Origin of the sequence: Pseudomonas sp. MWU318 (assembly GCF_016756945.1) — a bacterium.
In the GTDB taxonomy this organism is placed as follows: Bacteria; Pseudomonadota; Gammaproteobacteria; order Pseudomonadales; family Pseudomonadaceae; genus Aquipseudomonas; species Aquipseudomonas putida_A.
On record NZ_JAESJL010000010.1, the window covers coordinates 56,640 to 261,885 of the forward strand.

The window sequence follows — 205,246 nt, forward strand, 5'->3', positions numbered from 1 at the left end:
GCTCGGCGAGTGTCAGCTCGACGCCCAACTGCTGGCGCACCTGCGACAGCATGCGCATCGCCAGCAACGAGTGCCCGCCCAGTTCGAAGAAGTTGTCGTGACGACCGACCTGTTCGAGCTGCAGCAAGCCAGCCCAGATCCGTGCCAAATGTTGTTCCAGCGCCGAGATCGGCGCGACATACACCCGGCTGAGCAGCGCTGCCTGCGTCGGCGCCGGCAGCGCCTTGCGGTCGACCTTGCCGTTGTTGTTCAACGGCAGCACATCCAGTTGCACCCACGCGCTCGGCACCATGTATTCCGGCAGTCGCGCCAGCAACTGCGCGTGCAGATCCGCGCTGTCCAGACGGCCGGCGTGCGCGGTGTAGTAGGCCACCAGACGCGTGATGTCCTGACCATCGCGGCGCGCCAGCACCACGGCCTCCTTGATCCCCTGGCAGTTGAGCAAACGGTTTTCGATTTCGCCCAGTTCGATACGGAAACCGCGAATCTTCACCTGATCGTCATTGCGCCCGATGCAATCGAGCTGCCCCGGTGCCAGCCAGCGGGCGAGGTCGCCGGTGCGATACAGCAGCGCGCCCGGCTGATCGCTGAACGGATCGCGCAGGAACTTCTCGGCGGTCAGATCGGCGCGGTTCAGGTAACCCAGCGCCACGCCCTGCCCGCCGATGTACAACTCGCCGGTCACGCCCATCGGCACCGGTTGCTGATGCGCGTCGAGCACGTACACCTGAGTGTTGGAGATCGGCGCGCCAATCGGCACGCTCTCGGCGTTTTCCGCCACTTCACGCACTTCAAATGTCGTGGCGTAAGTGGTGGTTTCGGTCGGGCCGTAGCAATGCACGATGCGCAATGCCGGCGCCTCGGCCAGCAGTCGACGGAACGCCGCCGGATCGCCACGCTCACCACCACACAACAGAATGCGCAAGCCTTTCAGCGCCTGCGGAATCAGCTGCACATACTGGTTGAACAGCGCCGTGGTGACGAACAGCACGGTCGCCCCGGAGGCGCTCAATTCATGGCCGAACGCGTTCGGATCAAGCAGGCTCTGGTGATCGACCACCACCACACGCCCGCCGTTGAGCAGCGGCCCCCAGATGTCCATGGTGCTGGCGTCGAACGCCGGGTTGGAGGCGAATACCACGCGGTCCTGCGGGTTGAAATCGGCGTAACCGTTATTCAGCACCAGGCGGCCGATGGCGCGGTGCGGCACCATCACGCCTTTCGGCGTGCCGGTGGAGCCGGAGGTGTACATGATGTACGCCAGCGACTCCGAGGACTGCGCCAGATTCGGGTTGTGCGTGGGTTGGCCGCTGAGGGTCAAGCGGTCGAGGTCGATGCGTGGCACAGCGTAGTCGATGACTTCACGGCTGAGGGTCAGCAACGCCGCCGCGTGACAGTCCTCGACCATGAACGCCTGCCGCTCGCTCGGAGCATTGATATCCAGCGGCACATAGGCCGCCGCGCACTTGGCAATCGCCAGTTGCGCCACCAACAGTTCCAGCGAACGCGGCAGCAGGATCGCCACGTGATCGCCCGGCTGTACGCCGTGGCTGAGCAAATGATGCGCCAGACGGTTGGCCTGGGCGTTCAGCTCAAAGTAGCTCAACGAATGCTCGCCATGCACCGCCGCCACCGCCTTGGGATGCGCCGCTGCCTGCTGCTGGAAAATCCCGTGCACGGTCAGCGTTTGCGGGTATTCGCGCGCCGTGGCGTTGAAGTCGTAGAGCAAGCGCTGACGCTCAGACTCGGCGAGCAATTGCACCCGCTCCAGGACTGTCTGCTCATCGTTGACCATCGCCGCCAGCAGGCGCTGCAAGTAGCCGACGTAACGCTCGACGGTCGCTTGATCGAACAACGCCGTGGCGTATTCCAGCGATCCGCGAATCACCCCGTTGACCTCACCCAGGGTCAGGGTCAGGTCGAACTTGGCCACCCGGCCCGGCGCGGCCACACCTTCGAGGCGCAGATCCCCCAGCACCAGGTTCGGCCCCACGTTGCTGTCCCAGCTCAGCGTGCTCTGGAACAGCGGGCTGTGCGCCAGACTGCGCGCTGGCCGGGTGATTTCCACCACTTGCTCAAACGGCAGATCCTGATGTGCCTGCGCCTCCAGCGTGCGCGCCTTGACCCGTGCCAGCAGCGTGGCCACGTTCGGTTCGCCCGAGGTGTCGATGCGCAGGGCCAGGGTGTTGACGAACATGCCGATCAGGCCTTCGATCTCGGCCCGGGTGCGGTTGGCCACTGGCGAGCCGATCACCACGTCGAACTGCCCGGACAAACGACTCAGCAACAGCGACCAGGCACTCATCAGGGTCATGAACAGGGTCACGCCGTGACGCTGACTCAAGGCTTTGAGGCCGGCACTCAGACGCTCATCCAGGCGTACTTCGACGCTGCTGCCGGCAAAGTCCTGCTGCGCCGGACGCGGACGATCGGTGGGCAAAGTCAGCAACGCCGGCGCGCCGTCGAGGGTCTGCTGCCAGTAATCGCTCTGGCGCTGCAGCACTTCACCGCTGAGCCAGCGCCGCTGCCACACGGCGTAGTCGCCGTATTGCAGCGCCAGTGGTGGCAACGGATTCGGTTGTCCGTGACTGAAGGCTTGGTACAGCGCCATCAGCTCACGGGTCAGCACGCCCATCGACCAGCCATCGGCGACGATGTGATGCACGGTCAGCAACAGCACATGGTGCTCGTCAGCCAGACGCAGCAGGCGTCCGCGAATCAGTGGATCGTGCTGCAGATCGAAGGCCGTCGCGGCTTCCTGCGCGAGCAGTGCCTGCACCGTGGCTTCGGCCTGCGGATCCTGGCGCAGGTCCTCCACCTGCAACAGCAGGCCGCTATCGACTGGTGCAATCGTCACCTGCGCCTGATCGTCGATGCTGACGAAACGGCTGCGCAGGGTTTCGTGCCGCGCAACGATCTGCGTCAGCGCGCGCTGCAAAGCTTCGACATCGAGCCGCCCGCGCAGGCGCAGGCCAAGTGGAATGTTGTACGCCGAGTTGCCGCCGTCCATCTGCGCGAGGAACCACAGGCGTTGCTGGGCGAAGGACAGCGTGCCGTCACGCGGCACCGCTACGATCTGCGGTTGGCTACTGACCTGCGCTACGCACAGGCACTCGGCGACCACCGCCAGTTCAGGGTTGGCGAACAGATCGGCCAGCACCAGCTCCAGCCCCAGTTGCTGACGCACCTGCGCGACCATGCGCATGGCCAGCAGTGAATGCCCGCCGAGTTCGAAGAAGTGATCATGGCGGCCAACCCGCTCGACCTGCAGCACCTCGGCCCAGATCTGCGCCAGCGCGATTTCCAGCTCACCTTGCGGCGCCACGTATTCGCGGGTGAACAGCGCGGTCAGCTGCGGCTTCGGCAGCGCCTTGCGGTCGACCTTGCCGTTGGCGGTCAGCGGCAATCCGTCGAGCCTGACGAATGCCGCCGGCACCATGTACTCCGGCAGTTGCGCCAACAGCCGGGCGCGCAGATCGCCAACGCTCAGTGCTGCGCCCTGCTCGGTGTAATACGCCACCAACCGTGGCTGACCGGGTTCGTCCTCACGGGCCAGCAGAACCGCGTCCTGAATGCCGTCGAGCTGATTGAGCCGGGTTTCGATCTCGCCCAACTCGATACGCACGCCGCGGATTTTCACCTGATCGTCGTTGCGCCCGAGGTATTCGAGGGTGCCGTCCTCGCGCCATCGCGCAAGGTCGCCGGTGCGGTACAGGCGCGCATCCGGCACGCGGCTGAACGGATCGCGCAGGAAGCGCTCGGCAGTCATGTCCGGGCGATTCAAGTAACCCCGAGCCACGCCGGCACCACCGACATACAACTCACCCATCACCCCCAGCGGCACCGGACGCTTGTGCTCGTCGAGCAAGTACACCGTGGCATTGCTCACCGGTTTACCAATATGCAGCACCTCGCCCGCCTCGATCAGGCCGGAGGTCACCACCACCGTGGCTTCGGTCGGGCCATAATTGTTGACGACCCGGAACGGCTGGTTGCGGTTGAACTGACGCAGTCGATCGCCGCCGATCAACAGGGTTTTCAGGGTTGGATGCGCCGGCTCCTGACTGAAGGCGTATTCGGCCACCGGGGTCGGCAGGAAGCTCACGTCCAGCGGCTGCGCACGCCACCAGGCAAGCAGTGCGTCGATGTCTTCGTTGCCTTCGTGACTCGGCGCCAGATGCAGCGTCGCGCCGCAGCACAATGCCGGCCAGACTTCCCAGGCCATGGCATCGAAACCGAACCCGGCCAGGCTCGAGGTATGGCTGCCGGCGTGCAGATCGAAGGCCGCGCAGTGCCAGTCCACCAGATTGCTCAAGGTGTGATGCTCGACCATCACGCCTTTCGGCAGACCGGTGGACCCGGAGGTATAGATCACGTAAGCCAGATGCTGCGGGGTCAGGGCCGGCAGCGACGGGTTGTCGATTGGCTCGTTTGGCCATTGGTGCAGATCAAGGTCGATCAGCGGCACCGACAATGCCGGCAGGCGTTCACGCGGATCGCTTTGGCTCAGCACCGCGACGGGCGCACTGTCTTGCAGCAGATAGCTCAGGCGCTCCGCCGGGTGGGCCGGATCCACCGGCACATAACCGGCGCCGGCCTTGAGAATCGCCACCAGCCCGACCAGCGTATCGAGACCGCGCCGGGCGACGATGGCCACGCGGTCGTCAGGCTGTACACCCGACGCAATCAGGTGATGCGCCAGCATGTTGGCCTGGCGGTTCAACTCGGCATAGCTCAGCGAAGCATCGGCAAACACCGCCGCCAGCGCCTGCGGTCGTTCAAGCGCTTGCTGCTCGAAACGCTGGGCAATCGTCAACCCCTGCGGGTAATCGGCGCGGGTCGTGTTGAAGCTGTGCAACAACTGCTCGCGCTCCGCGTCCGGCAGGATCGACAGCCGCTCGAAACCTTGATGCGGCGCGTGTTCCAGCGCATCCGCCAAGCTGTGCAAGGCGCATTGCAGATAGTTGCAGATGCGCTGTGCATCGATACCGGCACCGGCCAGTGCGGTCAGGCTGAAGTCTTCGCCGAGATCGTCGACGCTGAGGGTCAGGCGATAGTTGCTGTGTTCCTCGGCCTCAAGCAATTGCATGCCTTGCCAAGCCGTTTGGGCCTCGGCAGAACCGCCCTGCGCCGAGGCACCATGACGATAATTGAACAACGAACTGAACAGCGGCGTGCTTGGCGCCATGGCGCTGCAATGCTGGATGCGCGCCAGTTGCGCGTGTTCGTGCTGCAGTAACTGACTGAGCCGTTGATGCGTCACCAGTGCCGCCCCCTTGACGCTGTGCGCGCGCAGATCGACGCGCAGCGGCAAGGTGTTGATGAACACCCCGAGCGCGCGTTCGGCGCCCTCGCCGCCCTGCAAGCGACCGAGCAATACCGTACCGAAAACCACGTCATCTCGACCGGACAACTGCCCCAGCACCTGCGCCCACGCCAGGTGCATCAGGCTCGCCGCGCTGACACCCAGACGCCGCGCCTGACTGCGCAATTTGCGGCTCAAGGTCACGTCGAGGGTCAACCGTGCCTGCTCGGTCCCCCCTTCCTGGGCCGGGTTCTGCCCGTAAGGCAGAGTAGGCTCATTGACGTCACCCAGCATGTCGCGGAAGAAATCTTCGTGCTGCTGGTCACTCAACCCGGACAGGGTGTGCGCCACGTAATTGCGATACGGCACCGGCTCGGCCAGGCGTTGCGGCTGGCCGATCAGGAACGCCTGCATTTCGTGTTGCAGCACCTCCAGCGCCACGTGGTCCATCACCAGGTGATGGAACAGCAACAACGCCACCACACGTTGATTGGCTGCATCCCGCGCGTGCACCACGCGCATCAGCGGCGCCTGATTGACGGCCATGCGGTACTGCGCAGCGTCGAAACGCCGGCGCAATTGCTCCAGTACATCGCCGTCCGCGTCATGCAGTTCCAGGCATTCGCACGCCAGCGGCGCCTCACGCCAGACCACTTGCACCGGGTCTTGCAGTCCGTCCCAGAACAGCGAAGTGCGCAGGATGTCGTGGCGCTGGATTACGTTCTGCAAGGCTTGGGTGAAGCTGTTCAGGCGTTGCTCATCGGCAAACGCGAACTGCGCCTGCAACACATACGGATCGCCCTGGGCGGCGGACAGGTGATGAAAGAGGATGCCGGTCTGCAACGGCGCCAACGGGTAAATATCCTGCACGTTGGCCACGCCGCCGGGGATGCTGGCGACGATGCGGTCAATGCTCGGCTGGTCGAGCGCCACCAGTGGCAGCAGCTCGGGAGTGATGCGCATGCAGTCCGCCGGGATGAGGTTGGCCGGGACTTCGGCTTCCGGTTCACCGCCCACGGCAGCGGCCAGCGCGGCGAGGGTCGGCTGGTTGAACAGCACGCGAATGTCGGCGTTCAGGCCGGCACGGCGCATCCGCGCCACCAGATTCACCGCCAGCAGCGAGTGACCACCGAGTTCGAAGAAATGATCGTGGCGCCCTACCCGCTCAACCTTGAGCAGTTCAGCCCAAAGCTGCGCGAGCGCGATTTCCACTTCGCCGACCGGGGCTTCGTATTCACGGGCGGTCTGCGCCGCCAGATCGGGAGCCGGCAGCGCCTTGCGGTCGAGTTTGCCGTTGGGGCTGAGCGGCAATGCATTGAGATGCACGAACAGTGCGGGCACCATGTAGTCCGGCAAGTTTTCCAGCAGATGGCTGCGCAGCGTTTCGACTTCCAGCGGTGCGCCGGTGTAGTACGCGACCAGACGCTTGTCGCCCGGCACGTCTTCGCGGGCCAGTACGGCGGCTTCCTGCACGCCATCGATCTGGGTCAGGCGTGCCTGGATTTCACCGAGTTCGATGCGCAAACCACGGATCTTCACCTGATCGTCGTTACGGCCCAGGTATTCGATATTGCCGTCCGGCAGATAGCGGGCGACGTCGCCGGTGCGGTACATCCGCCCATTGGACTGGAACGGATCGGTGAGGAAGCGTTCGGCGTTCAGTTCCGGGCGATTCAGATAACCGCGCGCCACCTGCACGCCACCGATGTACAACTCGCCAACCACGCCATGCGGCACCGGTTGCTGCTGAGCATCGAGGATGTACATGCGGGTGTTGGCAATCGGTTTGCCGATCGGCGTGTTGTCCGGCGTTTGCTCCAGCGGCCCGGCGCAATTCCACGCCGTTACGTCCACTGCGGCTTCGGTCGGGCCATAGAGGTTGTGCAATTGGCTGGCCGGCAGTTGCTGCTTGAAGCGTCGCACCACGCTGCCCGGCAGCGCTTCGCCGCTGCACATGACTTGCCGCAGACTGCTGCAACGTGCGGTGTCGGCGTGAGCAAGGAAAACATCGAGCATCGACGGGACAAAGTGCAGCGTGGTGATGTGTTCGCGTTCGATGATGTCGCTGAGATACAGCGGATCCTTGTGTCCCTCGGGCCGGGCCATGACCAGACGTGCGCCAGTCATCAACGGCCAGAAGAACTCCCAGACCGAGACGTCGAAGCTGAACGGGGTTTTCTGCAACACCGTGTCGCTGGCGGTCAGTTGATAGGCGTCCTGCATCCACAGCAGGCGGTTGACCACCCCGCTGTGTTCGTTGATCACGCCTTTCGGCTGGCCGGTGGATCCGGAGGTGTAGATCACATAGGCGCCGTGCTGCGGGGTCAGTTCGGTTACCAAAAGATTGTCAGTCGGCAGCGCTTGCCAATGCGGCAGATCCAGATCGATCACCGGCACGCCAACGTCACCGAGCAACAAACGCGTCGAACCCTGCACCAGCACCGCCAGCGGCGCGCTGTCCTCCAGCATGTAAGCCAGACGCTCCAGCGGATACGCCGGGTCCAGCGGCACATAACCGCCGCCGGCCTTGAGGATCGCCAGCAGCCCGACCACCATGTCCAGACCGCGCTCGACGCAGATCGCCACCCGCGCATCCGGCCCTACGCCCAATTCGCGCAGGTGCCGCGCCAGTTGATTGGCTCGGGCGTTGAGTTCGGTATAAGTCAGTTGCTGTTCGTCAGCGACCACCGCTGGCGCCTGCGACGAGCGCACCACTTGCGCTTCGAACAGACCATGAATGGTCTGCTCAAGGTTGTAATCGACCTGCGTGGCATTGAACTCGACCAGCAAGCGCTGCTGTTCTTCCGGCGCCAGCAGCGGCGCCTGTTCCAGCAACGCCTGATCGTTGGCGACCATCGCCTGCAACAGGCGCAGGAAGTAACCGGTGAAGCGCTCGACCGTGCTCTGGTCGAACAACGCTGTGGCGTATTCCAGCGATCCGCGAATGATGCCGTTGGACTCACTGAGGCTCAGCGACAGGTCGAACTTGGCGAAGTGGCTCGGCTCGGCCACGCCCTCCAGCGTCAGTTCGCCGAGGGCCAGCGCCGGGCTTTCGAGGCCATCCCAACTGAGCAAGGTCTGGAACAACGGGCTGTGGGCCAGGCTGCGCACGGGCCGGGTGATTTCCACCACTTGCTCGAACGGCAGATCCTGATGCGCCTGCGCTTGCAGGGTTTGCGCCTTGACCCGCGCCAGCAACGCTTCGACGCTCAGCTCGCCCGAGGTGTCGATGCGCAGCGCCAGGGTGTTGACGAACATGCCGATCAGGCCTTCGATCTCGGCGCGGGTGCGGTTGGCCACTGGCGAACCGATCACCACTTCCGCCTGCCCGGACAAGCGACTGAGCAGCATCGCCCAGGCACTCATCAGCGTCATGTACAGGGTCACGCCGTGGCGCTGGCCCAAGGCTTTGAGCCCGGCGCTCAAGCGTTCGTCGAGCACTACGGCAACGCTGCTGCCGGCATAGTCCTGCTGCGCCGGGCGCGGCCGATCGGTCGGCAGCATCAACAGCGCCGGGGCGCCAGCGAGGGTCCGTTGCCAGTATTCGCTCTGGCGTTGCAGCACCTCGCCGCTGAGCCAGCGCCGCTGCCACACCGCATAGTCGGTGTATTGCAGCGCCAGCGGCGGCAGTGGATCCGGCTGACCGTGACTGAACGCCTGATACAGCGCCATCAGTTCACGGGTCAAAACACCCATCGACCAACCGTCAGAGATGATGTGGTGCAGGGTCAGCAACAGCACATGGTGATCATCGGCCAGGCGTACCAGTCGCCCACGAATCAACGGATCGTCCTGCAAGTCGAACGGCCCGGAGGCTTCGCCCTGAATCAGCGCTTGCAAGGTTTCCTCGGGTTGCGGGTGCTGGCGCAGGTCCTCGACACGCAGCAGCAGACCGGTGTCCACCGGGGCAATCAGCACTTGCGCTTCGTCGTTGAATTGCGCAAAGCGACTGCGCAGGGTTTCGTGCCGGGCGACGATCCGTGCCAGTGCGCGTTGCAGCGCCGCGTCGTCGAGACGGCCACGCAGCCGCAGGGCCACGGGAATGTTGTAGGCGGTGTTGGCGCCTTCCATTTGCGCGAGGAACCACAGGCGTTGTTGGGCGAACGACAGCGGCAACGCGCCGTCACGCGGGACCGGCACGATCTGCGGTTGCGCACAGCGTCCGGCCTCGTTCAGCACTGCCGCGACAGCCGCCAGTTCGGCGTTGGCAAACAGATCGCTCAGCGCCAGCTCGACACCCAGGCGCTGGCGCACTTGCGAGACCATGCGCATCGCCAGCAACGAATGCCCGCCGAGTTCAAAAAAGTGATCCTGCCGCCCGACCCGCTCGACCTGCAGCACGTCGGCCCAAATCTGCGCCAGCGCGGTTTCCACCTCGCCTTCGGGCGCTGCGTACTCGCGGGTGAACAGCGCCGCCAGATCCGGCGCCGGCAAGGCCTTGCGGTCGACCTTGCCATTGGCGGTCAGCGGCAGCGCGGCGAGTTTGACGAACGCGGTCGGCACCATGTACTCCGGCAACCGGCTGAGCAGTTGCGCGCGCAACTCGCCCACCGGCAGCGCTTCGACCTGCGCCTGCTCGGTGAAGTAGGCCACCAGTCGCGGCTGGCCGGGTTGATCTTCGCGGGCCAGCAGCACCGCTTCCTGAATCCCCGGCAACTGGTTGAGGCAGGTTTCGATCTCGCCCAGCTCGATGCGCACGCCACGGATCTTCACCTGATCGTCGTTGCGCCCCAGATACTCGATGTTGCCGTCTTCACGCCAGCGTGCAAGGTCGCCGGTGCGGTACATCCGCGCATTCGGCAAGGGGCTGAAGGGGTCACGCAGAAAGCGCTCGGCGGTCATGTCCGGGCGATTCAGGTAGCCACGGGCAACCCCGGCACCGCCGACGTACAGCTCACCGGCAACGCCAAGCGGCACCGGGCGCTGTTGTTCGTCGAGCAGGTACACCGTGGCGTTGCTCAGCGGTTTGCCGATGTGCAGCGCGTCGCCGCTTTGCACCAGACCTGAGGTCGCGACCACTGTGGCCTCGGTCGGGCCGTAGTTGTTGATCACGTCGAAATGCTGGTTGCGATTGAACTGACGCAAGCGGTCGCCGCCGATCAGCAACGTGCGCAGGGTCGGGTGTTCGAGGTTCTGGCTGAAGGCGTATTCGGCCACCGGGGTCGGCAGGAAGCTCACGTCCAGCGGCTGCGCGCACCACCACGCGAGCAAGGCATCGATGTCTTCGCCGCCCTCGTGAGTCGGCGCCAGATGCAGGGTCGCGCCCGCGCAGAGCGCCGGCCAGACTTCCCAAGCCATCGCATCGAAGCCGAAACCGGCGAGGCTTGAGGTGTGACGTCCGGCGCAGAGGTCGAACGCGGTGCAGTGCCAGTCGACCAGATTGCTCAAGGTGTGATGCTCGACCATCACACCCTTGGGCAGGCCGGTGGAGCCGGAGGTGTAGATCACGTAGGCCAGGTTTTCGGTACTCAGGCCGGGAACGCGCGGATTATGGGTCACGCCCTGCGGCCAGTTGCAGTGATCGAGGTCGAGCACCGGCACGTTTAGCGCCGGCAGTCGCTCGCGCAGATGACTTTGGGTCAGTACGGCGACTGGCGCGCTGTCGTCGAGCAGGTAGTTCAAGCGCTCCGCCGGGTGCGCCGGGTCAATCGGCACGTAACCGGCGCCCGCCTTGAGGATCGCCACCAGTCCGACCAGGGCGTCCAGCCCACGGCGGGCGACGATCGCCACGCGATCATCCGGTTTCACGCCCAGGCCGATCAGGTGATGCGCCAAGGCGTTGGCCTGGCGATTGAGTTCGGCGTAGGTCAGTTGCACGTCGGCAAACACTGCCGCCAGCGCGTCCGGCCGTTCGGCTACCTGCGCCTCGAAACGCTGCTGGATGGTCTGTGCAGCCGGGAAATCCACTTGAGTGGCATTGAACTCGAGCAGTACCTGCGCAAGCTCCGCCGCCGGCAGGATCGGCAGTTGATTGACCGGTGTCTGCGGCGCCTGCTCCAGCGCGAGCACGAGGTTTTCCAGCGCGCAGTGCAGGTAATCGCAGATGCGCTGCGGATCGGTCTGGGTGCTGGCCAGCAGGGTCAGGCTGAAGGCGTCACCGAGGTCATCGACACTCAGGGTCAGCGGATAGTTGCTGCGCTCTTCGGAGTGCAACGTAGAGATACCGTCCCACGCCGCGAGGGTTTCGGCACTGGCGGTGGCGACGTTGTGGCTGTGGCGATAGTTGAGCAGCGTGCTGAACAGCGGCGTCGGCGCCACCACGTGACTGCAGCGCTGAGCCAAGGCCAGCGGTGCATGTTCGTGACGCATCAGCGTGGTCAACCGGGCGTGGGTGGCGTTGACCGCCGCGCGCACGTCCTGCCCGTCGATGTTCACCCGCAACGGCAAGGTGTTGATGAAAATCCCCAGCGCCCGATCAATCGCTTCGGCGCCTTGCATGCGGCCCATCAGCACCGTACCGAATACCACTTGCTGCTTGCCGGTCAGCGCGGCCAGCACTTGCGCCCAGCCGAGGTGGAACAGGCTGGCGACACTGACGCCGAGCGTCCGCGCCTGCGCCCGCAGACGCTGGCCCAATAGCGCCGCGACCGGCACGCTGAGTTCGACGATTTCGCTGCCGTCACCCTGCACATCCTGCAAGCCGTAGGGCAGTGTCGGTTCGTCGATGTCGCTGAGCATGTCGCGGAAAAACGCCTCGTGCTCGGCCTCGCTGACGCCCAGCCGCGCCTGCGCCACGTAGTTGCGAAACGGCACCGGGCGCCCGAGCCGTTCACGCTGCCCGGTGAGGCAGGCGCGCATTTCGTGGCGCACCACGTCGAGGGCCGAGTGGTCGAGCGCCATGTGATGGAACAACAGCGTGGCGATCACCCGTTGCCCGGCCTCATCCCAGGCGTGGGCCAGACGCATCAGCGGCGCCTGGGTAACGTCGAGGCGGAAATGCCGGGCGTCGAAGCGCTCGTGCAGATACGCCAGCACGTCGCCATTTGCATCAGGCAACGTCACCTCTTCCACCGGCAGTTCGGCGCGGCGCCAGACCACCTGCACCGGTGCATCCAGCCCTGCCCAATGCACAGCGGTGCGCAGAATGTCATGGCGATCGATCACCGCTTGCAGCGCATGAGCGAACGCTTGAAAACGCTCGCGGCTGGCAAAGGCGAAATGCGATTGCATGACATACGGATCGCCGTCACCGCCACTCACGTGGTGATACAGGATGCCTTCCTGCAGCGGCGCCAGCGGGTAGATGTCCTGCACGTTGGCCGCGCCGCCGGGGACTTGTGCGACGAGGTGGTCGATGGTCGCCTGGTCGAGTTCGACCAGCATCAGCATCGCCGGGGTGATGCGCGTGGTGCCCGAGACGATGCCATTGGCCGGCACTTCGACCTGGCCATGCTTGCTGGCCGAGTACTGCCCGGCCTTGATCAGTTCGATCAGGGCCGGTTTGTGCTCGCGCAACAGCGCCAGCAACGCCGGGTCGTTCAACGCCTGTTTGTTGCCGTTGACCCGCAATTGGTCGTCCGCGACCGCCAGCTGAATATCTTTAGCCTTCAATGTGGCCAACAGTTCGATCACGTTCACAGGACGATCTCCATTCGTTCGGTAATTGCGGCGTAGCCGGCCAGGGTCGGATGTTCGAACAGCGACCTGACATCGGCTTCCATGCCTTCCTGACGCAGCCGGCCGATCAGACTGACCGCCAGCAGCGAGTGACCACCCAGTTCAAAGAAATGATCGTGGCGCCCTACCCGCTCGACGTTGAGCAACTCGGCCCAGAGCCGTGCGAGGGTGATTTCGACGTCGCCCACCGGGGCTTCGTATTCGCGCACCGGCAATGCCGCCTGATCCGGCGCCGGCAGCTCCTTGCGGTCGAGTTTGCCGTTGGGGCTGAGCGGCAATGCATCGAGATGCACGAACAGCGCGGGCACCATGTAGTCCGGCAGGTTTTCCAGCAGATGGCTGCGCAGCACGTCGATTTCCAGGCGTGCCCCGGTGTAGTACGCCACCAGACGCTTGTCGCCGGATGCATCTTCGCGGGCCAGCACGGCGGCTTCCTGCACGCCATCGATCTGGGTCAGGCGTGCCTGGATTTCACCGAGTTCGATGCGCAGACCACGGATCTTCACCTGATCATCGTTACGGCCCAGGTATTCGATATTGCCGTCCGGCAGATAGCGGGCGACGTCGCCGGTGCGGTACATCCGCCCATTGGACTGGAACGGATCGGTGAGGAAGCGTTCGGCGTTCAGTTCCGGGCGATTCAGATAACCGCGCGCCACCTGCACGCCACCGATGTACAACTCGCCAACCACGCCATGCGGCACCGGTTGCTGCTGAGCATCGAGGATGTACATGCGGGTGTTGGCAATCGGTTTGCCGATCGGCGTGTTGTCCGGCGTTTGCTCCAGCGGCCCGGCGCAATTCCACGCCGTTACGTCCACTGCGGCTTCGGTCGGGCCATAGAGGTTGTGCAATTGGCTGGCCGGCAGTTGCTGCTTGAAGCGTCGCACCACGCTGCCCGGCAGCGCTTCGCCGCTGCACATGACTTGCCGCAGACTGCTGCAACGTGCGGTGTCGGCGTGAGCAAGGAAAACATCGAGCATCGACGGGACAAAGTGCAGCGTGGTGATGTGTTCGCGTTCGATGATGTCGCTGAGATACAGCGGATCCTTGTGCCCCTCGGGCCGGGCCATGACCAATCGGGCGCCGGTCATCAACGGCCAGAAGAACTCCCATACCGAGACGTCGAAGCTGAACGGGGTTTTCTGCAACACCGTGTCGCTGGCGGTGAGTTGATAAGCGTCCTGCATCCACAGCAAGCGGTTGACCACCCCGCGATGTTCGTTGATCACGCCTTTCGGTTGGCCAGTGGAGCCGGAGGTGTAGATCACGTACGCAGTGTGCTGCGGGGTTAGTTCGGCTATCGCAAGATTTTCCGTCGGCAGCGCTTGCCAGTGCGGCTGATCCAGATTGATCACCGGCACGGCGATTTCGCCGAGCAACGAACGCGTCGAACCCTGCACCAGCACCGCCAGCGGCGCGCTGTCCTCGAGCATGTAAGCCAGACGCTCCAGCGGATACGCCGGATCCAGCGGCACATAACCGCCGCCGGCCTTGAGGATCGCCAGCAGCCCGACCACCATGTGCAGACCACGCTCGACGCAGATCGCCACCCGTGAGTCCGGCCCTACGCCCAATTCGCGCAGGTGCCGCGCCAGTTGATTGGCTCGGGCGTTGAGTTCGGCGTAGCTCAGTTGCTGCTCACCCGCGACCACGGCGGGCGCCTGCGGCGAGCGCGTCACTTGCGCCTCGAACAAGTCGTGAATGGTCTGCTCAAGGTTGTAGTCGATCTCCGTGGCGTTCAGGCCGAACAGCAACTGCTGGCGCTCGGCATCCGCCAGCACCGGCAGGCGATTCAACGCCTGCTGCGGTGCCTGCTCCAGCGCCTCGACCAGTCCCGCCAACGCCTGCTGCATGTAGCCACACACCCGCGCCGCGCCGATCTGTGAAGGGGTCATGGCCGTGAGGTCAAAGCCCTGACCCAGGTCGTCGACGTTGAAGCTCAGCGGATAGTTGGTGCGCTCCTCGCTGGACAGGTTTTCGATGCCTTGCCAGGCCAGGCGATTGGCTTGCAACTGTTCCTCGCTGACGCTGTGCCGGTAGTTGAGCATGGCGCTGAACAGCGGCGACGGCGCGGCCACCCCGCTGCAACGCTGGGCCAGTGCCAGTGACGCATGCTCATGGCCGAGCAATGCGGTCAGTTGCGCATGGGTGGCGCGCACCCCGGCACGCACCGAAACATCACCCAAATCTACCCGCAGCGGCAGCGTGTTGATGAACATTCCCAGACCGCGATCAGCGCCGGTACCGCCCTGCATCCGCCCCAGCAGCACGGTGCCGAACACCACGCGCTCATGTCCGGAAGTCGCCGCCAATACCTGAGCAAACGCCAGATGGAACAGGCTCGCGACGCTCACGCCCAGCTGCCGCGCCTGATTGCGCAAGCGCCGCGCCAAGGCTTCGGGCAGGCGCTGACGGACTTCTTCGATGTCATGGCCGTCACCGTGCACGTCCAGCAGACCGAACGGCAGCGTTGGCTCGTCGATCTCGCCGAGCATCGCGCGGAAGAATGCTTCATGCTCCTGCTCGCTGACACCCAGCCGGGTCTGCGCCACGTAATTGCGATACGGCACGGCGGGTATCAGCGCTTCGCCGTGACCGAAGAGCAGCGCCTGCAGTTCCTGCTGCACCACTTCCAGCGCCGTGTGATCCATGGCGATGTGATGGAACAGCAGCATGGCGACCACCCGGTCGTTGGCCGGATCTTGCGCATACACCAGACGAATCAACGGCGCCTGACTGAGGTCGATGCGGTAATGCCGCGCGTCGAAACGCTCAAACAATTGCGCGAGTACGTCGCCGCCCGCCGGATCGAATGCAACCTCCTGCAGCGGCAGCTCGGCTTCACGCCAGACCACTTGCACCGGCGTCGCCAGCCCTTCCCAGACCACACCGCTGCGCAGAATGTCGTGCCGGGTCATGACCTGACGCAGCGCGGCGGCAAAGGCCTGCAAGCGTTCAAGGCTGTCGAATGCCAGGCGTGATTGCAGCAGGTATGGATCGCCCTGCGCGGCGCTCAAGTGGTGGTAAAGAATGCCTTCCTGCAACGGCGCCAGCGGATAAATATCCTGCACATTGGCGGCACCGCCAGGCACCGTGGCAACGATACGCTCGATGCTCTGCTGATCCAGTTTCAGCAGGGTCAGCATGTCTGGAGTGATATGCGTGCAACCAAACGGAATCAGGTTGTCCGGCACCGCGACTTCGCGACCGCTGCCGACGGCGGCCGCCAGCGCGGCAAGGGTCGGCTGGCTGAACAGCACGCGCACGTCGGTGCTCAGGCCGAGCTGACGCATGCGCTCGATCAGAGTCACCGCCAGCAGCGAGTGCCCGCCCAGTTCAAAGAAGTTGTCGTGCCGCCCGACCTGTTCGACTTGCAGCACCTCGGCCCAGACCTGCGCCAGCGCGGTTTCCACCGGCCCTTGCGGCGCTGCGTATTCGCGACTGAGCCAGGCGTCCTGATCCGGTTCGGGCAAGCCCTTGCGGTCGAGTTTGCCGTTGGCAGTCAGTGGCAGCGCCTCAAGCCGCACGTAAGCTGCCGGCACCAGTGCCTGTGGCAGACGCGCCTGCAGATGTGCGCGCAGATCCTCGATATCGACCGTTGTGCGAGCAGTGAACCAGGCGATCAACCGCGCCTCGCGCACCAGCACCACCGCGTCCTGCACCGCCGGATGGCTGGACAGCGCGGCTTCGATTTCACCCAGTTCCACCCGCACGCCGCGCAGTTTGACCTGATCGTCGTTACGCCCCAGGTACTCGATATTGCCGTCGGCCAGCCAGCGCGCGAGATCGCCAGTGCGGTACATGCGCGCCTGCGGTTCGTCACTGAACGGGTCTTCGAGGAAGCGTTCGGCGGTCAGTTCGGGACGGTTCAGATAACCACGGGCCACGCCCGCGCCACCGACGTACAGCTCGCCCGCCACGCCAACCGGCACCGGACGTTGCTGTTCATCGAGCAGGTAGATTCTGGCGTTGCTCATCGGCCGGCCGATGTGCAGCAACTGCCCGGTATTGATTTGCCCGGAGGTCGCGACCACCGTGGCCTCGGTCGGGCCGTAGTTGTTGATCACGGCAAAGGTCTGCTCACGCGAGAACTGGCGCAACTTGTCGCCACCGATCAACAGCGTGCGCAAGGTCGGATGCCCCAACTCACGACTGAAGGCGTATTCGGCAATCGGCGTCGGCAGGAAACTTACCTGCAACGGTTGCGCGCGCCACCAGTCGAGCAGTTCATCGAGGTGTTCGTTGCTGATCGACGGCGGCGGCAGGTGCAGGGTCGCGCCGACACACAGCGCCGGCCAGACCTCCCAGGCCATCGCGTCGAAACCGCAACCGGCGACGCTGGCGGTGTGGCTGCCGGCGCGCAGGTCGAACGCCTCGCAGTGCCAGTGCACAAGGTTTTCCAGGGTTGCGTGTTCGACCATCACGCCTTTCGGCTGACCGGTCGAACCCGAGGTGTAGATCACGTAGGCCAGATGCGCCGGGGTCAGTGCTGGCAGTTGCGGATTGCTGTCCGGCGGATGCTGCCAGGTGTCATTGTCCAGATCGATCACCGGCACCAGGCCCAGCAGCTCGCGGGTCGATCCCTGCGCCAGCACCGCCACCGGATCGCTGTCCTGCAACAAATACGCGATGCGTTCGGCCGGGTACGCCGGGTCGATTGGCACGTAACCGGCGCCGGCCTTGAGAATTGCCACCAGCGCCACCAGCATCTGCGGGCTGCGTTGCAGGCACACGGCAATCCGGTCGTCCGGTTGCACGCCGAGGCCGAGCAAGTGCTGGGCCAGGCGATTGGCCTGCTGATTGAGCTGCGCGTAGGTCAGTTGCTGCGTGCCCTGCACCACCGCCAGTGCCTGTGGCTGCTGCTCGGCCTGCACTTGTACCAGCTTCTGAATCGTCGCCCCACGCGGGTATGCCGCCGCCGTCGGGTTGAAACCGATCAGCAAGCGTTCGTATTCCTCGACCGAAAGAATCGGCAAGCGGTTGAGCGGACGTTGCGGCGCCTGTTCCAGCGCGTGCACCAGATGCTCCAGCGCGGTGTGCATGTAGCCGCAGATCCGTTGCGCGCCGATCTGCGCCAACGCCAGCACGGACAGGGAAAAGTCTTCGCCGAGATCGTCGACGCTGAGGGTCAGCGGATAGTTGCTGCGCTCCTCGCCACCGAGCAATTGCACGCCTTCCCAGATGCCCTGACCGTCACGCGGCTGCGCTTCGGCAACGGTATGCCGGTAGTTGAGCAAGGCGCTGAACAGCGGCGCGCCGGACACCGCGCTGCAACGCTGGGCCAGCGCCAGTGGCGCATGTTCATGGGCCAGCAGCGCGGTCAGCCGGGCGTGGGTGGTCTTGACCGCAGAGCGCACGCCTTCGCTGACATCCACCCGCAGCGGCAAGGTGTTGATGAACACGCCGAGGGTGCGATCCGCGCCTTCACCGCCCTGCAAACGACCCAATAGCACTGTGCCGAAGACCACGTCGCGGCGATTGGCAAGCACGCCCAGCACCTGCGCCCAGGCCAGGTGCATCAGGCTCGCCGGGCTGACACCCAACTGCCGTGCCTGTTCACGCAGACGCAGGGTCAACCCGGCATCGACGGCCTGCTGCGCCTCCTCGATGTCGCCGCCATCGCCTTGCACGTCGTGCAGACCGAACGGCAGGGTCGGTTCATCGATATCGCCGAGCATGTCGCGGAAGAACGTTTCGTGCTCCTGCTCGCTGGCGCCCAGACGCGCCTGCGCCACGTAGTTGCGGTACGGCATCGGCGTGCCGAGGCTGTCGGCCTGATCGAACATGAAAGCACGCATTTCCTGGCCGACCACCTCCATGGCGGTGTGGTCGAGAATCAAGTGCTGGAACAGGATGATCGCCACCACCCGTTGCTGCGCCGGGTCTTCGGCGTAGACGATGCGCATCAGCGGCGCCTGGCTCAGGTCGAGGCGGTTGTGCCGGGCATCGAACCGCGCGTGCAACTGTTCGAGGACGTCGCCCTGCGCCGGATCCAGCGGCACCGCTTGCACCACCAGCGGCGCCTGACGCCAGACCACTTGCTGCGGACTCGCCAGCCCTTCCCAGACCACACTGGTGCGCAGAATGTCGTGGCGCGCGATGACCTGCCGCAAGGCTTGGCTGAAGGTGCGCAAGCGCTCGACGCTGTCGAAGATCAGCCGCGATTGCAGCAGGTACGGATCGCCCTGTTCGGCGCTCAGGTGGTGGTAAAGAATGCCTTCCTGCAACGGTGCCAGCGGATAGATATCCTGCACGTTGGCGGCCCCACCCGGCACCGTGGCGACGATGCGCTCGATGCTCGCTTGATCGAGTTCGGTCAGGCTGAGCAGGTCCGGGGTGATGTGCGTGCAACCCGGCGGAATGCGGTTGGCTGGCACCTCGATTTCGCGACCGCTGCCCACAGCGGCGGCCAGTGCGGCCAGAGTCGGCTGATTGAACAGCACGCGCACGTCGGCCGCGAGGTCAATCTGGCGCATGCGTTCGATCAGGCTCACCGCCAACAGCGAATGCCCGCCCAATTCGAAGAAGTTGTCGTGACGCCCGACCCGCTCGACTTTCAGCACGTCGATCCAGATCTGCGCCAGCGCGGTTTCCACCGCACCTTGTGGCGCTTCATATTCGCGGCTGAGCCACGCGCCCTGCTCCGGTTCCGGCAAGGCCTTGCGGTCGATCTTGCCGTTGGCGGTCAACGGCAACGCGTCCAGCCGTACGTACGCCGACGGCAACAGCGCATCCGGCAAGCGTGCTTGTAAATGCGTATGCAACTGTTGAATATCGACCGCCGTGCGCTCGGTGAACCACGCAATCAGCCGCCCATCGCGAACCAGCACCACCACTTCCTGCAGTGCAACGTGACTGCCGAGCGCGGCTTCGATTTCACCGAGTTCGACACGCACGCCACGCAGTTTGACCTGATCATCGTTGCGCCCCAGGTACTCGATGTTGCCGTCGGCCAGCCAACGCGCCTGATCGCCGGTGCGGTACATGCGCGCCTGCGGCTCATCGCTGAATGGGTCGAAGAGGAACTGCGCAGCGCTCAGCTCGGGGCGATTCAGATAACCGCGCGCCACGCCGGCCCCGCCAACATACAACTCGCCCGCCACACCCACCGGCACCGGGCGCTGCTCGGCGTCCAGCACATAGATTTTGGCGTTGGCGATCGGACGGCCGATGTGCAGCGGCTGATTCAGCGAGACCGGCCCCGAGGTGGCGACCACCGTGGCTTCGGTCGGGCCATAGTTGTTGATCACGTCGAAGGTTTGCGCACGACTGAACTGACGCAGTCGGTCGCCGCCGATCAGCAGCGTGCGCAAGGTCGGGTGCTGCAATTGCCGGCTGAACGCGTATTCGGCCACGGGCGTCGGCAAGAAGCTGACCTGCAACGGCTGCGCGCACCACCAGTCGAGCAACTCGTCGAGGTGCTCGTTGCGGATCGACGGCGGCGGCAGATGCAACGTCGCGCCGACACACAGTGCCGGCCAGACTTCCCAGGCCATGGCATCGAACCCGAAGCCGGCGACGCTCGCGGTCTGGCTGCCGGCCTGCAAGTCGAAAGCTTCGGCGTGCCAGTACACAAGGTTTTCCAGGGTCGCATGCTCGACCATCACCCCTTTCGGTTGGCCGGTGGAGCCGGAGGTGTAGATCACGTAAGCCAGATGGTTCGGGGTTAATGCCGGCACCTGCGGATTGGCATCCGACAGGTGCTGCCAGAGGTCGTTGTCCAGATCGATGACCGGCACGCCACCGAGCAGATCGCGAGTCGATGCCTGCGCCACCACCGCCACCGGGGCGCAGTCCTGCAACAGATAGGCGATGCGTTCCGGCGGATACGCCGGATCGACCGGCACATAACCGGCGCCGGCCTTGAGGATCGCCAGCAGCGCGACCAGCATGTCCGGGCTGCGCCGGGCGCACAGGGCGACCCGGTCATCGGGCTGCACGCCTAGGCCAATCAGGTGATGCGCCAGTCGATTGGCCCGCTGATTGAGTTCGCCATAGCTCAACTGCCGTGTACCTTGCACCGCCGCCAATGCCTCGGGGTGCGCGGCCGCCTGGGCCTCGAACAAACGCTGCACGGTTTGCGCCGGCGGGTAATCGCGACCGGTGATATTAAAGCCGACCAGGACCCGCTGCCGTTCACTCGGCGACAGCACCGATATCTGCCGCAGCGACGTTGCTGGCGAGTGCTCCAGAGCGGTCAGCAAGTTGTGCAGCGCGGTTTGCAGGTAATCGCAGACCCGCGCACCATCCACCTGCGGCACCGCCTGCACGCTCAGGCGGAAACCGGTGCCGAGGTCATCGACGCTGACCACCAGCGGATAGTTGCTGCGCTCGCGCGAGCTGAGAATCTCGATCCCGTCCCAAGTCACGCCTGCCGGTTCGGCCGCGCTGTGGCGATAGTTGAGCAAGCTGCTGAACAGCGGCAGCGACGCGGCCACACCGCTGCAACGCTGGGCCAGCGACAGCGAGGCCTGCTCATGCGCGAGCAGTTGCGCCAGACGTTCATGGGTAGCGCGCACGCCTTGCTGCACGTCGGTCGCGCCAACACTGACCCGCAACGGCAAGGTGTTGATGAACATGCCGAGTGCGCGATCGGCGCCCTCGCCACCCTGCATGCGCCCGAGCAGCACGGTGCCGAACACCACCTCTTCGCGCCCCGAAACCTGCGCCAGCACCTGGCCCCAGGCCTGGTGCACCAGGCTGGCCGCGCTGATGCCGAGGCGGCGCGCCTGCTCGCGCAAGCGCTCGGCCACGCCGGCGTCCAGCGCCTGCTCGCTGTCGACGATGCTGCTGCCATCGCCATGCACATCCTGCACACCGAAGGCCACGGTCGGCTCGTCGATATCGCCGAGCATGTCGCGGAAGAACGCTTCATGCGCCTCGGCATTGGCCTGCTGTTGCGACTGCGCCACGTAGTTGCGGTACTGCGCCGGCGGCGGCAGATCGACGCCGCTCGGGTACAGGCTGTCGTTCATTTCCGCGAGCAACACTTCCAGTGCGGTGTGGTCGAGCACGATGTGGTGCAGCAACAGGATGCCGACCCAGCGTTGCTGTTCACGATCTTCGGTGTAGGCCAGACGCATCAGCGGTGCGCGGCGCAGGTCGAGGCGATAGTGCCGCGGATCGAACCGTGCTTGCATCTGCTCCAGCACATCGCCGACCAGCAGGTCGGCATCGACCCGTTCCAGCGCCAGCGGCGCCTCGCGCCAGACCACTTGCACCGGTTCTTCAAGCCCTTCCCAGACCACACTGGTGCGCAGAATGTCGTGGCGTTCGATCACTGCGTTCAACGCACGGACGAAGGCCTTGATCTGCGCCAGTCCGGCGAAGGCAAATTGCGCCTGCAACACGTACGGGTCACCGGCGCTGGTCGCCAGATGGTGGTAGAGAATCCCCGCCTGCAACGGTGCCAGGCCGTAAATGTCCTGCACATTGCCGACGCCGCCGGGCACACTGGCGACCACGCGGTCGATGGCGGCCTGATCCAGCGTGGCCAGCGGCAGCATGTCCGGGGTGATCCGCGTGCAATCGGCAGTAATCAGATTGTCCGGCACCCGCAGGGCGTGACTGTGGCTCAGGGTCGCCGCCAGTGCCGCGACGCTCGGCTGGCCGAACAGCACGCGCACGTCGCACTGCAAGTCGTGCTGGCGCATGCGTTCGATCAGTTTCACCGCCAACAGCGAATGGCCGCCGAGTTCGAAGAAATTGTCATGCCGCCCGACTTGCTCGACACCGAGCAGGCTCTGCCAGATTCCGGCGATCAGGGTTTCCACCGGCCCCAGCGGAGCTTCGAAGCCGCGCCGGGCAAACGCATCGCTGTCCGGTTGCGGCAAGGCTTTGCGATCAAGCTTGCCGTTGGTGGTCAGCGGTATGGCGTCGAGGCGCACAAAGGCGCTCGGCACCATGTAGTCGGCCAGCGATTGCAGCAACGCGTCGCGCAATTGCGCGGCGCTCGGTTCAGTGCCTGCGGCGGCTAGCCAGTAGGCCACCAGACGCTTGTCACCGGGGCTGTCTTCGCGGGCGATCACCAGCGCTTCGCGCACCCCGGGGCAGGCGGCGAGGCGAGCTTCGATTTCACCGAGTTCGATGCGGAAACCACGGATCTTCACTTGATCGTCGTTGCGCCCGAGGTATTCGAGGCTGCCATCCGCTGACCAGCGCGCCAGGTCACCGGTCTTGTACAGTCGCGCCTCGGCACGGCCGCTGAACGGGTCGGCGATAAAGCGTTCAGCAGTCAGCGCGTCACGATTGAGATAACCCCGGGCAACCCCGGCGCCGCCGACGTACAACTCGCCGATCACGCCGGCCGGCACCGGCTCGCGCTGCGCGTCGAGCACGTACAGTTGCAGGTCGGGAATGCCCACACCGATCGGGCTGCGCCCGACCAGTAGCGAGTCCGCTGCCTGCAGTGGCCGATAGGTCACGTGCACCGTGGTTTCGGTGATGCCGTACATGTTCACCAACCGTGTACCGGCATTGCCGACCCGCGCGTACCACGGTTTGAGCAGGCCCGGTTCCAGTGCTTCGCCGCCGAAGATCACTTCGCGCAACGAGTGCTGCAACGGACTGCGGCCCTGCGCGGCGATCAACTGGCGGAAGGCGCTCGGGGTCTGATTGAGCACGGTGACGCCAGTGCGGCACAGCAGCGCGTAGCAGTCGTCCGGCGAGCGGCTCACGGCCTGCGGCACCAGCAACAACTGGCCGCCAAACGCCAGCGCGCCCCAGATTTCCCACACCGAGAAGTCGAAAGCGAAGGAATGGAACAGCGCCCACACGTCCTGCGGGTTGAAGTTGAACCAGTCGTGGGTCGCCGAAAACAGGCGCACCACGTTGCGGTGTTCGACCATCACGCCCTTGGGCAGCCCGGTGGAACCGGAGGTGTAGATCACGTAGGCGAGGTGATTTGGGGTCAGCTCGGGAATCTGCGGATTGCTGCTGAGTTCAGCCTGCAACTGCAGGCTGTCCAGATCGATGATCGGCACATTGAGCGCGCCAACCCGATCCAGCGTATCGGCCTGGGTCAGCAGCGCCACCGGGGCGCTGTCCTGCAAGGTGTAGGCGATGCGCTCCAGTGGATAGGCCGGGTCGATCGGCACGTAACCGGTGCCCGCCTTGAGGATACCGAGCAGGCCGATGAGCATTTGCGGGCCGCGCTCAACGCAGATCGCCACGCGCTGATCCGGACGAATCCCCCGCGCCAGCAGGTGGTGGGCAAGCTGGTTGGCGCGGCGGTTGAGCTCGCCGTAGCTCAGCGTCTGCTCCTCGAACAGCAGCGCTGTGGCCTCTGGACGCGCCGCCGCGTGGGCTTCGAACTGCTGGTGAATCAGCGGGGTTTCCGGGAACTGCGGCAACGGCGAGTTGACCCCGTGCAGCAGGTATTCGCGCTCGGCCGCCGGCAGGATATTCAGGCGTTGCAGCGGTGCATCCGGGGTCGATTGCAAGGCCTGCAGCAGGCTGTGCAACGCGGTGTGCAGGTAAGCGGCGATGCGTTCGGCACCCAGCGCCGCATCCGCCAGCGCGGTGATGCGCAAGTCTTCGCCGAGGTCGTCGATGTTGATCGTCAGCGGGTAGTTCGTGCGCTCGCGGGCGCCCAGCACTTGCACGCCGGGGGCCAGTTCGCTGACCTCGGCGATCTCTTCACTGCTGCTGTGGCGATAGTTGAGGATCGCGCTGAACAACGGCGTCGGCACCGCCACCGCGCTGCAACGCTGGGCCAGTGCCAGCGAGGTCTGCTCATGGCCGAGCAACGCGGTCAGGCGTCGATGGGTGGCCAGCACCCCGGCACGCACGCCGTCCTGCCCGACATCCACGCGCAGCGGCAATGTGTTGATGAACATCCCCAGCGCCTGTTCGCCGCCCTCGCCCGCCTCCATCCGCCCCAGCAACACGGTGCCGAACACCACGGCGGTGCGGCCCGACAACTGGCCGAGCACCCGCGCCAGCGCCAGGTGCATCAGGCTCGCCACACTGACGCCGAGCTGACGTGCCTGGCCGCGCAGTTGCCGGCTGAAATCGGTGTCGAGCATCAGCACGGCTTCTTCGATGTCCTGGCCGTCGCCCTGCACATCCTGCAGACCACACGGCAAGGTCGGCTCGTCGATGTCGGCGAGCATCTCGCGGAAAAACGCTTCGTGAACCTGCTCGTCCAGGCCCATGCGCGCCTTGGCCAGGTGATCACGGTACGGCACCGGCGGCCCGACCTGCGCGGTCTGGCCGAGCAGGTGCGCACGGGTTTCGCGGCGCACCACGTCGAGGGCGACGTGGTCCATGATCAGGTGGTGGAACAGCAACAGCGCAACCACGCGCCCGTTGGCCGGATCCATGGCGTACACCAGGCGCAGCAGCGGCGCCTGCTGGATGTCGAGGCGGAAGAACCGTGGGTCGTGGCGCTCCAGCAGTTGCGTCAGGACATCCGAGCCCGGGTCGAGGGCGATTTCTTCGCAGTACAGACGAGCCTGCCGCTGCACCACTTGCAGCGGTTCGTCCAGGCGTTCCCAGACGAACGAGGTGCGCAGAATGTCGTGGCGTTCGATCATCCATTGCAGCGCCTCGGCGAAAGCCTCCAGACGTTCGCGGCTGTCGAAGGCGAATCGCGCTTGCGACACGTAGGGGTCACCGGCGGGCGCTGACAGGTGCAGATAAAGCATGCCTTCCTGCAGCGGCGCCAGCGGGTAAATGTCCTGCAGGTTGGCGGCGCCGCCGGGTACTTTGGCGACCAGGCGATCGATGGTCGGCTGATCCAGAATCACCAGCGGCAGCATGTCCGGGGTGATGCGAAACGCCGGACTCAGCCAGTCGCCACCGTTTTGCGCGACCAGTTCCAGCAGCTGCGTCTTGTGTTGGCTGAGGCTGTCCCACAACGCATCGTCCAGCGCGTCGTCGCTGCCCAGAATGACCAGGTCTTCATCTTCCTGTTGAAGGCGGATCGCATGGGTGGAAAGAACAGCCATCAGTTCGCTGAAATGCATGGGATAACCTGCTGTAAATACGAGAAAAAGGAGCGCGCAGCCGCGAGTCCATGCCTGCTGTGCGCAGCCTGGAAAAACTAAAACATCGGGGCCTGGGGGGCTGACATGGGAAGCGGGGACAAGCTGCCGGCTACTGCACCGCAACCCCCCTGTAGGAGCTGCCGCAGGCTGCGATCTTTTGATTTGGTTTTAACAGCAAGATCAAAAGATCGCAGCCTGCGGCAGCTCCTACAGGGGCGGCGTCAGAGCCGGCGTTTGCGGTTGAGGCTCGGGATGGTGGTTTGCGGGATGAACACGTGCTGCGCCTCAGGTGTGGTGCTGAGCGCCAGCGCCGCCAGCGTCGGCTGGCTGAACAGCGCTCGGGCGTCGGTGTGCAAACCGCTCTGACGCATGCGCGCCACCAGACTCACCGCCAGCAACGAATGCCCGCCGAGTTCGAAGAAGTTGTCGTGCCGACCGACCTGTTCGACGCCAAGCACCTCGCTCCAGATCCGCGCCAGCGTGGTTTCGACTTCACCCTCGGGCGCCACGTATGGGCGGTTGATCACCGCATCTGCCCCCGGTTCCGGCAGGGCCTTGCGGTCGATCTTGTCGTTCGGTGTCAGCGGCAAAGCATCGAGCAATACGAACGCGCCCGGCACCATGTACTCCGGCAAACGCTCCAGCACATGCGCGCGCAAGGCCTCCAGACTGGGTGCTTCTACACCCGAGCGAACGGTGTACCAGGCCACCAGACGCTCATCACGCACCATCACCACCGCTTGGCGAATCGCCGGATGTTCGATCAACCGTGCCTCGATTTCTCCCGGCTCCAGACGCAAGCCCCGCAGCTTGATCTGGAAGTCATTGCGGCCGAGGAATTCCAGTTCCCCATGATTGTTGTAGCGCGCCAGATCCCCCGTACGGTACAGGCGATCCCCCGGCACAAACGGGCTGTCGATGAAACGCTCGGCCTGCATTTCCGGCAAACCGTGATAACCACGCGCCACGCCGAGGCCGCCAATGTGCAACTCACCGCTGACACCTTGTGGCACCGGTTGACCGTACGCATCAAGCACGTACAACCGAGTGTTGCTCAGTGCTGTGCCGATCGGCACCACGTTGTCCGGCACCGGCATGTCCGGTTCCAGCGTCCAGCCCGTGCTGTCCACCGTGGTTTCAGTCGGGCCGTAAACGTTGTGCAAGCGCACCCACGGCAGGCGATCGCGCACTTGGCGAGCCAGCGCCGCGCTGAGTTCGCCGCCACCGTTGAGCACATCGGTCAGGCTGGTGCATTGCTCGACACCGTCCTGCTCAATGAACTGCTGCAACAGCGCCGGAACGAATTTGACTACGGTGACCTGCTGCTCGCGGATGGTCTGCACCACATAGGCCGAATCGCGGTTGCCGTCCGGCCGCGCCAATACCAATCGCATCCCGGAGCACAGCGGCCAGAAGATCTCCCACACCGAACTGTCGAAGCTGAACGGTGCCTTTTGCAGCAACGCACCGTGTTCGGTCGGCGGACTGAGCTGCGAACCCCAGTGCACCATGTTGCAGGCACTGCGATGCTCGATCATCACGCCTTTCGGCAACCCCGTAGAACCCGAGGTGTAGATCATGTAAGCGAGGTTCGAAGCATTCAGGCCCGGTACCTGCGGATTGCCTGACGTCTGCTGCTCCCAACTGCCGTGATCCAGATTGATCAGCGGCACACCCGGCTCGCCGAGCAATTGCCGCGTGGCGCCATGCACCAACAGTGCGACCGGCGCGCTGTCCTGCAACATGTAGTTCAGGCGCTCCAGCGGATAGTCCGGGTCCAGCGGCACATAAGCACCACCGGCCTTGAGTATGCCGAGCAAACCAACGATCAGATCCAGCCCGCGTTCGACGCAGATCGCTACGCGCGAGTCCGGTTGCACGCCGAGTTCACGCAGGTGATGGGCCAGACGGTTGGCGCGCTGATTGAGCTCAAGGTAAGTCAGGGTTCCCTGCGCGGATTGCAGCGCGATGGCCTCCGGTTTACGCCGCACCTGTGCTTCGAACAACGCGTGCAGTGGCTGGTCCAGCGGACAATCGACCTCGGTGGCGTTGAACGTGATCAGCAAACGTTGCAACTCCTCGGGCTGCAGGATCGGCAAGCGGTTCAACGGCTGTTGCGGGGTCTGCTCCAACGCCTGCAGCAAACCGTGCAACGCGGCTTGCATGTAGCCGCAAATCCGCTGCGCGCCGATCTGCGCCACGGCCCTGCCGGTGAGGCGCAAGCCGTTGCCGAAATCGTCCACGCTCATGGTCAGCGGGTAATTGGTGCGCTCCTCGTTGGCCAGGGTTTCGATGCCTTGCCAAGCCTGACTGGATGGCTCCAGCAGTTCGGACTCGTCACTGTGCCGATAATTGAGCAGCGCGCTGAACAACGGTGACGGCGAGGCGACGCCGCTGCAGCGCTGAGCCAGTGCCAGCGACGCGTGCTCATGCCCGAGCAGCGCGGTCAGCCGCGCATGGGTGGCGCGCACCGCGTCGAGCACCCCGGCATCGACGTCGATGCGCAGCGGCAAGCTGTTGATGAACACGCCCAAGGCCCGGTCGGCGCCCTCGCCGCCTTGCATGCGCCCCATCAGCACGGTGCCGAACACCACACGTTGCTGGCCGGACGTCGCTGCCAGCACCCGCGCCCACGCCAGATGAATCAGGCTCGCCACACTGACCCCGGCCTGTCGCGCCTGGGTGCGCAAGCGCTGATAAACGTCAGTCGGCAGCGCCTGCTGCGCTTCGTCGATGCCGCGCCCGTCGCCCTGCACTTCCTGCAAGCCGAATGGCAGGGTCGGCTCGTCGATGTCCGCCAGTTGCGCGCGGAAAAACGCCTCGTGTTCCTGCTCGCTGACACCCAGCCGCGTCTGCGCCACGTAATTGCGATACGGCACCGGCGGCGCCAGCGCCACGACCTGCCCCGACAGGCTGGCCTGCATCTCGCCGCGCATCACTTCGAGGGCGATGTGATCCATCGCCAAGTGATGGAACAGCAGAATCCCCACCACCCGATCCAGCGCCGGATCACGGGCATACACCAGGCGCATCAGCGGCGCCTGGCTGACGTCGAGGCGATAACGCCGGGCGTTGAAGCGCGCGTGCAACTGCTCGATGATCGGGCCGTTGGCCGGATCCAGTTCGATCTCCTGTACCGGCAGAATCGCCTCGCGCCACACCACCTGCACCGGGGTGGTCAGGCCTTCCCAGAGCACCGCGGTGCGCAAAATGTCGTGGCGCGCCATGACCTCGCGCAGTGCCGCAGCGAAAGCCTCGACGCGTTCAAGACTGTCGAACGCCAGTTGCGATTGCAGCAGGTACGGATCGCCCTGCTCAGCAGTAATGTGGTGATAAAGAATGCCCTCCTGCAGCGGTGCCAACGGATAGATGTCCTGCACGTTGGCCGCGCCGCCCGGCACGGTGGCGACGATTCGCTCGATGTCCGCCTGCTGCAGTTGCACCAGCGGCAGCATTGCCGGAGTGATGTGGGTGCAATCGGCGGCGATGCGGTTGGCCGGCACTTCGATCTCTCGACCGCTGCCGACCGAAGCCGCCAGCGCCGCCAGGGTCGGTTGACTGAAAAGCACGCGCACGTCGCTGCTCAGATCGAGCTGACGCATGCGCTCGATCAGAATCACTGCCAGCAACGAATGCCCGCCGAGTTCGAAGAAGTGATCGTGACGCCCGACCCGCTCGACTTGCAGGACTTCGGCCCAGATCTGCGCCAGAGCGATTTCGACCTCACCCTGCGGCGCCTCGTATTCGCGGCGAATCAGATCGTCCGGCCCGGGCGCCGGCAGTGCCTTGCGATCGACCTTGCCGTTGGCGGTCAGCGGCAGCGCCGTAAGACGCACGTAGGCGCTCGGCAGCATGGCGCTGCTCAGGCGACTTTTCAGCTGCGCGTGCAGCTCATTAATGTCCAGCGGCGCCTGCTCGGTGAACCACGCCAGCAATTGTCCGTCGCGCACCAGCACCACCGCTTCGCGCACCGCCGAATGGCTGACGAGTGCGCTCTCGATCTCGCCCGGTTCGATCCGGATGCCACGGATTTTCACCTGATCATCGTTGCGCCCCAGGTACTCGAGATTGCCGTCGGCGCGCCAGCGTGCAAGGTCGCCGGTGCGGTACAGGCGCGCGCCCGGTTGAGCACTGAACGGATCGCGCAGGAAACGCTCCGCGCTCAGCTCTGCGCGGTTCAGGTAACCGCGCGCCACCCCGGCCCCGCCGACGTACAACTCGCCCGTCACGCCCAGCGGCACCGGTTGCTGCTGCTCGTCGAGCAGATACACCGTGGCGTTGCTCACCGGTTTGCCGATGTGCAGCGCCTGCCCGGCGTCGATGCGCCCCGAGGTCGCCACCACGGTGGCTTCGGTCGGGCCGTAGTTGTTGATCACTTCGAACGATGGCTGACGCGGGAACTGGCGCAGGCGGTCGCCACCGATCAGCAGCGTGCGCAACGTCGGGTGATCGAGCTGGCGGCTGAACGCGTATTCGGCGATCGGCGTCGGTAAGAAGCTCACGTCCAGCGGCTGCGCACGCCACCAGTCGAGCAGCGCATCGATGTCTTCGCTGTCCTCGCTGACCGGCGCCAGGTGCAGGGTCGCGCCCACGCACAGCGCCGGCCAGACTTCCCAGGCCATCGCATCGAAACCGAAACCGGCCAGGCTTGAGGTATGGCTGCCGGCGCGCAGGTCGAAAACGTCAGTGTGCCAATCGACCAGATTGCACAAGGTGCGGTGCTCGACCATCACCCCCTTGGGCAGGCCGGTCGAACCGGAGGTGTAAATCACATAAGCGAGGTTGGCCGGAGTCAGCCCCGGCACCTTCGGCGCGTCGACCCGGCCAGCCGACCAACTCGGCTGATCCAGCTCGATCAGCGGCACCGACAACGCCGGCAAATGCCCGCGCAGCGCGCGCTGGGTCAGCACCGCGATGGGCGCGCTGTCCTCCAGCAGGTAGCTCAGGCGCTCGGCTGGATGCGCCGGATCCAGCGGTACATACGCGGCGCCAGCCTTGAGGATCGCCAACAGTCCGACCAGCGTGTCGAGCCCGCGCCGGGCAACGATCGCCACCCGGTCATCCGGGCGCACCCCGAGATCGAGCAGATGATGAGCCAGCGCGTTGGCGCGTTGATTGAGTTCGGCATAGGTCAGGCTTTGCCCCTGATCAACCGCCGCCAGCGCGTGCGGCCGTAGCGTCGCCTGCGCTTCGATACGCTGCTGAATGGTCGTCGGCGCCGGGTAGTCCACCCGCGTGGCATTCCACTGTTGCAGCCGCGCGGTTTCTTCGGGTGTGCTCAGGTCGAAATCCGCCACCGCCAGATTCACCGCTTCCAGCCCCTGCTCCAGAATCAGCAACCAGCGCTCGGTCAATGCCTTGACTTCGTCGGCGCTGAAATACGCCTCGCTGTAGATCAGGTACAGCCGCGCGTCATCATTGGCCAGATTGCTCAGCAAGTGCACCGCCAGCGGTGTGGCCTCTTCGACGTTCGAGGCCTTGATGATCCGTCCCGACGCCTCGCCGTAGCGATAATCGTGAGTGCCCTGCTCGTAGGACACCGTGACCTCGAACAGCTGCGAGCGCTCCTCCCGCAGCAGGCCGAGGGCGCGGTTCATCTCACTCACGGGGAAACGCTGATGGCGGAAATCCTTGCGCAGTTCCTCACGGATCGTACTCACCAGTTCAGCGAACGTGCAGTGGCGACCGAAGCTCATGCGCACCGCACTGACCTGGGCGAACAGCCCAAGCGTGGATTTGAAGCGCGCGCCGGAGCGGTTGAGAATCGGCAATCCAACCACCCATTCGTCACGTTGTGCGGTGCGGCTGAAGTAGACATGCAGCGCCGCCAGCAACACATGGAACGCCGAGGCGCCGAACGCTCGGGCCACCTGCTGCATGCGCTCGTGCAGCAGCGCCGGCAACGGCTGCGCGTAGACCTGCGTCTGCGCGGTTTGGCCGCCCAGGCTCTGCTGATGCCGTGGCTGCAACAGCGGCTCGGGCAATTGTCGGTACTTGTCCAGCCAGTAGGCGCGATCCTGCGCATAACGCGGCGACGCGTGATAGCGCGCATTGTCCTCGATGAAGTCGATGTACGAAGGCGCCGCGACCGGTGCCGGTTGACCGTGCGCCAGCGCGTTGTAGATCTCGTCCAGCGACTTGAACATTTCGCCGAAGCCCCAGCCATCGACGATCAAGTGGTGAGCCTGCACGGACAGCCAGTGTCGCTGGTCATTCAGACGGATCAACAGAAAGCGCAACAGGCAGCCGCCGTCCAGCACAAAGGGTTGATCGATGCGTGCTTGCACCAATGCCCGCGCCGCCGATTCCGGGTCGCTGTGCGCCGACACATCGCTGATCGGCATCGGCACCGCTACTGACCGGGCGAACTGCTGCAAAGGCAGGCCATCGGCGCCAGCGCCCGGCAGCAGAATCGTGCGCAGCGCGTCATGCCGGGCTACCAGTGCTTCCAGCGCAGCCTGCATCCGCGCCGGATCCAGCGGGCCATTGAGATCCAGGTAGCCGCCGATGTTGTACAGCGGCGAATCCCCGCGACTCAGCTGATCCAGCCAGATATCCAGCTGCGCAGCGGTCAGCGGATACGTCTGGAGCGATGCGGACGGCGTGGCCACCGCAGAGGCAGAAATAGGCGGCATAAGATCCTTCTCATGTGATTTTGCGCCTATTCAAGCATCGGCCCCGATGCCGACATGACACGTAAAACCCGGACAACCCCGCCCCGGGCGCTGGCCTGTGAGCGCTTGTAGCCCCTGATTGGGTGGGAACCCACTAAAAGTTCGGAGAGGAAACACTGAAAATCCTGTAGGAAAAATGCCACACACCAGCGCTGCCATCGACCTGCGTTGTGATCTCACAAAAACGCAAAAGCCCCGATTTTCAAGGTCTTGCCGTGACCAAACAGTCACGCGATGCGCAACACCTGTAGCAAATGGCGTCAGAAGCCCGGCGCCAACTTTCAGAAATGATGGCACTTTGTGTCCCTGTTTTCCCCTACAGACGCAGAACAAATCCATAGGCTTAAATCCCGCCCCAGATCAGTTTCAAGGAGAGACGATTGCGTGGGCGGCTTTTGCATAGACAGCGGACGACTCGGTGATGACTCGGAACCAGGGATGACAAGGATATGAATCTGACCGGCAGCATTCGCAACATGGAAAACCCGCACTTCTACTGGCAACTGGGGGAACTGATTGCCAGCACCGGCGACGATCATTTCGCCAGCAATATGTTCCAGTTGGTCGACACTCTGGTGCCGGTCAATCGCGTCGATCTCAGTGAGTGGACGCTGGACGAACGTCAGGCCAGCGTGGTCGAGATCAAGGCGCTGGGCAGCGCCGGACTGCCGCAGACCTTCCCGCCACCGGACCCGTTGAAAAGTCCGGACGATCATCCGTTGTTGCAGAAGATGATCGAGATGAATGATTCCCTGCTGATTCAACTCAAAGCGTCGCTCCAGCCGCAACATCCGCAGCACAGCGTGCACCAGTGCAATCTGGTGTCCCGCACCTCTAATCGCCGCTGTGTCATCTCGTTCTACCGACCGCATACGCAACGAGTGTTTTCCTTGCCGGAGCTGTCGTTTCTGAAAAGCCTGTCCGACACCCTGCTGCCGCTGATCGAGCGGCACGCGCAGCTCAGTCGGCAGATCGTCGCCAAACAGCCACGCCAGCCCTTGGCCGATCTGGAGCAGGCGCCGTTGCAGCAGGTGTTTGACGAACGTCTGGCGCTGGGCGGCATCGTGCTGTCGGCGCGGGAGAAAGAAGTCTGCCTGGGTCTGTTGACCGGCGGTACCGTGCCGCAACTGGCCGAGATACTGCGGGTCAAGAGCAGTTCGGTCGAGACCTACCTCAAACGGGCGACCGCCAAACTGGGGGTTAGCGGACGGCATGGTCTGGCGCGCTGGATGGCCGGGGCGTAGCGGCGGAGTCAGAGTTAAACGGTGTTCGAGGTAGTTCGGGGAGTCAGTCCCCGGCACGTGTTTTTTCTGCATGAGAGCGTTCGATGCTGCGCATTTCCCTGCTGTCCCTCGCCGTCCTGCTGGCCGGTTGTTCGTTGATTCCCGAGTACCAGCGCCCTGCTTCACCGAGTGCTGCGCAGTATCCGCAAGACGCGGTTTACCCGGCACCGACACCCGCCGCAGCGCGCACTGAAGACTGGCGCACGCTGTTCAACGACCCGGCGCTGCAACAGTTGATCGAAAGCGCGCTGGTGAACAATCGCGATCTGCGGGTGGCGGCGCTGAACGTCGAGGCGTTCCAGGCGCAGTACCGGATCCAGCGCGCCGATCTGCTGCCGGCGGTGTCGGCCAATGCCAGCGAGTCACGCCAGCGCATGCCGCCCAGCGTGACCCGCAGCAAAGCCATGATCAATTCGACCTATGCGGTGAATCTGGGTGTCAGTGCCTATGAGCTGGATTTTTTCGGCCGAGTGCGCAGCCTCAGCGAGCAGGCGCTGCAAACCTGGCTGGCGACCGAACAGGCGCGGCGCAGTGCCGAGCTGAGTCTGGTGGCCAACGTCGCCAATGCCTACCTGACCTGGCGCGCCGATCAGGAGTTGCTCGAACTGACGCGCCAGACCCTGGCCGCGGATGAGCAAAGCCTGCGCCTGACCACGCGCAACCGTGAGGCCGGCAAGTCTTCGGCGCTGGAACAGGCGCAGGCGCAAACCAGCGTCGACAGTTCGCGGGCCAATCTGGCGCGATACAAACGCCAGGTGGCGCAGGATCTCAACAGCCTGACACTGCTGGTTGGCGCGCCAGTCCCCGAGCAACTGCCGGCGCAACCACTGGCCAGCGATCTGGTTCAGCAATTGCCGGCCGGGTTGCCGTCGGATCTGCTGCAACGGCGCCCGGACATTCTCCAGGCCGAGTACAAGCTGAAAGCGGCCAACGCCAATATCGGTGCAGCGCGCGCGGCGTTTTTCCCCAGTGTCAGCCTGACCGCCAGCGCCGGTACCTCCAGCCGCGATCTGTCCGGGCTGTTCAGCGCCGGCTCCGGGGAGTGGACGTTCCAGCCGCAAATCAACCTGCCGATTTTCAACGCCGGCAGCTTGCGCGCGAGTCTGGATTATTCGAAATTGCAGAAAGACGTCGCGGTCGCCGAATACGAGAAATCGATTCAAACCGCGTTTCAGGAAGTCGCCGACGGCCTGGCGGCGCGCAGCACTTATCAGCAGCAATTGCAGGCGCAACGCGATCTGGTGCAGGCCACTCAGGATTATTACAACCTGGCGCAACACCGTTATCAGAATGGCGTCGACAGCAGCCTGACGTTTCTCGATGCACAGCGTTCGCTGTTCAGTTCACAGCAGGGGCTGATCACTGATCGGCTGGCGCAGCTGGTTGCCGAGGTCAACCTGTACACCGCGCTGGGCGGCGGCTGGCAGGCCGATGAGACCCGGGTTCAGTAGCCACTCGTCACTTTTTCTTACACCTTTTGTCGCCCGATCCGACGCCGCGCGGCGATCCGTGGCCGGCGTCTGCCGTCAGTTTGGTATCATGCGCCGCTTTTACGGTTAACCCCCCGCCAGTCCTGCCGACTGACGGGCTGCAAAAGGCGGTATTAGATGACGGCTTTGTTGACTCGCCGCAAGGTGCTTGCGGGAATGGGCGTGCTGGGCCTGGGCCTGCTCGCCGGCTGCGACACCCGTGGCCAACTGTCGTACAAGTACGGCAAGGACCTGAGTGACAAGATCCTCGGACGCACCTTCAAGCTGAAGAACACCGACGGCGAAACCATGACGCTGTCGAGCTTTCGCGGGATGATGCCGATGATCTTCTTCGGCTTCACCCAATGCCCGGCGGTGTGCCCGACCACCCTCGCCCGCGCCGCGCAAATCAAGAAGCTGATGGGCAAGGACGGCGACCGTCTGCAGGTGATCTTCATCACCCTCGACCCGGAACGCGACACGCCGCAGATCCTCGACGCCTACGTCAAAGCCTTCGACCCGAGCTTCGTCGCGCTGTACGGCACGCTGGAAGAAACCAAGGCCACGGCCAAGGAATTCGACGTGTTCTTCGAGAAGGTGCCGGCCGGCGATACCTATACGATCTCCCACACGTCCACCAGTTACGTCTACGACTCGCGCGGCCAGTTGCGCCTGGGTCTGTCTGTATCGCTTTCGGCACAAGAGTGCACGGAAGATTTGCTCACCGTTATGGAGGTCTGCTGATGCACCCCGTTTTGAACAACATCAAACGCGCCGTTTTCGCCCTGTCCCTGCTGGGCCTGGCGTTTCAAGCCTCGGCTCAGACCAGGGTCGATGATGCCTGGGTGCGTGCGACCGTGCCGACCCAATCGGCCAGCGGCGCGTTCATGACCGTCACCGCGGACAGCGACAGCAAACTGCTGAGCGTGGCCTCGCCAGTGGCCAAGGATGTGCAGATCCACGAAATGTCGATGAAGAACGACGTGATGAGCATGGGCCCGGTCAAATCGGTCGACCTGCCAGCCGGCAAAGCCGTCACCTTCGACCCGAACGGCTACCACGTGATGCTGATGGGCCTGACCGGCCAGCTCAAGGAAGGCGAAAGCGTACCGCTGACCCTGACCGTGGAAAACGCCAAGGGCGAGAAACAGACCGTCGAAGTCAAAGCCGAAGTCCGTGCGCTGACGCACATGGAAGGCCACGATCACAGCAAGATGCATTGATCTGACTTGGCGGCAATAAAAAGGGGCGGCCTGATCGATGATCAGGTCGCCCCTTTTTTTGCGCGCATGTCAGCCACGCTTACGGGCCAGTGCGTTGCGCACGCTTTCCCTCGACATCCCCGAGCGCGAAGCCTCGGCAGCTTTCTCTACGGGCGCCGCCGCCAACTGCTGCTTGCGCTTCAACACCTGACTCCAGCGATAACCGAGATAAACGGCCGCCGCAAAGAATCCCAGCCAACCAGTGATCAGGTTGACCACTGTCCACAGCCCAAGGGTGATCAGTACGGTTTTCCAGGTGAACAGCTTCAGGTTGTTGTCGACGGGCACCGTTTCAACCGGTGCCCGCTGCGCCACTGGAATCTGCTGCACTCCATCCAGATCAAAGCGCAATGAGAAGTCCGCCCCCGGTACCTGGACATTTATCTGATTGCCTTCAGCGGTATGCACCCGCACTTCGCCATTGACGACCGACACCGAACTGAAACTGATCTGGGTTTCGTGATGAATCTCGCCGTTGACCAGGGTCACGACCGTTCGTTGTTCGCCATTGGGGGTGTCGCGCATGTCGATTCCTTGAGAACTCCACGTCGGACGACGTGCAAAGGGAAAGTCCGTTGGGCTCGAATGCTACTGAGTGGCCATCAGGCTGTCCAGAAACAACCACAGGCTTCAACTCTTTGGCGAGCGTTATCAGCTCCCAGCGCCGCCATGCGCCTCTTCAAAAAAGTAATCCTTCCAGCTGCCGGCCTTGTTCTTCAGCACGCCCAGTTCCTGCAATTTTTCGGCATAGATGAACGTGCGCTGCGGCACCACCGTGAAGTCGATTTCCGGATCGGTGACGATCTGCTCGACCAGCGCCAGCGGCAGCTTAGACTGTTCGACGCGAATGTACGCCTGAGCGGCGGCGGGCTTGTCGGCCTTGATGATTTTTTCCGCTTCGGCCAACGCGTCGTAGAACGCCTTGTAGGTCCTGGGATTTTCGTCGTGGAATTTTTCCGTGGTGTAGAGCACGTTGAACGTGGCCTGACCGCCAAGCACGTCGTAAGAACTGAGCACCTTGTGCACGTTGGGGTTTTGCAGGGCCTGATACTGAAACGGCGGGCTGGAGAAGTGCGAGTTGATTTCCGAACCGCCGGCAATCAGCGCCGCCGTGGCATCCGGGTGCGGCAGGCTGACAGAGATGTCGTCAAATTTCTTGTACTGATCATTGCCGAATTCCCTGGCCGTTTCGATCTGCAAGGTACGCGACTGGAAACCCACGCCCGCTGCGGGTACGGCGATGCGATCCTTGTCGCTGAAATCCTTCAGGGTCTTGATGTTCGGATTGTTGGTCAGCAGGTAATTGGGCATCGAGCCGAGCGAGGCAATCGCCTTGACGTTCTGTTTGCCACGGGTGCGATCCCACACGGTGAGCATCGGCGGCACCCCGGCGGACACCACGTCCAGCGCGCCGGTCAGCAGCGCTTCGTTCATCGCAGTGGCGCCGGAGATGCTGTTCCAGTCGACCTTGATCTCCAGCCCCTGTGCCTTGCCGTGTTTTTCGATCAACTGCTGATCACGGACCACGTCGAGAATCAGATAACCGATGCCGAATTGCTGGGCGATGCTGATCTTGCCTTCGGCCTGAGCGCCGGCGCTGAACAGCAGACTGCCTGCCAGGGATGCGGCCAACAGAGTCAGCGCAGAACGTTTGAACGGTACGGCCATGACAACCTCGCAGCTGGGGTGGATTTACTCAAAGACCGGACTCTATCGCTATAAAAAACAGAAATTAAATACCGTTATCGAATATCAATAGCACGCTCGGGTTTGGCGTCGCGCGCTGATTTAAACAGCCTGAAACAATAAATCTGCCATCGGTTACACGCTGTGCGTCAGCCGCCATTGGGCTGACACCGACGCCGGTCAAGGCCTCAAGCCCTGCGCAGCGCCTGCGAGAGCGGATCAGCCACGCGTTTAAAAGGGCGATCAGACAGCCCACCCTTGGTATCATCGCGCACACTTTTGTGACGGTTTGATGGCTGGAAGGTCTTTGTTTGTGAGCGTTCTTTTGCGTTGGTTGCGGCAGCCGCATGCCCGCCTGTTTTCCCTGATTCTGCTGGTGCTGATCGTACCGGTGTGCCTGCGCGCGGCGTTGGGCTGGTCGTCGTCGCTGGGCTATTTGTCCGACCTGGCGAGTGGCAGTTTGCTGGTGCTGTTGCTGCATCGCCGTGCGTGGTGGCTGGCGTTGCCGTTGCTGCTGTTCTGGGGATTGCTCGCGGTGGCGACGGCGGAGCTGGTCAGCGCTGTCGGCCGGTTGCCGAACCCATCCGACCTGCATTACCTGATTGACCCGCAGTTCGTAGAGAACTCCACCGGTGGCGGCTTTGCCCATCCGGCGCTGGGCGTTGCGCTGTTGGTGGCGCTGCTGCTCTGGTTGCTGACGCGTTTCGCCAATCGCGCGCAGCCCGCTGCTGCTCTGCCCCGCGCCGTGTGGGCGGCACCGGCGCTGCTGTTCGCCGCGCATTGGGGCGTGCAAAACCTGTGGCCAAGCGAGGAGGATCCGTGGCACCTGTACAACCTGCCGCATCAGTTGCTCGCCTCGCAAGTCGCCGAGCTGCAGTTGCAGGCCGAGGAATGGCTGGACGGTGACGTCGAAGAACCCGCGCCACAGATGGCCGGCCTGACCGATCTGGATCTCAATGGCCACAAGCTGCTGGCCGCACCGGGGCAGGCGCGCAATGTGCTGATCATCGCCCTGGAAGGCATTCCCGGCGCTTACATCCGTGCCAATCGCGAAGCCATTGGCAGCCATTATCAGGAAGACCTGATGCCCAACCTCAGCCGCTGGGCCGAGCGCGGCATGAACACCCCGGATTACGTGCTGCATACGCACCAGACCATTCGCGGCCTGTACGCCATGCTCTGTGGCGATTACGACAAGCTCAACAACGGCACGCCCAAAGGCGTGGAGATGCTCACCCAACAGGAGCGCAATCAGGCCTGCCTGCCGGCACAACTGCGGCAGCACGGCTTCAGCACCCACTATCTGCAAGGCGCCGGTCTGCGCTTCATGGCCAAAGACAAGATCATGCCGCACATCGGTTTCGATGCGACCCATGGTCTGGAATGGTTCACCAACGCCAACTATCTGGAGTTCCCGTGGGGCAAGGATGACAAGGCGTTCTTCGAAGGTGCGCTGGATTACGTCGGCCAACTGAAGAAGCAGAGGCAACCGTGGATGCTCACCCTGTTGACCGTCGGCACCCACCAGCCCTACTCCGCGCCGGAAGACTACCTGGCGCGTTACGAGACGCCGAAACAGGCGGCTGTCGGTTATCTCGACGATGCGCTGGAGCAGTTTCTCAGCGGTCTCGAACGTCAGGGTGTGCTCAAGGACACGCTGGTGGTGATCACCTCGGACGAATCCCACGGCATCGACGGCGTGCGTCTGGCGTCGTCCTGGGGTTTCAACCTGACCCTGGCCCCGGAACATGAGCAACTGCCGCGACTGAATGCCGGGGTCTACGGGCATGTCGATCTGAGCGCGTCGATCCTCGATTATTTCGACCTGCCGGTGCCGTCAGCGCTGAGCGGCCGTTCGCTGTTTCGCGACTACGACAGCGGGCGCGAGATCATGTCCTACACCAACGGCAAACTGCGCTACCACAACGGCCAGGGGATTTTCTCCGAGTGCGACATGCCGCGCCGTTGCCGCTACTACGAAAGCCCCGGCTTCATTGCCGAGCGCGCCACCTTCAAGGGCAATGAAAGCAGCCAGCAGGCCCGACAGATTGCCGCGCGGGCCATGGCGCTGGACCTGTCGCTGCTGCGCACCCCGCTCAATCAGCGTTACCAGTTCGGCAGCAACAACGTCATCCCGCTGCAAGCGCAGATCAAGGATGACTGGGCCGATAACCTGATCGGCGCGCAATACCTGGAAATGCCCAAGGGCTCGCACACCCGCGTGCGCCTGACCGTGCGCTCGGTGGATCCGCAGCAGGCGGCGTACATCCAGCTCAAGGCCAAGGAGTTCGAACAGGACGTGCAGCTGGGCTTGCCGACCGAGATGGTCGCCACAGCCGATCAGCCGCTGGAGATGGATTTCAGTTTCGACAACCCGCAACCGCGCAAAGCCTTTTCGTTTCACTTGCTGGGTTATGGATTGGGTGCGGTCGAGGTCACGGATTTCAGTGTGATTACTGAATTGCCGGGGCAGGAAGATCCGCTGGATGCGTTGCCGGACGACGACACCGCGCAATCGAGCTGATGCCCCCCGTGTAGGAGCTGCCGCAGGCTGCGATCTTTTGATTTTGTTTTTTCAAGATCAAGATCAAAAGATCGCAGCCTGCGGCAGCTCCTACACGGGGGAAGTGTTAACAGGTCAACTAATCAGAACGTCGTGCGTAAACCCACCTGAATGCTGCGCCCTTGCGCCGGTGCAATATCGCGCAGGATCGAACTGGCGTAACGCACGGTCTGGTTGGTCAGGTTCTCGGCGTTGACGAAGGCCAGCCATTTGCTCTGGCCGACATCGAAGTGGTACCCGACATTCGCCCCCAGCGTGGTGTAGCCATCGGTGCTGCTTTCGTTGGTCGGCACACGATGTTGCGAGCTGGCGTGTTCGATATCGATCCGTGCCTGCCAGCGATCCAGTTCCCACAGCAAACCGCTGTTCAAGCGCAGCGGCGCGATGCGCGGCAGATCCTGACCGTTATCGAGGTTCTTGGCGCGGGTGTAATCGCCCGACAGCTCCAGCGCGAACTTGCCGTAGGCATTTTCGCCAAGCGTCCAGCGATCCTGCGCTTCGATGCCACTGAAGCGCGCGCGAACGCCCGAGTAGGTGTATTCGGGAATCCCGCCGGCATCCTCTTCGCCTTCGTCATTCAGTGTTCGGCCGGTACCGAGCAAGCCGATGTAATTGGAGAAGTGGCTGTAGAAAACGCCGACGCTACCCTTGTGCGTGCCATTGTCGAAACGCAATGCGAGGTCGCTGGACACGGCTTTTTCTTTCGACAGCCCGCCATCGCCGACTTCATAGGTGCCGGTCGCGACGTGGGCGCCGTTGGCGTACAACTCATAGAACGTCGGCGCGCGCTCGGTGTAGCCGAGTGTCGCGGCGACCGACCAGATCGGCGTCAGCGTGTACACCGCGCCGGACGACAGGCTGCCGGCGGTGAAACTGCTGGAGCGGTCGGCATTGGCGAAGCGCTCGTTGCCTTTGGCATCCGGGTCGACTGTGGTGTGTTCCAGTCGGCCACCAAGGGTGAACAGCAGACGATCGGTGGCTTGCAACTCTTCCAGAATGAACAGGGCACCGGCGTCGGTATCGGTGTGTGGCACGAACGCTTCTTCGCCCAGCGCCGAGAATTCGTTGCGGCTGACCTGAGCGCCGATCACCCCGTTGAACGGCCCCAGTGGCTGATGCCGGGCCTCAACCCGCGCTTCGTAGCCCTTGTTCTTGAAGGTGGTGCCGACTTCACCGCCCTCGATTTCCCGGTGCTGGTAATCGGTGTAGCCGGCGTCGAGTTTGACCGAGCTGAACGGCCCGTCGAGGTTGCGGATTTCCGAGGCGAACGCGTAGTGCTCCTGCTGCATGCGGATGCGCACGTCGTCTTCGGCGGGCGAGCCGTAGTTTGAATCGTAATTGCTGTAGGACAGACCGGCGTAACCGTCATCCCAGGTGTAGGAACCGCCGACGGCGCCGCCATCCTGACGGCCGTCGCTGTTGGCTAGCCGATGCTTGCGCGAGTCGCCGTCGTCGTTGGCGCGTGCCGCGCCGGTCTTGGCGTAACCGGGAATCTTCAGATCATTGAACTCGCGGGCGCTGGCGTCCAGGTGCAAGGCGAACTGCCCGTTGCCGGCCTCCAGCTTCCCCGCGCTGCTGCGGGTGGTGTCGGCGCCGCCGTAACGCAACTCGCCCGCACCGTGAATGCCTTCGATGGCCTCGGTGGGGATGCGGTTATCGAAGGTGTTGACCACCCCGCCAATCGCACTGCCGCCATACAGCAACGCTGCCGGGCCACGGACGATTTCAATGCGCTCGACGTTGACCGGGTCCAGCGGCACCGCGTGGTCGTAGGACAGCGACGAGGCATCCAGCGCGCCGACGCCGTTGCGCAGGATGCGAATGCGGTCACCGTCCTGACCGCGAATGATCGGCCGACTCGCACCCGGGCCGAAGTATGACGAGGACACGCCGGGCTGTTTGTTCAGCGTCTCGCCGAGGCTGCCCTTCTGCTGCAACGTGAGGTCGTCGCCGCTGAGCACGGTCGAGGGCGATGCGAGGGTCTGGCTGCCCAAAGGATTGCCGGTGATGACTTGTGGTTGCAGTTCGAGCGGGTCGGCGGCGAACACGGGTGAGGCAATCAGCAGCGCTGCGGCCAGCGGAGTCAAGCGTCGTTGAAGGGGGTGGGAACGGGCAGGCATTTCAGAACTTCCGTGAGCAGAAAAATGAGGATCGCTGCCGGCGTTTGGCAAATAATGCTGGCAGAAACAGAATGAAATCTTTTTTATGTTATACAATAACATTTCTTTCTGTCATCACGATTTTTCGCAGCAAGCGCTCAAGAACAAGGATCTACAGATTTGCCATGATGGTTTGGCCGCCTGCGCAATAGCAAAAAACCGCTGAAAGACTGCGCCTATCAGCCTCCAATAGTCGGCCTATTAGCTGGTTGCCCAAGTCGGGTCTAGCCTTACTAGTCCGAAGTCGGCACGAGCCGGCCGCACATGACCTGATAAGGACCCGAACATGGCAAACGAATCGAAATGCCCGTTCAACCACGCCGCCGGTGGTGGTACGACGAACCGTGACTGGTGGCCGAATCAACTGAACCTGAAGATCCTCAGCCAGCACTCGTCCAAGTCCGATCCGCTGGGCAAGGACTTCGACTACGCCAAAGCATTCCAGAGACTGGACTTCCAGGCCCTGAAACAAGACCTGCGTGCGCTGATGACCGACTCCCAGGACTGGTGGCCAGCCGACTTCGGCCACTACGGCCCGCTGTTCATCCGCATGGCCTGGCACAGCGCCGGCACCTATCGCACCGCCGATGGCCGTGGTGGCGCCGGTTCCGGGCAACAGCGTTTCGCTCCGCTCAACAGCTGGCCGGACAACGTCAGCCTCGACAAAGCGCGGCGCCTGCTGTGGCCGATCAAACAGAAATACGGCCGCAATATTTCCTGGGCCGACCTGATCGTGCTCACCGGCAACGTTGCACTGGAATCCATGGGCTTCAAGACCTTCGGCTTCTCCGGTGGACGTCCCGATGTGTGGGAACCGGACGAAGACGTGTATTGGGGTTCGGAGCGCGAATGGCTCGGCGGCGACAGTCGCTACGGCAAAGACAAATCGGCCATGCAGGAGCCGGGTGACGGTACGCTGGTGGCCGAACCGGACCTGCACGGCAAAGAGCAAAGCCGCACCGATCAGGGCGAACGCAATCTGGAAAATCCGCTCGCAGCGGTGCAGATGGGCCTGATTTACGTGAACCCGGAAGGCCCTGAAGGCAATCCCGACCCGGTTGCCTCCGGTCGCGATATCCGCGAAACCTTCGGCCGCATGGCCATGAACGACGAAGAAACCGTCGCGCTGATCGCTGGCGGTCACGCCTTCGGCAAGACCCACGGCGCCGGCCCGGCCGATAATGTCGGGCCTGAGCCGGAAGCGGCCGGGCTGGAAGAACAAGGCCTCGGCTGGCGCAACGCATTCGGCACCGGCAAAGGCGCCGACACCATCACCAGCGGCCTCGAAGTCACCTGGACCACGACCCCGACTCAGTGGAGCAACAACTACCTGGAAAACCTGTTCGGTTTCGAGTGGGAACTGTTCAAAAGCCCGGCCGGTGCGCATCAGTGGAAACCGAAAAACGGCGGCGGCGCAGGTACTGTTCCGCATGCGCATGATCCAAGCAAAAAGCTCTCGCCGACCATGCTCACCTCCGACCTGGCGCTGCGTTTCGACCCGATCTACGAGCCGATCGCCCGTCGCTTCCTGGCCAACCCGGATCAACTGGCCGACGCCTTCGCCCGCGCCTGGTACAAGCTGATCCACCGCGACATGGGCCCGCTGTCGCGCTACCTCGGGCCGGAACTGCCGAACGAAGAACTGCTGTGGCAGGACCCGATTCCTGAGGCCACTCACCCACTGATCGACAGCAATGATGCGGCGGCGCTGAAAAGCAAAGTGCTGGCGTCCGGTCTGTCAGTGTCGCAACTGGTGTCCACCGCTTGGGCCGCGGCATCGACATTCCGTGGTTCGGACAAACGGGGGGGCGCCAACGGCGGACGTCTGCGTCTGGCCCCGCAGAAATTCTGGCAGGCCAACCAGCCGGAGCAACTGGACAAGGTGCTGAAGACCCTGGAGGGCATTCAGAACGAGTTCAACGCCGGCTCCTCCGGCAAGAAAGTCTCGCTGGCGGATCTGATCGTGCTGGCGGGTAACGCAGGGGTCGAGCAAGCGGCGAAAAACGCCGGGCACTCTATCTCTGTGCCGTTCAATCCAGGTCGGACCGATGCGACTCAGGAGCAAACCGACATCGAGTCGTTCGGTTTCCTCGAACCGATTGCCGATGGTTTCCGTAACTACAGCAAGGGCAAATACACCGTGTCGGCCGAGGCGCTGCTGATCGACAAGGCGCAACTGCTCACCCTCTCCGCTCCGGAAATGACCGTACTGGTCGGTGGTCTGCGGGTATTGGGCGCGAATGTCGGGCAGAGCCGGCATGGCGTGTTCACCTCGCGCACGGAAACCCTGAGCAACGACTTCTTCACCAACCTGCTGGACATGGGTGTGGAGTGGAAGCCGACGTCGGCAGCAGCGGACGAGTTTGAAGGACGCGACCGCAAGACCGGTAGCGTGAAGTGGACGGCGACGCGGGTTGATCTGGTGTTTGGTTCCAACGCGATACTGCGCGCGCTGGCCGAGGTGTATGCGAGTTCTGACGCGAAGGAACAGTTCGTCAAAGATTTCGTGGCGGCGTGGGCCAAGGTGATGGAGCTGGATCGATTCGACCTGAAATAACCTGTAGGAGCTGCGGCACGCTGCGATCTGTTGATCTTGATTTAAAAAATCAGAATCAACAGATCGCAGCCTCGTTTCACTCGACAGCTCCTACAGGTTTTGTGTCTGCCGGAGATCTTGATCAGGCGAGCGTTACGCCAGGCTTTTGCTCACCACTTCGTACACATCGCTCGACAACTGCCCCGAAGCCAGAATCCGCTCCAGCTCAGCCTTCATCAGTGCCTGCCGTGCAGCGTCGTATTTACGCCAGCGGGTCAGCGGCGCCAGTTGCCGCGAAGCAATCTGCGGGTTGAAGCCGTTCAGCTCGATCACCAGATCCGCGAGGAAGCGGTAGCCCGAACCGTCGGCGGCGTGGAAGTTGATCAGGTTCTGCCCGGCAAACGCACCGACCAGCGCACGCACCTTGTTCGGGTTCTTGATGTTGAACGCCGGGTGCTGCATCAGAGCCTTCACCCGCGCCAGACCGCCCGGCAGTGTGCTGCCGGCCTGCACGCTGAACCACTGATCCATGACCAGCGGATTGTCCTTGAAGTGCTCGGCGAAAGTCGCCAGCGCTTTGGCCTTCTGTTCTTCGAACGGCGAGTTGACCAGCACCGCCAACGCGGTGAGGCGCTCGGTCATGTTGTCGCTGTTTTCGAACTGTTCCTGCGTAGCGGCCAGCACTTCGGGCTTGCCGCTGAGCATCAGGTACGACAGCGCAATGTTCTGCAGCGCGCGACGGGCAAAGTGTTCAGCCTCTGCCACGTATGGCGTCTGCTTCGACAAATCGCGGTTGGCCTGATAACGCAGCCACAGCGCTTCGAACAGGTTGTCCGCCAGTTGCTTGCGGGCAAACTCGCGAGCGTTGTGGATCGCCTCGACATCCGCCACTTCGCTGATTTCGGTCAGATACGCTTCGCTCGGCAGCGAAAGCATTTCGGCGACCATGGCCTGATCCAGCGACTCGTCAGACAGCACGGTTTTCAGCGCCGAGATCAGACGCGGATCGAGCACCAGGCTCTCGCCCTTCTGCTGCTGCGCGATCAGCTCCTGCAGGACCTGCACCGACAGTTGCTGACCGGCATCCCAGCGGTTGAAGCCGTCGCTGTCGTGCTGCATCAGGAACATCAACTGGTCGCGGTTGTACGGGAAGCTCAGTTTCACCGGTGCCGAGAAACCACGCAGCAACGATGGCAGCGGCTGTTCAGCGATGTCGACGAAGGTGAAGGTCTGCTCAGCCTCGGTCACCGAGATCACGCGGGTGGTGCCCTGGGCCGACGCTTCACCGGCCAGACGCAGGGCAATCTCGTTGCCTTTGCTGTCGAGCAGACCGAGTTCGACCGGGATCACGAACGGCAGTTTTTCCACCTTGTCCGGGGTTTCCGGGCAGCTCTGGCGGAAGGTCAGGCTGTAGGTTTTCGCCGCGGCGTCGTAGGACTCGCTGACCGCCAGACGCGGCGTGCCGGCCTGGCTGTACCAGCGTTTGAACTGGGTCAGGTCGACACCGTTGGCATCTTCCATGGCCTTGACGAAGTCGTCACAGGTCACGGCCTGGCCATCATGGCGTTCGAAGTACAGGTCACTGCCCTTGCGGAAGCCTTCGGCGCCCAGCAGGGTATGGATCATGCCGACCACTTCCGAGCCCTTTTCGTACACGGTCAGAGTGTAGAAGTTGGAAATCTCGATGAAGCTGTCCGGACGCACCGCGTGGGCCATCGGGCCGGCATCTTCGGCGAACTGGTGGGTACGCAGGTACGCCACGTCCTGAATGCGCTTGACCGTGGCCGAGTTCATGTCCGAGGAGAAACCGGCGTCACGGAACACAGTGAAGCCTTCCTTGAGCGACAGCTGGAACCAGTCGCGGCAGGTCACGCGGTTGCCTGACCAATTGTGGAAGTATTCGTGGGCGACGATTGCCTCGACCCGCTGGTGCGCCGCGTCGGTGGCGGTTTCGGCGCGGGCCAGCACGGCGCTGGAGTTGAAGATGTTGAGGCCCTTGTTCTCCATCGCGCCCATGTTGAAGTCGTTGACGGCGACGATCATGAAGATGTCCAGATCGTACTCGCGACCGTAGACCTCTTCGTCCCAGCGCATCGACTTCTTCAGACTGTTCATCGCGTGCTGGCACTTGTCGATGTTTTCCGGCTCGACGTAGATGCGCAGCGCGACATTGCGATTGGTCATGGTGGTGAAGGTGTCTTCGACGCACCACAAATCACCGGCCACCAGCGCGAACAGGTACGCCGGTTTCATGAACGGGTCTTCCCAGGTCGCCCAGTGCCGGCCGTCTTCGCCAGGGCCGGAGGCAATCGGGTTGCCGTTGGACAGCAGCACCGGATAGCTGTGCTGCTCGGCGACCACCGTGGTAGTGAACTTGCTCATCACGTCCGGGCGGTCGAGGTAATAGGTGATCTTGCGGAAGCCTTCGGCCTCGCACTGGGTGCAGAACATCGTGCCGGACTTGTACAGGCCTTCCAGCGCGGTATTGGTTTCCGGATGGATCCTGACACTGGTGTCGACCGTGAAGCTGGCGCTGGCCGGCTGCAGGGTCAAGGTATTTTCGCTCAGCTGATAATCGCCGGCGCTCAGTTCCTGGTCGGCCAGGGTCACCGACAGCAGCTCCAGTTGCTGGCCGTCGAGCACCAGCGGCGGCAGGCCAGGGCCACGCTCCGGGTTGCGGCGCATCACCAGTTGCGCGTGGACCAGGCTGTGGTCCTCGAACAACTCGAAGGTCAGGTGCGTCTCGTCGATCAGGTACTCGGGCGCCTGATAGTCCTTCAGGTAAATCATCTTCGGTTGTTCGGTGCGCATGCTGGAATCCTTATTGATGCACGGCGAGCTGATAGGCCGTGTATTTACGAATGTTGATCACGCCGGTGTCAAAAATCAGGTACTGACCCTTGATCCCCAGCAGCGTGCCTTCGGCAATCGGGTTCTTGTCCAGGTTGAAGCTGACGATTTTGGCCGGGTATTGCTCGACCGGATAGCGGATTTCGAGAGGTTCTACATCGGCAATCGTCTGAATTGCTTGTAGGCCGAATCGCTGCTGCAGGCCTTGCAAGCCCTCGGCGCAGCTTTCAAACAGTTGATCGCGCACTTGCGCCAGATCCACCGCCGCCGCATCGCCCTTGAGCAAGGCGCGCCAATTGGTCTTGTCGGCCACCTGACTGCGGAACAGGTCTTCGACGAAGCCCGACTGCTGGCGCGTCGATACGCGCATGATCGGCAGCGCCTGACTTGCGCCCTGATCGAGCCAGCGGGTCGGCAACTGCGTGGCGCGGGTGATACCGACCTTGATCCCCGACGAGTTGGCCAGATACACCACATGATCAGTCATGCAGAACTTCTGACCCCACTCTGGCTCCCGGCAGGTACCGGCCTCGAAGTGACAACGCTCCGGGCTCATGATGCACAGATCGCACTGCGCCAGTTTGGTCATGCACGGGTAGCAGTAACCCTGGCTGAAACTGGTTTTGGTCTTGCGCCCGCAATGGGTGCAATGAATCGCCCCCAGGTACTCCAGACGCACCGTGGTGCCGATCATGGGGTTGACCGGCACCTCGACGTCATCCAGACGAAACGCGTATTGCACATTCGGCCCGTCCAGGCGCGCCGACATTTTGCTGATTGCACCGCGGCCAATCTCGATCAATGGATGGCATCCGACTTGAACAGGATGTTCGGTACTTCGATCGACTTCGACGCACATTCCTGCGGGCCCATGTAACCGGTGCGCTGGTCTTCAGGCAGGTTCTGGATTTCCCAGGCGATCATCGCCTGCAGCGACAGCTCGCGCTGTTCGGCGGTGAGTTTGCCGCCGTCGGACCACTTGCCGATTTCCACGGCCAGTTTCAGGCTCTCGTAGATGTCCGGGGTGATGTTTTTGATCATGTCGTTAAAAGAGGACATCAGGGTCTCCGTGCTCTTTATTCACTTAAAATTTCAGGCGGCCAGTTTACGGCGGTTATACAAACCGCCCAACAAACCGGTGAAGCATCCGATGAGTAACCCGCTGACGTGCGCGGCGTTGGCGATCTGGCCGAAACCGATCATCGAGACCAGTCCGGACATGCAAATCACCAGCCACACCAGCATCATCACCAGCACGCCACGCGGCAGGCGATACGCCGGGTTCGGCGCCAGCAACTGGAAAATCCAGCAATGGCCGAGCAGCCCGTAGAGTACGCCGGACAAGCCGCCAAACAGGCTCGGGCCGCTCCAGACAAACTGCGCGTAGTTCGACACCAGGCTGAACAGCAGGGTCAGACCGAGCAGGTTGATGCTGCCCTGACGTGACTCGATGCGCCGCCCCAGTTCCCAGTACCACATGCCGTTCATGGCCAGGTGCAGGATGCCGAAGTGCAGCAGCATCGGCGTGAACAGGCGCCACCACTGCCCCGCCGCCAGGCTGTCGGCCAGCGGCGTGAACTGGATGTACTCGCCGACCACGCGGAAGTCGAGGAAGGTCAGCCAGCGAATGGTGTCGAGGTTGTCACCCAGATAGGTCAGGCCGCCGACCAGCAGGCTCAGCAGCAGGATCAACCCGGTGGCCTTGGCGTGTTTGAGTTGCTCGGCGAAGCTCGGACGCTTGAAGCTCGGCGCCAGCGGAATGTCCAGCTGCTGATCGGGATCACCGGCCGGGAAGCGCTCGTACAGCGAACGCACGTCCTCGCTGATTTCCGAAGGCGCCCACAGCACCTGCTCGCCCGCCTCTTCGCTGACTCGATGCGGCACCTGCATCCGTTGCAGCAGCTTGACGAAACCGCTCAGATCCACCGCCAACGGCAGACGCAATACCGCTACCGCACTCATTGCAGCACCTCCGGCCGCTCGACATCGACCCAGACAAATTTATGCGGATCCAGGCGTGTTTCCTGATCCAGACGATAGGCCACCAGTTTGCCGTAGAGCACCGCGCTGTAATCGAGACACGCGAGGTTCGGGCGGATCGGCGCCGGTTTGCCGCTGCGCCAGTAGTGGCCGACGAACAGCAACGGCTCATCGATGCCGTAGCGCAGCAGATTGTTTTTTTCGCTGGAGGTCAGCGGCTTCTGCGCCACCGGCTCCGGCAATGCATCCGGCTGGAAGACGATGTCGCCGTAGGTCTTCGGGTCGTCTTCCCAGAATTTGGTGCGGAAGAACGAGCGCACCAGACCGTCGCCGCTGGTCATGGTCAAGCCATCCGGCAGGCGCATGTCGGTGCCGCGCAGCAAGCGGTCGAACACGGTGCAGGCGAAACTGCCGGGCACGGCCGAGGCCTGGAGAAAGTGCTCGTCGATGCGCGCATCGGGAAACAGCCCGCGTAACGGTTCGATCAGGCTGGCATCCCAACAGGCATGCACCACGCGGAAGCGCCCGGCATCAACCACCAGCGGCAGCTCGTAGAACCAGTTGAGGAAGTCATGCCAATCGCCCGGATGGTCTTCGAACTGGGTCAGGGTTTCCTGCAGCAGGCGCGCATGGCGCGGGGTGTGCTCACGGACAAACTGCTTGCCGCTGCCCGGCAGCGCCGGCGTGCTCCAGCCCAGTGCGTTGAATTCGTGGTTGCCCATGATGCACAGCGCCTGCCCGGCCTCGACCATGTCGTGGACGATGTGCAGTGCCTCGCGGATTCGCGGGCCACGGTCGATGATATCGCCGACGAACACGGCCATGCGCGATGGATGCCGCCAGACCCCGCCCTGCTTGTGATAACCGAGACGGTCAAGCAAGTGTTCGAGGGTCAGGGCGCATCCGTGCACGTCACCAATCAAGTCATAACTGCGCGCGGGATCGAGCATCAGTCGCCTCCACCACCCAACTTGCTGCCCCAGCCGAGCTTGGTCCGGCAGACTTCGTAGTAGTTGTGGTCGAGCGGGTGAATCAGCCGCAGCTTCTGGGCTTTCTTGCTCACGGTGATGGTGTCGCCCGGCGCGCAGGTGAAGTGGTTCTGCCCGTCGCAGGAGACTTGCGGGTAAATCTGCATGTTTTTCGACACGACGATTTTCAGCTCACTGTTGCCATCGACCACAATTGGCCGGCTCGACAACATATGGGGGTACATCGGCACGATCACAATGGCATCAAGCTTGGGATGCATGATCGGCCCGCCAGCGGACAACGCGTACGCGGTGGAACCGGTCGGCGTAGCGACGATCAGGCCGTCGGCCTTCTGGCTGCAGACGAACTGGCCGTCGATGTACAGCTCGAACTCGATCATCCGCGTCGATTTGCCCGGGTGCAGCACCACGTCGTTCAGCGCATCGCCCTGGCCAATGGCCTCGGCATGGCGGCGAACTTCGGCTTGCAGCAGGAAGCGGTTTTCCACCAGATAATGGCCGTCGAGCACCTTGGCCACTTCGACTTCCAGCTCATCGGGACGAATGTCGGTGAGGAAACCGAGGCTGCCACGGTTGATCCCCAGCACCGGAATATTGTGCTTGGCCAGCGCCCGCGCGGCGCCGAGCAGGCTGCCGTCACCGCCGACGACGATGACCATGTCGCAGACTTCGCCGAGCATCTTGCGTGACGAGGTCTGCAGACCGTGGCCCGGCAGGACTTCGGCGATGGTGTCTTCGAGAATCACGTGCAGGTGACGATCGAGCAGAAAGCGTTTCAGTCGGCGGACGGTATCCAGCACCTGGGAACTGCCCAGGCGACCGATGATGCCGATATTACGAAATTGCTCCATGGGACCTCTGCGGACAATCGAAAACGCGAAAAACCCGATTATGGGCGAAAGCCCGCGATAGACAAAATCCTTTCAGCCTCAAGGGGGCGCGCGCGTTTCAGGCTATGCTCGCAAGATGATCCTGTTTCCCGACCTGCTTCAGTTGCCACACCAATTACGCCATCCGGAAGTGCGTGACCTGGCGTGGGTGATTCTTGCCCCGCCGATGCTGGCGGAGACGCCGTGGCCGCAGCGCCATCCGCTGGCCGGCAGCGATTGGGTCAGTGATCCGGCGCGCCTGGAGCATTGGCTGCGGCAACTTGATCGTGACAGTTATGGCTTGCTGCACTGGCTGTCGCAGGCGCGTACCCGGCGGCTGGGCCTGTATTACGAACGGCTGTGGCAGTTTGCCGTGCAGCATGCGCCGGGCATCGAGCTGATTGCCGCCAACCTGCCGATCCGCCGTGAAGGCCACACCCTCGGTGAACTGGACATGCTGCTGCGCGACCGCGATGGCGTGCATCACCTGGAACTGGCGATCAAGCTCTACCTCGGCCCGCAGAAAGGCGACGGCCACGACCCGGCGCAGTGGCTGGGGCCCGGTTGTCATGATCGACTGGACCGCAAACTGGCGCATCTGGCCGAACACCAACTGCCGATCTCGGCGCGCCCGGAAAGCCGTGAGGTGCTGGCCAAGCTGGATATCGAGGTGTTCAGTGCGCAGCTGTGGCTGGGCGGATACCTGTTGTACCCGTGGCCCGGTCAGGCAGAACCGCCGAAAGGCGCGCATCCGCAGCACCTGCGTGGCAGTTGGCTGCATCAGAAGGATTGGCCGGCGTTCGTCGCGCAGCGCCCGGCCGGGCGCTGGCAACCCCTGCCCCGCCATGCCTGGCTGGCGCCGGCACACTATCCGGCGGATCAGACCTGGAGCGCTGAACACCTGCAGATGTGGCTGGATGACCTGGAACCGACGGCGCCGGCGCAACTGCTGGTGCGCCTGACCGAGAATGCCCGGGGCGAATGGGAAGAGGCGGAGCGGTTGTTTCTGGTGGCGGATCTTTGGCCGAATGTGCCGGGCCAGGCCTGAGATTTTGCGGTGTTTGCACCGGCCCCATCGCTGGCAAGCCAGCTCCCACAGGATCTTCTGTGTACTCACTACCTGAGCCACACCACAAACCCTGTGGGAGCTGGCTTGCCAGCGATAAGTCCGACTCGGTCTAAAGGGATAACCGCAAAGCCAACGCCACCAAGGTAATCAGCAACACCGGCACCGTCAGCACAATTCCCACCTTGAAGTAATAGCCCCAACCAATCCGGATATCCTTGCGCGCCAGCACATGCAGCCAGAGCAAGGTCGCCAGACTGCCGATCGGGGTGATCTTCGGCCCCAGATCGCTGCCGATCACGTTGGCATAGATCATCGCTTCCTTGATCACACCGCTGGCCTGACTGGCATCGATCGACAACAAGCCGATCAGCACTGTCGGCAAGTTGTTCATTATCGATGACAACAGCGCCGTCAGCACCCCGGTGCCCAGCGCCGCGCCCCACACACCGTACCCGGCAAACACATCCAGCCACCCGGCCAGATAGCCGGTCAGCCCGGCATTGCGCAGGCCATACACCACCAGATACATGCCGAGGGAGAAAATCACGATCTGCCACGGCGCCTCTTTGAGCACCTTGCGCGTGGAAATCTTGTGGCCACGGGCGGCGATCCCCAGCAACAGCGCCGCGCAAACCGCCGAGATCGCGCTGATCGGGATGCCCAGCTGTTCGAGGAAGAAGCAGCCGATCAACAGAATCACCAGCACCACCCAACCGGCATAGAACGTGGCTTTGTCGTGGATCGCCGTGTACGGCTGTTCGAGCTGTTCGGGGTCGTAAGCCTTGGGAATGTCGCGACGGAAGAACCACATCAGCACGCCAAGCGTTGCGGCCACGCTGACAAAGTTGACCGGCACCATCACCGCCGCATAGCGGTTGAAGCCGATGTGAAAGAAGTCCGCCGAGACGATGTTGACCAGGTTCGACACCACCAGCGGCAGGCTCGCGGTGTCGGCGATGAAACCGGCGCCCATGACGAACGCGAGGGTCGCCGCCGGGGAAAAGCGCAGCGCCAGCAGCATCGAAATCACGATCGGCGTGAGGATCAGCGCCGCGCCGTCATTGGCGAACAACGCCGACACCAGCGCGCCGAGCAGCACCATGAAGGCAAACAGCTTGCGCCCACTGCCCCGCCCCCAGCGCGCCACGTGCAGCGCGGCCCAGGCGAAGAACCCGGCTTCATCGAGCAACAGGCTGATGATGATCAGCGCAACGAAGGTGCCGGTGGCGTTCCAGATGATCTGCCACACCAGCGGAATATCGCTCAGGTGCACGACGCCGAAGATCAGCGCCAGCACGGCGCCGAGCGTCGCGCTCCAGCCGACCCCGAGGCCTTTGGGTTGCCAGATGACAAGGGTGATGGTCAGCAGGAAGATCAGTGACGCAGCGAGCATTCGCGACAGCCTTAATGAAGAAAACAAGCCAAACCACACAACTGTGGGAGCGAGCCTGCTCGCGAAAACGGACTGTCAGTCACCACGAGATGTGGCTGATGGCCCTTTCGCGAGCAGGCTCGCTCCCACAGGATTTTTTCGAGCCGCAGCTCAGACCCGATTATTTCTTGTGTTGTTCCACAAATTTCCCATATGCATTGATGAAACTCTGCAGAAAAGGTTTCACCGACTCGCTCAATTTGCCCGTCTCGTCAAACGCCGAACCCGCGCCACCCAGATACGCTTCCGGCTGCTGCATGCACGGCACATCGAGAAACACGAAGGACTGGCGCAAATGCTGGTTGGCGCCAAAACCGCCAATCGCCCCCGGCGACACGCTGATCACCGCACCCGGTTTGCCGCTCCAGACGGCTTTGCCATACGGCCGTGAACCCACGTCAATCGCATTCTTCAGAGGCGCCGGCACCGAGCGGTTATATTCCGGGGTGACGAACAGCACCGCGTCGGAAGAACCGACTTCCTGGCGGAAAGTGCTGTAGGCTGCCGGCGGTGAATCGCCGTCGATGTCTTCGTTATAGAGTGGCAGGTCGCCAATCTCGACAATCTTCAGTTTGAGGTTCGCCGGTGCCAGCTCGGCCAGCGCCAGCGCGACTTTGCGGTTGATCGATGCTTTGCGCAGGCTGCCGACGACTACAGCGACGTTGTAGACATTGCTCATGGAAGACTCTCGACTGTCGGTGGGAAGAGCCAGTAGTTATAGATGATTCGATGACAGTTTCACCAGCGAGCAAGGGAAATTCCTGCGCGCTGATTATTTTTTTCCTGTAGGAAAACTTACAGGGCTTGATGACGGTCTACCAAGCCGCAAATCAAGCGTTTTATCTCCAGAGGTTCTAAGCAGATGGCAGCAGTACTCGTCGGTCAGTTCCATGCAAGAGATGCGGAAGGCCGCGTTTATTCCGTGCATGAGTTCCAGGAATCCACCCCGTCGGCAGACGGTTCCACTGGCTCGGAGCCGATTTACAAACTGGCCATTGGCGATCGCGTCAACAAAGTCAGTGACACCGAGTTTCTCCTGGTTCAGTCAGGTATCACCCTGACCCGCGAGCCTGAGACAACCGTCGCGTCATAACTGGCCGTTATGAGCAGAAGTCATATGCGCAGACTTGGGGTAGGATTCAGCCACTGACCCCACCTGCTGAACATGGACTTCACGCATGCGTTTACGTCATATCGAAGTGATTCAGGCGCTCTTGCAGACCGGTCACCTGGGCACCGCCGCCGAATGGCTGCAGCTCCCGGTGACCGAGGTCGAAGAGCGTTTGCGCGAAGCCGAGAGCGAGTTGGGGCTCATGCTGTTCGCCAGCGTACGCGGCCGGCTGCAATCGACGCCTGAAGCGCGGGCGTTGCAGGTGGAAATCGCTCACGTCTATCAGGCGCTGGAGCCGGTGCAGCGTCTGGCCAGCAGCCTCAAGCAATACCTCGCCCCGCCCCTGCGCATCATCGGCACCCCGCCGCTGGCGCAACAGCTGTTGCCGCAAAGCATCGCGCTGCTGCGCCGACGTTTGCCCGATGCGCCCTGCCGTTTGCTCAGCTCTCCCACTTGCGACATCATCCGCAGTCTGCTGCTGCGCGAAAGCGATCTGGGCCTGAGTCTGCACGATCCGGAACATCCCGATATCCACTGCCAGCCATTGGCCCACGGCAAGCTGCACCTGCTCGCTCCCCACGGCTGGTTGCAACCGAAGCAGAAATACATTTCCCTGCAGGATCTCGCTGGCCAGGCAATGGTCGGCCTCGAAGGCCACGACCCGTTGAGCCCGGCGCTGGAGAGCAAACTCCAGGCCCTGCGCCCGGCACCGAGTATCCAGACGCGGGTGCAAACCCATCAGATGATGCGCAGCATGGTCGAGGCCGGCGAAGGCCTGGCCATCGTCGACCCGTTCACCGCGCTCGGGGCTAGGGCGAACGGGCTGGATGTCTGCCCGTTGTCACCGGCGGTGCCGATCAGCCTGTATGCCCTGACCTACCGACACAGCGCCATGCCGGCCGCGATTCAGACCCTGCTGACGATTGTCACGGAACAAGCCGAGGCGATGCTGGCGAGCTGAGCGGGTGTTCCAGCGGGTTATCGAACAGTCGATACCAGAACAGCGCAATTTCCGCAGTGTTCGGATCAATCCCGCGATAACGCAAATGGTCGATACCACCAATTTCGTAACCACAGCGCTCATACAAACGACAGGCGCCGAGGTTATTGTTCTGCGTCTCGAGCATGATCCCCGGCAGTTTTTTCTTGCGACTCCAGAACTGCGCGACATCCAGCAGCGCCTTGGCCACACCATGCCGGCGCGCCGGTGCGTGCACCGCGAGCTCATCAATGTGAGCAAAGCCGTTCCAGTTGGTGCTGATCACCAGATGGCCGACCGGCTCGTCATCGAGATACGCCATGAAAATCGCGCTGTCGGCGGCATCGCGATAGCTGCTGAACTCTTCAGGATCAATGCCGTAGCACTTGCGATACGGCACGATCGGCGTCACCGCCCAGCGCTCGACCGGTTGGCCAATGACGGCTGCACCGTACGCGGCGACCTCGAAACTGAAGTCGCTGCCCCAGATGTACGCCGCGAAACCATCGTCGGCGACACGCACCGACAGCCCTGGGTATTTCGGATTCATGACCGGTTGCATACTCGGAAAAGTCCTCATTCCTTGACGCAATCGACGGTGTACTGCCGTCCATTGCCCTCGTCTTCATGTTGCAGTCCATGCACATCAGCGACAAAACCGGGGAAGCTGCTGTCGAACGTGCGGGCAAACTTCAGGTAGTCAATGATCGAGCGGGTTGCCTCGGTAAAGCGCTCGCCGGGCATGATCAATGGAATTCCCGGTGGATACGGCACCAGCATCACCGCCGCGATCCGTCCTTCCAACTCGTCGATCGGCACCGCCTCGACTTCGCCGCGCACCAGATGATCATAGGCATGGGCCGGCTTCATGGCGATTTCCGGCAGCACCGTGTACATGCGTTTCAGATGTTTGGCCGTGGCATTGCTGCGGTAACAGGCGTGCAGTTGATCGCACAGGTCACGCAGGCCCATGCCGCGATAGCGCGCGGTGTCTTGCTGCGCCACGCACGGCAGGCAGGTCGCGAGACTGACGTTGGCGTCGTAACTGCGCTTGAATTCCAGCAATTCGGTGAGCAGCGTGCTCCACTTGCCCTTGGTGATGCCCATCGAGAACAGCACCAGGAACGAATACAGCCCGGTCTTCTCCACCACCAGCCCGCGCTCCCAGAGGAATTTGCTGACCACCGCCGCCGGGATGCCTTTCTCGCTCAACGCGCCGCCGGCATTCAACCCGGGCATGACCAGGGTCACTTTGATTGGGTCGAGCAGCACATAGTCGTCACTGACTTCGCCGAAGCCGTGCCAGTCGGCATCCGGCTGCAACAGCCAGTCTTCGGTCTGCACCCGATCGATGCCTTCGACACCGGGCGGCTGCCAGATCGAAAACCACCAGTCGTCCGCCGCAATGTGCTGGCGCAGATTGGCCAGCGCCCGGCGAAAACTCAGCGCTTCATCGAAGGTTTCCTGCAACAGCGAGCGCCCGGCCGGGCCTTCCATCATCGCCGAGGCCACATCCAGCGAAGCGATGATGCTGTACTGCGGCGAAGTCGAGATGTGCATCATGAACGCTTCGTTGAAACGGTCACGGTCCAGCTGCCGCGCTCCGCCGTCCTGCACATGAATCATCGAGGCCTGGCTGAACGCGGCGAGCAGCTTGTGCGTGGAGTGAGTGGTGAACACCAGCGGGCTGTCTTCGGTGCGCGAGGTGGCCATGCCATAACGCCCGGCGAAGAACTCGTGAAACGCCGCGTAGGCATACCACGCCTCGTCGAAATGCAACACTTCAACGCTATTGCCCAGGCTCTGCTTGATCAGCTCGGCGTTGTAGCACAGGCCGTCGTAGGTCGAATTGGTCACCACCGCCAGTTTGACTTTCGGCGCCCGGCCTTTGGTCAGCGGGCTGGCGTCGATCTTGGCCTGAATCGATTCGCGACTGAATTCGCTCAGCGGAATCGGGCCGATGATCCCCAGCTCATTGCGCTCCGGGCACAGGTACAGCGGGATCGCGCCGGTCATGATGATCGCGTGCAACACTGACTTGTGACAGTTGCGATCAACCAGCACCAGATCATCACGACCGACCATCGAGTGCCAGACGATCTTGTTGGCAGTCGAGGTGCCATTGATCACAAAAAAGGTGTGATCGGCGCCGAAGTTGCGCGCGGCGCGCTCTTCGGCTTCGGCCAGCGGCCCAGTGTGATCGAGCAGTGAACCGAGTTCCGGCACCGATACCGACAAGTCCGAACGCAGGGTGTTTTCGCCAAAGAACTGATGAAACGCCTGCCCCACCGGACTCTTGTGATAGGCCACGCCACCGCCATGCCCGGGGGTGTGCCAGGAATAGTTGGAGTCAGCGGTGTGCTGCACCAGCGCCTTGAAAAACGGCGGCAGCAGACCGTCCAGATACTTGCGCGCGGCCCGCGCCACTTGCCGCGCCAGAAACGGCACAGTGTCTTCGAACAGGTAGAGAATGCCGCGCAGTTGATTGAGCTCGGCCATGGCATCGGCGGGGGCGTTTTCCAGAGTGACCTGTTCGCCCAGCGCGAAGATCGGCAGATCCGGAGCCCGAACCCGCGCCAGACCGATCAGTTCGGCCATGTTCTGCAGCAGATGCGAGTGGGTGCTGGCGTCTTCGGCAGCGATCAGCATGCATGCCAGACCATGATGGGTCGACGCCACCAACCGCCCTTCGGTGTAGTCGATGGCCGAAACGATATTGAAACCTTCCTGCTCCAACTCCCGGGCGATGCCACGGATACGGTCACCGGCGACCGTGTCGGCCTTGATGTCGCGGTGGACGATCAACACCGGAAACTTCAAATCTTTGTACATGAGGCTCAGTGTCCCGAGGCGGCGGATCAAAGTCTGCCAATGCACTCAGGGTAGAGGGTTGCAGCGAAAGTGGCGAGGGTGGCCAGTTGGCTTCACTCAGCCAAAAGCAAAAGATCGCAGCCTGCGGCAGCTCCTACAAAGAAATGCGATCCCCTGTAGGAGCTGCCGAAGGCTGCGATCTTTTGATCTTTTGATCTTTTGATCTTTCAGGCCTGAGCATCAGCCTCGGCGATCTGCGTCCACAACGCCGGCCCGCCCGCCGACTTGGCAATGATCTCCAGCCGCGCCATATGCGCCGCCAGTTCATCTTCCGTCGCCCGAATGATCCGCGCAGGCTGACGACTCGCCGGCAGACGACGGATTTCGGTGGCGGAGTTGTCTGCGCCCTCACCCGTGCCATTGCCGTCGGAGGCGTTGCCGGCCAGCGACAGGCTGGTCTGGCCACCGGTCATGGTCAGGTAGACGTCGGCGAGAATCTCCGAGTCGAGCAAGGCGCCGTGCAGTTCACGGCCGGAGTTGTCGACGCCATAACGTTTGCACAAGGCGTCAAGGCTGTTGCGCTGCCCCGGGTGACGTTCCCGAGCCATCATCAGGGTGTCGAGGATGGTGCAATGCTGGGTGATGTCAGCGCGATCGTGCTGACCCATCAAGGCAAATTCGTTGTTGATGAAGCCAACGTCGAACGCCGCGTTATGGATGATCAGTTGCGCGCCGTTGATGAACTCGAAGAACTCGTCGGCGACTTCGGCGAAACGCGGTTTGCCGACGAGGAATTCGTTGGTGATGCCGTGAACGCCGATCGCGCCCTCGTCACTCTCGCGATCCGGTTGCAGGTAAACGTGAAAGTGCCGGCCCGTCAGGCGCCGACCGATCAGTTCGACACAGCCGATTTCAATGATCCGGTGACCATCGGTCACCGGCATGCCGGTGGTTTCGGTATCGAGTACAACGGATCTGGTGGCCATCAGTGTTCAATTCTCAACGGGGGGGTCAATCGTACAAAAGCGGCGATGTTAACACGCTCACTTCCAACCCTGTAGGAGCTGCCGCAGGCTGCGATCTTTTGATCTTGATCTTAAAAACAACATCAAAAGATCGCAGCCTGCGGCAGCTCCTACAGGGGAATGCATTCCAGATGGCAGGAGTGAGCCTGCTGGCAATCAGCTCTGCTTGTACCCGCGAACTTCATCCACCCCACGGTTGGCCAACTGGTCAGCCCGTTCGTTACCGTGGTGACCAATGTGCCCGCGCACCCACTTCCAGGTGACCTTGTGCCGGTTGACCTGCTCGTCCAGCTCTTTCCACAGATCAGCGTTTTTCACCGGCTCTTTCGCCGCTGTCTTCCAGCCGCGTTTTTTCCAGTTGGCCATCCACTCGTTGATGCCCTTCATCACGTATTGCGAGTCGGTCACCAGCAGCACTTCGCACGGCCGCTTCAAGGCTTCGAGGCCACGGATGGCGCCGAGCAGTTCCATGCGGTTGTTGGTGGTGTTGGCTTCGCCGCCCCACAGTTCCTTTTCGACGCCCTTGCACACCAGCAAGGCGCCCCAGCCGCCCGGGCCAGGGTTGCCCTTGCAGGCGCCGTCGGTGAACAGTTCTACGCTATCGACGCTTTCGCTCATGCCACTCTATCCAGAAAAATGCCTGGCCCCGTCAATCGCGGATCGACGATGGCCGCGGCCGGAGCACGTCCGGCCACTATAAAAAGAAGGTTTACGGTTCAATACGACGGCGGTTGACCTTGGCCATCGGCAGCGGAATCAGCTTGCCCATCGGCTCGCGACGCTCCTGACGCACCGGACGCAGGCCGACCACGATCTTGCGCGCGACCAATAAATAGAAGCCACCGCCCGACAGTTGCCAGTCACCGGCCTTGCGTTCCCAGCCGGCCAGTCGGGCCTGCCACTTGGGCGACGCGAGCGGCGGACGATAGCACCCGAAGCGGCGTTTCTCCAGCGCAAAGCCCAGCAGATTGAGCCAGTCGGCGACCCGCGACGGCGAGATACAGCGCGCCTGACGCAAGGCGTCGTGGGCGAATACGTGGCGCAAACCCCAGGTGCTCCAGGGGTTGATGCCGATGATCAGCAGATGCCCGCCGGGGCGTACGCTGCTCGCCGCTTCGCGCAGCAAACCGTGGGGCGACAGGCAGAAATCCAGACCGTGCTGCAACACCACAACATCGGCGGCGTGCTCGCTCAACGGCCAGGCCTGTTCCTCGCAGACGATCTCGACACCCGGCAACGGCGCGCCGAGCCGCACGTTGCGCTGCACCTGCGGCGCCGACGGCGGGGTCTGGGCCGACGGCCCGTAATGCACCAGGTAGCCGCCGAAGAACCGCCCCAACTCGTCTTCGAGCATGCGCCGTTCTTCATCCAGCAGAAATTGCCCGAGCGGGCCGGCCAGCCATTCACGGGCCGCGCCGATCAACGCCAGCCAGTCGGGATCGGCCTGAGCGAACGCTTTATCGGTCATGTCATTCTCCAACGCCGCTAGAAGCTCTAAGATGCGCCAATGTTTTCCGCTTGGCGAATTCCGACGATGATACAGATCAGTGCCCTGCCCGCGTTCACCGACAACTACATCTGGTTGTTACAGGATCACCGCAGCCAGCGTTGCGCCGTGGTCGACCCGGGCGATGCCGCGCCGGTGCAGGCCTGGCTGGCCGCACACCCGGGCTGGGTGCTGAGCGACATTCTGATCACCCATCACCATCACGATCACGTCGGCGGCGTCGAACGCCTGAAAGCGGCAAGCGGCGCCAAAGTCTACGGCCCGGCCAGCGAAAACATTCCGGGGCGCGACGTGGCGCTCAAGGACAACGACAAGGTCAGCGTGCTCGGCTGGGACTTCGATGTCTATGCGGTGCCCGGCCACACCCTCGGCCACATTGCCTATTACCACCACGGCCTGCTGTTTTGCGGCGACACCCTGTTCGCCGCCGGTTGCGGACGCCTGTTCGAAGGCACGCCAGAACAAATGCACCACTCGCTCAGCCGCCTCGCCAGCTTGCCCGAGGATACGCTGGTGTATTGCACCCATGAATACACCTTAAGCAATCTGAAATTCGCCGCGGCAGTCGAACCGAGCAACCCGGACATTGCCGCCCGTCTGGAAAAAGTTACCCGGCAACGGGAAAAAGGCGTGATGACCCTGCCCTCGACCCTGGCCCTGGAAAAGCTCACCAATCCGTTTTTGCGTACCACTGAAACATTAGTTACACAAAAAGTGGACGAACGGGCAGGCGCTCAAAACCGGGCGCCGAGTGAGGTTTTTGCGGCTCTGCGGGCATGGAAAGATAAGTTCTAAGTGACTCACCAGCTGGTACAAAAATTCTGAATGGTTGACCGCAGGGGGTGCGCTTTCTAGAATCGCCCGACATTTTTGCCCGGAACTTACTTCCAGCCAATGTCGTCATCCATACGTAAGTCCGTCAATTCAGACACGCTGACCCGCCTGGCGCAAGCCATCGCGGTGGCTGTGTCCGCCACGTTGGCGGGCTGTTCCAGCCATGCTCCGCAGCCTGAAGCGAGCCATACGCCGAACATTGCTGCGCGAGCCAAGCAGAAACCGATCTGGCTCAGCGAAAAGCCCAGTCCGCAGGTGCCTCAGGACATCTGGGAGCGCATGCGTGGTGGTTTCCAGCTGCAGGACGGCCTGGGCGTCAACCCGCGTATCGAGCAGCAGCGCCTGTGGTTTGCCAGCAACCCGTCCTTTCTGGAGAACGCCGGTGAACGCGGCAGTCTCTACATTCATTACATCGTCGAGCGTCTCGAAGAGCGCAACATGCCGCTGGAGCTGGCCCTGCTGCCAGTGATCGAGAGCGCCTACAACCCGATGGCCTATTCCCGGGCCGACGCTTCGGGCCTTTGGCAATTCATTCCGTCCACCGGTCGCTACTACAACCTGCGCCAGACCCGCTTCTATGATGGCCGTCGCGATATCACCGCCTCGACCACCGCCGCGATGGACTACCTGACTCGTCTGCACGACATGTTCAACGGTGACTGGCTGCTGGCCCTGGCGGCCTATAACGCCGGTGAAGGCACGGTCAGCCGCGCCATCGAGCGTAACGAGAAGCTCGGTCTGCCGACCGACTACTGGAACCTGTCGTCGTTGCCGGCAGAAACCCAGGCTTACGTGCCAAAACTGCTGGCCCTGTCGCAAGTGGTACTGGCCCCGGAAGCCTACGGGGTGAACCTCAACCCGATCGCCAACGAACCGTATTTCCAGGTCGTCGAAATCAACCAGCGCATGGACCTGTCCAAGGTCGCAGCGGTGGCCAACATCGACGAAGACGAGCTGTTCCAGCTCAACCCGGCTTTCAAGCAGCGCACCACCATCGACGGCCCGCAGCATCTGCTGGTGCCGACGTCGAAGGCGCAATTGCTGACCGCCAGCCTGCAGACCATGCGGCCTGAAGAGCTGATCAGTCCGCGCTCGCTGAAGCCGGTGTTCGACGGTGCCGACCCGACTGAAGTGGCGAAGCTCAAGCGCGCTTACCGGGTCAAACGCGGCGACAATCTCGGTTCCATCGCCAAGGCCAACAAGGTCGAAGTCAAGGATCTGCAGCGCTGGAACAAGCTGACCGGCAAGAACCTCAAGGTCGGCCAGACCCTGGTGATGCAGGACAACACCAAGCGCACCCCGGCGCGCAGCGGTGGCCGGGTCAACACGGTGATCGCCGCCAACAGCAAGACCAAAGGCAAGGCCGACAACCAGCAGCAGACCCAGTACAAGGTCAAGCGTGGCGACACCCTGTACGTGGTAGCCAAGCGTTTCAACGTCGAGATGCAACATCTCAAGCGCTGGAACCCGGGTGCCGGCAAGGCCCTCAAGCCTGGGCAGATGCTCACGGTTTATCAGCCGCACTGAGTTGAAATCAAAAGATCGCAGCCTTCGGCAGCTCCTACATTGATCCCTGTAGGAGCTGCCGAAGGCTGCGATCTTTTTTTTGCATTAACACAGCATTAACTCGCTATCTTTTTCCTGTCCAGACAAGCTGTTACTGTACGGCCACAAAAGCCCAAGCCGCCTGGATCGGATCTGACTTGAAGCGTCCCCTCCTCCTGCTCCTGATCAGCCTGGCCTTGAGCTCACCCGCAAGCGCGACGATTACCGAAAGTCACGGTTATGCGCAGTTCGGCACGCTCAAGTACCCGGCCAGATTTACCCACTTCGACTGGGTCAACCCGCAAGCGCCCAAGGGCGGTACGTTGCGGGTGATGGCGTTCGGCACCTTCGATACGGTCAACCCATACACGTTCAAGGGCACCAGCCCGGTTACCACACCGAATTTCCTGCAGTACGGCATCAATGAGCTGAACGAACCGCTGATGGTCGGCACCGGCCAGTATTCACCGTCCGGCGACGAGCCAGCATCGAGCTATGGCCTGATCGCGCAATCGGTGGAGTACAGCGAAGATCGCAGCTGGGTGGTGTTCAATCTGCGCCCGGAAGCGCGCTTTCACGACGGCACCCAGATCACCGCCTACGACGTGGCGTTCTCCTACCGAACACTGCTCAAGGACGGCCACCCGCTGTACCGCACCGCCCTGCAGGAAGTGTCGCGGGTCGACATCCTCAACCCGCAGCGCATTCGTTTCGTGATGAAACGCTCTGGCAATCCGTTACTGATCCTGCGCCTCGGCGAGTTGCCGGTGCTGCCGCAGCATTACTGGAAGGATCGCGACTTCAAGGCCACCACCTTCGAGCCACCGCTGGGCAGTGGCCCGTACCGCATCACCTCGGTAACGCCGGGGCGGCAGCTGATTTTCGAGCGGGTCAAGGATTACTGGGGCAAAGACCTGCCGGTCAATCGCGGCAAGTACAACTTCGATCGCATGGAAGTCGAGTTCTACCGCGACAGCGACGTGGCCTTCGAAGCGTTCAAGGCCGGCGAATTCGACATCTACATCGAGCATCAGGCGAAGAACTGGGCCAATGGCTACAACTTCCCGGCAGTGCGCCGTGGCGACGTGATCAAGGCGCAGATTCCGCACCAGATCCCGACCCAGAGCCAGGGCCTGTTCATGAACACCCGACGCGCGACCTTCAGCGACGTCAAGGTGCGCGAAGCGCTGGGCCTGATGTTCGACTTCGAATGGACCAACCGCGCGCTGTTCAGCGACGCCTACCAGCGCACCACCAGCTACTACCCTAACAGCGAGTTTTCCGCGACGGGGCTGCCGGTCGGGCATGAATGGCTGATGCTCAAGCCGTACAAGGAGCAACTACCGGCCAAGCTGTTCACCGAGCCGTTCACCCTGCCGCAAACCGATGGCCGTGGCATCCCGCGAGAGACCATGCGCAAGGCCCTGGCGCTACTCGCCGAGGCCGGCTGGAAGCTCAACGGCCAGCGCCTGCAAAACAGCGCAGGGCAGCCGCTGAGCTTCGAACTGCTGCTGGTCAATCCGAACCTTGAGCGGATCCTCCAGCCGTACATCGAGAACCTCAACAGCATCGGCATCGACGCGCGCCTGCGCACGGTGGATCGCGCCCAGTACAAACAGCGTCTGGACCAGTTCGATTTCGACATGATCCTGATGACCCTCAACCAGACCCTCAGCCCGGGTCTGGAGCAATGGCAGTATTTCCATTCCAGTCAGGTCGGGGTCAAGGGCAGCAAGAATTACGCTGGCATCGCCAACCCGGTGGTCGATCACCTGCTCGAACAATTGCTCGCCGCGCAAACCCGCGACGAACAGGTCGCCGCCGGCAAGGCGCTCGACCGCGTGCTGCTCTGGCAGCACTACAGCATTCCCAACTGGTACCTCAATTATCACCGACTGGCCTACCGCAACCGGTTGGCCTTCGTCACCACGCCGCCCTACACCCTGGGCCTGAGCGCGTGGTGGCTGAAATCTTCGGAGAACAATAAATGACGCCCATCCGCGCCCTGCTCGTGCAGGCCAGCGGTCTGCTGTTCGCCGGGCTGGCGATTGCCGCCCCGCAACACGCTGTGACCCTGTACAACGAGCCGCCGAAATACCCGGCGGACTTCAAGCAGTTCGATTACGTGAACCCCGACGCGCCCAAGGGCGGGATCTTCCGTCAGGCCGGGTTCGGCGGCTTCGACAGCCTCAACCCTTTCATCAGCAAAGGCGTGCCGGCCGATGATATCGGGCAGATCTACGACACCCTGACCAAACACAGCCTCGACGAGCCGTTCACCGAGTACGGCCTGATCGCCGCGAAGATCGAGAAAGCCCCGGACAACAGCTGGGTACGTTTCTACCTGCGCCCGGAAGCGCGTTTTCACGATGGCCATCCGGTGCGCGCCGAAGACGTGGTGTTCAGCTTCCAGACGCTGACCAAGGACGGCTCGCCGCTGTTTCGCGGCTACTACAGCGATGTCGAAGAGGCCATCGCCGAAGACCCGCTCAAGGTGCTGTTCAAGTTCAAGCACACCAACAATCGCGAGTTACCGCTGATCCTCGGTCAGCTCCCGGTGCTGCCGAAACACTGGTGGGCCAGTCGTGATTTTTCCAAGGGCAATCTGGAGATCCCGCTGGGCAGCGGCCCGTACAAGGTCGCCGAAGTGAAAGCCGGGCGCTCGGTGCGCTATGAACGGGTCAAGGACTACTGGGGCAAGGATCTGCCGGTCAATCGCGGGTTCTACAACTTCGACGTAATGACCACCGATTACTACCGCGACAACACCGTCGCCGTCGAAGCGCTGAAGGCCGGCCAGTTCGATTACTGGCTGGAAATGACCGCGAAGAACTGGGCCAACGCTTACAACATCCCGGCGGTCACCGAAGGCCGCTTGATCAAGGAACAGATCGCCAACAGCAACCCGACCGGCATGCAGGGCTTCGTCTTCAACCTGCGCCGTCCGGTGTTTCAGGATGTGCGGGTGCGCCAGGCGCTCGGCCTGCTGTTTGATTTCGAATGGACCAACAAACAGCTGTTCAACGGTGCCTACTTCCGCACCCGCAGCTATTTCGAGAACTCGGAAATGGCCGCCACCGGCCTGCCCGACGCCGAGCAACGGGCGATCCTCGAACCGTTTCGCAGCAAACTGCCGGCCCAGGTGTTCAGCGAAGCCTTCGAGAACCCCAAGACTGACGCCAGCGGCATGATCCGCGCCCAACAGCGTGAGGCCTATCAACTGCTGCAAGAGGCTGGCTGGAAGATCGTCGATGACAAAATGGTCGACGCCAACGGCAAACCGGTGGTCATTGAGTTCCTTCTGGCGCAGACCGAATTCGAACGCGTGCTGCTGCCGTTCAAACGCAATCTGGCCGACCTCGGTATCGATCTGGTGATCCGCCGCGTCGACGTTTCGCAATACATCAACCGCGTGCGCTCGCGGGACTTCGACATGATGGTCGGCAGCTTCCCGCAATCCAACTCGCCGGGTAACGAGCAGCGCGAATTCTGGATGAGCGCCGCCGCCGACAAACCGAGCAGCCGCAACACCATGGGCCTGAAGGATCCGATCGTCGATCAACTGGTGGAGAACCTGATCAACGCCGACTCGCGCAGCAGCCTGGTGGCGCACGCCCGGGCGCTGGATCGGGTGCTGCAATGGGGTTACTACGTGGTCCCCAACTGGCACATCAAGACCTGGCGCGTGGCGTACTGGAACCACATCGGTCACCCGAAAGTCTCGCCCAAATACGACATCGGGATTAACACCTGGTGGGTCAAGCCTGACGCGAAACCCGCCATAGAAGTCGAAACCAAACTGCAAGCCGACCCTGTGGGCACGGAGTAATCAGATGCTGGCGTATATCTTTCGGCGACTGCTGCTGATCATCCCGACCCTGTTCGGCATCCTGCTGATCAACTTCGTGATCATCCAGGCCGCACCCGGCGGCCCGGTGGAACAAATGATCGCCAAGCTCGAAGGCTTCGAAGGCGCCACCAGCCGCATCGCCGGTGGCGGTGCCGAGGTCTCGGTGGCCGGCTCCGCGTATCGTGGCGCGCAAGGCCTCGACCCGGCGCTGATCAAGGAAATCGAGCACATGTACGGGTTCGACAAGTCGGCCCCGGAACGTCTGTGGATCATGGTCAAGAACTACGCGAAGCTGGATTTCGGCGACAGCTTCTTCCGCGACGCCAAGGTCATCGACCTGATCAAGGAAAAGATGCCGGTGTCGATCTCGCTCGGGCTGTGGAGCACGCTGATCATGTACCTGGTGTCGATCCCGCTGGGGATCGCCAAGGCCACACGGCACGGCAGCCACTTCGACGTGTGGACCAGTTCGGCGATTATCGTCGGCTACGCGATTCCGGCGTTCCTCTTTGCGATTCTGCTGATCGTGGTGTTTGCTGGCGGCAGCTATCTGGACTGGTTCCCGCTACGCGGCCTGACCTCGAACAACTTCGATGAGCTGAGCCTGGGCGGCAAGATTCTCGACTATTTCTGGCACCTGGCGCTGCCGGTGACCGCGCTGGTGATCGGCAACTTCGCTACCATGACCCTGCTGACCAAAAACAGCTTTCTCGACGAGATTAACAAGCAGTACGTGGTCACCGCCAAGGCCAAAGGCCTGACGCGCAACCGCGTGCTCTACGGCCATGTGTTCCGCAACGCCATGCTGCTGGTGATTGCCGGGTTTCCGTCGGCGTTCATCGGCATCTTCTTCACAGGCTCGTTGCTGGTGGAGGTGATCTTCTCCCTCGACGGTCTGGGTCTGATGAGTTTCGAAGCGGCGATCAACCGCGATTACCCGGTGGTGTTCGGCACTCTGTTCATCTTCACCCTGCTCGGTCTGGTGGTGAAGCTGATCGGCGACCTCACCTACACCCTGGTCGATCCGCGCATCGACTTCGCCAGCCGGGAGCATTGAGATGAACCTGTCCCCTCTCAATCGCCGCCGGTTCGAACTGTTCAAGGCCAACAAGCGTGGCTGGTGGTCGCTGTGGCTGTTTCTGATCCTGTTCGGCCTGAGCCTCGGCGCCGAGCTGATCGCCAACGACAAGCCGCTGGTGGTGCATTACGACAACAACTGGTACTTCCCGGCGATCAAGCGCTACCCGGAAACTGCGTTCGGCGGCGAATTCCCGCTGGAAGCCAACTACAAGAGCCCGTACATCCGCGAACTGCTCAAGGCCAAGGATGCATGGGTGTTGTGGGCGCCGATCCCCTACAGCTACCAGAGCATCAACTACGACCTGAAAGTCCCGGCACCGGCCCCGCCTTCGGCGGACAACCTGCTGGGTACCGACGATCAGGGCCGCGATGTGCTGGCGCGGGTGATCTACGGCTTCCGCATTTCCGTACTGTTTGCACTGACGCTGACTGTACTCAGCTCGATCATTGGCGTGATTGCCGGCGCGCTGCAGGGCTTCTATGGTGGCTGGGTCGATCTGGCCGGGCAGCGCTTTCTGGAGATCTGGTCGGGGCTGCCGGTGCTGTACCTGCTGATCATTCTCGCCAGTTTCGTCCAGCCGAATTTCTGGTGGCTGCTGGGGATCATGCTGCTGTTCTCGTGGATGAGCCTGGTCGACGTGGTGCGCGCCGAGTTCCTCCGTGGGCGCAACCTCGAATACGTGCGCGCCGCGCGGGCGCTGGGCATGCAGAACGGCGCAATCATGTTCCGCCATATTCTGCCCAACGCCATGGTTTCGACCATGACCTTCATGCCGTTCATCCTTACCGGCGCCATCGGCACCCTGACTGCGCTGGATTTCCTCGGCTTCGGTTTGCCGGCCGGCAGCCCGTCGCTGGGTGAACTGGTGGCCCAGGGCAAATCCAACCTGCAGGCGCCGTGGCTGGGCATGAGCGCGTTCGCGGTGCTGGCGCTGATGTTGAGTTTGCTGGTGTTTATCGGCGAGTCCGCTCGCGATGCCTTCGACCCGAGGAAGTGAAATGAATCAGGACAATCTGATCGAAGTGCGCGACCTCGCCGTCGAGTTCGGCTTCAACGAGCGCCTGCACCGGGTGGTCGAGGGCGTGAGCTTCGACATCAAACGCGGCGAAACCCTGGCGCTGGTCGGCGAGTCCGGCTCGGGCAAATCGGTCACGGCGCACTCGATCTTGCGCCTGCTGCCCTACCCGCTGGCCCGCCATCCAGCCGGCAGCATCACCTATGCCGGGCAGAATCTGCTGGGTCTGAGCGAAAAGACCATCCGCCACATCCGCGGCAACCGCATCGCGATGATCTTTCAGGAACCAATGACCTCACTCAACCCGTTGCACTCGATCGAGAAGCAGATCAACGAGGTGTTGGGCATCCACAAGGGCCTGACCGGTAAAGTCGCAACCAAGCGCACCCTGGAGCTGCTGGAGATGGTCGGCATCCCCGAGCCGCACAAGCGCCTCAAGGCCCTGCCCCACGAATTGTCCGGCGGCCAGCGCCAGCGGGTGATGATCGCCATGGCGTTGGCCAACGAGCCGGAACTGCTGATCGCCGACGAGCCGACCACCGCACTGGACGTGACCGTTCAGCTGAAAATCCTCGATTTGCTCAAGGAACTTCAGGCTCGATTGGGCATGTCGCTGCTACTGATCAGTCACGATTTGAACCTGGTGCGAAGAATTGCGCATCGCGTATGTGTCATGCAGCGCGGTTGCATCGTCGAACAGGCATCGTGCGCAGAGCTGTTCCGTTCGCCGCAGCATCCGTACACTCGGGAATTGCTCGGCGCGGAGCCCAGCGGAGGCCCGGCGACCAATAAAATCGGGGCGCCGCTACTCGAAGTCGAGAACCTCAAAGTCTGGTTCCCGATCAAGAAAGGCCTGCTCAAGCGCACGGTGGATTACGTCAAGGCAGTGGACGGCATCAATTTCAGCCTGCCTCAGGGTCAGACGCTGGGGATCGTGGGGGAAAGCGGTTCCGGCAAATCCACGCTGGGTCTGGCGATTTTGCGGCTGATCGGCAGCAAAGGCGCCATTCGCTTTGAGGGCAAACAGCTAGACTGCCTGACGCAGAACGAGGTTCGCCCGTTGCGTCGGGAGATGCAGGTGGTGTTTCAGGACCCGTTCGGCAGCCTGAGCCCGCGGATGTGCGTCAGCGACATCGTTGGCGAAGGCCTGCGGATCCACAAGATGGGCACCGCCGCCGAGCAGGAAGCGGCGATTATTGCGGCATTGAAGGAGGTAGGTCTGGATCCGGAAACCCGGCACCGCTACCCTCACGAATTTTCCGGTGGGCAACGGCAACGTATCGCCATTGCCCGGGCTTTGGTGCTGAAACCGGCGCTGATCCTGCTGGACGAGCCGACTTCGGCGCTCGACCGCACGGTGCAGCGGCAAGTGGTGGAGCTGTTGCGTTCACTGCAAGCCAAGTACAACCTGACGTATTTGTTCATCAGCCATGACCTGGCTGTCGTCAAAGCGCTGAGCCACCAGTTGATGGTGGTCAAGCATGGCCAAGTGGTCGAACAGGGAGCTGCGCAAGATATTTTTGCCGCCCCCAAACATCCGTATACACAGCAGTTGCTGGAAGCCGCTTTTTTGGCACCAGCCACTGCGCAATAACCTGAAAGAGGAGCAACACATGGGTTTTCTCGCCGGTAAGCGCGTACTGATCGTCGGTGTCGCCAGCAAGCTGTCCATCGCATCCGGCATCGCTGCCGCCATGCATCGCGAGGGCGCTGAGCTTGCCTTCACTTATCAGAACGACAAACTCAAGGGTCGCGTTGAAGAGTTCGCACAGGGCTGGGGTTCGAGCCCTGAGCTGTGCTTCCCGTGCGACGTGGCCAGCGATGAAGAAATCGCCAAGGTCTTCGAAGAACTGAGCAAGAAGTGGGACGGCCTGGACTGCATCGTGCACTCCGTCGGCTTCGCTCCGGGCGACCAACTGGACGGCGACTTCACCGAAGCCACCACCCGTGAAGGTTTCCGCATCGCTCACGACATCAGCGCCTACAGCTTCGTGGCCCTGGCCAAGGCTGGCCGCGAAATGATGAAAGGCCGCAACGGCAGCCTGCTGACCCTGTCGTACCTGGGCGCCGAGCGCACCATGCCGAACTACAACGTGATGGGCATGGCCAAGGCTTCGCTGGAAGCTGGCGTACGTTACCTGGCCGGCTCCCTGGGCCCGGACGGCACCCGCGTCAACTGCGTATCGGCTGGCCCGATCCGTACCCTGGCAGCCTCGGGCATCAAGAACTTCCGCAAGATGCTGGCCGCCAACGAAGCGCAAACCCCACTGCGCCGCAACGTCACCATCGAAGAAGTCGGCAACGCCGGCGCCTTCCTGTGCTCCGACCTGGCGTCGGGCATCAGCGGTGAAATCATGTACGTGGACGGCGGCTTCAACACCACCGCCATGGGCAACATCGAAGAGTAATCTTCGGTCTGCCGAAAAAAAACCCGCCAATCGGCGGGTTTTTTTGTGCCTGCAATGTCTTGAACACCCCAAATCCCCTGTAGGAGTGAGCCTGCTCGCGATAGCGTCGGGTCAGCAGCATTGATGTGTCCGGGCCACCGCGATCGCGAGCAGGCTCACTCCTACAAGGTTCTGCGGTGTGCCGGGATTTTGTGAGTACCCGATAAACCTGTGGGAGCTGGCTTGCCAGCGATGAGGCCGGCACATTCAACACCGCTATCGCCTGACCGGACGCCATCGCTGGCAAGCCAGCTCCCACAAGGTTCTGCGGTGTGCCGGAATTTCGTGAGCACTCGATAAAACTGTGGGAGCTGGCTTGCCAGCGATGAGGCCTGAATCAGCGCCGTTTCAGCACCTGCTTGTGCGCATACATCGCCTCGTCGGCATCGGCCAGCAGTCGATCTATCGTTTCATGGCGTTGCGGATCGTATTCGATCTGGCCGACGCTGAAGCGAATGTCGTAGCCGCGCTGCAACATCGCATTGCGCTCGTCGAGGATTTCCTTGAGCCGGGCCATGATCGCTGTGGTTTCGACGTGACTGGAGCCGGTCAGCAGCGCCACGAACTCGTCACCGCCCAAGCGCCCAACTACATCGCTCTCGCGAAAAGCGATGCGCAGCACATCGGCAAAGGTCTTCAGCGCACTGTCGCCCTCGGCATGGCCGTAACGATCGTTGATCTGTTTGAAGTCATTGAGATCGAAAAACAGCAGCGTCGCCGGTTTGTCCCGGTGTTTGCAGGCGTCCAGCGCATGCTGGGCCAGGGTCTTGAAGCCGCGGCGGTTGGACAGCAGCGTCAGCTCGTCCATGCTCGCCATCTGCACCGCCATCAACTCTTGCTCGGCCATGCCGGCGAGATCGCGCAACAGGGCACGCTCCTCGTCGTCGAGTTCACGCGGCTGGGTGTCGATCAGGCACAACGTGCCCATTTTGTTGCCGTTGGGCACGGTCAGCGGGTAGCCCGCGTAGAAACGAATCTTCGGCTCGCCGGTGACCAGCGGATTGTCATGAAAGCGCTTGTCCTGCTTGGCATCAGGCACCAGCAGCAATTCGTCCTGAAGAATCGCGTGCCCACAGAACGACACATCACGCGGGGTTTCGTTGACGTCGAGGCCGACGCACGACTTGAACCATTGCCGGTCCTTGTCCACCAGCGTCACCAGCGCAATCGGCACGTTGAACAGGCGTTTGGCCAGCCGCGTGAGCCGGTCAAAACGCTCCTCCGGCGCCGAATCAAGAACCTTCAAGCCGTGCAGCGCTTGAATTCGGGTGGCTTCATTGGCGGGTTTGATCGGGGCCAGCATCACGCACTCCATCAGGGTCGATGACCGTTAGAGTAGCTTGATTCGCCAGCGACTCACACACTCAACCGCCCGCCACCGGACATGGCCCGCCAGCGTCGGCCCAAAGCTTGAACTGGGCCACAAAAATGTCATGCGGCACCGGCACCGGTGCGCGCCCTGCTCCGGGGTTCCAGCCCCACAACACCAGTTTGTCGTCGCTGACATGTTTGATCAGCGCGGCGAAATCACGGTCACCATTGCTCGAACGGTCCTTGATCATTGCGCACAACTTGTCCGGTGGCAGGCCGATCCAGGCCATCTTGTGCGCCGCCGGCGGCAGGCTCCAGTGCGGCGCCCCCGGCGGTGCATGCGGGCCATAACTGGCCGGCGGATTGCTCTCGGCGTGGCAGGTGGCGCAGGGCAAACCGGCGGCGCCCTTGCCGTCCATGCCGCGCACCACATTCATCGCGTGAGGTTTGCCCGCATCGAACTGCAGCGGCGAGTCGCCGGGGATGTGGCAGTTCTGGCAGCGCGGGCTCTGGAACACCTTCTGCACCGTGCCGAACGCCTTGAGTGCCTCCTGATCGTCGGCGAACAGGTCCGAGGCGTAGCCGCCCAGCCCCAGCAATATCACCGTGCCCAACAGCAGATGTCGTTTCATCTCACACCCCCGACAGTTGCAGCGGCAGTTCACGCAAGCGCTGCCCGGTCAGCGCATACACGGCATTGGCCACCGCCGGCGCGGTCGGCGGAACCCCGGCCTCGCCGATGCCGCCGGGCTTGTCGCTGCTGGGCACAATATGCACCTCGACCAGCGGCATCTCGTTGAGCCGCAGCACCTGGTAATCGTGATAATTGGACTGCACCACCGCGCCATCCTTGAGCGTCAGCTTGCTGTGCAGCGCCATGCCCAGGCCAAAGGTGATGCACGATTCCATCTGCGCCGCGATGCTTTGCGGATTGACCGCGATTCCGCAATCCACCGCACACACCACGCGGTGCACGCGGATCGCCAGATTATCCTGCGAAACCTCGGCCACCTGCGCCACATAACTGCCGAACGACTCGTGCACCGCCACACCCAATGCATGCCCGTCAGGCAACGGCGCTGTCCAGTTGGCCTTCTCCACCGCCAGATTCAGCACCCCGAGATGCCGCGCATGGTCCTTGAGCAAGGTGCGTCGATATTCGATCGGGTCCTTGCCCGCCGCCGTGGCCATCTCATCGATCAGCGACTCCATGACGAACGCGGTGTGGCTGTGCCCCACCGAACGCAGCCACAGCACATTGATCCCGGTCTGCGGCGAATGCAGTTCGACCTGTTGATGGGCCAGGCCCTTGATATACGGGCTGTCAGCCACGCCTTCGACCGAAGTCGCGTCGATGCCGTTCTTGACCATGGTCTGTTCGAGCATGGTGCCGGCCATGATCGACTGACCCACCAGCACATGCTGCCAGCTCAGCGGCATGCCCTGCCCGTCGAGGCCGATGCGCGCCTGATGCAGGAACATCGAGCGGTAATAACCGCCGCGAATGTCATCCTCGCGCGACCACACGGTTTTCACCGGCAGCCCGGCGGCTTTCGCAACTTGCACCGCTTCGGCGACGAAGTCCGAGGTCGGATTGGCCCGACGCCCGAAACCGCCGCCAAGAAACTCGGTATGAATTTCCACCTGTTCCGGTTTAAGCCCGGTGATCTTGCCGGCGACCATCTGGTCGAGGGTCTGAAATTGTGTGCCGGTCCAGATCTCGCACTTTTCGGCGCTGATCTTCACTGTGCAGTTCAGCGGTTCCATCGGTGCGTGCGCCAGATACGGCACGCTGTATTCGACATCGATTTTCTTCGCCGCCTTGTCAAAGTTGCCCTTCGGATCCCCAGCCTGACTGGCGGAAGTGCCCGGTGTCGCTGCCAGTTTGCGAAAACTGTCGAGCAGGCCCTGGCTGCTCAGGTCAGCGTGCGGCCCGAGATCCCAATCGACCTTCAGCGCATCGCGACCAAGTTTCGCCGCCCAGTAATGATCGGCAATCACCGCCACACCGGTCGGCACCTGCACCACTTTGTGCACACCGGGCACCGCCAGTGCCTCGGCGCCCTCGAAGGATTTGACCGTGGCGCCGAACACCGGTGCACGGGCAACCATCGCGGTCATTAAGCCCTCGAACTGCACGTCCATGCCGAACTTGGCGCGCCCGGTGATTTTCTCCGGGGTGTCGAGGCGTTTGGTCGGCTTGCCAATAACCTTCCAGTCCTTGGCCTCCTTGAAGGTGATCGACTTCGGATCCGGCACTGGCAGTTGCCCGGCGGCGTCCGCCAGTTCGCCGTACGTCGCGCGTTTATCGCCGGCGATCACGACGCCCGATTCGGTGCGAATCGTCGACGCAGCGACGTTGAAGCGCTTGGCCGCCGCTTCCACCAGCATCTGCCGCGCCGTGGCCCCGGCCAGCCGGTAACGGTCGAACTCCATCCAAGTCGAGGTCGAGCCGCCAGTAATCTGCATCCCGCCAAACGCCGGCATGCCGTAATTGGCCGCCGAGGCCGGCGAGTGCTCGACGCGGATCTTCGACCAGTCGGCGTCCAGCTCTTCGGCGATCAGCATGGTCAGGCCGGTCCAGATGCCCTGGCCCATTTCCGAGTGCCCGAGCAACACCGTCACGCTGTTGTCAGCGCCAATGCGCAAAAACGCATTCGGCGCGAAGACCTTGCCTTCATTCTCCGCCGCCAAGGCAAATCGATGGGCACCGGGGACGACAAACGCCACCACCAGACCGCCACCCAGCACGGCACTGCCCTTGAGAAAGCCGCGACGCGATACAGGACTGTTCATCGTCTATCTCCCCAATCAGCCAATCTCGGCCGCACGTTTCACAGCCGCGCGGATCCGCGGATAGGTGCCGCAGCGGCAAATATTCCCGGAGAGCGCCTGATCGATATCGCTGTCGGTGGGTTTGGGGATCTTCGCCAGCAGCGCGGCGGCAGACATGATCTGCCCGGACTGGCAGTAGCCACACTGCACCACATCGAGCTCGGCCCAGGCCTGTTGCACCGGGTGCGAGCCATCAGTGGACAGGCCTTCGATGGTGAGGATTTTCTGGCCGTGGGCCACGGCGGTGGCGGGCGTGATACAGGCGCGCAACGGCGCGCCATCGACGTGCACGGTGCACGCCCCGCACTGGGCCATGCCACAGCCGAATTTGGTACCGGTCAGGTGCGCAACGTCACGCAGGACCCAAAGCAGCGGCATGTCGGCCGGCACATCGAGTTCCTGATCCTTGCCATTGATATTCAAGGTCAGCATCGGGGATTTTCCTCAGACTCACGGTGTTCTGAAGGGGCGTCGCTACGGCCAGCAAAGCCTGTGCGCGCCTCGGCTTATCCCTTTCAGCAAAGCCTAATTTGCGCGTGAAGCCAGACGTGGCGACCACCGGTCATGCCCTATCGCAAAAATGTCGACTTTAATCCTCTGGCTGATAACAGAGCTCATCCGAACCCTCTCGACCGGTCGGCGGCGAGCGCGGTAACCCATCACAATGCTCAGGAGTCGCGAACATGGGATTTGTCACCACCCAAGACGGCGTCGATATTTTCTACAAGGACTGGGGCCCGAAGGACGCCCCGGTGATCCACTTCCACCACGGCTGGCCGCTCAGCTCGGACGACTGGGATGCGCAGATGCTGTTCTTTCTGGCCCAGGGCTTTCGGGTGATTGCTCACGACCGTCGAGGCCATGGACGTTCGAGCCAGGTCTGGGACGGCCACGACATGGACCATTACGCCGACGATGCGCTGGCGGTGGTTCAGCACCTGGGGGTGAAGAACGTGGTGCATGTCGGCCACTCCACCGGCGGCGGCGAGGTCATCCACTACATCGCCCGTCATGGTCAGGACAACGTCGCCAAAGGCGTGTTGATCAGCGCGGTGCCACCGTTGATGGTGCAGACCGAAAGCAATCCGGGTGGCTTGCCGAAATCGGTGTTCGACGATTTTCAGGCGCAACTGGCGGCCAATCGTGCGCAGTTCTACCGCGATATCCCCAGCGGGCCGTTTTATGGCTATAACCGCCCCGGGGCCAAGCCGTCTGAGGGGATCATCGGCAACTGGTGGCGTCAGGGCATGATCGGCGGCGCCAAGGCGCATTACGACGGGATCGTCGCGTTCTCCCAGACCGATTTCACCGAAGACCTGAAGAAGGTCACCGTGCCAGTGCTGGTGATGCACGGCGAGGATGATCAGATCGTGCCGTATGCGAACTCGGGGCCTTTGTCGGCGAAACTGCTGCCAAATGGCACGTTGAAGTCGTATCCGGGGTTTCCGCACGGGATGCCGACGACTGAAGCGGCGACGATCAATGCGGATTTGCTGGCGTTTATTCGCGGCTGACACACATCATTGTGGGAGCTGGCTTGCCAGCGATGGCGGTGGATCAGGCAACATCAATTGTGGATGTGCCGGCCTCATCGCTGGCAAGCCAGCTCCCACAGGTTTTCAGGTGGTTGCTGAATACTCGGTCACACCAGGGACCGTGTTGGAGCCAGCCTGCTGGCGAAGGCAATCGGTCAGTCAATGATGTTTTGGCTGACTCACCGCATTCGCGAGCAGGCTCGCTCCCACAGGGGGACTGGGTGATTGGCTTGACTGCGTACTACGCCTCGGTACGCCCCGTCCCTTCGCGATCACGTTCGTAGTGGTGCGCCAGTGGCAACGCCGGCAACCATGACTCGCGCCGCACCGTCCACAGTTCATAAGTAGGCTTGAACTGGTTTGGCGCGTCCAGCGAGCCGACATTGACTTCAATTTCATCCCCTGAACGCGCCAGTACCGGCGAACCACAGCGCGGACAGAACACCCGCCCTTGATATTCGCCGGTCTTGCCACTGACGGTCACCGCATTCTCGGGAAATATCGCCGAGGCATGAAACAACGCGCCGTGGTGTTTGCGGCAGTCGAGGCAGTGGCAGATCCCGACGCGGTACGGTTGGCCTGATGCTTCGAAACGCACATCGCCACACAGGCAACCGCCAGTTAATGGCTTCATGGTGTCTATCCTCTGCCAGACTCTGTTCAGCCTTTGACCATAGCAGCCGCACAAGTGAACGCCCACAATCGGCCTTTACCGGAGACCGCTCCATGCCCTCCCACGAATCCATCTTGTTGCAAAGCTGGCACGCCAACGCTGATGCCTGGATCGACGCGATCCGCAGCGGTGCCATCGAAAGCCGTCAGCAGGTCACCGATCAGGCGATCCTGCTGGCGATCATGGGGCGCCAACCGGAGCGCGTACTGGATCTGGGTTGCGGCGAAGGCTGGATGTTGCGGGCGCTGGCGGATCGCGGTATCGATGCGGCGGGCGTTGATGGCGATGCGACGTTGATCGAGGCAGCACGCGCGGCCGGTTCGGCCAAGGTGCATGTGGCCAGTTATGCGGCATTGGTAGACGCCGAAATTGATATCGGCCGAGATTACGATTTGATCTGCGCCAACTTCTCGCTACTGCATCAGGACATCATTCCATTGCTCGCCGCGATGCAGGCGTTGCTGGTTCCGGGCGGCGCCATGATCATTCAGACCCTGCATCCGTGGGCCGTGGCGGCGGGCGATTATCAGGATGGCTGGCGTGAAGAGTCCTTCGCCGGGTTCAAGGGCCAGTGGCAGCCGATGCCGTGGTATTTCCGCACGCTGTCGAGTTGGTGCAACGCGCTGGACATGGCCGGGTTTCAACTGGTCAGCCTGCAAGAGCCGCAGCATCCGCAAAGCCCGGTGCCACAGTCGCTGTTGATGATTGCCGAACGTCGCTCCTTGTAGGAGTGAGCCTGCTCGCGATGGCGTCGTTGCAGCTTGCATAGGCGTTGCCTGACCCTGCGCCATCGCGAGCAGGCTCACTCCTACAGGGTTTGTCAGCCAGCAACGCAATTGTCGATCTACGGCAGCGTCATTCGACCAAGGACTGACTACGCTGTAAATCCCGCGTGTCTAACCTGCCGAGGATGACTGCCATGCAACGTTTCCAGAAAATCACACCGTGCCTGTGGTTCGATGATCAGGCCGAAGCCGCCGCCAAGTTCTATTGCTCGATCTTCGATCATTCGAAAATCACCGGCCTGACCCACTACAGCAAGGTCGGCCAGGAATTTCACGGCAAGCCGGAAGGCGCGGTGATGACCGTCAGTTTCGAACTCGACGGCCAGACCTTCACCGGCCTCAACGGCGGGCCGATGTTCAAGTTCAGTGAGGCCATTTCGTTTCAGGTCAATTGCCAGAATCAGGAAGAAGTCGACCACTTCTGGGGCAACCTGTCGGCCGGTGGTCCGGTCGAGGCCCAGCAATGCGGCTGGCTCAAGGACAAGTTCGGGGTGTCGTGGCAGATCGTGCCGGTGGCGTTCATGCACATGATGCTGGACCCCGACACCAGCAAGTCGCAACGGGCAATGCAGGCCATGTTCAAGATGAAAAAACTCGACATCGCCGAACTGGAGCGGGCCTTCGCCGGCCAGAGCTAATACACTCCGGTGTCTGGCCCGCCGGGAACCATAACGATGAAACACGCTGCCGCCAAAAAACCTGAAAAAGCCCCTCGCTTCTGGCGCGACGATGCTCTGCCCTTCATCGAGGCACGGGCCATCGCCGATGGCCGTGAAGTCTGCTACTCACGCCATTCCCATGCGCATTTTTCGATCGGTGCGATCACCGCCGGACGGAGCATTTATGTGCATGAGCAATCGACGTTTGAAGTCGCCGCCGGCACTGTGGTGGTGATGAATCCGGGTGACGTGCATGCCTGCAATCCGATCGATGATCAGCCGTGGTCGTACTTAATGTTGTATGTCGAGACGCCGTGGCTGACGGATTTGCAGCATCAACTGGGGTTCAGTGCGGAGCTGGAGTTTCGGCGGTTCTGCAATACTCATCTGGATGACCCGCGACTGTTTCGTGACCTGCAAGGGCTTTACGCCACACTGGTCGACGAGCAGCAGGACGTACTGCGCAAACACAGCGCAGCGGTGGAGTTTTTCAGCGATCTGCAACTACGCATGAACCCGGCTGAACCACCGTTACGCGAGCCGAATTTCAAGCTCGAACGCGCCGCTGACTTCATCCGCGAACACTGCACTGACCTGCTCAGCCTGGAGGACATCTGCACGGCGGCGCAGTTGTCACCGTCGTATCTGATCCGTGCGTTCAAACAGCATTACGGCATGACCCCGCACGCGTTCGTGGTCAACCAGCGCATCCAGTTCGCCCGCGAACGCCTGCGCAGCGGCCAGTTGATTGCCGATGTCGCACTGGAAGCAGGGTTTGCCGATCAGGCGCATTTTCAGCGCGCATTCAAACAGCATCTGGCGGCGACACCCGGCCAATATCGCGGCTGACAGACGAAAGCGACTACGCTGAGGATCAGCGGCCAATTCCGGCCCGGGAGTCTGCTCCGGATGATTCTGATTCTTCTGCCAAACGCCGATTACGATCCGACCGAAAGCAGCGTGCCGTGGCAGGCGTTGCGCAACGCAGACATCGAAGCGCGTTTTGCCACGCCACAAGGCCTGCCGGCCTATGCCGACCCACGGTTGGTGAGTGTTGGTTTCGGCCCGTTGAACGCCATGCTGATGACCCGCAAGGCGGACCTTGACAGCTACGCGCAGATGATCGAAAGCGCGGAATTTCAGCAGCCGCTGGCGTATGCCGATGTCGATCCGTCTCAGTTCGAAGGTCTGCTGATTCCCGGCGGCCACGCCAAAGGCATGCGCAGCCTGCTGGAGTCCGGGCAGGCCCGGCAGATCGCCCTGCAGTTTTTCAAGGCACAGAAACCAGTGGCGGCAGTGTGTCATGGCGTGTTGTTGCTGGCGCGCACCCTCGACCCCGACACTGGGCGTTCGCTGCTGTTCGGACGCAAGGTCACAGCGCTGCTGGCAGCCACCATGGAGTTGCCGGCCTGGCTGCTGACCGCACCGTGGCTGGGGCGCTACTACCGCACCTACCCGCAGACCGTCGAGGCAGAGGTGACGGCTGCGCTTTCGCGCAAATCCGACTTTGTACGCGGCCCGCTCATTGCCAGACGTGATAGCGCAAAAGCGCCGCAAACAGGGTTCGTGGTACGCGACGGCAATCTGCTCACGGCGCGCTGGCCCGGCGATTGCCATCGATTCGCCGCAGAATGGGTCGCCATGCTGCAAGGGCGCGAACGCCAGCGTGAATGACGCACGACTTACGGCAACAACAGATAAACCGCGCTCGCCGCCAGCAACAAAGCCATCAACCGATTGAACAGGCGCATCCCCGCCGGATTGCCCAGATACCCGCGCAAAAACGTTCCGGCGTACACCCAGCAACCGACCGACAGATAACAGATCACCAGATACACCGCCGCGAACTGCCAGACCAGCCGCGCCTCGCCATCGGCGACAAACGCGCCCATCCCTGCCACACACGCCAGCCAGGCCTTCGGATTCAGCCATTGCATCACCGCGCCGTACAACATCGACGGTGCTCGACCCGCCTCGCCGGCATGCAACTGGCCATCATCGGCCGCCAGTTTCCAGGCCATGAACAGCAGAAACGCCACCCCGGCCAGTTGCACAACTCGGGTCAGGAATGGCCACAGTTTCAGGACTTCATGCAATCCCAGGCCCATCAGCACCAGCAACAGCACAAACCCCAGCGTCGCTCCCGCCACGTGCCGCTGACTGGCCCGGAAGCCGAACTGCGCACCGGAACTCAGCGCGACAATATTCACCGGCCCCGGGGTTATGGACGCCACCAGCGCAAACGCCGCCATCGACACAATCAGACTCATTGCACACCTGCTTCAGACTGGAAAACGAGGTGTCAACAGTAGCCAGGGCTTTGCACTGCGTATTGAACAAAATTACCTGGGGCAACCATTCACTCGCCTCCAGAAACCGGCACGGTAAACCGAAACTCCGTGCCCTCACCCGGCTCACTGCTGGCCTCGATCCGTCCGCCATGGGCTTCAACAATGCCCTGCGTGATATACAAACCCAGTCCGGTTCCAGTCGGGTTGCCCTCCTTCACCGTCCAGTAGCGGTCAAACACCCGCGCCAGGTTTTCCTTGGGAATGCCTTCGCCGGTATCGCGCACGGTAAACACGATCTCTTTGCCGTCAGACTTGGCCAACACGCCCACCGAACCTTTGCGCGGGGTGAACTTGATCGCGTTGCCGATCAGGTTCGACAGCACCTGAAACAGGCGCTCCGGATCGGCGTGGATTTTCAGGTCGGGATCGGCCTGGAACGAGATGCTGATGTCCTTGTCCAGCGCCAGTGGCCCGAGCAGCGACTGGGTCTCCTCGAACATCTGCCCGACATCCAGGGTCTGCGGGGCGATGGTGTAGCGCCCGGCGTCGATCTTCGAGGTGTCGAGCAAGTCTTCGAGCAGTGTGTTCATCCGCCCGGCCGCCTGCTGCATGGTGTCGATCGCGGTGGAGATGCGCCGCGAGGTGTGCGGGCCGTCGGAACTGAAAGTCTTCTGCATCATGCCGCAGAGCATCGAAATCACGGTCATCGGGTTGCGCAAGTCGTGGGACACCACCGCCACCAGTTCATCACGGGCGCGCACCGCCTCCTGCTCACGGCGTACCTGTCGCGCCAGGTCGTTTTCCAGTGCCGAACGGCGCAGGTCATTGGCCGCAAACAGATCACCGTGACTCCATTTGGTGGAGATCCCGGCCATCTCGACTTTCCAGATTTCGAACGAAGTACGCGGACGCAGACGCAGGCCGGCGTCGGAATTTTCCAGATCCAGCGGTTTGCGCGGGTCGCCGCTCCAGTTGATATTTTCCTTGACCTCGGGACGGAACCACATCACCCCGTTGTCCACCGGCTTGGGCAGGCTCATGGCAAGCACGCCGCTGGCCACTTGCTGAAACTGCGCGGCTGGCGGATAGACGCTCGCCAGATGATGGCTGGCGAACACCTGCTCACCGGTTTCCTGCAACCACTTGTGCAAGGCGCGAATGTCTTCCGGCTCCGGGCAGTTGCCATAACGGTGCAATTGCTTGTCTTCGATGATCGCAATGCCCCCGGCCCCGGCCAGCGCCATCAGCACTTGCGGCTGCTGCGCCAGACCGTCGAAAACGTTTTCCGGCGAGTCGATCATGGCCTGATTGAGCAGCGCCAACGCCTCGACTTTCTCCTCGCGCTGGCGGCTGATTTCCAGCGCTTCCATCGCGCTGATCTGCAGCGAGAGCACCTGACCGATGGTCTGGCACGCGCTGCGCAGTTCATGCGGCACGTGCAGCGGCTGGCGGTTGCCGCAGCTGATCAGGCCCCAGAGCTTGTCGCCCTTGAGCAGCGAGATGCTCATCGACGACAGCACGCCCATGTTCTTCATGTACTGGCAATGAATCGGCGAGACGCTGCGCAGGGTGGCGAAACTCAGGTCCAGCGGGGTCTGGGTGTCCGGGCGCAACTTGGGCACCAGCGGCACCGGCTGGTAATCGGCATTCGGGATGATCCGCAGCCAGTTGGTGCGGTACAGTTCGCGCGCCTGCTCGGGAATGTCCGAGGCCGGGAAGAACAGGCCGTTGAACACTTCCATCGACGGATCGGACGCCTCGGCGATCACCTGACCGTGGCCCTCCTCCTCGAAGCGGTAGATCAGCACCCGGTCGTAACCGGTCATCGCCTGGATTTCCTTGACGCTGATGTCATACAGCGCCTGCAGCGAGGTAGCGGCTTGCAGTCGCTGGAGCATGCGCCCCAGATGGGTCTGGTTGCCGGCGACGTTACGCGGCTGGAAATTTTCGACGTGGATTTCCAGTTCCAGGATCAACACGCCTTGATGGCGATGCAGCAGACCTTCGAACGCGGTGCCGTTGAGCCGGAAATGCAGCGGTCCGGCATCGGCAAATACCGGTTGTTGCAACGCCTCGCGCACGGCCGCCGCATGCGTCTCACCCAGCAATTCGTGCAGCGGCTGGCCGATCAGTTCTTGCGCCGGGCGTGCCAGCAGGGTCTCGACGTTGGCGCTGATCTGAATGATTTCCAGCGCCGGCTCGCTCAGGGTCAGCAACAGGCCGTGGGGCTGGATTGCTCCGGGAAAGCGGATCGGTTCGTCGGCACAGTTGGCCAGCAGTTCTTCAAAGGCTTCTTGGTCTTGCGGGTTCATGCCAGTACCTCCCGGCTTTCGAGCCAGCGCTCGAAACAACTGAATGTGATTCGGGCCGCCGCAACCACGGCTTCACGTTCGCTCGCATCCAGCGATCGACTGCCCAGGTATTCAATGAAAGCGCGCCAGCGGCGGCCGGTGGCGGCGCCATAAATGTCGAGGAATGCCGCGCCATTGTCGGCGTTCAGGCTCAACCTCGAGGCGATTTCGCGGCGCAGGATCTGCCCGCCGAGGGTTGCCCCTTCCAGCACGTACGTCACTCCCAGACAGGCAGCGCTGGACTCGATCACGGGCAGCGCCTGACACAGCGGCAAACGGGCGATAGCCTCGACCGACAGACCCTGGGCCCTCAGATCATTGAACAGGGTCGGCGCCTTGAGACGTGGCGCAAGATCGAAATCGACCGGGATCACGCCACTGTCGAGCAGTGCACTTTCCAGCGGTCGATAAAAGCCGTAGTAGGCCTGCATCAACCGTACAAAAGCGTTGGAATCGAGGGTATCGGAGAAAAAAGGAAGACGTTTTTCCAGTGCGATGTGCAGTTCGGCAGTGCCGGCTCGCAGATCTTGCAGCACCGGTGGCACATAAACTTCACGGGCCTTTGCTTGCATGTAGATCGCTCTTGGTGGGGCCGCTTCGGGGCCGGCAGGGTGTTTGCAGCTTTGGACGGATATTACACTGCAAACGCCTTTTTCTGACTTGGCGCACAGATTTTTCTGACGAAACCAGCGCCTTCTGACCTTTCAGAGCTCTGAAGAATCAGAAAAGTTCGACTCGATTAAAGGGCTGCCGATGCTGTACCGCGACAGCACCACGTGACTGTACTGGTCAAGGCGCCCGCAGCCTGTGATAAAAAAGCGTCATCGCTTCTGGAGCCCAAGCCCATGGATCTCGCCACGCTCTCGCTGTTTCTCCCGGCCTGTTTCGCCCTGAACATGGCCCCCGGCCCGAACAACCTGCTGTCGGTGAGCAATGCCACCCGCTACGGCTATCGTCGGGCCTGCGCCGCCGGTATCGGGCGAATCGTTGCATTCGCCGCAATGATCGCCCTCGCCGGCGCGGGATTGTCGGTGGTGCTGCAGACCTCGGAATGGCTGTTCCATGCGATCAAGATCATTGGCGCGGCGTACTTGCTGTACCTGGCCTGGCAACTGTGGCGCGCCAACCCCGAGGCCGAGCAGCAGGTCGCCGGAGCGTCGGTGGGGTTCTGGCGGCTGGCGCGTCAGGAGTTTCTGGTGGCGGCAGGCAATCCGAAAGCGATCCTCCTGTTCACCGCGTTTCTGCCGCAATTCGTTGACCCCAGCCGCCCGGTGCCGGCGCAATTCGCCGTGCTCGGCGCGCTGTTCCTGCTGCTGGAATGGATCGCCATCGGCGCCTATGCGTGGATGGGTCTGCACATGCGCCGCTGGTTCGCCGAGCCGCGCGGCAAACGGATCTTCAACCGTTGCTGCGCGGGGCTGTTGTCGGCGGCGGCTTCGGTGTTGTTGCTGGCGAAACGGGCTTAAGTTTCGGACGGCCCTTTGAGTTCGACCTGATTGCTGTCCGGGTCGAAGCAATACAACGACAGGCCGTAGCCCTCGGCACCGAAGCGTCGGGCGGCTTTTTCGACGCTCAGGCCGCAGGACTGCAAGTGTTCGATCAGCGCCGGCTCATCGAACGGCTCGATGCGCAGGCAGAAGTGATCGACGTTGCGCCGCTCGGTACCGGCCGCCCCGCCACCCTTTTTGCCAAGTTCGCCTTGCAAGTCGACGAGGTCGATCATCGAGGTGCCGGCGCGCAGGTGCACCAGACCCAATGGTTCGTTGTGCCTGACCACCTCGGCGCCGAACACCTGGCGGTAGAACTCGATACTGCGTTGCAGATCGGCGACGCGCAGGACGATGTGATCAATATGTTGAATCGAAAACGGATGCATAAACTCGACACCTCACCCACTCTGTAGGAGCTGCCGAAGGCTGCGATCTTTTGCTTTTGATTTTAAGAAACAAGATCAAAAGATCGCAGCCTTCGGCAGCTCCTACACGGTAGTTCAGAGGTTCTGGAAATTCACTGTCGATTTTTCGGTGGAGCCATCGAAAACCTGGATTTAAGCTCAGGCCATGAACATACAAAACGCACTGCTGCCGCCCCACGCCGAGATGGTTCGCGCCATGCTCGAACGCGACACCGCCTACGAAGGGGTGTTCTTCACGGCCGTGAAAACCACCGGGATCTTCTGCCGCCCCAGCTGCACGGCGCGCAAGCCGAAACCGGAAAACGTCGAATTCTTCGCCCACGCCGATGAGTGCTTGAGCGCCGGTTACCGCGCCTGCCTGCGCTGCAAACCGCTGGACGCCGCAGCCATCGCCCCCGACTGGGTGCAGCGCCTGCTCACCGCCGTCGATGCCGACCCGGAAGTGCGCTGGAGCGATGCGCAACTGCTGGCCGAAGGCATCGAACCGCTGAAGCTGCGGCGCTGGTTCAAGCAGCATTTCGGCATGACCTTCCATGCGTGGCTGCGTACCCGCCGGCTCGGCATGGCACTGGGCGGCATTCGCCAAGGTACCTCGATTGATCATGCAGCGTTCGATTCCGGCTACGAATCGCTCAGCGGTTTTCGCGATGCGTTCCAGAAGTCGTTCCACATTACCCCGGGCCGCGCGGCCAACAGTGAACCGCTGCTGTTCACCCGCCTGACCACGCCGCTGGGGCCGATGATCGCCATGGCGGAACGTCGCGGACTGGTTTTGCTGGAGTTTCTCGATCGCCCGGCGCTGACCCGCGAAGTCGAAGAGCTGCAAACCCGTCATGGCTACGTGGTCGCACCGGGACACAACGCGCATTTGCGGCAGATCGAAGAGCAACTCAACGAATATTTTGCCGGAACCCGCACTCTGTTCAGCGTGCCGCTGCACCTGCCCGGCAGCGCGTTCGACCAGCAAGTCTGGGAGCAACTGCTGCAAATCCCTTATGGCCAGACCAGCACCTACGGCGCCATCGCCTCACGCCTGGGCAAACCCGGCGCCAGTCGCGCGGTAGGCTTGGCCAATGGACACAATCGGCTGTCGATCGTGGTGCCGTGCCATCGGGTGATCGGTGCGGACGGCTCGCTGACCGGCTATGGTGGTGGACAGCCGCGCAAGGCGTTTCTGCTGAGGCTGGAAAACGCTGCGGTGCAGCTCACGCAACCACTGGCTTTCTGACGCTTTGCACCACTCACAAGAAGGGATCTCGATGAACGCACTCGACACTCGGTTCCACCAGTTACACCAGGAAGGTCTGCTGATCCTGACCAACGTCGCCGACGCCACCGGTGCGCGGCTGGTCGAGCATGCGGGCGGTAAAGCGGTCGCCACCAGCAGCGCGGCAGTCGCTTGGGCGCATGGCTATCCAGACGGCAACACCCTGCCCCTCGAACGGCTGATTTCAACCGTGGAATCCATCGCGCGGGTGATCCAGGTGCCGCTGAGCATGGACATCGAGGCGGGTTATTCCGATGACCTTGGCCGTGTGGCCGAAGTGGTCGACGCGGTGCTTGCCGCCGGTGCGGTCGGGATCAATATCGAGGACGGCAGCGGCGCCCCGGAACTGTTGGCGCGCAAGATCGAAGTGGCGCGAGAAGTCGCCCGCAAGCGCGAGGTGAAGCTGTTCATCAACGCGCGCACTGACGTCTACCTCAAGGGTCTGGTCCCGGCCGAGGATCGCGTCGCCGAAACCCTGCACCGTTCAGCGTTGTACCAGGCCGCCGGGGCCGATGGCTTGTTTGCCGCTGGCGTGACCGCCGCTTATGAAATCGAGGCAATCTGCAAGGGCACGTCACTGCCGGTGAACGTGCTCGGCTTTGCCTGCCTGCCCTCGCCGTCCGAGCTGCAAGCTTTGGGCGTGCGGCGCCTGAGCGCCGGGTCGGGAATCGCCGAGTTCCTCTACGGCGCGATGGGTTCGCTGGTAAAAAGCTTCCTCGTCAGCGGCAAGCTCGACACCCACGACCTGAAGGCGCTGACCTACGGCGAAGTCAACGGACTGCTGAAATAGCATGCCGGATCGTTATCAGGCGGCCAGCGAGTTTCTGGCCGCGCTCGACGAGGGCTGGCAGCGCCACATTGCAGCCGTCGGCCCGTGCCTGCATCAACCGCACCCGGCGCGTGATCCGTATCAGTCGCTGGTGCGGGCGATTGCCTATCAGCAACTGCACGCCAAGGCTGGGGATGCAATTGTCGGGCGTCTGGTGGCGCTGTTTCCGGGGCAGACGTTTCCCCGGCCGGAACAGATTCTCGCGACCGACTTCGATCAACTGCGCGGCTGCGGTTTTTCGGCGGGCAAGATTGCGACCATTCAGGGCATCGCCCAGGCAACACTGGACGGCGTGGTACCGGATTATCCCGCCGCGCTGGCGATGGACGATGAGGCGCTGATCGAACGTCTGGTCAGCCTGCGCGGAGTTGGCCGCTGGACCGTGGAGATGCTGTTGATCTACAGCCTGGAGCGCATGGATATTCTGCCGGCGGATGATTTTGGCGTGCGCGAGGGCTATCGGCGGTTGAAGGGGCTGGAAGTGCAGCCGACGCGCAGGCAGATGATCGAGACCGGCCTGGCGTGGAGTCCGTATCGGACGGTGGCGGCTTGGTACCTGTGGCGCGTACCAAAACCCCTGTAGGAGCTGCCGCAGGCTGCGATCTTTTGATCTTGCTTTTCAAAAGATCAAAGTCAAAAGATCGCAGCCTTCGGCAGCTCCTACAGGGGAATGCGTTTCAAAGGTGGGAGCGAGCCTGCTCGCGAAGGCGCCAGTCGATTCAACCTCAAATCAGAGACCTGACTTCAACTTGCTGAACGCCCGAATCAAAGCCCGATTGAACGCCTTGCCATTGTCATTCTTGCTGTAAAGCGAAGCCCGCACTGCCGCTGACGGATACGTCCCCGGATCATTACGGATCGATGCATCCACCAGACCATCCGCCGCCGTGATCGCATTGGCGTAGTGGATGGTGTCGGTGATCGGCGCGATCACCTCAGGCGTCATCAAATAATCCATCAACGCCAACCCCGCCTGTGGATGCGGCGCATCCTTGGGAATGACCATGGCGTCGAACCAGATCAACGTGCCCTCTTTGGGGATGCGGTAACTGAGCTGGAACGGCTTGTTCGCCGCTTGCGCCTGCCCGGCTGCAATCGCCACGTTGCCGTTCCACGACATCGCCACGCAGGTGTTGCCGTTGGCCAGATCGCTGATATTCAGATCGTTGTCGAAGTAGCGAATGTACGGGCGGATCTTCGCCAGTTGCTGTTCGGCGAGTTTCAGGTCATCGAGGTTCTGGCGGTTGATGTCCAGCCCCATGTACTTCATGACCGCCGCGAACACCTCGTTCGGATCGTTGAGCAGACTCACTCCGCAATCGGCAAATTTCGAGACCACCGCCGGGTCGAACAGCATCGCCCAGCTGTCGGTCGGCGCGTTCGACAGACGCTGCTTGATTGCCTGCTCCTGATAACCCACACCGGTGGTGCCCCAGGCATAAATACCGGCATAACGGTTGCCGGGATCGAACACCGCCATGTGCTGGCGGAACTCGTCACCGACTCCGGCAAAATGCGGCACCCGCGCCTTGTCCAGCGGCTGGATCGCACCGCTCTCGATGGCTCGCGAAAGGTGTTGCCCGGCGGTCAGTACCAGGTCATAACCGCTGCGCCCGGTGAGCAGTTTGGTCTCCACGGTTTCCAGCGAATCGAAGTGATCGGCGACCACATGAATACCGGTCTGCGCCTCGAAATTCTTCAGCGTATCCGGGGCCAGGTACTCGCCCCAGATATACAGATTAACCACCGGTCTGGCGGTGTCGGCGGCCTGCACACACAGGGGTGCAAGCACCAGCAATAACGCTTGAGTCAGTTTGTGCAGGCCCATCATCACACCCCCTTGCGATTAGACGTGCCGGCGTATTGCGGCATGGTGATGCACGCGACGTTGCCACCACCGAGGAGAATTTCCCGGGAGTTTTCGATGCCGACGATCTTGTGCTGCGGGAACAGTTCGGCCAGCGTCGCCAGCGCCACCTGATCGTTGCGATCGCCGAACAGCGGCACCACGATCGAGCTGTTGCCGGCGTAGTAGTTGATGTACGACGCGCAGATTTGGGTGCCGGCCTGACGGGTGTGAGTGCTGTCCTGCTGATCGAGTCCTTCGGCTTCCTCGGCGGTCCACTCCAGCACGTCCGGTTGCGGCAGTTTGTGCACGATCAACTCGCGGCCACGGCTGTCGCGGGTGCTGCGCAGGATGTCGTAGGTCTCTTGATATATCTCCCATTGCGGGTCGTCGCGGTTGTCGGTCCATTGCAGCACCACTTCGCCGGGGCGCACGAAGCACGCGAGGTCATCGACATGGCCATCGGTCTCGTCAAACTTGCAGCCGCGTGGCAGCCAGATCACCTGTTCGGCGCCGAGGTAATCGGTCAGGCGCCGGGTAACTTCATCCTTGCCCAGATGCTGGTTGCGATTGCGGTTGAGCAGGCACTGTTCGGTGGTGAGGATGCTGCCCTGGCCGTCACTCTGGATGCCGCCGAGTTCGGCTATCAGCGGTGCGCGGTAACGGTCGAAGCGTTCGATTTCGAGGATCTTGCTGGCGATCTGATCGTCCTTGTCCCACGGGTAGTACAGCCCGCCGTCGAGGCCGCCATAGGCGTTGAATTCGAAGTCGACGCCACGCACTTCGCCGCTCTGGTCGTTGACCACAAAGCACGGGCCGCTGTCGCGGAACCAGGTGTCGTTGCAGGTCATCTCGACCACACGCACTTGCGGCGGCAACTGGCGGCGGGCGGTGGCGAATTGCGCGGCGGAGGCGCAGACGGTGACCGGTTCGCTGTGGGAGATGGCGGTGACGATCTGCACCCAGACTTTCTGCGCCGGTTTCGCGCCGTTGCGCCACACGTCGGTGCGCTCCGGCCAGCCGAGCCAGCAGCCGGACTTGGCTTCGAATTCGCCGGGCAGACGGAAGCCGTCGTGTTTGGGGGTGGAGTCGAGCAAACGTGCCATGGTCAAACCTCGTCTTGGGTTGGGAATGACCACAGGCTACGGTCGCGGACGGCTGGCCCGCCAACGATGATTATTGCGGAACAGTTGAATTCAACTCATCAATCGGCCAGTTGATCGTTGAACCATTCGAGCATCTGCGCCACGGCAGGACGCTCCAGGCGCAGCCGCTCGCAGACCAGCGCGTATTGGCCGAGCGCGGTCATGCTCGAGGTGAATGGCCGCACCAGCCGCCCGCTGAGCAAGTCCTCCTGCGCGGTGAGGTTGTCGCCCATCGCCACACCCTGCCCCTGTGCCGCCGCTTCCAGCGCCAGACCGGCGTGGGCGAAATACAACTGGCGCTGCGGACGCAGATCGCCGGCATGACTGGTGAGCCAGGCGGTCCAGGTCTTGCCGTCCTGATCGTCGTGCAGCAGGCAGTGGCGCGCCAGGTCTTTCGGGGTTTTCAGGGTGCCCTGGTTGAACAGCCCCGGGCTGCACACCGGGAAAAATTGCAGCGCCGGCAACGGCCGCACGAAATAGGCGCTGCTGTCCACCGGGCCGGTGCCGTAGGTGATCGCCAGATCGATATCTTCGCCCGGCGCGCTGGCGTCGATCGGCTGTTCGTAAAGATGCAGAGTGATGTGCGGATAGCGTGCGTAGAAATCGGTGAGACGGTTCATCAGCCACTTTTGCGCCAGCTCGGCGGTGACCGCCAGACGCAAGACCGCCAGCGAGGAAGGATCGCGCAGTTCATCGCAGGCTTCACCGATCAGTTCGAAGGCCTGTTGCAGGCTCTGCATCAGACGTCCGGCGGCGATGGTCGGGCGGATCTGCCGGCCTTCGCGTATGAACAGCGAGACGCCGAGCTGTTCTTCGAGCTGACGGATCTGGTGGCTGACCGCGCTGTCGGTGACGCACAACTCGGCGGCGGCCCGGCCGAAATGCGCGTGGCGGGCGGCGCATTCGAAGGTTCGCAGGGCCGCCAGTGAGGGGAGTCTTCGCATGGGTTGGGGTGCCTTTTTTTTGGGACATGCTGACCGGGCTGGCGGTGGGCGTCCAGTGCGACCGCGTCATCGTTCATCGCGAGCAGGCTCACTCCTACAGGTTTCGCGGCGCGCAACCGATCCCTGTAGGAGCTGCCGAAGGCTGCGATCTTTTGATCTTTAAGCCAAGATCGCAGCCTTCGGCAGCTCCTACAGGACACGATCATGCATTTTCTTCTAGGCTCAACCGCACCACTTCAGCCACTGGAGGCCCCCCCATGCACCTAGAAGGCTCCTGCCATTGCGGCGCCGTCACTTTCAGCCTGACCAGCGTCCATCCCTACCCTTATCAACGCTGCTACTGCTCGATCTGCCGCAAGACTCAGGGCGGTGGCGGCTATGCGATCAATCTCGGTGGCGATGCGGCCAGCCTCAAGGTTCAGGGGCGCAAGCACATCAGCATCTACCACGCGAAGATGAAGGAAGCAGGTGAAAAACGTGCCCATCGCAGCACGGCCGAGCGGCATTTCTGCTCACAGTGCGGCAGCGGTTTATGGCTGTTCAGCCCGGAATGGCCGGAGTTGATCCACCCGTTCGCCTCGGCCATCGATACGCCACTGCCGGTGCCGCCGCAGCAAACGCATTTGATGCTGGCGTCGAAGGCGCCCTGGGTCGAGGTGGATGCGAAACCCAAGGACAAGCAGTTTGCGGTGTATCCCGAGGAGTCGATTGCGCAGTGGCATGAGCGGTTGGGGTTGGTCAAATAAGTACAGTCTTGTGATGTGATTGATGGCCCTATCGCTGGCAAGCCAGCTCCCACAGTTTTTGTGTACGCCCAATAACCTGTGGGAGCTGGCTTGCCAGCGATAGGGCCGGAACTGACAGCACAAATCAGTCCAGATGCGCCCAGGTCATCCGGAACGACGCCCCACCCCACACTGATTCCCCGACCTCGACCTGCCCGCCATGGGACTGCGACACCCGACGCACCAGCGCCAGACCCAGGCCGAAACCGCCGGTACGACGGTCGCGACTGGCATCCAGCCGCGAGAACGGTTCGAAGATCTTCTCCCGACCTTCCACCGGAACCCCCGGGCCGTCGTCGTTGACCCGCACTTCGTAGTAATCGCCGCTGCGCACCAGCGTCACCTCGACACGCTGCTCGGCATAACGAATGGCGTTGCGCAGCAGATTGATCACTGCGCGCGCCATGAAGCGCGGCTCGATGCGTACGGTGTCGAGCAGGCAATCACCAATCAGCAACTGCACCCCCGCCGCTTCCGCCTCCAGCGCCACGCTGCCGACCACGCTGTCGAGCCAGTTGGCCGCTTGAATGTTTTCGCACTTGATCACCGTCGCGCCGCGTTCGAGGCTGGCGTAGGTCAGCAGCTCGGAGACCATTTCTTCCAGCTCGCCAAGGTCGGCGTACATGTCGGCGATCAGTTCGCGGTTCTGGCTGGCGTCCGGCTGTTGCTTGAGCTGGTCGAGTTCGAACGACAATCGCGCAATCGGTGTGCGCAGCTCGTGGGACACCGCGTTGGTCAGCTCGCGCTGATTGGCGATCAGGCTTTCGATCCGTGCCGCCATCAGGTTGAAGTGTTCAGCCAGATCGCGAATGTTCGAGCGCTTGGACAGTTGAATGCGCACCGACAGGTCGTTGTCGCCAAAGCGCTCGGCGGCCAGACGCAGTTTTTCCAGATCGCGCCAGTGCGGGCGCACCCAGAAAAACAGCACGCAGCCGATCAGCACGGCGATCATCAAGTAGGCACCGGCAATGTAGAACGGCATCAGGCTGGGTTCGGCGGGCAAGCGAATGCTGAGCAGTTGCGAGCCGCCGTCGATGGAAGAAATGTACTGGGTGTATTTGTCGCGGATCACCAGCAAGCCTTGAGCAAGCTCGGCTTTTTCCTCGTCGCTGAGCGCCAGTTGATCGGCGTCGACCAAGGTCAACCCCAGGCCATAGTGCGGGCGCAGGGCCTGCAATTGTTTTTCACGGGCCGGGCCGTCGAGGTTGCGCAGCAACTCCCCCAGCGTCCAGGCCTGACCACGCACCGCCTCGCGGTTGTAGTCCTGCATCTGATAGTCGAGCAAGGCATCGAACGTACGCTCGACAGTTTGCAGGGCCAGGACCAGGCCCACCGTCATCACCAGAAACAGCCCGAGGAATAACCGCAGCATCTACAGCTCCCACGCGAACGGATTGAACAGATACCCCTTGCCCCACACGGTCTTGATGCACACCGGTTCGCGTGGGTTGTCCTTGAGTTTGTTGCGCAACTTGCTGATGTACACGTCGACGCTGCGGTTGAGCCCGTCAAAAGCGATACCCCGCATGCGATTGAGGATGTCATCGCGGGACAGGGTCTTGCCGGCGGCGCTGGCCAGCAACCACAGCAGCTCGAATTCCATGGTGGTCATTTCGATGATCTCACCGGCCAGACGCACTTCGCGACAGCTGCGATCGATGCTCAAGCGCCCGAACTCCAGCGCACTGACCACGCCGGCTTCCGGCATCTGCCGCCGCTGCAAGGCGCGTAGCCGCGCGAGCAAAACCGGCGGTTTGATCGGTTTGATCACGTAGTCGTCGGCGCCGGATTCCAGGCCGAGAATATGGTCGAGGTCGTCTTCCTTGGCGGTAAGGATGACAATCGGCGTGTCCGACACACTGCGAATCTCCCGGCACACGTGCAGGCCGCTCTGCCCCGGCAACATCAGGTCGAGCACCACCACTTTGGGCTGGAACTGGAGAAACGCGGCCACCGCCAGATCGCCGCGATGCACCGCGCGCACCTCGTAGCCATGCTGCTCGAGAAAATGCGCAATCAACGTGGCCAGACGCTCATCGTCCTCGACCAGCAGGAGTTTGCCAAAACCCAGGTTATCCATAACGACCGTCTGCCAACCCATGTGTGAAGTGGTCGACATTATGGCGGGATTCGCAGGCAGAGGCCCGTTATCGGTGATGTTTCATACTCTTAAGAGTTTTTAACAATCACACGCAAAAGATCGCAGCCTTCGGCAGCTCCTACATTTGGAATGCGTTTTCTGTAGGAGCTGCCGAAGGCTGCGATCTTTTGACATTGTTTTTTCGGCCAGGGTTATGCGGCGACAGGCACACCACTGTGAAAGCGGAACTCTTCATCCGGCGACTCGATCAGTTCCTGCTCCGCAGCACGCACCTTGTCGATCACCTGAGCGATGTCCTTCGCATCGCCGTACTGGTAAGCCAGTTTCAGATAACCCTGAAAGTGCCGCGCCTCGCTTTTCAGCAGGCCGAAATAGAACTTGCCGAGTTCTTCGTCCAGATGTGGCACCAGCGCTTCGAAACGCTCGCAACTGCGCGCTTCGATGAATGCGCCAACCACCAGGGTATCCACCAGTTTCACCGGCTCGTGGCTGCGCACCACTTTGCGCAGACTCGAGGCGTAACGCCCGGCGTGCAGCTGGCGCAGCTCGATCTTGCGGCGTTTCATGAGGCGCATGACTTGTTCGTGGTGCACCAGTTCTTCCCGGGCCAGACGCGACATCATGTTGATCAGGTCGACGTGGGAATGGTACTTGGCAATCAGGCTCAGCGCGGTGCTGGCGGCCTTGAACTCGCAGTTCTTGTGGTCGATCAGCAGGGTTTCCTGATCGGCCAGTGCCGCCTGAACCCAGGCGTCGGGCGTGCGGCAGCCAAGGAATTCGTGGATTTCGGGAAGGATCATGGGGCTCACGGTAAAAGGTGTACGAGCAAAGGCCGCCGATTATACCGGCCTGCCCGCAGACCACCAGTCGCAGGCGTTGATATGCATCAAGTCGCAGGCGCATGAGCAGCAACTATAGTTGTGCAACGCCGTGCATTTTCTTTGTTGGAGACTCCGCTCATGCAAGCCATTCGCAGCATTCTGGTGGTCATCGAACCCGAACATTCGGAAAGCCTGGCGCTCAAGCGCGCCAAGTTGATCGCCGGCGTGACCCAGGCGCATCTGCACCTGCTGGTGTGCGACCGCAAGCACGACCACGCCGGCATGCTCGGCGTGCTCAAAGCCGCGCTGCTGGCGGATGGCTACAGCGCGACCACCGAACAGGCGTGGAACGAGAGCCTGCATGAAACCATCATCGATGTGCAGCAGGCCGAAGGCTGCGGGCTGGTGGTCAAGCAGCACTATCCCGACAGTGCGCTGAAAAAGGCTTTGCTGACGCCGGCGGACTGGAAACTGCTGCGCCACTGCCCGACCCCGGTGCTATTGGTAAAAACATCCACTTCCTGGAAAGACCGAGTGATTCTTGCGGCTGTGGACGTGGGCAATGCCGATGGCGAACACCGGCATTTGCACACCACGATCATTGATCACGGCTACGACATTGCCAGCCTCGCCAAAGCGCATCTGCATGTGATCAGCGCGCATCCGTCGCCGATGCTCTCGGCAGCGGATCCGACCTTTCAACTCAAGGAAACCATCGAAGCGAGGTACCGCGAGCAGTGCAAGGCATTTCAGGCCGAGTTCGATGTGGATGACGAACACCTGCACATCGAGGAAGGCCCGGCGGATGTGCTGATCCCGTTCATGGCGCACAAACTGCAAGCGGCAGTGACCGTGATCGGCACCGTGGCGCGCACCGGGTTGTCGGGCGCACTGATCGGCAATACCGCCGAAGTGGTGCTGGATGCGCTGGAAAGCGACGTGCTGGTGCTCAAGCCGCAGGAAGTTGAGGATCATCTGGTGGAGTTGGCGGTGAAGCACTAAAAGCAAAAGATCGCAGCCTTCGGCAACTCCTACAAGGGAATGCGTTCCACCTGTAGGAGCTACCGCAGGCTGCGATCTTTTGATCTTCAGGCGCCGAAGGCGTCCTTGAGGAAGCCCGGTGCGATATAGCGCTGATAATGCGCTTCCGACAGCAGGAAAAATTCCCGATCAATGGCATCGCGCAACTCCGGCAGGTTCCAGTCGCGGAACTCCGGCAGCAACACCATCCCGTAGGCTTCCAGATTAATGATCACCCGCGCCCCGCGCGCAATCAGCTGATAGGCCCAGCAATATTCCGACTGATGCGGCACGAAGCGGATCTTGCGCTGTTCCAGCTGTTGGCGCAGGCGCGCCGAATCGAAGATCTCGACCTTGCTCGCCATCACTTGTGACAGCAATTGCTCCAGACGCAACCACACCGCACGCTTTTCCTCCTCGCCGTAACCATTCCAGTGGATCACTTCGTGGTGGAAACGCTTGCAGCCACGGCACACCAGATCTCCGTAAACAGTGGAGCAGAGGCCGACGCAGGGGGTCTTGATGGTCTGATTGGGCATAAATTGGCAAAACACTGAAACGCGGAACAGGCCGGCATGTTAGCCCTTTGTCGGGCATTGATCACCCCTCAAACGTCAGGGGCAAGCGCTGGCTCGCGGTTTGACTCACCTGCGCACAACGCCACCAAAGTCCAATAGAGCGCGACTTACCTTTAAATTTTTTTTGCCGTAGAATCAGCCAGCCTTTTAAGGCGCCAATGTCCGTTAGAAGCTGTTTTCAAAGCGTCACGAGCACAGTCGTTCCTTCAGAGCGGTGTTGGCGAAGGGTTTTTCCAGCGGGGAAAAGCCCAACGCCAACCCTCATCAGCTCCCCGTTCTGCAGGCGTAAAACTTTGAAAGCAGCTTCTGTAAGGAATTGCCGGTAATTCTGGCCAAACGACCCACAACGTCGTGCGGTGCATGAGTACGGCAATTTCGGGATGAGCGTCCCGGACACCCATTTGGGACCACTGATGAGGGTAATAACTGTGCTTGAAGCCTACCGCAAACATATCGAAGAGCGTGCAGCCCTGGGTATCGTTCCCCAGCCGCTTAACGCCGAACAAACTGCAGGCCTGGTCGAGCTGCTGAAGAATCCTCCGGCTGGCGAAGAAGCTTTCCTCGTTGACCTGATCACCAATCGCGTACCACCAGGAGTGGACGAAGCCGCTTACGTCAAAGCCGGTTTCCTGTCGGCCCTGGCCAAAGGCGAAGTCACCTCCCCTCTGCTGGACAAGAAGCGCGCTGTAGAACTGCTCGGCACCATGCAGGGCGGCTACAACATCGTGACTCTGGTTGAACTGCTGGACAACGCCGAGCTGGCGCCAGTGGCTGCCGAAGAACTCAAGCACACCCTGCTGATGTTCGATGCCTTCCACGACGTGGCTGAAAAAGCCAAGAACGGCAACGTTCACGCCAAGGCCGTGCTGCAATCCTGGGCTGACGGCGAGTGGTTCAAGAAGCGCCCGGTACTGGCCGACAAGATCAGCCTGCGCGTGTTCAAGGTCACCGGCGAAACCAACACCGACGACCTGTCCCCTGCACCAGACGCCTGGTCGCGTCCTGACATCCCGCTGCACGCCCTGGCCATGCTGAAAATGGCCCGTGACGGCATCGTTCCGGACGAGCAAGGCAAGACCGGCCCGATGAAGCAGATCGAAGAGATGCGCGGTCAAGGCTTCCCGATCGCCTACGTCGGTGACGTGGTCGGTACCGGTTCCTCGCGTAAATCGGCAACCAACTCGGTGCTGTGGTTCTTCGGCGACGACATCCCTTACGTGCCGAACAAGCGCGCTGGCGGTTTCTGCTTCGGCAGCAAAATCGCTCCGATCTTCTACAACACCATGGAAGATGCCGGCGCACTGCCAATCGAGTTCGACGTGTCGAACATGAACATGGGCGACGTGATCGACCTGTACCCGCACGCAGGCAAGGTCTGCAAGCACGGTACCGACGAAGTCATCACCACCTTCGAAATGAAGACCCCTGTGCTGCTGGACGAAGTCCGTGCCGGCGGTCGTATTCCGCTGATCATCGGCCGTGGCCTGACCGAGAAGGCTCGCGCCGAACTGGGTCTGCCTGCGTTCGATCTGTTCAAGAAGCCTGAAGCACCGGCCGAAAGCACCAAGGGCTTCACCCTGGCGCAGAAAATGGTCGGCAAGGCGTGCGGTCTGGCAGAAGGCAAAGGCGTTCGTCCTGGCACCTACTGCGAACCGAAAATGACCACCGTGGGTTCTCAGGACACCACCGGTCCAATGACTCGTGACGAACTGAAAGACCTGGCGTGCCTGGGCTTCTCCGCTGACCTGGTGATGCAGTCCTTCTGCCACACCGCGGCGTATCCGAAGCCGATCGACGTGACCACCCACCACACCCTGCCTGACTTCATCATGACCCGCGGCGGCGTTTCCCTGCGTCCTGGCGACGGCATCATCCACTCGTGGCTGAACCGCATGCTGCTGCCGGACACCGTAGGTACCGGTGGTGACTCGCACACCCGTTTCCCGATGGGCATTTCGTTCCCGGCCGGTTCCGGTCTGGTCGCGTTCGCCGCTGCCACCGGCGTCATGCCGCTGGACATGCCGGAATCGATCCTGGTGCGTTTCAAAGGCAAAATGAAACCTGGCATCACCCTGCGTGACCTGGTTCATGCCATTCCTTACTTCGCCATCCAGAACGGTCTGCTGACCGTCGAGAAGAAAGGCAAGAAAAACGCCTTCTCCGGCCGCATCCTGGAGATCGAAGGCCTGGAAGGTCTGACCCTGGAACAGGCGTTCGAACTGTCCGACGCCTCGGCCGAACGTTCGGCTGCCGGTTGCACCATCAAGCTGTCGAAAGAGTCGATCACCGAGTACCTGCAGTCCAACATCACCCTGCTGCGCTGGATGATCGGCGAAGGCTACGGCGATGCACGCACCCTGGAACGTCGCGCGCAAGCGATGGAAGCCTGGATTGCCAACCCTGAGCTGATGGAAGCCGATGCCGACGCCGAATACGCCGAAGTCATCGAAATCGATCTGGCCGACATCAACGAGCCTGTTCTGTGCGCGCCGAACGATCCGGACGACGCCCGTCTGCTGTCCAGCGTGGCTGGCGAGAAGATTGACGAAGTGTTCATCGGTTCGTGCATGACCAACATCGGTCACTTCCGTGCTGCCGGTAAACTGCTGGATCAGGTCAAAGGTCAGCTGCCAACCCGTCTGTGGCTGTCGCCGCCGACCAAGATGGACGCTCACCAACTGACCGAAGAAGGCTACTACGGCATCTACGGCAAGGCTGGCGCACGCATGGAAATGCCAGGCTGCTCGCTGTGCATGGGTAACCAGGCACGCGTTGAGCCGAACAGCACCGTGGTCTCGACTTCGACCCGTAACTTCCCGAACCGTCTGGGCGACGGCGCGAACGTCTACCTGGCTTCGGCCGAGCTGGCGTCCGTGGCTTCGATCCTGGGTCGCCTGCCGACCGTCGAGGAGTACATGGAATACGCTGGCAAGATCGACAGCATGGCGGCCGATGTCTACCGCTACCTGTCCTTCGACCAGATCGCCGAGTTCCGTGAAGCTGCTGCGAACGCCAAGATTCCGGTCGTTCAAGCCTAACGCTGCAACGCAATGAAAAAACGCCGCACATCGTGAGATGAGCGGCGTTTTTTTATGCGTGCTCTGTTCCACATCATTCCTCGTAGGAGCTGCCGAAGGCTGCGATCTTTGCTCTTGATCTTAAAAAGCAAGATCAAAAGATCGCAGCCTCCGGCAGCTCCTACAGGGAGGCGTCAGGCTTCAAGGCTTGCTGCACCGCGCAATCAACGCTAAGCCCGCTGAGTATCACGCCGTGGGCCGGCACCTCCGGCAATGCCTCCAGCACCGTCAGTGCCTCATGCTTGAGTCGCGCCAGAATCAGGCGCTTGCCCTCCTGATGCACCCGCAGGAAAAACTCTTGCATTGCCTCGATGCTGGTGCCGTCCAGGTCCGGGGTTTCCTCCAGACTGAGAATCACCGCGTGCAGCGGCACGTCCGAATGACGAATCAAGTGCAGCGCCGTACCGAGAATCCGCTCGACGTTGGCAAAGAACAACGCCTCACTGGGCCGCACAATCAGCACTCCCGGCTCAGTCACCGCCGTTGGGTGACGCTGCAGGTCGACAAAATCATGCCCGCCATCAATGCGCCCGAGCACCTGAATGTCCGCCGCCGACATCTGTTTGAGCATCAGCAACACGCTGATCGCCACCGACACCAGCAAGCCGTCGAGAATGCCCAGCACCAACACCGCCCCCACCGCACACAACACCAGCAGCCGATCCCGGCGCCAGACGAAGTAACGCCCCAACGGCTGCAGACTCAAGCCACGCGCCAGTGCATGAATCACGATGGCCGCCAGAATCGGCTCCGGTGTCAGGGCGATCCACGGCAGCACCGTCAGCACGATCACCAGCACCACCAGCGCCGCTACCCCACCGGCCCAGCGTGAAGTCGCGCCAGCGGCCTCGTTCGCCGACGTTGCCGAATACCCGGCCCCCGCCGGCATGCCATGGAACAATCCGGACAACAAGTTCGCTGCGCCGAGTGCCAGCAGATCGCGGTTGGAGGTCACACGATCACCGTGCTTGAGGGCGAACGAACTGATCGAGCCGTACGACTCGGCGTACAGAATCATCACCAGCGCAAAACCCACCTCCCCCAGCCGCAGCCAGTCGGCAAACGGCAGCACCGGCAGGCTCGGCACCTCCAGGCTCAGGTCGATCAAACCGATCATGTTCACGCCATACGCCGGAAGGTTCAGCCATTGCCCGGCGACGATGCCGATCACCACCACCAGCAAACCGCCAGGCACCCGTGGAAAGCGCGAGAACAGTCCCAACAGCACCAGCGCCACCGCTGCGACGGCCGCCGCCGGCCAGTTCCACTGCGGCAGTTGTTCGAGCAGTTGCGGGGCGAAGCGCACCAGATTGGCATCGGTCAGGTGCACGCCGACCACGCTGGCGACCTGCTTGAGGATGATGGTCAGCGCGAGGCCGAAAGCGAAGCCGCGCAGTACCGGTTTGGCGATAAACGCGGTGACGCTGCCAAAACGAAAGATCCCCGCCAGCAAGAACAGCCCACCGGTGACCAGCACCAATCCGACCGCCAGGGTCGCGCGCAACTGCGGGTCGCCATTGGCCATGGTCGCCGTGGCCGCCGCCAGCACCGCTGCCGAGGATGACGTAGCGGAAACAATGGCAAAACGGCTGGTGCCAAACAGCCCATAACACAGCAGACCGGCAAACAGCGCAATCACCCCAGCCTGGGGCGCCAGCGCGGCGATGGTCGAATAGGCGACCGCTTCGGGCAACAGCAGACCGGCAATCGATAGACCGGCGAGGATGTCCTGCCAGCGATTGGGGGGCTCTACAGATTGGGGCGCGCTCGACAATCCACTGTCTCCAGACGAAAAAAAGCCGCTGCGCATGAGAGATGCGCAGCGGCCTACTGTAGCTGAAAAGCGAAAGATCGCAGCCTTCGGCAGCTCCTACAGATATACACAAACCCTGTAGGAGTTGCCGCAGGCTGCGATCTCTTGATCTTTAAGCAGTCAGCGAATAAATCACCGCCGAAATGGCCACCAGACCGACCAGGGTAACGAATACGTTCGACGCCTGACCGCGATAGCGCGCCATCGCCGGTACTTTACGAATCGCGTACATCGGCATCAGGAACAGGATCGCCGCAATCACCGGACCGCCGACGGCCTCGATCATCCCGAGAATGCTCGGGTTCAGGGTCGCAACGATCCAGCACACCACCAGCATGAACGCCGCCACGATACGATCCAGCGCTTTGGCGCCCGGACGCTTGCCGCTCTTGACGATCAGGCCCTTGAGGCCTTCGCTGGCACCGATGTAGTGGCCGAGGAACGACTTGGAAATCGCCACAAAGGCAATCAACGGCGCCGCGAAGGCGATGGCCGGGTTGCTGAAGTGGTTGGCCAGGTAGGACAGGATCGACAGGTTCTGCGCCTTGGCTTCGGCCAGTTGTTCCGGCGACAGGGTCAGCACGCAACTGAAGACGAAGAACAGCACCATCACCACCATCAACAGGTGGGCACGGCAGAGGATCTGCGAGCTGCGCTGCTCCGCATTGGCACCGTAACGACGCTTCTGGTCCACCGCGAAGGCCGAGATGATCGGCGAGTGGTTGAACGAGAACACCATCACCGGAATCGCCAGCCACAGTGTGTGCAGCAGTGCCGACGGTGCCGGCACTTGGGAGGCGGTGGTGAGAATGCCGCCATTCCAGTGCGGAATCAGGTACACCGCGAGGAACAGCAACGCGACGATGAACGGATACACCATCAGGCTCATCGCCTTGACGATCGCCTGCTCGCCGCAACGCACCACGGCCAGCAGGCCGAGGATCAGCACGAACGACAGCAGCGCGCGCGGTGGCGGCGTGATGTGCAGTTGGTGTTCGAGGAAGCTGGCGACCGTGTTGGTCAGGCCGACGCTGTAGATCAGCAGGATCGGGAAGATGGCGAAGAAGTACAGCAGGGTAATCAGCGCGCCGGCCTTGATGCCGAAATGCTGCTCGACCACCTCGGTGATGTCGGCGCCTTCGCGACCGGAGAGCACGAAGCGGGTCAGGCCGCGGTGAGCGAAGAATGTCATCGGGAAGGCCAGCAGCGCGAGGATCACCAGCGGCCAGAAGCCACCCAGACCGGCGTTGATCGGCAAAAACAGGGTACCGGCGCCAATGGCCGTCCCGAACAGTCCCAACATCCACGTGGTGTCATGGCGATTCCAGCTCGACAGTTCAGCTGGTGCTGCCGCTTCATAGCGTGCGTCGACGCTATTGGCCTGATCATTCATCCGGTCGGATCTCCGCATTCCGGTCACTTGCCACTCGGTCAGGACGCGTCGGAAAAAACCGACAGACATGCTCCGGCCGAAACAGGGGCGCGATTCTCCGCGATAAATGAGCAGAAGCAAAGACTTAGCTGAGGAATGGTTGTACGGAGCAGATCAGCGGGTTGTCGTTTTCGGGAAAATGGCTGTCGGCTCCGGATACGTGAAATGTCGTTTTCCGGCAAGTTTCAATGTACTACGAGGGGGAAGACTTGATCAGATTGATCGAGCCAGCATGAAACCGAGTGACATGCAAAACAGGCCGAACGCCAACATTCCCCAGATTGGGTACATATCGCCCTTGTTTTTGATGCGCATTCTTTCTTCCCACTCATCGTGCTCACGTTCCAGTTCTTCCATTCTGGCTTTGAAGTCATAGGTGCTCATGTTCGTTTTTCCTTTTTGGCTTATGGGTCTGACGGTGGTGAAACACAAACACTCAAAACTTGAAAAAAACACTTGCTACCGCAGTGATTGCAGTCACCAGGGCACCTGATACGGCGAGCGGATATAAATACGTTTCCCTGCTTAGCTTCTTCTCTTCCGCCAGAAGTTTTTTTCTTTCGGCGATGAGTTTGCGTGTTTCATTTCGGAGCCTTTCGAGTTCCAGGTGTTCTCGATTGTTTCGAAGCATTCGCCTTCCTTGGCTGTTGGCAGTTTCTACCCGAGCTGCTTTGTGCCCCCATGATTTCGCGTTCATCGATGTTCCGATAGCAGACGCATCTGCCAATTTCGTAGGCAAATTCCCCGCAAATAGTAGGTAGCCTCGTACAAAAGCAACGGCGAGATCATCACTCCTTACTTTCAATTTTCCCGACATGCTCTAGCGTGAGATGAGTCCCCTGCCCCACGGAGTCTTTGCCCATGCCCCTCGTCCGCGTCGAAATCAAAAAGCACAGCGACCCCATCTTCGCCAAACGCATCGGCGAGCAGATCTACGCCGCCATGCGCGCCACCATCAATGTGCCGGAACACGATAATTTCCAGATCCTCAACGAGCACGACGGCGAGCATTTCATCTTCGACCCGCAGTACCTGGGCATCCAGCGCAGCGATCAGTTGGTGATCATCCAGATCACCCTCAATGAAGGTCGGACGCTGGAGCAGAAAAAAGCCCTGTACCAGACCATCGCGCACAGCCTGAACACTCAACTGGGCATTCGTATGGAAGACGTGTTCATCAATCTGGTGGAAGTCAAAAAGGAGAATTGGTCGTTCGGCAACGGCATCGCTCAATACGCCAGTTGACAGCCCTTCGCCGCCGCCAGCATGATCGGCGGCATGAACGTTCGCCCGCTGCACCTCACCCGTACCACCACGACCGCCACCGGCGGGTCGTGGTGTTGCTGCCTGAGGTGAATCCAGCGCAGTGAACCCAAGGCCCCGCCAGCAATGGACGGGGCCTTGTTGTTTCTCCCGTCCGTGCGGCTTTTGCAGCCCTCAAGGAGAAACATCATGTCCGCAGCATTGTTGATCATCGATATGCAGGTCGGTCTGTTCCATGGCCCGGAAAAACCCCACGACGGCGAACGTGTGCTCGCCAACATCCAGCACCTGCTCCGCCAGGCACGCCTGCAACACGTGCCGATCTATGCCGCACGCCACAGCGGCCCGGCAGGTTCGCCGATTGCCGCCGGCAGCCCCTTCTGGCAACTGCTGCCGGAACTCGAACTGGATGCCGAGTCCGACCACGTGTTCGACAAGTCCCGACCCAACGCCTTCCATGGCACCGATCTGGCGCAGCAACTTAAAAGCCGAAACGTCGAAGATCTGTACCTGGTCGGCATGAAGACCCAGTTCTGCGTCGACGCCACCTGCCGCGCCGCTGCCGATCAGGGCTTCAAACCGTTGCTGGTGGCCGACGCTCACACTTGCATGGACACCCCGGCATTACCTGCCCACGTCATCATCGAGCACCATAACGCCACCCTCGGCGGAGCATTTGCACGGCTGATCAACAGCGCCGACGTGAGCTTCTGACGAAGCGCCCGCGCGCTCCCCGTTTCAGCTCCTACACTGGCTGAAGCGGGGCTGCGGCCACCATTGCCAAACCGCTCTGGAATCAGCACTCTGACACGACTTTCGCGACCACACCGTCATAGATCACAGGAGCCGCGCAATGCCCGCCACCGTTCTGGTACTGGTTGAAACCATCAATGACTATTTGCCGATTCTCGAGCATCAGGGCTTTCACCTGATCCTCGCACCAACCCCTGCCGAACGTGCGCAAGCCATCGCCAGCCACGGCGCACGGATCGACGCGGTGCTGACCCGTGGCCCGCTGGGACTGACCGCTGAGGAAATCGCCGCCCTGCCGGCGCTGAAAATCATCACCGTGATCGGCGCCGGTTATGAACACGTTGACCTGCAGGCTGCCAGCGATCGCGGGATCACCGTGACCAATGGTGCCGGGGTCAATGCCTCGTCGGTGGCCGATCATGCGATGGCGATGCTGTTGGCGCTGGTGCGCGACATTCCGCGCTGCGACGCGGCGGTGCGCCGGGGTGAATGGCCGAAGATCATGCGCCCGTCGCTGGCCAATAAACGCCTGGGCATTCTCGGCCTGGGCGCGGTGGGCATGGCAATTGCCAGGCGTGCTCACCTCGGTTTCGACATGCAGATCAGTTACCACAACCGTCAGTTGCGCAGTGATGTGCCCTACGCGTTCTGCTCGACGCCAACCGAACTGGCACGCGCCTCGGACTTTCTGATTATCGCTACGCCGGGCGGAATCGGCACCCAGCATCTGGTGACTCGCCCGGTGCTCGAAGCCCTTGGCCCGAACGGTTTCATCGTCAACATCGCCCGGGCGAGTGTCATCACCACAGCGGATCTGATCACTGCCCTTGAGCAACGACGGATTGCCGGGGCTGCGCTAGACGTGTTCGATCATGAACCGCAGGTGCCGGATGCACTGAAAAGCCTGAGTAATGTGATTCTCACGCCACACGTCGCCGGCCTGTCACCCGAGGCCACCCAAGGCACGGTGGAACTGGTGGGAAAAAACCTCGTGGCGTTCTTCTCAGGGCAACCGGTGCTGACGCCGATCGCCCTGCCCCCCAGGCTCAACAACCAACGCGTGCATTGAAAAGAGCCGGCAGCGCCCTGCTGCCGTACCTATTCGAAACGCTGATTATCCTGCAACACGCTAACCTATAAGACCGCTGCGCGCTTGTGGCCGCCCGAGTGCGCCATTAGATTAGCCAATGATGTCTGGCCTCCAAAATAAGCAGAAGGGATAAGCATGGCGCTTACTGACCAGTCCACCCGGATCCGCTCTGGCGAAGAACTCGATGCCAGCCTGATCGATCCGTACTTGAAGAAGCACATTCCGGGGCTGACCGGCACGCCGCAGATCAGCCAGTTCCCCGGCGGTGCGTCGAACCTGACTTACCTTCTGGAGTACCCGCAGCAGGAGTTCGTGCTGCGCCGGCCGCCGTTCGGCCACAAGGCCAAATCCGCCCACGACATGGGCCGCGAATTCCGCATCCTCAACCAACTGCGCGACGGTTTCCCCTACTGCCCGAAAGCCTACGTGCACTGCACCGACGAGTCGGTGATCGGTGCCGAGTTCTATGTGATGGAACGGGTCAAGGGCATCATCCTGCGCTCCGACCTGCCGCCAGAACTGGGCCTCGATGCAGCGAAAACCGAAGCGCTGTGCAAGAGCTTCATCGACCGCTTTGTTGAGCTGCATCGGGTTGACTACAACGCCTGCGGCCTCGGCGATCTGGGCAAGCCGGAAGGCTACGTCGCCCGCCAGATCAAGGGCTGGAGCGAGCGCTACGAAAAAGCCCTGACCCCGGATGCGCCGCACTGGGAGAAAGTCAAAGCCTGGCTCAACGACAAGATGCCGGCCGACCATCCGACCTCGAGCATCGTCCACAACGACTATCGCTTCGACAACGTGATCCTCGACCCGAACAACCCGATGCAGATCATCGGCGTGCTCGACTGGGAACTGACCACCCTCGGCGACCCGCTGATGGACCTGGGCAACACCCTCGCCTACTGGATTCAGGCCGATGATCCGGCACCGGTGCAACTGATGCGCCGCCAGCCGAGCCACGCCCCGGGCATGCTGACCCGCCGCGAATTCGTCGATTACTACGCCGAACGCTCGGGCATCCAGATCGACAATTTCGACTTCTACTACACCTACGGCCTGTTCCGTCTGGCCGGCATCGTGCAGCAGATCTACTACCGCTTCTACCACGGCCAGACCCAGGACAAACGCTTCGCGCAGTTCATTCACATGAACAAACTGCTGGAGCACATGAGCCTGCAGGTCATTGCGAAATCGAGCCTCTGACGGCCCACACCAAGGAACCCTTATGTCCAAGACTCAGTTGTTCGACCTCGACGGCAAAATCGCATTCGTCTCCGGCGCCAGCCGTGGCATCGGTGAAGCCATCGCCAAACTGCTGGCCCAGCAAGGCGCCCACGTGATCGTCTCGAGCCGCAAGCTCGAAGGCTGCCAGCACGTCGCCGACGCCATCATCGCCGCCGGCGGCAAGGCCACCGCCGTGGCCTGCCACATTGGTGAAATGGAACAGATCAGCCAGGTCTTCGCCGGAATCAAGGAACAGTTCGGTCGCCTCGATATTCTGGTGAACAACGCGGCGACCAACCCGCAGTTCTGCAACGTGCTGGACACCGATCTGGGTGCGTTCCAGAAGACTGTCGACGTGAACATCCGTGGCTACTTCTTCATGTCGGTGGAAGCCGGCAAGCTGATGCGCGAGAACGGTGGCGGCAGCATCATCAACGTCGCCTCGATCAACGGGATTTCACCGGGCGTGTTCCAGGGCATCTACTCGGTGACCAAGGCCGCCGTGATCAACATGACCAAAGTCTTCGCCAAGGAATGCGCGCAATTCGGCATCCGCTGCAACGCCTTGCTGCCGGGCCTGACCGACACCAAATTCGCTTCGGCCTTGGTGAAGAATGACGCGATCCTCAAGCAGGCACTGACGCAGATCCCGCTCAAGCGCGTGGCCGACCCGAGTGAAATGGCCGGGGCGGTGCTGTATCTGGCAAGTGATGCATCGAGCTACACCACCGGGGTTTCGCTGAATGTGGATGGTGGGTTCCTGTCCTAAACCAGACGCGCCTGTGTAGGCGCTGCCTTCGGCAGCGCCTACACAGGATTGAGGTCAGGCAATGACCTTATGCACCGCCAGCAAAGCCGCCCCACGCTACTGCGTGACACACCGGGTGGTGGTGATATGCCGAGTGACCTGCTCGTCAACATACATATCGCCCGACACCTGAGTGTTTTCCAGGGTCTGACAGGTACGCACCGGCGGTGGTGGCGGTGCAGCAGGCGGCGGTGGCGGAGGACTGGCGCAGCCGCTCAATAGCGCGATCGAGAAAGCCAGCGACAACGGCAGATACACGCGTTTCCCAGGATTATTCATAGGACGACCCGCGATGAATGGAAGAGCCACTTCCGCTATCGCGCACGAATACCGCGGATGACGGAAGACCTGACCACTCATTCTTTATAGCCGACTACCCTGCAAGCGCCAGTGAAATGGAGGGGGATGGAGGAATCGGCTGTCGATTTTGTGGGGAGTAAATCTGTGTGGGAGGGGTACATCAACAAGAATTTTTTTGACTGGAAGGCCGCCATCGCTGGCAAGCCAGCTCCCACAGGGGTTGAGTATTCCTGACTGAAATGGGTCAGCTGTCAGGCCGCCTTCGCGAGCAAGCCCGCTCCCACAGTTGGAATGGGTGTGTTCAGTTGGAAATGGGTCGGCTGTCAGGTCGCCATCGCCAGCAGGCTGGCTCCCAGAAGCCCCAGATCAAAAGATCGCAGCCTGCGGCAGCTCCTACACTGGCCGAGTGTCAGCTCGCCGAAAGCTTTTGATCTGAGGGCCCGTCGGCAGGCTGAGTGGAGGGATTTATCCGGGGGTGGGAGCGCAGCGACCGTTTGGCGCAGCCAAACACAGCGAGAGGAGGTGCAGCGAAGCAAACCGTAGGCGCTGCCCCCGGATGAATCCCGCAGCGAAGGAACCCGAGCCTAAGCGAGGGCCGAACGTCAGGGTAAAGCCTTTTTGGTTACTTTTTCGGCGTCTGGAAAAAGTGACCCGCCGTAAGGGCGGAACCGTAATCAGCAACCCCCGCAGCAACGGATATACACCCAAAACAAACCAACACCAAAACCCTAAGCCATATCCGGATCCCGAGCAGCCCGCAAAGAATTGCTCTCCAACTCATACCGCAACTCATCAACCAACGCCGCCACAGCCTCCGGCGTACGCAACGCATTGAGCTTCAACCCGCTGATCACCAGATCCACCTGCCCCGAATCCGGGTGATACAACTTCACCGTCAGCGAATGATCCCCATCCACTGAACACTCGCACGCCAAGGGCGAAAAACTCTGTTCGAGGCTGGCGCGCAACTGCGCAAGATTCATCATGGAGCCTGTTCCTTTAGCTGTTTCGAAGGGAGACGATCCCGAGCCAAACAGGCTCGTATCGCACCCCAACAGACTAAGAACTGCCCTATCTCACCAGAACCTGCATTTGCACCGCATCAGCTAGTGCATTTGCACCTACCGCTGACCCTTCGCGCCGCGCTCGCCAGAAAACAGACCACGCTCCCGCGCCCAGACAATCGCCTCGCTGCGACTGTGCACATCAAGCTTGGAATACACCGTCGCCACATGATTGCGCACGGTGTTCGGTGCGAGCTTCAGGCGGGCGGCAATCTCCTTGTCGGCCAGGCCTTCGCAGATCAGCCCCAACACATCGCGCTCACGCGCCGTCAGGTCAGTGAACGACACGCTCGGCAGTTGCGGCGAGTTGACCTTCTTCACATTGGCCAATTTTTCGATCAGCGTCCGGCTGAACCACGAAGCATCCTTCATCACCTCTTCAATCGCCGCCACCAGCTCCAGCTCGGTGCGCTTGCGCTCGGTGATGTCCATCAGCACCAGCAGATAGCACGGCGTGTCCTGAATATTCACGGTGTCGGCAGACACCGCGCACTCCAGCAGATCCGCGTCCTTCTTGCGCACCCGCACATCGACCCGATCCACTCGTCCGCTTTTCGCCAGGGCGGTCAGCAGTCGTGCCCGCGCGCCGTCGTCGTCAATGAAATTCAGCTGGGTCACGGTTTTGCCGACAACGTCGTCACTCTCGTACGCCAGGGTGTCGAGGAACGCCTGATTGACATCGATCACCTGCTGTTCGTCGGCGGTGCAGATCAGAATCGGCACCGGAGTCAGGCGGAACGCCTTGGCGAAGCGCTCTTCACTCTGGCGCAGCGCCACCTCGGCCTTGTGGCGCAGCTCCATGTCGACAAAGGAAAACAGCATGCAATCCTCATCATTGAGCACCAACGGTTGCCCGGCGACGATCACTTGCTTGCTGCCGCCATCGGGCAGGCGCAGTTGAGCCTGCATCTGCGGAATAGTCGCCACATCGCGCAGGCGCTGGATCGCCAGATCCTTTTTTTCGGCCTGCTCGAAGATGTCGATTTCATAGGCCGAGGTGCCGATCACCTGCTCGCGGGTGTAACCGGTCATCTCCAGAAACCCCGGATTGACCTTGATGTAGCGCAAATCGCTGAGGCGGCAGATCACCGCCGGCGCCGGGTTGGCATTGAAGGTTTTTTCGAAGCGCTGCTCGGCGTTCGCCCAATCGGTGACGTCGCTCATGATCAGCACCAGTGACTCCGGCTGCCCTTCGCGATCAGTCAGGATCATGCTGCGCACGCTGTGCACCCAAACGTGCTCGGGATCATTCACGGCAGACACTTCGATCAGCACGTCGTTGAACGCTTCGCAGCGTGCCGCGCGGCTGATCGGGTAGTGCTCCGGGGGCACCGTATGATTGTTGCGATAGCGCAGGCTGAAGCGCTTGGCATACTCGTCGGCATTAGTGCCCAGCTCGCCGATCCGGCTGACACCGTGCATCACCAGCGCCGCTTCGTTGGCCCAGAGGATGCTCTGATCAAGCTCCAGCAGAATCACCCCGTCGGACAGCCCGGCGATGATCTGCTGCAGCTGGCGACGGTTGGTTTCAGTGGTCAGGACTTCCTGGCTCATTGGATCTCCACAGGGAATTCGCGTGTGAAGATTACGACCGCAGGCGTTCGCGATCGTGCCGAACTCTTCAACAACACCACAAATCCCTGTAGGAGTGAGCCTGCTCGCGATAGCGGTCTGTCAGCCACATCAACTCTGACTGACACACTGCTATCGCGAGCAGGCTCACTCCTACAGGGGATCAATGGTGATCTGAAGTTTCCACCAACTCCCGCAACGTATCAAGAAACAACCTGAGCACCGGCGAGGCATCGTCCGCCCGGTAAGTCGCGTACAACGGCACCTCCGGCAGCGCCGGTGTCAGCTTGCGAAACACCAGCCCCGCCGGCGCCAACTGCTCGATCGAGGCCGGCAACAGCGCCACCCCGAAACCGGCGCGCACCAGGCTGAGCAAGGTCTGCACCTCGATCACCTGCTGGCGGATCTGCGGGGTGAATCCGGCCTGAATGCAGCACTGATAAAGGAAGTTGGCGAACCGCGACTGCTTCAGTTCAAGCGCGACAAACGGTTCCTGTGCCAGATCCGCCGGGGACAGAAGCTCGCGGCTGGCCAGCGGATGATCGGCCGGCATCACCACATGAATCGGCTCGTAGATAAGCAATTCATTGCGCAGCAACGGATCGTCATAACCCACGCGGAACACGCAGGCGTCGATACGCTTTTCCTTCAACGCCTTGACCTGCGCCGCCGGGGTCATTTCATGCAGTCGCCAGTTCACCTGCGGATAGCGCTCGCGAAACAGGTGCAGGGCCTTGGGCAGCACGCCGACCATCACCGAGCTGATCATGCCGATTTCCAGCTCGCCGAGCAGCCCGCGCCCGGTCTGCCGGGTCAGGTCCAGCGCCCGTTCCAGTTGTTCGAACACCAGCGGCGCCTGCTCCTTGAGCATCTGCCCCGCCGCTGTCAGCTCGACCCGATGGTGACTGCGCTCGAACAACGGCGTGCCCAGCTCCTCCTCCAGCAGGCGAATCTGCTGGCTCAGCGGCGGCTGGCAGATGTGCAAACGCTCCGCCGCCCGACCGAAATGCAGCTCATCGGCCAGGGCCATGAAATACCGCAGCAGGCGCAGGTCCATGGCGCCTACCCCAGACTCAGCGGTGTCGAACGCTGGCGCACGCCGGTCAGCGCAAACAAAGCGTTGGCAATCGCGGGTGCCACCGACGGACTGCCCAACTCACCGACGCCACCGGGTTTGCCGGGCTCGCCATCCAGCACCACGATATCGGTGGCCGGCATGTCCGACATCCGGGTCACGCGGTAGTCGTGGAAATTGCTCTGCACCACCCTGCCCTGTTGAATGTCGAGCCGATCAAACAACGCGTGACCAAGACCCCACATCAGGCCGCCGTAGATCTGCTCCTCGACCCCGCCGGGCGAAACCGCCAGACCGCAATCGACCACGCAGGTCAGCTTCTCCACTTTCGGCTTGCCATCGACCGTCGCGACCCGCGCCACCACTGCGATAAAACTGGTGTAACCCTGATTGGTCGCAATGCCCAACGCAGTGCCGGGCGGTAACGGCTGGCCCCATCCGGCGCGTTCGGCAGCCTGTTTCAGCACCGCCACATGCCGTGGCCGCTCCTGCATGTTGGCCAGACGGAACGCCAGTGGGCCCGCGCCTGCCGCATGCGCCAACTCGTCCATGAAGCTCTCGACGGCGAACACATTGGGGATGAAGCTCACCGAGCGATACCAGCCGCTGGGCACATGGCTTTCGTGCTTGACCCAGTTCAGCTCCAGATGCGGCGGACGGTAAGCGAAGTCCCACGCGGTGATCGCTTCGGTGGTGCTGTAATCCATGTGATCCGGGCGTTCGAAATAGCCCGGCTCCCACTGCTCCGGCGAGGCCGGTGACACCGCGTGCAGTTGCAGTGCGTTGAGTTTGCCTTGGGCATCCAGCGCGCCTCTGACCCGGTGCAGCGTCGCCGGGTGATTGAACAGTGCGTGCATTTCATCTTCGCGACTGTTCAGTAATTTCACCGGCACACCTATCTGCTGCGCCAGATACGCCACCTCGAACAACCAGTATTTGGCCTCCCGCGCGCCGAAGCTGCCGCCGGACACCAGTTCATTGATGGTGACCTTGTCCTTGGCAATGCTGCATACGGTTTGCGCCGCTTCCAGCGCCGACGACGGCACCTGCACACCGCCCCAATAGGTGATCGCCTTATCCTGCACGTGCGCGGTGATGCAGATCGGTTCCAGCGGGTTCTGCACTTTGTACGGCATGTGGTAATCGGCTTCGATCAGCTTCGCCGCATGCGGCCATTGCGCGTCAACATCGCCATGCGTCATGGCTTTGATGGTCTGGCTTTTCGGGTCGGAAATAGCGGCCGCTTGCGCTTTGCCCAGTTCCGCGCTGTCGAACCCGGCCAGTGGCGAGTCGCTCCATTTGATCTCCAACAGCTTGCGCCCCTGCTGCGCCGCCCAGAACGTCTCGGCCAGCACCGCGACGCCTTCCAGATTGCCGCCGAGCACGTCCGGGCGCCCGGGGATTGCAAGCACCTGGCGCACGCCCGGCACCTGTAATGCCGCCGCCGAATTCACGCTGACGACTTTCGCCCCGACTACCGGCGCGCGCTGAATCACCGCCACCAGCATCCCCGGCAACTGCACGTCAATGCTGTACTTGAAGCGCCCGCAGACCTTGGCCGCGGCATCGCGCTTGTGCCGCAGTTTGCCGATGTATTTGAACTGCGCCGGATCCTTCAGGGTGACGTGGGTCGGTGCCGGCAGACGCGCCGCCACGCCGACCAGTTCGCCATAACCGAGGCTGCGTTTGCTGGGCAGATGAACCACCCGACCTTCTTCGGTGCTGCAGCTGTCGGGGCTGACTGTCCAGTGCTTCGCCGCAGCGGCGATCAACAACGCCCGCGCTGTGGCCCCGGCCATACGCAAGCGCTCGTATTCGAGAGACACACTGGTGCTGCCGCCGGTGGAAAAGACTTTCCACACCGGGTGAATGTAGGTGTCGAAGAACGGATCTTCCGGGGTGATGACCTGCACGGTCATCGGGTTCACATCCAGCTCTTCGGCCACACACGCGGCCAACGCCGTTTGCGTGCCGGTGCCGGAATCGTGTTTGTGTACCACCAGTTTCACCGTGCCGTCGGGGAAGATCCGCACCCAGGCGTTGGGCTCGAATTCCGTGGCCGCCGCCGGGGCTTTCGGGTCGCTGGCGGCGCTGCCGGAGGGCAGATACAAGGCAATCGCCAGGCCCGAAGCCACCGTCGCTGCTTGCTTGAGAAAGACCCGGCGTGACGGTTCGTGCAAGGTGTCGTCGCGCAGGCTCATCACGCCTCCTTCGGCGCGTTCGCCGCACGTTTGATCGCTTTGTTGATCCGCCCGTATGTGCCGCAACGGCAGATATTCCCCGACATCGCATTGCGGATCGAATCGTCAGTCACCGCCGCACCGGTATTGAGCAGTGCCGCGGCGGACATGATCTGCCCGGATTGACAGTAGCCGCATTGCGGCACATCTTCGGCGACCCAGGCCAGTTGCAGCGGATGGCTTTCGTTCGGCGACAGACCTTCGATGGTGGTGATGCTGTGGCCCGCGACGGCGGCCAGCGGCAACTGGCAGGAACGCACCGCGACGCCGTCCAGATGCACGGTGCAGGCACCGCACAGGCCCATGCCGCAGCCGAATTTGGTGCCGGTGAGTTTCAGTTGATCACGCAGTACCCATAACAAGGGCATGGAGGGGGACGCTTCATCCAGCTCGCGTCGTTCGCCGTTTACCGTGAGTGCGATCATTGTCAGGCTCCAAAAGAGCGGCCCGTCTTTGTGCGGGCCTGGTGACCGATTATTGGAAGCCGACGCAACACGCGGCCAGCGACGATTTCTGCCAACCGGTGTAAGCAGGACTAACAACATGTACAAGCGATACCCGTCGGTGCAGTCAATGAGCGCGTTTATCCACGCGGCGCGCAGCGGCAGTTTCTCCAGCGCGGCGCGCAAGCTCGACCTGACCCACAGTGCGATCAGCCAGCAGATTCGCGCACTGGAAGATTTCATCGGTCAGCCGTTGTTCGTACGTGAGGGCGGCGGCAGCAACCTCACCGATGCCGGGCAGTTGTTTGCCAGCGTGCTGGCGGATGGTCTGGCGCAGATCGACCGGGCCCTGTCCTCGGTGAAAAACCGCAGCGTGGCGCAACGCCTGACCCTGGACGTCGACAGTGAACTGGCGCAGAGCTGGCTCAATCCGCGCCTGCCGGATTTGCTCGACGGACTGCCGGATTACGAGGTGACGCTGCTGTCGATGCCGCGCAGTGATCGCAGCAGCTTCGAGCGGGTGGATCTGGCGTTGCGTTACGGTTATGGCGATTGGGATGACTGCGAAATGACGCAGATCTGTGGCGATCGGGTATTGGCGGTGGCTTCACCGGCGCTGCTTGAGCGCTATGGTTTGCAGTTGCCGTTGAGCCCGGCGCAGATTCTTGAACTGCCGTTGTTGGGTTATACGCGGCGCTCGTGGATACCGTGGCTGGATGCGGCCGGAATGCCCCCGGTAGAGCCAACGGCGCGGGTGATTTTCGATAATGCGGCGAACCTGATTGCGGCTGCCGAAGCCGGGGTTGGTGCCGGGCTGGTGCGCGGTTTACTCGCCGCCGATGCGTTGCGCAATGGGCGGCTGGTGGCGTTGAACGAGGCGCAGATTGCGGCGCATTACAACCTCTACGCGGTGTGGCCGCACGGGCAGGCCGAGCGTGTGGCGCCGGTGGTTGAAGCCATCAAACAGTTGGCGCTGCGTACACAGTCCTGACGCCATCGCGAGCACCGAAGATCAAAAGATCGCAGCCTTCGGCAGCTCCTACAGAGGAATTAGGCTAGGGCACAGATCAGTGTAGGAGCTGCCGAAGGCTGCGATCTTTTGATCTTTATTTTCCCCATATCGCCCAAGTATCACCACCGCGCCCAATTAATATTGTACGAACCCCTCCCCCCTTTCCAATACTCGCCCTCAGCAACCACCCACCCGGGCCGGATGCGAACAGGCGAGGGAATGCGCGAGTGCTGCGCATAGAAATGGCCGATAGCCCGGGGCGTGGATGCCGAGAGCCGCAAGGCTCCCTTCCCCGCTATCAGGAGATCGACTTCAATGATCATCGATATCAGCTGCTATCCCACGGATCTCGTGGACCTCGCCTGGAGGCATGACGGTGACCCGTTCACCGGCGAGCGTTTGCTGGAGATGATGGATGGCCCGTACATGGTCAACGGCAAACCTCGCCGGATCGACAAAGCCTTCATCCAGCCGCCGCAGGGCAACACCATCTACACCTGGACCGACGGCGAACTCTCGGGCCGTGAATCCATCGACGCCTACATGGCCTACACCCTGAAAATGGTGCAGACCTACCCCGATCGTTTCATCGGCTGCTTCGTCTACAACCCGCGCTGCGGCGTGGAAAACGGCGTCGAGGCGATCGAGCGCTACGTCAAGGAACACGGCTTCAAGATGGTGCAGATGCAGGCCAACATGCACGCCTACCGGCCTGACCGGGCGCTGGACTGGGTGCGCCCGTGCTTCGAGAAATGCGCCGAGCTGGGCATTCCGGTCAAGCTGCACACCGGTGACGGGCCGTACAGCATTCCCTCGGAATGGGTGCCGATGATCAAGGAATTCCCCAACGTGAATTTCATCATGGCCCACTTCGGCGTGCAGACCGGCGGGGTCTACGTGTTCGAACCGATGCAATGGGCAATGGAGCTGCCCAACGTCTACTGCGAATCCGGCTGGTGCCTGCAATCGCGGATCGTCGAGTTCGCCAAGGTCTTGCCGACGCACAAGATCCTGTTCGGCACCGACACCCCGCCGAACGAACCGGGCATGTGGCTGCGCCTGCTCGAAGTGTTGTGCCACGAGCCGCCGCAAGGCCTGAACCTCGACGAAGACACCCTCGAGGAATACCTGGGCAACAACACCGCGCGGATGATCGGCCTCGAACCGACCCCGCCGCCGCGTTCCGTTTCCGAAGCAGAGGCGCAACTCAAGCGCCCCGTCACCACGCAACTGGCCAGGAGCTGAACCGATGATCATCGACACCCATCTGCACCCCACCAACCTGGTCGACGAGGCCTGGCGCCACACCGGCGAACCGTTCACCGGCGAGCGCATGCTCAAACTGATGGACGGCCCGTACATGATCAACGGCAAGCCGCGCCGCATCGACATGGGTTTCATCCAGCCGCCACCGGGTAACACCGGTTATCGCGACGGTAACCGCCGGGGCCGCGAGGGCGTGCGTGACTACATGTCGTACGTCGCCGAACTGTGCGTGAAGTACCCGGATCGCTTCATCGGCAACTTCAACTTCAACCCGCGCTGGGGACCGGAAAACGGTGCGGCGGAACTGGAATTCCACATCAAGGAATACGGCTTCAAGATGCTCAAGCTGCACGCCAACATGCACGGCTATCGCCCGGACCGGGCGCTGGACTGGTTGCGTCCGGCGATGAAAGTCTGCGCCAAGTACAACATCGTGGTGCTGATCCATACCGGCGACGGCCCGTACACCATTCCGACGATGTTCTACCCGATCATCCGTGAGTTCCCGATGGTCAATTTCATCATCGGCCACTTCGGCATCCAGACCGGCGGCAACTACTCGTTCGAGGCGTTCTGGATGGCGATGGACACGCCGAACGTGTACTGCGAATCGGGTTGGTGCTTCCAGTCGCGGATCGTCGAGTTCGCCAAGGAACTGCCGCGCAACAAGATCGTGTTCGGCACCGACTCGCCGCCGAACGAACCGGGCATGTGGCTGCGCGAGCTGGAGGTGTTGTGCTCACCGGCACCGCAGGGCTTGGGCATCGATGAGGATCATCTGGAGGACTACCTGGGCAACAACATCGCCCGGTTGTGCGGGATCGAACCGACGCCACCGCCGAAGGACCTGGTTGAGGCCGACATACGCCTGACCACCACGTATCTCTAGGCAACGCTGATCCCTGGGACATAAGTGAACCCTGTGGTGAGGGGATTCAGCGAAACGTCGCACCGCCCCGATGGGCTGCGCAGCGGCCCCAAAACCTGCAACCGCGCTGTATCAGGCAGACCGCGTTTATTGGTTTTAGGACTGCTTCGCAGTCCATCGGGGATAAATCCCCTCGCCACAAAGGTCACCCACAAGGCAACACTGCAACAACACAGCGACTTTACAGGCACGAAGATGACCCGGCGTTCCCTCGACCGGCAGGCCAACGGCTACTCGATCGAACGCCCTCTCACCCCTGCGTGCCTGCTTTTTACGAGGTGAAACCATGACCCGTTCGACGCTCGGCGATTCTCAGGATTTTCACGTGTTCATCGACGCCTATCGCCGTGAGTACCCGGACGATGTGCTGACCATCACCCAAACGCTTTCTGCCGATCAGGACATCACCGCCCTGGTCGATGCCCTCGCCACACAGGGCCGCGATCCGTTGCTGATCTGCGAAAACGTCGGCGGCCTCAAGGTACCGGTGGCAACTAACCTGTTCGCCTCCCGCACCCGCATTGCCCGGTTGTTCGGCGTCACCCCGGCGCAACTGCACGAAACCTTCCAGCGCCGCGCCAACCAGCCCATCGCCCCACGCTACGTGGAAAGCGGCCCGGTGCTCGATGAAGTGTTCGAAGGCGAAGCCGTGGATCTGGCGCTGCTGCCGATGCTCAAGCATTTCGCCAGTGATCGCGGCCCGTACATCACCAACGCGATCATCATCGCCGAGGACCCGCTGACCGGCATTGCCAACATGAGTTATCACCGTTCGATGCGCCACGCCCGCCAATCCCTGGCGACCAGCCTGCACTCGCGCGGACACCTGTGGCGGATGCTGCAGACCGCCCGTGAGCGCGGCGAAGAATTGCGCGTGGCGATGGTGGTCGGTGCACATCCGTTGTTCATGCTCGCGGCGGCAGCGCGTTTACCCTACGGCAGCGATGAACGCGCCGTCGCCGGCGGCTTGTTCGGCGCACCGCTGGAACTGGTCAAGACCCCGCGCTACGGCATCGGCGTCCCGGCATACGCCGAGTTCGTCCTCGAAGGCGCCATTGACCCGACGGCCTACGCCGAGGAAGGCCCGTTCGGCGAGTTCAGCGGTTATTCCTCGGATCGTTCGACCAACAACGTGCTGCGCGTCGACACCCTGTTGCGGCGCAAGGACGCCTGGCTGGTGGACGTGATGGGCGGCCGCTACGCCGAGCACCTGACCCTCGCCCGACTGCCGCGCGAAGCGGAAATGAGCGAGAAGCTCAAGGCGCGTTTCCCCGCCGTCACCGCCGTGCATTATCCGAACTCCGGCACCCACTTTCATTGCTACGTGGCGCTGGATCAAAGCCGCGACGGCGAGGCGCGGCAAATCATGCTCGCCCTGCTCGGCTGGGATCCGTACCTGAAAAACGTGATCGCGGTGGACAGCGATATCGACATCACTGACGACAGCCAGGTGTTGTGGGCGCTGGCCACGCATTTCCAGCCACATCTGGATATTTTCGTGATCGATGGCTTGCCCGGCAGTCCGCTGGATCCGTCGTCCTCGGTCAACGGCACCACTTCGCGCATGGGCTTGGACGCTACCCGAGGCTCGGGCTTCGACGGGATCAAGGCGCAGCTCGATCAGGATGTGCTCGAACGTGCGCGGCAACTGCTCAAAGGGCTGGCATCGTGAGCCGCCAGCGGATGGTGGTCGGCATCAGTGGCGCGTCCGGCTTCATCTACGGCGTGCGTCTTTTGCAATTACTCGCCGAACTGGACATCGAAAGCCACCTGATCATCAGCCGCGCCGCGCTGCTGACCATGGCCCACGAGACCGACTACAAACTGGCCGATGTCACTGCGCTTGCCAGCCACTACCACCGCGCCGATGACGTCGCCGCCGGGATCGCCAGCGGTTCGTTTCGCTGCTTGGGCATGGTGGTCGCGCCGTGTTCGATGCGCACCCTGGCGGAGATTGCCACAGGCACTTCGTCCGGGCTGATCGGCCGCGCCGCCGACGTCACCCTCAAGGAACGCCGCACCCTGGTGCTGATGGCCCGCGAAACCCCGCTGACCCTCGCCCACCTGCGCAACATGACTGCCGTGACCGAGATGGGCGGAATCATCGCCCCGCCGGTGCCGGCGTTCTACGCCCGGCCCGAAAGCCTGGCGCAAATGGTCGATCACAGCCTCGGCCGGGTGCTCGACCTGTTCGGCCTCGACTCTGGCACCGCACAACGATGGCGAGAACACCAAGGATCCTGTGGGAGCGAGCTTGCTCGCGAAAGCGGTGGAACAGTCGCTATCACTGCTGAATGACACACCGCATTCGCGAGCAAGCTCGCTCCCACAATGAAGCAGCATCATCCGAATTCAGTGTGCACCGGTCAATCAAAGGAGCCTCATCATGAACACCCCCTTCAACGCCCCAACCCCCAACACCAAAATCCCCGTGACCATCCTCACCGGCTTCCTCGGCGCCGGCAAAACCACCCTGCTCAACTACATCCTCAAGGAAAACCACGGGCGCAAGATTGCCGTGATCGAAAACGAGTTCGGCGAGGTCGGCATCGATGGCGATCTGGTGCTCAGCTCGGAGACCGAAGAAATCTACGAAATGGTCAACGGCTGCGTGTGCTGCACCGCCGAGGTTCGTGAGGATCTGGTGCGCATCGTCCGCGAGTTGGTGGCGCGCCCGGTGCGCCTCGATCACATCCTGATCGAGACCAGCGGGCTGGCCGATCCGTACCCGGTGGCGCAGAGCTTTTTCATCAATGACCCGATTGCCGAAGAAGTCGAACTCGATGCCATCGTGACCATGGTCGACGCCAAGCACATCGCCCAGCACCTGGAAGATCTGCAACTGGATGGCGTCGACAATCAGGCGGTGGATCAGATCGTCTGCGCCGACCGCATCGTCATCAACAAGGTCGATCTGGTCAGCGGCGACGAGGTGGAAATCCTGCGCGGCAAGATACGTGGTTTGAACGCCACCGCAGATCTGGTGACCTCCACCCATGCGCAGATCGACCTGACGAAAATTCTCGGCATCGGTGCGTTCGAGTGCACGCAGAAGCTTATGGAAATCGGCGCTGAACCTGAGCATCACGACCATGACCACCACCATGAATCAGAAGACCACGAACACGACCCGAGCGTGTCATCGGTGGGCATCGCCGTCGACGGCGCGGTCAACCTGATGGCGTTCCACCGCTGGATCAGCGAACTGCGCTCGTCCCAGGCCGACAACCTGTACCGCATGAAGGGCGTGCTCGCCGTGGCCAACGAAGACCAGCGCTACGTGCTGCAAGGCGTGCACAGCCTGGTGGAGTTTCGCGCTTCCACCGCATGGGGCACGGAGCCCCGTTCGAGCAAGATCGTGTTCATCGGCCGCGACCTGGACCGCGCGGCGCTGAACCAGGGCTTTGCCGCCTGCCTGGCAGGCTGAACAAGGCGTCGGAGCCGGTGGATGGCGGCTTCGCAGCACGAATGATTGATGCCCAGTGGCACTGAAATCTGTGGAGTGAACCCGATAATGAGGTCACCCGTGGCGAGGGGATTTATCCCCGATCAGCTGCGCAGCAGCCGCAAATCCAGCACATGCGGTTTGTCTGGTAAACCGCAAGTTCAGGTTTTGGGGGGCTTCGCACCCCATCGGGGATAAATCCCCTCACCACAAAGGCTCACTCCTACAGGGGATCTGCAGCAGGCATCAGACGAATACCCCTCTCTACCGCATAACAACAGCTAGAGGTGATTCCCCATGTCGTCAGCCACTCCTTCCTCCACCGTGCACCCCGTCGACCGCGTCCTGCCGGTGCGACAGATGCTCACCCTCGGCCTGCAACACATGGCCGTCTCGTACATCGGCGCCATCGCCGTGCCGTTGATCGTCGCCAGTGCCCTGAAGATGTCCCATGCCGATACCGTGGTGTTGATCAGCACCACGCTGTTTTGCTCCGGCATCGCCACCCTGTTGCAGACCGTCGGCTTCTGGAAATTCGGTGTACGCCTGCCGATCCTGCAAGGCGTGGCGTTCAGCAGCGTCGGTCCGGTGATTGCCATCGGCAGCAACCCCGAAGTGGGCTTCGCCGGAGTCTGCGGCGCGGTGATCGGCGCCGGTATTTTCACCATGCTGATGGCGCCGTTCGTGGGCCGATTGCGGCGGTTTTTCCCGCCAGTGGTCACCGGATGCATCGTCACGGTGATCGGCTTGCAGCTGTTCCCGATCGCCTATGAATGGGTCGGTGGCGGGCGCAACGCGAGCAACTTCGGCGCCCCGGCATTTCTCGCGGTGGCGGTGGTGGTGCTGCTGACCATTCTGCTGGTCAATCGCTATGGCAGTCCGCTGCTGCGCAACATGGCGGTGCTGGTGGGCATGCTGATCGGCGCCGGTCTGGCCTACGGTCTGGGCATGGGCAATTTCCACAGCGTCGAAGAGGCGCCGTGGCTGACCGTGCCCTACCCGTTCTACTTCGGCCTGCCGACGTTCAGCCTGATCCCCATCGCGACCATGGTGGTGGTGATGATCGTGCAGATGGTCGAGTCCATGGGGCTGTTCGTGGCCATCGGCGACATCGTCGACAAACCGGTGGAAGACAAGCAGGTGATCAACGGCCTGCGCGCCAACGGCCTGGCCAGCACCATCGCCGGGATGTTCGCTGCTTTCCCGTTCATTGCCTTCATGGAAAACGTCGGTCTGGTGATCCTGACCGGCGTGCGCAGCCGTTGGGTGGTCGCCGTCAGTGGCCTGCTGATGTGCTCGATTGCACTGGTGCCCAAGGCCGGGGCGATCATCGCGTCGATGCCGACGGCCGCACTGGGCGGCGCCGGTATCGCGATGTTCGGCGTGGTCGCGGCGGCGGGCATCCAGACCCTGGCCAAGGTCGATTACGAGCGCAATCGCTACAACGTATTGATCGTCGGTTTCACCATCGCCGCCGCGCTGGTACCGGTGCTCGCCCCGACCCTGTTCAAACAAATGCCCGAGTGGTCACAGCCGTTCCTGCACAGCAGCGTGGTCATCGCCTGCCTGGTGTCGGTGCTGCTCAACGCGGCGCTCAACGGCGTCAGCGTGCCAGACACCACAGCCGGCAAATCCGCTTCGCACATTCTCTGACTGGAGCCTGCCCATGACTCAACTTCAAACCATCCTGATCAAAAACCCCGTAGCGGTGATGACCGGCCTGCGTGGCCCGCGAGCCCGTGCCGGGGCGGTGGACATTCGCGTGGTCAACGGCCGCATCGCCGAAATGGCCGCCAACCTGGAGCCGCAACCCGGCGAGCGAGTGCTCGATGCACGCAACTGCGTGGTCTATCCGGGCTGGATCAACACCCACCATCACCTGTTCCAGAACCTGCTCAAAGCCGTGCCCGAAGGTTTGAATCAGGATCTGCAAGGCTGGCTGGCGAGCGTGCCCTACCCAAGGTTGAACCGCTTTACCCCGCAACTGGCGCGGATCGCCGCTCGGCTGGGCATGGTCGAATTGCTGTTGTCCGGGGTGACGACCTGCGCCGATCATCATTATCTCTACCACGCCCACGGCACCACCGAGACCGGGGACCTGCTGTTCGATCTGGCCGATGAGTTCGGCCTGCGCTTTGTGCTGTGTCGCGGTGGCGCACTGGAGTCCGCCAGCGCCCACCCGGGCTTCTCGAAAACCGCGCTGCAACCGGAAAGCCTCGAGCAAATGGTCGGCGACATCGAGCGGCTGAAATCGCTGTATCACCAGGACACCCCGGACGCCTTGCGCCGGGTGGTCGTCGCGCCCACCACGCCGACCTTTTCGCTGCCGCCGACCCTGCTGCGCGAACTGGCGCACACCGCCCGCGGCCTCGGTTTGCGTCTGCACACGCACCTGTCGGAAACACAGAACTACGTGAATTTCTGCCGCGAGAAATATAATTGCCTGCCGGTGGAGTTCGTCGCCGAACACGAATGGCTCGGCCCCGACGTCTGGTTCGCCCACGCCGTGCACCTGCAACCCGGCGAAATCCGCATGCTCGCCCAGACCGGCAGCGGCATCTCGCACTGCCCGGTGAGCAACGCGCGCCTCGGCAGCGGTGTCGCCCCGGTGCCGCAAATGTATGAGGCCGGCGTGCCGATCTCCCTCGGCGTCGACGGCGTCGCGTCCAACGAATCCGGAAGCATGGTCGGCGAAGCCAATACCGCGTGGCTGATCCACCGCGCCGAACAGGGCGCCTCGGCGACCACTGCCGAAGACGTGATCCACTGGGGCACGGCGGGCGGTGCACAGGTATTGGGGTCGGGCGCGATCGGAACGCTGGAAGTCGGGCAAGCGGCAGATCTGGTGATCTACAGCCTTGATCATCCACGCTTCTTTGGTTTCCACGATTGCGCGGTTGCACCGGTCGTCGCGGGGGAACCGATCACGGTGAAATACAGCCTGGTGGGCGGGCGGATCGTGGTCGATAACGGCGTGATTCCGGGGCTGGATATTGAGCGGATGCGCGCCGAGGCGTGGGAAGGTGTGCAGGCGATGATGAATATCGAGGATTGACCCGCAGGCGATGCAAAACCTGTAGGAGTGAGCCTGCTCGCGATAGCGATGTGTCAGCTGACATTTGCGCTACTGACGCACCGCTATCGCGAGCAGGCTCACTCCTACAGTGAACAACGGCGCATTCGCGGATTCGGGGTTTGTCGACTAAGGTTACCCCCTCATCGGATTGAGCCCCTGCCAGCTTCACCGGGCTCTTGATCAAGGAGAGACTGATGACGTCGCGTCGCAACATCGAACAGACTTATCGCACCTGGTCCAGCCCGATTCTGCTGGAGCTGAAAAAGCGCGAACACCAAATGGCGCCGGTCGAGCGTCAGGCACTGGAGAATGTCTTGGTCGAACGACGGTTGCTGGATGTTGGCAACCCTAACGGCCCTGACCGACGCCAGGGCACTGCGGGCAAGAATGACCGGCCCGGTTGATCAAACCAAATCGTCCTGCAGGTGATCACTAAAAGATCGCAGCCTGCGGCAGCTCCTACAGAGATGGACACAAATCCCCTGTAGGAGCTGCCGCAGGCTGCGATCTTTTGCTCTTCAGGCCGCGCGCTGCCCCTCCGCCACCATCGCCGAGGCCGCGAGCATCGCCCGCAACAACACCGCGCACCCGGCCGCCAGATCATCCGGCGCGGCATTCTCGATTTCGTTGTGGCTGATGCCGCCTTCGCACGGTACGAAGATCATTCCCGCCGGGCCGAGTTCGGCGAGGAAGATCGCGTCATGCCCGGCGCCGCTGACGATGTCCATGTGCGACAGGCCAAGGCCTTTTGCCGCGCCGCGAACCGCCTCGACGCAACCCTTCTCGAAATACAGCGGCGGAAAATCTGCAGTCGGCGTCAGTTCGTAGGTCAAGCCGTGTTCCTCGCAGGTGGCGTCGATGACCTGCTTCACCTCGGCGATCATCGAGTCCAGACGCGCTGGCTGCAGATGCCGGAAGTCGAGGGTCATGCGCACCTCGCCAGGGATGACGTTGCGCGAGCCGGGATAGGCTTGCAGGCAACCGACCGTGCCGCAGGCGTGGGGTTGATGGCCGAGGGCGGCGCGGTTGACCGCACCAACGATGACCGAGGCGCCGACCAGCGCGTCCTTGCGCAGGTGCATCGGCGTTGGTCCGGCGTGGGCTTCGACGCCGCGCAGTTTCAGGTCGAACCACTTCTGCCCGAGGGCGCCGAGCACCACGCCGATGGTTTTCTGTTCGTCTTCGAGGATCGGGCCTTGCTCGATATGTGCCTCGAAATAGGCACCGACCTTATGTCCGCTGACCTTGCGTGACCCGGCGTAACCGATCGCATTCAGGGCTTCGCCGACGGTGACGCCGTCGGCATCGACCTTGGCCAGGGTTTCTTCGAGGGTGAATTTCTCGGCGAACACCCCGGAGCCCATCATGCAAGGGGCGAAGCGCGAACCCTCTTCGTTGGTCCAGACCACCACTTCCAGCGGCGCTTCGGTTTCCACGCCGAGGTCATTGAGGGTGCGCAGCACTTCGACGCCGGCGAGCACGCCGAAGCAGCCGTCGAACTTGCCGCCGGTGGGCTGGGTGTCGATGTGGCTGCCGGTCATCACCGGCGGCAGGTTCGGATTGCGCCCGGGACGGCGGGCGAAGATGTTGCCGACTTCATCCACCGTGACGCTGCATCCGGCGTCCTTGCACCACTGCACGAACAGGTCACGAGCCTGACGGTCGAGGTCGGTCAGGGCCAGACGACAGACCCCGCCCTTGAACGTGGCGCCGAGCTTAGCCAGTTCCATGAGCGAGGCCCAGAGGCGGTCGCGGTTGATGTGCTGATGGGTGGATTGCAGAACGTCTACGGCTGCGTTCATGTTGATCTCCTCAGGCAGTTTCTTATGAAATTTCTGTGGTGTTTTCCAGGCCGCCATCGCTGGCAAGCCAGCTCCCACTGGTTTTGATTCAACTCATGGTTTGTGTACGACTTGATCCTTGTGGGAGCTGGCTTGCCAGCGATGGGGCCCTCCCTCACACCGGTGATTTCACGACCGAAGGCTGCGCCCGCATCACGCACAACCCGTAATAGATCACCCCGCCCAACGCCGAACCGGTAAACCAGCCGTAGCTGTAAAACCAGCTGAACGCATCGCTACCCAGCGACAGCAAGGTCAGCACCACCGGCACGCCAAACGCGGTAAACCCGGCCCAGTTCCACGCCGGATAGACGTCGTCGCGATAAAGCCCGGCCAGGTCCAGCTGCTGTTTCTTGATCAGGAAATAGTCCACCACCATGATCCCGGCGATCGGCCCGAGGAGGCTCGAATAGCCCAGCAGCCAGTTGGAATACACGGTTTCCAGGCTGACATCGGAAACGATCAGTCCGAGCTTTTTCAGCAGCTCGTGGGCCATCAGCGCCAGCCCGACGAAGCCGGTGAGCAACACGGCTTTGGTGCGGTTGATCACCTTGGGCGCGATGTTCTGGAAGTCGTTGGTCGGCGAGACAATGTTCGCTGCGGTATTGGTCGACAGCGTGGCGATGATGATCAGTGCCATGGCCACCGCCACCCACACCGGGCTCTGGATATGGCCGATCAGGCTCACCGGGTCGGACACCGTCACGCCGACCAGTTTCACCGACGCAGCGGTCATCACCACACCCAGCGAAGCGAACAGGAACATGGTCAGCGGCAGACCGAAAATCTGCCCGAGGATCTGGTCCTTCTGGCTCTTGGCGTAACGGCTGAAGTCAGGAATGTTCAGCGACAACGTGGCCCAGAAGCCGACCATCGCCGTCAGCCCGGCGGCGAAGTAACTGACCACACTGGCGCCCTCCGGGCGTTTCGGTGGAATCGCCAGCAGCTCGGTCATCGACACATTGGGCATCGCCCACATCAGCAGGCCGATGCCGACCGCCACCAGCAACGGCGCGGACAGGGTTTCCAGCCACTTGATCGACTCGGCCCCGCGGATCACCACCCACAGGTTCAGCGACCAGAAAATCATGAAGCCGATCACCTCGCCCGTGCCGCCGAGGGATTTCCAGCCCTCGAATACCGAGCCGAGAAACAGGTGAATCGCCAACCCGCCGAACATGGTCTGAATGCCGAACCAGCCACACGCCACCAGTGCACGAATCAGGCACGGCACGTTGGAACCGAGCACGCCGAACGACGAGCGCAGCAGCACCGGGAATGGAATGCCGTACTTGGTGCCGGGGAAAGCATTGAGGGTCAACGGGATCAGCACGATGACGTTGGCCAGCAGGATCGCCATCAGCGCTTCGCCGACGGTCAGGCCGAAATACGCGGTGAGCACGCCGCCGAGGGTGTAGGTCGGCACGCACACCGACATGCCGACCCACAGCGCGGTGATGTGCCATTTGTTCCAGGTTCGTTCGCGCACCTTGGTCGGTGCCATGTCGTGGTTGTAACGGGGACTGTCGAGGACGTCGCTGCCGGCTTCGAGTTCGAACAAGCCGTCGCGCTCGGTCACTTGCGATCTGTTCTGTTGCATGGCCGCTCCACTGTTCTTCTGATTATTTTTTTGCTCATCAGGCGGCTGCACACGGGGTGCGAGCCGGACGATGGCCGGAGGAACTGACAACTTTCGTGTACCGGCCATGGTGTCAGCGGCGGCATCAATAAACGTGCCGGGTGCCCCGCTTAACGGTAGGGCCGTGGTTCAAACACATTGCAACTTTCTGATATTGCTCGGTTTTAATTATTCACCGAAAGAGTCCGCGAAAACTTGTCTGCACGCTCAGGCCAAACGTTTGCCAAGTTGTCCGAACTGTCAGGACTCAATCTGGTGCACTGCACTTTTTTTCATCACGGGCGCTCAACCGCAGCTCAACTTCAAGCGGCTGATTTCACATAGGAAATCTTGCTCATATTTCCATCCTGTCAAGTGCGTCAAAATGGTGAACAGCCTCACCATTTTGGTGATTTAGGTTTTTTATCGTTATTTTTCATAGAGTTAAAACAGTCATAAGCTTATAAAAAATAATCTTGATCAATTTCAAAACTGCGACTAGCTTCTATTCCTGACAGCGCTGACAGGAATACGCCGATCAGCGTTGTACATCAATAAAACATTTAGAACCGGCACAAGTCGGTCATGCCTGCGAGGAACTCGGAATGTCTCTGTTGATCCGTGGCGCCACCGTTGTTACCCATGATGAAAGTTATCGCGCCGACGTCTATTGCGCCGACGGCGTGATCAAAGCCATTGGTCAGAACCTGGATGTTCCCGCCGGCGCCGAAGTGCTCGACGGCAGCGGCCAATACCTGATGCCCGGCGGCATCGACCCACATACCCACATGCAACTACCGTTCATGGGCACCGTGGCCAGTGAAGACTTCTACAGCGGCACCGCCGCAGGTCTGGCCGGCGGCACTACCTCGATCATCGACTTCGTGATTCCCAATCCGCAGCAGTCGTTGATGGAAGCGTTTCATCAGTGGCGCGGCTGGGCCGAGAAGTCGGCATCGGATTATGGCTTCCACGTCGCGATCACCTGGTGGAGCGAGCAAGTGCGTGAGGAAATGGCCGAGCTGGTCAGCCATCACGGGATCAACAGCTTCAAGCATTTCATGGCCTACAAGAACGCGATCATGGCCGCCGACGACACGCTGGTGGCGAGTTTCGAACGTTGCCTGGAACTCGGCGCGGTGCCGACCGTGCACGCGGAAAACGGCGAGCTGGTCTATCACCTGCAACGCAAGTTGATGGCCCAGGGCATCACCGGGCCGGAAGCGCATCCACTGTCGCGGCCATCGCAGGTGGAAGGCGAAGCGGCGAGCCGGGCGATTCGTATTGCCGAGACCATCGGCACGCCGCTGTACCTGGTGCACGTTTCCACCAAGGAAGCACTGGACGAAATCACCTACGCCCGCAGCAAGGGTCAACCGGTGTACGGCGAAGTGCTGGCCGGGCATCTGCTGCTCGACGACAGTGTCTACCAGCACCCGGACTGGCAGACCGCCGCCGGTTACGTGATGAGCCCGCCGTTCCGCCCGCGCGGCCATCAGGAAGCGCTGTGGCACGGTCTGCAAAGCGGCAATCTGCACACCACCGCCACTGACCACTGCTGCTTCTGCGCCGAGCAAAAAGCCGCCGGACGCGACGACTTCAGCAAGATCCCCAACGGCACCGCCGGCATCGAAGACCGCATGGCGGTGCTGTGGGATGAAGGGGTCAACAGCGGACGTTTGTCGATGCAGGATTTCGTTGCCCTCACTTCCACCAATACCGCAAAAATCTTCAACCTCTACCCGCGCAAAGGCGCGATCCGCGTCGGCGCCGATGCCGACCTGGTGCTGTGGGACCCGCAAGGCACCCGCACCATCTCCGCCAAGACCCACCATCAGCAGGTGGATTTCAACATCTTCGAAGGCAAGACCGTGCGCGGCGTGCCGAGCCATACCGTCAGCCAAGGCAAAGTGGTCTGGGCCGACGGCGACCTGCGCGCCGAGCGTGGGGCCGGGCGGTATATCGAACGGCCGCCGTATCCGGCGGTGTTTGATTTGCTGAGCAAGCGGGCTGAGTTGCACAAGCCGACGGCGGTGAAACGCTGAAATCCAGGCCTTCGGCCTTCGCGAGCAAGCTCGCTCCCACATTTGAAATGCATTCCCCTGTAGGAGCTGCCGAAGGCTGCGATCTTTTGATCTTGATCTTTAACACCAAAATCAAAAGATCGCAGCCTTCGGCAGCTCCTACAGGGAATTGACCAATGCCCGATAGAGGCAGTTACCGTGAGGCACAAAACCGTGATCGAGACCCTGAACCATCTCCCGCATCCGCACGAAAGCGCGGCCGCCCTCGCCGGCCATTTCACTGATCTGGCGCCACCGCTCAACGCCCGGCAGGCGCATCTGGAAGCCTCGCGCTGCCTGTATTGCTACGACGCGCCATGCGTCAACGCGTGCCCGAGCGAGATCGACATTCCGTCGTTCATCCGCAACATCCATCAGGACAACGTGCCCGGCGCAGCGCAGAAAATTCTTTCGGCGAACATCCTCGGCGGCAGTTGTGCGCGGGTCTGTCCGACGGAAATCCTTTGTCAGCAAGCCTGTGTGCGCAACAACGCCCAGGAATGCGCGCCGGTACTCATCGGCCTGCTGCAACGCTACGCCGTGGACAATGCGAATTTCACCGAGCACCCGTTCCAGCGTGCGGCCAGCACCGGCAAGCGCATCGCCGTGGTCGGCGCCGGGCCAGCGGGTTTGTCCTGCGCCCACCGCAGTGCGATGCACGGGCATGACGTGGTGATTTTCGAAGCACGGGAGAAGGCTGGCGGCCTCAATGAATACGGGATCGCCAAGTACAAACTGGTCGACGACTACGCGCAGAAGGAGCTGGATTTCCTCCTGCAGATCGGCGGCATCGAAATCCGCCACGGACAGAAACTCGGCGAGAATCTGACCCTCAGCGAGCTGCATCAGCAGTTCGACGCGGTGTTCCTCGGCCTCGGCCTCAACGCCAGCAAACAGCTCGGTCTGCCGCACGAAGACGCCCCAGGCCTGCTCGCCGCCACCGATTACATCCGTGAACTGCGCCAGGCCGATGATCTGACGCAACTGCCACTGGCCGAACGCTGCATCGTCCTCGGCGCTGGCAACACGGCGATCGACATGGCCGTGCAAATGGCCCGCCTCGGAGCGCGTGACGTGAATCTGGTATATCGCCGGGGCGCGGCGGACATGGGCGCCACCGGTCACGAACAAGACATCGCCAAAGCCAATCAGGTGCGCCTGCTGACCTGGGCGCAACCGGAGGAAGTACTGCTCGACGAACAGGGTCATGTGCGCGGCATGCGTTTTGCTCGAACCGATCTGGTCGACGGTCGCCTGCAAACCACTGGCGAAACTTTCGAGCTGGCCGCCGACGCGATCTTCAAAGCCATCGGCCAGGCCTTCGACAGCAGCGCCCTCGCCGACCCGCTGGCGCGCGAACTCAAGCGTCAGGGCGAACGTATTCAGGTCGATGACAACCTGCGCACCAGCATTCCCGGCGTGTATGCCGGTGGTGACTGCACCAGCCTCGATCAGGACCTCACCGTGCAAGCCGTACAGCACGGCAAACTCGCCGCCGAGGCGATCAACGCGCAACTGATGCTCAACGTGGAGGCTGCGTAAATGGCCGATCTCTCGATAGTCTTCGCCGGTATCAAAGCCCCCAATCCGTTCTGGCTGGCCTCCGCGCCGCCGACCGACAAGGCCTACAACGTCGTGCGCGCCTTCGAGGCCGGTTGGGGTGGCGTGGTCTGGAAAACCCTCGGCGAGGACCCGGCAGCGGTCAACGTCTCGTCGCGCTACTCGGCGCACTACGGCAACAACCGCGAAGTGCTGGGCATCAACAACATCGAACTGATCACCGACCGCTCGCTGGAAATCAACCTGCGCGAGATAACCCAGGTCAAGAAGGACTGGCCGGACCGTGCGCTGATCGTCTCGCTGATGGTGCCGTGCGTCGAGGAATCGTGGAAACACATCCTGCCGCTGGTGGAAGCCACCGGCGCCGATGGCATCGAGCTGAATTTCGGTTGCCCGCACGGCATGCCCGAGCGCGGCATGGGCGCGGCGGTCGGTCAGGTGCCGGAGTACGTCGAGCAGGTGACGCGCTGGTGCAAGACCTATTGCTCGCTACCGGTGATCGTCAAGCTGACACCGAACATCACCGACATCCGCGTCGCCGCCCGTGCTGCCCATCGCGGTGGCGCCGATGCGGTGTCGCTGATCAACACCATCAACTCGATCACCAGCGTCGATCTGGAACACATGGTCGCCCTGCCCACCGTCGGCAGCAAAAGCACCCACGGCGGTTACTGCGGCTCGGCGGTAAAACCGATCGCGCTGAACATGGTCGCCGAGATCGCCCGTGATCCACAGACCCAGGGCCTGCCGATCTGCGGCATTGGTGGCATCGGCAGTTGGCGTGACGCGGCGGAGTTCATGGCGTTGGGCAGCGGCGCGGTGCAGGTGTGCACGGCGGCGATGCTCCATGGCTTCCGTATTGTCGAGGAGATGAAGGACGGGCTGTCGCGCTGGATGGACAGCCAAGGCTACGCCAACATCGCCGAGTTCTCCGGGCGCGCGGTGGGCAATACCACCGACTGGAAGTACCTCGACATCAACTATCAGGTCATCGCCAGGATCGACCAGGACGCGTGCATCGGTTGCGGGCGCTGCCACATTGCTTGCGAAGACACTTCACACCAGGCGATCAGCAGCCTGAAACAGGCTGACGGTACGCATAAATATGAAGTGATCGATGAGGAGTGTGTGGGCTGCAATCTATGCCAGATCACATGTCCGGTGGCGGATTGCATCGAGATGGTGCCGATGGAGACGGGCAAGCCGTTTCTGGACTGGAACCATGATCCGAGGAATCCTTACCACGTTGCCGTCTAGATCGCCGGCTGATCCAACAGCCCCCTCACCCTAACCCTCTCCCAAAGGGAGAGGGGACTGATTGGGGGATATTTCAGAAATCCACCGACTTGAGCGATTTACTTTGAATCCATAATCGATACATGCACAGGCACGGACGGCTTTGAATCCAAAATCGATGCATGCACATGCTCGGACGGCTTTTTGAGTCCATATTCGACTGGATTTTTCAGGTCGATGTAACTCGCAATACACCTCGGTCGGCCCCCTCTCCCTCCGGGAGAGGGCTGGGGTGAGGGTCAGCTTTTGCTTCAGGGCTCCAACCCGATCCCGCGCAATATCACACTGGTCACCGTCTGTACCGCCCGCTCGAACTGCATGTCCGACAGCGGCTGGTGCTCGTTGAGAATATTCACCTGATGATCGAAGTCGGCGTAATGCTGGGTCGAAGCCCAGATCATGTACAGCAGGCTCGACGGCTCCACCGGCAGAATTCGCTTGTCCTCGACCCACTGGCGGATCTTCGCTTCCTTCATTTTCGCCCAGTCGTACAAGCTGACATCCAGCGCCTCGCCTAACGTTGGCGCGCCGTGGATGATCTCGTTGGCCCAGACTTTCGAGCCGTACGGCCGGCTGCGCGAGTGGTTCATCTTGGCGCGGATGTAGCTGCTGAGCACCACCCGTGGGTCATCGAACATCTCGAAGCACAGTGCGTCCTGCTTCCACACTTCCAGCAGGTCGAAAAGCACCGCGCTGTACAGTTCGCTCTTGGTGGAAAAGTAGTAATGCAGGTTGGAACGCGGCAGTTGCACTTCGGCGGCGATGTCGGCCATGGCGGTGCCGCCGAAGCCTTTTTCGGCGAAGACTTTTTCCGCCGCCAACAGGATTTTCTCGACGTTACTGCGACGAATCTCGATCTTGTGATTGCCCATGAGGGCTCCCTGACAACGACGTTGTTGAAGACTAGCATCCGCTCTGGCCTCGGGGCGACCGCTGCAAACAAAACTTCGTATGAAGGCCGGCGCATGGCTAAACTGGCGCTTCTTTGTCCTGCCTCAGAGGTATCCGCGATGCTGTTCAAGAACGTCCTGACCACCACTGCCCTGCTCGCTTCGCTGTTCGCCGCATCTTCGGTTCTTGCCCACGCCCACCTGAAAAGTGCTACCCCGGCCGCCGACAGCACCGTCGCCGCGCCGGCTGATCTGCGCCTGACCTTTTCTGAAGGCGTCGAAGCCAGTTTCACCAAAGTCAGCCTGACCCACGACGGCGCCCCGGTCGCAATCAAACCGCTGACCACCGAAGGCGACAAGAAAACCCTGATCGTCACCCCCGCCGCACCTCTCGGCGCCGGTGAATACAAAGTCGAATGGCACGCGGTGTCGGTCGACACACACAAGAGCGAAGGCGCCTACCAGTTCAAGGTTGGCCAGTAATTCATGAGTGAAGCGCTGGTGCTGTGCCGTTTTGTGCATTTCAGCGCGGTGTTGATGCTGTTCGGCGCCTGGCTGTTCCGGCCGCTGCTGCTCAAGGCACCAGTGCCGACACTGGATCGGCATCTGGCGCAAATGGCGCGCTGGCTGACGGCGATTGCGCTGCTCAGCGGTGTCACCTGGGCGCTGTTGATCACCGCGAGCATGGCCGGTTCGGCGGCGGCAGCGTTCGATCCGGACACTGTTGGCGTGGTGCTCGGCAACACCTTTTTCGGCCAGGTCTGGCGCTGGCATCTGCTGATCAACGCGCTGTTGCTGGCACTGCTGTTCACGCCGTGGCGTTCGAATGTGCTGCTGCGCCTGGGCTTGAGCGCGCTGCTCTTGGCGACCCTGGCGCCGGTCGGTCACGGCGCGATGCTCGACGGCCTCAGCGGGCAACTGCTGATCCTCAATCAAATCATTCACCTGACCTGCGTCGCCGCATGGCTCGGCGGCTTGTTGCTATTGGTATTGATCCTGCGTCAACCGAGCGTAGCGATGGGCCGGATCCTGCAGCGCTTCAGCGGCGTCGGTTATGCGATCGTTGGCGGGCTGCTGATTACCGGACTGATCAACGTGCGCGTGTTGACCGGGCAATGGTGGCCGACGCCGCTGTTCAGTGGGTTTGCGTTGATTCTGCTGATCAAGGCGTTGCTGGTGCTGGGCATGCTCGCGCTGGCGCTGTTCAATCGCTTGCGGATTGATGATTGCGAACAGCGGATGGGCGCGCTCAAGCGCAGTGTGGTGCTGGAGTGGTTGTTGGGGATGGGTGCGGTGGCGGCCGTCTCCCTGCTCGGTACCTTGCCGCCGATGATTGCAGCCTGAAAAGCAAAAGATCGCAGTCTTCGGCAGCTCCTGCATTGGAATGCGATTCCCTGTAGGAGCTGCCGAAGGCTGCGATCTTTTTGCTCTCAATGCGGTTGTGTGTCACCCGCTGCGGTATCAATGCTGACCACCACCGACATCCCCGGGCGCAAGCGTTCCTCTTCCTGCTGCCCCTCATCAATGGTGATTCGCACCGGCACGCGCTGGGCGATTTTCACGAAGTTGCCGGTGGCGTTGTCGGCCTGTAACAGGGCAAATTCCGAACCGGTGCCGGGCGAGATGTGCTGCACATGGCCGGTGAACTTGCGGTGGTTCAAGGCATCAACGGTGAAGCGCACCGGCTGCCCGACGCGCACGTTGTTCATCTGGGTTTCCTTCATGTTGGCGATCACCCATTTCTGGTTCGGCACCAACGCCATCAACTGCGCCCCGGAGTTGACGTAAGCGCCGAGGCGCACGCCAATCTGTCCGAGCTGGCCGTCACGCGGGGCGACGATGCGGGTGTTCGACAAGTCGATCCGCGCCAGTTGCACCGCCGCTTCAGCGCTGGCCACCGCCGCTTCCAGCGAACCGCGATTGACGATCACCGTTTGCAGATCCTGCCGGGCGATTTCCAGATTGGCCTTGGCCTGCGCCACGGCGGCGATGCCTTGCGCGTTGGCGGCGAGCGCCACGTCCATCTCGCGTTTCGACACCGAGCCGTCTCCCACCAGCTCCTTGTTACGCCGCAGATCCGCCTCGCTTTTACGCAACTGCGCTTCGCTGTCGGCCACCACCGCCTGACGCAGTTTGATCGTCGCTTCGGCGCTGTTGCGTTGCTGCACCACGTTGGCCAGCGCGGCCTTCTGCACCGCCAGTTGCGCCAGCGACTGGTCGAGGCGCTGCTGATAAATCCGGTCATCCAGCCGCACCAGCAGGTCGCCGGCCTTCACGTACTGGAAATCCTGCACCGGCACCTCGAACACGTAACCGCTGAGCTGCGGGCCGATGATCGTCACCTGGCCACGCACCAGGGCGTTTTCAGTGGTTTCGACCGCACTGCTGAACGGCGGCAACTGCCAGGCGTAGAGCACGATCAGCACACCGATGATGGCAATCGCGGCAAAGCCCAGTGACGAGATGATCCGCACCCGCAACGAGCGCGGCTCGGTGTTCGGCGAGGACGGCGGAGCCACGCCTTCCGGGGTGGCGGCGATGGCATTGGTGGTTGTGGTGGTCGGTTCGGTCATGAATTGGAAGCACCGTCAGGAGGTACGGAAGGCGTGGGGTCGACGGCTTTGGTGGTGCTCATCAGCCACAGCGCACGAATAGACAGCCAGATCATGGTCAGCACCGCAATCACGGCGATCAGCATGAATACATCGTTATAGGCCAGCACGTTGGCTTCGCGAGTGGCCGCGTTGGACAGGCTGCGAATCCCGGCCAGATTGCGCAGGCTCGGGTCGGCCAGCAAGGAACCGTAAGCCGACCCGCCGCTCTGTACGCGGGCGGCCACCAGTGGATCGGACAGCGTCAGGTGCTCGACCAGGTGACTGGAATGGAATTTCTCGCGCACGATCTGGAACGTGCCCAACAACGCCGCGCCGAGCAGGCCGCCGAGGTTGTTGCAGATCCCGAACAACACCGAAAAACTCACCAGATTGCGCGGATTGGTCAGCACGTTGCGGGTGCCGAACACCATGGTCGGTCCCAGAAAAAACGTGCTGCCGAAGGCCAGCAGGAACTGGCTGAAATACAGGTTTTGCGGGCGGGTCAGGTTGTTGGAAAAACTGTCCATCACCGAACCTGTGGCCATCAGCGCCAGCGAGATGATCAGCGGCATCAGCAGGTGCTTGGGGTCGATGGTCAGGGCGCTGGTCGCCAGCCCGGCGACGCTGCCGATCAGCATTACCACGTACAGGCTGTGCAACTGCTCATAACCCATGTTGAGGTTCTGCATGAAACCGACGGCGCCGGTGGACTGTTCCGAGGTGACCATACGGATCAGGGTCACCGCCAGCGCCAGACGGATCATCGTGCCGCTGCCGAGCCAGCGGGTCATCAGCATCGGGTTGCTGCGATTGTGCTCGATCGCCAGGCCCGCGAGGATCAGGGCAATCGAGGCCGCCAGCGCATAGCCGATCCAGTTGGCCTCCAGCCACCAGTCGATCCGCCCCAGCGACAGCACCGCGCAAAGCAGTGCCACGCCGCTGGCGAGAATGGCGAAGGTGAGAAAGTCCAGCGGCTCGAAGGTTTTGAAGCGATCACCGGGCGGCAACTTAAGCAACAGCACGCAGCCCAGCGACAGCAAGGCCATGCCCAATTCGAACAGGTACAAACCGCGCCATTCGGCAATCTGCAGCAAGTCTTCGGAGAACAGGCGCGCCAGCGGCAGGGCCAGTTGCGAGGCACCGAGGCCCAGCACCAGCGCCTTCAGCCGCCACTTGGCCGGAAATGCCTGGATCATGTAATACAGGCCCAACGAACTCAGCGCCGCACCGACCATGCCGTGCGCAGCCCGCACCGCGATGGCCGAGCTCAGGTCGTTGACGAACAGATGACCGAACGTCACTAGCGCATACAGCACCAGAAACACTTCGGTGAACGCGCGCAGGCCGAACTGCTGGCGAAACTTCACCAGCAGCAGGTTCATCGACACGTTGGTCATCACGTACGCGGCCGGCAACCAGGCCATCTCCGCCGTGGTCGCGCCCAGCGCGCCTTGCAGGTAAGGCAGGTTGGCGACCACCAGCGAGTTACCCAGACCACCGGTCACCGCCACCAGCAGCCCGACCAGCGCATAGGCCAGGCGCTTGGGGTTGGAGTGCAGCGGCGTCGAGGGGGAACCGGGCAGACTGGGCTTCTCGTGAGGCTGCCAGTCGCGCGGGGCATATCGATCCATTGAAAGGCCTTGTGCTTGTGTTGCCGGGAGTTTGCCGCAAATCCTGCGGCAAACCCACAATCCTGTGGGAGCTGGCTTGCCGGCGATGACGGCAGTCGGCTCGGCAACAGGCTGACTGGCAGACCGTTATCGCGGGCACGCCCGCTCCCACGGGTTTGCGGTGGATTCGTAAATTCTGTTTAAAGGTCCTCTCACCCGCAACGGATTTTTCCCGCGCCGGGCAACTGCCACCCTTGCAGCCCTTCTCAACCTGCAAGGTGCCCATTATGACCACGCCCCACTGGCAACGCTCCCCACGCCTGCTGAAAAACCTTCTGGCTGCCGCCCTGTTGCTGCCCGCCCTCGCCTTCGCCCAGGAACGCCCGTGGCCGGACGGTTCGCAACTGGTGATTTCAGTGTCTATGCAGTTCGAAACCGGCGGCCAGCCCGAGGGTGCGGAAAGTCCGTTCTCCGGCAGCCCATTGCCCAAGGGTTACCCTGATCTGCCGGCGCAGACCTGGTTTGATTATGGCTACAAGGAAGGCTTGTGGCGGATGCTCGACCTGTGGGATCGCACCGGGATCAAGGTCACCTCGCATGTGGTCGGCGAAGCGGCGCTCAAGCACCCGGAACTGCCGAAAGCGATTGCCGAGCGTGGCCACGAACTGGCAGCCCACGGCATGCGCTGGGCCGACTCCTACAACATGAGTTACGACCAGGAAAAACAGTTCATCGGCGACGGTGTCAACGCGGTCGAGAGACTTACCGGCCAGCGCTCGGTGGGCTACAACGCCAACTGGCTGCGGCGCAGCCCCAACACGCTGAAGGTCCTGCAAGACCTGAATTTCACCTACCACATCGATGACGTCAGCCGCGACGAACCGTTCGTGACCATGGTTCGGGGACGCAAATTCGCCGTGGTGCCGTATACCTTGCGCAACAACGACATCGTGTTGATCGAGGGTCGGCATTTCTCCGCCGAACAGTTCTATCAGCAATTGGTGCTGGAATTTAATCGACTGTACGCCGAAGGCGCGAGCCAGCGGCGGATGATGTCGGTGAGTCTGCACGACCGCATCGGCGGCACCCCGGCGATGGTCGAGTCGATGGAACGGTTCATTCATTATGCGCAGGCGCATCCGAAGGTGAGTTTCATGCGCAAGGACCAGATCGCCCGGATCGTCCTGACCGAGAAAAACCCGCTGATCGACAACACACAGGCGCTCTATAACCAGTAAACCCGCCGAAAACAGCCCTCTTCACAGCATTTGGAGGGCTGCCAACCCGCGCAAAATAATCGTAAAAAGCCCTGTTGACTTTTACGGAAAACCTCGCAACTATCCGCAACCATGTTGTACGACGACGTATGACAAATAATAAAAACAACAACAGGGAGCGTCACAGTGAGCACACTCGTCTGCAATTCCGTTCGCACGTCCCGTATTTTCTTCCCCCGCCCGTGTTCCACCCTGAGTTTGATCGGCTGCAGCAGCCTCGCCCTGGTTTTGCCCATGAGCGCCGACGCCGAAGGCTTCCTCGAAGACAGCAAAGCCACGCTGAACCTGCGCAACGCCTACTTCAATCGCAACTTCGTCAACCCGAACTACCCGCAGGGCAAGGCTGAAGAGTGGACGCAAAACTTCATCCTTGATGCCAAATCCGGCTTCACCCAAGGCACCGTCGGTTTCGGTCTCGATGTGCTCGGGATGTATTCGCAAAAACTCGATGGCGGCAAGGGCACCGGCGGTACGCAACTGTTGCCGATTCACGATGACGGGCGTCCGGCGGACAACTTCGGTCGCCTCGGCGTGGCGCTGAAGGCCAAGGTGTCGAAGACCGAATTGAAGGTTGGCGAATGGATGCCGGTGCTGCCGATCCTGCGCTCGGACGATGGCCGCTCGTTGCCGCAGACCTTTCGCGGTGGCCAGATCACCTCCACCGAAATCAACGGCCTGACCCTCTACGGTGGGCAGTTCCGTGGCAACAGCCCGCGCAACGACGCCAGCATGGAAGACATGTCGATGAACGGCCGCGGCGCCTTCACCTCCGACCGTTTCAACTTCGGCGGCGGCGAGTACACCTTCAACGACAAGCGCACCCTGGTCGGCGTGTGGTACGCCGAACTCAGCGACATCTACCAGCAGCAGTATTTCAACCTCAGCCACAGCCAGCCGCTGGGCGACTGGACGCTGGGCGCCAACCTCGGTTTCTTCACCGGCAAGGAAGACGGCAGCGCCCAGGCCGGCGACCTCGATAACAAGACCGCGTTCGCCATGCTGTCGGCCCGCTACGGCGGCAACACCTTCTATGTCGGCCTGCAAAAACTCAGCGGCGACGACGCGTGGATGCGGGTCAACGGCACCAGCGGCGGCACCCTGGCCAACGACAGCTACAACGCCAGTTATGACAACGCCAAAGAGCGCTCCTGGCAGTTGCGGCATGACTACAACTTCGTCGCCCTCGGGATTCCCGGCCTGACCCTGATGAACCGCTACATCAGCGGCGACAACGTGCATACCGGGACGATTACCGACGGCAAGGAATGGGGTCGCGAGTCGGAACTGGGATACACCGTGCAGAGCGGGCCGCTGAAAAACCTCAACGTGAGATGGCGCAACGCGACGATACGCCGGGACTTCAGCACCAATGAGTTCGATGAGAACCGGATCTTTGTCAGCTACCCGATTTCGTTGTTGTAAAGCCAGTCCTCACACCGGGTTTCCCTGTGGGAGCGAGCTTGCTCGCGAAGGCGGCGTGTCAGTCGATACAAGAGTTGCCTGGACCGGCCTCATCGCTGGCAAGCCACTCCCACAGGATTTTGTGGTGAATGCGGTCATTGAAAACAACGCTGATACCTGTGGGAGCTGGCTTGCCAGCGATTGCGGCGGCAGATTCAGCATTGATGTTAATTGACACACCGCTTTCGCGAGCAAGCTCGCTCCCACAGGGGAGTTGCATTGCCAAACAGGCAATTGGGGTGGTTGAAGACTGGACCAGGCCTTCCGTCATTTACCCCAAAAGTCGCGTTGACAAGTTCCGGAAAGCCTACCGATACTTCAGCGCAGTCATACGACAACCTACAACAAACCTAATAACAACGTGTAAGGGATTGCCATGACGTCTACCTCTATTCCCCGTGCCCCGTTCAATCGTCTGCTGCTGACCGGCGCAGCCGGTGGCCTGGGCAAAGTCCTGCGCGAACGTATGCGCCCTTATGCCCATGTCCTGCGCCTGTCAGACATTGCCGCTCTCACCCCAGCCGTTGATGATCGCGAAGAAATCGTCCTCTGCGACCTTGCCGACAAACAGGCGGTGCACCAACTGGTCGAAGGCGTCAACGCGATCCTGCATTTCGGCGGTGTCTCCGTTGAGCGGCCCTTCGAAGAAATCCTCGGCGCCAACATCTGCGGCGTGTTTCACATCTACGAAGCTGCACGCCGCCATGGTGTGAAGCGAGTGATCTTCGCCAGTTCCAACCACGTCATCGGCTTCTACAAACAGGACGAGCCGCTCGACGCCAGCTGCGCCCGCCGCCCCGACGGCTACTACGGCTTGTCCAAGTCCTACGGCGAAGACATGGCCAGTTTCTACTTCGATCGCTACGGCATCGAGACCGTCAGCATCCGCATCGGCTCCTCGTTCCCCGAGCCACAGAACCGCCGAATGATGCACACCTGGCTGAGCTTCGATGACCTCACCCAATTGCTCGAGCGCGCGCTGTACACGCCAAACGTGGGCCACACCGTGGTCTACGGCATGTCCGCCAACAAGGACGTCTGGTGGGACAACCGCTTCGCCAGTCACCTCGGTTTTGAGGCCAGGGACAGCTCCGAAGTGTTCCGCGAAAAAGTCGAAGCGCAGCCTATGCCCGCCGCCGATGACCCGGCGCGGGTCTATCAGGGCGGCGCGTTCGTCGCGGCCGGCCCCTTCGGCGACTGAACACTCTGCCAACGACGCAAAGGAATGAGTATGCAAGCCGAATTGATCGTCGATGCTCGCAACGCCGTGGGCGAAAGCCCGGTCTGGGTGCCGCAGGAAAACGCGCTGTATTGGGTCGATATTGCCAACGGCGGACTGCAACGCTGGAGCGCTGACACCGGCCATGTGCATGCCTGGAAAACCCCGCAGATGCTCGCCTGCATCGCCCGTCACAGCGGTGGCGGCTGGGTTGCCGGCATGGAGAGCGGCTTTTTTCATCTGCACCCGCACAGCGATGGCAGCCTCGACAGCGAATGGCTCGCCACCGTCGAGCACAGCCGAGCAGACATGCGCCTCAACGACGGTCGCTGCGACCGCCAGGGCCGTTTCTGGGCTGGCAGCATGGTGCTGAACATGGGCCTGAACGCATCCGAAGGCCGGCTCTACCGCTACGGCGCCGGGCAGTCTGGTGTGATCGAAGCGCAGCTCGACGGCTTCATCGTGCCGAACGGCCTCGGCTTCAGCCCTGACGGCAAGACGATGTACCTGTCCGATTCACATCCGCACGTGCAATTGATCTGGGCCTTCGATTACGACACCGAGACCGGCACCCCGTCGAATCGGCGGATCTTCGTTGACATGAAGCACTTCCCCGGCCGGCCGGATGGCGCTGCCGTGGATGCCGAAGGCTACTACTGGATCTGCGCCAACGACGCCGGACTGATTCACCGTTTTGCCCCGGACGGGCGCCTCGATTTCTCGCTGGAAGTGCCGGTGAAGAAACCGACGATGTGTGCCTTCGGCGGCAGCCGCATGGACACCCTCTTCGTGACCTCGATTCGTCCCGGCGACGACCGCGATCCGCAATCCCTGGCCGGCGGCGTGTTCGCCCTCAATCCCGGAGTCAAAGGCCTGGAAGAACCACTGTTCGACGATTCCCTGTAACACCCGCCTCTGCTGCACCGCTGCGCCTTGAACACAACAATAACAAGACTGGAGACTCACCCCCATGAACTTCAAACGCACCTTGCTGGCCGCTGCACTCCCGCTGATGTTCACCTTCACTGGCGCCGCCCAGGCCCTGCAACTCAAATTCGCTGACATCCATCCCGCCGGTTATCCAACCGTGGTGGCCGAAGAAAACATGGGCAAGACCCTGACCCGGGAAACCAACGGCGAGCTGACCTTCCAATACTTTCCCGGCGGCGTGCTGGGTTCTGAAAAGGAAGTCATCGAGCAGATGCAAGTCGGCGCGGTACAGCTGTCTCGCGTCAGCCTGGGTATCGTCGGCCCGGTAGTGCCGGACGTGAACGTGTTCAACATGCCGTTCATCTTCCGCGACCATCAACACATGCGTAACGTCATCGATGGCGCAGTGGGCGACGAGATCCTCGACAAAATCACCAACTCCGAATTCGGCCTCGTGGCCCTGGCCTGGATGGACGGCGGCACGCGCAACGTCTACACCAAGAAACCGGTACGCAAGCTTGAAGACCTCAAGGGCATGAAGATTCGCGTGCAAGGCAACCCGATGTTCATCGACATGATGAACGCCATGGGCGGAAACGGTATCGCCATGGACACCGGGGAGATCTTCAGCGCCTTGCAGACCGGCGTGATCGACGGCGCGGAAAACAACCCGCCGACCCTGCTCGAACACAACCACTTCCAGAACGCCAAGTTCTACAGCCTGACCGGTCACCTGATCCTGCCAGAGCCGATTGTGATGTCGAAAATCACCTGGGAAAAACTCACCCCGGATCAACAGGCGCTGGTCAAGACCGCCGCCAAGGCTGCCCAGGCTGAAGAGCGCGTGCTGTGGGACAAGAAGTCCGCTGCCAGCGAAGAAAAACTCAAGGCCGCTGGCGTCGAGTTCATCGAGGTCGACAAGAAACCCTTCTACGACGCCACCGCACCGGTGCGGGAAAAGTACGGTGCGAAGTACGCCGACCTGATCAAGAAAATCGAAGCCGTGCAGTAACGCCTCCCGCTCCGTCCTCATTAACCAGGCCCGGCGCACCTGATGACTCAGGCGCGCCCGGTTACGGTGGAACCCGATGAAGAATCTACTGCTGCGTATCAACGACAAGATCTACATGACGTGCATCTGGGTCGCAGGCCTTTCCGTCCTGGCGATTTCCCTGATGATTCCCTGGGGCGTGTTCGCCCGCTACGTGCTGGGCACCGGTTCGAGCTGGCCCGAGCCCACGGCGATCCTGCTGATGATGGTGTTCACCTTCATCGGTGCCGCCGCCAGTTACCGCGCCGGCGCGCACATGGCCGTGGCCATGCTCACCGACCGCATGCCACCCCGGCTGAGATCTGCGGCGGCGATATTCTCGCAACTGCTCATGGCGTCAATCTGCATTTTCATGACCATCTGGGGCGCCAAGTTGTGCATGTCCACCTGGAACCAGTTCATGGCGGCCCTGCCCGATCTGCGGGTTGGCGTGACCTATCTGCCGATTCCCGTGGGCGGCTTGCTGACGCTGGTTTTCGTCCTGGAAAAACTCGTGCTCGGTGACCAGAGCAAACGGCGGGTCGTGCAGTTCGATCTGGTTGAAGAAAGTGAAGGTGGCGCTTGATGGACGCTCTGATTCTGCTGGGCAGTTTTATCCTGTTGATCCTGATCGGCATGCCGGTCGCCTATGCGCTGGGCGCCGCCGCGCTGATCGGTGCATGGTGGATCGACATCCCGTTCCAGGCGGTGATGATCCAGGTCGCGTCGGGGGTGAACAAGTTCTCGCTGCTGGCCATTCCGTTCTTCGTCCTTGCCGGCGCGATCATGGCCGAGGGCGGCATGTCGCGGCGCTTGGTGGCGTGTGCCGGGGTGCTGGTGGGTTTCGTGCGCGGAGGCCTGTCGCTGGTCAACATTGTCGCCTCGACCTTCTTCGGCGCGATCTCCGGTTCCTCGGTGGCCGACACCGCGTCGGTGGGTTCGGTGCTGATTCCGGAAATGGAACGCAAAGGCTATCCACGGGATTTCTCCACCGCGGTGACCGTCAGCGGCTCGGTGCAAGCCCTGCTCACGCCACCCAGCCATAACTCGGTGCTCTACTCCCTGGCCGCCGGTGGTACGGTTTCGATTGCCTCGCTGTTCATGGCCGGCATCGTGCCGGGCTTGATGATGAGCGCCTGCCTGATGGTGCTGTGCCTGATCTTCGCGAAAAAGCGCAACTACCCCAAGGGTGAAGTGATCCCGATGCGCCAGGCGTTGAAAATCGTCGGCGAAGCCCTCTGGGGCATGATGGCGATGGTGATCATCCTCGGCGGCATCCTCTCGGGGATTTTCACCGCCACGGAATCGGCGGCCATCGCCGTGTTGTGGTCGTTTTTCGTGACCATGTTCATCTACCGCGACTACAAGTGGCGTGAACTGCCGAAGCTGATGCACCGCACGGTACGCACCATTTCCATCGTGATGATCCTGATCGGTTTCGCCGCGAGCTTCGGCTACATCATGACCCTGATGCAGATTCCGGCGAAAATCACCACGCTGTTCCTGACCCTGTCGGACAACCGCTACGTGATCCTGATGTGCATCAACGTCATGCTGCTGTTGCTCGGCACGGTGATGGACATGGCGCCGCTGATCCTGATTCTGACGCCGATCCTGATGCCGGTGATTCTCGGCATCGGTGTCGATCCAGTGCAGTTCGGCATGATCATGCTGGTCAACCTCGGGATCGGGCTGATAACACCGCCGGTGGGTGCGGTGCTGTTTGTCGGTTCGGCGGTGGGCAAGGTCAGTATCGAAAGCACCGTGAAGGCGCTGCTGCCGTTTTATGCGGTGCTGTTTCTGGTGTTGATGCTGGTCACTTACATCCCCGCCATTTCCCTATGGCTACCGCATCTGGTGCTGTAACAGCCTGAAAGATCGCAGCCTCGTTTCACTCGACAGCTCCTGCATGGGAATGCGCTTCCTGTAGGAGCTGCCGAAGGCTGCGATGTTTTGATCTGCCAACATTCAGGCACGCAACAACATATACCCCGCCACCACCAGACACACGCTGGCAAACCCCACCTGCAACGTCCGCGCTGGCACCCGCGCGCACAGTTTGCGGCCGATGATCATGCCGACGATGCTGGCCACGATAAACGCCGCGCCCTGAGCATCAATCCGCACACCCGCGTGAAACGAGCCGATCACACCAATCGCCGAAATCAGGCTGATCACCATCAGCGACGTCGCGACAATCCCGCGCATTTGCACATCGGTCAGTTGCTTGAACGCCGGCACGATCAGGAAGCCACCGCCGACGCCGAGCAAGCCCGAGACCACGCCGGTCACCGCACCCAGCGCCGCGAGGGTCGCGGTGCATTTGGCGGTCCAGTCGAAACGCCCGGTCTGCTCATTGAGCATGCAGTTTTTCTGCCCCCAACTGGCGTGGCCGTGGTCGCTCGGCCCCGTTTGCGCACGTTCGCGGCGCAGCATGCGCCAGGCCACCATGACCATCAGCAGGCTGAAGAGGATCATCAGGATCTTCTCCGGCAACTGGTGCGCGAAGTAAATGCCCAGCGGCGAAAACACCGCGCCAAGCGCGGCGATCAGCAGCGCCGCGCGGTAGCGCACCAGCCCATGACGCAAACCGTCGATCGCGCCGACTGCCGCCGCACTGCCGACGGCGAACAACGCCACGGGCGCGGCCTGAGTCATGCTCCAGCCGAGACCAAGCACCAATGCCGGCACCGCGAGAATCCCGCCGCCCGCCCCGGTCAGCCCGAGAATCAGCCCCATCAATACGCCAAACAGACTTGCCAGCAACATAGGGAGTTCTCAGTCGACTTTGGACAAACCGGTCAGCCACTCGCGGCCCTTGAGCATGCCGTTCCAGTAGAACCACGGCAGCAGCGTCGCCTTGAGGAACCACGCCAAGCGGCGCGGCACGGTCGCATCGAGGGCGAAAGTCGGCAGCAACTTCCCGCCGTAACCAAACTCGGCGAGGATCACCTTGCCCTTCTCCACCGTCAGCGGGCACGAACCGTAGCCGTCGTACTTCAGTGGCAGCGGTTGTTGCTTGCGCAGGGCCTGCAGGTTTTCCGCGACCACCACGACCTGCTTGCGCACCGCCGCAGCGGTTTTCGCATTGCTGGTGCCGCAGATATCACCGAGGCCGAACACCTCGGGGTAACGCGGATGTTGCAGGCTATGCGGATTGACTTCGCACCAGCCGGCAGCGTCGGCGAGCGCACTTTGCGCAATGAAATCCGGCGAGACTTGCGGCGGGACTACGTGCAGCAGATCGAAGGTTTTCGCCTGTGTGGTGAGGTTGCCGTCGGCGTCCTTGATCTCGAACCAGGCGGTTTTCGCCGGGCCGTCGACCTTGACCAGGTTGGAGTTGAAGGCCAGTTGCGCGTTGTACTTTTCGATGTACTTCATCAGTGGCGGGACGAAGGTCGCGACACCGAACAACGCGGCGCCGGCCAGGTTGAATTCAACCTCGACCTTGTTCAGGACGCCGGTTTTACGCCAGTGATCGCACGACAGGTACAACGCCTTCTGCGGCGCGCCGGCGCATTTGATCGGCATCGCCGGCTGGGTGAACAACGCCTTGCCGCCGCGCAGTTTCTGCACCTGATCCCAGGTGTATTGCGAATGCTGATAGCTGTAGTTGGACGTTACGCCGTGCTGACCAAGGCTTTCCTGCAGGCCTTCGATCTTCTCCCAGGCCAGCCGCAGGCCGGGGCAGACGATCAGGTTCTGGTAAGTGACGCGGCGTTGATCGTTGAGCGTGAGCTGACGTGCGTCGGGATCAACCGCAGTCACTGCCGCCTGAATCCAGGTGGCCTGACGCGGCATCACTTTGCTCATCGGCCGCACGGTGTCCTTGACGTCGTAGGCGCCACCGCCGACCAGCGTCCACGCCGGTTGGTAGTAGTGCTGGGCGCTTGGCTCGATCACGGTGACTTTTAGAGTGGGATCACGCTTGAGCAGACTGGCGACGAAGCCGATGCCGGCGGTGCCGCCGCCGATGACCACGATATCGGCACTGATGGATGGGCCCCAGTGTTGATCGTTCATTGCTTGTTCCTTATTGCTGCATGCAAGGATTTTTTTGAATCAAACCACTAAACCTGTGGGAGCTGGCATTCAGGGGTGACCCCAGCTCTTGAGCACCGCTCCGCAATACAACCCGGACAGGGTCTTCATCACCTGAATCACTTCAGGACTGGCCAGACCGTAAAAGATGTATTTGCCTTCACGACGGGTCGCCACCAGCCCTTCATCGCGCAGGATGCCCAGCTGCTGGGACAGCGTCGGCTGGCGCACGCCGGTCATTTTTTCCAGCTCGCCGACGTTGCGCTCGCCCTGGGTCAGCTGGCACAGGATCAACAGGCGATCCTCATTGGCCAGCGCCTTGAGCAGCGCGCAGGCCTTGGAGGCGGACGCCCGCAACTGGGCGACTTCACATTCGGTCAGACTGGATTGCATTTGCACGATGCCTTCAAGGTCACTTAAGCTGCGAACATTATGTTTTTAGATAAAGTGTTGCAACCCATTTTCCTCGTTCAGGTTGGTGTCCATGCCCGCGCAGATTGAAGCTTTCCTCGACCCCGCCTCCTCGACCTACAGCTACGTGGTCTATGAAGCCGATGGCGGGCAGTGTGCAATCGTCGATCCGGTACTCGATTACGACGGCGCTGCCGGTCGCACCTGCACCGCGCAGGCCAACAAAATCATCACCTTCGTCCGAGAACACCACTTGCAGGTGCAATGGCTGCTGGAAACCCACGCCCACGCCGACCACCTGTCCGCCGCGCCGTACCTGCGCCGCGAACTGGGCGGCAAGATTGCGATCGGCCAGTCCATCAGCAAGGTGCAGAACGTGTTCAAAGCACTGTTCAATCTGGAGCCGGAATTCTGCGTCGACGGCTCGCAGTTCGATCACCTGTTCGCGCCGAACGAGTCATTCATGATCGGCAACCTCAAGGCCACCGCCCTGCACGTCCCCGGCCACACCCCGGCGGACATGGCCTACCTGATCGATGGCGAACAGATTCTGGTGGGCGACACGCTGTTCATGCCTGACGTCGGCACCGCCCGCTGCGACTTCCCCGGCGGCAACGCGCATCAACTGTTCAACTCGATCCACAAACTGCTGGCCTTCCCCGCCAGCGTCAAACTCTACGTCTGCCACGACTACCCGCCCGAAGGCCGCGCGGCGCAATGCCAGACCACCGTCGGTGAGCAGCGTCTGAGCAATATTCATGTGCATGACGGGATCGATGAGGCGACGTTTGTCGAGATGCGCACCAAACGTGACGCCGGGTTGGGCATGCCAACGCTGTTGCTGCCGGCGATTCAGGTGAATGTGCGGGCGGGGAACATGCCGCCGGCCGAGGACAATGGTGTGGTTTATTTGAAAGTGCCGATCAACAAGCTTTAAAGCAAAAGATCGCAGCCTGCGGCAGCTCCTACACAGGGCACACATAAACGGTGTCCCTGTAGGAGCTGCCGCAGGCTGCGATCTTTTGATCTTCAGGACCCGAGGGTCAACCCATTGGCCGGCAACGGCAACGCCGTCTTGTAGCGCACCTGCTTCAAGGCAAAACTCGACCGAATGTTCGCCACCCCCGGCACCTTGGTCAGAAAGTCCATCATGAACCGCTCCAGCGCCTGAATCGTCGGCACCAGCACCCGGATCAGATAGTCCGGGTCGCCGGCCATCAGGTAGCACTCCATCACCTCGGGGCGGTCGGAGATCGCCTCTTCGAAATGCTGCAACGCCTCCTCGACCTGTTTCTCCAGGCTGACGTGAATGAACACGTTCACATGCAGGCCCAGCAGATCGGCATCCAGCAGCGTCACCTGCTCGCGAATCAGCCCTAATTCCTCCATCGCCTTGACCCGGTTGAAACACGGCGTCGGCGACAGGTTCACCGAGCGCGCGAGGTCGGCGTTGGTGATGCGCGCGTTCTCCTGAAGGCTGTTGAGAATGCCGATGTCGGTACGGTCCAGTTTGCGCATGAGACAAAACCACCTGTTTTTTATGCTTATGCAGAATTTCTATCTGCAAATCGTCTCCAGCGCAACGAAACAGAGAGAAATATTCTTCTTGGCCGGGCCTATGATTGTTGTAGGACAAGATTTCTTTCACCCAAGAATGATTGCCAGCTCACTACAAGAAATTCACAAGATCGAGCGTAGAAGCCATGACCCAAGCGTATGAACCGCTGCGTCTGCACGTCCCTGAACCCTCGGGCCGTCCAGGCTGCAAAACCGACTTCTCCTACCTGCATCTGACCGATGCCGGCACGGTGCGCAAACCTTCCATCGACGTCGAACCTGCCGACACCGCCGACCTGGCGCGTGGGCTGATTCGGGTGCTCGACGATCAGGGCAACGCCCTCGGCCCCTGGGCTGAAAACGTGCCGGTCGAGATCCTGCGCAAGGGCATGCGCGCCATGCTCAAGACGCGGATCTACGACAACCGCATGGTGGTCGCCCAGCGCCAGAAAAAAATGTCGTTCTACATGCAAAGCCTTGGCGAAGAAGCCATCGGCAGTGCTCAGGCCCTGGCCTTGAATATCGACGACATGTGCTTTCCGACCTACCGCCAGCAAAGCATCCTGATGGCCCGCGAAGTGCCGCTGGTCGACCTGATCTGCCAACTGCTGTCCAACGAGCGCGATCCGCTCAAGGGCCGGCAGCTGCCGATCATGTACTCGGTCAAGGACGCCGGTTTCTTCACCATCTCCGGCAACCTCGCGACCCAGTTCATTCAGGCCGTCGGCTGGGGCATGGCCTCGGCGATCAAGGGCGACACGAAAATCGCCTCGGCGTGGATCGGTGACGGCGCCACCGCCGAATCGGACTTCCACACCGCCCTCACCTTCGCCCACGTTTACCGCGCGCCGGTGATCCTCAACGTGGTCAACAACCAGTGGGCGATCTCGACCTTCCAGGCTATCGCCGGCGGTGAAGCCACCACTTTCGCCGGACGCGGCGTCGGTTGCGGCATCGCCTCGCTGCGAGTCGATGGCAACGATTTCTACGCGGTCTACGCCGCTTCCGCCTGGGCTGCCGAACGCGCCCGGCGCAACCTTGGCCCGACCATGATCGAATGGGTCACCTACCGCGCCGGCCCGCACTCGACCTCCGACGATCCGTCGAAATACCGTCCTGCCGATGACTGGAGCCACTTCCCGCTGGGCGACCCGATTGCCCGCCTGAAGCAGCACCTGATCAAGGTCGGCCACTGGTCGGAAGAAGAGCACGCCGCCGTCAGCGCCGAGCTTGAAGCCGAGGTGATTGCCGCGCAGAAACAGGCCGAACAGTACGGCACCCTCGCCGGCGGGCAGATTCCAAGCGCCGCGACCATGTTCGAAGACGTCTACAAAGAGATGCCGGAGCACTTGAAGCGCCAGCGTCAGCAGTTGGGGATCTGACATGAACGATCACAACAACAATATTCAGTTGGAAACCGCCATGACCACGACCACCATGACCATGATCCAGGCCCTGCGCTCGGCCATGGATGTGATGCTTGAGCGTGACGACAATGTGGTGGTGTTCGGTCAGGACGTCGGCTACTTCGGCGGCGTGTTCCGTTGCACCGAAGGCCTGCAGACCAAGTACGGCACCTCGCGGGTATTCGACGCGCCGATCTCCGAAAGCGGCATTGTCGGTGTTGCGGTGGGCATGGGCGCTTACGGCCTGCGCCCGGTGGCCGAGATTCAGTTCGCCGACTACGTCTACCCCGCTTCCGACCAGATCATTTCCGAAGCGGCGCGCCTGCGTTATCGCTCGGCCGGCGAGTTCACCGCGCCGATGACCCTGCGCATGCCATGCGGCGGCGGCATCTACGGCGGCCAGACCCACAGCCAGAGCATCGAGGCGATGTTCACTCAGGTCTGCGGCCTGCGCACCGTCATGCCGTCCAATCCTTATGACGCCAAAGGCCTGCTGATCGCCTCCATCGAAAACGATGACCCGGTGATCTTCCTTGAGCCGAAACGCCTGTACAACGGCCCGTTCGACGGCCACCACGACCGCCCCGTAACCCCGTGGTCGAAACACCCGCAAGCCCAGGTGCCGGACGGTTACTACACCGTGCCGCTGGACGTTGCCGCCATCACCCGTCCGGGCAAAGACGTGACTGTGCTGACCTACGGCACCACCGTGTACGTGTCGCAAGTTGCTGCTGAAGAATCCGGCGTCGACGCCGAAGTCATCGACCTGCGCAGCCTGTGGCCGCTGGACCTGGAAACCATCGTCAAGTCGGTGAAGAAAACCGGTCGCTGCGTGGTGGTCCACGAAGCCACCCGCACCTGCGGTTTCGGCGCCGAGCTGGTGTCACTGGTGCAAGAGCATTGCTTCCATCACCTGGAAGCGCCGATCGAACGCGTCACCGGTTGGGACACCCCCTACCCGCACGCGCAAGAGTGGGCGTATTTCCCAGGGCCGTCCCGAGTGGGCGCGGCGTTGAAACGGGTCATGGAGGTCTGAATGGGCACGCACGTTATCAAGATGCCGGACATCGGCGAAGGCATCGCAGAAGTAGAACTGTCGCAGTGGCACGTCAAGGTCGGCGACCTGGTGGTTGAAGACCAGGTGCTGGCGGACGTGATGACCGACAAGGCAATGGTTGATATTCCATCGCCGGTGCACGGCAAGGTGATTGCCCTCGGCGGTCAGCCGGGTGAAGTGATGGCGGTGGGCAGTGTACTGATCAGCATTGAAGTTGAAGGCGCCGGGAATCTGAGAGAGTCCGCCGCGCCAGCACCGGTTGCTGCGAAAGAGCCGCCTGCTGCGTCGAAAGTTGAAGCCACAGTCGAGAGCAAACCTGCCGCCGCTGCTGCACCGCGTTCCGCACCGGTTTGCCAGGGACCGATGGTTGCCCGCGAGGCTGATGAACGTCCGCTGGCCTCGCCGGCCGTGCGCAAACATGCGCTGGATCTGGGCATTCAGCTGCGTCTGGTACGCGGCACCGGCCCGGCCGGTCGTGTGCTGCACGAAGATCTCGATGCCTATCTGGCTCAGGGTCAATCGAATGCCTCGGCGCCGGCAGCCGCCGCTTACGCCCAGCGTCACGATGAAGAACAGATTCAGGTTATCGGCATGCGCCGCAAGATTGCCCAGCGCATGCAGGACGCCACCCAGCGTGCCGCACACTTCAGCTACGTCGAGGAAATCGACGTCACCGCGATTGAAGAACTTCGCGCGCATCTGAATGAAAAACACGGCGCCAGCCGGGGCAAGTTGACCTTGCTGCCGTTCCTCGTCCGCGCCCTGGTCGTCGCCCTGCGCGACTTCCCGCAGATGAACGCCCGTTACGATGACGAAGCCCAGGTCATCACCCGCCTCGGCGCAGTGCATGTCGGTGTCGCCACGCAAAGCGATGTCGGCCTGATGGTGCCGGTGGTGCGTCACGCCGAAGCGCGCAGCCTTTGGGACAGCGCCGCGGAAATCTCGCGCCTGGCTAACGCCGCACGCAATGGCAAGGCCAGCCGCGATGAGTTGTCCGGTTCGACCATCACCCTGACCAGCCTTGGTGCGCTGGGCGGCATCGTCAGCACGCCGGTGCTGAACCTGCCGGAAGTGGCGATCGTCGGCGTGAACAAAATCGTCGAACGCCCGATGGTCATCAAAGGCCAAGTGGTGATCCGCAAGATGATGAACCTCTCCAGCTCCTTCGATCACCGCGTGGTCGACGGCATGGACGCGGCGCTCTTCATCCAGGCCATTCGTGGCTTGATCGAACAACCCGCGACCCTGTTTGTGGAGTGATGCAATGCAAACCTTGAACACCACGCTGCTGATTATCGGCGGCGGCCCCGGCGGTTACGTCACGGCGATTCGTGCCGGGCAACTGGGCATTTCGACGATTCTGGTCGAAGTCCAATCGCTGGGTGGCACTTGCCTGAACATCGGCTGCATTCCGTCCAAAGCGTTGATTCACGTGGCCGAGCAGTTTCACCAGACACGACATCACAGTCAGCATTCTGCGCTGGGTATCAGCGTTTCGGCGCCAACCCTCGACATCAGCAAGAGCGTCGAGTGGAAGGACGGCATCGTTGATCGCCTGACCACCGGCGTCGCCGCACTGCTGAAAAAGAACAAGGTCCAGGTCATCAATGGCTGGGCCAAAGTCATCGACGGCAAAACCGTGGAAGTCGGCGATACGCGGATCCAGTGCGAACATCTGGTGCTGGCCACCGGTTCGACCAGCGTCAACCTGCCGATCCTGCCAATCGGCGGGCCGATCATCTCCTCCACCGAAGCGCTGGCACCGAAGTCCGTGCCCAAACGTCTGGTGGTGGTGGGCGGCGGTTACATCGGTCTGGAGCTGGGCATTGCTTACCGCAAGCTCGGCGCCGAAGTCAGCGTGGTCGAGGCGCAGGATCGTATCTTGCCAGCCTATGATGCCGAGTTGACGCAACCGGTGCACGAAGCGCTGAAGCAATTGGGCGTGAAGCTCTATCTCAAGCACAGCGTGCTGGGTTTCGACGGCACCTTGCAGGTGCGTGACCCGAACGGCGACACCCTCAATCTGGAAACCGATCAGGTGCTGGTGGCAGTCGGGCGCAAGCCGAATACGCAGGGCTGGAACCTTGAAGCGCTGAACCTGGACATGAACGGCTCGGCGGTCAAGATCGACAGCCGCTGCCAGACCAGCATGCGCAACGTTTACGCCATCGGCGACCTCAGCGGCGAACCGATGCTCGCCCATCGCGCCATGGCCCAGGGCGAAATGGTTGCCGAGCTGATCAGCGGCAAATCCCGCGAATTCAACCCGACCGCCATCGCCGCCGTGTGCTTCACCGACCCGGAACTGGTGGTGGTTGGTCAGACTCCGGACGAAGCCAAGGCTGCCGGACTGGACTGCATCGTTTCCAGCTTCCCGTTCGCTGCCAATGGCCGGGCGATGACCCTGGAATCGAAAAGCGGCTTCGTGCGCGTGGTCGCGCGTCGCGACAATCATCTGATAGTCGGCTGGCAAGCGGTCGGGGCAGGCGTTTCCGAGTTGTCGACCGCGTTCGCGCAAAGTCTGGAAATGGGCGCGCGCCTGGAAGACATCGGCGGCACCATCCATGCGCACCCGACCCTGGGTGAAGCGGTGCAGGAAGCGGCGTTGCGTGCTTTGGGGCATGCGTTGCACCTTTAAAGATCAAAAGATCGCAGCCTGCGGCAGCTCCTACAGGGGGTACCGATTCTGTAGGAGCTGCCGCAGGCTGCGATCTTTTCAACGATGGACAGCGATTTTTCATAAGCAGGCTAATAAATCTGCTTATCCCCCCATCGTCCGGGCTGCGAAACCGCGCAAGAATGAAGTATTGTTGTGCCCATCCAAAAAAACGTCAGAAGCCTTGAACCGTTTCGACGGTTGTTCAGTGATAGAGGGTGTCATGGGTAACGAAAGCATCAATTGGGACAAGCTGGGTTTTGACTACATCAAGACCGACAAACGCTATCTGTCGTACTTTCGCAATGGCGAGTGGGACAAAGGCACCCTGACCGAAGACAACGTGCTGCACATCAGCGAAGGCTCGACTGCCCTTCACTATGGCCAGCAGTGCTTCGAAGGCCTGAAGGCCTATCGTTGCAAGGACGGCTCGATCAACCTGTTCCGTCCCGACCAGAACGCCGCGCGCATGCAGCGCAGCTGCGCCCGCCTGCTGATGCCGCACGTATCGACCGAGCAGTTCATCGAAGCGTGCAAGGAAGTGGTTCGCGCCAACGAGCGCTTCATCCCGCCATACGGCACCGGCGGCGCGCTGTACCTGCGTCCGTTCGTGATCGGCGTGGGTGACAACATCGGCGTGCGTACCGCGCCGGAGTTCATCTTCTCGGTATTCGCGATCCCGGTCGGCGCCTACTTCAAGGGCGGCCTGACGCCGCACAATTTCCAGATCTCCAGCTTCGACCGCGCCGCCCCACAAGGCACTGGTGCGGCCAAAGTCGGTGGCAACTATGCCGCCAGCCTGATGCCGGGCTCCCAGGCCAAGAAAGCGCACTTCGCTGACGCCATCTACCTGGATCCGCTGACCCACAAGAAGATCGAGGAAGTCGGTTCGGCCAACTTCTTCGGGATCACCCACGACAACAAGTTCATCACCCCGAACTCGCCGTCGGTCCTGCCTGGCATCACCCGCCTGTCGTTGATCGAACTGGCGAAAACCCGTCTGGGTCTGGAAGTGATTGAAGGCGACGTGCTGATCGACAAACTGTCGGACTTCAAGGAAGCCGGCGCCTGCGGTACTGCGGCGGTGATCACCCCGATCGGCGGGATCAGCTACAACGACCACCTGCACGTGTTCCACAGCGAAACCGAAGTCGGCCCGGTCACCCAGAAGCTCTACAAAGAGCTGACGGGTGTGCAGACCGGCGACATCGAAGCGCCAGCAGGCTGGATCGTTAAGGTTTGATCTGACGGACACTGATGTACAAAAGCCCTCCATCAAGTGATTGATGGGGGGCTTTTTCGTTGTGAGAATCAAGATCAAAAGATCGCAGCCTGCGGCAGCTCCTACACAGATCTCCTGTAGGAGCTGCCGAAGGCTGCGATCTTTTGATCTTCTATTTCAGCGCAATCCGCTTCCCGCCTCGCGCGGCGATCCCGCTCGCCTGCCCATTCTGCTGCTTGCCCGTGCGCGCCTGGGTAATCAGCCCGGGAATCAACTCCCCTTCCGGCAGATTCTTCCAGAACCGCACCGGCAAATGCCCTTGCATGACCTTCTCGTTCAATCGCGCCGGGTTGAAGATGTGGCTGTAGTACGTCAGCCACAACTCGCCGTGCGGATCATCGACGTTCTGCGCCAGTTGCTGCCATTCCACCGGGCACTGGCGCTGATGAATCAACTGTTCGCCATCGTAATAAACCCCGTCACGCGGCGTGGCGATCAACCAGCGGTGGCGGCCCATGCGCCTGACGAAATGTTCGCTGGCGCTGTGCAGGATGTCGTGGGCCGGTTCGTGCCACGCGACGTATTGCGGGCCTGGCTGATCCTGCGGACGTTCGATGAAACGCACGAACGCATGCAAATGGTGGGCTTCACGCTGCACCTGCTTGATCCGCCGCTGCAACTCGCTGCCGAGCCTGTCGCCGGCCATCATCGCCGTGCGATCGCCATGGCTGACTCGCCACAGCACTTCATACAACAGACTCCAGCGCTGGTCGCCCCGGTAGCGCGCGGCTTGCTCCAGGGTATCGAGCAGTGCACGGGGGATACGTGCCTGAAACGGCCCCTGCCCCTCCGGTACCGAGACGTCACTGGCAAACAGATCGCTCACCCCTTCCGACGCCCAGCTCACCAGACTCGGGTCGACTTCATGGCTGAGTAGCCAGCGTGCCTGCTGGCGCCAGGTGTCGAACAGGTCGTCGCAATCGAGATTGATCATCCCCACAACCCCATCTGCTGCGGCTGCGGCCGGTCACGCAGTTGCTGATAGAGCATATGACTGGTGACTTCGGCCTGCTGCGGGTGGTAGTCGCTGGTGATGATGAACGGCTTGGCCTTGGCCAGCACACAGCGCATGCGTGCCACGTCTTCGTAGCGGATGCGCCGTTGCTGGCGCAATTGCACCAGACGTTCGGTGGTGCGCAGGCCGATGCCCGGGATACGCGCGATCAACGACGGCTCGGCACGATTCAGGTCCAGCGGAAACACTTCGCGATTCTGCAGTGCCCAGGCCAGTTTCGGGTCGATATCCAGCGCCAGATTACCCGGGCCCTTGAGCAATTCATCAGCGTTGTAGCCGTAGCTGCGCAAGAGGAAATCGGCTTGATACAGACGGTGCTCGCGCATCAGCGGTGGCGCGGCCAATGGCACGCTTGTCGGGCTGTCGGGAATCGGGCTGAAGGCCGAATAGTAGACCCGCCGCAAGCGGTAATTGCCATACAGCGACTGAGCGCTGTGCAGAATCGTACTGTCATCGGTGTCATCGGCACCAACGATCATTTGCGTACTTTGCCCGGCCGGGGCGAACTTCGCCGAACGCGGTTCGTTGAGCACCGTTTGCACGCCGGTGTAGATGGTGTTCATCGCTTGCTTGATTGAACCGATCTGTTTCTCCGGGGCCAGGGTTTGCAGGCTGGCGTCGGTGGGCAGTTCGATATTGACGCTGAGGCGATCGGCGTAGCGCCCGGCCTCCTCGATCAATGCCGGATCGGCCTCGGGAATGGTCTTGAGGTGAATGTAGCCGCGAAACTCATGCTCTTCGCGTAACAGCTTCGCCACGCGCACCAGTTGTTCCATGGTGTAGTCCGCCGAGCGGATGATCCCGGAGCTGAGAAACAGCCCGCTGACGCAGTTGCGCCGGTAGAAATCCAGGGTCAGCGTCACCACTTCCTCGGGGGTGAAGCGTGCACGCGGCACATCGCTGGAGCGGCGGTTTACGCAGTACTGGCAGTCGTAGAGACAGAAGTTGGTCAGGAGGATTTTCAGCAGCGACACGCAACGACCGTCCGGCGTGTAGCTGTGGCAGATGCCCATGCCGTCGGTCGAGCCCAACCCGCTCTTGCCCTCGGAGCTGCGCTTGGGCGCACCGCTGCTGGCGCAGGAGGCGTCGTACTTGGCGGCGTCGGCGAGAATGCTGAGCTTGTCGATGATTTGCATGGCGAAGACCCTGTACTGGTTATGCGTACAGTATCGAGTCTGTTGGATTGGCACAAGGTGCAAAACCGGATCAAAAGATCGCAGCCTGCGGCAGCTCCTACAGGGATTGGGCAGGGTCGAGATTTATCGGGTGTACGGACTTACTGTAGGAGCTGCCGCAGGCTGCGATCTTTTGATCTTCGCGTCTAACGGCAACTCAAGACCAAACCGATTACCCATTTCCTTTCGCCCCGCCACGGTGAGCGCCAACGCCCGACTATCAAGATCCTGCGTCACCCACTTGCGTTTCAGCGCCATCTGCAACAACGCCGCGCCCAACGAACCGCCCAGATGCGGCCGGCGCATGCTCCAGTCCAGGCACGGGCAAGCAAACTTGCGGCGCAACGTAATCAAGTCCTGAACTTCAATCCCCAAGCCTTCGAAAAACGCCTCGCCACTCTCGCTCAGGCGATAACCCCGCTCGTCGGTCTCCATCAGCCACCCCGCCTCGAGCATACGGTCGTGCAACAAAACCGCGAGCGTGCCGGCCATGTGGTCGTAGCAGGTGCGGGCGAATTGCAGGCGATCCGGGGTGTGCGGCTTGAAACTCGGCGCGGCGTTCTGGCCGATCACCATCAACGCTTCCAGCGCCTGAGCCACCCGCTGATCGGCGAGGCTGTAATAACGATGGCGGCCCTGCACATGCAGGCGTACCAGCGACAGCTCCTTGAGTTTGGCCAGGTGCGCGCTGGCAGTGGACGCGCTGACCTCGGCGACGGCGGCCAATTCAGTGCTGGTGCGGGCGTGGCCGTCCATCAGCGAGCAGAGAATTTTCGTGCGTGCCGGTTCGGCGATGGCGGCCGCCACCTGCGAAACGCCGATGTCTTGATGTTCTGCGTGCATATTTCGCTCCCCGACGAATCGTCGTCGCTGCGAACTGAAGATACTCGCATCACTTTCCCGACGACAAGGCTGTGAACCATGGACCCGATCATCGCTGCGACGCATGCCGATCCCTACCCCTACTACGCCAAACTGCGCGCCGAGGGCGGACTGACCTTTGATCATGGATTGAAGCTGTGGGTCGCCAGCAGCGCCCGAGCGGTGCGTGCGGTGCTGACGCATGCCGATTGTCGGGTGCGACCATTGCAGGAACCGGTGCCCAAGGCGATTGCCTCGGGGCTGGCCGGCAAGGTGTTCGGGCAGTTGATGCGGATGAATGATGGCGAACGTCAGCGCTGCCCACGCTCTGCGGTGGAACCGGGACTGCAGTTGATCGATGACGATCAGGTACGCGCATTGGTGGCAGCACGGCTGATGGCAGCGGACGCCGACGGCTTGTATAAGGTGATGTTTCGCGGCCCGGTGTGCGTGGTCGCGGCGCTGCTCGGCTTCACCCCGGCGCAAGGCCGGGCGATCAGTGAACTGACCGCGGATTTCGTCGCCTGCCTGTCGCCGCTGAGCAATGACCTGCAGCTGGCGGCGGCGCATGCGGCGGCGGAGCAATTGCACGGCTATTTCATCGAGTTGCTGGCCGAAGCCGATAGCGAGTTGCTCAAGGCGATCGAGCAGCGATTTGCAGGAGACGAAGAGACCCTGATTGCCAACCTGATCGGCCTCTGTTCGCAGACGTTTGAAGCAACTGCCGGCCTGATCGGTAACGCGTTGATCGCGCTACGGCGTCAGCCTGAATTGCGCAACGCCTCAATGATCGCACTGCTGGCCGAGGTTCAGCGATTTGATCCATCGGTGCAGAACACTCGGCGCTTTGTCGCACAGACTTGCGAGATCGATGGCGTGCGGCTAGAGGCCGGCGAGGTGATTCTGGTGCTGCTGGCCTCGGCCAACCGCGATCCTTTGTTAAATGCAGAGCCCGAGCGGTTTCTGCTGGAGCGTCCTGACCGGCGCAGTTTCAGCTTTGGCAGCGGGCGGCATCAGTGTCCGGGACAGACGCTGGCGCTGAGCATTGCCGCTGCGACTGTCAGAGAAATCCTTGATCAGGGTATGAATCTGCAACAACTGACGTGGCATTACCGCCCATCACTCAATGGGCGGATTCCACTGTTCAGCGCAATGCAGCCTTAAGCGCTGCGCAGCTCAATGGTCAGGTGCGACAGCTCATGCACCGGCGCCAGCCGCTCGCGGATCGCCTCCGCCGTCACGCCCGCCGCCGCGACCACACTGACAATCGCCGCCCGCGCCTGCGGGCCGACCTGCCAGACATGCAGATCGCTGATGCGCACATCCTCGGAGGTTTCCAGCAACTCGCGGATCTCCGCCGCCACCGGTTCGTCGGTGGTGTCGAGCAGAACCGCAGCGCTATCGCGCATCAGGTTATAGGCCCATTTCGCGATGACAATCGAGCCGACAATCCCCATCGCCGGGTCCAGCCATACCCAGCCGAGATAGCGCCCGGCCAGCAACGCGGCAATCGCCAGCACCGAGGTCAGGGCGTCGGCCAGCACATGGACGTAGGCCGAACGCAGGTTGTTGTCGTGATGGTGATGATGATCATGACCGTGGTCATGATGATGGCCGTGGTCATGGCCGTGATGGCCCATCAACAGGAAGGCGCTGAGGACGTTCACGCCCAGCCCGACAATCGCGATCACGGTCGCTTCGCCAAACGCCACGGTGGTCGGTTCGAACAAACGAAAAATCGACTCGCCGGCAATGCCCAGCGACACCAGCCCCAGCACCATGGCTGAAGCAAAACCGGCCAGATCGCCGACCTTGCCGGTGCCGAAACTGTAGCGGCGGTTGTTGGCGTTGCGCCGGGCGAAACCATAGGCCGCAGCAGCAATGCCCAACGCCCCGGCATGCGTCGCCATGTGGAAACCGTCGGCCAGCAAGGCCATGGAACCGGTGATGTAACCGGCGGCGATCTCGCCGATCATCATCACAAAGGTCAGCGCCACCACCCACAGGGTGCGGCGGGCGTTTTCGTCGTGAGACGCGCCGAGGAACTGGTGATCGTGGCTGAAACGCTCAGCGTTTGGGGTCAGGCTCATGATGCGGATGCTCTATTTGGAGTAACGGCGGATGGCTTGCAACAGATCTTCGGCGCCCTGAGCGCGCTGTTCATCGGTGAGATCGGGATGCGCCACGTGCTCACGGGTATGAGCCTCGATGAACTGCTCCATCAACCCGTTGACCGCCCCGCGAATCGCCGCCACCAGATGCAAGGTCTTGGCGCAATCGGCATCGCCCTCGAGCGCTTTCTCAACGGCCTGTACCTGGCCGGCAATGCGCCGTACGCGGTTGAGCAGCTCGTCTTTGTGTTCATGAATGTGCGACATACCTATACCCCCTACCCCTATATGGCGCACATAGTCGCCGATGGCTTGGGCAATCGCAAGCTTGGTGAGCATTCGAGGGATGAACGGGATGCGGAAAGCAACTTCACTCCCACTGTGAGAGCGAGCCTGCTCGCGAAGGCGGTGTACCTGCTAGTTGCACGGCAGTCGAAATCCGAATCCGATCCGGATCGATGGCTCTTGGGGTCGCTTCGCAACCCAGCGGGAGCAAGCTCCCTCGCCACAAGGAAAAACGGCGCAAAGGAGAATTTCACATGACCAATAAAACAGATGCCCACGTCGTCGCCGCATTAGTCGCCATGGGCCTCAATGAGCGGAATCGGCACTGGGCGCAGAACGCATGCCTGGTGTTGTGTGAAAGCGAGCGAGAAACAATTGTGGCCTCGGCCGTGGCCGCTATGGGAAAACTCGATGAGCTTGAAATGGAGGCTGTACTCCCAGCGCTGCAGCGGGTGAAACGCCGGTTTCCGTCACTTGCAAAGACAGTGGCTGAGACGCTGGACGCGATGGCAATGGTGGCCTAAGTAATCGTGACGAGGGGGATCGCGAAGAGATATCTCAAGAAGGCCTGCTGCGCAGTCCATCGGGGATAAATCCCCTCGCCACAGGTTGCATGGACATTGATTGATCGGCGTTTACCAGCCTCAATCCTCCCGCGTCAAAACCTCCAACAATTCAATCTCGAACACCAGATTCGAATTCGGCGGAATCTTGCCCATCGTCCGCTCGCCATAGCCCAAATGCGCCGGCACCAGCAGTTTGCGCTTGCCGCCCACTTGCATGCCCATCAGCCCCTGATCCCAGCCCTTGATCACCCGGCCCGTGCCAATCACGCACTGGAAAGGTTTGCCACGGCTGTGGGAAGAATCGAACTCGCTGCCGTCTTCCAGCCAGCCGGTGTAATGGGTGGTAATCAGCGCGCCCTTGACGGCAGCCTTGCCCTCGCCCACCTGAAGATCGATTACCTGCAGTTCATCATTCATGACATTCACTCAATCGCTTAAATGGCGGCCGTTTTCCCAGAATTGCCGGTGATTGGCAAGCCGATTGCGCAGAGCAACGCTATTACTCCGCGGATTGTGGATCTGGCGATGCAGGAGGTCAGACGCAGCAGGATTTTGAGGTGGGAAGCCCTGCACGAGTGCATGCGCAGGGCTTTGAGTCGGGGACTTAACGCTCGACAGGTTGCATCTCGACAATGGTGCCGTTGGTAATCATGACCATCACGTACTTGTCATTGATCTGCACCCACTGCGCCTGATCGACCGGTGCTTTCAAGCCTTTCTGTTTCCAGTTTTTCAACGCTTTGTCGCTGCGCTGATAAATGTCTGGAGCCCGGTCGTTGACCTTCAATTCGCGGTCGCTGGTCGGCGACTGGACAGTGGATTCGCTTGAGGTTTGCGCCGCTTGAACAAGTGGGCTGATCCCGGCAATGCCGGCGACGAGGGCCAGGCTGGCGATTAGGGTTTTGCTGTTCATCGGTGAACCTCCTTCAGATGTGTGATACCTGAACTCCGACTGCTGAGTCAGGAAATCATTCCTTGTTTTTTTGCCTGGGCTGGCGATGGTTTTTATTGAACAGATACTCCGCCATCGCTGGCAAGCCAGCTCCCACAAGGTTTTTTGGTGTTGCAGGAAAAGTGGGCACACCGCAGAAACTGTGGGAGCTGGCTTGCCAGCGATGGCGTCGGCACATGCAACATCTGCATTGACTGACAAACCGCTATCGCCAGCAGGCTGGCTCCCGCAGGTTAGACGGTGTTTTCAGGATTGATCCGCTTTGCACATCAATCCATGCCAACAATGCAATTAACATCCTGTTACAGCTGCGCGACCATCCGCCGCAATAACAACCGTGCGCCGCTTCCACGCCGCGCACGTCATAAAAGCGGTGGAGATTTTTCTATGACAGCCTCAATCCCACACGGCGGCTCGCGGGCCGGCGCCATTTTCCGGGTCACCTCGGGCAACTTCCTCGAACAGTTCGACTTCTTTCTGTTCGGCTTCTACGCCACGCAGATCGCGGCGGTGTTCTTCCCCGCGAGCAGTGAGTTCGCTTCCCTGATGATGACCTTTGCAGTGTTCGGCGCAGGCTTTCTGATGCGTCCGCTGGGCGCCATCGTGCTGGGTGCGTACATCGATGATGTCGGTCGCCGCAAAGGGTTGATCGTCACCCTGTCGATCATGGCCAGCGGTACGATCCTGATTGTGCTGGTGCCCGGATACGAGACCATTGGTCTGTTTGCGCCGGCCCTGGTGCTGATCGGACGGCTGTTGCAAGGCTTCTCCGCCGGTGCGGAACTGGGCGGTGTTTCGGTGTATTTGTCCGAAATCGCCACGCCGGGCCGCAAGGGTTTCTTCACTGCCTGGCAGTCGGCCAGTCAGCAAGTGGCGATCATCGTCGCGGCAGCCTTGGGCTATGCGCTGAACGCGTGGATGGCGCCAGACGTGGTTGCCGATTGGGGCTGGCGCATTCCGTTTTTCGTCGGCTGCATGATCGTGCCCTTCATCTTTTTCCTGCGCCGTAACCTGGCGGAAACCGAAGAGTTCGCCGCACGCAAACACCGCCCGAGCATGAAAGAAGTGTTCCGCACGCTTGGCCAGAACTGGGGCGTGGTGCTCGGCGGCATGCTGATGGTCGCGCTGACCACCACCGCGTTCTATCTGATCACCGTGTACGCGCCGACCTTCGGTAAAACCGTGCTGCACCTGAGCACTTCCGATGCCTTGCTGGTGACCTTGCTGGTCGGCGTGTCGAACTTCTTCTGGTTGCCGATTGGCGGCATGTTGTCCGACCGTGTCGGCCGGCGTCCGGTGCTGATCGCCATGGCGCTGCTGGCGCTGGCCACCACCTATCCGGCGCTGTCGTACCTGGTGCAGGCGCCGAGCTTCAGTCACATGTTGCTGTCGCTGCTGTGGCTGTCGTTCATCTACGGCATGTACAACGGCGCGATGATTCCAGCGCTGACCGAGATCATGCCGGTGGAAGTGAGGGTGGCCGGTTTCTCCCTCGCGTACAGCCTGGCGACCGCGATTTTCGGCGGTTTCACCCCGGCGATGTCGACCTTCCTGATCCAGTACACCGGCGACAAAGCGGCGCCGGGTTACTGGATGAGCGTCGGCGCACTGTGTGCGTTGTGCGCCACGTTGTACCTCTATCGCCGCGCAGGCGGCCGTTTGCAACCGGTTGCCGCATAAGGAGCAATCACCTTGAAAAAACTGATCAATCTCAGCGCCATCGCCCTCTTCGCTTTCAGCGCTTTGGCCCATGCTGAACAGCTGAACGTGATGACGTCGGGCGGCTTCACCGCCGCCTACAAAATCCTCGGCCCGAAATTCGCGGCCGCCACCGGCAACACCCTCGATACCCAGCTCGGTCCGTCGATGGGCAAAGCCCCGGAAGCGATCCCCAACCGCCTCGCCCGCGGTGAGCACGCCGACGTGGTGATCATGGTCGGCTATGCCCTCGATGACCTGATCAAACAAGGCAAGGTCGATCCGGCCTCGCGGGTCGAACTGGCGGATTCGCGGATCGGTATGGTGGTGCGTGAAGGCGCGCCGAAGCCGGACATCAGCAGCGTCGAAAGCCTGAAGAAAACCCTGCTCGACGCAAAATCGGTGGCCTACTCCGACAGCGCCAGCGGCGTGTACATCGAGAAGGAGTTGTTCAACAAACTCGGTGTCGAGGATCAACTGAAACCGAAAGCGAAGATGATCCCGAAAGTCCCGGTCGGCTCGGTGGTCGCCACCGGTGATTATCAACTGGGCTTCCAGCAGGTCAGCGAATTGCTGCCGGTGCCGGGGGTGAGTTTTGTCGGCAAGATTCCGGAGTCGGTGCAGTCGGTGACGCGCTTCGCCGCCGGCATCCCGGTCGGCGCGCAGCATCCAAAAGAGGCCAAGGCCTTGCTCGACTACCTCGCCGCGCCTGCCGCTCAGGCTGACGTGCAGGCCACCGGGCTGGATTCGGTCAAGCGCTGATCATTGGCGGCTGGACTTTCATTTCCACCACCAGCCGCTCCAGTTCCAATGCTGCCGGGGTCAACGTGCGACCCCGGCGCTTGATGATGCCGACACTGCGCATCACTTGCGGATCGGTCAACGGCACTCGCGTCAGAATCGGATGATCCGGTCCGGGCATCGCCATCAACGGCACCGCCGCCACACCAAGCCCCGCCTCCACCAGACCAATCATCGTGGTCACATGCCGCGTCTCGCAAATGCTCTGGCGCTGCGGCACCACGCTGCTCAAGGCTTGATCAAGGAGGAAGCGGTTGCCGGACGTCTTGTCCAGCGAGATGTAATCCTGCTGATAGAACTCGTCCCAGGTCACGCTGCTGCGTCCGGCCAACGGGTGATCGCGCCGGCACGCAACGACGTAGCACTCCTGCACAAGCGGTTCGAAATCGACTTTGGCATCCTGCGTGCCGAGAAAACTCAAACCGAAATCCGCCTCGCCGTTGACCACTGCGCTGAGCACATCGTGGGCGCTGGAATCGAGGACTTTGACCTTGATCCGTGGAAACTGCTGGTGATAGCGAGCGACCACCCGCGGCATGAAGTAATAGGCCGCCGACGGCACGCAGGCCACGGTGACATGACCGAGTCGGGTGGATGCGACTTCACTGATGCCCAGCAACGCCACATCCAGATCATCCAGCAAACGCTCGACGCTGGGCATGAAGCCACGCCCGGCCTGGGTCAGGCTGACCTTGCGCGTGGTGCGCTCGAACAGCTTTACGCCGAGGGCGTCTTCGAGCTTCTCGATGCGTCGGCTCAGGGCCGGTTGTGACAGGCGCACGGTGTCGGCGGCCTTGCGGAAACTGCCCTGCTCGACCACGGCGCGAAAGGCTTGCAGGTCGTTGAGGTCGAAGTTGATGGCCATGGCGGGACTCGGAGAGACTGATTCGCAGAGGCTATCAATGTAACCAATTGATGCAGTTTTTTACACAACCCGTTCCGTCGAAAATTGCCGCTGAATGGCAGCAAGGTTACGCCGCCGAATCCAGCCGCTGGCCAGACGAATCAACAGCCAGTAAGGGGTAAACAGCACTTTGCTGCGCGTGGTGGCGCAATACACGAAGGTTTCGGTGCGCAGCGTACGCATGCCTTGAGGGTGTTCGACGACCTGAAAACGCAGCACCAGTTTGGCTACGTGTGGGTCATCCAGAACTTTGAATGCATGAGCGTCAGCGATGTGGCCGGTCTTCAGATCAGGGCGCCAGAAGCGTCCGGCCAGGCCTAGAGACACTTCAGTCGGGGTGCGTTCGAGCAAGGTGAAAGCGTCAAATCCGAACGGCGCAGGTTCCTGCGGCACTGTTCGGTCGCCAAACTTGCGCAGTATTTTCCCCGGCAGTTCGCGCAGGGACAGCAGCACATCGACGACGCGGTCATCGCGCATGTTCAGCGCGCAAACTGCGGCGATGATGGCCTCGGGTTGCGCACGAATCGGGCCTGACTCATGGCGCTCGTGAAACTGGAACAGCGGCAGAAACGGCGAAGGATATTCCCATAGCAGATTGTCCTTGCGCCCGATGATACCCAGTGCGTTGCAGAAGGTGCGGCTCATGACAGCTGTCTCGTTTGATCAGTCGATTTGAACCCGGGCACGGCAGCTTTGCGGGTGGATGCGGGCTTCGCCGCGAAGCTGCCGTGCAGTGCTTGATTCAGGCTTGCAAACGCTCACTTTCTGCCTGAGCGATTTTTTCCGGCACATCGCAAGGCGCCACGGCGACGGTCTGGCGCAGATCCGCCTTCAACGCGCCCCACGACAACCCGGCGCCGAAACCGCACAGCACAACGTGTTCAGCCTGCGGCGTACCCATCGCGGCGTGGCGCGACAACACAATCGGAATCGAGGTGGAGCTGGTGTTGCCGACGCCATCGATGTCGACCGGCATTTTCTCCGCCGCCACACCAATCATCCGCCGCAGGTAGTTGAGCATGAACTCGTTCGCCTGATGCAGCACCAGCAAGTCCAGCGTAGCCGGACTCAACCCCGTGGCATCGAGCAAGGCCTTGACGGTCTGCGGTACCCGGTTCAGGGCAAAGTTCATCACCGCCGTGCCGTCCATCTGTAAACGCTGGATAGTCGCGCAGACGGGATTGCCCTCCTCTCTGGCGTAGGCAATGTCGGAATGCAGCGCGGTACCGCCGCTGCCGTCGGCGCCGCAGATGAATTCGAATTTGCCTTCACCTGCTTCCAGCAAGGTCGCCGACGCGGCGTCACCAAACAGCATTTTCACGTGACGGTCGCGCTCGTCGAGGATCCGCGTGGTGACGTCACCGGTGCACAGCAGGATCTTCTTGCAGGCGCCGGAGGAGATCAGCGCGCCCGCCTGGACCAGCGCACTGATGTAGCCGGAGCAGCCAGCGGCCACGTTCAGCACCAGACAATGCTGTGGCAGGCCGAGCGCCTGCTGCACCACGAAACCGACACCCGGTACCCAGGAATCCGGGGTTTGGGTCACCACGATCAAACCATCGATTTCCTCTGCCGCAGCATGCCCTTGATCGAGCAGGTTGCGGCACGCGGCGATGATCAGATCGGAGGTATACAGGGTTCTGGTTTCGCGGATCGACTGGATACCGGTGCTTTTCGCGATGCGCGCCACTTCCTTGGCACCGAACAGCTCGGCGAAGTCCGCCTCGGTCACCCGCCGCTCAGGCAGTGCAGCCGTGACCGCACGGATGGCGACGTCTTCAATGGTCAGCAGGCTCATGCGGCGTCCTTGATTTTCCGGTCGATCAGATCGAACAGATCCTGCACCGTGACCACGCGCTCGATCTCTTCGCCCGACACGCTCACGCCGGCTTGTTCGAACACCATGGCGACGATGCCGATTCGCGCCATCGAGTCCCAGTTGTCGCTGTTTTCCAGCACGGTTTCACCGCGCAGTTCGGCCGGCGCAATGAACAGGATTTCAGCGATGCTTTCGCGTATTTTTACCAGATCAACCATTGGTCATTTCCTTATAACGTGATGAGTAAACCGGTCTCACGACTGGGCGAGAACGCCGGGGTGACGCATTTTCTTGAAACGGCTGGTGTACAGCGGGCTCTCCGCAATGGAGACCACCCTGGGCAGTTGCTCCTGCGCCAAGACACCGCGAACGTGTTGATACAAGCGAACCTTGAACGCCTCCAGCGCCTCCGGCTCGATCAGCGTGAACCGCGCGGCAACGATCTGCCCGAGCAGCGGATTCGGCTGCGCGTACACGACCACGTCGGAGACGTTTTCCAGGCCCATCAGCACGCTTTCCACGTGCGACGGAAATACCTTCTTGCCGCCGACATTGATCAGATCGACCGCCCGCCCGGTCACCCGAAAGTAGCCGTCATGTTCCTCGGCCAGATCGTGGGTGATCAGGTAGCCATCGTGCGACAGGTCACCGGCGCTGGCCAGGTAGCCGAGCATGTTGGTCGCCCCGCGCACCTGCAAAATGCCGTCGACCACCCGCAGGCTGTAGTTCGGGTCGTCGATCTTCATCCACGCGCTGTCACCGTCCTTGCTGCGACATGGCAGCACGCCGATTTCCGACATCCCGTACAACTGCTGCAACTGCACTTGTGGCAGCAGGCTGGCAATGCGCTGGATCGCTTGCGGTGAACTCGGCTCCGAGCCGAAATAGATGCGCTCCAGGCTACGGGTGTCCCACTTCTGGAACACGCCGGTGACCGTCGCCAGATTGAGCAGCGTCGGCGATACGTGCAGGGTTTGCACATTGAACGATTCGATGCAGCGACCGACCTCTTGCGGCGAGCGTTCCCTGGGCAGGATCAACGTGCCGTGGGTAGCCAGCGCCTGCAAAACCGTGACCAGACCGCCGATGTGATCGAACAGTAAAAACGCCAGAATCGCGCCGCAACGCTCGGCACTCAGGTAGCGCTCGAAGAACGGCGAAATGGCATGCACAACGCCTTTGGCGGGACCTGTCGAGCCTGAGGAAAACACGATGAAACCGGCCTGACGGCGCGACAGCAGTCCGTCAACGGTCGGCGGCACCCGACTGTTTTCGTGACGGGTGACCGCAAACTCCGGCGCCCCGCCGATCACGGAAAACCGTGCCCCTGCAGCGCCCGCCAGATTCGCCAGTTGCTCCTCGTCCTTGGGTACGGAAAGCGCGACCACGTTGTTGTGCTGCCACAGCGCGAACAGCATGCACACGCTGTTGAAGCTGTAGTTGTCGACCAGCAACACACACGAATCGCGCACGGATTTTGCCGCCAGCTCGTCGCCATATGCGGTTATCTGCTGCTGCAACTGATCATAGGTAAAGCGGCCCTCATCGCTGACAATCGCCGCTTGCTTGCCGGCGCTTTTCAGATGCGCCAGAAATTCTTCAACTTGCATACACACCCCGTCGTTCGATCAAACCGCTTGAGCTTGTGCTTGCGCCGCCGACAGCCGATCCATGATGTAGGCGATCAGCGTGCCCAACGTGGCAAACGGTGTGGCGGTGTCGGGCAGGTCGGTGGTATCGGCCAGACGCACGTCAACGCCGAGCTGGCTGCGCAGCTTTTCCTCGACATCGACGATGATCGAAACCAGGGTCAGGGAGTCGATGCTGCCGTCCACACCATAGAGACGGCTGTCTTCCCCACGGGACAAATCGATCGGGGTGCTCAACAACAGATCCTGTTGCCGAACGGCTGACTCGGTCAGCGCTTTGACTTGATTGAACATTCCAACATTCCTTTATTGGCTGATGCAGGTCCCTGCGTTCACTACGCTTGGGACAATGGCGGGTGCGCTTTCTGGTGATCGGCCAGCGCCGTGCGCATGTCGACGAAGATTCCGCTCTTGATCCCGTAAGCCTCGGGCGCGTCAATCACCGCCAGGATGTCTTTTGCACGTTGCGCGGGCGACACCATGTAACCGGGCGCCAGGGCTCGTTGTTGCAGCGACTTGAGGTCGGCGAAGTCAGCGGTGCGCTGGCTGAAACTCACCTGCCGCGACAAACCGGTATCGACGTTGCACAGGCCGAGTACGGCAAAAAAGATCTCCGGGTTTTCTTCGGCGTAGACGCCGGCCAATGCCGCCAGCGCGGCTTTCGACAGGCTGTACGGCAGCGTACCCGCGCGAAAGCGCACGCCGGCCATCGAGGCCGATAGCACGCAAGTCGCCGGCCGCGGTGCCGAAGCCAACATCAGATCGAGAATGGCTTTGTTGGCCAGCACATTGACGTTGAGCACATGCTGCAATTCGTCGAGGGTGAAGTCACCGCCACGTCCCGGCACGTTGCCGCTGACCCCGGCATTGAGGAAAAACCGGTCGACGCCGAGCTCCAGAACCTCGGCAAAGTTATCCTTGAACAGCTCGCCCATCTCACTCGGCCGCGAGAGATCGAACGGCCGAAAACGGAAATTCGGATGGTCCATCAGTGCATAGGGCTGACGCCGTGCGGTGCCAAAAACCGTATGGCCGTTTTGCAGATGCAGCTGCGCCAGCGCCTCGCCGATACCGCTGCTCACACCGGTGATGAACACCCGGTGTTTGCCCTTCTCGCGCGAGCCGGTGCCGGGATTGCGTTTGACCGTGTGCATCAGAATTTACCGGCGGAGAAGCCGCCATCCACCGGCATTACGGTGCCAGTGACAAACGAAGAGGCATCACTGAGCAGCCACAGGATCGCGGCAGAGATTTCGCCGGGATTGGCGAAGCGTTTCATCGCCGTGACCTGCAACTTGTGCCTGGTAGATTCCGGATTGGCTTTCAGGCGTTCCTCGGAGTTCATGCCGCCCAGCGTCGGGCCCGGGCACACGGCATTGACGCGAATCGAATGCCGCTCAGGCAAAGCCTCTTCAGCGCATTCAATCGCGCAAACCTGGGTCAGCATGTTCAGCGCAGCCTTGCTGGTGGAATAGGCGCTTTGCCTGGCAACCCCCAGCAGACCGGCGCAGGACGAGACGTTCACGATCGAGCCACCCGCATGCTTCGAGATCAGATTGGTCTCGTGCTTGAGCAACAGCAGCGGGCCCAGCAGGTTGATCTCCAGCACACGTTTCCAGTCAGGGAAATCCATGTCGCGGATCGGTGCATGTCTGGAGGTGACGCCGGCATTGTTCACCGCCAGATCGAGTCGGCCGTGTTTGTCATTGATGATGCGGAACAGCTCGATGACCGAGGCTTCGTCGGTGACGTCACTTTTGATGAACGTGCAGTTGTCGCCGAGGCGACTTTGCGCCGTCAGGCCGTCGTCTTCGTTGCGTCCGGTGATGTAGCAGATGCAGCCGGCTTCGATGAGTTTCTGGCTGACATCGAAGCCGATCCCGCGTGTGCCCCCGACAACAAGGGCGATCTTGGCGCTGAAGTTCATTTCAGGTTTTCCTCGTAGTGCTGTTGTAGTTGTTCTGGCCGTCGATAGTCAGGATTGACGCAGCAGTAGACGCGCTCGGCCATCGGTTCTTTCTTGTCGCGAAAACAAAAGGCATCGCCTCGACAGCGATTGACCTGATTCGCTCGCCCCGCCAGTTGCTTGGCGACAAAGTGGTTGTCGGCGAGCATGGCGCGGCCGAAGCCGACAAAATCGGCATCGCCGCTGGCGATGATTTCGTTGGCTTGCGCCACGTTTGCCACCGAGCCGGTAAACCCCAGCGGAATGCGCACGAAGCGTTTCAGATAGCGGCAGCCTTCCCGCGACATGGCCAAGGCTTGTTCGGTGTTCTTGAAAAAGAAGCGGAAGGTCTCGCTGATACCCAGCGAGCAGGTAATCGCTGCGACCCCGCTGGCTTCCAGCGCCGCGACGACGTCACCCAACAGCGCCGCGTGTTGGCCTTCTTCACCGAGGCCGTCGTCCATGCCCAGGCGCACGGTGACGGCCACTTTGTGGTCGGTGGCCTGGCGAATGCCTTCGACAATCGCCAGCAGCAGCCTGGCGCGCCTGAGCGGCGTACCGCCCCAGTCGTCCTCGCGTTGATTGGTCTTTGGCGAAAGAAAGCTGCTGATCAAATAGCCGTTGGACGCCTGCAACTGAATCAGCGTGGCGCCGGCCTGTTGCGCGTAACGGGCGGCAGCGCAGAACTGCTCGATGCAGCGCTGAATCTGCGCCTCTGACATCGCCACTGCCCGTGCCTGGGGATGGGCGCTGAGCACCGTCGGCGAGGCGATACCGCTGGGCGTCAGAATGATCCCTTGCTTCGACGGCAAAGACTGCGGCCCGTAATGCTGCAGTTGCACCCCCAGCGGAAAACCACGCTCCCGCGCCGCTTCAAACAGCGGACGCAGGGCCTGCGCGTGGGCTGCCGAAGTCAGGCGCAGACCGCGACTGTTGTACCGCGCATCGGCGTCCACGCTGGCATTGCCGAGAAAACCGAAGCCGGCGCCGCCGTCCATCAAGGCTTGATAAACCGAAAAAAACGCCGGCAGCGGGAAGCCGTGTTCGTCACACAGATCCATGCCGAGCGAAGAAAAATACAGACGGTTTTTCGCCACTGCATGCGCGCCGAAATGCAGCGCCTGGGTGGCCGCCTGCAAGCCTGGGTTTTCATTGATCATTGCTTCAGCGCCGCCAGCGCCGGCTCATCGAGGTGAACAAAGCCGCGCTTGATCATGTCGCTGATCACCTGCAGGCCGCTGAAATCCACCCCGGCAAACTCCCACGACGCATGCTGTCCCTGTCCGGCAGGACGGATGCTGGCGGTGAAGCTCAGCTTGCCTTCGTAGAGGATGTGCAGAGTGACCGGGTCGGGCAGATCCGCCGTGGTCGTTACGCAACCGGTCTTGCCCAGACCCAACAGTTGCACCTGGGCCTTGCGCCCCTGCTGGTCGCTGACCGTGCAGGCCAGCTTCGACGGCTGCAGCGGTGCAAACCAGTCATTGGAGTAGATGAAGATATTGCGGGTCTTTTCGAACAGCGGCATATCGATCACCGTGGCCTTGGTATCGACCGTGGCGAACAGGGTCTGGCGCTGATAGAACGCAACCCGCAGATGGATTTTCTTCGGTGAGGTGTCATCGCTCGGGGTCATGTTGTCGACCACCAGCTCAATCGGGTACATCAGCTCGGCGTAGGCGAAGAAGCTCGCGTTCAGCTCGTTGACGCTGACGGTGACGGCGCCGCGTGCATGATCGGTGTGATGGTACAAATGGTGATAGACCGCCTGACGCGCCGCTTCAATGAACATCGTTCCCGGCACATGTTCGTGGGCCTTGCGATAGAAGAAGTAGTTGTCGGCGTTATTGATCAAGCGAAATGAACTGGCGCGGCGGATCGGCGGGATCGATTCGCACAGGGCGGCGACGGCAAACTCCAGGCTGTCGATCCTTGCTTCAGCCGATTCCAGTTGCGCGGCGACGATCTGGTAAGGCAGCGCTCGCACCTGGCTCCATTCATCATCGGCACCGACGCCGTCCATCCGGCTCTTCTTCTGCAGCACGGGCGCAATCTCGAAGCGCCGCTGCTGGTTGCCGCCCGCGACGTAATTGCGCACCAACGGGTTATGCCCATTGGCCTCGATCAGTGCTTCGTTCACATACAGCGGCAGCGCGTCTCTCGGTGCACAAATCAAAACGTCGTCAGCCGAACCCTTGTGCAGAAGGTCGGGGGAAATGCTGTCGTTATTCATCATGGTCAGCTCATCTCGGTAGTTGTTGTATTTTTTCTTGTGCAGGGCTGGCGCCAGCCTCCGTCAGGAGGCTTCCATCACGTCGCGTTCCTCTTCTGCGCCCAGTTGCCTGGCGATGACGGTGGATGGCTGCCACGACTCGACACCGTGAATGACCGGTTTGTCCGCCAGAATCTGCTCAACGAGTTGTTGCTCGCGCAGGCGTACCGCCGCGATCGAACGCTCCTTGACGTGGCCGTAGCCGCGAATCGAATCCGGCAGGTTCGCCCATGCGACGAACGCCGACAGGTTGTCCGAGTTCAGTTTCGGTAACAGGCGTTGCAGGGTTTGCTCGTAGTCACTCAGCAAGCGGCGTTCTTCGCGGCGCTCGGCGGAAAAGCCCAGCGGATCGAACCGGGTGTGACGCAACACTCGGCCCTTGGCCAGCACCTTCAGCAGCGGCAGAATCCAGCCGGAGAAAGCGACCTTTTTCGGCTCGCCAGTGCTGTCCTGCTTCTTGCGCAGCAGCGGCAAGGCAAAGTGGAATTTCAGACGAATGCCACCGTCGAACCGGGCTTTGAGCGAGTCGGTGAAACTGCGGGTGGTGAGCAGCCGCGCAACTTCGTACTCGTCCTTGTAGGCCATCAGCTTGAACAAGTTGCGTGCCACTGCTTCGGTCAAGGCACTCTCATCACCGGCCGCCGGCAGCGCCCGCAGTTGCTCGATGACGTTGCGATAACGCGCCGCATACGCTGCGTTCTGATAGGCCGTCAGGAACTCGCTGCGGTTGTCGATCAGTTGCTCAAGGCTTTCGCGGCGGCCGCACATGTCGCTGATGTCGCGGATCGCAATCGTCGACACGGCATCCACTGGCTGATCGAGATAAGGCGCGGCAAACGCCGGGTCCTGCGCCCACAACCGTCCCCAGGCGAAAGCCAGATGGTTGACAGCGGCGCTGCCGGCCAGATCGATGGCCTTCTGCAGTGCCGGCAGCGACACCGGTACCGTGCCCTTCTGCCAGGCGTAACCGAGCAACAACATGTTGGCCTGCATCGGGCTGACCAGCGAGTTCGCCAACTGCCCGGCGTCCAGGCTGTGGAACTGCTCGGCGCCGACCTTCTCTTTCAAAAACGCTTGTATCGCGTCGGTTTCAATACTCAGTTGCGTGTTACGCAACATCGCGCCGGTCTGGGTCAGCGCACTGTTGGCGATGACCACGGTTTTTTTCCGCCGCAGCGTTGCCAGTGCATCGTCTTCGCTGGCCACCACCAGATCGGCCGCGAGCAGCAGGTCGGCGCCGCCGATATCGATGCGATGCTGGTGCAGCGCATCGGCATGACCGGCCAGACGCACATGGCTCAACACCGCACCGCCCTTCTGCGCGAACCCGGTAAAATCGAGCACGCTGACCGCGCGGCCGTCGAGGTGGGCCGCCATGGCAATGGCCCGCGCCACGGTCACGACGCCGGTACCGCCGACACCGGCCAAAAGCATTTCGTACGGCCTGTCGAGCGACCGCGGTGCCTGCGGCAGCGCCAGCGCTCCGGCCCGCGCCAGCACTTCGGCGCTGTCGGCCAGTTTGCGCGGACGTTGCCGCGGCTTGCCGGTCACCGTCACGAAGCTTGGGCAGAAACCCTTGATGCACGACAGATCGGTATTGCACGAGTGCGGATCGATGCGGCGTTTGGCGCCGAACGGTGTTTGTACCGGGATCACAGACAGGCAGTTGGATTTGACCTGGCAATCGCCACAGCCTTCACAGACCGCTTCATTGATCACCACCTCGGTTTTTAGCAACGGCGCCGGCAACTGCTTCTTGCGTCGACGCCCTTCGACCGCGCAGACCTGATCGAAAATCAGCACGCTGACGCCACGGGTGTCGCGCAACTGCTGCTGCACTTCTTCGAGCTTTTCCCGGTGAAACACTTCGATGCCCTGAGGCAGGCTGTCATGCGCCTGATAGCGTTGCAGGTCGTCCGCCACCACCACGATTCGCTGGGCGCCTTCGGCCTTGAGCAGCTCGACGGCTTTTTTCACCGTCAGCTTGCCGTCGATAGGCTGGCCGCCGGTCATGGCCACCGCGTCGTTGTAGAGCAGTTTGTAGGTGATGGTTGCGCCGGCCGCGATAGCCTGCCGTACCGCGAGGAATCCGGAGTGGAAAAAGGTGCCGTCGCCAATGTTCTGAAAGATGTGCGGGGTCTGCACAAACGGTGCCTGCCCCAGCCAGTCGACCCCTTCCCCGCCCATCTGCACGCTGCCGGTGGTCGAGCGTTCGGGCATGCGTGCGGCCATGGCATGGCAGCCGATACCGAGCCGCGCTTCACTGCCCTTGGGCACCTGGGTCGAGGTGTTGTGCGGGCACCCCGAACACAGATAAGGCGTGCGGCGGATCCAGTCGTCGACCCGCGAAACGCAGGGCGTAAGCCAGAAATCCGGAAGGCTCGGTTCGAGACCCAGAGCAGGCAGGCGCTGCTGCAGCAGCGCGGCGATGCGCGACGGGCGCAGCTCTTCGTGATCGGAAATCAGCGCTGCGCCGTTTTCGTCGGTCTTGCCGATGATCACCGCACGCTGGTCGTGGGCAGCGTTGTAATACTTCTGCTTGAGCTGCTCTTCGACGATTGCCTGCTTCTCTTCGATGATCAGCACCTTGCCAGCCCGCTGGGTCCAGGCGTCCAGCACCGGCGACAGCGGATAAACCAGGTTGATCTTGAGCAATGCGACGCCGGCATTTTCCAGCTGTTCGAGGGCAATGCCGCATTGCTGCAAGGCCTGGCGTACATCGCCATAGGCCTTGCCGACCGCGGCGATGACCAGTGTCGGTTGTGCCGGCGCGGTAACCGCCGTGTCGATCGGGTTGGCCAGGGCAAAGGCCCGGGCGGCATCGAACTTGAAAGCGGTGCGGCGTTCGATCTGCATACCCGGCAGATCCGGCCAGCGCCAGTGCAGACCGTCCGGGCCCGGATTGATCTCGGGGGTGACGAATTCGGGCAGCGGCGAGGACTCAACCGAAGTCGTTGCCTCGACCGTCTCGGTGATCGCCTTGAAACCCACCCACAAACCGGAGACGCGTGACAGCGCCCAGCCCCACAGGCCGCAGCGTTCGTAGTCTGCCAGTCCCGCCGGGTGAATCACCGGCAAGCCCCAGGCCATCAGCGTGCGATCGGATTGGTGGGACATCGACGAGGACACGCAACCGTGATCGTCGCCGGTAACCACCAATACCCCGCCGTTGGGCGACGAGCCATAGGAAGTGCCATGTTTGATCGCGTCGCCGGAACGATCGACGCCCGGCCCCTTGCCGTACCACATGCCAAACACGCCGTCATACAGACGCTGCGGATCGGTTTCGACGCGCTGGGTGCCGATCAGGGCCGTTGCCGCCAGATCCTCGTTGATCGCCGGCAAAAAGCGGATGTTGGCGTTTTCCAGAACACTCTTGGCCTTGACCAGCTCCCGGTCCACGCCCCCCAGCGGCGAGCCGCGATAACCGCTGACGAATCCCGCGGTGCGAATGCCGTTGGATCGATCAAGGGCAGCCTGGGACAGCAGCAATCTCACCAGGGCCTGCTGGCCGCTGAGAAAAATGCGCTCATTGGGCTGCGCGTGTTCCCGGCAGTACATCGAGCGGCTGTCATGGTTTTCGATCCGCGACAAGGTGGTTTGCGCCTCATCAGCGGCGAGTTTGTCGGGTTGCAGGCGTTGACGTTCTGAATCAATGGAATCCAAGTACACAGTTTCAAATCCTTATGAAAACTTCACATTGAATGTGCTTATTTGCGCACTACAGCAGAGGTTGCATCAAAACTTTCGACCGCAACACGACGGTGATTCGGGCGATATGAATACCTGATCAGACGCGCAGAAAGACGCACTCGCACGGTTCCGCGACATCTCGGGAACACATCGAGTTATTTCAATCTTTCTTAACAGCCAGCGCAGAACCCGGTACTAATATTCAATTCCTTATGAAAACTTTACTTTAAACATACTTGTATATTCACCAATGCGAGCACAACTCAGCCTCGCCATTTTGCACAGGCGATAGTTGCGGAAAACACGCAAACAGTTGTTCACCACAAAATGATTGGCTTGAGTTACTGCCCCATCAAATACAAGTAAAAAGTCTCAAATCCTTGTGAAAACCTTACTTTCAACGCACAGACCAGCACGGCCGAATGCGTCACCTGCGGCTCGGAAATCAAGCGAGTGCACAGGGGCTTTTCGGCTTTTTGAAAAGGAGATGTTCTCGGCTGAACCCACGAATTCCCGGGGTTCTATCGAATGATTGTCATGATTTTGACGACGTGACAATGACGTCGCGATTTCAGCCGCTGCACGATCCTGAGCTGCTCCCGGGCAAATGCCGGGGACGAGCTGATCGAGCCGAAATCGAAGCGGTTCCGATCCAATGGAATCCAGATACAAAGTTTCATTCCTTATGAAAACTTCACACGACCGTCCTGGTCGCTTTATTACAGCCGTTATAAAACGGTCAGCATCTCGGGCAAAAAATAGTAGGTTCGGAGCGCCCCCTTGTCAATCGTTGTAACAAACATTTAATGGCAAATCGCAAACCATGAACTATCTGGTTCACGCAATCATCACAGTGCATTGTCCATGACACGCTTTACATTATCGAATCGGCTGTCCAACTCTTGGATTAACACACGATCACTCTTCAATCCATTGCAATGCAAAACTTCGTCCATCGCCAGCAATTATCGGTCAGTCACGCAATGGCTCGGCAATATCACGCCCGCGCACTCTAAGACCAAAGTATTACTTTACATAAACGGATAACAGGAAAAGCACCTTTGCCCGTGCAACAACTTTCAAGGTGCCTGATGCTCACCGATGCCAAGTCGTTCATGCCCCTATAAAGATATGGATCGATGAATCGCTGCCCGACAGCAGCTGTGGTGTGACTGGAAGTCAGCCTTTATCCTTGTCACCCCCGCCGTACCGCTGTCAGGAGTCAACCCATGCCCCATGAAGGCAATCTGTTACAAGCCGCTGTCGTGTTTCTCTTCGCAGCCGTGCTCACTGTGCCCTTGGCCAAACGCCTGCAACTGGGCGCGGTGCTCGATTATCTGTTGGCGGGGGTGATCATCGGCCCGTCGGTGCTCGGTCTGATCGGCAATCCGCAGAGCGTCGCGCATATTTCCGAGTTGGGCGTGGTGTTGCTGCTGTTCATCATCGGCCTTGAGCTGTCGCCACGCCGCCTGTGGGTGATGCGCAAATCGGTGTTCGGCGTGGGTCTGGCGCAGGTGCTGCTGACGGCGGCGGTGATCGGTGTGCTGGCGTTGTACGTGTTCGGTCAGCCACTGAACAGTGCGATTGTGCTCGGCCTTGGTCTGGCGCTGTCGTCCACCGCATTCGGCCTGCAAAGCCTGGCCGAGCGCAAGGAACTGACCAGCCCGCACGGGCGGCTGGCGTTCGCGATTCTGCTGTTTCAGGACATCGCCGCGATCCCGTTGATCGCGCTGGTGCCGATGCTCGCCGGCAGCGCCCACGCCAGCAGTAACGCGGAAAGCCTGAACCACGGTCTGCAGGTACTTGGCGGGATCGCCGTGGTAGTGGTCGGCGGGCGGTATTTGCTGCGGCCGGTGTTTCGCGTGGTGGCGAAAACCGGTCTGCCGGAGGTCTCCACCGCCACCGCATTGCTGGTGGTGATCGGCACGGCGTGGCTGATGGATCTGGTCGGCGTGTCGATGGCCCTCGGGGCTTTCCTCGCTGGCCTGCTGCTGGCGGATTCGGAATATCGCCATGAACTGGAAGCGCAGATCGAGCCGTTCAAGGGCTTGCTGCTCGGGTTGTTTTTCATCAGCGTTGGCATGGGCGCCAACCTGAGTCTGCTGCTGAGTGCGCCGATCACCGTGCTGGGTCTGACGCTGCTGCTGATTGGCTTGAAGTTGCCGCTGCTGTTTGTGGTCGGGCGTCTGGCCGGTGGGCTGACCAAAGTCAGTGCGATTCGCCTGGGTATCGTGCTCGCGGCCGGCGGTGAGTTTGCCTTTGTGGTGTTCAAGATCGGGCGTGATCAGGGCCTGTTCGAACCGCGCCTGTATGACTTGCTGGTGCTGACCATCACCCTGTCGATGGCGTTGACGCCGCTGCTGTTGTTGATCTGCGCACGGCTGGTCAGCCCGAAAGTGCAGCCGGTGGAGGTGCCGGAGAAATTCCGCGAGATCGACACCGAGGCGCCGCGCGTGGTGATTGCCGGCATGGGCCGGATGGGCCAGATCGTGGCGCGGATTCTACGGGCGCAGAACATCAAGTTCGTGGCGCTGGACACGTCGGTGGAAACCATCGAACTGTCGCGCAGTTTTGGCGGCGTGCCAGTGTTCTATGGCGACCCGATGCGCCCGGAAATCCTCAATGCGGCAAAGGTCGGCGAGGCCGAGTATTTCGTAATTGCCACGGATGATCCGGATACCAACATCAAGACCGCGGAGATCGTGCGCAAGCTGTATCCGCACATGAAGATCATCGCCCGCGCACGTAACCGTCAGCACGTGCACCGCTTGGTCGATGTCGGTGCCGAAGCGATTCGCGAGACCTATTACTCCAGCCTGGAAATGAGCCGCCGCACGCTGGTCGGCCTCGGTCTGACCCAGGCCCAGGCCGATGCGCGGATCAAGCGCTTCAAGCACCACGACGAACAGGTGCTGGAAGCCCAGCACGCGATCTACGACGACGCGGCCAAAGTCCTGCAAACCGCCCAGGAAGCCCGGGCGGAACTGGCGCGGTTGTTTGAGTCTGATCAACTGGAAGAAGAAGCGCGCAAGGCCTGAATTCAGCACAACTCCTACACAATTGCTCGGCAAACTCGACCTCTGTAGGAGCTGCCGCAGGCTGCGATCTTTTGATCTTAAAAAGCAAAATCAAAAGATCGCAGCCTGCGGCAGCTCCTACAGGGATTGTGGATTGGGTCAGGCCAGCTCTAACTCAAGCTCTTGCTTGACCGGCGCCACCTCAAACCGATCCGCCAGGAACGGTGTGATATCCAGCGGCAGCGCCTCCTGGTTGACCAGTTTGTCCAGCAGCACGCCGGTGATCGCTGAGGTCAGAATACCGGTGCGGAAGTGTCCGCAGGCATTCAGGTAACCCTCCACCCCACGCATCGGCCCGAGGATCGGCAGTTCATCCGGCGAGCCCGGACGCAACCCGGCCCAGGTGCGCTTGAGGTTGACGTCCTTGAGTTCCGGCAGGCAACGCACCGCGCCCTGCACCAGCCCGGCGATTTCCGGATAGGTGGTGGTGACGTCGAAGCCTTTGTCTTCGGTAGTGCTGCCGATCAGGATCTCGCCGTTATCCTTCTGCGCCACATAGCAGTCGCTGGTGGTCAGGCAGCCGTTGAGGATCTTCGGCATGCGCTCGGTCAGCAGAATCTGGCCCTTGACCGGTTTCACCGGAATCCGCACACCGGTGGCCCACTCGCTCAAATCCGCCGCCCATGCACCAGCAGCATTGATCAGCGTCTTGCAGTGGAACACGCCCTCCTCGGCCGTCTGCACACCAGTCACGCGGCTGCCGTGGTGCAACACACCGGTGACGTTGGTGTTGACGAAGATATCGACGCCATTCTGCCGCGCGCCTTCCATGTAGGCATCGGCGAGACGGAACGGGCTGACCTGGTGATCGCAGAGAAACTCCAGCGCGCCGCGCGCCTCGTGGCTGACGCTCGGCTCGGCCTGGCGCAGCGCGGCCTGATCGAGCCAGCGCACCTGATCGGCCAGATGCGGAATGCAACTGACGATGTGCTCGGCGTAGAGCCGGTCTTCGTCGTCATAGATGACGAACTTCAGTCCGGTCTTTTCGAACTTGAAATCCATCCCGTGCCTGTCCTTCAACTCGCGGTGCAACGCCGGGTACAACGCGTTGGACTGCAAGGCGAAATCGAAAAACGACTCCGGCAGGATGTGCGGCGTGCTGGCGTCCACCGCGACCGCCGCGCCCTGGGTTTCGCGCTTGCGGTTGGCCGACATCATGCGGAAGAAAATCACCCCGCAGCCCAGCCCCACCGACTCGCCGATGGCCCACAAGCCTCCGGCCGAAGCGCGGGTCGCGTTGCCCGGGCGCTTGGCGTCGATCACCGCCACTTTGAGGCCCTGTCGCTTGGACAATTGATAGGCGCAGGACGCCCCGATCACGCCGCCGCCGGCAATGATCACGTCATAGAACTTACTCATGGGATGCGGCCTCCGTGCCGACGGACTGGAACGCGGAAAAAGGAATCGGATCGATCGGGAAACGCGGGCGCAGCCAGCCGACGTCCTTGCGCCCGGTGGCCTGACGCAGACGGTCGCTGCAGTAGCCTACACACATCCGCCCCTGACAATCGCCCATGCTGACGCGGGTGCGCATTTTCAGGCTGGCGATGTCTTGCACGCCCTGCTCCAGCGCCAGATCGATGTCCGCGCGGGTGGCGTGTTCACAGCGGCAGATCACGGTGTCGGCGGCCGGCAAAGCGGTCTGGCCGACACCGCGTTCGGTGTAGCGATCAACAGCCGCGCGGAAGCGCACGATGGATTTGAGTTTGCCCAGGTAACGGTCGCGGCGAACCCGCGCCAGCTCTTCTTCGATCACCCCGCGTTGAAGGAGGATCGAGGTGGCGGCGATCTTGCCGGCGAGCATCGCCGCTTCACCACCGCGAATCCCGCCCATGTCACCGGCCAGATGCACGTGCGGCTCGTTGCTTTGCTGCCAGTTGTTCGAATTGGCGCGTAGGTAGCCGTCGTCGCTGAAACCGTGATCGAGGCCCATCTGCTGACTGAGTTGGGTGCGCGGGATGAAGCCGTAACCGACCGCCAGGGTCTGCGCTTCGAAGCGCTCGATCCGCGTCAGATCAGGCTCCCAAATGGCCGAGTACGGCGCGACAGTGACGCTTTTCAGTTCACCTTCGCCGTGCGCTTCGACCACGCCCCAGCCGTAGTTCATCGGGATACCGTGCAGTTTCAGGTAAGCGAGCATGCTCAGGCCGTCGAGAAACAGTTGCGGTTTGTTCAGCAACGCCAGGCTTTCGCGGGCGATCTTGCCGAACGCGCAGGCTTCGTACACGCCCGCGACCTTGACGCCGGACGCGTGCAGCTGCGTGGCCACCAGCGGCAGCAGCGGCCCGGTGCCGGCGATGATCACCGGCCCTTGCGGCTTGACCACGCCACTTTTGATTTGCAGTTGCAGGCCGCCGAGCATGATCACCCCCGGCAGGGTCCAGCCGGGAAACGGCACGCTGCGTTCGTGGCAGCCGGCGGCCAGCAGCAATTGCGGATATTCGATCTCGTGCAATTGCTCGTCGCCGTCGAGCACCACCAGCGCGCGGGTGCCTTCGGCGCCGACCACGCGGTGATTGAGGCGCACGTCGATCAGCCCGGATTGCGCCTGAAAATCACCGTGCAGTTTGCTCAGGGCTTCGGAATAGCGCGGCCCGAGATAATCCAGTTGCACGCCATCGCGCAACGGCCCGCGATAGACCACGCCGCCGAGGCGCGAGGCTTCTTCGAGCAAGGTGCAGCGCACACCGTGGCGCGCCAGTTCGATGGCAGCCGCCATCCCCGCCGGACCACCGCCGACGATCACCGGTTGCAGGCTCATACAACCTCCTGCTCGTTGATGCGGTTGACCTGGGTTTCAATCTGCATGCCGTCGCGCACCACGGTCTGGCAGGCGCGGCGCTTGTGGCGGCCGTTGATTTTCACCAGGCAGCACTGGCACACGCCCATGCCGCAGTAGGCACCGCTGATCTGGTTGTGATCGTTGCGTGCGACCTGGCGCACGCCGAGGGACTGAATAACGCTGAGGACGGTTTCGCCGATGGCCGCGGTGATCGCTTGGCCGTTGATGTGTACAGTCATATCCGCCTGGGTCAGGGGCTGGATATCGAAGGTGCGTTCTAGGCAGTGCATTACGATGTTCATCCGTGAAAAGGTTCGGGTGGGGTTTACGTCAGCTCCTTGCTGCGCTCTGCCTGGCGACCCGCTCTGATTATTTGATGGGGGTCTGCCGGGCTACTCCATGAGCGCAGCAAATTGCGCACCGGAGCACTGTAGTCGATACCGCGACAAGGGCCTGGATCTTTTAAGTTAGGTGATATCGCGAGGGTGAATATTGATCCAGATCGACAAATCATCATCCCCTCACACGAACACCTGTTGGAGCTGCCGAAGGCTGCGATCTTTTGATGTTGTTTTTTAAAATCAAGATCAAAAGATCGCAGCCTTCGGCAGCTCCTACATGAAGAAGGGCCAGACCAGATATGAAAAAGCCGCTTTCACCGTGAAGTGAAAGCGGCCGAGGCATGGGCCTCAATAGAGCATTTGGATCAGTGTACGAACAGGGCGATCAGGATGATGATCGGGATCGGCACACCGAGGAAGAACAGAAGTAGAGAGCGCATGGTGATTCTCCTTGTTTAACGAACTGGAGGCAGTGTGGTGGTGGCGGTGTATGTCTCGACTTCGACGTACTCCACCGCATCCCGACGACGACCGCCGTAAGTGGCGGCGAGACTGGCGAAGAACGCACCGGCCAACAGTGCAATGAACATCCACAGCGAGGTCCAGGCAGCGACTTTGGCAGCGGTATCGGCAGCCTGTTGGGCTTTGACTTTGGCGTCAGCGATGGCTTTCTGAGTGCGGGCATAAACTTCATCGACGCGTTTCTCGGCGTCGGCCTGACTCAGGTTGGTCCGTTGTGCAACCAGTTGTGCGAGGTAGGTACGGTCTTCAGGGCTGAGTTGGCCGTTGGCCAGGCTCTGGGCGAAGATCCGGGTCACCGCACCGTGAGCGGCGTCATCGCTGACGGACGCTGGGCGGTCATCACGGAACAGGCTGTCGACAAAGTAACCGTACTGATCGCTGTTGGTGTTGGCTGCGGCAGTACCGGCCGCCTGAGTCGCGGCAGCTGCTGCGCCACCGGCAACACTGGCACCGGCCTGCACACCGCCACTGATCACACTGCTGACCGAGCCGACCACAAGCACTGCGGTGACCAGAGTAGCCACGCACCAGGCAAGGAAACCATGGGCAGTATCACGGAAGTACACTTCATCACCGTGCATGTTGGCCCATTTCACCCGCAGCCGACCGGCGATGTAGCCACCCAGACCGGAGGCGATGATTTGCGTCGCCGCCAGCCAGACAATCGTCGAAATCCCCAGACCTTTGGCGCTGATGCCCTCCCCGGCCCAAGGTGAAACGGCAGAGAATCCCAAACCGAAGCCAAGCAGCACCAAAATCATCGACAGTGCTGCGGCCGCCGCTGCGCCCGCGAAAATCGCGCCCCAGGACACGCCTGACACGTTGCTCGACTCTCCTTCGAAGGCAGGATAAAACCCATCAGAGGATCTATTCATTGTTGTAGTGCTCCAGGCATGAAAAATGGTGTTACAACTCGTCACGAGATGAATTGCAGCGACCGTGCCAGTCGAGAGCCCGAAATAAATCCTTCAATTTCAATGATTTAAAAAGACTGAACTTCTACATTCATTGCAATTTGCAACAATGGACGGAAAGCAGCGGGTTTTATGCATTGACGCCAACGCCGCGAAGCGCCCCGAATTGACGTTTGTGACAGGCTATACATGAAAGTTAATTTAAAGCGCGACGCAAAATACTTGGCAAAATGCTGCCATTCCGTTTGAATCGATCAAGGCTTGCTCTATGACTCGTATTTTGACCATCGAAGACGACGCCGTGACTGCCCGTGAAATCGTCGCCGAACTCAGCAGCCACGGCCTGCAAGTGGATTGGGTCGACAATGGCCGCGAGGGCCTGGACCGCGCCGTCAGCGGCAACTACGACCTGATCACCCTCGACCGCATGCTGCCGGAACTCGATGGCCTGGCCATCGTCACCACTCTGCGCACCATGGGCGTGGCCACGCCGATTCTGATGATCAGCGCCCTCTCCGATGTCGATGAGCGCGTGCGCGGCTTGCGCGCCGGCGGCGATGATTACCTGACCAAACCGTTCGCCACCGACGAGATGGCCGCACGTGTGGAAGTGCTGCTGCGCCGGCAGAACAGCGTTGCCACTCAGGCCACCACGTTGCAGGTCGCCGACCTCGAACTGGATTTGATCAGCCACGAAGCACGCCGCGCCGGGCAGGTGCTGACGCTGCTGCCGACCGAATACAAGTTGCTGGAATTCCTCATGCGCAACAGCGGGCAGATCCTGTCGCGGATGATGATTTTCGAAGAAGTCTGGGGCTATCACTTCGACCCGGGCACCAACCTGATCGACGTACACATCGGTCGTCTGCGCAAGAAGATCGACGCGGCGGGCAATGTTCCGCTGATTCGCACGGTACGGGGCTCGGGTTATGTCATTGCCGAACCCGTCTGACGGCTGGCGCTCCTCCAGCAGTCGACTGCTGGCGCTGTACAGTTCGCTGTTCGTGGCCTGGAGCGCGATCCTCATGGGGGTCATGTATTTCGAGGTCTCCAGCTATCTCGATAACCTCGCCAAGCATTCGCTGATGCAACGTCAGCATCTGTTTTCGCACTTTCGCGGTGAGCAGCTGGAAGAAGCACTCGCCGCCAGCATGACCTTCGATATCCGCGGCATCGACGCCTATGGCCTGTTCGACGCCCAGGGTGTTTACCTCGGCGGTGCCTTGCAGCAACTGCCCGAAGGCTTGCCGCTGGATGGCAAGATCCACACCCTGGATGACTGCGCCGACTCTGACGACCCGACCCTGCCCGCCGACAGCTGCGACGCGGTGGCAACCCAGACTCGCGACGGTCGCTGGCTGGTGTTGTTGCGCGACAACGGCTCGCTGTTCGCGGTGACGCGGATCATTCTGCATGCATTGTTCTGGGGTGTATCGCTGACCATCCTGCCGGGGATTGCCGGTTGGCATTTGCTGCGCCGCCGACCGATGCGCCGCATCCGCGCGATTCAAGACAGCGCGCAGGCGATTGTCGCCGGCGACCTGACCCACCGTTTGCCGCTGTCCAACCGCCGCGATGAACTGGACATGCTCGCCGCCATCGTCAACGCCATGCTCGATCGCATCGAGCGGCTGATGCATGAAGTCAAAGGCGTGTGCGACAACATCGCTCACGACCTGCGCACCCCGCTGACACGCTTGCGTGCGCAGTTGTATCGCATGCAACAGCAGGCCGGTGAGGGTTCGCAGGAAGCGGCGCAACTGGATCTGGTGCTGGCCGAGGCCGATACGCTGATGGCGCGGTTTCGCGGGTTGCTGCGGATTTCCGAGCTGGAAGATCGTCAGCGCCGCTCAGGTTTTGTCGAGCTCGATCCGGTGCAACTGCTGGAAGAACTGCATGAGTTTTATCTGCCACTGGCCGAGGAAGGCGAACTGCTGTTCGTACTGAACATGCCGGAAACCCTGCCGCCGCTCAATGGCGACCGGGCGTTGCTGTTCGAGGCGCTGGCGAATCTGTTGAGCAACTCGATCAAGTTCACCCCGGCAGGCGGTACGGTGATTTTGCGTGGTGTGAATGACGGTGGGCATACGCGGATCGAAGTCCACGATTCCGGACCGGGTATCCCCGAAGCCGAGCGTGAGGCGGTGTTCCAGCGTTTCTATCGGGCCGAGGGTGGACAACCGCAGAGCGGCTTTGGTCTGGGTCTGTCGATTGTCGCGGCGATTGTCAGCCTGCATGGCTTCAATCTTGAGGTGGGCAGCAGTGAGCTGGGCGGTGCGCAGCTGGTGCTGGATTGTCGACAGAGTTTGATCGCCAACTCCTGATGTCACATGGATCCCCTGTGGGAGCGAGCTTGCTCGCGAATGCGGTGTGACAGTCAATGAAGATGTTGACTGATCCGACGCCTTCGCGAGCAAGCTCGCTCCCACAGTTTTTGCGTTTTGTCTGTCAAACCGGATAGTTCGCCCGCAGCGCCTCAAGGCCACCCTGATAGATGCCATTGAACAGCGCCACCACTTCCTCATCACTCACGCCCTTGGCGTTGAAGCGTCCCGACCAGGTCACTCGGGCGCCCGGCCCCAGGGCTTCGACCTTGATAGTCGCCAGATAGTCAGTCGCCGGGAACGGTGCCTGTTCGATCGAGTAGCTGTAGGTCCTGGCCGCGTTGTCGAACGCTTGCAGACGCTCGATCACTACACTGCCATCGGCGGTTTGCAGGGTGCGCACGCGTCCGCCTTCGCTCAGTTCACTCTTGGGAATCAACGGCAGCCAGTCCGGCAGCGTGTTGAAGCCGCCGATCAATTGCCAGACCTGATCGGCCGAAGCCGGGATGTCGATGGTTGCTGTTGCAGTTGCCATAAATAAACGTTTCTCCAGAGTCTTCGCGGTTCAGATCGCCATACTGTCGACTACACCGCCATCCACGCGCAAGGCCGCGCCAGTGGTGGCGGAGGAAAACGGCGAAGCGATGTACGTGACCAGATGCGCCACCTCGGCAACATCGGCCACCCGCTGGATGATCGACGTCGGCCGCGCCCTGCGCACGAAAGCGTCGGCTTCTTCGCGCAGGTTGCGGCCGGACTCGGCCGCAGCATCCTTGAGCATGTGTTCCACGCCACCGGTAAACGTCGGCCCCGGCAGGATCGCATTGACCGTCACGCCAGTGCCCGCCAGACGCTTGGCCAAGCCATGGGACACCGCGAGGTTGGCGCTTTTGGTCACGCCGTAATTAAGCATGTCGGCCGGGGTCGCCACACCGGATTCCGAAGACAGGAAAATCACCCGCCCCCAGCCCTGCTCGACCATCGCCGGCACGTAATGGCGCGACAGACGCACGCCGGAGATCACGTTGATCTCGTAGAAACGCGTCCACTCACTGTCCGGGGTGTCGAAGAAATCCACGGCATCGAAAATGCCGAGGTTGTTCACCAGAATGTCGGCGCGTGGTTCGGCGGCCAACAGTTTTTCCGCACCTTCGGCGGTGCCCAGATCGGCCGTCAGACCGCGCAGTTGCGCACCCGGCACGTGCTGGCGAATGCTCGCCAGCGCCTGCTCGACCTTGGCCGTTTCACGCCCGATCACCACCACCGTGGCTCCGGCTTCGGCCAGTGACTGGCTGATGCCCAGACCAATGCCACCCGTGCTGCCGCTGACGATGGCCAGTTTTCCACTCAAGTCGATTTTCATGGGTTCACCTCTTCGATGGGCAATACACGGACAATTTGAAGGAATGAATCAGCGTAGACGTGATATTGGCCGGGTGAAGGCGTTGCCGACCAAACACCGGCATTGCAAGGCGCATGGCAACATCATGGCCGGTGGTGACGTCCTACACTGAAAGGGTCAGCCCTCAGTCAAGAGATAACCATGAAAATGTCTGCGCAAATGACCGTGGTCGCAGTGCTGGCCACCCTTGCCTATCTGGGGCTGGCGGTGTGGGGCATCGGCGGGCCGGCGGCGTTCTTCTCGCATGGAGCGCTGGTGCTGGTGGCGCTGGCCACGGTGCTGATGGTGGTGGCGTCGCTGTTCACCGATGTGAACATGAGTTCGGGCGAGCGCGAGGACCGGGCCAATCGCTGGGTGATTCCGGCGTTCGGCGTGATCGGTCTGGTCAGCGGTTTTCTTCCGGCGTACTGCGACCGCATCGACTTCTGGACCTTCGGCGCGGAAGGCGTGCGCTGGCTCGGCGCCTTGCTGTTTATCGTCGGTGGCGCGCTGCGGCTGTGGCCGGTGTTTTTACTGGGCCGGCGGTTCAGCGGCCTGGTGGCGATTCAGCCAGGGCATCGGTTGGTCACCGACGGCATCTACACGCGCCTGCGCAATCCGAGCTATCTGGGGTTGGTGGTCAATGCCGTGGGCTGGGCGCTGGCGTTTCGTTCCAGTATCGGGCTGATTCTGGCGGCGCTGACGTTGATCCCGCTGATCGCGCGCATTCACTCGGAAGAGGCGCTGCTGCGCGGGCAGTTTGGTGCTGAGTACGAGGCTTATTGCGCGCGCAGCTGGCGGTTGCTTCCGGGAATCTACTGACCCCTGTAGGAGCTGCCGAAGGCTGCGATCTTTTGTCTTTGATTTTCAAAAGCAAGGTCAAAAGATCGCAGCCTTCGGCAGCTCCTACAGGGAATGGGTGATATCAGGTTTTTTGCAGGTGCAGTTGGCCTTGGCTGTCGACAACGACGCGCAACGACTCATAACTGTCGATAGTTGCGTGGCGGGTTTCGAGGGGATGCTGGTGCGTTGTGGTGATGATCATCAGCGCCGCTCCGGCAGCTTCGGCGGCCTGGATACCGACGGTGGCGTCTTCGAAAATCAGGCAGTCGCCAGCCTCAAGCCCCAGGCGCTTTGCCGCCAGACGATAACCCGCCGGATCGGGTTTGCCAGCCGTCACATCCTCCGCCGTGATCATCACTGCAGGCTCGCAAATCCCCGCCGCTGCCATTCGCCGCAACGCCAGATCCCGTGGCGCCGACGTCACCATCGCCCAGCGCTCACTCGGCAAGGCGTCGAGAAACGCCGCGGCCCCGGGAATCTGCACGATCCCTTCGACATCATCGATCTCCGCTTGCGCGATAAACGCCGCTTGCGCCTCGGCGTCCACTCCCGGCAGATTCAGCCGGCGGATGGTGTCGATGGCGCGGGCGCCATGGATGGTCGGCAGGAAACTCTCGACATCAACCCCGTGGCGCTCGGCCCACGCGGCCCAGACGCGCTCGGCAGCGGCAATGGAGTTGAGGACGGTGCCGTCCATGTCGAACAGGAACGCGCCGAACGCGCGGTCGAAGGCGTTATCGTGAGCAGACAAAAGGTCGCATCCTTTGACAGAACTGGGCGGATTGGCCGGGCAATGTAGCATTTTTGCCCGGCGATTCGACCCGGCGCTTCAATGCAAGCGTGGCGCCTTGGACTTGAACGCGCTATCGACACAATCCAGCAACTGGCCGATGGCCCACGGCTTTTTGATAAACGCCACCGGATGCTTGACCCCGGAAGTCTCCGGGGTTTCATAACCGGACATGACCATCACTGGCTTGTCCGGCCAGCGCTCGCCGACCAGATTGGCCAGCCCCGCTCCGTTGATTTCACCGGGCATGGTGATATCGGTGAGCAGCAGCGCGACTTCCGGCGCGTGCTCCTCCAGATACAGCTTGGCTGCATCCGCGCTGGTTTGCGGCTCGACCTTGAAACCTTCCTCCTGAAGAATTTCGCAGAGAAACTCCAGAATCAACGGGTCGTCCTCAACCACCAGAATCAACCCGCCAGGAAGGAGCGCGCTCGGTGTCGGTGTTGGACTCATGAACTGGCACTCCCTGAATTGCATTAACGACTTAGCGGCTCGAATCCGCTGCTTATCTGGTATGAGCAGCGCGCCCTGTATAAATTCATTTTTGATACAGGTCTTTTCTTAACAGTGGTCAATGGCCTTGGCTGACGGGCGTTCGCCAGGCAGGTTTTGTGGTTAAAATGCCGGCCCTTTTGCTTGCTGACCATGACTGATGAACCCTGAAGCCCTCGCCACCCTCCGCGCCCACTTGTTGCCTGCACTGGCGGCCGCACCGAGCGAAACCCGTCGCCTGTTCCATGGCCGCGGACGTTGCTGGCCGGGGCTGGAACAACTGACGGTGGACTGGCTGCAAGGCGTGGTGCTGGTCTCACTGTTCAAAGAACCTGTGCCTGAGCAACTCGAAGCGCTCAAGCAATTGCTGCTCGACATCAGCACCTCGGCCGAGTGGCAACAGTCCGGCGCCTACACGTTGCTGGTGCAACATCGTTACCTGCCGCAGAGCACCGCCGAATGGTTGCTGGGGGATGAAATCGACGAGATGAGCATCGTCGAGGGCGGCTTGCACTACCGCGTCGATCTCGGCCGCAAGCAGAACGCCGGGCTGTTTCTCGACATGCGCTATGGGCGCAACTGGGTGCGTGAGCAGGCTGCAGGCAAACGCGTGCTGAACCTGTTCGCCTACACCTGCGGGTTTTCCGTGGCGGCCATCGAAGGCGGCGCCAGCCATGTGGTCAACCTCGACATGTCCCGCGCCGCACTGAGCCGTGGTCGTGACAATCACCGGCTGAACGGGCATGACCTGAGCAAGGTGAGTTTCCTCGGCCACGACCTGTTCAAGTCGTGGGGCAAGGTGATCAACAGCGGCCCGTACGACCTGGTGATCATCGACCCGCCATCGTTCCAGAAAGGCAGTTTTCTGCTGACCAAGGATTACCAGCGCGTATTGCGTCGTTTACCGGAATTGCTCACGGCAGACGGCACGGTGCTGGCGTGCATGAATGATCCGTCGTTCGGTTCGGACTTTTTGATCGATGGCGTGACGCAAGAGGCGCCGAGTCTGCGCTTCGAGCAGCGGCTGGAGAATCCGCCGGAATTTCCGGATATTGATCCTGAGAGCGGCCTGAAGGCGCTCGTCTTCAAACGCCTCGACTGACACACCGCTATCGCGAGCAGGCTCACTCCTACAGGGGGACTTGTGGTGGATCAGGCAGTCGGCGGGCGCAACACCAGCGCAAACAACTCGCCATGCCCGTTCACATTGAGCTTGTGATAGAGATTGCGCCGATGCACCTTCACCGTCTCCGGCGAAATGCCCATCTGCTGGGCGATGGCCTTGCTGGAGAAACCCTGCAGGATAAGGCGCGCGGTGTCGACCTCACGGGCGGTCAGGCGCGCATCGAAGCGATCAAGCAGCGTTGCCAGATCTCCCGCCACCGGCTCGGTGCCGGTCCCTTGCGGCGGTAACAGCTGCACATGACGGCGCATCGCCGCCAGTACCCAGTCGCGCACACACAGCAGACGACCCTGCTCGGCCAGATCGAAAGTCGTCGAGCGCCCGAGTGACAGGCCAAGCACCCCGCCCTCGATGTTGATCATGAACTGCAACTCGTCCTCACCGACCACCGAGCGAAAGTAGCTCTGGTAATACTCGCTGTGCAAAAACTGGTCCGGCGCTACCGAGGCCAGGCTGTGCAGACCATCGACAATCCCGGTCGAGGCGGTTTGGTAGAACGGATCGAGCAGGTACATCCCGGCGCTGTAGCTGGCCAGTTCTTCCTGTTCATCGGCGCGGCCCTTGCTGTCGAAGTCGATCAGCAATTGCGGTGCCTGCCCCGCCTTCATCAGCGCCACCAGCGCGTTGTCCAGCGGCACCAGCAGGCGCAGCGTGTCGACCAGCGCGCGCCAGAAAGCGTCCTGGCCGACGGCGGCAAACACCCGCGCCAGACTTTGATGCACCGGCAACTCCTGCAACAACGCGTCCACGCTCTACCCCTTTTGAGTAACCCATGATGGGAATGGGTCAGGCACGCCCGCCCCGATAGGCTGAGCACTCCTGTCAATCACCGGCCTGCCGCAGGCCAGGAGTGCCGCATCATGCGTTGTCGTCGTGGCTATATCAACCGGGGCATCAACCTTGGCCTGCTCGCCTGTTTTGGCGTCGCATCCGTCGCCAGTGCCGCCGACGCACCGAGCGTGCACGTCTACAACTGGTACGACTACATCGGCCCCACGACGTTGGCTGACTTCAAGCGCGACAGCGGCATTCAACCGGTTTACGACACGTTCGACAGCGCCGAAGTGCTCGAAGGCAAACTGCTGACCAGCCGCAGCGGTTACGACGTGGTGGTGGCGAGCAACTTCAGCCTGCCGACGCTGATCAAGGCCGGTGCCCTTGCCCCGCTGCCGCGCGATCAACTGCCGGGCTGGAACAATCTGGACAGCGATCTGCTGAGCAAACTGGCCAACAATGATCCCGGCAATCAATACGCCGTGCCGTATCTGTGGGGCACCAACGGTATCGGCTACAACGTCGACAAAGTGCGCGCCGCACTCGGCGACAAGGCGCCGCTGGATTCGTGGGATCTGGTGTTCAAGGAAGAGAACCTCGCCAAGCTCGGCCAGTGCGGGGTGGCGATGCTCGACTCGCCATCGGAAATGCTCCCGGTCGCCCTGCACTACTTGGGCTTGCCGCCCAACAGCACCAATCCCGAGGACTATCAGAAAGCCGAAGCGCTGCTGCTCAAATTGCGCCCGCACATCGCCTACTTCAACTCGTCGAAATTCATCAGCGACCTGTCCAACGGCAACATCTGCGTAGCGGTGGGCTGGTCCGGGGCGATGCTCGAAGCCAAAACCAACGCCGAACAGGCGAACAACGGCGTGAAGATCGCCTACAGCCTGCCCAAGGAAGGCGCGCCAGTGTGGTTCGACACGCTGGTGCTGCTCAAGGATGCGCCGAACCGCGCTCAGGGTCTGGCGTTTATCGACTACCTGCTGCGCCCGGAAGTGATCGCGCCGGTCAGTGATCACCTGTCGTACCCCAACGGCAACCGCGCCGCGAAGCCACTGGTGGCTGCGGCCACCCGGGATAACCCGGCGGTGTATCCGTCGGCCGCGGCGATGGCCACGTTGTACACCCTGGAACCGCTGCCCAAAGGCACCGAACGCGTGCGTACGCGGGTGTGGAGCAAGGTCAAGAACGGCCAGTAATCCCACCTGAAAGACACCACAAAACCTGTGGGAGCGTGGCTTGCCCGCGATGACGGTGTGTCAGGCAACACATGCATTGGCTGGACGGACGCCTTCGCGGGCAAGCCACGCTCCCACAGGGTTTTGTGTTCAGCCCCGCTCATTCATTTCTGCCTTGTTATAGAGAGACAAACCATGAAACCCCGTGCCCGTGACCTCAACATCCGCATCGGCCAACTGCAACCCGGCCCGCTCAATGCCATCACCGACGTCCCCGGCGTGCGCGTCGGCCACAGTAACGTGCGTGGTCGCAGCGACAGCGGACGTGACATCTGCACTGGCGTCACGGTGATCGAACCGCGTCGTGGCTCGACCAACCAGCAACCGTGTTTCGCCGGGGTGCATGTGCTCAATGGCAATGGCGATGCCACCGGCCTTGAGTGGATTCGCGAGGCCGGGCTGCTGACCAGTCCCATCGCCTTCACCAACACCCACAGCCTCGGCGTCGTGCGCGATGCGTTGATTGCGCTGGATCGCCAACAGCAACCGGACGACGGGCGCCTCTACTGGAACATGCCGGTGGTACTGGAAACCTTCGATGGCTTGCTCAACGACATCAACGGTTTTCACGTCAAACCCGAGCATGTCGCCGAGGCAATGAATTCTGCGCATGCCGGTGCCGTTGAAGAAGGCGCCGTCGGTGGCGGCAGCGGCATGATCTGCCATGAATTCAAGGGCGGCATCGGCAGCGCGTCACGCCGTTTGAGCAGCGCTCAGGGCGGCTGGACGGTGGGCGCGATCGTCCAGGCCAACCACGGCATTCGCAGCGAGTTGCGGGTCGACGGTTATCCGGTGGGCCGTTACATGGAACAGGTGGATTCGCCGTTCCTGCGGGCTTCGCTGCCGCATCCGGGCATGGGTTCGATCGTGGTCTGCCTGGCCACCGACGCGCCACTGCTGCCGCATCAATGCACGCGCCTGGCACAGCGCGCCAGCCTCGGTCTGGCGCGCAGCGGCGGTGGCAACGAAGACCACAGCGGCGACATCTTCATCGCCTTCGCCACCGGCAACGATCACGTGCCGCCCGCCGCCTACGAGGGCAAAGGCGCGCCGACCTGCGACGGCTTGCGCATGGTCAACAACGACCACATCAGCGAGCTGTTCCTTGCCGCCACCGAAGCGGTCGAAGAAGCGATCATCAACGCCCTGCTCGCCAGCGAGAGCACCGAGGGCAATGGACATGCGGTGCAAGGGCTGGATTCAGAAACGCTGCTCGCCGCCCTCGCCAAGGCTGGCTGGCCCGGCGCCCGCTGACCTGTAGGAGCTGCGGCACGCTGCGATCTTTTGATCTTGCTTTAAAAAAATCAAAAGATCGCAGCCTTCGGTAGCTCTTACAGGAGGTGCGACTCAGGTGAACATCTGGGCACCGATGTGCCGTGCCGTCTGCAGATGCTCCTGCGGATCACGCACCTCCGATTCCACCATCAGCGTCGAACTGACCACCGTTGCCCCGCTGTAATCGAAAATCCCGTGCTCGATCTGCGCCTTCATCGCCGGCCCGTAACCGTGGCGCTCGTAGGCGCGCTCATCCGCGCCGGCAAGGCCGACCAGATGCACGCGCAGGCGCTGCAGTTTTTTCACATGCTTGAGGTCGCCAGCGAAATCAAACGCCCAACCATTGCTGAACACCCGGTCAATCCAGCCCTTGAGCAGTGCCGGCATCGACCACCAGTACACCGGGAATACCAGCACCAGCGCGTCGGCCCGATCAATCCGTGCCTGCTGCGCCAGCACGTCGGCTGGCGGCCGCGCTTCACGGTGATGCACGGCGAAATCCGCCGCGCCGAACACCGGCTGAAACCCCTCGGCGTACAGATCAGCGATCTCATAGGTATTGGCCGAATCGGCCCGGGTCAAACCTTGGGCAATCTGCGTCGCCACGCTGTGGGTCAACGAACGCGGCTCGTGATGCGCCACAACAATCAATGCACGCATGGGAATTCTCCTGTAAGTTTGCGCTGACCAAGGACTATGTACTCTTGGTAAGTTACGAACAGTAAGTTACGTTTGGTATATTAGCGATGTCAACCACTGAAATGATCGAAGCCGATTCCCCTGCCCAACCGCGCCGTCGCCTGTCGCGCGATGATCGCAATCGCCAGTTACTCGATGTCGCCTGGCAGGTCATTCGCGCCGAGGGCACCGAGGCGCTGACTCTGGGTTATCTGGCGGAGAAGGCCGGGGTGACCAAACCGGTGGTCTACGACCACTTCACCACTCGCTCGGGTCTGCTCGCGGCGCTGTACCGGGATTTCGATACGCGCCAGACCGCAGTGATGGACGCCGCCATCGATAGTTGCCCGCCGACGCTGATTGATACCGCCAAGGTAATCGCCACGGCGTACGTCGATTGCGTCCTGTTGCAGGGCAACGAGATTCCGGGGGTGATTGCAGCGCTGGGCAGCACGCCGGAGCTGGAGAAGATAAAGCGCGATTACGAGGTGATCTTCCTCGAAAAGTGCCGCAGTGTGCTGCAACCGCTGGCTGCTGGCGGGAAAATCACCCAGGCCGGTTTGCGCGCGATGCTCGGTGCCGCCGAGGCGTTGTCGAATGCTGCCGCCAGCGCTGAAATCAGTGCCGCGCAAGCGAAGGACGAATTGTTCGCCACCATCATCGCGATGGTGGAACGGGCCGCCGCCCGTGCGACTAGCGGTACTTGAGTCGGCCCCCGCGCGTTCCCATGATGAAGGTACGCAGGCGCTTCACTCCTGAGCGACTGCGTAGGGAACGGGTGTTCTGAACCCCAAATCAAGCCTGTTCCCTGTTTCATGCGCAGCTTGAGCCTCATGGGCTCTACTTCTCCCCATCAAAGAGCCTTGAGGCTCTTTTTTTGTCCGTTTTTTGTCGCTGACTCAGTGCAACGTCAGCCGCTGACGCACGAATTCTTCAGTGTGTCGGGTGACCTGATCCAGATGCCGGTCCCGCTGTTTCTCGGCATCGAGCATCGCGCGCTTGCCGTTTTTCTGCAGCAGGTAGGTGTGGATCTGCTGCACTTCCAGCGAGCGATAGATCGGCGTGGTATCGATAAAACCGCGCAGACCGTTGCTGCGGTAATGGCGGGTGCTCATCAGCACCTGGGTTTCGCGCGCGCCGATCACCTCGAAACCCAGCGCCTCGAAGTACGGCACTTTGCCGACACTGCAGGTCAGCTCGGCGTGCGGATAACGGCTGACCATCTCGCCGATCATCGCCCGGGCCACACCCTGGCGCCGATAGCCTTCGCGCACGGCCATGTAGGCGACGCTGCACGCTTCCCAATCGCCTTGCACCGGCAGGTACAAGAGGAAACCGGTGACCCGCTCCGGGTCGTCCTCGGCCGTCGCCACCAGCAACTCCACCTCGGTGCCCTTCTCGCCATTCAGCGCCTCCAGATACAGATGCACCTCATAGCCGACCGCGTACTGATAGACGTTGTACAGCAGATTGCTCGGGCCAAGACCGACCGCGCTGATGTCGGTGAGGTAATCGACTACCAGTTGCAGAATCTGGCTGTTGACGCTTTCGGGGCATGGGGATTTGTAGTGGGTGATGCGTGACATGACAGCTGAACTCCGGCGGAAAACCGCGACATCATACCCCGTCCCGACGCCCGCTTTATGTAGGAGCTGCCGCAGGCTGCGATCTTTTGATCTTGTGTCTAAAAAACCAAAAGATCGCAGCCTTCGGCAGCTCCTACAGGGAGGATGGTGGTTGACCTGAAGAAAATTTCATCCTGCGCGGACCGGATCTTTCACCGATTTGGCGTCCAATTCTTCAACTGCGTTCACTTTTTCACGCAGGCCTTGAGGAGTTGTCATGAGCGTTTTGCGTTCACTGTTCAAATGGCGAAAAACCCTGCTGCTGGTGCCGATGACGCTGGCGGCGCTGGCCAGCGCGCCAGTGTTTGCCCAGCAGGTGGTGATTGTTCAGCAAGCCCCACCGCCGATGCGCATGGAAGTGATGCCCGGCGCGCGTCCCGGCTATGTCTGGGATCAGGGCCACTGGCGCTGGGAAGGCCGCGGTTATGTGTGGATGCCCGGCCACTGGCAACCGGTGCGCCATGGTGCGCACTGGCGGCCGGGGCACTGGCAGGCACGCGGGCCGAACTGGTTCTGGGTTGAAGGGCGCTGGGTGCGCTGATTGGCCATTGACCTGCACACTTCTTCTATAAGGAACACCCCATGTTCAGAAGCGCTAAAGCCTTGCTCGTCGTCGCACTGGCGGCGATTACCCTGTCCGGCTGCATCGTCGAGCCGGTCCGGCCGCATCGACCGCCGCCACCAGTTGAAGTCGTGCCGGTCATGCCAGCACCCGGTTATCACTGGGTCGCCGGTCACTATCGTTGGGATGGACGTGAGTGGCGCTGGGCACCGGGACACTGGCGCGCGTATTGATTGCCAGCGGTGGCGTCACTGTTGTGGCGCCACCACCTTGAAGGTGATGGCAATATCGTTGGATACCACGGTGTCCGCCCACTCCCCCGCACCAAGTCCGAATTCGTTGCGCTTGAGCACCAGTTCGCCGTCGAAAATGCCGATCGCGCTGTCCGGTTTCAGTTCGACCGGCACCTGCACCTCGCGGGTGATGCCTTTGACGGTGAGCTGGCCAGCGACCAGATATTGATTGTCTGCCACGCGGGTAAACCGGCTGGATACGAACACCGCTTCGGGAAAGCGCTGGGTATCGAACCACGCCGGCTTTACCAGCTCGGTATTGGCGTCGTCGCTGCCGGCATTGATGCTGGCCAGGTCAATGTGCAACGTGGTGTGGGCGTTGGCGAGGTTGTCGCTGTCGAACTGCAGCGTCGCGTCGAACTTGCCGAAGGTGCCATAAACCTGATTGCCGAATTGCTTGTAAATGAAGCTTATCTTGCTGGCGGTAGTGTTGACGCGATTGTATTCAGCGGCCTGCGCGCAGGTCATGACGCACAGGCCGGTGAACAGTGCCACAGCGGTGAATCGAGCACGCATTGGATTCTCCGGACAGGGCAAACCTTCGAGGCCTCGATTGACTTAAGCAAACAACCGGCGGTTGCGCCATGTCATCTGTCCGCCGAATTGGCTCAGGCAATCGTCTCGGCGCGCTGGGTTTGAACGCTCTGCCGCTGCCCGCGACGCAGGCGATGACGCAGCTTCAGCGCCGGGCGTTCGACGCAGTAGTAGGAAACTCCGCTCAGCGCAAAGGCCAGCACCAGCACCGCCACCACGATCTGGGCGTCGTAGGCAACCGGCCAGAAACCGCGCAAAAAGTACATCACCACAAAGTGATTGAGGAACACCCCGTAACTGATGTTGCCGAGAAACTCGTCAACCCGGTGATATTTGAATCGAGTCAGCAGATACACCGCAGGGATGCCCAACGCGATACCCAGGGTCACCTCCGCGTTGAACGGGCGACGTTCGATCAGCCCTGCCATGATCGCGACGAAGAGCAACCCTGCCAGCACCGCCGTACCGGCGGCGATCGCCAGGCCTTTGGCCTGAGGCCGGTACAGGTAACTGCCGCACAGGAAGATGAAAAGTACACCGGGCAGCAACCGGTAACCGTAGATATCGGTGTTGAGATAACCCAGACACGCCAGCATGAAAATGCCGACCGAGAGCACAAATGCAGCGCCCCGCAGCTTGAAAATCAGCAGGAACGGGATCACCAGGTAGAAACACATCTCCAGGCCGAGCGACCAGGCCGGGGGGACGATTTCGGTTCCCGCCACTCCGAACATGTAAAAGCCGAGCGGCAGCATTAGCACGCTGCTGGCGATTGTTTTAAGCGTCAGTTCCGCCGCCTGAGGGGTACCGGGCAGAAGGAAATGGATCACCGTGCAAGAGAGGACGAAGTAGAACAGGAACTGCGGGTACAACCGCAAGGCCCTGTCCATGTAGAACAGCCCGATTTTCCCGGGGGCACTGTAGTTGCGCTCGATCAGCGAGGTCATGACAAAACCGCTGATGATCAGAAAGGAGATGACCGCGACCACTCCCGGGTTGAACCCTGCAACTGTTTTGCCCATATGAGAAACGGCGACCAGAACGGCCAGCAACAGACGAAAAGCTCCCATCGATACCCTCAAGCGTCCTTATCGTTATGGCGGGTAAGCTACGATGCTTTGGTCGACAATGCCAGCGAGACAAAAAAGGGCCGCCCCAAAGGATGGCCCTGTCTTAATCCCGTCAGACCAGCCGCTCGATCTTCTGATGCTGCCAGACCAGTTTGTAATACAGCGTCTGCAACACCAGCATGCCCAGATATGCCACCGGAAACGCCATCCACACCCCCTGCAAACCGTACTGACCGTCCAGCCAGTAAGCCGCCGGCAACTGCACGCCGACCACGCAGACAATCGCGATAACGACTGGCACCAGCACCGTTCCGCTGGCGCGCATGATGCCGCCGATGATCGCCTGGAAGCCAAACACCAGCAGGCTCCACAGCATGATGTGCAGCAAGTGCTCAGCCATCGCCCGGGTCGAATCTTCGGTCAGAAACAATCCCAGCAACCAGTGCGACAACAGGTAACCGAGCACGATCAGGCCACCGGTGAGGCACACGTTGATCAACAGCCCGGTGCGCAGGATCGCTCCCAGACGCTGCAGCTGCCCGGCACCGATAGCCTGGGCGCCAAGGATCGACGCGGTGATGGCAATCGACAGCGCCGGAAACTGCACGTAGTTGACGATCTGCGTCACCGCGCCATAGGCCGCCGTCGCCTGCGAGCCGTGCTGGTTGACCAGCGCCAGAATCACCAGCTCTGACAGCGACAACACGATCATCTGCACCCCGGTCGGCAGGCCGATGCGCAGCACCTTGCCGAGGATCGCCGCATCCAGCCGCAGTGCCGCGAAGAACTCGCGGTCCGGCGCCAGCGGATGGTGCTTGCGAATCAGCCGCCAGGCCAGCCACGCCATTGCCGACAGGTTACCGGCAAGACCGGCGAAGGCAGCGCTCTGGATGCCCAGCTGGGGCAAACCGAACCAGCCACGGATCAACGCCGGGGTCAGCGCCAGCCCGACCGAGGTCGACACGATCAGCGCCAACAGTGGCGACACGGTGTCGCTGACCCCGCGCAGCAATTGCGTGAACAGCACAAACACCAGCATCGACGGCAGAATCCACATCATCACGTGCGCATACGCCACCGCATCGTCCAGCACATCCGCCGGCGTCCCCAGCCCTTGCAAGGCCTGTCGTGCAAACACGCTGCCCAACACCGCCGCGAGCAAGCCGATCAACACCCCCAGCAACAGCGTTGCCCCGGCGATCGCCTTGACCATGTGCGCCTCACGTGCGCCCCACGCCTGGCCGATCAACACCCCGGCGCCCGCGCCCAGGCCAATCACCAGGGCGATGAAGAAAAAGATGATCGGAAACATCCCCGACACCGCCGCCAGCGCCTGCGTACCGAGCATTTGCCCGATGTAGATGCTGTTGACCGTGCCCGACATCGATTGCAGGAAGTTGGACAGCACCATCGGCGCGAGGAACAGCAGGTAGGTTTGCCAGAGGGGTTTGCTGGTGGCAGGGGTTTGCATTGAGGATCCGTCTCGGGGTGGGAGATGCGATGGATATTACGCTAGATGGACGGGTTAAAGTCGGTCGACATCGCCTCTGCTCAAGGCTTAAATGTCGGCACTATTTTCCGTGGAACGCACCTGCCCATGACCCTGTTGCGAAATGCCCTGACCTGTTCCCTGCTGGTGGTTTTCAGCCACCTTGCTGGCGCCGCCGAAGCCACTGCCCCCGCCGAATCATTGCGTCCCTTGCTGACAACCTTGAATGAGCGCCTGACCATCGGCGACCTGGTGGCGCTGACCAAATGGGACAGCGGCAAGCCGATTCAGGACAGCCCGCGCGAAGCCCAGGTCATCACCAATGCCCGCACCCTGGCGACCGAACACCAGCTCGACCCCGAAGACGTGGCCCAATTGATCGCTGCACAAATGGAGGCGAACAAACTGGTGCAGTACGGATTGCTCGCGCAATGGCAGGCGGCCGGTGCGGCGCCGGACACCCCGCGACCGGATCTGGCGAAGCAGATTCGCCCACGCCTGGACGAGCTGCAAACCCGCCTGCTGCAACAGTACGCCGACTTCGCGCCGCATCGCCACGACCCGAATTGCCCGGTCTGGCTGGCCAAGGCCCGGCAGGGTCTGACCCACGATGCACTGCATGATCTGGCCCTGATCCGCGCCACCGGAGAGCTGTGCATTCGGGCACAGAAGCTCTAGATCAGCAGTTGCGGCACACATCGCTGGCGTCGATAGTCACCATCACGTCAATGAAGTTCTCATAAAAAATCCGCGGCGTAACATCGGCTCCATACCAACCCAATACACCCCGGAGCACACGATCATGAAACGCCAAACCATCCTCGGCATCGCTTTCTCGGTACTTGCAGTCAACGCTTTTGCAGCAACACCCGCTCATACCCTGGTCGCTGAAGGCGGCTCGGACAAGCTGATTGAAAGCCGTTTGGCGGAAGGTGGTTCTGATCGTCTGCAAGAACGCCGCGTGGCCGAAGGTGGCTCGGATCGTCTGCAAGAACGCCGCGT

161 protein-coding genes and 3 pseudogenes (1 of these 164 running past the window's edge) are annotated in these 205,246 nt (G+C 61.7%); 77 read left to right on the forward strand and 87 right to left on the reverse strand.

From position 1 onward, the window contains the following. The 4 genes and pseudogenes from JN524_RS22095 to JN524_RS27595 all read right to left on the reverse strand — a co-directional run. Positions 1 to 12,883, reverse strand: the 5' portion of a protein-coding gene (locus JN524_RS22095) for a non-ribosomal peptide synthase/polyketide synthase (RefSeq protein WP_202370701.1). 4,940 nt of this gene lie to the left of the window's left edge; 12,883 of the gene's 17,823 nt are visible here — the first part of the coding sequence; it begins with the start codon at positions 12,881 to 12,883; its stop codon lies off the left edge, out of view. Beyond that, positions 12,880 to 25,893: a non-ribosomal peptide synthetase gene (locus JN524_RS22100; protein WP_202370702.1), complete on the reverse strand. Its 13,014-nt coding sequence runs from the start codon at positions 25,891 to 25,893 to the stop codon at positions 12,880 to 12,882. The genes JN524_RS22095 and JN524_RS22100 overlap by 4 nt, the downstream gene beginning before the upstream one ends. Positions 25,894 to 26,135: 242 nt before the next feature. Beyond that, positions 26,136 to 31,136: pseudogene (locus JN524_RS22105) on the reverse strand (amino acid adenylation domain-containing protein); the annotation flags it as partial. 90 nt (positions 31,137 to 31,226) lie between these two features. Then, a pseudogene (locus tag JN524_RS27595) lies at positions 31,227 to 32,549 on the reverse strand (condensation domain-containing protein); the annotation flags it as partial. A gap of 488 nt (positions 32,550 to 33,037) precedes the next feature. Here JN524_RS27595 and JN524_RS22110 point away from each other — a divergent pair. From JN524_RS22110 to JN524_RS22125, 4 genes are all read left to right on the forward strand, one after another. Next, on the forward strand, positions 33,038 to 33,832 hold the full coding sequence (locus tag JN524_RS22110; RefSeq protein ID WP_202370704.1) for a helix-turn-helix transcriptional regulator: 795 nt from the start codon (positions 33,038 to 33,040) through the stop codon (positions 33,830 to 33,832). Positions 33,833 to 33,915: 83 nt separating this feature from the next. After that, a complete protein-coding gene (gene adeC / locus JN524_RS22115; RefSeq protein ID WP_272929693.1) occupies positions 33,916 to 35,322 on the forward strand; it encodes an AdeC/AdeK/OprM family multidrug efflux complex outer membrane factor in 1,407 nt (468 codons plus the stop codon). A 156-nt stretch (positions 35,323 to 35,478) separates the two neighbouring features. Next, positions 35,479 to 36,084, forward strand: coding sequence for an SCO family protein (locus tag JN524_RS22120; RefSeq protein WP_115990063.1), 606 nt, complete (start codon positions 35,479 to 35,481; stop codon positions 36,082 to 36,084). After that, positions 36,084 to 36,563: a copper chaperone PCu(A)C gene (locus tag JN524_RS22125; RefSeq protein WP_202370705.1), complete on the forward strand. Its 480-nt coding sequence runs from the start codon at positions 36,084 to 36,086 to the stop codon at positions 36,561 to 36,563. The genes JN524_RS22120 and JN524_RS22125 overlap by 1 nt, the downstream gene beginning before the upstream one ends. Positions 36,564 to 36,632: 69 nt before the next feature. Here JN524_RS22125 and JN524_RS22130 read toward each other — a convergent pair whose 3' ends face one another. After that, positions 36,633 to 37,127: a hypothetical protein gene (locus JN524_RS22130; RefSeq protein ID WP_202370706.1), complete on the reverse strand. Its 495-nt coding sequence runs from the start codon at positions 37,125 to 37,127 to the stop codon at positions 36,633 to 36,635. A gap of 126 nt (positions 37,128 to 37,253) precedes the next feature. Continuing rightward, a complete protein-coding gene (locus tag JN524_RS22135) occupies positions 37,254 to 38,270 on the reverse strand; it encodes an ABC transporter substrate-binding protein (RefSeq protein WP_202370707.1) in 1,017 nt (338 codons plus the stop codon). 310 nt (positions 38,271 to 38,580) lie between these two features. On the opposite strand from JN524_RS22135, the gene JN524_RS22140 reads away from it, so the two are divergent. Then, positions 38,581 to 40,812, forward strand: a complete 2,232-nt coding sequence (locus JN524_RS22140; protein WP_202370708.1) for an LTA synthase family protein — start codon at positions 38,581 to 38,583, stop codon at positions 40,810 to 40,812. A gap of 122 nt (positions 40,813 to 40,934) precedes the next feature. Here JN524_RS22140 and JN524_RS22145 read toward each other — a convergent pair whose 3' ends face one another. Then, positions 40,935 to 42,971 carry a TonB-dependent receptor gene (locus JN524_RS22145; protein WP_202370709.1) on the reverse strand — a complete coding sequence of 679 codons (2,037 nt, stop codon included), beginning with the start codon at positions 42,969 to 42,971 and terminating at the stop codon, positions 40,935 to 40,937. Positions 42,972 to 43,296: 325 nt separating this feature from the next. On the opposite strand from JN524_RS22145, the gene katG reads away from it, so the two are divergent. Then, positions 43,297 to 45,567, forward strand: a complete 2,271-nt coding sequence (katG, locus tag JN524_RS22150) for a catalase/peroxidase HPI (protein ID WP_202370710.1) — start codon at positions 43,297 to 43,299, stop codon at positions 45,565 to 45,567. A gap of 132 nt (positions 45,568 to 45,699) precedes the next feature. On the opposite strand, the gene pepN is transcribed toward katG, so the two are convergent. From pepN to JN524_RS22180, 6 genes are read right to left on the reverse strand one after another with little or no spacing between them, the layout of a single operon-like run. Then, positions 45,700 to 48,357 (reverse strand): aminopeptidase N, encoded by a 2,658-nt coding sequence (pepN, locus tag JN524_RS22155; protein ID WP_202370711.1) that lies wholly within the window; start codon positions 48,355 to 48,357, stop codon positions 45,700 to 45,702. 10 nt (positions 48,358 to 48,367) lie between these two features. Continuing rightward, positions 48,368 to 49,198, reverse strand: a complete 831-nt coding sequence (locus JN524_RS22160; protein WP_027613137.1) for a DUF2797 domain-containing protein — start codon at positions 49,196 to 49,198, stop codon at positions 48,368 to 48,370. Next, complete coding sequence (locus tag JN524_RS22165; RefSeq protein WP_003224178.1) at positions 49,195 to 49,455, reverse strand: YeaC family protein; 261 nt, start codon at positions 49,453 to 49,455, stop codon at positions 49,195 to 49,197. Before JN524_RS22165 ends, JN524_RS22160 begins: the two co-directional genes overlap by 4 nt. A gap of 33 nt (positions 49,456 to 49,488) precedes the next feature. Beyond that, on the reverse strand, positions 49,489 to 50,358 hold the full coding sequence (locus JN524_RS22170; RefSeq protein WP_202370712.1) for a rhomboid family intramembrane serine protease: 870 nt from the start codon (positions 50,356 to 50,358) through the stop codon (positions 49,489 to 49,491). Beyond that, a complete protein-coding gene (locus JN524_RS22175) occupies positions 50,355 to 51,329 on the reverse strand; it encodes a metallophosphoesterase (RefSeq protein ID WP_371917819.1) in 975 nt (324 codons plus the stop codon). The genes JN524_RS22170 and JN524_RS22175 overlap by 4 nt, the downstream gene beginning before the upstream one ends. Next, the gene (locus tag JN524_RS22180; RefSeq protein ID WP_003224174.1) at positions 51,326 to 52,216 is read right to left on the reverse strand and encodes an NAD(+) kinase; all 891 of its coding nucleotides are present in this window, start codon (positions 52,214 to 52,216) and stop codon (positions 51,326 to 51,328) included. The genes JN524_RS22175 and JN524_RS22180 overlap by 4 nt, the downstream gene beginning before the upstream one ends. A 115-nt stretch (positions 52,217 to 52,331) precedes the next feature. Between JN524_RS22180 and JN524_RS22185 the strand changes: the two genes are divergently transcribed. Then, complete coding sequence (locus JN524_RS22185; protein ID WP_202370713.1) at positions 52,332 to 53,282, forward strand: DUF1853 family protein; 951 nt, start codon at positions 52,332 to 52,334, stop codon at positions 53,280 to 53,282. 130 nt (positions 53,283 to 53,412) lie between these two features. On the opposite strand, the gene JN524_RS22190 is transcribed toward JN524_RS22185, so the two are convergent. Next, positions 53,413 to 54,696: an arsenic transporter gene (locus tag JN524_RS22190; protein ID WP_202370714.1), complete on the reverse strand. Its 1,284-nt coding sequence runs from the start codon at positions 54,694 to 54,696 to the stop codon at positions 53,413 to 53,415. A 160-nt stretch (positions 54,697 to 54,856) separates the two neighbouring features. After that, positions 54,857 to 55,414: an NADPH-dependent FMN reductase gene (locus JN524_RS22195; protein ID WP_202370715.1), complete on the reverse strand. Its 558-nt coding sequence runs from the start codon at positions 55,412 to 55,414 to the stop codon at positions 54,857 to 54,859. Between the two features lie 183 nt (positions 55,415 to 55,597). On the opposite strand from JN524_RS22195, the gene JN524_RS22200 reads away from it, so the two are divergent. Together JN524_RS22200 and JN524_RS22205 are read left to right on the forward strand one after the other, a co-directional pair. Beyond that, positions 55,598 to 55,828: a hypothetical protein gene (locus JN524_RS22200; RefSeq protein ID WP_007965845.1), complete on the forward strand. Its 231-nt coding sequence runs from the start codon at positions 55,598 to 55,600 to the stop codon at positions 55,826 to 55,828. 85 nt (positions 55,829 to 55,913) lie between these two features. Then, positions 55,914 to 56,807, forward strand: a complete 894-nt coding sequence (locus JN524_RS22205) for a LysR substrate-binding domain-containing protein (RefSeq protein WP_202370716.1) — start codon at positions 55,914 to 55,916, stop codon at positions 56,805 to 56,807. On the opposite strand, the gene JN524_RS22210 is transcribed toward JN524_RS22205, so the two are convergent. The 5 genes from JN524_RS22210 to JN524_RS22230 form a co-directional block, all read right to left on the reverse strand. Further along, complete coding sequence (locus tag JN524_RS22210) at positions 56,773 to 57,387, reverse strand: GNAT family N-acetyltransferase (protein ID WP_096795963.1); 615 nt, start codon at positions 57,385 to 57,387, stop codon at positions 56,773 to 56,775. The two genes, JN524_RS22205 and JN524_RS22210, sit on opposite strands and share 35 nt — an antisense overlap. 14 nt (positions 57,388 to 57,401) lie before the next feature. Further along, positions 57,402 to 59,657 (reverse strand): Orn/Lys/Arg decarboxylase N-terminal domain-containing protein, encoded by a 2,256-nt coding sequence (locus JN524_RS22215; protein ID WP_003224166.1) that lies wholly within the window; start codon positions 59,655 to 59,657, stop codon positions 57,402 to 57,404. A gap of 206 nt (positions 59,658 to 59,863) precedes the next feature. After that, positions 59,864 to 60,622: a DNA polymerase III subunit epsilon gene (gene dnaQ / locus JN524_RS22220; protein WP_139055851.1), complete on the reverse strand. Its 759-nt coding sequence runs from the start codon at positions 60,620 to 60,622 to the stop codon at positions 59,864 to 59,866. Positions 60,623 to 60,817: 195 nt separating this feature from the next. Then, positions 60,818 to 61,279: a ribonuclease HI gene (rnhA, locus tag JN524_RS22225; protein WP_003224162.1), complete on the reverse strand. Its 462-nt coding sequence runs from the start codon at positions 61,277 to 61,279 to the stop codon at positions 60,818 to 60,820. A gap of 91 nt (positions 61,280 to 61,370) precedes the next feature. Next, positions 61,371 to 62,129, reverse strand: a complete 759-nt coding sequence (locus JN524_RS22230; RefSeq protein ID WP_003224159.1) for a methyltransferase domain-containing protein — start codon at positions 62,127 to 62,129, stop codon at positions 61,371 to 61,373. 66 nt (positions 62,130 to 62,195) lie between these two features. Here JN524_RS22230 and gloB point away from each other — a divergent pair, with 66 nt between their 5' ends. From gloB to fabI, 8 genes are all read left to right on the forward strand, one after another. Next, positions 62,196 to 62,963 carry a hydroxyacylglutathione hydrolase gene (gene gloB / locus JN524_RS22235; RefSeq protein WP_202370717.1) on the forward strand — a complete coding sequence of 256 codons (768 nt, stop codon included), beginning with the start codon at positions 62,196 to 62,198 and terminating at the stop codon, positions 62,961 to 62,963. Positions 62,964 to 63,062: 99 nt separating this feature from the next. Next, positions 63,063 to 64,529 carry a LysM peptidoglycan-binding domain-containing protein gene (locus JN524_RS22240; RefSeq protein WP_202370718.1) on the forward strand — a complete coding sequence of 489 codons (1,467 nt, stop codon included), beginning with the start codon at positions 63,063 to 63,065 and terminating at the stop codon, positions 64,527 to 64,529. 176 nt (positions 64,530 to 64,705) lie between these two features. Continuing rightward, entirely contained in the window at positions 64,706 to 66,538 is a 1,833-nt protein-coding gene (locus JN524_RS22245; protein ID WP_202370719.1) for an extracellular solute-binding protein, read from the forward strand. Then, the gene (locus JN524_RS22250; protein ID WP_135295527.1) at positions 66,535 to 68,376 is read left to right on the forward strand and encodes an extracellular solute-binding protein; all 1,842 of its coding nucleotides are present in this window, start codon (positions 66,535 to 66,537) and stop codon (positions 68,374 to 68,376) included. Before JN524_RS22245 ends, JN524_RS22250 begins: the two co-directional genes overlap by 4 nt. Positions 68,377 to 68,380: 4 nt before the next feature. After that, a complete protein-coding gene (locus JN524_RS22255) occupies positions 68,381 to 69,454 on the forward strand; it encodes a microcin C ABC transporter permease YejB (protein WP_202370720.1) in 1,074 nt (357 codons plus the stop codon). A gap of 1 nt (position 69,455) precedes the next feature. Further along, on the forward strand, positions 69,456 to 70,475 hold the full coding sequence (locus JN524_RS22260) for an ABC transporter permease (protein ID WP_007910587.1): 1,020 nt from the start codon (positions 69,456 to 69,458) through the stop codon (positions 70,473 to 70,475). 1 nt (position 70,476) lies between these two features. Continuing rightward, complete coding sequence (locus JN524_RS22265; protein ID WP_202370721.1) at positions 70,477 to 72,087, forward strand: ABC transporter ATP-binding protein; 1,611 nt, start codon at positions 70,477 to 70,479, stop codon at positions 72,085 to 72,087. Positions 72,088 to 72,106: 19 nt separating this feature from the next. Next, positions 72,107 to 72,901, forward strand: coding sequence for an enoyl-ACP reductase FabI (gene fabI / locus JN524_RS22270; protein WP_003202751.1), 795 nt, complete (start codon positions 72,107 to 72,109; stop codon positions 72,899 to 72,901). Between the two features lie 376 nt (positions 72,902 to 73,277). Here the strand turns inward: fabI and JN524_RS22275 are convergent, their stop codons facing one another. The 4 genes from JN524_RS22275 to JN524_RS22290 form a co-directional block, all read right to left on the reverse strand. Further along, positions 73,278 to 74,243 carry a sensor domain-containing diguanylate cyclase gene (locus tag JN524_RS22275; RefSeq protein WP_202370722.1) on the reverse strand — a complete coding sequence of 322 codons (966 nt, stop codon included), beginning with the start codon at positions 74,241 to 74,243 and terminating at the stop codon, positions 73,278 to 73,280. A gap of 61 nt (positions 74,244 to 74,304) precedes the next feature. Continuing rightward, complete coding sequence (locus JN524_RS22280) at positions 74,305 to 74,883, reverse strand: hypothetical protein (protein WP_202370723.1); 579 nt, start codon at positions 74,881 to 74,883, stop codon at positions 74,305 to 74,307. Between the two features lies 1 nt (position 74,884). Next, entirely contained in the window at positions 74,885 to 77,047 is a 2,163-nt protein-coding gene (locus JN524_RS22285) for a xanthine dehydrogenase family protein molybdopterin-binding subunit (protein ID WP_202370724.1), read from the reverse strand. Positions 77,048 to 77,062: 15 nt separating this feature from the next. Further along, entirely contained in the window at positions 77,063 to 77,518 is a 456-nt protein-coding gene (locus JN524_RS22290; protein WP_007965305.1) for a (2Fe-2S)-binding protein, read from the reverse strand. A gap of 251 nt (positions 77,519 to 77,769) precedes the next feature. Here JN524_RS22290 and JN524_RS22295 point away from each other — a divergent pair, with 251 nt between their 5' ends. Further along, complete coding sequence (locus JN524_RS22295) at positions 77,770 to 78,600, forward strand: alpha/beta fold hydrolase (protein ID WP_182404353.1); 831 nt, start codon at positions 77,770 to 77,772, stop codon at positions 78,598 to 78,600. A 262-nt stretch (positions 78,601 to 78,862) separates the two neighbouring features. Here JN524_RS22295 and JN524_RS22300 read toward each other — a convergent pair whose 3' ends face one another. Continuing rightward, positions 78,863 to 79,255, reverse strand: a complete 393-nt coding sequence (locus JN524_RS22300) for a GFA family protein (RefSeq protein WP_202370725.1) — start codon at positions 79,253 to 79,255, stop codon at positions 78,863 to 78,865. A 92-nt stretch (positions 79,256 to 79,347) separates the two neighbouring features. On the opposite strand from JN524_RS22300, the gene JN524_RS22305 reads away from it, so the two are divergent. From JN524_RS22305 to JN524_RS22320, 4 genes are all read left to right on the forward strand, one after another. Continuing rightward, positions 79,348 to 80,022 carry a class I SAM-dependent methyltransferase gene (locus tag JN524_RS22305; RefSeq protein WP_202370726.1) on the forward strand — a complete coding sequence of 225 codons (675 nt, stop codon included), beginning with the start codon at positions 79,348 to 79,350 and terminating at the stop codon, positions 80,020 to 80,022. A gap of 191 nt (positions 80,023 to 80,213) precedes the next feature. Continuing rightward, positions 80,214 to 80,717, forward strand: a complete 504-nt coding sequence (locus JN524_RS22310; protein WP_202370727.1) for a VOC family protein — start codon at positions 80,214 to 80,216, stop codon at positions 80,715 to 80,717. Positions 80,718 to 80,753: 36 nt separating this feature from the next. Beyond that, a complete protein-coding gene (locus tag JN524_RS22315; RefSeq protein ID WP_202370728.1) occupies positions 80,754 to 81,587 on the forward strand; it encodes an AraC family transcriptional regulator in 834 nt (277 codons plus the stop codon). Between the two features lie 60 nt (positions 81,588 to 81,647). Next, positions 81,648 to 82,412 (forward strand): type 1 glutamine amidotransferase domain-containing protein, encoded by a 765-nt coding sequence (locus JN524_RS22320; RefSeq protein WP_202370729.1) that lies wholly within the window; start codon positions 81,648 to 81,650, stop codon positions 82,410 to 82,412. A gap of 8 nt (positions 82,413 to 82,420) precedes the next feature. Here the strand turns inward: JN524_RS22320 and JN524_RS22325 are convergent, their stop codons facing one another. The 3 genes from JN524_RS22325 to JN524_RS22335 all read right to left on the reverse strand — a co-directional run bounded on the left by JN524_RS22325 (position 82,421) and on the right by JN524_RS22335 (position 85,952). Continuing rightward, positions 82,421 to 83,008 (reverse strand): LysE family translocator, encoded by a 588-nt coding sequence (locus tag JN524_RS22325; protein ID WP_202370730.1) that lies wholly within the window; start codon positions 83,006 to 83,008, stop codon positions 82,421 to 82,423. Between the two features lie 89 nt (positions 83,009 to 83,097). Then, positions 83,098 to 85,341, reverse strand: coding sequence for an ATP-binding protein (locus JN524_RS22330; protein ID WP_202370731.1), 2,244 nt, complete (start codon positions 85,339 to 85,341; stop codon positions 83,098 to 83,100). Continuing rightward, entirely contained in the window at positions 85,338 to 85,952 is a 615-nt protein-coding gene (locus JN524_RS22335; RefSeq protein ID WP_202370732.1) for a biliverdin-producing heme oxygenase, read from the reverse strand. The genes JN524_RS22330 and JN524_RS22335 overlap by 4 nt, the downstream gene beginning before the upstream one ends. 273 nt (positions 85,953 to 86,225) lie before the next feature. Here JN524_RS22335 and JN524_RS22340 point away from each other — a divergent pair, with 273 nt between their 5' ends. Then, entirely contained in the window at positions 86,226 to 86,846 is a 621-nt protein-coding gene (locus JN524_RS22340) for a LysE family translocator (protein ID WP_097087945.1), read from the forward strand. On the opposite strand, the gene JN524_RS22345 is transcribed toward JN524_RS22340, so the two are convergent. Further along, positions 86,843 to 87,256 carry a VOC family protein gene (locus JN524_RS22345; protein WP_202370733.1) on the reverse strand — a complete coding sequence of 138 codons (414 nt, stop codon included), beginning with the start codon at positions 87,254 to 87,256 and terminating at the stop codon, positions 86,843 to 86,845. The two genes, JN524_RS22340 and JN524_RS22345, sit on opposite strands and share 4 nt — an antisense overlap. 184 nt (positions 87,257 to 87,440) lie before the next feature. Between JN524_RS22345 and JN524_RS22350 the strand changes: the two genes are divergently transcribed. The 3 genes from JN524_RS22350 to JN524_RS22360 are packed head-to-tail and all read left to right on the forward strand — an operon-like array spanning position 87,441 to position 89,974. Further along, complete coding sequence (locus JN524_RS22350; RefSeq protein ID WP_202370734.1) at positions 87,441 to 88,523, forward strand: bifunctional transcriptional activator/DNA repair enzyme AdaA; 1,083 nt, start codon at positions 87,441 to 87,443, stop codon at positions 88,521 to 88,523. A gap of 31 nt (positions 88,524 to 88,554) precedes the next feature. Beyond that, positions 88,555 to 89,352: an isocitrate lyase/PEP mutase family protein gene (locus tag JN524_RS22355; RefSeq protein ID WP_202370735.1), complete on the forward strand. Its 798-nt coding sequence runs from the start codon at positions 88,555 to 88,557 to the stop codon at positions 89,350 to 89,352. 1 nt (position 89,353) lies between these two features. Beyond that, positions 89,354 to 89,974 (forward strand): DNA-3-methyladenine glycosylase family protein, encoded by a 621-nt coding sequence (locus JN524_RS22360; protein WP_202370736.1) that lies wholly within the window; start codon positions 89,354 to 89,356, stop codon positions 89,972 to 89,974. Positions 89,975 to 90,121: 147 nt separating this feature from the next. Here the strand turns inward: JN524_RS22360 and JN524_RS22365 are convergent, their stop codons facing one another. From JN524_RS22365 to JN524_RS22375, 3 genes are all read right to left on the reverse strand, one after another. After that, positions 90,122 to 91,219 carry an extracellular solute-binding protein gene (locus JN524_RS22365; protein ID WP_202370737.1) on the reverse strand — a complete coding sequence of 366 codons (1,098 nt, stop codon included), beginning with the start codon at positions 91,217 to 91,219 and terminating at the stop codon, positions 90,122 to 90,124. Between the two features lie 2 nt (positions 91,220 to 91,221). Further along, complete coding sequence (gene aguA, locus JN524_RS22370; RefSeq protein WP_202370738.1) at positions 91,222 to 92,343, reverse strand: agmatine deiminase; 1,122 nt, start codon at positions 92,341 to 92,343, stop codon at positions 91,222 to 91,224. A gap of 98 nt (positions 92,344 to 92,441) precedes the next feature. Continuing rightward, entirely contained in the window at positions 92,442 to 93,326 is an 885-nt protein-coding gene (locus JN524_RS22375) for a LysR substrate-binding domain-containing protein (protein WP_135295512.1), read from the reverse strand. 257 nt (positions 93,327 to 93,583) lie between these two features. On the opposite strand from JN524_RS22375, the gene JN524_RS22380 reads away from it, so the two are divergent. Further along, positions 93,584 to 94,072: a GFA family protein gene (locus JN524_RS22380; RefSeq protein ID WP_202370739.1), complete on the forward strand. Its 489-nt coding sequence runs from the start codon at positions 93,584 to 93,586 to the stop codon at positions 94,070 to 94,072. A gap of 124 nt (positions 94,073 to 94,196) precedes the next feature. Here the strand turns inward: JN524_RS22380 and JN524_RS22385 are convergent, their stop codons facing one another. From JN524_RS22385 to JN524_RS22395, 3 genes are all read right to left on the reverse strand, one after another. Then, positions 94,197 to 95,483 carry an ATP-binding protein gene (locus tag JN524_RS22385; RefSeq protein WP_202370740.1) on the reverse strand — a complete coding sequence of 429 codons (1,287 nt, stop codon included), beginning with the start codon at positions 95,481 to 95,483 and terminating at the stop codon, positions 94,197 to 94,199. Beyond that, complete coding sequence (locus tag JN524_RS22390) at positions 95,484 to 96,191, reverse strand: response regulator (RefSeq protein WP_202370815.1); 708 nt, start codon at positions 96,189 to 96,191, stop codon at positions 95,484 to 95,486. Positions 96,192 to 96,403: 212 nt separating this feature from the next. Next, the gene (locus JN524_RS22395) at positions 96,404 to 97,012 is read right to left on the reverse strand and encodes a tRNA-(ms[2]io[6]A)-hydroxylase (protein WP_202370741.1); all 609 of its coding nucleotides are present in this window, start codon (positions 97,010 to 97,012) and stop codon (positions 96,404 to 96,406) included. Positions 97,013 to 97,171: 159 nt separating this feature from the next. Here JN524_RS22395 and JN524_RS22400 point away from each other — a divergent pair, with 159 nt between their 5' ends. Further along, positions 97,172 to 98,035 (forward strand): universal stress protein, encoded by an 864-nt coding sequence (locus JN524_RS22400; RefSeq protein ID WP_202370742.1) that lies wholly within the window; start codon positions 97,172 to 97,174, stop codon positions 98,033 to 98,035. Between the two features lie 86 nt (positions 98,036 to 98,121). Here JN524_RS22400 and JN524_RS22405 read toward each other — a convergent pair whose 3' ends face one another. Next, positions 98,122 to 98,592 carry a DUF1289 domain-containing protein gene (locus JN524_RS22405; RefSeq protein ID WP_041067373.1) on the reverse strand — a complete coding sequence of 157 codons (471 nt, stop codon included), beginning with the start codon at positions 98,590 to 98,592 and terminating at the stop codon, positions 98,122 to 98,124. 467 nt (positions 98,593 to 99,059) lie between these two features. On the opposite strand from JN524_RS22405, the gene acnB reads away from it, so the two are divergent. Then, positions 99,060 to 101,669 (forward strand): bifunctional aconitate hydratase 2/2-methylisocitrate dehydratase, encoded by a 2,610-nt coding sequence (acnB, locus tag JN524_RS22410; RefSeq protein WP_027613175.1) that lies wholly within the window; start codon positions 99,060 to 99,062, stop codon positions 101,667 to 101,669. Positions 101,670 to 101,829: 160 nt separating this feature from the next. On the opposite strand, the gene JN524_RS22415 is transcribed toward acnB, so the two are convergent. From JN524_RS22415 to JN524_RS27600, 4 genes are all read right to left on the reverse strand, one after another. Further along, positions 101,830 to 103,482 carry a SulP family inorganic anion transporter gene (locus JN524_RS22415; RefSeq protein WP_202370743.1) on the reverse strand — a complete coding sequence of 551 codons (1,653 nt, stop codon included), beginning with the start codon at positions 103,480 to 103,482 and terminating at the stop codon, positions 101,830 to 101,832. Positions 103,483 to 103,633: 151 nt separating this feature from the next. Then, on the reverse strand, positions 103,634 to 104,914 hold the full coding sequence (locus JN524_RS22420) for an HAAAP family serine/threonine permease (RefSeq protein ID WP_027613177.1): 1,281 nt from the start codon (positions 104,912 to 104,914) through the stop codon (positions 103,634 to 103,636). Positions 104,915 to 105,166: 252 nt separating this feature from the next. Next, a complete protein-coding gene (locus JN524_RS22425; protein ID WP_202370744.1) occupies positions 105,167 to 105,337 on the reverse strand; it encodes a hypothetical protein in 171 nt (56 codons plus the stop codon). A 52-nt stretch (positions 105,338 to 105,389) separates the two neighbouring features. Then, the gene (locus tag JN524_RS27600) at positions 105,390 to 105,770 is read right to left on the reverse strand and encodes a hypothetical protein (protein WP_442964287.1); all 381 of its coding nucleotides are present in this window, start codon (positions 105,768 to 105,770) and stop codon (positions 105,390 to 105,392) included. Between the two features lie 44 nt (positions 105,771 to 105,814). Here JN524_RS27600 and JN524_RS22435 point away from each other — a divergent pair, with 44 nt between their 5' ends. From JN524_RS22435 to JN524_RS22460, 5 genes are all read left to right on the forward strand, one after another. Next, complete coding sequence (locus JN524_RS22435; RefSeq protein ID WP_202370745.1) at positions 105,815 to 106,198, forward strand: tautomerase family protein; 384 nt, start codon at positions 105,815 to 105,817, stop codon at positions 106,196 to 106,198. Positions 106,199 to 106,405: 207 nt separating this feature from the next. Next, a complete protein-coding gene (locus JN524_RS22445; RefSeq protein WP_202370747.1) occupies positions 106,406 to 106,930 on the forward strand; it encodes a cysteine hydrolase family protein in 525 nt (174 codons plus the stop codon). A gap of 139 nt (positions 106,931 to 107,069) precedes the next feature. Beyond that, the gene (locus JN524_RS22450) at positions 107,070 to 108,038 is read left to right on the forward strand and encodes a 2-hydroxyacid dehydrogenase (RefSeq protein WP_202370748.1); all 969 of its coding nucleotides are present in this window, start codon (positions 107,070 to 107,072) and stop codon (positions 108,036 to 108,038) included. 156 nt (positions 108,039 to 108,194) lie between these two features. Continuing rightward, the gene (locus JN524_RS22455) at positions 108,195 to 109,262 is read left to right on the forward strand and encodes a phosphotransferase family protein (protein WP_115990105.1); all 1,068 of its coding nucleotides are present in this window, start codon (positions 108,195 to 108,197) and stop codon (positions 109,260 to 109,262) included. Between the two features lie 22 nt (positions 109,263 to 109,284). After that, the gene (locus JN524_RS22460) at positions 109,285 to 110,052 is read left to right on the forward strand and encodes an SDR family oxidoreductase (RefSeq protein WP_007965755.1); all 768 of its coding nucleotides are present in this window, start codon (positions 109,285 to 109,287) and stop codon (positions 110,050 to 110,052) included. 96 nt (positions 110,053 to 110,148) lie between these two features. On the opposite strand, the gene JN524_RS22465 is transcribed toward JN524_RS22460, so the two are convergent. The 6 genes from JN524_RS22465 to JN524_RS22490 form a co-directional block, all read right to left on the reverse strand. After that, complete coding sequence (locus JN524_RS22465) at positions 110,149 to 110,370, reverse strand: hypothetical protein (RefSeq protein ID WP_147304815.1); 222 nt, start codon at positions 110,368 to 110,370, stop codon at positions 110,149 to 110,151. A gap of 749 nt (positions 110,371 to 111,119) precedes the next feature. Further along, the gene (locus tag JN524_RS22470; protein ID WP_027613184.1) at positions 111,120 to 111,377 is read right to left on the reverse strand and encodes a DUF1652 domain-containing protein; all 258 of its coding nucleotides are present in this window, start codon (positions 111,375 to 111,377) and stop codon (positions 111,120 to 111,122) included. A gap of 135 nt (positions 111,378 to 111,512) precedes the next feature. After that, a complete protein-coding gene (locus JN524_RS22475) occupies positions 111,513 to 113,009 on the reverse strand; it encodes a helix-turn-helix transcriptional regulator (RefSeq protein ID WP_202370749.1) in 1,497 nt (498 codons plus the stop codon). Between the two features lie 181 nt (positions 113,010 to 113,190). After that, positions 113,191 to 114,084 (reverse strand): LysR substrate-binding domain-containing protein, encoded by an 894-nt coding sequence (locus tag JN524_RS22480; protein ID WP_202370750.1) that lies wholly within the window; start codon positions 114,082 to 114,084, stop codon positions 113,191 to 113,193. 5 nt (positions 114,085 to 114,089) lie between these two features. Beyond that, entirely contained in the window at positions 114,090 to 116,303 is a 2,214-nt protein-coding gene (locus tag JN524_RS22485; protein WP_202370751.1) for a xanthine dehydrogenase family protein molybdopterin-binding subunit, read from the reverse strand. Continuing rightward, a complete protein-coding gene (locus JN524_RS22490) occupies positions 116,303 to 116,767 on the reverse strand; it encodes a (2Fe-2S)-binding protein (RefSeq protein WP_202370752.1) in 465 nt (154 codons plus the stop codon). The genes JN524_RS22485 and JN524_RS22490 overlap by 1 nt, the downstream gene beginning before the upstream one ends. A 118-nt stretch (positions 116,768 to 116,885) precedes the next feature. Between JN524_RS22490 and JN524_RS22495 the strand changes: the two genes are divergently transcribed. From JN524_RS22495 to JN524_RS22535, 9 genes are all read left to right on the forward strand, one after another. Continuing rightward, positions 116,886 to 117,776, forward strand: a complete 891-nt coding sequence (locus JN524_RS22495) for a LysR substrate-binding domain-containing protein (RefSeq protein ID WP_202370753.1) — start codon at positions 116,886 to 116,888, stop codon at positions 117,774 to 117,776. 336 nt (positions 117,777 to 118,112) lie between these two features. Further along, entirely contained in the window at positions 118,113 to 119,042 is a 930-nt protein-coding gene (locus JN524_RS22500; RefSeq protein ID WP_007965237.1) for an amidohydrolase family protein, read from the forward strand. 4 nt (positions 119,043 to 119,046) lie between these two features. Then, a complete protein-coding gene (locus JN524_RS22505) occupies positions 119,047 to 119,952 on the forward strand; it encodes an amidohydrolase family protein (protein ID WP_003224037.1) in 906 nt (301 codons plus the stop codon). 325 nt (positions 119,953 to 120,277) lie between these two features. Next, entirely contained in the window at positions 120,278 to 121,663 is a 1,386-nt protein-coding gene (locus tag JN524_RS22510; RefSeq protein WP_202370754.1) for a UbiD family decarboxylase, read from the forward strand. Positions 121,664 to 121,674: 11 nt separating this feature from the next. Continuing rightward, complete coding sequence (locus JN524_RS22515; protein WP_202370816.1) at positions 121,675 to 122,289, forward strand: UbiX family flavin prenyltransferase; 615 nt, start codon at positions 121,675 to 121,677, stop codon at positions 122,287 to 122,289. 88 nt (positions 122,290 to 122,377) lie between these two features. Then, positions 122,378 to 123,418 carry a CobW family GTP-binding protein gene (locus JN524_RS22520; RefSeq protein ID WP_115990113.1) on the forward strand — a complete coding sequence of 347 codons (1,041 nt, stop codon included), beginning with the start codon at positions 122,378 to 122,380 and terminating at the stop codon, positions 123,416 to 123,418. A gap of 315 nt (positions 123,419 to 123,733) precedes the next feature. Further along, a complete protein-coding gene (locus JN524_RS22525; protein WP_202370755.1) occupies positions 123,734 to 125,089 on the forward strand; it encodes a nucleobase:cation symporter-2 family protein in 1,356 nt (451 codons plus the stop codon). A 13-nt stretch (positions 125,090 to 125,102) separates the two neighbouring features. After that, complete coding sequence (locus JN524_RS22530; protein ID WP_202370756.1) at positions 125,103 to 126,491, forward strand: amidohydrolase family protein; 1,389 nt, start codon at positions 125,103 to 125,105, stop codon at positions 126,489 to 126,491. Between the two features lie 215 nt (positions 126,492 to 126,706). Then, positions 126,707 to 126,916 carry a hypothetical protein gene (locus JN524_RS22535; protein WP_003224027.1) on the forward strand — a complete coding sequence of 70 codons (210 nt, stop codon included), beginning with the start codon at positions 126,707 to 126,709 and terminating at the stop codon, positions 126,914 to 126,916. A 114-nt stretch (positions 126,917 to 127,030) separates the two neighbouring features. Here JN524_RS22535 and JN524_RS22540 read toward each other — a convergent pair whose 3' ends face one another. Next, entirely contained in the window at positions 127,031 to 128,314 is a 1,284-nt protein-coding gene (locus tag JN524_RS22540; protein WP_202370757.1) for a Zn-dependent hydrolase, read from the reverse strand. Positions 128,315 to 128,468: 154 nt separating this feature from the next. Next, positions 128,469 to 129,953 (reverse strand): NCS1 family nucleobase:cation symporter-1, encoded by a 1,485-nt coding sequence (locus JN524_RS22545; protein ID WP_202370758.1) that lies wholly within the window; start codon positions 129,951 to 129,953, stop codon positions 128,469 to 128,471. A gap of 623 nt (positions 129,954 to 130,576) precedes the next feature. Here JN524_RS22545 and hydA point away from each other — a divergent pair. The 3 genes from hydA to preA all read left to right on the forward strand — a co-directional run bounded on the left by hydA (position 130,577) and on the right by preA (position 134,851). After that, entirely contained in the window at positions 130,577 to 132,016 is a 1,440-nt protein-coding gene (gene hydA / locus JN524_RS22550) for a dihydropyrimidinase (protein ID WP_202370759.1), read from the forward strand. A gap of 192 nt (positions 132,017 to 132,208) precedes the next feature. Beyond that, a complete protein-coding gene (locus JN524_RS22555) occupies positions 132,209 to 133,576 on the forward strand; it encodes an FAD-dependent oxidoreductase (RefSeq protein WP_202370817.1) in 1,368 nt (455 codons plus the stop codon). Next, positions 133,577 to 134,851, forward strand: coding sequence for an NAD-dependent dihydropyrimidine dehydrogenase subunit PreA (gene preA / locus JN524_RS22560; RefSeq protein ID WP_098968232.1), 1,275 nt, complete (start codon positions 133,577 to 133,579; stop codon positions 134,849 to 134,851). 290 nt (positions 134,852 to 135,141) lie between these two features. Here the strand turns inward: preA and JN524_RS22565 are convergent, their stop codons facing one another. After that, entirely contained in the window at positions 135,142 to 135,762 is a 621-nt protein-coding gene (locus JN524_RS22565; protein WP_038365564.1) for a TetR/AcrR family transcriptional regulator, read from the reverse strand. A 138-nt stretch (positions 135,763 to 135,900) separates the two neighbouring features. Between JN524_RS22565 and copC the strand changes: the two genes are divergently transcribed. Together copC and copD are read left to right on the forward strand one after the other, a co-directional pair. Then, positions 135,901 to 136,263 carry a copper homeostasis periplasmic binding protein CopC gene (gene copC, locus JN524_RS22570; RefSeq protein ID WP_202370760.1) on the forward strand — a complete coding sequence of 121 codons (363 nt, stop codon included), beginning with the start codon at positions 135,901 to 135,903 and terminating at the stop codon, positions 136,261 to 136,263. Positions 136,264 to 136,266: 3 nt separating this feature from the next. After that, positions 136,267 to 137,124, forward strand: a complete 858-nt coding sequence (gene copD, locus JN524_RS22575; protein WP_202370761.1) for a copper homeostasis membrane protein CopD — start codon at positions 136,267 to 136,269, stop codon at positions 137,122 to 137,124. An 86-nt stretch (positions 137,125 to 137,210) separates the two neighbouring features. On the opposite strand, the gene JN524_RS22580 is transcribed toward copD, so the two are convergent. After that, positions 137,211 to 138,353, reverse strand: a complete 1,143-nt coding sequence (locus JN524_RS22580; protein ID WP_202370762.1) for an HlyD family secretion protein — start codon at positions 138,351 to 138,353, stop codon at positions 137,211 to 137,213. Further along, a complete protein-coding gene (locus JN524_RS22585) occupies positions 138,350 to 140,005 on the reverse strand; it encodes an MFS transporter (RefSeq protein WP_202370763.1) in 1,656 nt (551 codons plus the stop codon). Before JN524_RS22585 ends, JN524_RS22580 begins: the two co-directional genes overlap by 4 nt. A 266-nt stretch (positions 140,006 to 140,271) precedes the next feature. On the opposite strand from JN524_RS22585, the gene JN524_RS22590 reads away from it, so the two are divergent. The 7 genes from JN524_RS22590 (at position 140,272) to JN524_RS22620 (ending at position 147,767) form a co-directional block, all read left to right on the forward strand. After that, the gene (locus JN524_RS22590; RefSeq protein ID WP_202370764.1) at positions 140,272 to 141,222 is read left to right on the forward strand and encodes a polysaccharide deacetylase family protein; all 951 of its coding nucleotides are present in this window, start codon (positions 140,272 to 140,274) and stop codon (positions 141,220 to 141,222) included. 165 nt (positions 141,223 to 141,387) lie between these two features. Further along, positions 141,388 to 142,683, forward strand: coding sequence for an OprD family outer membrane porin (locus JN524_RS22595; RefSeq protein ID WP_202370765.1), 1,296 nt, complete (start codon positions 141,388 to 141,390; stop codon positions 142,681 to 142,683). Between the two features lie 415 nt (positions 142,684 to 143,098). Beyond that, positions 143,099 to 143,923 (forward strand): NAD-dependent epimerase/dehydratase family protein, encoded by an 825-nt coding sequence (locus JN524_RS22600; protein WP_202370766.1) that lies wholly within the window; start codon positions 143,099 to 143,101, stop codon positions 143,921 to 143,923. 30 nt (positions 143,924 to 143,953) lie between these two features. Further along, positions 143,954 to 144,847, forward strand: coding sequence for an SMP-30/gluconolactonase/LRE family protein (locus tag JN524_RS22605; protein ID WP_202370767.1), 894 nt, complete (start codon positions 143,954 to 143,956; stop codon positions 144,845 to 144,847). Between the two features lie 64 nt (positions 144,848 to 144,911). Continuing rightward, positions 144,912 to 145,883, forward strand: coding sequence for a TRAP transporter substrate-binding protein (locus JN524_RS22610; protein ID WP_135295485.1), 972 nt, complete (start codon positions 144,912 to 144,914; stop codon positions 145,881 to 145,883). Between the two features lie 76 nt (positions 145,884 to 145,959). After that, entirely contained in the window at positions 145,960 to 146,487 is a 528-nt protein-coding gene (locus JN524_RS22615) for a TRAP transporter small permease (RefSeq protein ID WP_202370768.1), read from the forward strand. Then, a complete protein-coding gene (locus tag JN524_RS22620; protein WP_202370769.1) occupies positions 146,487 to 147,767 on the forward strand; it encodes a TRAP transporter large permease in 1,281 nt (426 codons plus the stop codon). The genes JN524_RS22615 and JN524_RS22620 overlap by 1 nt, the downstream gene beginning before the upstream one ends. 102 nt (positions 147,768 to 147,869) lie before the next feature. Here the strand turns inward: JN524_RS22620 and JN524_RS22625 are convergent, their stop codons facing one another. The 3 genes from JN524_RS22625 to JN524_RS22635 form a co-directional block, all read right to left on the reverse strand. Beyond that, positions 147,870 to 148,670 carry a sulfite exporter TauE/SafE family protein gene (locus JN524_RS22625; RefSeq protein ID WP_098968223.1) on the reverse strand — a complete coding sequence of 267 codons (801 nt, stop codon included), beginning with the start codon at positions 148,668 to 148,670 and terminating at the stop codon, positions 147,870 to 147,872. A gap of 9 nt (positions 148,671 to 148,679) precedes the next feature. Further along, entirely contained in the window at positions 148,680 to 149,924 is a 1,245-nt protein-coding gene (locus JN524_RS22630; protein WP_202370770.1) for an NAD(P)/FAD-dependent oxidoreductase, read from the reverse strand. 69 nt (positions 149,925 to 149,993) lie between these two features. Beyond that, positions 149,994 to 150,335 (reverse strand): ArsR/SmtB family transcription factor, encoded by a 342-nt coding sequence (locus JN524_RS22635; protein ID WP_003224002.1) that lies wholly within the window; start codon positions 150,333 to 150,335, stop codon positions 149,994 to 149,996. 91 nt (positions 150,336 to 150,426) lie between these two features. Between JN524_RS22635 and JN524_RS22640 the strand changes: the two genes are divergently transcribed. Beyond that, on the forward strand, positions 150,427 to 151,290 hold the full coding sequence (locus JN524_RS22640; RefSeq protein ID WP_202370771.1) for an MBL fold metallo-hydrolase: 864 nt from the start codon (positions 150,427 to 150,429) through the stop codon (positions 151,288 to 151,290). 92 nt (positions 151,291 to 151,382) lie between these two features. On the opposite strand, the gene bkdR is transcribed toward JN524_RS22640, so the two are convergent. Continuing rightward, on the reverse strand, positions 151,383 to 151,871 hold the full coding sequence (bkdR, locus tag JN524_RS22645; RefSeq protein WP_027613216.1) for a Bkd operon transcriptional regulator BkdR: 489 nt from the start codon (positions 151,869 to 151,871) through the stop codon (positions 151,383 to 151,385). A gap of 185 nt (positions 151,872 to 152,056) precedes the next feature. Between bkdR and JN524_RS22650 the strand changes: the two genes are divergently transcribed. The 5 genes from JN524_RS22650 to JN524_RS22670 all read left to right on the forward strand — a co-directional run bounded on the left by JN524_RS22650 (position 152,057) and on the right by JN524_RS22670 (position 158,272). Next, entirely contained in the window at positions 152,057 to 153,292 is a 1,236-nt protein-coding gene (locus JN524_RS22650) for a 3-methyl-2-oxobutanoate dehydrogenase (2-methylpropanoyl-transferring) subunit alpha (protein WP_003224001.1), read from the forward strand. Position 153,293: 1 nt separating this feature from the next. Further along, positions 153,294 to 154,352, forward strand: coding sequence for an alpha-ketoacid dehydrogenase subunit beta (locus JN524_RS22655; protein WP_003224000.1), 1,059 nt, complete (start codon positions 153,294 to 153,296; stop codon positions 154,350 to 154,352). Beyond that, on the forward strand, positions 154,353 to 155,633 hold the full coding sequence (locus tag JN524_RS22660) for a dihydrolipoamide acetyltransferase family protein (protein WP_202370772.1): 1,281 nt from the start codon (positions 154,353 to 154,355) through the stop codon (positions 155,631 to 155,633). 4 nt (positions 155,634 to 155,637) lie between these two features. Next, complete coding sequence (gene lpdA / locus JN524_RS22665; protein ID WP_202370773.1) at positions 155,638 to 157,011, forward strand: dihydrolipoyl dehydrogenase; 1,374 nt, start codon at positions 155,638 to 155,640, stop codon at positions 157,009 to 157,011. Positions 157,012 to 157,252: 241 nt separating this feature from the next. Further along, positions 157,253 to 158,272, forward strand: a complete 1,020-nt coding sequence (locus tag JN524_RS22670) for a branched-chain amino acid aminotransferase (protein WP_027613221.1) — start codon at positions 157,253 to 157,255, stop codon at positions 158,270 to 158,272. 151 nt (positions 158,273 to 158,423) lie between these two features. Here JN524_RS22670 and JN524_RS22675 read toward each other — a convergent pair whose 3' ends face one another. The 3 genes from JN524_RS22675 to JN524_RS22685 form a co-directional block, all read right to left on the reverse strand. Then, positions 158,424 to 159,245 carry a TIGR03915 family putative DNA repair protein gene (locus JN524_RS22675; protein WP_202370774.1) on the reverse strand — a complete coding sequence of 274 codons (822 nt, stop codon included), beginning with the start codon at positions 159,243 to 159,245 and terminating at the stop codon, positions 158,424 to 158,426. Further along, positions 159,242 to 160,462, reverse strand: coding sequence for a putative DNA modification/repair radical SAM protein (locus JN524_RS22680; RefSeq protein WP_202370775.1), 1,221 nt, complete (start codon positions 160,460 to 160,462; stop codon positions 159,242 to 159,244). Before JN524_RS22680 ends, JN524_RS22675 begins: the two co-directional genes overlap by 4 nt. Before the next feature lie 123 nt (positions 160,463 to 160,585). After that, a complete protein-coding gene (locus tag JN524_RS22685; RefSeq protein ID WP_202370776.1) occupies positions 160,586 to 161,344 on the reverse strand; it encodes an ArsR/SmtB family transcription factor in 759 nt (252 codons plus the stop codon). Between the two features lie 78 nt (positions 161,345 to 161,422). On the opposite strand from JN524_RS22685, the gene JN524_RS22690 reads away from it, so the two are divergent. Then, the gene (locus tag JN524_RS22690; protein ID WP_202370777.1) at positions 161,423 to 162,526 is read left to right on the forward strand and encodes a cytochrome P450; all 1,104 of its coding nucleotides are present in this window, start codon (positions 161,423 to 161,425) and stop codon (positions 162,524 to 162,526) included. On the opposite strand, the gene dmeF is transcribed toward JN524_RS22690, so the two are convergent. Both dmeF and JN524_RS22700 read right to left on the reverse strand, forming a co-directional pair. Then, positions 162,523 to 163,452, reverse strand: a complete 930-nt coding sequence (gene dmeF / locus JN524_RS22695; RefSeq protein WP_202370778.1) for a CDF family Co(II)/Ni(II) efflux transporter DmeF — start codon at positions 163,450 to 163,452, stop codon at positions 162,523 to 162,525. The genes JN524_RS22690 and dmeF overlap by 4 nt on opposite strands. A 12-nt stretch (positions 163,453 to 163,464) precedes the next feature. Next, the gene (locus JN524_RS22700; protein ID WP_003223990.1) at positions 163,465 to 163,740 is read right to left on the reverse strand and encodes a metal/formaldehyde-sensitive transcriptional repressor; all 276 of its coding nucleotides are present in this window, start codon (positions 163,738 to 163,740) and stop codon (positions 163,465 to 163,467) included. Positions 163,741 to 164,012: 272 nt separating this feature from the next. Between JN524_RS22700 and JN524_RS22705 the strand changes: the two genes are divergently transcribed. Then, the gene (locus tag JN524_RS22705) at positions 164,013 to 164,282 is read left to right on the forward strand and encodes a hypothetical protein (RefSeq protein WP_202370779.1); all 270 of its coding nucleotides are present in this window, start codon (positions 164,013 to 164,015) and stop codon (positions 164,280 to 164,282) included. A 120-nt stretch (positions 164,283 to 164,402) separates the two neighbouring features. Here JN524_RS22705 and JN524_RS22710 read toward each other — a convergent pair whose 3' ends face one another. Together JN524_RS22710 and JN524_RS22715 are read right to left on the reverse strand one after the other, a co-directional pair. Continuing rightward, positions 164,403 to 164,741, reverse strand: coding sequence for an FKBP-type peptidyl-prolyl cis-trans isomerase (locus JN524_RS22710; RefSeq protein WP_041073359.1), 339 nt, complete (start codon positions 164,739 to 164,741; stop codon positions 164,403 to 164,405). A 187-nt stretch (positions 164,742 to 164,928) separates the two neighbouring features. After that, positions 164,929 to 165,237 (reverse strand): RcnB family protein, encoded by a 309-nt coding sequence (locus JN524_RS22715; RefSeq protein ID WP_202370780.1) that lies wholly within the window; start codon positions 165,235 to 165,237, stop codon positions 164,929 to 164,931. Positions 165,238 to 165,663: 426 nt separating this feature from the next. Between JN524_RS22715 and JN524_RS22720 the strand changes: the two genes are divergently transcribed. Beyond that, the gene (locus tag JN524_RS22720; RefSeq protein WP_027613231.1) at positions 165,664 to 166,956 is read left to right on the forward strand and encodes an MFS transporter; all 1,293 of its coding nucleotides are present in this window, start codon (positions 165,664 to 165,666) and stop codon (positions 166,954 to 166,956) included. Positions 166,957 to 166,968: 12 nt separating this feature from the next. After that, complete coding sequence (locus tag JN524_RS22725; RefSeq protein ID WP_202370781.1) at positions 166,969 to 167,736, forward strand: substrate-binding domain-containing protein; 768 nt, start codon at positions 166,969 to 166,971, stop codon at positions 167,734 to 167,736. On the opposite strand, the gene JN524_RS22730 is transcribed toward JN524_RS22725, so the two are convergent. The 11 genes from JN524_RS22730 to JN524_RS22780 all read right to left on the reverse strand — a co-directional run bounded on the left by JN524_RS22730 (position 167,726) and on the right by JN524_RS22780 (position 180,033). Next, positions 167,726 to 168,640: a LysR family transcriptional regulator gene (locus JN524_RS22730; RefSeq protein ID WP_202370782.1), complete on the reverse strand. Its 915-nt coding sequence runs from the start codon at positions 168,638 to 168,640 to the stop codon at positions 167,726 to 167,728. The genes JN524_RS22725 and JN524_RS22730 overlap by 11 nt on opposite strands. A 60-nt stretch (positions 168,641 to 168,700) precedes the next feature. Further along, a complete protein-coding gene (locus JN524_RS22735; protein ID WP_202370783.1) occupies positions 168,701 to 169,324 on the reverse strand; it encodes a hypothetical protein in 624 nt (207 codons plus the stop codon). A 97-nt stretch (positions 169,325 to 169,421) separates the two neighbouring features. Next, entirely contained in the window at positions 169,422 to 170,477 is a 1,056-nt protein-coding gene (locus tag JN524_RS22740) for a ketoacyl-ACP synthase III (protein WP_202370784.1), read from the reverse strand. Beyond that, positions 170,474 to 170,716, reverse strand: coding sequence for an acyl carrier protein (locus tag JN524_RS22745; RefSeq protein ID WP_202370785.1), 243 nt, complete (start codon positions 170,714 to 170,716; stop codon positions 170,474 to 170,476). The genes JN524_RS22740 and JN524_RS22745 overlap by 4 nt, the downstream gene beginning before the upstream one ends. A 36-nt stretch (positions 170,717 to 170,752) precedes the next feature. Then, on the reverse strand, positions 170,753 to 172,108 hold the full coding sequence (locus tag JN524_RS22750) for an ANL family adenylate-forming protein (RefSeq protein ID WP_202370786.1): 1,356 nt from the start codon (positions 172,106 to 172,108) through the stop codon (positions 170,753 to 170,755). A gap of 18 nt (positions 172,109 to 172,126) precedes the next feature. Continuing rightward, positions 172,127 to 172,441: a hypothetical protein gene (locus JN524_RS22755; RefSeq protein WP_103484689.1), complete on the reverse strand. Its 315-nt coding sequence runs from the start codon at positions 172,439 to 172,441 to the stop codon at positions 172,127 to 172,129. 41 nt (positions 172,442 to 172,482) lie between these two features. Continuing rightward, positions 172,483 to 173,301, reverse strand: a complete 819-nt coding sequence (locus tag JN524_RS22760; protein ID WP_202370787.1) for an SDR family oxidoreductase — start codon at positions 173,299 to 173,301, stop codon at positions 172,483 to 172,485. Next, entirely contained in the window at positions 173,301 to 174,074 is a 774-nt protein-coding gene (locus JN524_RS22765; protein WP_202370788.1) for an SDR family NAD(P)-dependent oxidoreductase, read from the reverse strand. The genes JN524_RS22760 and JN524_RS22765 overlap by 1 nt, the downstream gene beginning before the upstream one ends. Then, positions 174,071 to 175,252: an oxidoreductase gene (locus JN524_RS22770; RefSeq protein WP_202370789.1), complete on the reverse strand. Its 1,182-nt coding sequence runs from the start codon at positions 175,250 to 175,252 to the stop codon at positions 174,071 to 174,073. Before JN524_RS22770 ends, JN524_RS22765 begins: the two co-directional genes overlap by 4 nt. Next, on the reverse strand, positions 175,249 to 176,325 hold the full coding sequence (locus tag JN524_RS22775; protein ID WP_237403148.1) for an AfsA-related hotdog domain-containing protein: 1,077 nt from the start codon (positions 176,323 to 176,325) through the stop codon (positions 175,249 to 175,251). The genes JN524_RS22770 and JN524_RS22775 overlap by 4 nt, the downstream gene beginning before the upstream one ends. A 60-nt stretch (positions 176,326 to 176,385) precedes the next feature. Then, positions 176,386 to 180,033, reverse strand: coding sequence for an indolepyruvate ferredoxin oxidoreductase family protein (locus JN524_RS22780; protein WP_202370790.1), 3,648 nt, complete (start codon positions 180,031 to 180,033; stop codon positions 176,386 to 176,388). A 1,250-nt stretch (positions 180,034 to 181,283) separates the two neighbouring features. Between JN524_RS22780 and JN524_RS22785 the strand changes: the two genes are divergently transcribed. Continuing rightward, on the forward strand, positions 181,284 to 183,092 hold the full coding sequence (locus tag JN524_RS22785) for a monovalent cation:proton antiporter-2 (CPA2) family protein (RefSeq protein WP_202370791.1): 1,809 nt from the start codon (positions 181,284 to 181,286) through the stop codon (positions 183,090 to 183,092). Positions 183,093 to 183,230: 138 nt separating this feature from the next. Here JN524_RS22785 and hcnC read toward each other — a convergent pair whose 3' ends face one another. The 4 genes from hcnC to JN524_RS22805 form a co-directional block, all read right to left on the reverse strand. Further along, positions 183,231 to 184,490, reverse strand: a complete 1,260-nt coding sequence (gene hcnC / locus JN524_RS22790; protein ID WP_202370792.1) for a cyanide-forming glycine dehydrogenase subunit HcnC — start codon at positions 184,488 to 184,490, stop codon at positions 183,231 to 183,233. Next, on the reverse strand, positions 184,483 to 185,892 hold the full coding sequence (hcnB, locus tag JN524_RS22795; protein WP_202370793.1) for a cyanide-forming glycine dehydrogenase subunit HcnB: 1,410 nt from the start codon (positions 185,890 to 185,892) through the stop codon (positions 184,483 to 184,485). The genes hcnC and hcnB overlap by 8 nt, the downstream gene beginning before the upstream one ends. After that, positions 185,889 to 186,203 carry a (2Fe-2S)-binding protein gene (locus JN524_RS22800; protein WP_202370794.1) on the reverse strand — a complete coding sequence of 105 codons (315 nt, stop codon included), beginning with the start codon at positions 186,201 to 186,203 and terminating at the stop codon, positions 185,889 to 185,891. The genes hcnB and JN524_RS22800 overlap by 4 nt, the downstream gene beginning before the upstream one ends. Positions 186,204 to 186,709: 506 nt before the next feature. Further along, positions 186,710 to 187,651 (reverse strand): hypothetical protein, encoded by a 942-nt coding sequence (locus JN524_RS22805; protein WP_202370795.1) that lies wholly within the window; start codon positions 187,649 to 187,651, stop codon positions 186,710 to 186,712. A gap of 307 nt (positions 187,652 to 187,958) precedes the next feature. Between JN524_RS22805 and JN524_RS22810 the strand changes: the two genes are divergently transcribed. Together JN524_RS22810 and JN524_RS22815 are read left to right on the forward strand one after the other, a co-directional pair. Beyond that, complete coding sequence (locus tag JN524_RS22810) at positions 187,959 to 188,642, forward strand: response regulator transcription factor (protein WP_027613239.1); 684 nt, start codon at positions 187,959 to 187,961, stop codon at positions 188,640 to 188,642. Further along, on the forward strand, positions 188,620 to 190,014 hold the full coding sequence (locus JN524_RS22815; protein WP_202370796.1) for a sensor histidine kinase: 1,395 nt from the start codon (positions 188,620 to 188,622) through the stop codon (positions 190,012 to 190,014). The genes JN524_RS22810 and JN524_RS22815 overlap by 23 nt, the downstream gene beginning before the upstream one ends. A gap of 124 nt (positions 190,015 to 190,138) precedes the next feature. On the opposite strand, the gene JN524_RS22820 is transcribed toward JN524_RS22815, so the two are convergent. Further along, the gene (locus tag JN524_RS22820; RefSeq protein ID WP_202370797.1) at positions 190,139 to 190,549 is read right to left on the reverse strand and encodes an SRPBCC family protein; all 411 of its coding nucleotides are present in this window, start codon (positions 190,547 to 190,549) and stop codon (positions 190,139 to 190,141) included. Positions 190,550 to 190,579: 30 nt separating this feature from the next. Continuing rightward, the gene (locus tag JN524_RS22825; protein ID WP_202370798.1) at positions 190,580 to 191,377 is read right to left on the reverse strand and encodes an SDR family NAD(P)-dependent oxidoreductase; all 798 of its coding nucleotides are present in this window, start codon (positions 191,375 to 191,377) and stop codon (positions 190,580 to 190,582) included. A 180-nt stretch (positions 191,378 to 191,557) separates the two neighbouring features. On the opposite strand from JN524_RS22825, the gene JN524_RS22830 reads away from it, so the two are divergent. After that, a complete protein-coding gene (locus JN524_RS22830; protein WP_202370799.1) occupies positions 191,558 to 192,217 on the forward strand; it encodes a methyltransferase family protein in 660 nt (219 codons plus the stop codon). A gap of 103 nt (positions 192,218 to 192,320) precedes the next feature. Here JN524_RS22830 and JN524_RS22835 read toward each other — a convergent pair whose 3' ends face one another. Then, a complete protein-coding gene (locus JN524_RS22835) occupies positions 192,321 to 192,989 on the reverse strand; it encodes an HAD-IA family hydrolase (protein ID WP_202370800.1) in 669 nt (222 codons plus the stop codon). A 78-nt stretch (positions 192,990 to 193,067) separates the two neighbouring features. Then, entirely contained in the window at positions 193,068 to 193,481 is a 414-nt protein-coding gene (locus tag JN524_RS22840) for a response regulator (RefSeq protein ID WP_202370801.1), read from the reverse strand. 199 nt (positions 193,482 to 193,680) lie between these two features. On the opposite strand from JN524_RS22840, the gene JN524_RS22845 reads away from it, so the two are divergent. Next, on the forward strand, positions 193,681 to 194,622 hold the full coding sequence (locus JN524_RS22845; protein WP_202370802.1) for a class I SAM-dependent methyltransferase: 942 nt from the start codon (positions 193,681 to 193,683) through the stop codon (positions 194,620 to 194,622). A gap of 50 nt (positions 194,623 to 194,672) precedes the next feature. Here the strand turns inward: JN524_RS22845 and JN524_RS22850 are convergent, their stop codons facing one another. Further along, positions 194,673 to 195,452, reverse strand: coding sequence for a LuxR C-terminal-related transcriptional regulator (locus JN524_RS22850; protein WP_202370803.1), 780 nt, complete (start codon positions 195,450 to 195,452; stop codon positions 194,673 to 194,675). A 111-nt stretch (positions 195,453 to 195,563) separates the two neighbouring features. Here JN524_RS22850 and JN524_RS22855 point away from each other — a divergent pair, with 111 nt between their 5' ends. Then, entirely contained in the window at positions 195,564 to 196,679 is a 1,116-nt protein-coding gene (locus JN524_RS22855; RefSeq protein WP_202370804.1) for a polyamine ABC transporter substrate-binding protein, read from the forward strand. A gap of 174 nt (positions 196,680 to 196,853) precedes the next feature. Then, entirely contained in the window at positions 196,854 to 197,972 is a 1,119-nt protein-coding gene (locus JN524_RS22860; RefSeq protein WP_202370805.1) for a DmpA family aminopeptidase, read from the forward strand. Positions 197,973 to 198,065: 93 nt separating this feature from the next. Here JN524_RS22860 and JN524_RS22865 read toward each other — a convergent pair whose 3' ends face one another. After that, positions 198,066 to 198,653, reverse strand: coding sequence for an NAD(P)H-dependent oxidoreductase (locus JN524_RS22865; protein WP_202370806.1), 588 nt, complete (start codon positions 198,651 to 198,653; stop codon positions 198,066 to 198,068). Between the two features lie 86 nt (positions 198,654 to 198,739). Between JN524_RS22865 and JN524_RS22870 the strand changes: the two genes are divergently transcribed. Further along, positions 198,740 to 199,378, forward strand: a complete 639-nt coding sequence (locus tag JN524_RS22870; RefSeq protein WP_202370807.1) for a TetR/AcrR family transcriptional regulator — start codon at positions 198,740 to 198,742, stop codon at positions 199,376 to 199,378. Between the two features lie 192 nt (positions 199,379 to 199,570). Here JN524_RS22870 and JN524_RS22875 read toward each other — a convergent pair whose 3' ends face one another. Continuing rightward, a complete protein-coding gene (locus JN524_RS22875; protein ID WP_202370808.1) occupies positions 199,571 to 200,257 on the reverse strand; it encodes a GNAT family N-acetyltransferase in 687 nt (228 codons plus the stop codon). Positions 200,258 to 200,513: 256 nt separating this feature from the next. Between JN524_RS22875 and JN524_RS22880 the strand changes: the two genes are divergently transcribed. Further along, positions 200,514 to 200,837 (forward strand): YXWGXW repeat-containing protein, encoded by a 324-nt coding sequence (locus tag JN524_RS22880; protein ID WP_047295047.1) that lies wholly within the window; start codon positions 200,514 to 200,516, stop codon positions 200,835 to 200,837. Positions 200,838 to 200,878: 41 nt separating this feature from the next. Further along, positions 200,879 to 201,091: a YXWGXW repeat-containing protein gene (locus JN524_RS22885; RefSeq protein ID WP_202370809.1), complete on the forward strand. Its 213-nt coding sequence runs from the start codon at positions 200,879 to 200,881 to the stop codon at positions 201,089 to 201,091. Positions 201,092 to 201,106: 15 nt separating this feature from the next. Here JN524_RS22885 and JN524_RS22890 read toward each other — a convergent pair whose 3' ends face one another. The 3 genes from JN524_RS22890 to JN524_RS22900 form a co-directional block, all read right to left on the reverse strand. Beyond that, on the reverse strand, positions 201,107 to 201,667 hold the full coding sequence (locus tag JN524_RS22890) for a YceI family protein (protein WP_202370810.1): 561 nt from the start codon (positions 201,665 to 201,667) through the stop codon (positions 201,107 to 201,109). A 92-nt stretch (positions 201,668 to 201,759) separates the two neighbouring features. Further along, positions 201,760 to 202,755: an acyltransferase family protein gene (locus JN524_RS22895; RefSeq protein ID WP_202370811.1), complete on the reverse strand. Its 996-nt coding sequence runs from the start codon at positions 202,753 to 202,755 to the stop codon at positions 201,760 to 201,762. A 112-nt stretch (positions 202,756 to 202,867) separates the two neighbouring features. Beyond that, complete coding sequence (locus JN524_RS22900) at positions 202,868 to 204,226, reverse strand: MATE family efflux transporter (RefSeq protein WP_202370812.1); 1,359 nt, start codon at positions 204,224 to 204,226, stop codon at positions 202,868 to 202,870. A gap of 126 nt (positions 204,227 to 204,352) precedes the next feature. On the opposite strand from JN524_RS22900, the gene JN524_RS22905 reads away from it, so the two are divergent. Together JN524_RS22905 and JN524_RS22910 are read left to right on the forward strand one after the other, a co-directional pair. Next, positions 204,353 to 204,922: a chorismate mutase gene (locus tag JN524_RS22905; protein WP_202370813.1), complete on the forward strand. Its 570-nt coding sequence runs from the start codon at positions 204,353 to 204,355 to the stop codon at positions 204,920 to 204,922. Positions 204,923 to 205,046: 124 nt separating this feature from the next. Then, positions 205,047 to 205,246: pseudogene (locus JN524_RS22910) on the forward strand (hypothetical protein); the annotation flags it as partial.

Bases quoted from the DNA above. Each gene is read 5' to 3' on its own strand.
- JN524_RS22100 (WP_202370702.1), bottom strand. From the start codon at position 25,893: ATGCATTTCAGCGAACTGATGGCTGTTCTTTCCACCCATGCGATCCGC.
- JN524_RS22110 (WP_202370704.1), top strand. From the start codon at position 33,038: ATGAATCTGACCGGCAGCATTCGCAACATGGAAAACCCGCACTTCTAC.
- adeC (WP_272929693.1), top strand. From the start codon at position 33,916: ATGCTGCGCATTTCCCTGCTGTCCCTCGCCGTCCTGCTGGCCGGTTGT.
- JN524_RS22120 (WP_115990063.1), top strand. From the start codon at position 35,479: ATGACGGCTTTGTTGACTCGCCGCAAGGTGCTTGCGGGAATGGGCGTG.
- JN524_RS22125 (WP_202370705.1), top strand. From the start codon at position 36,084: ATGCACCCCGTTTTGAACAACATCAAACGCGCCGTTTTCGCCCTGTCC.
- JN524_RS22130 (WP_202370706.1), bottom strand. From the start codon at position 37,127: ATGCGCGACACCCCCAATGGCGAACAACGAACGGTCGTGACCCTGGTC.
- JN524_RS22135 (WP_202370707.1), bottom strand. From the start codon at position 38,270: ATGGCCGTACCGTTCAAACGTTCTGCGCTGACTCTGTTGGCCGCATCC.
- JN524_RS22140 (WP_202370708.1), top strand. From the start codon at position 38,581: ATGGCTGGAAGGTCTTTGTTTGTGAGCGTTCTTTTGCGTTGGTTGCGG.
- JN524_RS22145 (WP_202370709.1), bottom strand. From the start codon at position 42,971: ATGCCTGCCCGTTCCCACCCCCTTCAACGACGCTTGACTCCGCTGGCC.
- katG (WP_202370710.1), top strand. From the start codon at position 43,297: ATGGCAAACGAATCGAAATGCCCGTTCAACCACGCCGCCGGTGGTGGT.
- pepN (WP_202370711.1), bottom strand. From the start codon at position 48,357: ATGCGCACCGAACAACCGAAGATGATTTACCTGAAGGACTATCAGGCG.
- JN524_RS22165 (WP_003224178.1), bottom strand. From the start codon at position 49,455: ATGTCCTCTTTTAACGACATGATCAAAAACATCACCCCGGACATCTAC.
- JN524_RS22170 (WP_202370712.1), bottom strand. From the start codon at position 50,358: ATGAGTGCGGTAGCGGTATTGCGTCTGCCGTTGGCGGTGGATCTGAGC.
- JN524_RS22180 (WP_003224174.1), bottom strand. From the start codon at position 52,216: ATGGAGCAATTTCGTAATATCGGCATCATCGGTCGCCTGGGCAGTTCC.
- JN524_RS22185 (WP_202370713.1), top strand. From the start codon at position 52,332: ATGATCCTGTTTCCCGACCTGCTTCAGTTGCCACACCAATTACGCCAT.
- JN524_RS22190 (WP_202370714.1), bottom strand. From the start codon at position 54,696: ATGCTCGCTGCGTCACTGATCTTCCTGCTGACCATCACCCTTGTCATC.
- JN524_RS22195 (WP_202370715.1), bottom strand. From the start codon at position 55,414: ATGAGCAATGTCTACAACGTCGCTGTAGTCGTCGGCAGCCTGCGCAAA.
- JN524_RS22200 (WP_007965845.1), top strand. From the start codon at position 55,598: ATGGCAGCAGTACTCGTCGGTCAGTTCCATGCAAGAGATGCGGAAGGC.
- JN524_RS22205 (WP_202370716.1), top strand. From the start codon at position 55,914: ATGCGTTTACGTCATATCGAAGTGATTCAGGCGCTCTTGCAGACCGGT.
- JN524_RS22210 (WP_096795963.1), bottom strand. From the start codon at position 57,387: ATGCAACCGGTCATGAATCCGAAATACCCAGGGCTGTCGGTGCGTGTC.
- JN524_RS22215 (WP_003224166.1), bottom strand. From the start codon at position 59,657: ATGTACAAAGATTTGAAGTTTCCGGTGTTGATCGTCCACCGCGACATC.
- dnaQ (WP_139055851.1), bottom strand. From the start codon at position 60,622: ATGGCCACCAGATCCGTTGTACTCGATACCGAAACCACCGGCATGCCG.
- rnhA (WP_003224162.1), bottom strand. From the start codon at position 61,279: ATGAGCGAAAGCGTCGATAGCGTAGAACTGTTCACCGACGGCGCCTGC.
- JN524_RS22230 (WP_003224159.1), bottom strand. From the start codon at position 62,129: ATGACCGATAAAGCGTTCGCTCAGGCCGATCCCGACTGGCTGGCGTTG.
- gloB (WP_202370717.1), top strand. From the start codon at position 62,196: ATGATACAGATCAGTGCCCTGCCCGCGTTCACCGACAACTACATCTGG.
- JN524_RS22240 (WP_202370718.1), top strand. From the start codon at position 63,063: ATGTCGTCATCCATACGTAAGTCCGTCAATTCAGACACGCTGACCCGC.
- JN524_RS22250 (WP_135295527.1), top strand. From the start codon at position 66,535: ATGACGCCCATCCGCGCCCTGCTCGTGCAGGCCAGCGGTCTGCTGTTC.
- JN524_RS22255 (WP_202370720.1), top strand. From the start codon at position 68,381: ATGCTGGCGTATATCTTTCGGCGACTGCTGCTGATCATCCCGACCCTG.
- JN524_RS22260 (WP_007910587.1), top strand. From the start codon at position 69,456: ATGAACCTGTCCCCTCTCAATCGCCGCCGGTTCGAACTGTTCAAGGCC.
- JN524_RS22265 (WP_202370721.1), top strand. From the start codon at position 70,477: ATGAATCAGGACAATCTGATCGAAGTGCGCGACCTCGCCGTCGAGTTC.
- fabI (WP_003202751.1), top strand. From the start codon at position 72,107: ATGGGTTTTCTCGCCGGTAAGCGCGTACTGATCGTCGGTGTCGCCAGC.
- JN524_RS22275 (WP_202370722.1), bottom strand. From the start codon at position 74,243: ATGCTGGCCCCGATCAAACCCGCCAATGAAGCCACCCGAATTCAAGCG.
- JN524_RS22280 (WP_202370723.1), bottom strand. From the start codon at position 74,883: ATGAAACGACATCTGCTGTTGGGCACGGTGATATTGCTGGGGCTGGGC.
- JN524_RS22285 (WP_202370724.1), bottom strand. From the start codon at position 77,047: ATGAACAGTCCTGTATCGCGTCGCGGCTTTCTCAAGGGCAGTGCCGTG.
- JN524_RS22290 (WP_007965305.1), bottom strand. From the start codon at position 77,518: ATGCTGACCTTGAATATCAATGGCAAGGATCAGGAACTCGATGTGCCG.
- JN524_RS22295 (WP_182404353.1), top strand. From the start codon at position 77,770: ATGGGATTTGTCACCACCCAAGACGGCGTCGATATTTTCTACAAGGAC.
- JN524_RS22300 (WP_202370725.1), bottom strand. From the start codon at position 79,255: ATGAAGCCATTAACTGGCGGTTGCCTGTGTGGCGATGTGCGTTTCGAA.
- JN524_RS22305 (WP_202370726.1), top strand. From the start codon at position 79,348: ATGCCCTCCCACGAATCCATCTTGTTGCAAAGCTGGCACGCCAACGCT.
- JN524_RS22310 (WP_202370727.1), top strand. From the start codon at position 80,214: ATGCAACGTTTCCAGAAAATCACACCGTGCCTGTGGTTCGATGATCAG.
- JN524_RS22315 (WP_202370728.1), top strand. From the start codon at position 80,754: ATGAAACACGCTGCCGCCAAAAAACCTGAAAAAGCCCCTCGCTTCTGG.
- JN524_RS22320 (WP_202370729.1), top strand. From the start codon at position 81,648: ATGATTCTGATTCTTCTGCCAAACGCCGATTACGATCCGACCGAAAGC.
- JN524_RS22325 (WP_202370730.1), bottom strand. From the start codon at position 83,008: ATGAGTCTGATTGTGTCGATGGCGGCGTTTGCGCTGGTGGCGTCCATA.
- JN524_RS22330 (WP_202370731.1), bottom strand. From the start codon at position 85,341: ATGAACCCGCAAGACCAAGAAGCCTTTGAAGAACTGCTGGCCAACTGT.
- JN524_RS22335 (WP_202370732.1), bottom strand. From the start codon at position 85,952: ATGCAAGCAAAGGCCCGTGAAGTTTATGTGCCACCGGTGCTGCAAGAT.
- JN524_RS22340 (WP_097087945.1), top strand. From the start codon at position 86,226: ATGGATCTCGCCACGCTCTCGCTGTTTCTCCCGGCCTGTTTCGCCCTG.
- JN524_RS22345 (WP_202370733.1), bottom strand. From the start codon at position 87,256: ATGCATCCGTTTTCGATTCAACATATTGATCACATCGTCCTGCGCGTC.
- JN524_RS22350 (WP_202370734.1), top strand. From the start codon at position 87,441: ATGAACATACAAAACGCACTGCTGCCGCCCCACGCCGAGATGGTTCGC.
- JN524_RS22355 (WP_202370735.1), top strand. From the start codon at position 88,555: ATGAACGCACTCGACACTCGGTTCCACCAGTTACACCAGGAAGGTCTG.
- JN524_RS22360 (WP_202370736.1), top strand. From the start codon at position 89,354: ATGCCGGATCGTTATCAGGCGGCCAGCGAGTTTCTGGCCGCGCTCGAC.
- JN524_RS22365 (WP_202370737.1), bottom strand. From the start codon at position 91,219: ATGGGCCTGCACAAACTGACTCAAGCGTTATTGCTGGTGCTTGCACCC.
- aguA (WP_202370738.1), bottom strand. From the start codon at position 92,343: ATGGCACGTTTGCTCGACTCCACCCCCAAACACGACGGCTTCCGTCTG.
- JN524_RS22375 (WP_135295512.1), bottom strand. From the start codon at position 93,326: ATGCGAAGACTCCCCTCACTGGCGGCCCTGCGAACCTTCGAATGCGCC.
- JN524_RS22380 (WP_202370739.1), top strand. From the start codon at position 93,584: ATGCACCTAGAAGGCTCCTGCCATTGCGGCGCCGTCACTTTCAGCCTG.
- JN524_RS22385 (WP_202370740.1), bottom strand. From the start codon at position 95,483: ATGCTGCGGTTATTCCTCGGGCTGTTTCTGGTGATGACGGTGGGCCTG.
- JN524_RS22390 (WP_202370815.1), bottom strand. From the start codon at position 96,191: ATGGATAACCTGGGTTTTGGCAAACTCCTGCTGGTCGAGGACGATGAG.
- JN524_RS22395 (WP_202370741.1), bottom strand. From the start codon at position 97,012: ATGATCCTTCCCGAAATCCACGAATTCCTTGGCTGCCGCACGCCCGAC.
- JN524_RS22400 (WP_202370742.1), top strand. From the start codon at position 97,172: ATGCAAGCCATTCGCAGCATTCTGGTGGTCATCGAACCCGAACATTCG.
- JN524_RS22405 (WP_041067373.1), bottom strand. From the start codon at position 98,592: ATGCCCAATCAGACCATCAAGACCCCCTGCGTCGGCCTCTGCTCCACT.
- JN524_RS22420 (WP_027613177.1), bottom strand. From the start codon at position 104,914: ATGAATGATCAGGCCAATAGCGTCGACGCACGCTATGAAGCGGCAGCA.
- JN524_RS22425 (WP_202370744.1), bottom strand. From the start codon at position 105,337: ATGAGCACCTATGACTTCAAAGCCAGAATGGAAGAACTGGAACGTGAG.
- JN524_RS27600 (WP_442964287.1), bottom strand. From the start codon at position 105,770: ATGTCGGGAAAATTGAAAGTAAGGAGTGATGATCTCGCCGTTGCTTTT.
- JN524_RS22435 (WP_202370745.1), top strand. From the start codon at position 105,815: ATGCCCCTCGTCCGCGTCGAAATCAAAAAGCACAGCGACCCCATCTTC.
- JN524_RS22445 (WP_202370747.1), top strand. From the start codon at position 106,406: ATGTCCGCAGCATTGTTGATCATCGATATGCAGGTCGGTCTGTTCCAT.
- JN524_RS22450 (WP_202370748.1), top strand. From the start codon at position 107,070: ATGCCCGCCACCGTTCTGGTACTGGTTGAAACCATCAATGACTATTTG.
- JN524_RS22455 (WP_115990105.1), top strand. From the start codon at position 108,195: ATGGCGCTTACTGACCAGTCCACCCGGATCCGCTCTGGCGAAGAACTC.
- JN524_RS22460 (WP_007965755.1), top strand. From the start codon at position 109,285: ATGTCCAAGACTCAGTTGTTCGACCTCGACGGCAAAATCGCATTCGTC.
- JN524_RS22465 (WP_147304815.1), bottom strand. From the start codon at position 110,370: ATGAATAATCCTGGGAAACGCGTGTATCTGCCGTTGTCGCTGGCTTTC.
- JN524_RS22470 (WP_027613184.1), bottom strand. From the start codon at position 111,377: ATGATGAATCTTGCGCAGTTGCGCGCCAGCCTCGAACAGAGTTTTTCG.
- JN524_RS22475 (WP_202370749.1), bottom strand. From the start codon at position 113,009: ATGAGCCAGGAAGTCCTGACCACTGAAACCAACCGTCGCCAGCTGCAG.
- JN524_RS22480 (WP_202370750.1), bottom strand. From the start codon at position 114,084: ATGGACCTGCGCCTGCTGCGGTATTTCATGGCCCTGGCCGATGAGCTG.
- JN524_RS22485 (WP_202370751.1), bottom strand. From the start codon at position 116,303: ATGAGCCTGCGCGACGACACCTTGCACGAACCGTCACGCCGGGTCTTT.
- JN524_RS22490 (WP_202370752.1), bottom strand. From the start codon at position 116,767: ATGATCGCACTCACGGTAAACGGCGAACGACGCGAGCTGGATGAAGCG.
- JN524_RS22495 (WP_202370753.1), top strand. From the start codon at position 116,886: ATGTACAAGCGATACCCGTCGGTGCAGTCAATGAGCGCGTTTATCCAC.
- JN524_RS22500 (WP_007965237.1), top strand. From the start codon at position 118,113: ATGATCATCGATATCAGCTGCTATCCCACGGATCTCGTGGACCTCGCC.
- JN524_RS22505 (WP_003224037.1), top strand. From the start codon at position 119,047: ATGATCATCGACACCCATCTGCACCCCACCAACCTGGTCGACGAGGCC.
- JN524_RS22510 (WP_202370754.1), top strand. From the start codon at position 120,278: ATGACCCGTTCGACGCTCGGCGATTCTCAGGATTTTCACGTGTTCATC.
- JN524_RS22515 (WP_202370816.1), top strand. From the start codon at position 121,675: ATGGTGGTCGGCATCAGTGGCGCGTCCGGCTTCATCTACGGCGTGCGT.
- JN524_RS22520 (WP_115990113.1), top strand. From the start codon at position 122,378: ATGAACACCCCCTTCAACGCCCCAACCCCCAACACCAAAATCCCCGTG.
- JN524_RS22525 (WP_202370755.1), top strand. From the start codon at position 123,734: ATGTCGTCAGCCACTCCTTCCTCCACCGTGCACCCCGTCGACCGCGTC.
- JN524_RS22530 (WP_202370756.1), top strand. From the start codon at position 125,103: ATGACTCAACTTCAAACCATCCTGATCAAAAACCCCGTAGCGGTGATG.
- JN524_RS22535 (WP_003224027.1), top strand. From the start codon at position 126,707: ATGACGTCGCGTCGCAACATCGAACAGACTTATCGCACCTGGTCCAGC.
- JN524_RS22540 (WP_202370757.1), bottom strand. From the start codon at position 128,314: ATGAACGCAGCCGTAGACGTTCTGCAATCCACCCATCAGCACATCAAC.
- JN524_RS22545 (WP_202370758.1), bottom strand. From the start codon at position 129,953: ATGCAACAGAACAGATCGCAAGTGACCGAGCGCGACGGCTTGTTCGAA.
- hydA (WP_202370759.1), top strand. From the start codon at position 130,577: ATGTCTCTGTTGATCCGTGGCGCCACCGTTGTTACCCATGATGAAAGT.
- preA (WP_098968232.1), top strand. From the start codon at position 133,577: ATGGCCGATCTCTCGATAGTCTTCGCCGGTATCAAAGCCCCCAATCCG.
- JN524_RS22565 (WP_038365564.1), bottom strand. From the start codon at position 135,762: ATGGGCAATCACAAGATCGAGATTCGTCGCAGTAACGTCGAGAAAATC.
- copC (WP_202370760.1), top strand. From the start codon at position 135,901: ATGCTGTTCAAGAACGTCCTGACCACCACTGCCCTGCTCGCTTCGCTG.
- copD (WP_202370761.1), top strand. From the start codon at position 136,267: ATGAGTGAAGCGCTGGTGCTGTGCCGTTTTGTGCATTTCAGCGCGGTG.
- JN524_RS22580 (WP_202370762.1), bottom strand. From the start codon at position 138,353: ATGACCGAACCGACCACCACAACCACCAATGCCATCGCCGCCACCCCG.
- JN524_RS22585 (WP_202370763.1), bottom strand. From the start codon at position 140,005: ATGGATCGATATGCCCCGCGCGACTGGCAGCCTCACGAGAAGCCCAGT.
- JN524_RS22590 (WP_202370764.1), top strand. From the start codon at position 140,272: ATGACCACGCCCCACTGGCAACGCTCCCCACGCCTGCTGAAAAACCTT.
- JN524_RS22600 (WP_202370766.1), top strand. From the start codon at position 143,099: ATGACGTCTACCTCTATTCCCCGTGCCCCGTTCAATCGTCTGCTGCTG.
- JN524_RS22605 (WP_202370767.1), top strand. From the start codon at position 143,954: ATGCAAGCCGAATTGATCGTCGATGCTCGCAACGCCGTGGGCGAAAGC.
- JN524_RS22610 (WP_135295485.1), top strand. From the start codon at position 144,912: ATGAACTTCAAACGCACCTTGCTGGCCGCTGCACTCCCGCTGATGTTC.
- JN524_RS22615 (WP_202370768.1), top strand. From the start codon at position 145,960: ATGAAGAATCTACTGCTGCGTATCAACGACAAGATCTACATGACGTGC.
- JN524_RS22620 (WP_202370769.1), top strand. From the start codon at position 146,487: ATGGACGCTCTGATTCTGCTGGGCAGTTTTATCCTGTTGATCCTGATC.
- JN524_RS22625 (WP_098968223.1), bottom strand. From the start codon at position 148,670: ATGTTGCTGGCAAGTCTGTTTGGCGTATTGATGGGGCTGATTCTCGGG.
- JN524_RS22630 (WP_202370770.1), bottom strand. From the start codon at position 149,924: ATGAACGATCAACACTGGGGCCCATCCATCAGTGCCGATATCGTGGTC.
- JN524_RS22635 (WP_003224002.1), bottom strand. From the start codon at position 150,335: ATGCAATCCAGTCTGACCGAATGTGAAGTCGCCCAGTTGCGGGCGTCC.
- JN524_RS22640 (WP_202370771.1), top strand. From the start codon at position 150,427: ATGCCCGCGCAGATTGAAGCTTTCCTCGACCCCGCCTCCTCGACCTAC.
- bkdR (WP_027613216.1), bottom strand. From the start codon at position 151,871: ATGCGCAAACTGGACCGTACCGACATCGGCATTCTCAACAGCCTTCAG.
- JN524_RS22650 (WP_003224001.1), top strand. From the start codon at position 152,057: ATGACCCAAGCGTATGAACCGCTGCGTCTGCACGTCCCTGAACCCTCG.
- JN524_RS22655 (WP_003224000.1), top strand. From the start codon at position 153,294: ATGAACGATCACAACAACAATATTCAGTTGGAAACCGCCATGACCACG.
- JN524_RS22660 (WP_202370772.1), top strand. From the start codon at position 154,353: ATGGGCACGCACGTTATCAAGATGCCGGACATCGGCGAAGGCATCGCA.
- lpdA (WP_202370773.1), top strand. From the start codon at position 155,638: ATGCAAACCTTGAACACCACGCTGCTGATTATCGGCGGCGGCCCCGGC.
- JN524_RS22670 (WP_027613221.1), top strand. From the start codon at position 157,253: ATGGGTAACGAAAGCATCAATTGGGACAAGCTGGGTTTTGACTACATC.
- JN524_RS22675 (WP_202370774.1), bottom strand. From the start codon at position 159,245: ATGATCAATCTCGATTGCGACGACCTGTTCGACACCTGGCGCCAGCAG.
- JN524_RS22680 (WP_202370775.1), bottom strand. From the start codon at position 160,462: ATGCAAATCATCGACAAGCTCAGCATTCTCGCCGACGCCGCCAAGTAC.
- JN524_RS22685 (WP_202370776.1), bottom strand. From the start codon at position 161,344: ATGCACGCAGAACATCAAGACATCGGCGTTTCGCAGGTGGCGGCCGCC.
- JN524_RS22690 (WP_202370777.1), top strand. From the start codon at position 161,423: ATGGACCCGATCATCGCTGCGACGCATGCCGATCCCTACCCCTACTAC.
- dmeF (WP_202370778.1), bottom strand. From the start codon at position 163,452: ATGAGCCTGACCCCAAACGCTGAGCGTTTCAGCCACGATCACCAGTTC.
- JN524_RS22700 (WP_003223990.1), bottom strand. From the start codon at position 163,740: ATGTCGCACATTCATGAACACAAAGACGAGCTGCTCAACCGCGTACGG.
- JN524_RS22705 (WP_202370779.1), top strand. From the start codon at position 164,013: ATGACCAATAAAACAGATGCCCACGTCGTCGCCGCATTAGTCGCCATG.
- JN524_RS22710 (WP_041073359.1), bottom strand. From the start codon at position 164,741: ATGAATGATGAACTGCAGGTAATCGATCTTCAGGTGGGCGAGGGCAAG.
- JN524_RS22715 (WP_202370780.1), bottom strand. From the start codon at position 165,237: ATGAACAGCAAAACCCTAATCGCCAGCCTGGCCCTCGTCGCCGGCATT.
- JN524_RS22720 (WP_027613231.1), top strand. From the start codon at position 165,664: ATGACAGCCTCAATCCCACACGGCGGCTCGCGGGCCGGCGCCATTTTC.
- JN524_RS22730 (WP_202370782.1), bottom strand. From the start codon at position 168,640: ATGGCCATCAACTTCGACCTCAACGACCTGCAAGCCTTTCGCGCCGTG.
- JN524_RS22735 (WP_202370783.1), bottom strand. From the start codon at position 169,324: ATGAGCCGCACCTTCTGCAACGCACTGGGTATCATCGGGCGCAAGGAC.
- JN524_RS22740 (WP_202370784.1), bottom strand. From the start codon at position 170,477: ATGAGCCTGCTGACCATTGAAGACGTCGCCATCCGTGCGGTCACGGCT.
- JN524_RS22745 (WP_202370785.1), bottom strand. From the start codon at position 170,716: ATGGTTGATCTGGTAAAAATACGCGAAAGCATCGCTGAAATCCTGTTC.
- JN524_RS22750 (WP_202370786.1), bottom strand. From the start codon at position 172,108: ATGCAAGTTGAAGAATTTCTGGCGCATCTGAAAAGCGCCGGCAAGCAA.
- JN524_RS22755 (WP_103484689.1), bottom strand. From the start codon at position 172,441: ATGTTCAATCAAGTCAAAGCGCTGACCGAGTCAGCCGTTCGGCAACAG.
- JN524_RS22760 (WP_202370787.1), bottom strand. From the start codon at position 173,301: ATGCACACGGTCAAACGCAATCCCGGCACCGGCTCGCGCGAGAAGGGC.
- JN524_RS22765 (WP_202370788.1), bottom strand. From the start codon at position 174,074: ATGAACTTCAGCGCCAAGATCGCCCTTGTTGTCGGGGGCACACGCGGG.
- JN524_RS22770 (WP_202370789.1), bottom strand. From the start codon at position 175,252: ATGATCAATGAAAACCCAGGCTTGCAGGCGGCCACCCAGGCGCTGCAT.
- JN524_RS22775 (WP_237403148.1), bottom strand. From the start codon at position 176,325: ATGATGAATAACGACAGCATTTCCCCCGACCTTCTGCACAAGGGTTCG.
- JN524_RS22785 (WP_202370791.1), top strand. From the start codon at position 181,284: ATGCCCCATGAAGGCAATCTGTTACAAGCCGCTGTCGTGTTTCTCTTC.
- hcnC (WP_202370792.1), bottom strand. From the start codon at position 184,490: ATGAGTAAGTTCTATGACGTGATCATTGCCGGCGGCGGCGTGATCGGG.
- hcnB (WP_202370793.1), bottom strand. From the start codon at position 185,892: ATGAGCCTGCAACCGGTGATCGTCGGCGGTGGTCCGGCGGGGATGGCG.
- JN524_RS22800 (WP_202370794.1), bottom strand. From the start codon at position 186,203: ATGCACTGCCTAGAACGCACCTTCGATATCCAGCCCCTGACCCAGGCG.
- JN524_RS22805 (WP_202370795.1), bottom strand. From the start codon at position 187,651: ATGAATAGATCCTCTGATGGGTTTTATCCTGCCTTCGAAGGAGAGTCG.
- JN524_RS22810 (WP_027613239.1), top strand. From the start codon at position 187,959: ATGACTCGTATTTTGACCATCGAAGACGACGCCGTGACTGCCCGTGAA.
- JN524_RS22815 (WP_202370796.1), top strand. From the start codon at position 188,620: ATGTCATTGCCGAACCCGTCTGACGGCTGGCGCTCCTCCAGCAGTCGA.
- JN524_RS22820 (WP_202370797.1), bottom strand. From the start codon at position 190,549: ATGGCAACTGCAACAGCAACCATCGACATCCCGGCTTCGGCCGATCAG.
- JN524_RS22825 (WP_202370798.1), bottom strand. From the start codon at position 191,377: ATGAAAATCGACTTGAGTGGAAAACTGGCCATCGTCAGCGGCAGCACG.
- JN524_RS22830 (WP_202370799.1), top strand. From the start codon at position 191,558: ATGAAAATGTCTGCGCAAATGACCGTGGTCGCAGTGCTGGCCACCCTT.
- JN524_RS22840 (WP_202370801.1), bottom strand. From the start codon at position 193,481: ATGAGTCCAACACCGACACCGAGCGCGCTCCTTCCTGGCGGGTTGATT.
- JN524_RS22845 (WP_202370802.1), top strand. From the start codon at position 193,681: ATGAACCCTGAAGCCCTCGCCACCCTCCGCGCCCACTTGTTGCCTGCA.
- JN524_RS22855 (WP_202370804.1), top strand. From the start codon at position 195,564: ATGCGTTGTCGTCGTGGCTATATCAACCGGGGCATCAACCTTGGCCTG.
- JN524_RS22860 (WP_202370805.1), top strand. From the start codon at position 196,854: ATGAAACCCCGTGCCCGTGACCTCAACATCCGCATCGGCCAACTGCAA.
- JN524_RS22865 (WP_202370806.1), bottom strand. From the start codon at position 198,653: ATGCGTGCATTGATTGTTGTGGCGCATCACGAGCCGCGTTCGTTGACC.
- JN524_RS22870 (WP_202370807.1), top strand. From the start codon at position 198,740: ATGTCAACCACTGAAATGATCGAAGCCGATTCCCCTGCCCAACCGCGC.
- JN524_RS22875 (WP_202370808.1), bottom strand. From the start codon at position 200,257: ATGTCACGCATCACCCACTACAAATCCCCATGCCCCGAAAGCGTCAAC.
- JN524_RS22880 (WP_047295047.1), top strand. From the start codon at position 200,514: ATGAGCGTTTTGCGTTCACTGTTCAAATGGCGAAAAACCCTGCTGCTG.
- JN524_RS22885 (WP_202370809.1), top strand. From the start codon at position 200,879: ATGTTCAGAAGCGCTAAAGCCTTGCTCGTCGTCGCACTGGCGGCGATT.
- JN524_RS22890 (WP_202370810.1), bottom strand. From the start codon at position 201,667: ATGCGTGCTCGATTCACCGCTGTGGCACTGTTCACCGGCCTGTGCGTC.
- JN524_RS22895 (WP_202370811.1), bottom strand. From the start codon at position 202,755: ATGGGAGCTTTTCGTCTGTTGCTGGCCGTTCTGGTCGCCGTTTCTCAT.
- JN524_RS22900 (WP_202370812.1), bottom strand. From the start codon at position 204,226: ATGCAAACCCCTGCCACCAGCAAACCCCTCTGGCAAACCTACCTGCTG.
- JN524_RS22905 (WP_202370813.1), top strand. From the start codon at position 204,353: ATGACCCTGTTGCGAAATGCCCTGACCTGTTCCCTGCTGGTGGTTTTC.